This window comes from Arenibacter aquaticus, from assembly GCF_003957295.1.
GTDB lineage: Bacteria > Bacteroidota > Bacteroidia > Flavobacteriales > Flavobacteriaceae > Arenibacter > Arenibacter aquaticus.
Genome location: NZ_RQPJ01000003.1, coordinates 1 through 230,686 on the forward strand (window position 1 = coordinate 1; position 230,686 = coordinate 230,686).

Below are 230,686 nucleotides of genomic sequence, written 5' to 3' on the forward strand. Positions count from 1 at the left end.
AAATTAATTTAATCGGAATAAAAGAAAACCACCTACAACAGTATGTATAAAAAATGGCCGTGGGCCACTGTTCATACATCTGTCGTTGGCAAACATTATGAAATCAGGACTGAATTCCGATTTTTACTATCCAATAATCAAGTTTATCGCCAATTATGGATTGATACTTGGCGGACTTTTTATTCTGTTATTTGGACTGTTAGCAATGAACAAAGCTAAAACTCAAATGGACATAACCAATGAGGGAAGAAAAGTTATGGTTGAAATTATAGAATCTCCTCCGGACTGCGAGCGAATTGGACGTAGAGGTGGATTTGCAAAACTTAAATTCAATGGTAAGGTTTTTAATAAAAAAACAGGACAAAAATTTTGCAGTTTGGTAGAAGGAAAAAAGAAAATAACAATGCTAACAAATGCAGAAAAAAGCAAAATAATATTTTTAAACGAATACGAAAAAGAACACAACTGGATAGCTGGAATAGGTCTATGTTTATTCGGAATAGTCATTGCCTATAAAGGATGTAAACAAAAATAACGTTTGCCAACAATACCTATAGCAAATAGGGCATAAAGTGCTATATTTAATGGCTTGGGCGTGTTTACTAAGTCCGCCAAGTCTTTTAGATTTGGCAATTAAAAAAGAAAAAATAATTACAAAACAAAAAGCTCTGGCTAGCAGACAAGACGGAAACGAAAAGTTTCCTTGCCTGCCCTACTTGCCATAGCCGAGACGTTGGCAAACATTATGAAAAATAGTTAATGAAAAAATATTTGAGAAGCAGAAAAAATATTCCGTATATCATAATGTTAATAATTGGGATTGGAATTGCGACGTACAAATATGATTTTATTTCAGCCATTATTGGTTTTGGAATTGTTATAATTTTCAGCTTAATTATGGGGTATTTAATAAACAAACTCGTTAAATAATAATTATAAATAGAATTTACAATTCAGCGTAATTGTGTAATTAAGCTAAAACTCAATCTTGAACTGCTCATATAATACAAATGGATTTTAGCTCGATACAGAGGGCTACGAAGGGGTACGCAAGACTTTCCTACTCGGACGCACTCAGTACGCAAGTAGAACGCCAGCTTTTACTCGGACGCAAAATAAAAAACGATTTGCCAACAATGCCTAAACGTAATGCGGACTTTAGGTCAAAACGGAAAGGTCTGTGTATATTTATGAAGTCGCTAAATCTTATGGATTTAGCTTTGGACAAGAAAAAATAAAACTAAACAATAAGCTTTAGCTTAGTGCGCAGACGGAAACGAAAAGTTTCCTTGCAACCGCACTACGCTTAGCCGGAACGTTGTGCTTAATACTTAAAATAAATGAACGATTCAAATATTCTAGACATACCAAAAATTCATCCTATTATCGAAAGGAAAAGTGAGGAAATTGGATTTACAATGCCATCCGATTTATATATCGGTACCTTACTGAAAACCCTTATTGCCTCAAAACCAAGAGGAAGATTCCTCGAATTAGGTACAGGGATAGGACTTTCACTTTCATGGATGACGGACGGAATGGATATACATTCGAGCATCATTACGCTAGATAATGACAAAAAACTAATAGATATCGCCAAAGAAAACTTTAAAGACGACGAGCGTGTAAAGTTTGTATGTGCAGATGGAGCGGAATGGATAAAAAATTATGACGGTGATAAATTTGATCTGATTTTTGCAGATGCATGGCCAGGTAAATATGGAGAGCTAGACGAAACAATTGACCTACTAAAAATAGGTGGATTTTATATTATCGATGACATGACTGCACAACCAAATTGGCCCGCAGGACATCAAAACAATGTCGACGATTTGATAGAAGATTTGGAAAGTCGAGTAAATCTGACTCTTACCAAAATAAACTGGTCAACTGGACTAATAATAGCTGTGAAAAAGTAGTAAGCACAACAGGGGCTATAATTCAGTCTTGCATTCTTCAAAAGAGAAAATTCATTACTTTTAATCTGGCACGATTTCATTACCGGAAAATCCCAAGGGATTTCCCAGACCGAAATCATAGCCTTAACGTTGGCATTATGAAAAAACTATTCGCCATACTAATTTTCTTTTCCACAAGTGTAGCAAAGGCGGATTTTGTGCCTATTGACTTTATTTCTCTGATTCATAGAGCGGACAAAATTGCTTATGGAGAAATAATTTGTGTGGACGAAAATGTGTTTGAATTAATGGTCGGTAGAAGTCTTACTTCAAAGGACAAGGTCATTATCATTAATAGATTTGAGGACTGGACTTGCGCTGTGAGATGGTCGGACTATTTTGTTGGACAAAAAATCATGGTTTTCTTAAGTAATGATAAAGATGGGCTTCATCCTATTGGTTCGGGAAACGAAGGGGAACTACCAATTTTGGAAAATAAGGTATATCCGAGCTTAATGTCATGGCATTTTGACTACGGAGCTATAAAAAAAATTAAGCCGCTACCAGAATATAAAAAATTTGACTCAGAATTATATACAGGGATTGAATTGGAATTGGATTTTCTGTGGGAATATGTCAAAACGATTAGAGAATGTTTCAAATCCGAGTTGACGGATTTTTCAAGAGTAAAATCAGCAGAATGGACTTGTTCTCCAGAAAAAGCGGAGAAATTGAAAAACTCGAACAAACTTTATGCCCAGACCTTTAAAAGATTAATAAAAGATGCCAATCGAGTAGACGGGTCCGCCCCTAAGTAGGAACGGAGTGCACCCCTCACACCACCGTACGTACGGGTCTCGTATACGGCGGTTCGCAATCCATCTTTTCAATCGCTCTTTACACCAATCGAAACTATTCTGTACTTTATGAATAGGCTACATATTTTCTTGGGAGTCGGTCACCCAAATAACGAAAATCAATGCTCCCGTTCTAATTTCCAAAAGGCTTACGTTCAGTCCTTCCTCATTTGTGAGACCTATGCAGTTTTCTGCAACTTGTTTCCAATGAGTACTACGACGTCAGCTGACTTCTCCATTTAGCTACACGTAACTTTGGAGACCTCCCCAGGTAATGACATCTTTCCTGCCACGCCAAAAAGCGTGGTTTCCCTCGATTCCTGCCAGATCTACTGCTTCGGCATTCACTTAAAAGTGTTTCGGACTTTACAATGATGTGCTTGCTCATCCATCCTAACAGCCTCATATCTGGTTCCTGTTCGTCGGTACCGAGTTTTGTAGTCCTGCTTCCTTCAGTCCTAGTTTCGCAACTAGCAACCTTGCAGCTTACTAATGGTTCAAAGAGCCTGTCCTGAGCGAAGACGAAGGGTTACCCCTGCCCACAAGGGACCTGCCTGTCCGTCAGGCCGGCTTGCACCCTCTAGATTAATTATCTACTTTGCAGTAGATAAAAGATGCCCATGCTGGGCACATACTGTACCTATAAGCAAGGCGGGATTATGGGTTAACATTAAAGTTTTGTCTATATTTATGAAGAGCAATACCTTTTCAGTTTTGCCCAGAGATTAAAAAATAACCAAACCCTCAAAGCTTTTGCTTGGTGTGTGGCGAAAATTCAAGTGTAGGTCCGCTCCCGCACTACTCATAGCCTGGGCATTGTAAACATTTGACGCATCCAAATGGAAAAATTCGCATCTACTTTATAAATAAATGTCATGAAAAAAATATTAATATTCACTTTAATTGGATTTGCTTTTTTGGGTTGTAATTCTGAAAATGGTGATGTTATAAATGATACCGATTATGCCGAATATATAATTGAGAACTCTATCGATACAGTAATAAATTTTATGGCAGAAGAAATATATACAACTAACGAAGCTCAAGAGCCTGTTTTAAAATTAAAACTAATTACCTCCGAAATATTCCCTTGTATCAACTACGGGTTGGCAACAACTGAATTTACAAATGACAATGAACTTATTGTAAGATTTGAACAGATAATTGAACCCGAATTGTGTTTAACTGCAATCGGACCTGCAACATCCTATATTGAATTACCTGAAAACATAAATAAAATAACCTTTTTAAATGGAAGTGTAATTGACAAGTATTATATAGACATTAATCAACAAAAAATATCTTTAACACTTATCGAAAACAACTTCACAACCTCGTTGTTCAACAAAACTTTTAGAATTCCTAAAAATTCATTTGCATATGTTTGTGGAACTAATACAACTAATACAAACATCTACACAGATTTTTCAGAGATAATAGAGCAAAATCCTGACTTCATAGAATTTGATTTTGAAGGAGAAGGGAGAATACCTTATCCAGAAACAACTGATGGAAATTGGGTCAATCATCCCTCAAAATATTATAAGTACACAAATTCATTAGAATTTAACAATTTAGCTAACGTAATGAATGAATATTCTTCTGAAAACATCGAAGAAGATTCTGGAGTCACTATTTCAATAATTAGTTGGAATAACGTCAAATTCTATAGTTGGCTTGAAAATTGAAAAACTATGCCTAGTCGAGTAGGTAAAAGGGAGTCTCACGTCTAAACCACCTCACACCTCCACCTCAGGTCGAGGTAGTGAGCAGTACGTTGACTATTCAATATAATGTAATTCATAATAGTTTTACCGTATTCCGGAAAATAATCAAGGCGGATCCGATCTTACGATACGATAACTACACCCATCCAAGTGGGGAGCGATAATTTATGTTAAGAGTATAGGATCAAGTGTATTGGCCATATCTTATCGCGATTTTGCAATCGAATATTACTTTATCTTTCGAAGTGGTACAAATCCAATCATTATATGTTCAACGATCAGCCAGAAATAGCTTAATTTGTGGCTATTTCGGAGTGATGGTGCCACATGTTTCGGTCAAACAGTGCCACTTTGATAGATATTGCCATGATATAAAAATTATTGTTAATCTATTTTTGAACTCCCTTTTCTCATCGACTCGCCTTTTAAATCGATCCTGTGAGTGGATACATTGGAGCATGCTGACCCCCTAAGAAAAAGAAGATAGCCGAATTTTTTAAATTATTCCGGAGCATGTTGACTCCTCAGGATGATTTATTTGGGAGCATGCTGGACTAAATCTGCGCTTTTTCTACCTCCAAATCCCCAATCCGCTCGCATTCAATTGTTAATAACTCTGTTTTTTCCCTTCAAATCATCAAGGAAAGTACAATGCAGATTGGTGTATTTCAATTTTCTATAATATCAAATAATACCAAATGATATTGCTTATTATATCATCCAACACAATGCACTGTACATCAATTCATTGTGAATAAATATTTAGATTTACCAGCACTTTCAACCCACCTATTTTCTACTTTTATTTCAACAAACCTATAGAAGGTAAACAAAAGCGCTTTTGTTCATTTATTAATCTTAAAAGAGAACCAAATGGACACTATTTTAATTTTTGATCGTTTAGATCGCCTTGAAAAACTGTTAACGGCTCACAAAGAAGTCTTAACTTTTGAAGAAGCCTGTGACTACACAGGAATATCGAAGAGCTACCTTTACAAATTGACCTCTTCTGGAAACATCCCGCACTCCAAACCCAATGGAAAAATGATTTTCTTTGAAAAGAAGAAGCTGAACGGTTGGCTCCTACAGAACAATAGGAAATCAAAGTCCGATCTCGAAAATGAAGCGTTGAGACACACCCTTAAAAATCGACGACCATGATAGGCGATACACCTAGGGGGCAGCTTTACAAGGTAAAGGAGGCCAAAAAAAAGACCATCTATGACTATACGATAGAATACCTGGAGGGGAAGTACACTATCATGTACAACGAGATATCCCATGATTTCCAGATATCGTTCAAACATTCCAGGGAATGGTCCTACCTGAACCTTAATTCCCTGATCATAGAACTGGCAAAGGCGGGTATCGATATCAGTACGGGGAAGCTGGAGATACTGATCCGATCGGAACTCATTCCAAAATACAATCCGATCAGGGCGTATTTTGAATCCCTCCCAAAATGGGACGGGGAAGACCACATTTTGAAGCTCGCATCCTATGTGCCAACCTATGATGACGGTGCCTTTGTCTACCACCTCAAAAAATGGTTGGTCCGGGCCATAAAATGCGCCCTGGAACCGGCCTATTTCAACAAACAGGCTCTCATTATCAGCCACAGGGGGCAGAGCTCGGGAAAATCTACTTGGTGCCGGTTTATCTGTCCACCGGAACTCTCCGATTATATGGCAGAGGACATCAGCAACGATAAGGATGCCCGCATCCAGTTGTGCCGTAACTTTCTGTACAATCTGGATGAACTGGCCGTACTGACAAAAAAGGATGTAAATGCCCTAAAAGCATTTTTCTCCAAGACCTTTATCAATGAACGCTTGCCCTATGACCGGAAGAACACTACCCTCCCCAGGATCTGCTCCTTTTTGGGCTCTACCAACATGTCCTCCTTTTTGAACGACGAGACGGGATCGGTACGGTGGCTTTGCTTCGAACTCAAGGACAAGATAGATTTCTCCTATTCCAAGGAAATGGAGATCAAGGATGTATGGATCCAGGCCTACTATCTCGCCTATCATGACCCTTCATTCAATCCAGAGCTCACCCTGACCGATATTTTGGAGAACGAGGAGCGCAATAAGAAATATACCAAATTGACCACCGAAGAGGAACTGGTCTCCAAATACTTTGAAAAATCCAACGACATGGCTGATTTTGTCACGGCTTCGGACGTACTGGTAAAGCTAAGGCATCTCAACATGAGACTAAACCAGATCAATCTTGGGCGGGCACTGTCCGGATTTAACTTCCAAAGGGTAAAACATCCCAAGCGGCAGGTATACGGATATCTGGCAAAAGCTGTGTTTACCAACAGTCCTTTGGAGATGGAAGTATAGAAAAAGTGCAAAAGCACCTACCTAGTTACCTAATGGGCTATAACCTCCCCACTTATGGGAGCTACACTAAGGTAGGATACATTAACCACTGGTTACCTAGATATTACCTAACCTACCTTTTAGGGTAAGATGGGTAACATCAAAATTGGAGCTACCTAGGCTCTTAACCTATATAAACAGGGACTTAGGTAAGAAGGTAAGAGAAAATCAAAAAAAAGAACCGGCTGATGAAAAGAAAAAAAACATTTAGGACACGGTGTGAAACAGCCCGGGATTTTTCCATCGAAAAGGCGCTGGCAAAACTCGGGCACTTTCCCACCAGGACATCGGAAAAAGAAGCTTGGTTCCTGAGTCCTTTCAGGTCAGAGACCCAAGCCTCTTTCAAGGTCTCCAAAACATTGAACAGATGGTATGACCATGGAGAAGGGAAAGGGGGCAACGTGATCGACCTGGTCTGCCTACTCAACAGATCAACCGTAAGGGAAGCATTGGATTGGTTGGAGAATGGCCAGATCTCTTTTTCTTTTCGCCAGCACCTTTTTAATGAATTTGAGGAGGAGGGGATCAAAATTAGGGATGTAAAGGTACTTGGCCATAATGCCCTGCTAGAGTATGTAGAAAAAAGGGGGATTTCCATAATGACCGCCAGAATCTTGTGTAAGGAAGTCCATTATAGATTCAAGGATAAGATGTATTTCGCCATTGGCTTACAGAACGATTCCCATGGATGGGAGCTTCGGAATAAGTATTGTAAGAACTCAAGTTCCCCTAAAGATTATACCCACATAAAGAACGGGAAAAACAGCCTGATCCTTGCCGAGGGCATGTTCGACATGTTGAGTCTGTTGGAACGGGATAAAAGACTAAGGAATGAAAATGACCTATTGATATTGAATTCCCTGGCCTTTGTTGAAAAAGTAATAGAACTAATTGATGGCTATGAATCCATCGCGCTCTATCTGGACAATGACAAAGCCGGAAAAAGAGCAGTTGAACTATTGATGGAACAAAGCCCCAAATGCAGGGACATGTCAAACTTGTACAAGGATTTTAAGGATGTGAACGCATGGTGCACGGCCAAAAAACTATGACCCGTCGGGGAAGGAATTCAAGATGTGTCTTTGTTGCCACAAAGACGATCTTGCTTTGCTCCCGGAGGTCGCAAAGAAGTAAAAAATGAAAAGGACCTATATCAGATTCAGATGCTCCCTCTACGAGAAGAAGCTGCTTAGGATCAAGGCCAAAAAGAGCGGGCTGAGCGTGAGCGAATATTGTCGGCGTGCCGCTTTTGGGGACAAGATCGTTCAACGTCTCACCGAAGAACAGATAGACATCTATAAGATGTTGATCCGCTATGCAACAAACTTTAAGCTGATCGGGAACATGTTCAGAAAACGGAATCCCAAATTGGCGGAAGAGGTTACAAAGCTGGCCGAGGAAATACGGGGTCACCTTAAAAATTTTAAAAAATGATAGGCAAAGGGAAATCGATATCACATACTTGGGCTTCCATGCAATATGGCTGGAACCAGGAGAAGGATGCGGAGGTGGTATACTCCAAAAATCTGGCAGGGGAAACCCCAAAGGAGATTACGGAAGAATTCAAGTTCGTCCAAGAACAGAATGCCAGGTGCACCAACAATACCCTGAGCTTTGTCCTCAGTCCGACCATAGAGGAGGGCAAGGAACTGAATGCCAAAGCGCTCAACGAGATCACGGAAAAATTCCTCAAGGAAATGAAATTAGAAGGGCATCAGGCCATCGGCTTTGTGCATAGGGACCGACAACACACCCATGTCCATGTGTATGTGAACCGCATCGATTTTAACGGCAGGGCCTATAACGACAGTTTTATCGGAAAGAGGAGCCAGCAGGCCGCGGAAAACGTCGCCAGAGATATTGGGCTGACCACGGTACGGGAAGTGCAACAGGAAAAATTGGACAAGATAAAACTCATACGATATGAGATCAAGATGATCCATGAGAAGGTCATGGTGGAACACCGGCCCAAGAACTTTGACCAGTACATGAAATTTATGGAACGGAACAATGTTAAGGTAATTCCCAGCATCAACAAGTCGAACCAATTGCAGGGATTCCGATTTGAGTTTAAAGGACATAGCTTAAAGGGGAGCGAGGTGCACCGTTCCATGTCAGGCAGCAGATTGGCCATAGGGATAGCGGAACATGCAGGAAGGGGCTTCGTCAAAAACAAAGACAATACCGTCAGCCTCTTAGGAAAAGCCACGGAGCTCAGTGGGAACATTGCCATGAAAGTAGCGAAAAAGGTTATTGTGAAGACCATTAAAAAAGGTATGGGAATCGAGATAGGATAGTAATAATTAAAGATTAAGATATGGCAAGGTTGGACGAGATTACGGAACTATTGACCGACGAACTGGAAGGATTGAAACAGATGTTGGTGAAATTGGAACAGCTAAGCAAGGAACTCACGGGTTCGGAAACGGTACAGGACATTTCCCTAATAAGAAATGAACTGGAGGAACTTAAGAGAACGCAGGAACATCATTTCCAAGGGCAGGATACTAGAACCATCCAAATTGAGGAACAATTTAAAAAGTCGCAAATCATCCCTGAATGGCTATTGTTATTGGTTTGTTTGATATTAATTATTTCTTTGTCCATTTCTGGCTATTTGGGCTATCAGGTGGCACAGTTGGGAGAAGAAAAGGAGAAAGCCTTCGAAGAAGGAAAAGTGGTTATTTCAACGGAACTGAATAGCTATTTTAAAGAGCATCCTGATATCTATAAGGGGTTTCTGGAATGGTCTAAAAAAGAAGTAAAACCAGATCAAAAGTAGGTGGCGCCCTAATTCGATTTTATGTAACGCTTATCCGCCCGAACGCTATAAAATCGAATCAGGATCCAAGCGCAAAGTTTTTGTAAGATTTGGGATTGAAAAGGTACTATTGATTAGGAAAAAGTTTTTTTTTTAGCACTATCTGTCAGATGAATAAGTAGCTATTACAAATACCTGAAAAATCATCGCTAACTTGGGAAGTATCATTTATATAAAGCCCTTCCCTCCTACCTACCTATGAAATAAATGCTTATAGGTGAATAGAAATTCTTTGCAAATTTGAATCGTTATCATAATCAAAATCAGAAGATTACAATAAATAATTATAATTACAACAATTTGAAATGTCCAGTTTTTTATTAAATAAACTGGACAACTATTGATTAATTGAAAGGGCTAAAATGTCAAATCAAACCTTCGTTAAGAAAGGCTGATAGATGTGTTTAACACGAAGCAAAATTTTATTTAATTAGTGCACTATAATACACTATTTAAGTAAATAGAGCTAATTACATTAAAAAAGACCAAATAGTGCAATAAAACACACTTTCACTATGTTTATTCATGATAAATATATAATTTAGCCTACAAAAGAGCCATATAATGCACTTTAGTAGTTTAATCCAAAGTATAAAGGAGCGAAGAGAAATGTTACAGGTTACCCAAGAAACATTGGCAGACCTTTCAGGTGTGGGTCTTCGTACCCTTAAACAATTTGAAAGCGGTAAAGGCAACCCTACTGCAGAAACATTAACCAAACTGGGCAATGCACTAGGTTTGGAACTCACTTTCCAAGTAAAAACGACAACACCTGAAGAATGAGGCGAGCAATCATATTATACAAAAAGGAAGATGCGGGTATATTGACCCAATCCGATGATGGAAGTTTCACCTTTCGTTATCATGACAAATGGTTTGAATCAAAGGACTCCCCTGCTATCAGCCTTACATTACCCAAAAACCAACAAGAGTATCATTCCGAATTTCTATTCCCTTTTTTTTATAATATGCTTCCTGAGGGATCGAACAAACAAAATATTTGTTTTGAGTTACGCATAGACCCAAAAGACTATTTTGGTCTATTATTGACCACTGCGAAATATGATACGATTGGAGCCATTCAGGTTAAGGAAATAAAAACATGAGTAATCCAATGAAAATAAACAATTGTCCTGGTACTTTAAAGAAAGGATTAGATACCTATAGTACGACAGCATTAAACCGTTTATTCAATGGTAGGAAGGTAAGCCCTATCCTACCCTACGAATCGCCCGTTACCAATGTAGTTACAGAAGAACTCTTTAAAGAAAACAAAATACGTTTATCCATTTCTGGTGTACAAGAAAAATTCTCGGTACTATTGGAAAAGAACAAACTACGTTTGATAAATGAAGGAGAACAAGGGCAGTACATTTTAAAACCTATTCCCAATGTGGGAACCCGTACAGATCAAATGCCAGCCAACGAACATTTGAGCATGCAGATAGCACGCCAAATATTCGGAATAGAAACTGCGGAGAACGGCCTTGTATTCTTTAAAAATGGAGACCCCGCATATATTACCAAACGCTTTGATGTGCAAGAAGATGGTACTAAATTAGCAGTTGAAGACTTTGCCACTCTAGCAGGCAGAACACCACAAACCCATGGTACGGATTTTAAATATTCTGGAAATTATTTGCAACTTTTTGAACTTTTAATAAAGTATGTTCCTGCCTATCCAATCGAGGCTATAAAACTATTTAAGTTACTACTTTTCAATTATTTAATATCTAACGGTGACGCCCATTTCAAAAATTTCTCTTTAATAGAAACTGCTTTGGGAGATTTTAAATTGAGTCCGGCCTATGACCTATTAAATAGTAGAATTCATATTGATGATAGAGATTTCGCATTAGAAGATGGACTTTTACCACTAGACAAATCAAGAGGTAAGGTTACCGAGCAGTTTTTTCAGCTAGCGGCACTTGCTGGCATTTCTAAAAGGCAATATGAAAAGGTATTTAAAAGTTTAACGACAAATCAGGATAAAGTACAATCCCTAGTCGAACTTTCATACCTGGATGAAAAGACGAAAAGAAACTATCTTCAAGGGTATCAGACCAGGCTTAAAAAACTTTTGAGGGATTAGAGCTTATAGTTATTTAATGAGCCGATTAGGATGTTTAATCGGCTCATATGGCATTATTCCATATATTTATCACTAAATCTCTCTATTTTTATAAGGCACTGAAAATAAGGTAAGTGTGATTATTAATTGATATCCAGAAATATAGTTTTGTACCTCATGTGTACCTCAAAGCTTCTGAACCCCTGTAAAATAAGGGTTAGTCACTTTCTGTATCGGGAAGTAACATTTCAAAAAGTGTTATTTAACGCGTCCTATAAATTAAATTCTACATCCAATCCAATATTGCACAGATACAAACGCTAAATTTCATATTTCCTCATTATTTGCTTCCTAATCTTGTTATAGGTACCTGAAACATGTTACCTTTATATGAGGCTATATCATTGGAAGCTATTGATATATTACGGTGGGCGAAGTTTTAGAAGTAGCAGCTATCTTATCTTTTACAGTTATAGTTGTATAATAATGTGCCCCGATTGTCACGGGAATATTTGAACTGGTATTAACTGTCAAATCTGTTTGATTAAAAATTTGGATATCATTTTCATAAAGCACAATATCAAAATTCAAAAAGTCCCCATCTTCATCAGATGCCTCCCATTGAATAGATAAAAGATCGTTTAATGAATCAAATTCGAATTGAATATTGTAAGCCGGATAGGGAACAAAATTGCCAACGGCTTCCCCTATCGAATAAAAACTCCATTGGCTGGAGGTAAATTCGCCGTCATCATTGGCTGACTTTACGCTCCATTGGTATAATTTTCCCTTGTCAATTTCCACTTCTTGATTGGTAGATGTAGTTCGAAGGTTGGCAACTTCATTATATGATTCTGACTCTACAACTGAAAGCTCATAATAATCAGCATTACTTGAGACAGCCCACTTAAAATTAATAAGAATCCTTTGGGGGGCATTTGCCACCGCAGTACCTGTCTGGCATATTTCGCTATTCTTTGGAAAGATCAATGTAAAGCTGTCTGGAGGGGTGGTAGTAGGATTCCCTGAATTATTACCCGGACCTTGCGTTGGGTTTGGGATAGTTGATGTATTGGTGTCACCGTCATCACCTGAACTACAGGAAATAAATACCACAATTAAAGAAATGGTTGTCATTATGTTCAATAAGGTTTTCATTCTTTAAGGATTTTTAGGTATTCCATTTTGCTACCTTCCAATTTCATAAAATAAACACCAGAAGGAAATTCCTGAATATTTATATAATTCCCATACGTTTCCAAATCTGATATTGACCTAACCCGATATCCTGATGTATTATAAATATGTATGTTCCCAAGAACACTTCCGTTAAGATAAAACCCCTTTTTGACTGGGTTTGGATATATCATTAGGTCATTAAGAAATAATTGCTCTTTGAAAACAGTTTGACATTCCGCCCCTTTAATGGAAATTGTATTTTCGCCTTTTTCTATAGGAATAGCTATACTTGAGGCCTCTCGGGTATCAACATCATAATAAAAGGTATTATCATTCACTGTAGCACTATATGTTCTATTGCCAGAAATGGTATAATAAGCTATTTTGTTTTTTTCGTCAACTCTGGTTTTATCGGCCGAAAGATCCTCTGCATCCAAAATCGTTACTTGTTCAAATATGTTTTGATACCCATCATCCAAAGAAACCGTTATGGCATAGGTGCCAGATGCAAGGTCAGATATTGACCATGGAGATTTAAAACTTAGGGCATTTTCGAAACTAGAGTCAATACCATTACCGGTGAGCTGTACATCAAATATATACCCGTTGGTTTCCTCTGTTACCGATAGTTCCAATAATCCGTTTGCAGTTCCTGGACATGCTGTACCTTCGGTGTACACCCGAAAGGCATTGAATGAAAACGCTTCACAGCCTCTTTCGTCTACGGCCTGTCCATTATTGGTATTAGGACATTGATCAAGATCATTAATTACACCATCTGAATCATCATCCCGCTGATCTATAATCTGGGACACAAAATTATTTTCATCGTACAAAAATGATAGACTCCCGGTAACTCCAATATGAATCTTACTAATAAAACCGTTGACATTCCGCTCTAAGGCATGATAGCTCAAATTTAAATTGGAATTTTGGTCTACTACATAAAATTGGGTTTGATCAGATCCAGATGAAAAGACATCTGCCATAAGCAAGAACTGATTTATAGGTTGTTTAAATCCATTGACAAACCGTTCTACTGCCAATTCCAAAGTCAGTCCAGAGTTACTGAAATAGATATTGGCTAAAGAAGCAAAAAATTCCTGTGGAGAAACTTGAAAGAAATCGTTGCCGGCTATATCTAGAACTTTTGATCTTAAATATTCTTTATTGGTTGTACCAGAAGTATTTAACATGTCATATTTCCAGTTCTGAAGCCTAGGGTCCAACCTCAAATAATCAAAGTCAATAGTATGGCATATTTCATGACTAAGAGCTATAGAAAATTCATCAGAAAGAAAAGAATCGAAATCCGAGGGAAATCCATTAACCGATCTTATCCCGATAGGTGAACCAAATGAATTAATAGCGCTCACACTTTGAGTGGTATAGATTGCGCTATTATAGTTATTAGTATAAAACTCCCTAAACATAATTACACCTAAATCTGTAATACCATCGGGTAAAGAAGCCAGAAGATTATCAATTACCGTCAATTGCAATTGGCTTAAACTAAAATTATCTATAATCAGAATTTCATAATCATTCCAAATTTTTAAATAAGCTGACGCATTTGGATTTATCAATTCCAAAGCTGATAAAAACTGGAGTTCTTTATCCGGGTAGTCTCGCAAATAGTCCCTAAGATAAATATGAACTTGCTCTCGAAAAGACCCAAGATATTTAAATTGTACATCGTCAAAATTAGAATTGATTGTGAAAAAATGGGGATACGTGGTACATAGTCCAGATAGAAAATCATAAAACTCATCCACTATGAGGTGCCTATTTGAATAATAATATTGGATTTTCTGAATTGCATTGGTAACTTGGGCCTCATCATTTAAAAAAACGCTTGCATTATCATTTTCTAAATTGAACATTACCAAATCTACAAACAGTTGAAAAGCGCCTTTAAACGTGATACAATTGTTAAACACCACACCACATGCAACATCGGTTAAATTTGCTGGTTGATCATCCATGAACTGAGGTAAACTATTAATGTCATCTAAATTGACCCTCTGACCGTGATTCTCGTTTATACTACAATCCGTAATATCACAATCGGCTTCAAAATCATCCAATTTATAATATACCCTTAGATTCTCCTCCAGACCTGATAGCTCTGTACTCATATTGTTTTGAAGATCGGTTTGTGATCTTGCCATATCCCAAATCCTAACTTCGTCAATAAAACCATTAAAAAAATAATTAGTGATCCCAAAAATAGACCGACCAATCCATAATTCATGACTATTTACTGTCCCTACAGCTGCATTTCTTACCAGTGTGTCGGTCAGCACACCATTAATATAAAGACCTACATTATTTCCATTTGAAACTGCAGCAATATGTTGCCAAACACCAACCTGTAGGACTGCGTTAGGACCTCTGCTTACCGCCCAATTACAGTCGCCATCCGATAGGAATGCTAAATTTCCGTCCTTAATGAATAGACCGTAATTACCGCACTGCCCATTATTTCCTTTGATCAGTATCGTTTTTTCACCACTTATATCATTGGGCTTGATCCAGGCCTCTACAGTAAAGTCACCCTCTAGACTCAATGATTCGCTATGCCCCACTGCTATGTAATCGGACAGGCCATTTAGATTAATTGATTTTTGTGAGAAAGTTGATTTTAAACCCAAGAACAAAACGGCACATAATAACAAAATTTTATTCCTGTAATTTTTTAGAAATGACAAGTGACTAAATGAAAACGTGAATGATCCTACTTTAAACATAACCGTGGGTTAATAATTACATTATCCACCATTCCTAACTTGCGGAGTAAATAGGCAACTAAGAAATATTGAATATAAAATAGGGGTAAGGGAATGAGTTTAAGGTACAAAAAATCTGTTAACACACCAAACCCAACTAACTATTAATCAACCACATATACACATAACAATCCTTCAAAAACACATAGGGAGAAGTGATTTACACCAGAATTCCACAACTAGAATTTTCTATATGAGACATATAACTTAAAAGGCTTAAATATGGTCATGGCGTGGTAGGCCTATAGAGAACTATTAGAGCTTATCAACGGTTGTTCCATTAATGTCTTAGGTTAGGCCGTTGTGTTCAAACGGTTATAAGCATCACTAAATATAGGGTTAACTCGTGGTTTTTATTTTGCTCGAAGTTCTCACAAGCAATTTTTTAGAATAAAAAAAGGAACAATAGTTTCCCATTATAAATTCAATTCGTAAGGCACTCCTCGACCGGCACTTATGGGGAGTAAACTTTGTTTTTCTACCATATTCTGTAGATCCCTATTGGCTGTAGCTTTTGAAGTTTTGGCGATGGACATATATTTTTTTGCCTTCACCCCTTTACATCATCTAATTTTAAATGATTGTTCGCTCAAACATTATATTAGTATGAGCCGATTAGACAGTTTAATCGGCTCATAGTTGTCTATCGCTCTAAAAGAAAAGTTATAAATTAACGGTGAATTATTAGGAGAGGTTTTAGTAGGCCCAGTTACAAAAACACTTTTTTGACCCAATGCTAATTTCCGTGTACTTTCCGTGACCTATTGTACCTCAGTTTGCATTAGACCCAATAAACATAAGGGTTTCATATTTCTGTATCAAAAGTAAAAAAAGGAACAATAGTTACCCATTGTTCCTTTTACAACTAAATTAACAAACTCATAATTATTGTATTTACCTAAAAACTTAGGGCATTCTAAAAGCAATAATCTTAAAGTTAACCGATAAATTATTGGTTATTCTTTCATTTCTTTCCGAACCGCTTTTATCCAAGAATAGGCAATTTTAGAAGTTCCTTCATTTTTTTGGATTCGATTTTGCCAAATTATTTTTCTCACTGATGTCCTTATCCAAATTGACCAAGAATAATTTTTCTAGATCCATTTTCTTCCCTTTGCCAGTAGGTTCCCTAACATTGCCAATAAGTTTCCAAGGACCTTTGCGCACTGCCCATTGTGCATTGGTATCATCATAATTGCCCAGCTGCCAATATGCCACCTCATGGGAGGAATCCCTTTTGCTGTCCTAAATAACGGACATAAGGCTTTTCCCTTCCAGATTATCTGCTACTTCTGAATTGGTCAATTCACCTATAGTACTATACCAATCCATCTCCAGCTAAGTTGATCACGTGAACACGAACCTGATTGGCAGGAAATATACCAGGATAACGAATAATGGCCGGAACTCGGATACCCCCTTCGAACAAGCTAAATTTACTTCCCCTATACGGCCCGGAATTATCATCTCCCCAGAATGCTCTTTCCTCCAACGAATGCCTGTGATTGGATTGAAAAATAACAATAGTGTTATCCGCAATACCCACCTCATCCAGATAATCCAGTATATTGCCAATGTTCTCATCCGTCTTGGACACAAAGGCAGCATATTCCTTTCCCGGCGTTGGAAGACCCTTGTAATAGTCCAACAACTTTGTAGTTCCTTGGTAAGGGTAATGCGGCGCGTTGAAAGCCCAATAAATAAAAAACGGCTTATCCTATCGGTGGGTCCATTTAATTCGTTCTCTGCCTCGGCTATGGTTAGTAATATTTCAGCATACCTAATAACAATTGTATTTATTTCAGATTGATTGGGCTGTGGTGGAGTTCTATTAGTATCATCCACAAAATAAGTATACTTCTTAAAGGCAAACCCTATAAGATCAGCTAATTATTCATCTCCTGTAACCAATTCACCATTGAACTTTGACCCTATCGTTATCAAAGTGTGCGCCAGACGACAATCTCATATTAGCATTGGGATTGTCCAAGCCCCAAACCCGACATTTCCCAAACACTTATAAAATTCAAGACCTCAGATTGTGGGGTCTCCTGCATTTAGGGACCAAAATTCCACCTAATTTATTATCTTTCTAGAGTGGTATGGAATCATTACCAATTTCGTCCACTAGAAGTATAGGCATTCTCCCCCATAATGCTATAATGTTGAACACAAACCAATCCAAAATAATACAAATGAAAATTTTCACTTCCCTTGCTTGCTTTCTCCTTTTTTCCACTTATTTAATTGCCCAACCCCGTCAAGAACTAGTAGAGGTTATTGTTAGTCCAAACCATCCAGATTGGACCTACTCTATTGGGGAAAAGGCCGAATTTACAGTTTCCGTTTTTAAAAACAATGTGGCCCTGGACGATATCGAAATTGAGTATAAGGTTCAACCAGACCCTGGGTACCGAACCTTAAAAATATGGGATGAGGGCACGCGTACCCTTAGAAACAATTCCACGAAAATCAAGGCCAAAAAATTCACCGAACCTGGATTTCTTCGTTGCACCGCATCCGTTGAGATAGACGGGAAAAAATATTCGTCCTATACCACGGTAGGTTTTGCACCGGAAAAAATACAGCCCACCACCACTTTGCCGAAGGATTTTGAGGCCTTTTGGGAAAAAGGCAAGGAAGAATTGAACCAAGTACCTATGAACGCGGTACTGACCTTAATGCCCGAACGCTGCACGGACAAGGTAGATGTATACCATGTGAAGTTGGATAATATAAAAGGCAAAATATATGGCATACTTACCAAACCAAAAAAACCTGGGAAATACCCAGCCATCCTACACGTGCCCGGTGCTGGAATAAGGCCATATTATGGGGAAATTGACGAAGCAGCCGAAGGCTTTATCTCGTTTACCATTGGTATTCACGGCATTCCCGTAAACCTGGATAAAAGCGTTTATGATGATCTTGCCAGAGGGGCCCTGAATGGTTACCAGACCTTTAATTTAGATGATAGGGATAACGCCTATTACCACCGAGTGTATCTTGGTTGTGTTAGAGCTGTTGATTTTATAGAGAGTGTGGATGGTTTTAATGGTGAGGATATTGCGGTTACCGGTGGTAGCCAAGGCGGTGCACTATCCATTGTCACCGCAAGTTTGGATGACAGAATTGATTATTTGGCCGCCTTTTATCCTGCCCTATCCGATATGACCGGATTTTTACATGGGCGTGCCGGAGGTTGGCCGCAGATTTTCGTGGACGAATTCTCCAACAAACCAGAAAAAATAGAGGTTTCCAAGTATTATGATGTCGTAAATTTTGCACGGTTCCTAAAAGTACCCGGCTGGTACAGTTGGGGGTATAATGACAATGTTTGCCCACCTGCCTCTACCTATTCCGCCTATAATGTAGTGACAGCGCCCAAGGAGTTACATCTGTTTCAAAAAACACAGCATTGGACCTACCCTGAGCAACAGGAATTGAGAAAGAAATGGCTATTCGCCAAACTCAAGGAATAAGATGAATTGAGCGCCATAAATTTTGTCATGGTGTTTTCTATTTTTAATTAAACCAAGCATACATGAAGGCAAAAGACCAACATAGAAGAGAATTCATTAAGCAAAGTGGTTTGGGCCTATTGGGCCTAACCTTGTTACCCTCAGCATACGGCAGCATTGCTCCTAGCGATCGCCTAAGGGTTGCCCATATTGGGGTGGGTGGCATGGGCAATAGCCATATGAAATGGTTCAGTGCCCTACCTGAAGTGGATGTAGTGGCCCTTTGCGACGTAGACGAACTGCACCTGGCCAACAGTTTAAAAACAATGGAAACCCTTCAGCCGGGAAAAAAGGTGAAAGGCTATAGCGATTTCCGAAATATCCTGGACCGAAAGGATATTGATGCCATAACCTGTGCTACCCCGGACCATTGGCATGCACAAATTGCAACTTTGGCATTTCAGGCAGGAAAAGATGTGTACGGTGAAAAACCGCTTTCCTATGATGTTAAGGAAGGTCAAATGATGCTCAAAAATTTGGAAAAGCACAACCGTATTTTTCAAATGGGAACACAGATACATGCTACCGATAATTACCATCGTGTGGTGGAAATTATAAAGTCGGGCGCCATTGGTAATGTACACACGGTTCGTTTATGGAAAACAGGGGCACCTCCAAATTTGGGCAATCCTAAAAGTGTGGCCGTCCCCAAAGGTCTAAATTGGGATATGTGGTTGGGACCTGCACCTTATGTAGATTATATACCGGAGAAATGCCACTTTACATATCGCTATTTCTTGGATTATTCCGGAGGCTTCTTTGCCGATTTCTGGTGCCATATTGCTGATGTTGCCTTTTGGGCCTTGGAACCCAAGGGGCTAAAAAGTATTGTTGCCCGAGGTGAAAAAGCCGAAGGCATCGCCGACACCCCAAAATGGATCGAAATTGATTATGAGTTTGACGGTTTAAATCTGTATTGGACCAGTGAACCTCCAAATGTTCCCGGTGCTGCGGAACGAGGCATAGGCGCCTATTTTGAAGGAGACAAAGGCAGTCTGATATGCGATTACAATACACGTGAGATTACCATCAACGGTGAAACCATGACCGATATCCCAGAAATTTCGCAAAGCATAATTCGCTCTCCTGGACACCAACAAAACTTTGTGGATGCCGTAAAATCCAGATCCCAACCCGAATCAAATTTGGCCTATGCCCGCTCCATGACCTTACCAATGCATTTGGGCTTGATTTCATACAGATTGGGAAGGAAGCTCAATTGGGATTCGGGTAAGGAAAAATTTATTGGAGATTCGGAGGCCAATGGCCTTTTGTCCAGAAAACCACGGAAACCCTGGCAATTGGTAAAATAACCAATCGCGTATTTAATAGGGTTAACTATAAACAGTGGCATAAACGATAAACTTATAACTTGGGAATAGGACTATTTTCAATTTCATTTTTAAATAGCCTAGTTATTTGGAATACTATCAGGCATTTCTGTAATGCATTTAGCATTGCAGATACCAACTAATGAGAATAAATTTTGTAAATTTAAAGAAGCCCTCCCCTATAACTTAAATATTAAGTATGTCAGCGCTTGGGGAATTAAATAGGGATGAAGTATTTCTAAAAGAACTAAAGCAGATTGTACTTGATAATATCACCAATGAACAATTTGGAGTAGTCCCCTTATCCCAAGAAATAGGAATGAGCAGATCTCACCTATACAGAAAACTTCAATCGCTTACAGGTCAATCCATAAGTAATTTTATACGTGAAATCAGAATGGTTGAAGCTATGAAATTATTGAGCAAGGATATGGGATCAGTTTCTGAAATTGCCTATCAAGTAGGGTTTAACACTCCATCTTATTTTCATAAATGTTTTCATGACTATTATGGTTATCCACCGGGTGAGGTTAAAAAAATGAACGATAAAGTCAAGAAAAAAGTACCCTCCATTCTGGTTCGCCCGAAGAACCGTATAATTAGCTTTATAACCAACAGAACTATGGTCGTATCAATTGTGGCCATCATGTTTATAGGATTATTCATCTTAGAACATACAAGCAATTCGTTAAAAGCTAGTAATGAAATAAAGAGTATTGCCATATTACCGTTAAAACCGTTTTCAAAGGACAAAGATCAATCCTATCTGGCTGCAGGAATGCATGATGCCATTATAGGCGAATTAGGTAAAATAAGTGGTCTACGAGTTATTTCAAAAACATCAACTCTGCCTTTCTCGGATAATACAGAGAAAACATTGCCTGATATAGCCAAGGAGTTGGGAGTTCAAGCAATTATAGAAGGTTCTGTATTTATTTCGGGAGATAGCCTTCGCTTACAGGTTCAATTAATAGAAGTGTTTCCCAATGAACGCCACCTAGGGTCTCAAGAATATTATGAACAAATTAGTGAGGTATTAAGTCTGCAGAGTGAACTTGTACAGAATATTGCTGCCGAGATAAATGTTAATCTTACACCTGGAGAAGGTGAATTGTTTAACAAAAAACGCCGTACCGATAAGGAAACATATAAGCACTATCTAAGGGGCATGTATTACCTAAATAAAGATACGAAAGCGGGCTTTAATGAAGGGATGGGCCATCTTAAAAAAGCTATTGAATCAGACCCTGCCGATCCCTTCGCATATGCCAGCTTGGCATTGGGATATGCCATCTCAGGACATGGTCAAAATTCGAAAAAACATGTAATGGTCAGAGCAAAGGCAGCGGCACAGCAGGCCCTACTATTGGATGAAAATATGGCAAAAGCCCACACCGCTCTAGGAATGGTATATCTCTACAATGAATGGGATTGGGAAAATGCCAAAAAAGAATTTGACATTGCATTAAAAATCAATCCCAATGAAGAGTTCGCCCATGCTCATTTGGCTTGGTTGTACCTGTTATCAGACGAGAAGGAATCTGCAATAGAACAGGCACGGCTGGCCACAGAAATAAATCCGTTATACCCCACCTATCAGTTATGGCTGGGCTGGATGCATCAAATTATAGGTAACCATGAAATAGCAATTAAGGAAATGGAAAAACTCTTGGAGTTTGAACCTAATTTCTCTTTTGCCCATTATATAATTGGCAATGTGTATTACGACCAAGAAAGATATTTGGAAGCACTTAATGAATACGAAAAAATAGGCTGGAAGAATGATATGATCCTATCCTCAATAGGAGCGGCCAATGTTCATCTCGGGAATAAGAAAAAGGCTTTGGCAATATTAAATGAAATGGACTCTATGAGCCATGTAGAATTTGTAAACCCAACTTACCTAGCTCTTTTACAGCTTGCTTTAAAAGGTAAAGACTCCGCTATGGTATATTTAAACCAGGCATACCAAGATAGGCTGTATCCACTCCCATGGGTTAAATGTATTGGTCCCTTTAATTCTATGAAGACAGACGCTTCTTTTGTTAATCTTTTAAAAAAAATGAACCTGGATTTATAATCTTTGGATTGTGGTATACCACTTTACTTAAGCTACTTCTAATGTAATTAGTGGTAGCCAAAGATACCAACAGGGGCCATATTGATATTCCCTATAGGGCAACATTTCTTAACCAAAATTTGCATCTTATGGCAACATAATTGTTTAAAACTGGAAAGCATAATCACTAATTTTAAGAGTGCTTTACAGAAACGCAATTAGTTATTGACCGGTCTTCCTGAGAAATTCATTCTGATAAAGTTTTATTAACTATTAAAACCTTATATCATGAAAACAATTAATATTTATTTTATTGTAGCGTCCCTGTCTTTATTCTTTTGGTTTTGCGAAAAGTATGTAAAAGTGAAAGGTCCAATTCCTTTCCGATTTGAGTTTTCTACTTTTGGAGGCCCTGTAGATGGGGATATGAGTTGTGGTGAACCACCAATATTTATGGTTAGGCAAGAAGGAATTGGGGAAAAGAACTTAATTTTAGGTGAATTCACCTTTGTAGGACAGTTTTGCAATAATGTGGAAACAGGTGAGTATGGATCGCATGAATACTTTGCCGAAGAGGGGCTCTCTGCCGCTTTTGGTTACTTCATGGCCGAAAACGGAGACCGATTGAACATCAGCCCTATAAAAGGACAAATACTGCCCTCCACTAGGGAAGGTTATGATTTAATGTTTCAAGACCCTATTAAATTTGATGGAGGGACAGGTCGTTTTGAAGGTGCTACAGGCTCTGGAATGACGGACAGTTATGTTAGGCTGCAAGAAGGAAGAACAGATCATGTATGGACGGGCTCAATTATCTTAAAATAATTTTACAGTTTCCCAACCAATTGCTAATAAAAACATATACGAAAGGTCTTCGTATTTATAATGGGCTAAATTGAAAATTACACGATAGCAAAAATATTCAGATTTAGCTTTGAACCAAAAAATGTAAAACCGGTCCGTATCATAAAGGCTCTTGTCCAAATCTGTAATAGAGGGGCTTTTGGACCCGTAATAAACTTTAGCTTTATGCCCAGACCATTATCAAAAGTTAAGCGGCTGGGATGGGAAACACTTTAATAAATAACTCAAGACCACATGAATCAATTTTTTAAACAATGGAGGGAAGCCGCATATACCAGTCTAGGATTTATCTGGATGGTGTTGTGGGCTTTCTTTCGATGTTATATAACTAGTTCATCTATCCAAATATTCATTACTGAAAAACGAATGCAAGAACCAATAAGCAACAAAGGTGGAAAAAGTGTTCTACTGGGGACTTTCTTATGATTTATAAGTAGCTCCTGTAGTTTTTCAGCGTTAGATCTCTATTTCAAAAAGGAGTCAGTTTTGTATCATCTATTGCCTTTATTTTTAGATTCGACCAACCTTGTAATTGTACTAGGAATCATTATATCCATCTTTCTAGGCTGGCAGTTTATGATTGGAGAATATGTAGGAGGAATATTGCCATCCTGTTCAGTTGGTTACTTATCCGTATCCTTAATCCATAAAGTCTTATAAAAAATATACGAGACAGAGTGAATGAATCCATACATGAGGATCAATATCCTGACCAATAACCTATTAATAAAAAATTAAAATCTTCTTAAAACAGGGCCAAGGGTGGAAAACATTATGCCATGGAGTGGAAAATGGTAAGGAAAGACGTCACAATAGGATTCACCATAGAAAGAATTGTTGTGGCTTTTGTACCAGACACATTCCTAGGTATCGCCTTTTTTGGAGATGCCGATATTGCTATAAGCCATGCGCTATTAATAATAGGATCATTGCAATTACTGGCTATCTTGATCCCAAAACAATTTTTAAACCAACAAACTAAATTAAAATTAATAAACCCGCTATTTGGCACTATCCCGTATATTTTGCGGCTTTAAAATAACAGGGGTTGGACTTTTATCTAAATTCTGACCCTCTTTCATACCCGCCTGACCGTTTGGGACAGGATCGTTGAGAACTGATTTAGGATTATTGACCAGTTCCTTAATCGGATAAACCACTTTATGGCCGCTTCCCTAACCGCCAAATATACGGATCTCATTACTACATCCACCGTGGTGAAGGATAGGTTGTACTTGGTATACTTTCCAATCTTCCCGTTCGGGTTCTCGTTAAGGTTATCCTCCTACCATTGATAATGGCCGTGAAAGAATTTTTGACTAACTTATGCAATCGTCACACCGGTTGGGAATGATCAGTCCAGGGCACTATGTATTTTTAGGAGATATTATTACAAAGGTACAATCATTATGATCCTTGTGGACATATTGGGAAAATAGGGTCATGATGAAAATTAAGACGGACATTATAGCTTAAATCAATGTGAAGCAAAACAAATGAATTTCCAGAAACACTTTACGAAAATCCTGATAAAGGCCATTTATTGGATGCCTATATACCTTATAACTGTTCTAGGATTTGGTCAGGACATGGATAATGAAAATGATGTAAAGGAAATAATTGGTTATTCACTTAATGGTATTGAACTACGTATGGACGGAATTGTGGATGAAGAGTTTTGGACTACTATTCCGGGCAATGGCGATTTCTTAATGCAAGAACCAAAAGAAGGCGCTAAACCAACAGAGCAAACTGAAGTACGAATTGCCTTCGATAGCCATAATATTTATATCGCAGTTGTTTGTTATGATAGTAGTCCGTCAGATATAAAGACTTTTCAAAAGAAGAGGGACGCATCCTTAGAGACAGATGATCGTTTTAGATGGATTTTTGATACGTTTATGGACAAGCGAAGTGCCTATTTTTTTGAAATAAATCCCTTGGGATTACGGGGAGATGGTCTCATTTCTTCAGGTCAGGGTCAAACGTTGAACAAAGACTGGGATGGTATTTGGAACGCATGGACCTATACAGGTGATTTTGGTTGGTCTGCCGAAATCAAAATCCCCTTTCGCAGCATAAACTTTGATCCTAAAAGCGATGTTTGGGGAATTAATTTTCAAAGGACCGTACGTCGTAAAAACGAGGAACAATTATGGACAGGACACCGCCGTAATCAGGGATTGTTACGACCGCAGAATGCCGGTATTCTTAAAAGGCTTGTTGGTCTATCGCAGGGATTAGGGTTAGAAATTATCCCTTATGGTATTACCCAATACAGCAAGGAATATGATGAGGAGAGGGCTGAATCCATCAGTACTTCTTCTGCGGATCTTGGGTTTGATATTAATTACAACATTACATCACAATTGAAAGCTTCTATTACCTACAATACGGATTTTGCCCAGACCGAGGTAGACAGTCGACAAATAAATCTTACTCGTTTTCCTTTACGTTTCCCTGAGAAAAGAGATTTTTTTCTAGAGGGATCCTCCATTTGGCAATTTGCACCATCGAGTAATGTAGACCCTTATTTTAGTCGCAGAATTGGACTGGTGAACGGGATACCAATTCCAATTAAGTATGGAGGTAGGCTTATAGGAAATATAGGCAAGAGCAACATTGCACTATTACACGTCCGTACAGAAAGGGAAGGAGAGCTGAATCCAGAAAATTTTTCTGTTGCCAGATATAGAAGAAATTTCTGGAAGGAGAGTTCCATCGGCCTAATATATTCCCATAGAAGCACCCAAGACGATATATTATTTGGTAACCCTATTCAAGATAGAAAAACTTGGGGTACCGATCTAAATATAAGTACTTCAGAATTTCTTGGAGATAATACACTGCAATTCTCAGCCTTTTTTGTTGCGCACAACCCCGCTTCACCCTTAGATAATGCTACCTCTTTGTCCGATAGATCAGTCCGGGGATTGCGCTTTAATTTTCCCAATCAACCCTGGTCAGCTTGGGTTTCGTACAGGGAATTTGGAGATGAGTATGATCCAGCGATCGGGTTTAACCAACGTAATGGTTTTAAAAGGCTACAACCGGCAATTTACTATGCTCCTCTATTTGAAAAGAGCCACTTTATACGAGAAATAGAATGGGGTATTTACTATGAGTATCTCACTTCATTGGACAATAAACTTCTTACCGAAAATCTTCGGTTTAATTTGGGAACGATCCGATTTGAATCTGGTGATAATTTAGGTATTCAAATCGCTCGGGGCTTTGAATTTCTTAATGAAGACTTTGATATACTTGGTGACAATGCTGTTATCGTTGCTCCTGGGAAATATGTAAATTGGCGATACGAATTGCAGGCATCTTCTGCATCCTTTCGTAAGGTTTCTGGATCAATTGATTATGAAGCCGGAGGATTTTGGACAGGAAATATAAAAAGGCTTCTTTTGGGGCTAACTATTCGCCCAACACCTGGTATTAATCTTAGCAGTGGGTACACATATGCCCATGTAACTGCTGAAAACAGTGGATTTAGGACTAATTTATTCCAAATAGATCTTGGCCTTGATTTTACACCAAATATTTCACTTTCGTCTAACATTCAATTTGATGATATAAGTGATATTCTGGGGACCAACACCCGTTTTAGATGGATAATTACCCCTGGTACCGACATTTTTTTTGTGTATAACCACAATTGGCTAAACGACCCTACATTGAATAGAAGACTTTTTACAAGACAACAGAGTGCGGCGATGAAAGCGGTTTATACCTATCGTTTTTAGGTGGTAATAGTTTTAAAGACTATTGAGAATCAAATAAGCATGGCTTGCACTACTCATAGGGAAAAGCTGGGAGAATAATACGAAATGTTATAGTCTGTTATTTTTGGTTCAGAAACTAAAAGAAGCGTTAAGCGACATTCGCTTGCAATTGCTTTGTTGTACCCTCTTAATTTCCGTGTACTTTCCGCGACCTATTGCATCTCATTTCGTATTAAACCAATAGTCAAAGGGTTTTCAAATTTGTGTATCGGAAATGGAGCCAAGGGCTTGGGTTGTACCGTTACATTTTATTGACCAACTCATAAGACTGAGGATGATTTAATGTAATGAAACAAAATTAATACCGATAAGCGGCCAAATGGTTTGGGAGACTTATAAAAAATGAGTTCCAACCAAGGGAGTGCAGGAGTGGATGCGGTAAATTTAAGATGTACGAACCCACAAAAGTCTTTCGATTGCTAAGTGCGCGGTTGGTTTGGTGGGCAAAGAAAAAGTATAAGCGCTACAAAACCAGCATGGAAAAACCTATAGATGGTTGGCAACAGTAAGGAGGCAATTTCCGACTTTGTTTTACCATTGGCGATTTTCTAAAATAAATGTAATAGCTTAGATCATAGCTTGTCGCGCTGAAACTTGTAGGTACTGTTACCTACCTGTTTTGCCGACTTTTTACATATCTTCAAGGTCCAAAATTATAGTTCAACAAAAACTCGCCCAATTTACTTAAACTTCAATAGTAGTTGCTATTTTTATTAAAACGGGGTTGCTGCACACACTACTGTTGTACCCAATAAATATATCCCGCCTAATATTTTCGTATCTTGTAGTATGAAACCTTCAATAAATTATTTACTATCTCTATCCTCACTTCTATTAATTTTTATATTCTCTTGTAAAAATCACAAACCTACTCCAGACTTAAGCTCTCTTGATCTATTGAGAGGTGAACTACTTTTATGTGGAGATGGACAATTTGGTGATGTGAGTTTTTCTGAATCCTGTAGTTATGAAACAAGAGAAACCTTTAACCTTGCAATTTCCCTTCTTCATTCTTTCGAATATATTGAGGCAGAAAAAGCATTTGTCCAGGTTATTGATAAAGATCCGGAATGTGCTATGGGATATTGGGGTGTAGCAATGAGTATTTATCACGGATTATGGGCCCCACCAGAGCAATCGGTTTTGGAGAAAGGAGTAAAACTCTTGGCCGTTGCAGAAAAACTGCCAAAATCGGAAAAAGCAGAACAATATTTAGAGGCCATCGGGGCTTTTTACAGGGATTGGGAAACGGTAGACAACCAAACCAGGAAGGAACGCTACGCTCAGAAAATGGAAGAATTATACAAGGAGAACGAAGGTGATACCGAAATTGCCGTTTTTTATGCTTTAGCTCTTAGGGCTTCAGCACTACCAACAGATAAAACCTATAGCGTTCAAAAGGAAGCAGGCAAGATATTGGAGAGACTGTTTGTTAAAGAACCCAACCATCCAGGAATAGCTCATTATATCATTCATTCATACGATTATCCCGAATTAGCAGAATTAGGACTGAGCACTGCCCGACGCTACGCAGAAATTGCTCCAAACTCGGCACATGCACAACATATGCCATCGCACATTTTTACTCGCTTAGGCCTGTGGGAGGAGTCAATCAAAACCAATATTAATTCCGCTTCCTCTGCCGTTTGTTATGCCGAAAGCATTGAACCAGGAGCTCATTGGGATGAAGAAGTACATGCTATGGGATATTTAGTCTATGCTTATTTGCAAACTGGCAACAACACAATGGCAAAAGAACAATACAATTATCTTAAATCATTTAAAAAAGTATTTCCGCTAAATTTTAAAATTGCCTATACCGCAGCTGCCATTCCAGCCCGCATAGCCGTAGAAAACAAAAAGTGGGATGAAGCAGCAGTGATTGAGTTGCCACAACTTATGGATTTAGATTGGAAAAAATACCCTTGGCAGCGTTCCTTACTCAATTTTGCAAAAGCTTTGGGAAGCGTTCATATTAATAATTTAAACGCTGCCGAAGAAAATCTAAAACTACTTCGTAATTCTGAAAAAGAACTTCTTACTATTAATGACGTTTATAAAGCGAACCAGGTAGCAATTCAGATTAAGTCAATTGAAGCCTGGATGCTTCTAAAAAAAGGGAAAAGCGAAGAAGCTATAGCACTAATGACAATTGCTTGTGAAATGGAAAGTATGACCTCCAAACATCCCGTAACGCCAGGTGAAATAGTACCGGCAGACGAACTTTTGGCTGATATGCTATTAGAAATGGACCGTCCCGGTGAAGCACTCAATTATTATGAATTAAATTTAGAGAGACGTCCCAACCGTTTTAATGGAATTTATGGCGCCGCAGTAGCCGCAAAACGATCTGGCGAAAAAGAAAAGGCTAAATTTTACTTTGAAACTCTTTTAAATCAAACAAAATTTTCTAATAGCGACAGGCCAGAGCTAGCCGAAGCAAAATCCTTTCTGCTTCAAAATATCTGACTATGAATAAAGCTACTTTTAAAAATGGTCCAATCGTCCTGTTTTTTATATTGATCAACTCTTGTATAACCAAAGGAAAGCAAGAGTTGCCAGTTTACAATCCATCCGATTTCAATCCTGAATTGGTTGATTTGAATTTACAACAACAAAGCAAAAATCATAAAGTAGCCGACTTTACCCTTATAAACCAAAATGGAGATACAATTACACAGGAGAATTATAATCATAAAAATTACGTTGTAGATTTCATCTTTACACGTTGCCCAAGCATTTGTCCGATCATGACCAATAATATGGCTGTACTTCAAAAAGAATTTCTAAAAAATGATCAAATAATGTTTTTGTCATTGTCTGTCACCCCGCAAATTGATAGTATTCCAGTATTACGCCAATATGCCACAGATAATGGGGTAATAGACTCTAAATGGAATATTACAACTGGTAATAAAAAGCATATTTATGAGTTAGCCCGAAAAAGTTATTTTGCGGTTGTAGAACAAGGTGATGGGGGTTTGCAAGATTTTATTCATACACCAAATTTTGTTTTAGTTGATCAAAAAAAACAGATTCGTGGTGTTTACAACGGAACTGATTCCCTTGAAATAACGCGACTGATAAAAGACTTAAAGATATTGACAAAGCAGAATTAGTTTAATTTGTTAATACTGGGTACAACTACCAAGTCTTCATGTAGTTGGTACAACCAAACATGAAGACCGTGTTGATTGAACCAGAACCGATTTCCCCTTACTAAGGGCTTGCCCTGAGGTTTATTACCTTTTTATTAATTTAATTGAATTTTCATTTGCTGCATACCATAACCTAGACTATAACCAATTGCATTTCCATGGGGTGTTGCCTATCATTCGCCAAGTGCCATTTACCAATAACAGCGATCGTGTAGTTTTCTTCTGAATTTAGATCAATGAATGTCTGCAGTGAAGTTTCAGTTGTTGACAACTCATCGCCCACTCTGGTCATATTGGTTCTAAAACCAAATTTACCCGTAATCATTGCAGCCCTAGAAGGCGTACATGTTGGGTTAGACCAAACATTATTAAAGGTAAGACCCTAATTCATTAATTTATAAAGGTTGGGCATCGTAGGTTTTATACCGCCGATACTAAAATTTGGCGTGGCGTCCAAACCCATGTCATCCGCAATAATCAAGAGTATATTGGGACTGTCATTTGTGGAAACTGTGGTAGGGTTTTCTGGTAATTCCTCTATAGTCTCCTCCTCTTTATCTGCAATTATAATCTGTGCTTCATCTGTTGCATTACAGGCAAAGAAAAACACTATTAAAAGGAATAGTAGAACCTTATTAAGTTGCATTGGACTTAGGACTTTATGGCATTTTGACTGTCGTAGGCAGAAAGGGTTAATAAAAACCCATTCCCAATGCTGTATTTTATATTGCATTAGCCAATTAATTTCTAATAACCCCTTAAAAATCAAAATAAAAGACTAGCCAAAAAAGTTCCTTAGTTTCCCCCTTAATGTCCTACGTGCCCATTAGTTTTAGTTCCGGTATTTTTATTCATCATTGATTTTTTTCCTTGTAATTGTGCTGCGGCATCAACGGTAAAAGTACCGTTTGTCACTATCTCGTCCCCATCCGTTAAGCCAGCGTGAACAATGTAACCGCCATGGGCTATATTCCCCAATGCAATTTCCCGCATTTCAAATATAGGTTCATTGGGGTCTGTTTTCACATAGACCAAAGAACGTTCCCCAGTCCACATTACGGCACTTTCAGGCACAACTATCCTTCCCTCTTTGGAAGAAGACGGCAAGTCTACCAAGCCTGAGACGAACATACCTGGTTTGAGTTGGTCTTTTGGATTTTGCAAATCGGCCCTCACCTCTACTGTTCTACTTTTTGTATTTAGGATAGGATCTATAAAGGAAATTTTAGCGTTGAATTTTTTATTAGGGTAGGCCTTACTATATATTATAATCTCCTGCCCTTTCTTTAACAAGGACAATTGATTCTCGTATGCGTCAAAAACAGCCCAAACCGTTCCTAGATCGGCTATTTTAAAAATAGGTGCCCCCTTCTTTACATAGTCCCCCGTTTTCACCATAATTTCTGAGACTGTTCCAGAAATATTGGAATAAATAGGGAAATTTTCCCTCACCCTACCGGACTCCTCAATCTGATTTATTTGCCTTTCGGATAGTTTCCACAATTTTAGTTTATTACGAACCGCTTCATATAAAGCAGGTTGGGATTCTTTAAGGCTGCCAGCTGTAATTAGTTCTTGCTGGGCCGCGACAAGATCTGGCGAATATATGGTAGCCAACTGCTGTCCATATTCCACCTTTTCCCCCTTAAAATTCACATACAATTGTTCTATACGTCCATCAAAATAGGAGGCCTGAGTGGCAAGTGTTTTTTCATTCTGCTGAATAACCCCGGAAAGTTTTATATTGGAATCTTCCGTATTGGCCGAACCTATTTTAGTTGTCCTTACATCGGCTAGTGCCAATGCATTTCTAGTCATTTTAAATTGATCCACGCTCAATCCGTCCTGATCTGTTTCTGTTGGAATCAAATCCATACCGCAAATAGGACAGTCTCCAGGTTCCTTTTGCATTATTTGGGGGTGCATGGAACATGTCCACATTCCGTCAGATACCATTTCCTCACTGTGGGTATGCCCTTGGTCCATGGTAGTGTCCCCGGGCATACCAAAAATTAGGTATCCCGCTATAACCCCCCCTAGGGCAGCAATAACGATATATAGAATATTTTTTTTCATGGGTTTCAATTAAATTAATTTTCATTCTGCTGAAGTCGATATAACATCTTCTTCATTTGTGCAATTTCCCTCTTTTGTGCCTCAATAATGTCTTCCGCCAATTTGATGGCCTCCGGGTCTTTTAAATGAGCCTTTTGGCTAACCATTATTGCTGAAGAATGATGTGGTATCATAGCTTTCATCCATTGCACGTCACCAATAAAGCTTTGTTGCCGCAATCCTACTAGGGTGGCTATGAAAACCACAACTGATACTACGAGAATTACAAAATTCGTTTTCTTGTTCCCGTACATATCCCACATAAACAACAACATGGTGAAGGCCATTGGAGCTATCATCAATATCGTCATATAGGTTCTGGTATTGCTCAACATCACATGATCCAATACATCGGCATTCAAGAACATAACCAAATACATTATGACAAAGGAGGTAGCCATCATAATAGCAAACTTTATATAATTACTTTTCCATCCGTGATTGGTACTCTTTTTTTTGGAATAATCCATATACTATAATATTAAAAGTGAATATTTGACAGTCCATACAATGAGCCCTTTACTTTTACCTATCCAAGGTGGGCCAAGCAGCTTTTATGTATTATATCTAGCGCAACAGGCTATTGTTTACAAGGCATCCTGCTTATTTTTCAATGGTCTCCGTTACCTTGCCACATTTCAACATTTTACTTCCGTAATAGGGGTTTTCAATTTTTTCCACATTGGAAATCCAGTAAGCTCCCTTACCATCCAAAGCCATAGGACAGAATTGTTTATAAACCTTTCCTCCAGATAGGGACTCCTTTATTAGTGGCTCTATCTCTTGGGTTAGATTGGAAAATAGTTGTCGTTGACTTTCCAGATTGGCATCCTCAGCCATAGCTAGGGCTTTAGACTTTATATTTTCCCTTTCTTCCGAAAAGCTTTCCGCAAGATTAGTGGCAGCCGTTTGTACTCCCTCGGCATCAGAATTTACCAATGCCATACGGATCTGTTGATAGTTGTGGAAGACCTTTCCTGTCATACCGTCGGAAAATGAAGCGTCTGCAATATCTGCAGTATGTTTCTCTTTTTGCTCAATTTCATTCTGCGTATTTATTCTAGCCTCTTGTTTGTTTTTAGTCTCTCCACAAGATGTCATAACCATAGCTATTAGAGCTGAGAAAATAAATGCTTTGTTGTATTTCATTGTTCTTGTTTTGTTACTTTTCATATTTATTAAATTTATATTAGACATTGATTTATAGTTAATTGATTTGATTTTTTTATTGATTTGATAAGTAATTGATTACTGCCCTTTGGCTATAATAGTCTTTGGTGGCCTCTATTTTCTTTTTTTGAAACTGAAGTTGCAGCTCCTGTACATCCAATACATCGTTAAAGTTGATTGTACCGGTTTCATAATTTTTGATCAAGATATCCTCGGCATTACCGGCCTCCTCCAAATTTTTAATTTGGGTATTGTAGCTAATTTTTGCAGCTTCCGTGTTATTGATGGCTGATATTAAAATAGACTCCAATAGATTTTTACGATCGGCTTTTTGGGCCATGATTTGATCTTTTCGCAATTTATTCTGCGCTGAAATGGATTTATATCTGTTATTGAAGATGGAAATGGAAAGGGAAACCATCGGCATTAATATGTCTTTTCCACTATCTGCTATAGCCATGTCTGTCCTTTCCGCAACAGGGATATAGTCCAGTCCAAATCCCAAATTGGGGTTGGACTCTTTTTGGTTTAGTTCCTCAAATTGGGTAACCGATTGAAATAGCCTATCGTATTTCTCAAGTTCTGGATGTAAGCCAAGGTCTTTGGAAACCTCCTCTTGCCCAATTGGAATAGTTAGATTACCCACTATGCTAACCTCCGAATCTTGAGCTCTGTTAAGCAGGGTGTTGAAAACACCGCTTTCGGATACAAACTTTAGCTCCAATACTTTTAATTGCTCCAACATTTCATTCTGTCTAATCTGCAACCTAAGTACATCCACTGCCGAGGCCTTACCAACCTCCACGGAAGCCAGTGCCAGTCTTTTATAGGATTTTAGGAGTTGGATATTCTCCTCCAAAACCACTTGATTAGCTTTAATTGCATAGAGCTTATAATAGGCTTGGGAAACCGATAATCTGAGTTTTCTTTTTGCTATGGCTATCTCCAAGTAATCGGTTTCAGAAAGAGATGAAGCATAATTTTCCCTTGCGGTAACGGTACCAAACCATGGCAACATCTGTTTTATGGAAAATCGCATCTTTTGCGCACCTGTTCGCGTTTCGGGTTCACTAATAAATAGGCCTGCGCTTAGCTCCGTGTTGGGCAATGTTTTTGCCTCCCTGATTTTTTTCTGGGAAATATGATAACGTATTTCAAAGGCCAGCACCTCTGGATTATTTGCCTCCGCCTCTTCAATATATGATTCCAGCGTCTGCCCTATTGCCAGGCTCGTCGCATAAAGTCCCAGAATTGTTGCTACAATCTTTTTCATTTAATTTGTCTTTTATGTTGAATTTCTTTTTGCCAGCTATAAAGTACCGGTACCAAAAAGTAGGAGGTTACGTCTATAATCATACCACCAAAAATGGGTATGGCCATGGGGGTCATAATATCGCTGCCTTTTCCTGTAGAGGTAAGAACCGGCAATAATGCAAGAATGGTAGTTACCGTGGTCATTAAACAAGGTCGGATACGTTTTTCTGCGGCCTCTACAGTTGCCGATCGGATGCTAGCAAGATCATCAGGTTTTTCCTTCCTGAAGGTTTGGGTAAGATAGGTGGCCATAACTACCCCGTCATCAGTAGCAATACCAAAAAGAGCTATGAAACCTACCCAGACCGCTACGCTAAGGTTTATAGTCTTCATGTTGAACAAATCCCGTAAATTTTCACCGAAAAGGTTAAAATTCAAAAACCAATCTTGGCCATATAGCCAAATCATGATAAAACCTCCCGCAAAAGCTACGGCAATACCTGTAAATACCATCAAGGATGTGGAGATGGAACGAAACTGGAAATAAAGTATCAAAAAGATGATGAACAAAGCCAACGGAACCACAACGGACAAGGTTTTTTCTGCCCGTAATTGATTCTCATAGGTCCCAGTAAAACTATAACTGATACCTGGAGGCACCTTTAGATCCCCGCTCCTGATTTTCATTTGAATTGCTTCCTGTGCCTTTTCAACCACATTAACTTCGGCATAACCGTCCTTCTTGTCTAACAGTACGTATCCAATTAAAAAAGTATCCTCGCTCTTAATAAGCTGCGGCCCTTTCTCGTAACGTATCCTTACCAATTCGTTTAGGGGTATGGGACTACCTTGGGCTACCGGAACATAAATATTCTTGATATCCATGGGATTATCCCTAAGTTCCCTTGGATAACGTACACGAACACCATATCGTTCACGGCCTTCTACGGTCTGGGTCAATGTCATACCACCAACAGCAACTTCCAACACCTGCTGCACATCCTCCACAAGTACTCCGTACCTGGCCAACTTTTCACGATCAATATCTATCAATAAATAGGGCTTCCCAACAATTCTATCGGCAAAAACAGCCTCCTCTTTCACCCCTTCAACATCTTTTAAGATGTTTTCCAATTGGATGCCAAAGGCTTCTATCTGGGCTAAATCCTGCCCTTTAACCTTTATACCCATCGGAGCCCTCATTCCGGTTTGAAGCATTACCAGACGGGTTTCTATAGGCTGTAGTTTAGGTGCCGAGGTTACCCCTGGTAATCGGGTGACCCTAACAATTTCATTCCATATGTCGTCAGGGGTTTTTATACCGGGACGCCAATTACGAAAATATTCACCATCCTCATCCGGGATTAAGTCATCCCTTTCTACACTTGAGAAAGCAATCATTTCCGAATCCTCGTATTGGGAGCTGTTTTTTTGATATACGTTGTTGGGATTTAGGCTGTAGGTATCATTTTTAAGTATGAACAATCCATCTTTATTCACCTTAAAACGTTGGCGTTTACCTGACTGGTTCAGCATATACTCCGGCTTATACTGGATGATGTTTTCATACATGGACATGGGAGCTGGATCCAATGCAGATTCTGTTCTTCCCGCCTTACCTACTACAGTTTCAATTTCCGGGATACTTGCCACGGCCATATCCAATTGTTGCAGCACCCTTTTGTTTTCCGCTACACCTGCATGCGGGAGAGAAGTCGGCATTAAAAGAAATGAGCCTTCATTCAAAGCAGGCATAAACTCTTTACCCGTATTCCTCATAATAATTATCCCCAATGTTAACACCGTGGCCGGAATAAGCAAAAACAGCACTTTGTTTTGTAAGGCCCAACTTAATATTTGGGAGTAATAAGATCTAAATAATGTGAATATCCCCAACAGACCAAAACAAATGATTCCCACAAAAATTAGGTTCATCACCATACTTCTGTCAAATCCCAAGGGGCGCCAGTATTCTGCCAAGAGAAAAACGATGGCTATCACCGAAATAATGATATTCAGCAAATTTGCCTGCCTTTCCGTGAGCGCAAAACCCTTGAAGAGCCGTCCGGCCAGTTCTGTATCCTTTAGGGGTTTTATGGATCCAAAGGCTATTAAGGTTAGACCTAACCAGTAACCATAGACCAAGGCAACAAGCCCAGAAACTATAAGTGCTAGGCTGAAAATTAATCCCATAACGCTCTTGCTCGGCTTTTTCCTGAACAGGAAGGCGGCGAATGGGGGAATTAGAAATAGGGCTATAATCAGGGATGCACTAAGCGCCATGGTTTTGGTAAAGGCCAAGGGACGAAATAGCTTACCCTCGGCACCTATCATTGTAAAAACCGGGATAAAACTTATTATAGTGGTCATTACTGCCGTTAAGATTGCACCGGAGACCTCAGAAGTGGCATTGTAAATAATCTGGTTTGTAGTGAGTTCCTCTCCATTTTCATCGGCTCTCAACTTCTCATCCTCCAAATGCCGAATCATATTCTCGGCCAATATCACCCCAACATCAACCATGGTACCAATAGCAATGGCTATTCCCGAAAGCGCCACAATATTGGCATCTACATCAAATAGCTTCATGGTTATAAAAACCATAAGAACTGCTACGGGCAGAAGCCCCGAAATAAGTACAGAAGCCCTAAGGTTGAACACCATCACCACAATGACCAGAATAGTGATCAGAATTTCCAAGGTCAGTGCCTCATTGAGTGTTCCCAAGGTTTCCTGAATAAGTTCTGTACGGTCGTAAAAGGGTACTATGTTAAGTTGGGAAGTACGTCCATCACTCAATTCCTTGGAAGGGAGGCCAGGACTTAGTTCCTTGATCTTATCCTTGACATTATTTATAACCTCTAACGGATTTGCACCATATCTGGCCACCACTACCCCTCCAACAACCTCGGCCCCTTCCTTATCCAAGATACCTCTTCGCACAGCTGGACCTAGGGATACATTGGCGATATCCTGTACCCGGAGAGCGGTATAATTCTCAGAAGATACAACTGCGTTTTTAATATCATCTATCGACTCAATATATCCCAATCCCCGGACTAAATATTCTGCTTTATTGATTTCCAAGGTCTGTGCACCAATATCCCGGTTACTTTGTTTAACAGCCTTGACCACTTGTTGTAAACCAATATTATATTGACGCATCAATTCCGGGTCTACATCTATTTGGTATTCCTGTACGTACCCCCCAATAGAGGCTACCTCAGAAACACCAGTTGCTGCGGACAGGGCATATTTTACATAGTAGTCCTGTATGCTTCTTAATTCGTGAAGGTCCCAGCCCCCTGTTACATTGCCTTCTTGGTCCCTACCTTCCAAGGTATACCAGAATATTTGTCCCAATCCCGTGGCATCAGGTCCTAAGGAAGGGTTAACCCCATCGGGTAAAAGATTTGTAGGGAGGGAGTTTAACTTTTCCAGAATCCGGCTTCTACTCCAATAAAATTCTACATCTTCTTCAAAAATGATATAGATACTGGAGAATCCGAACATGGAAGAACTTCTAATAGTCCTAACCCCCGGAATTCCCAATAACGAAGTAGTTAAGGGATATGAAATTTGGTCTTCTATATCCTGGGGTGAACGCCCCGGCCATTTGGTAAAAACTATTTGTTGGTTCTCACCTATATCGGGAATGGCATCTACAGCAACAGGATCACGCGGCAAAAATCCGGTGTCCCAATTAAATGGTGCATTCACGGTACCCCATCCAACAAATAGCAGAAGCATTAGTACCGCAACCAGTTTATTTTCAATAAGAAATTTAATTCCTTTGTTGAGCATTTAAATAAGTATTAAACAGTTAGAAAGTAGGTTAGGCCCAAACTTTAGGCATAACAATTCTAGCCCTGAACAGCAATGGCCATTGGGCTTAATTTCTAAAGTTTAATAATCAAATAAGGAATGTCTGATCCAGAATTTGGATATCCCGTATCAGAGGCGGAGGGGTATAATCTTTAAAAGGGACAATATTCTCATCTAGCCCCTCAAATAAATTAATGTAGCTATAAAAATAGGAGGTGAGAAAAAGTTGTTGGTCAAAAGAAATATGGTGGAAAGTACTTTTTAGATCCTCCTGTCCTTCTTGGGAAAATTGAACGTCTTCACAACAATCCATATCCATTCTTACAATAGAACACTCGGTCTCAGAGGTAGATTTTTCTGCCATCATCATGCAGGTATCTACCTTCTCCATAAGACTAAAATCTACCAAATGCTCTCCACAATAATGAAAATCCACCGAAAAGGACAAGGTGGAGAATAGCACTAAAAATGCCATTGCAAGGGACGCTATTTTGGTTACCGTTTTTTTCATTGGTAATGCAAAATTACAAATTTTATAGTTTTGTTGTGCTTTTTAACAGTAATTTGGAAATTTAGATCATAATTTCTGAAGTTCCATAAAGAACTACAATGGGAAACTAAAAAATGTTATTCTGTTCCTCGTTGCTCTCCAATCCATTCTCTCCCTTAGTGGATCAACAGATTTTCACCATGGCATCTGAAAGTAAAAAAGGAACAAGGGTTGCCCCTTATTCCTTTATTATGTACTACAAAAGCTGCTAGGAGTCTTTAAAACTCCCAACCTATTCTAGATAACCAGCTGCATTAACAAAGGCTATCACGGTTAGCAATGTTCCTTTTTACCATTGAACAAAACTTTACGAATGTTTCCTCCATTTTACAGCTAATAATTTAGATCCTATTTCTAGGCCCTTACAATTTGGGTTCCCAACCATTTTCGTAGTCACGACTCCACAAATTCATGGCATCCCTATCAAACATACGTCCTGTTTTTTCATCAATATCAAAACCTCTACCAATTCTATATGCAATATTGGAGTAATGTACCATGGCCATTGTTATGCTACCATCTGAGATAGGTCCGTTAGCTTTTGCCTTGCCACGAATAGTATCAAAGAAATTCACTACATGGGCCGTAGACATATCTCCTCCTCCACCTAAAGCGGTTCCTGCCTCATTGGAAGCAGACTTGCTATCTTTTACCAATTTTCCTTTACGGTCAAAAAGTTTGTACATGTTACGGTTTACAAAAACCGTCCCCTCACTACCATATATAACTGTACCCCTTCCGGAACCATATGTATTATAGGAATTTCTACTTTTTCCATCCCATTGAATAACCTTATCCCCTGAAAACTTAAAAGTAGCCTCCATGGTATCGTACATTTCCCAGCCGTCATCCACAAAATGTCTTTTTGACGCTTCCACTTCGGCATGTAGTGGAAAATCGACCTGAAGTGCCCAACGGGCTACATCCAATTCATGGGTACCGTTATTACCTGATTCGGCCGTACCGTAGTCCCAACCATACCAATGCCAGTTATAGTCCCATGTTTCCTCCGTATAGTCACGTCTGGGTGCCGGACCTTGGAAAAGATCCCAATCCAAACCTTGTGGGACAGCTGTTTTTTTCTGATGTGGCACTTCTCCCCTTCCACTGGAATAAAAGGCAACCGCCTTATATGGGGTACCAATAACCCCGTTATGGATTTCATTGATTATTTCCATTGTATGGGCAGAGGAACGTTGTTGGGCCCCCATTTGTACAACTTTATCATACTTTTCAGCGGCCGCGACCAACATTTCATTTTCGTGCATATTATGACTTGCCGGTTTTTCTACGTATACGTGCTTACCTTCTTTTACTGCCATTATGGTACCTGGTGCGTGCCAGTGATCTGGTGTGGCATTGATAAGCACATCCACTTTTTTGTCGGCCAGTACATTCCGAATATCATTCTCCAATTTCGGTTTGTAACTGATATGTTTAGAGAATTTTTCCAAACCACTCACACGTTGCTTTTCCATTACATCACAGAGGTACATGAGATGTACGTTCGACTCTTTTCTAGCAATAGGATCATAGTAGGCACCCAACCTTCGCCCCAGACCGGCGATGGCCACATTGAGTCGGTCATTGGACCCAATGATACGGCTATAGCTACTTGCTGGCATGGCCATGGCCGAATTGCCAACAGCCACAGCTGCACTTCCTAAGACGGTTTTCGCAATAAAATTTCTTCTTGTCGTCATTATATGCTTTTTAAATTTATTTGACTTTTAGGTTATAAAAAATCAAGAGCCTCTTTTGGTTCACAGGTAAAAGATATAACCTTTTTTCATTTTTATTAAAATAGTGCCGATTTATGTTCTATATTTTACTTTAGATAACTATTATACACACCATTCCTCAAAACTAAAATTAAAAAAAATCTGGTATTTGATTAGCATTTAAACAAGTTTATAACTAATAACCTAGATTTTGTTCAAATGGAGCATCGATATTTAAATCGATCTGGTTTTGGGGTATTGGAAAGAGCACATTATGATCCTGAATGTTACAAGCAGGATAAATAGGATTGTTTTTATACAAGCGTACCCACTATAAGCACTATATACAAACAAGACATAAAAAGTAATACTTAACCAGATGTACCACTTTTTACTAATGAGGAATTAATAATTCAGAGTTAGGATGTAGTTGACTAACCACATCATTTCACGTATTTACCGTACGTGTTTTATAACGGTTAACCGTATTTTACTTTTTACTTTTAATAAAGGCCACCATACGATTAGAAGCTTTTATCATTGTCTTCTTCATATGAGAAATTTTCCAATCTGATTCAGTTTTGCAATTACTATAATCTAAATACCCCGCACCCAAAAAACAATAACTGCCGTCATTACGGTCCAACTATTGATAGATAAACTATGGGTAACCAATAGGCCCCTATAAACAGCTTACAAGATGGCCCATTTTTATAGTTTCCCTTTTGTAAAACAAAAAAATGATGGAATATTTTAGTCTACCAACCTCATGATAGGTTTTTCCCTTTTAAAAATAATAAGTAAAATAAGGAGGCCTATAACAATAAGAAATGCAACTTCCAACTTTAATATCAGCATATTCATGGCCAATGCCTTATCTGATATTTGGGTAAGTTTATGACCTTCTGCAATTTGTACAGCCGAAAGTTGATCCAAGGTTTCTCCAATTTTTTTGAGAAGGATACTCATTTCCTCTATTGATACCGATCCCTGATTTGTAATAAATATATTTTCCAAAGACTGAAGCTTACCATAATCATCTTTCAAATGTTTAAAATAAGCCGATTCTTCAGGCGTGTTTTGCAATGCCGAAAAACTCTCAAGCAACACATCAATATCATAACCGCCCACTACGTAATCTGTACTAATTGTTAAGGAGGCCAAGTCCAATTCTTTTTTGTGAAATAGTTGTCCAAGTTTATGGGTATAGTCCATAGCAGCCACTTGATCCTTGAAAACCGAGTTCACCGATTGGCCAGCCGTTAAATAGTTTCTTCGTTTTAATTCATTGGACATCAGCATCAAGAACAAAACTATGACCAAGATAAAGCAGGCATTAAGCCGCTGTTTTATAGTTAAGGATTTAGACATTTTTTTGCTTTATTTAGGTTTTTAGCGATTTATTAAACACATCACTATTTTGTATTCTTTGACTGAACGAATTAGCCCACAAGACCTACTTAATGTTGCTTCCCATACGTCTAGGCAATTATTAAAAACATATCTGACTGTATACTAAATATTTAATAAGCTACCGGTCTCAAGAGTTTCATTTTAATCCAGTAATACCATGGAATGACTACTCCCAAAAGTATTGGCTGTCATCAATCCGTTCGGTATAGCCAAGTATAATAAGGGGTTAGAGCTACCTAATGATTATATAAACACAATGTTTCCATCATATCATCTTTGTATGCCATTAAATAGTTGCTAATAGTTGACTCAGAGTTTAATTAATATAAGCTTGTACACTTGAGGAATATCGCGATCTATCCTCAAAAAATGTAATTGCATGTAGTAAACAAAGGATATGCCAAGGATAATACAAAATACAACATAAAAAACATAAGCAACTAATTACCAGACTTTAAAAACAAAACCAAAGAATCATGGAAGAAGGAGATACTGGGTAATTTTGTACCAGATGGGGCGTTTTTACCCAATAAAAATTCCACCTTTATTATATCCATACAAGAGCTTTTAAAGGCACTGTTCCTATAACGGTCCAGCACCCTTCCTATTTTTAAATAGTAGATATCCCTTGTAAAACCTTAATTATTACTAAACATACTTACCTTCACACTGTTGAAGTTCATAAAGCCTTATCCAGTGTATTCCAATTCTTAGCACAATTTATAAATAAAAGATTCAACCAGCAGGGTAGTTATATTGGTTTAGTGATAACGGGCAACACTAGTTTATAGACCTATTACCTAATTCTATTGCTGCCACTAATATAGGGCTATTTTTATTTCAATGGATCTTAAGCCATTCGGTTTGTATCATTTTTGGTATAAAGGATTTATCTTTGGCCCCTTGGTCTTTAAGTAGTTGTTTAGAGCCCTAAGTTCTGTTTTCAACTCGTCCAGTTTAGCTGGATTTTGTTGCACCAGATTATTGGTTTCCGATATATCAGATTTAATATTATAAAGTTCATACTCATCCTTTTCATAGAAGTAAATGAGTTTCCAATCCCCTTTTCTTAGGGCCTGTCCAGGGGTCCAGCCACTGCCATGATAATGGGGATAATCCCATAGCAAAACCTTGTGATGTTCGTGTTTCCTATTGTCCATCAACGCTTTAAGACTTAACCCATCTATGTGTAATGTTGGCTTTAGTGGTAGATCCAAAACTTCCAAAATGGTTGGAAAAAAATCCATGCTAATAACCGGAGTATCAATACTCTTGTGTTCACTTGATCCTGGCTTTTTAATAATTAATGGAACCCGTATACCTCCTTCATAGGCCCAACCTTTTCCTGCCCTCAATGGTCTAACACTTGTTGGTGCTATTCTATTGTTTTTTAAAGTAGACAAACCTCCATTGTCCGAAGTAAAAATTATTAAGGTATCCTCCATTAAATTAAGCGCTTCCAGTTTATCCAAGAGTCTTCCTACATTTTCATCCATAGCATAAATCATTGAGGCATATTCGGGATTATATTGATTCAGCACTGTCTTACCAGAGCCCTCAATTTCCAATTGAGGAATACTATCCTGCAGCTTCTTTTGTTTAGTCTTAAATTTTCCCAAATATCTCTTACAAGCTTGTATGGGTGTATGCACCGTATAATAGGAAAGATATAGTAAAAAGGGATCATCTTTATTGTTTTCCAAAAAATCAATGGATTCATTGGTAAGTCTGTCGGTAAGATATTCGCCTACAGCTCCATCCTTTAATCTGGGGTTCTTGTAGGGTGAATAATAACCTCCCGGAGGACTACCTTTGTGGTGCCCTCCTTTATTAATATCAAAACCTTGGTCTTCAGGGAAAAAATGAAGGTCACCCAAATGCCATTTTCCAGCAAAAAAAGTTTTATATCCTTCATCTTTTAAGCTTTCTGCAAAGGTTACCTCTTCCAAAGGCAGTTCATATAAATCATTAGGCCCCAACAGAGGTTTGTTCTTGGGGTCGTAACCTGGTATCCAATCGGTTATACCAATTCTTGACGGATACCTGCCTGTCAAGATTGCTGCCCTAGTTGGAGAACAAACCGGATTAGGGGTATAAGCACTTGTAAAAACAGACCCCATTGCTGCTAGGCGGTCTATATTGGGCGACTCATAAAAGTCACTGCCATAGCAGGATAAATCTTTCCATCCCAAATCATCGACCAATATAAACACTACGTTTTTTTTCTTGGTTAGTTCTTGATTTGAACTTATAGAATTGTCTTTACCTCTTTTACAGCTCAGGCAACTGCTTAAAATGAACAATAATAAAATTAATATTCTCATTTAGGAATGGTTTAAGAAATAGGTATTACAGCTCAAAAAGATACGTCAATATTTAATAATCTTGCACACCACCAATCTTCATTTGGTTCAAAACCTCTATAACCTAACTTCTTGCCTTGGGCTTTCATAGTCGGCATCATCCTACATAATGCCCAATTACCCCGTTTATGGGTCATTTATGTACCGCATTTCAGATCCTGCTTAGGCAAATTGAATACCCCCCTATCAACCGTTCAACCAATTTTATACCGTAGCTATTGGCAATGTAAAATTTTAGGGCGATAAGATTGATCTAAAACAAATCTATTCTGATACCAACTCTACCCCTTTAAAAACCTCCCTCTGCCAATTTTTAAGTTTCCTACCCAACCGCCTTACTATTTTGGGATGATTTTGGGCTACATTGTTTTTTTCAGAAATATCCGTTGATAGGTTAAACAACTCTATAGTTTCCTCAGATGCTGTTTTTAGGGTCACAAGTTTCCAATTAGAACTTCGAATGGCATTCTTATTACCAAAACTCCAAAATAAATCTCGCTTCGGAAGGGGTCCGTCAGACAGTAGATGGTTCTTTATACTTATTCCATCTATGATCTTACTTTGTGGGACTTCATCAATAAAATCGAGAAAGGTTGGAAGAAAGTCCATAGTGAGTACAGGCTGTTCACTCACCCTTCCTGCCTCAAATTTTGAAGGATACCAAGCAATGGCCGGAACACGATGTCCACCTTCGTACAAGCCGGCTTTATATCCTCTTAAGATACCATTACTGCCATTTTGTGAGGCTCCGTTATCAGAACAGAAAATTACAATGGTATTCCTATCAAGTCCCGTTTCCTTCAGTTTTTTCATGATCTGCCCTACACCCTCATCCAAAACCTCCACCATTTCCTTGTAGATACCCCTTATGCTATCTACAGGAACTGGATCTGTACCTTTTTCACCTACTCTACGAAGCACCTTATCTATTCTTCGTTGGTAGGGGTAATGCGGGGACTCATGAGGTAGGTATAGAAAAAATGGTTTTCCTGTTTCCTTAGGGTTATTTCTATCTATAAAATTCAAACCATATTCGGTTATCAAATCTGTGGTATACCCTTTATCATCCTTAATTTTAGTGTTGTCCCACCAATCAAAATATCCCTCTTGGTCTATATGGGCATGGTAATCTACATTACCACTAACAAATCCCTTAAACTGATCAAAACCCTGTAAAGAGGGGTTGAATCTAGCATCATAGCCCAAGTGCCATTTCCCAAAAATTCCAGTATTATAACCGTATTTTTTCAGTTCATCGGCAATTGTCACTTCGGCGATAGCCAAACCTACCTCTCTGTGGCTGGCAGCCGTAATTACGCCACCAACCCCTGTGCGCTGCTGATACTTTCCCGTTAATAGTGCTGCCCGGGTGGGACTGCACACGGCTCCGTTGGAATGGAAGTCGGTAAACTTAATGCCCTCCTTCGCCAACCTATCTATATTTGGGGTATTAATGTATGTGTTACCATAACTGGAGATATCTCCATACCCAAGATCATCTGCCATGATAATAATAAAATTAGGCCTGCTTCCAGTATTATTATTATCTAATTTATTTTCCTGCGCCACCGCGAAATGCAACGCACATAGTATACCCATTAAAAGGTATAAGGCTTTGTTTCTTCTTTTATTCATTTTTGCTCCTCTAATATTTTTGATTACTAGTCCTCTATTATCATATTATTTGGTTCCAAAAAAGTTATCTTTTGGCATCATCCAAAAGCGCTAAAAGTTCTTCTACCACTTCTGGATACTCACTATAGACATTATTAGTCTCTCTTGGATCCTCTGATAAATTGTATAAGGTTGCGTTTGGCTGATTATTTTCTGGCTTAATTATATCCGGCTTGGTGAAACCTCCAGAACCAAGAGAGGTTGTAAGTTTCCATTGGCCCTTCCGAATTGCAAAAAAACCATTTAAGGAATGGTGAACGGTGTAATCCCGAATCTGATTTTGGGCTTCTCCGGTTAGGGCAGGTAACATATCATAACTATCCTCACCCGCTCCCTTTGGCAGATCCTCACCTAATATCCCGGATAATGTAGCCAACAAATCGGTAGTACACAGTACTTGATCTGAAACACTACCAGGCTTTATTTTTCCAGGCCATCTTGCTATAAAGGGAATGCGATGTCCGCCTTCATAAATATCAGCTTTCTGACCACGATATATATAATTGGCACGGTGTTCAAAAATTTCTTTATCCTCCTTGGTCCAATTTGAACCGTTGTCCGAAGTGACAATAATTAAGGTGTTGTTAGCCTTACCTGATTCTTCCAAAGCTTTTAATACGGTACCCACTGTATTATCTACAAGTGTTACAAAATCACCATAACGACCCGCATTCGATTTTCCATTCACCTCCTCGGTTGGAAGCCAGGGAGTATGAGGGGCTGTTAAAGGGAAATAAAGGAAAAAAGGTTCTTCTACATTCTTTTGTTCCGCTATATAATTTGCCGCTTTATAGGTAAGATGGTCCATTACCTTATTAAAATTAAAGTTAGGAGCAACTTCTCCCGGTCGCCAAAATACCCCTCTCCCGTCCTTATCCTGACTTTTTCCCTTGGTATAGGCCGTAGGCAATTCCGTAGCTTTTTCATTCTCCAAATACAGGTATGGAGTCATATCCAAAGAGGATGGGATAATATAAGAGTAGTCAAAACCTAAAGTATTTGGGCCACTTACCTTCTTGCTAAAATCTACATTGCTATCTGCTCCTTCTTCAAAAACCTTGTCCCATTCATACTTGGCAATGGGTTTGTCTGGATTTTTTGCTTGCCATCCCAATCCCAAATGCCACTTACCAATACAAGCTGTATTATAGCCGTTATCTTGCAGGAAGGAGGCCACCGTAGTACGATCGTTTTCAATAAGTGGTGGATCATAACCCCACAATACCCCTTCTTTTAATCTACTCCTCCAAGCATATCGTCCTGTGAGTATACCATAACGTGTGGGGGTACATACCGCGGAATTGGAATGTGCATCCGTAAAATATATTCCCTGCTCTACAATTTTATCCATAAAAGGTGTTCGTATACCTGAATTCTGATTGAGAGAAGACAAATCACCATACCCCATATCATCGGCCAAGATATAGACTATATTTGGTCTATTATTCTCTGTCTTATCCTCCCCCGATGATTTCTTTGAGGTTTTTAAAGCACAAGAAACCAACATCATAAATAAACAAGCAACCAAGAGCCACTGTTTATATACAAAATTGCCAATACTATCATTTGTTTGCATAATTCAATTTTTGATATTTAATTTAATTGGAGATATATAGTACATACTCATAAATAGGCCTATTCCAAAGTAGCCCTATACATAAGAGCCTATTATAAACCAACCAAGGGTATCTATAACAATAGAGACCCTTGGTGGCATTATAACTAAATAAGGTTCTGGTCTTAAAATTTAATGTTAATATCCAGGGTTCTGCTCTTGGAGGTTGGCATTGTTAGAGAACTCCACCAAGGGTATGGGATATAGAAAATAAGACTTTCCGGTTATTGGATGAGTAATTAACCTATTACTTGGAAATGTTAGTTCTCCTTTAATATCCATTTGAAATTGGATTCTTTCCTGTAATATGCCCCATCTATTTAGATCAAAATAGCGTTTGCTCTCAAAGGCTAGCTCTATCCTTCGCTCCTTCCTTAGTGCTTCCCTAAATTCCTGTTGTGTGGTTAGCGACAAGGCATCATGCGCACCAAGGTCTGCATTGACCCTTACTTCGTTCAAAAGATCAAAAGCCTCTCCATTGGGGGTGTATCCAATCTCATTCAATGCTTCCGCCCGCATTAACAACACATCGGCATATCGTATAATTGGAAAGTTCCATGTACTTTGCGTAATAGGTTGATCAACTTCATTAAAAAACTTATTTACATATAATAAGCTACCCTTGGGTTGGTCGGGGAACAAGAAATTATCTAGATCGTAGTGGGCAAGGGTTACATCTTTACGGCTATCCCCTGGCTCATATTCTTGAACAATACCATTGCCAGAGGACAAACTACCGCCTTCCCCGTTCCAAGTATCATCGGTGGGCAAATTTGCTGCACCACCTTGTAGATCTGGTGGGGAAAATGTGCTACGTGTATTAATGGTAGTAGCTCCGGTCTCACCTCCATATTGTACTTCAAAAATAGTACCAGGACCATTTTCTTGGGAGCCGTTGAAATTATCTGCATAATTTTCCAAAAGACGACCATTTCCAATAATTTCGGTGGTATTTGAAACCACCCCTTCCCATTCTTCCAATTCAAGGTTTACTGTGGCCAATAAAGCCAAAGCTGCGTACTTGGTTGGTCTACCTACTTCTTTTCCGCTTCCCCCAGTATATTCTGTTGGCAGAAGGGATATTGCATCGCCCAGATCCAGTTTTATCTGGGTATAAATCTCGGCAATGGAAGATCTAGGTAATTCGGCTTCTGCAGGTGTTTTTATTTCTGCTAGCAGTAATGGCACACCACCATAAAACCTTACCAAGTTAAAATAGTAATAAGCGCGCATAAACTTGCTTTGCCCCTCTATTAAATTCCTCATTTCATCACTAGAGAACGTTTCAACCAATTGCATTCGTTCCAAAACGGTATTGGCTCTGGTTATACCGCGGTAATGATTTTCCCAGGTGGTTTCAATAAGGCCAAATGCTTCATCAATATTAAAAATATCCGATTCGGTTTCCTTACGCCAGGTCCACGTATCATCACTTGACCTGCCCGCTAGCTGCACCATGGTACCTCCTGAATAAATGCTTTGTAAGGGTTGAAAAATACCATTAACCCCTGTAATAAGCCCTTCTTCAGTTGACAGTAAGTCGTCCAAGGCAACTTGCCCTTCGGGCTCCGGTTCCAAAATTTTACTACAATTGTAGAATAATATTCCTATTAATATTAGACCTATATATTTTATATAATTATTCATCTTATCTTTTTTTACGTTAAAAACCGACTTTCACTCCTAAGTTAAATTGCCTAGTATTAGGATATGGGGTATAATCTATACCCGCAGATAAAAGGCTTTCCCTACTAGAGGCCTCTGGATCCAAACCACTGTATTTAGTAAACGTCAATAGATTGGTAGCCGATACTGTAAATTGAGCGTTATTAATAAAAGAAGTCTCAAATATCTTGCTTGGAAGGTCATAGGTCAAGGCAACGTTCTTTAGCCTTAAGAAACTGGCATCCTCCAAAAAGCGAGTAGATGCCAAGGTAGCCAAGGTAGTGGTAGTACCTCCCTGTGAAGGCCTGGGTGCCGTTGCCGTTGGATTGTCAGGAGTCCAAAAATCTGCCGCCTCAGCAAAATTCTGAACAAAAGGAACCCCTCTTGAAAATAAGTTTCTAGCTGTGTTATAGAGTTTATTTCCCGTTGCAAAATTCATAAAAACAGACAATGAAAGATTCTTATAAGAAAAAGTATTGTCCAATCCTCCAATAAACTTTGGGTGCGGGTTTCCTACAAAAGCTCTATCTCCCGCATCCAATAGCCCATTATTATTAAGATCCTTGTATTTTGGATCACCAGGAACGGCATTAAACCAAGTAGCTGCCTCTGCTTCTTCGCCCAATTGCCAAATACCGTCATAAACGTACATATTAAATGCTCCTACTGGTCGTCCGGCCACGGTTAAATTTGTTGGTACATTGGATAATGGAATATTCTGGCCTGGTATTTCCAAGGGCTCACCCGCAGAATTGCTGCCTATATCCAAAACTTCATTCTTATTATAAGCAATATTGAAATCTGTTGACCATTAAAATTTTCCTGTAAGGTTTCTAGTGAATATAGCGAACTCGATTCCTGAATTTCGTACCGAACCAATATTTACTATGGGAGGATTGGGTACCCCTGCTGTCAAGGCAATTGGATTTTGGATCAAAAGATCTTCCGACTTTTTATCGTAATAATCTATGGTACCGCTTATTCTGCTCTTGAAGAAGGCAAAGTCTACGCCAATGTCCAATTGTTTGTTGGCTTCCCATTGCAGGGAAGGATTTCCAATATTAGATGCAGAATTACCAACCACAACCGTATTACCAAAAACATAAGGCGTAGAGGCTGCTCTGGTTATAAACTCAAAATTACCAATGTTCTGATTCCCTGTAAGTCCGTAACTCACCCTAAATTTCAGATCATTTAAAACCGTACTATTCTTTAAAAAGTCTTCCTGCGAAACCCTCCAAGCAACTGAGGCCGAAGGAAATACACCATATCGCTTATCAGGTCCAAAACGGGAAGATCCGTCACGTCTAACCGTAGCGGTCAATAAATACTTGTCATCAAATCCATAATTTAACCTTGCAAATGTAGAGGCCAATCCCCCTTTTACATTACTACCTGTACTATTAAAACTGGTCTGGTTTGATAGCTGATTTAAAGCGTTATCAATTGTTCCTGTTCCAAATGCCGACGTCCTGCGCAATAGAAATTGCTGTGCCGATACCCCAAGCAATAATTTAAAGTTGTGTTTATTTAATTGCTTGGTATAATCCAAAGTGGCATCTGCTACCCAGTTGGTATCGCTGTTATTGGATACTGTTACTGAACCCTGGTTATTGATCATTCGCCCAATTTCATAAATGGGAGAATAGGTATACCCCTCAACACGGACTAAATCACCACCAAAATTAGTGTTGAAGAAAAGCCCTTCCATTAGTTTTATATTGGTTTGAAAATTCCCAAGCAACCTTGTAGTGTTCAATTCCCTGGTAGGCAACAAAAGAGGTACCAAAGGATTGGAATTAGCTCCAAAATACGGAGCAGATGAAGTTTCTATATTGGCCAGTTCCCCATTTTCATCATATGCTGGTGTGTAACTGTGATGGTACACAAACCCTCTATAACCTGTTGCTCCCCAGCTATCGCCTTGTGAATAGTTTTGAGGCTGATAACTTCCTGTTATATTAGTGCTTATTTTAAGCCAGTCATTAACTTGTGAACTTAAATTTGTCCTTAAAGAATAGGTTTGAAGGTCGGTATTCAATAATATACCTTTGCGATTCTGATACGAGGCCGAAGCCGAATATTGGGTGTTTTCTGTTCCTCCTGAATAGTTAAAATTATGTATTTGACGTATGCCGGTTCTCGTTCCAAGCTCTTGCCAATCGTTATCCACTTGCCATATAGGGTTGCTAGGATCATCATAAACCGCAGTACTTCTGTTTGAATTTTTAAAAGCTTCAACAAAAAGTAATCTTTGTTGCTCGGTTGACATTACGTCATAGCGTTCTGAAATATGCTCTACACTGAAATCTGTACTATAGGTTAACTGAGGTTTGCCCACAGTACCCTTTTTTGTGGTAATAATTACTACACCATTGGCCGCCCTAGATCCATAGATAGCAGTTGCAGAGGCATCCTTCAAAATATCTATAGACGATATATCCTTGGGGTTTATTGTAGAAAAACTTGCGCTGATCAATGGAACACCATCTACAACTATTAATGGATCATTACTACCTGTCACGGATCCAACACCACGGATCGCTATTTGAAACTTACCTTCCAAATCTCCACCAGATTGCCTAATTTGAACTCCACTACTACGTCCTTGCAGGGCATCTGAAAAATTTGCAGTAGGTCTGCTTTGTAATTTCTCCTCAGAAATATTGGAAACGGCTCCTGTTATATCAGACTTTTTCTGAACACCGTAGCCAACCACCACTACCTCATCCAACCCTGCAGCACTTTCTTCCAAGGTGATATTCACAGTTGTTTGTCCGTTTACGGCAACTTCCTTTTTGGCGTATCCTATGTAAGATACTTCCAAAACAGCATCTTCCTTTTCTACTTCAATTGAAAAATTGCCATCAAAATCGGCCGTAACCCCATTGGTGGTACCTTTTTCGACTACATTGGCCCCAGGTAAGGGAGTGCCCGTATTATCTGTCACTGTACCAACGACCATCATTTGTGGCGTGGTTTCCTCTATAGGGACTGTTGAATCATCTGTTGACCCAACTGCTCGGCGACCCTTCAAGAATATTTGTTTGTCTACCACATTATGGGTGGTCCTTGTATTGCCAAATATCCTTTCGAGTATACTGGTAACCAATTCCTTATTGGCCTTAACACTTACACGACGATCTAAGTCCACCTCCTTTATTTGATATACAAAATGGAAATCGGTCTTACTTTCAATTTCATCAATGAGCCTTTCCACCGTTACATTATCAAGGTCCAATGTTATCTTGGTACGCTGTGCATAAGACGATTTGGCCTGCATGGTAAACAGTACCAGAAACATAAATAACATACTGATTTTCATCTTTAAACTGAGTTTAAGCAATGGGTACGACCATCTCTTTTGGTCAAGAATTTTTTTCATACTTTTATAATGTTTGATTGTGGTTATACATAGGTTTAATCACTATTGGCTATCGGGAAATGGTGACGCATTTTCCGATTTTTTTTGCTGTTTATAGTGACATGGCGGTTGTTTTTAATGTTTCATAGGCAGTGTTTGTTTTTGTTTAGTTTACAATTATTTGGTTGTCATTAATTATCATATAATCAATACCGTACTCTCCTTTAAAATAGTCCAGTATTTTATAGATGGGCATTTCTCCAAAACTGGCATTGAAGGTTGCAGAAGTCAGTTTTGAATTCTTATTTATAATCTCCACGTCGTAGTGACGCTCCAACTTTTTTAGAATGTTTTCAAAGGTCGTATTTCTAAAGACCAACACTCCCTTTACCCAAGAGGTATAAATACTGGTAACCACGGGCTGGGTGGTAATATTGCCTTGGGTATTATCGTAGCTTCCCTTTGTTCCAGGGCTCAGTACCGTTCCGTCCTTGTCCTCCAACAATTCTGTACCTGTGTACATACCTACAGACCCTTCTACAAGTACCACTTCTTTTACTTTATCTTCAGGATAGGCAGAAACATTGAACTTGGTTCCAAAAACTCTTATGCTCAAATCGGTGGCATCTACAATAAACGGGTTCTCCGTATCCTTTGCTACCTCCAAAAAGGCTTCACCGGTTAAGTAAACCCTTCGCTCTTTCCCCTTTATAAATTTTACAGGGTATTTTAATGAAGAGCCAGAATTTAAATAGGCTACGGAGCCATCGGATAATTTAAGTTCAAAATGTTTACCGTAGGGCACATGAAGGGTATTGTACTGCTCTTTTCCAGAAGCTGCATTGTTGTTATGGGCATATTGTAACTGACCACCTACTTGCGAACCGATTACGTTACCCTCCGAATCCATCACTTGGGATGAACCATCTTCGGATATAACTTTAATATTACCATCTTCCAATTCCAAGGTTACAAAATTTTCTTTGGGCTTCAACTCCGATGCAGTTGGTTGGTTTGATAATTCCTCGTTTACCAGATATCCCAATGTCATGGATAAAATCACGACTGCAGCATACCTCACTATTTTTTTAAAGTTTAACCTTACCAAAACTCCCTTATCCTTCTTGATCTTATCAAGTAAAAGTCGCTTTGACTTTTCGGTATCGTAATTTTTCATGTTACTGTCCAGTCTATAATTTAAATCCACGTAATCATTAAACAATTGGTCATTGGCCGGCTTTTTTAACTTTACCTCCAATTCATCCAACTCCTTTGCAGAGATAGATGCAGTAATGTATTTTACTATTAGTTTGTGGATTTTTTTTGCTTTCATTCGTTATGCAATTCACATTTATACGAAGCCATATTAAGAAACCCTTATTATTTTCACATTTTTTTTCATATTTGCCATTGTACACATGTAAATTACCACCAGACCAACGTATGAAGAGGAATTTTAAAAACCAAACTGTCCTTATAGAGGGGTTAAAAAAAGGTAAGGAAGATGCTTATGTATATTTAGTTGAACACTATCATAACCAACTATGTATTTATGCCAATAGCCTTATTCGCGATGATCTATTGGCTGAAGATATTGTTCAAAACGTATTTGTACAGGTCTGGGAAAAGCGTAACCAACTAAAACATGACTTCTCCTTGGAAAACTATTTGTACAAGTCTGTTCATAATAAATTTATAGACCAGTATAGAAAAGGCAAGGCCGTAATGGCTTTAGAGAAAAAGTATATCGCCGCCTTGGAGTTGGCAGTTGAGGAAAAGGATGAAGTTCAAGAGCAAAAAATAATAAACATACTTTTCGAAGCCATTCAGGAATTACCCCCTAAATGCCAGCAGATTTTTTTAATGAGCAAAAAAGAAGGCCTAACCAATATAGAAATATCGGAATATCTAAACATATCCAAAAAGACCGTGGAGGGGCAAATCACCAAAGCCTTCTGCATACTTAGGGAGAAATTGGGCAAGAAATATGAGCTAATTATGTTGCTCGTTTTTGGAAGGGAAACCAAGAGCTTGCTTTAAGTGCCAATATGCCCTTGCATTCATTTAAACCGAGGTATTTATTTACCTCCAAGACCATTTTCATACCTCCTTTTCTTTTAGTTAGAAAGTTGACAAAGTTCAAACTCATGTTCAACTATCCAGGTAATTCAAGATAATTATCTACTTAGACTACGGTCTACGCAAATAGAAAAGGTTTCTTGGTACTGCCATTTGTTTACTATATTTTGCCTTATTGTACAACTAAATTTTACTGTACACACAAGGCAAAAAAAATGACTGCTGCTAATACTAGATACTCCTAATTATGCAAATTTACAGATCTTTAAGCCCTATATATTCCAATCTTCTTTGTACTTCCGGCTCTTCCAATACTTTTTGGTTTACTTGCGATTTAACAATATTAAAATCGTAGGCATATTGGCAATCCTTCATCAATACTATAGAATTTAATATTAACAGTGCCTCTGCCCCATCATTGGAATTATACAAGGCCTTGGTCATAACCTCAACCGGATCCTGAAATCGTATCAACCCCAAAAACTCTGCTGCCCTAACCTTGTTGATCAGTTCACTATCATGGATTGCTATTTCCGCAGCTTGCCCTGCAAATTCTTTGGCCTCCATACCAAAAGCACTGCAGTTTATCAATGCCCAATACCGTTCCCATGGGTCGGAGGAATGTAGGCCTTTGGCTATTTTTGATTTTGCCTTTTCAAAATCCAACAACATCAGATTGGCAGTTTTTATATACTTCTTTATGTCCTTCTTATGCCTTTGCCCAAAAGCCACTGGGTTATCAAAGGCGTTTTTAATCAAGAAGAATTCCGGATAGAAGGAAAGATCTGGCATTTTGGATACTCGGCTGTTCAAATTGGCCCTCAATTCTTTTAGGATATTTTGATATTCCGCTTTATTTGCCAAATTGTTTGTCTCATATGGGTCGGCTTCAAGGTCATACAATTCCTCTGGTTGTTTGGGTTCAAAGAACCTAGCTTGCACCGTGTTTAATTTGTTGGCTTCATATAAATCATGCCATTGCTGATACCCCAATTGTTTATACCTATAATTGTTCATCAAACCATCAAAATTAAATGGTTGATAATTTCTGGTGTACTTAAATTTTCCTTTTCTAACAGCACGTACCATGTCATATTTCTCATCAAAACGATCGGCATAGCTAAAGGTTTCCTTACGTTTCTCCAAGTCCGTGACCGATACGCCCTTTCCTAAAAATGGCTTCCCATCCATCCCCTTAGGGACCTTTAATCCGGCAAGATTCAATACGGTAACGCCAAAATCCACGAAACTCACAAAGGCATCATTTGTAGATCCCACCTCTGCCGGAGCCAAATGTCTGTATTCATCTGGAATATGTACCACTAAAGGCACATGTACGCCCATTTCATTGATATAACCTTTGCTTCCCGGAAGTACCCCTCCGTGATCTCCGTAATAAAATATAAATGTATTTTTTAAAAGACCGTCTTTTTTTAGCTCGGCCACTACCGCACCCAATTCGGCATCCATCTGTTTTATCTTATCGTGGTACCGAGCATTGGAATATTTGAATAATTCGGTCTGAGGGTGATTGGGCTGCACAAACATGGATGCCATATCGGTTTCAGTGCCCTTCCTCATTTCTTCCTCGGTAAAATGAAGTCGGCTCTCATGGGTGGTGCCTATATTTTGAACATGAAAAAAGGGTTGATTTCCTTCCCTATTTCTCCAAGAAGCCTTTGAAGAAGATTCGTCCCAAACATTATTGGCCTTGACCACATTATAATCCTCCTTGGCATTATTGGTAGTATAATACCCCGCCCTTCTTAAATAGGCCGGGAACATCTCCACTCCATCCGGTGTGGGAACCTTTTTTATTTTTCTATGGTAATGTGTAGCCAACCGTGGCCCATAGGACGAAGTTATCAAGGTTGATCTTGCCGCACTGCAAACTGGTGTATTGGAAAAAGCACGACTAAATAGTATTCCATGATTCGCCAATTTCTCAATATTGGGCGTTTCAGCTCCGTGCTCATCAAACAATTTAAGGTAATGCTTGGAGTTATCCTCAGAAACTATCCACACAATATTTGGCCTATTTTGTTGCTGCCCAAAAGCCACTGAAACTACTCCTAATTTAAATATTAAGAGAACCACTAAATATTTATATCTCATGTAAAAAAAAAAAATTACTTTATTCCAGGCAATTTAATCATCTTGAACAAAAAACCTTTTTAATCTATGGTTTTATTTGCTGATCAAAGTCCATATTCAACTTTGCCCTTTTAGATCCTGATCAAAATTAGTCTTATAAAAGGTATTAAACCTCAGGGCAAGCCCTGAACCCAATAAGCCGAAAAAGACGGGATTAATTCAATTTTCAGTGCGTCTTACTGACTTCTCAAAATTGAGTTTCGCTAATAAAATATGGCCTATAGGGATACAGTAATTATAGACAGCTTTTTATCTTCAAGATTGGTTAACCATTGTATTACCAAGGTTTCGGATCAACCCATACCGCCTATTACCCCTTAATTGCTGCCTCAAGAATTCTTATAGGTCTTTTAATCGGATATTACGATACTCCACCTTCATTGGAGGTCCAACATGCACCTGAACGCCCAAGTGACCTTTCATGGTCCTATTTACGGTATCTTCATCTATAACTTCGCTCATTAGTATACCATTTACATAATGCTGTAATGTATTTCCCTTGATAATAAGATGTACCTCGTTCCAATCCTCACTTTTGATTTTCGATTTTAGTTCATCAGAATCCCCCAATGAGGCCACTACCTCTCTACTCTGCCAAGCATTCTTGGCTACATTGGCTCGCAAGGAGCCTGGCGTATCTGGATTATCCTGTGAACTTATAATTGCTTTTTCCCCTCTATAAGCCAAGGTTGTCCGTTTTTTTTCTTCGTAGTTCTGACCCGTATACCGTACTTTTCCATCTATATCTGCCTGATAACCACGTAAGGCAAAAGGAATATTCTCTAACTTTTCACTGCGATAGTTTATACCACTATTGCCAGCTTCTGCGATTCGGAACTCGAGCTTTAACTCAAAATCATCTGGTTGGTCACCTTTCCAGATTATAAAAGTATTGTTCTTTAATTTGGTGCTAGGTGTTACTTCACCAACCAAATTACCATTCTCTACACGCCAGTACTTGGGGTCTCCTTCCCAACCATCCAAGGATTTACCATCAAATATTGGAATAAAACCGTCTTGATCGGTTTCTGTTTGTACAACTTCTTGTGCTATTTTATTTTCTTTTTTTTCCTTACAAGCATTTAATCCCATGATAAAAATTAATGCCAAAACCGACTGTGTCCTTAAATTCATCTTTTGTTTTTTTATTGTTTGTTGTAGTAAATATAGAGTCCGTCCTTACCGGCCACTATGATATCTTTGCTTCCAGTTCCCTTTAAATCCGTTACGCTGAAATACACTCCAGTGCCTTTACCTTTTCCATAAGGTCCATAATCTATAAATTGTTTGCTGAAACGCTCCCCATTCCATTGAAAATAATAAAGTCCCAAATCATCATTTCCTCCCGGGTCCTTACCGTTATGGGCCCTGTAACGTTTGCCGGTAATCAATTCTTTTTGTCCGTCTCCATTCAAGTCTTCCCATTCCATACTGTGGTACTGGGAATTATAGGGGTCAATGGCGTGCTTAATCCATTTTGATGTTCCTTTTTTGGTGGTATTCATTTGCTCATACCAATGAAGTCCGTAACCATGTCCTTGTCCTACAATAAGATCGGGGCGTCCATCTTTATTTACATCGCTAACGATTAGGGGCACGCTGGCGGTTCCCAAATCAAATTCTTGATGAAACACCCAGTCCCCATTAAAGGGATCTTTAGGTCCTTGAAGCCAGCCATTGGAAACAACCATATCTCCCCTACCATCTCCATTTATATCTCCAAACCCCAAGCCGTGTCCGTGTTTCCCATAAATGGCATGCTTGCTAAATGTACCGCTACCTTTCCTATCCCCATCCAATATCAATCGATAGATTACCAATGAATCATTGGGAGTATTGGGAATAATTTCAACGATACCATCACCATCAATATCCCAAGAACGGGTACTTTCTATATTCCCTGCCATGGCTATGGTATGTTCTTGCCACTGACTTCCGTCGCCCGGGTTTTGTTTCCATACCAGTTGCTTTCCAAACCAACCCCCGGTAATGAAATCTGTATAACCATCACCATTTACATCCAAGGGAATGGTTGAAAAATCGTCATAGTATTCCCCATAGCGTTTGGCCGATCCTATATAAAATCGATTTCTATAATCCGGACCTTCATACCAGTAGGCACCGGACACTATGTCTTTTACTCCATCGTTATTTACGTCAAAAACCCCTACAGTTTCATAACTCTCCGATGCAATCTGACTTTTTTCAAATTTCATAGGGGCTGTTTGGGCCAATCCTATTCCCGAGAACAGACATATCCCCAGGACAAAAAAATGTAATGGAATACCTTGGACCAAAAAAGTAAAAGCTGGAGTTACGCATTTTAATCGTACGTATCTACCAGCTTTGTATAATACTTTGACCATGTTAGTTATTGGCCTCTTTATAAATGGGACTATCAGGATCTCCTCCCGCCGCCAAATAAGCCAGTAAATCCTTAAGTTCTTCGGCATTAAGTCTGTTCACAGTACCAGGAGGCATCCAGGATATACTAGAATGTTTGGTACCGGTTACCTGATCTTTAGGGATTTCACGGGTTAGATCCGGAGCGTATGGGTTTTGTGATACCACGTAACTATCTTCTGTTTCGTTCATCAACCTACCTACGACCGATTTACCATCTTTTAAAGTGTAAACGATGGAATTATATTGATCTGAAATCACATCATTAGGCTCTATAATTGCCTTGAGCATATCTTCAGGTGAAAACCTTGTACCCAATTGTGTAAGGTCAGGCCCAATGTTCGCTCCCTCACCCCGCATGCTATGGCAAGTTATACAAGTTGTAGCTGCAAACATATTTTTACCATTTTCATAATCTCTTCCCTCTAAACCGTCGGCAAGTAGCGGTTCTATGTCTTCTACCTTCCAGCTTTTACCTGGTCCCTTGGGCTGTACCGCGTTACTCACCAGTGCATTGCCCGAACTGGTCAATAAATCTGCTCCGGATAGCTTATCATAGTAATCAAACTTATCCTTGGGTACGTGGGTCAAGGCTTTTTTCCTGGCTTTATCTATAAAGCCTATATAACTTCTTCCTGCCTTAAAGGTAAAGGCCTTTTTAAACCAATTAAAGTACTTTTCCCTTAGTGCTGGAGTCCAACCTTTTTCAACATCGGCTATAACCATACCGTAATAGGTATGTTGGGCAGGAGGCATATTCTTAAGGGTAAGGGCTATGTCCATACCATATTGTGGATTTCTCAAGATTAAATCCGATGCTTCTGTGGCAGAATTGGCCATAACATCGGTATTTTCCCCTTCTTTGGATTCCAATAATGCCAAGGTTTTACTAACCACCGTTGGATCGTTCAAAAAGGCCAAGGTCTTGCTTAGCAACTGGTTCATTACATCGGTCTTAGCCGGATATAACGGTGATAGATAATTAATAACCTTGTTCTTTAAGCTAGCTGCTGGCACCCCGAAACGGGCAAGCGTCAATTCAAAGGCACGAAGCAAATCAACTTGATGCTGTGGAGAAAGGGCCTTAAGGTCTACTCCCAACAAGGCATTGATTAATTTGGGCTGATGGGACTTAGACCCATGGCGCGCTAGGGCTATAACTCCTTGTGCCAAAGTTACGGGATCTTTTTCCGTATAAACCTTATTCTGCCATTCACTCAATGGTTGGTGTTCTATAGCCACTCTAGCAGCGTATTGAATAAATCTATCTTCATTGTTCAAATAAGGCCAGGCAAAATCCACTGCCCCCTCTTTGGGACCGGAATGATAGGTTTCCAACTCCCTTCTAATTTTATTCCCTTCCGTGAGTTCGGTTTTATCAGTGGCCGCCGTAACAGACTCATCGCCTACATAATGAACCCTATAAAGGTCAGAATCCAACCTTCGCCCTCCTGTCATAAAATACATGGCACCATCAGGACCAATTACACCGTCGGTCAAAGGTAAAGGTATCCCGGACAAAAATTCCTCCCTTTCGCCCTCATAGGAGGACCCATTGGGTTGTAGATGAATAGCGTAAATAATTCCAAAACTCCAATCGAAGGCATAGATACTCTTCTGGTAACGCACTGGAAATTTAGCCCCTCTTCCGTATACCACGTTGGTAGGAGACCCCTGACCAATGTTCAAAACCGGGGAGAGATTATCAGGATAGGCAGGAGACCATTTACCGTTACCTGTACGCCATCCAAATTCACTACCACTGGTTACATGACATATACGGGTAGGACGATACCAAGGCATACCCAGATCCCATTCCATATCGGAATCGTAAACAAACATATCTCCTTGGTCATTAAAATCCAAGTCAAAAGGATTCCTAAAACCGGCACTTACCAGTTCCCAACGTTTTCCTTCAGGATCTATATTGGCAATCCAACCTGCAGGTGCGCCCCTTCTATTGGCATGACCACGAGGATCTTTGACTTCTGGAAAAAGATTGTCATTTTGCCAAACTTTGGGCAAACGATAGGCATCCATTTCTGGAAGATCTGTGTGATTACCGGCGATCACATATAGGGATTCGCCATCAGGGCTTAAAACAATGCTATGTGGACCATGTTCCCCTGCCCCGTTCAGAGACTTCAGAAGACTAATTTTATCGTATTGGTCATCATTGTCCGTGTCCTGTAGTCGATAAAGACCACTAGTCTTTTCAAATTCATCATTTCCACGGTGGTTAACCATTACATAAAGACTATTAAAGGCATAGAGCAAACCTTGGGCGTACCCCATTTGAATAATCGAATCGGCCACTGTTTCCCCTGTCTGTATTTTTAACTTTTCTATTTTGGGTTGTAGCTCTTCGGAACCAATAGCAGGTATTTCCATTCTATACAATGCTCCGTATTGGTCAGCGGTAATCAATCGATCTTTATTGTCGAAAGTCATGGCTACCCATGAGCCTTGGTCGTTATCGGCCGGGCTATAGAGATGTTCGGCCTTAAAGCCAGGCTGTAATTTAAGCTTCGCCAATTTTGGATCTTGCTCTTGGTTACCGGCCGTGTCCATTTTCTTGGAATCCTCACATGAAATGGACAGCAGCACGGTAACAATAAGTACGACAAATAGTCTCGTCATAATGTTTGGTTTTTGATTAGGTGAGCTAATTTAATTAAAAATTCGGGTTTAGAAAGTCACAAACAATAGAAGTAGTTTTATAATATAACAAATCAGCGACAACGTGTAATACCTAATAATATCTGCGAAAAGCATTTCAATAAATTAAAAAAGGAACAATAGTTACCCATTGCTCCTTTTGCAAACAACTAACAAACTCAAACTTTTAACCCTCTTGCAACACCTTTACATTTCTTGAACTCTTTGAAATGGCTATCCAAAAAATAATGGTAATACCAAGTGTAATTAAAGCTCCGCCCATATAGGATATGTCAATGGCCAAATTAAAGCCTTCAGGGGCAATTAATATATAGGTACTGCATACCATGGTCATAAAAATAGCGGGCAAAAATGTTATCCAAAAGAATTTATTGGCATGCAATAAATAAGCAGTTATGGTCCAAAGAACTACCGTGGCCAAGGTTTGATTGCTCCAAGCAAAATAACGCCAAATAATACCAAAATCTATCTGGGTAAGTGCAAAAGCAACGATAAACAAGGGCAAACTTAGGTAAAGCCTGTTTTTAATCTTCTTTTGATCTGTTTTAAGGATATCGGCAAGAATCAATCGAGCCGACCTAAAAGCAGTGTCCCCGGATGTAATGGGGGCCGCAACAATACCCAATATAGCTAGTATCCCCCCTATCCTGCCCAACATATTTAATGATATTTCATTGGCTGCCCAAGCTGCATTATTGCCATTGGCAAACATAGCCTCATTGAGCGATTCCACATTACCGAAAAAAGTCATGGCTGCGGCAGCCCATATCAATGCAACGATTCCCTCGGTAATCATGGTGCCATAAAAAATTCTTCTGCCCTGGCTCTCATTCTTCATACAACGCGCCATTAAAGGGGATTGTGTGGCATGAAAACCTGAAATAGCACCACAGGCTATGGTGACGAACAATATTGGAAACAATGGTGTTTCTTCCGGATTGTTTGTCATATTATGAAGATTCCCTGGAACAATTTCCGGTATGTGATAGTCTCCCAAAAAAAGCGCCGCAAGTAAGCCCACGGCCATCAGTAGCATGGCAAGGCCGAAAACAGGATACAACTTACCTATCATTTTATCTATTGGCAATAAAGTGGAGAGTATATAATAGACCAATATTATCCCTACCCAAACCCAAAGGTTCCACATATTTCCGGTCATCCCATCTATGATCTTGGCAGGCCCCATTAGAAAAACAGTACCTACAAACAGTAATAGGATTATAGTAAAGAACCGCATAAAGTGCTTCATTTGGGGACCAAGATATATACCTACCACCTCACTTATACTTAGGCCATTGTGCCGTACAGACAGCATCCCTGAAAAGTAATCGTGTACCGCCCCCGCAAAAATGCTTCCCAACACAATCCAAAGAAAAGCCGCAGGTCCGAACATGGCTCCGGCAATAGCGCCAAAAATAGGTCCCAATCCCGCTATATTTAGAAATTGAATCAGAAAAATCCTCCAAGTAGGCAAAGGCATATAATCTATATCATCACGTAAACTTTCGGCCGGGGTGGGACGATCTTTTTCTACACCAAATATCCGCTCCATTACTTTTCCATAGGTGAAATAGCCCAATATTAAAACAAGGATAGCGGTTACAAATGAAATCATCTTTTAAATATTAAATTACTCTACAATTTGTCCTTTGGACACCAAAACCTCCTTTAGTTTGGTATAGTCCACTTCTTGAACGGCTGAATTCTGATCAATGGCCAAGACGGCGGCAGCAGCAGCTGATTGCCCCAGTATCATAAATACAGGCTCCATTCTGATAGACCCAAAAGCAATATGGCTAGAAGATACACAAACGGGAACCAATAGGTTCTTACAATCTTCTTTTTTAGGTACCAATGAACCGTAGGAGATAGTATAAGGTCCGTTGGTACTTACTCCTATATCTCCCTCGTTCTGCACAAAACCATCGGGCTTTACATAGCGCTGCACATTATGGGAATCCATGGTATAAGATCCCATTCCAATAGGCTTGGGCGTAGGGCTCTTCTTCAACAATTCGTTCTCTGTCATCACAAACTCCCCTATCATTCGCCTTGCTTCCCTAACATAAATCTGATGTGGCCAGTTGCCATTATCCTTAAACTCATCCTTGGAGAGTCCCCATTGCTGCATTTTGGTCTGTATATCTTCAGGAACCCTAGGATCATTGGCTACGAACCATAGTAAACCTTTTTGATAATTTTCATGCTCCTCAATAATCTCTTTTCTTCTCTCATAACTAGCCTCTGGATAATCGTAATTCATCCCTATATTATCACTACTAAAGGGACCGTGATTATTGGTGTCTGTCTTATGGTTGGGAATAGGATCAAATTTGTTGAACCATTCTTTCCAACCGTGTTCAAACACCCTTGCCAATAGCTCATACTGCATAGGATCATACCCTTCAGGTTTTGGAAATGGCACTCTATTTTCCGGATGATTGGTCATACACATCCTAAAACAATAGGCTTGGATCTTGTCATCCCCACTATACTTCTCCCCCGGATCCTCCCCGGATACCCTAGGTAACAATCCGCTAGATGGGTCTCCAGGAACTACATATGGTGAAATATCAGATTCAAACCAGTGATTATGGTGCAAGACACCGGTTTGAACTCCATTCCATTCCTCCCCGTATACATCCTTTCCTTCTCGCCCCACATGATAGCTTACACCTGCGGAGGCCATAAGATCACCTTCATAAGTAGCATCCAAAAATACAGCTCCTTTATAGGTCTTTCCTGACAGGGTGGTAATAGACGTTATTCTACCGTCCTCCATTACTACGCCGTTTTCCCTATCCAACCACTCATCCCTATCAACACGGATCTTCTCTTCTGCCACCATATCCTCAAAAACCTGTTCGGCTACATGAGGTTCAAAAATCCACATGGTCCTATTTTCCCCGTCCATTGCAGGGGTACCTTGGCCTTTATTGCCGTATTCCTCCTTTTTCTGCCAGTTCCAGGCCTCTTCAGTATTATAATGTTTCCATACTCTATGGTAGAATTCACGGGACAATCCCCCAATTACACTTTTATCACCTGTATCGGTAAACCCCAAACCTCCAGAAGACAATCCTCCCAAATGCTTATCAGGAGATACTACAATAACCGACTTCCCCGAGCGTTTTGCTTCTACGGCAGCAGAAATGGCCGCAGAGGTACCACCATAAATAACAATATCCGCCATGTTTTCATCTTTGGGCGGCTTACTATCCTTACAGCTGCTAAAAAGGCCAGATACGATAACCATCAATATCACATAACCCATGTACTTTACTTTATAACCCATTGTTTTAAATTTATAAAATTATTAATGTCTATACTTTATATTTCCTATTATTTTGATGAGTTGCCTTGCACAATAGCAGCTAACGCTCCACTAAGTTCATGCGCCCTCCTCGGCAAACTGTCTATAAGATTATGTGCTTCCGAGAGGTCATTTTCCAGATTGTACAATTCTCCTTTACCCATGTTGGCACCATTGGGCTCTATATATTTCCATTTACCCATTCGCAATCCTTTATCCCCTCTTCCTGATTGGACAACTACAGAGGTTCTAATAGCTACTTCATCATCCCCTTTTAAAACGGGCAACAAATTATAGCTATCTATCCCCTCATTTTCTTTTAAATCAAAATCCAATACTGCGGCAAGGGTAGCCATAATATCATTTAAGGCAAAAAGCTCTTTAGAAATAGTATTGGCCGGAATATTTCCTGGCCATCGGGCAATAAAAGGTGTCCTAACACCACCCTCCCATACGGTTTGTTTGGTCCCTCTTAATTTTCCATTTGGGTTGTGAACTTGCTGATCGGCAACTTTTACCTCCATCTCCTTTAAATTGTTACTCACCTTAGAAAAGTCTGTTTCCCTACTTGTGGCAGTAAAAGTAGACCCGTTATCACTGGCAAATAGTACCAAAGTATTATCGCTTAGCTGTAAGCTATCCAGCGTTTTTAAAAGCTTTCCAATGTAAAAATCCAATTCGTGAACATAGTCTCCATAGAGTCCGGCATCGGTTGACCCTATAAAATTATCACTTACGGCCAATGGAATATGAGGTACGTAAGGAGCATAATAAAGAAAAAATGGGTTGTCTTTATCTTTATCCACGTGGTCCGTCAAAAATTGTGTGCTCCTATCCGTAATAAAAGAGAGGTACTGCTCTCTGGGGAATAGCTTTAAATGCTCCTTGTTCTGTGCAGCATCCACGTTATAGTAGTCGTGCTCCAGAATCCCCATAATCTTATTGCCCTCCAATACCCAGCATTCACTTGCACAACTGAATCCCAGCCAATGCTCAAATCCATGGTCCACAGGACCGCCACTGACCGGTCTGCTCAGATCTATATTGGCCCCATTGTTATCTGCTTTAAACTTGCCATAACCTACTGGTTTCTTCCCGTCCATTGTAGGGAAGCTTGCCCCTAAATGCCATTTGCCATAACCTGCGGTTGTATATCCCTTCTTTTCTAGCATTTGCATAAGGGTAAGTTGATCGGGTTCAATCAAAGACGGCTCATAATTGGACATGACCCCAGATTTCTTCCTACTTCTAAAAGGATAAGTCCCGGTCATCAATGCAAATCGGGATGGGGAACATACCGAAACCGGACAATAAGCATCGGTCAGCCTTATGCCCCCCATAGCCAATTTATCAAGGTTGGGGGTTGGAATCAACGAATTTGGATTGTATATCCCAAGGTCACCATAGCCCAAGTCATCGGCCAAGATTAAAACAATATTGGGATGGGCTTGTTTGGTGTTTTTATCTTGGCCACATGAAAGCAACAACAACCCTAACACCATAAGCAGACACCTAAAAGGAAACGTCTTCCCCATGGAGTGGTAATGGCCATCCTTTCGCCAGCATTGTAGCAGTAACCTCCTTTGAAAATATGGTAACATCATAATACTCTGTGGTATAAACTGATAATATTTATTTAATTCTTTGGCCATCCTTCAAAAGTCTGTCCCTTAAAATTGGGTACTGCACTTCTTGGACATCGCTTTTGCCATCTATGGCCAAGGCCGCTGCAGTTGCTGCCGTTTGGCCCAAGACCATAAATACCGGTTCCATACGGATAGACCCAAAGGCAATATGGGTTGAACTTACACATACTGGGACAATAAGATTTTTGCATTCCTCTTTCTTAGGAACCAATGACCTATAACTTATGGGATAAGGTTTAAAACCATGGGCTTCCACATTACCCTCGTTTTGCACATAGTCATTGGCATCTACATACCGTTGCACATTGTGGGAATCCATCCCATAGGCTGCCATACCTATGGCATCTTCTGCCACTTTTAACCCCTCACAATTATGTTGTGTCATAACATAATCGCTGATCATTCTCCGTGCCTCTCTTATATATAGCTGTTGTTGCCAGCCATCTGCCCTTTCAAATTCATCCTTTGTCGTTCCCCATCTAGATGCCTCTTTACGCACTTCTTCGGGGATACGGGGATGATTGGCCAGGGTCCACATAAGCCCCATTTGGTAGTTCCTATGATCCTCGATGATCTTTTCCCTCTCCGCATAAGAAGCCTCGGGGTAGTCATAATTCCTGCCGATATAATCGGTAGAAAAGCCGAACTTGTTGTTCGTATCGGTTTTTCTATTGGGCATACTGGAATTGATCCAGGGCAAAAGGGAATTGCCATAACTGTACATCTCTCTAATTGGCCCTTTTCTCGCCTCATAGTTACGGAAAAGAAGCTCGTAATTTATTTCATCGTAATTGGATGGTTTTTGAAAGGGTATTCGATTGTCCGGGTGATCGGTCAAACACATCCTAAAACAGTAGGCCTGTATCTTTTTATCTCCTTCACTCTCCAATCCGGGTTTCTCATTAACATTTGGCAATAGTCCAGATGATGGGTCGCCTTTTACCACATAGGGGTCTACTCCCGGAATAAAATTATGGTTAAATGCATTTTTGGAAACAAATCCGGTCAAGGCCCTATTAATGCTATTGGCCTGTACCCCGTTCAAGGTTTCCCCATACTCCTCGTTACTCTCCCTGCCCACGGTATAGGAAACTCCTGCCGCCGCCATTAGATCACCTTCATAAGTGGTGTCCAAAAATACTTTGCCCTTAAAAGTCTTACCACTTTCCATGGTAATCGATTCAATTTCGCCATTTACTTTTTTAACACCTGAGGCTCTGTTCAAACGTTCGTTATAGACCATTTTAATCTTTTCCTTGTCCATCATAGTCTTGTAAACAGAGAGGGCCGCGGAAGGTTCAAAGGTCCACATGGAGGCTTCGCCATCCTCGGTACGGGTTTGCCCCCCATCCATATAGTCCGATTTTTTCTCCCATTTCCAATTGTTGGGGTCATCGTAATATTTCTTGATGTTCTCATAGAACTCCCTGGAAATTCCTCCAATGGCCTGCTTATTGCCTATATCTGTTTGCCCCAACCCACCTGTAGTGAGCCCACCTATCCGATTGGTAGGTTCTATCAAAACAACAGATTTGCCCATCCTACTACTTTGAATGGCAGCTGCTACCCCGGCAGAGGTGCCCCCGTATATTACGATATCGTATTTTTTAGTTTGACCGTTTGATAATTGAACGACCACAAACAACAAAAACAAGCTTAATAACTTTTTCATCTTCTATTTAATTATTGATTGGTTTAGTATTTCCTTTGGAAAATAATCCTTTGGGTAGTTGGGGCTGAACATAATGTTTTCCCCTCTTCTTACCAGCTTGCCATCTTTTACCCATTTATGGCCGCGATCCCTCAAATGATCTATCATTTTTTGTCTCCATCGTTTCAAGCTTTTATTATATTCTGAAAGATTGGCCAAATTCTTTTTTTCTTTAGGGTCCTTAAGTAGATCAAAAAGCTGCTCTTCTCCAGTAACAGCATAATAGATGTATTTATATCTTTCATCTGTTAAGCCTGTCCAGCTATTTTCCTTCCAATAGCATTGACCATGCTCCAGGTCCAGGACCTTACGCCACCCCTTATTATTTCCTTCAATAAGGGGTATCATACTCATACCATCCATTTCAGAGGGTACGGCAACCCCAGCTACGTCCAAAAAAGTAGGCAGTACATCCCTTAGTTCTACCAGTTCCTTTATAACTTGTCCACGGTCTGCGGTTAGCTCAATACTTTCAGGCCATCTTATAATCATGGGTACAGCTGCGGATCCTTCATAAGGGTAAGACTTTCGCCATAAGTGGTGGTCTCCCATCATATCCCCATGATCCGAGGAAACAACGATCAAGGTATTTTCCAACTCACCTTTCTTTTCCAACGCCGTTAGAATGTATCCTATCTGTTCATCCAAAAAACTAATGGCAGCATAATAGCCCTTACGTGCATTTTCAACTATGCTGTCACTATAATTTCCTCGTGGGGCATTCAATTGTTGCTCCGGAGAAGGGATACTATTGAACTTTCCAAATTTATCTTCGGACCACTTACCTACATCGGCCAAGGGTATTTCCCTATTTTTATAGAAGTCCAGCCATCTTTTGGGCGGGTCAAATGGTGGGTGCGGTCTATGAAAGGCTACTTTCAGAAAAAAGGGATCCTTGGAAGCGTGATCATTGATGAAATCTATAGCTTGATTTGCCGTCCAAGCGGTGGGATGCAATTCATCATTATAAGGATATATTCCTGTACGATGATCTGTTGGTCCCAAGCCCGTACCATCAATTTTTAAATCAGGTGCCTTTTCCTTAAACCAAATATTATAATCGTTTTGGGGATGTCCCCAACCCTCACAAAGTTTTATTTCATGAAATCCGTGCATGAATTTGCTGTTGTCCAATTCACCCGGTTCCACTTTTAAGGCAACACTTCCTATAGGCTTGTAATGCAATTTCCCTGTAGCAAAGGTATAGTAACCAGCATCCCTCAGCATTTGTGGCATTTGGTATTTATACTTGGTTGCCATTGGAGCATAGGACAATAAGCCGTTCTTCCAAGGGGCCATTCCGGTCATCAGGGCCGCTCTAGCTGGTAAACAGGTTGGAGTGGCGCTATAAGCCCTACTAAACAACGCTCCTTCTCTAGCTATTTGATCCAAATTGGGGGTATGTACAATATTGCTGTCTTCCCCTCCAATATAATCTGACCGTAATTGGTCTGGAAATATAAATAGGATATTGGGCCGTTTCTTTTCTACATTTTGGGAATACACCTTAAGGGGAAAGACCAATATCCCTAAAATAAAGAGCACTGTAAACCTTAATGGGTTTACTTGTAATATGCTTGAATATGTGGTCATTTTTTTAATAGTACTAGGCTTTTGGTATGTGGACACTATGAATATTACAGGCTTTTTAATAAAAGCCTGTAATACATATTGTGTAAAATATTCAATTAATAACCTGGGTTCTGATCTGCTTGGTTAACAGCAGGGTTATTATTTATTTCATCTTCAGGTATGGGAAACAAAAGACGCTCATCAATAATAGTCTTGCCAGCAGCGGCAAATGCTTCTGTTACTTTACCCGTACGCTTTAAGTCGAACCAACGTCTTCTTTCCGTAATAAATTCATATGCCCGCTCTTGAATTACGGCATCCCTAAAGGCATCACTCCCCATCCCTGATGGATAGTCAACTGCCGATACCGTTGTGGGATCAAAACCATAGGCCCGTCGCTTAATCATATTTAAGCGCTCCAAAGCCAAATCAGAAGGACCTCCCTCGGCCATACTGGCAGCTTCGGCATAAAACAAAAAGGCCTCGGTAAAACGATAGATTGGCACGCTATAGAGACTTATACCAGAGGTGTTGGTAATAAATTTCTTGAATAGCACAGGAGTGGTAGATGGCAGTGGAACCCATTCCCCTTCTGCATTTTGATATTCAGTGTAAAGATTAAAATTCTTTCTTAAATCATTTTCGTCCCAGCTATCCCCTATAAAGGAGTTCATATCCGGCAACCATGCAAACACACCACCAGAGGAGTAATTATAAGGAACATTGCCGGCCCTATGCAAATAATTGGGAATTGTAGAGCCTTTTGTTTCTGAGTGATGCATGGACATAATATCCTCTGTACTGGTATCTACGGCAAATATGTCATAAAAATCATCGGACTCTGTTACCGTGACCAAGGAGAATGGCCCATTGGTAATTAAATCATTGGCCTTTTCCGCTGCCCCTGTCCAATTCTCCGTAGTAAGGTAAACATGGGCTAGCAACATCTTAGCTGCCCATTTGGAGGCACGGCCGGTCTCATCGCCCACTTCTCCCAAACCACTTTCAGCAGTTATAAGGTCTTGGATAATTAGATCATAGACCTCGCTCTCCGGTGCCCTAGGAGCCTCAACAGCACTTAAATCTACACTCTCATTCGTTTTCAAGGGTACAGCTCCCCACCCCCTTACCAATTCAAAATAACACAGAGCCCTTAAATAATGGGCTTCGGCCAAAATACGCTGTTGGGTCTCCGCATTTATATCTTCAATGTTGGGAACGTTTGCCAAAACGGCATTTGCCCTATTTATAGTTGTATAAAAAGACGACCAATTGGTTGCACACCTACCTATATTACGCTGGTCCAATATTTGGTCCCAGATAGTGATGGGTGCTTGGGATCCCCTACCAAATAAATAATCACCGTGAAGTTCTGACATAAGGTAATTGGTTATCCCAAAAAAATCGTTTTGCATACCTGCATATACCCCGGCTATTGCCGCTTCGGCATCCTCTTCATTTTTATAGAAATTGGCTTTGGAAACAAAATCCTTCGGCACTTCCTCCAGTGCTTTTTCACAAGCCGTAAACAACAAGGTTGTTAATATAATTAATATTGTATTTTTCATGATTTCTTACTTTAATAGTTAAAATCTAAATTTTAAACCTACGGCATAAATTTTTGCATTTGGATAGCTACTTTGATCATGCCCAAATCGCAATCTATCGGACACATTACTTGAATCTGTACCACGAGTATTGGCCTCTGGATCCAAGCCCGTATAATTGGTGAAAGTGAATAAATTGGTTCCCGAAACATATATCTGAGCCATATCAATGCCCTTTAGTCCAAACTCTTGCACAGGCAAGTTATAGGCTAGGCGCATTGAGCGTATTCTTAAATAGCTTGCATCCTCTATAAAGCGCTCGGACACCGTTATTTGAGTGGCACTGCTTATTTTTGGGTATTTGGCATCCGGATTTGGATTTTCCTCGGTCCAATAATTCCCTATGATATCCGTGAATTGGTTATTTCCACGCTGAAACGAATTTAAATGCGTACCATTGGTAGCATTGAACAATTCGTTTCCTTGCACTCCTTCCAAGGAAACGTTCAATTCCAATCCTTTATAGGAAAAATTACTGGTAAGACCATAGATGAAGTCTGGATGGTAACTTCCAAGAATTACCCTATCCAAGGCATTAATAATACCATCGGGCACCCCATCTGGGCCACTAAGATCTTGGTATTTTATAAAGCCATTTTCGTCCAAACCATCTTCCCGCAATCCGTAAAATGCACCTAGGGGTTCACCTACCCTGGCGATGTTGGCACTTGGCCAAACGGCACCTTGCCCAGCACCAAAAATATCACTGTCTCCGGCCAATTTAATTACTTCGTTCTTATTGGCTGAGAACTGGGCCGACACATCCCATTGGAAGTCCCCCTTTAAAATATCTGCGTCTACACTAAGTTCTATACCGGAATTTTGAATTTCTCCCAGGTTCCTTAAAATGGATCCAAAACCTACTGTAGGAGGCAAGGGAACCGATGCCAGTAAATCCTTAGTGTTCTTTTTATAGTAGTCAAATACAAATCGCAATCTATCCTGCAGTATATTTAAATCAAACCCTACATCCAACTGCCCAGTGGTTTCCCACTTTAGACTACTGTTGGAGATTCCGCTGGGAACAAACCCAATCACATCCGTTTGGTTACCATAAATGTATTTGACCGAACTAAGTCTATCCAAAGACTGATAAGGATTAAGGGCCGTATTACCTGTAATACCATAACTGGCCCGTAACTTTAAGTTGTTGATTATTTTGTTTTCTTCTAAAAAGGGTTCATCCGATACACGCCAGGCTATGGCCCCAGATGGGAAATACCCCCATTTATGTTCATCCCCAAATCTTGATGAACCATCTGCCCTTACACTAGCAGTAAACATGTATTTCCCGTCAAAAGAATAATTGACCCTGGATAAAAAGGAAGCCAAGGTCCAATCTGAGTAACCGGAATAAGGGTTTCCTATTGATTCTGCCGCGGCCAACTCATAATTTTCTGTAATATTATTGGCAAATCCACTAACACTTATCCCGGAATTCCTATTCATATTAGTTTGATAGGTTGCTCCTCCTATTACGTTCACACTGTGTTTTTCATTAAAGAGCTTGGAATAAGTAAGTACATTTTCCGTTAAAAAGGAATTGGAATAGCTGTTGCTTTCAGATGCAGAACCCCTATCGTTGTTATAGATAATGGGTATAAAGGTCTCATTGGTATTATTTGCGTATTGTAAACCTACTAGCGTTTTAAAGGATAGTTCAGGGGTAAAGGTTACATCAAAATTGGCATTTGCCAAAACACTATTGGCAAAGGTGCGATTCTTTCTTAGAGTCCAAATTATTGGATTCCTCATATCGGCAGATCCAAAATTATAGGCTTGTTCTATGCGTGTTGGCAATCCACTTTCATCATAGATTGGCAAGGTTGGAGGTGCCGAGGCCGCTGCCGACAACAAGGAATTTCCACGATTTCCATTATCTACAGGAACAGAATTTCGCTCCCTTCTGGATAATTGTAGGTTAACACCCATTTTTAGCCAACTCTTTAATTCCTGATCAAGGTTTAATCTAACGGACCCTCTCTGTACTCCTGAATTCTCAATAATTCCTTCTTGGTCAAAATAGTTTCCAGAAATGGAATACCTACCTTTTTCCGAACTTCCAGAGAAGGTGACGGTATTGTTATTAACAGGGGCAACCCTAAAGATGGCATCCCACCAATCAGTTCCAGGGTTTTCAACCGTACTGGGATCAAAAAAAGGATCCAAGCCCTCGTTCTTCAACCATTCATTTGCTATAGTGGCGTACTCTTTGGCATCCAATAAATCATAGCGGTTAATGGCCTCCTGCATTCCAAAATAGCTATTTACCTCAATTTTGCTATCCTGTCCTTTAACGCCTTTTTTAGACGTTATAATTACAACACCATTAGCTCCCCTTGACCCATAAATAGCCGTGGCGGAAGCATCCTTTAAAATATCTACGGATTCTATATCGGATGGATTCAAGAAATTGATACCCCCAGTAACAGGGAAACCATCCACTACATACAAGGGTTGATTATCCCCTATCATAGAATTACCGCCCCTTATACGTACCTCTATCCTGGAACCAGGGGCGCCTGAGTTTTGGGATACCCTTACACCTGCTGCTCCCACCTTTAAGGCTTGCTCCATATTGTAGACAGGTACTGCCTCTAGGGTTTCGGTCTTGACCTGGGATACAGACCCCGTTAAATCTGCCTTTTTCATTGTACCATATCCCACAACAACCACTTCTTCCAAGCCAGCTGCACTCTCCTCCAGTTCCACATTTAGCACAGACTGTCCGTTCACGGAAACTTCTTTTGTAGCATAACCAATATAGGAGACTATAAGAACAGCGTTCCCATTGGCCACAGCCATAACATAGTTCCCATCAAAATCGGACTGGGTACCGTTAGTTGTGCCTTTTTCAACAATACTGGCTCCGGGTAATGGTTGCCCATCCTTATCCCTAATAGATCCACTAACTTGAAATTGTATTGTTTTCCCTTCAATCTTAGGAGTAGGTTCCGGACTGGAAACAGCTTGGTTTACCTCTTTCTTTTTTAATAGAATTTTCCGGTCTTCTATGTCGTATAAAATATCCCTGCTAGTAAAAAGTATTTGCAAGACTCGTTTAATTGTAGCTTTCCTGACATTTATTGAAACTTTTCTCTTTAAATCTACCGTCTTGGTGCTAAAAATAAACTTGAATTCTGTATTCGCCTCTATCTCGTCAATAACCTCCTCAACAGTTGTATTCCCTAGATCCAAGGTAATCTTGGTTTTCTGTGAATACGAAGAATTGGCCTGCATTACAAAGGTTACGGTAATTAAAAGAAGAAGCGATAACTTCATTTTTAAATCCAATTTTAAGGGCCAAGGGGATTTACCCCCCGACTTTGGTGGTTTTTTCATAATTTTGAATGTTTACTGGTGGTTATACTTAAATTTTAGGTTTGATCACTTTACGCAATCGGGAAATGTTACAGCATTTTCCGATTTTTTTTTCGATGAATCGGTCTATTATCCGCGTTAAGCAATCCATTTTTATTGGTTTTACTCCATGGGCATTACTGGTTTAGTTAATAATGATTTTATTGTCCAATATCTGATATTCTATTTGGTATACTTTATTAAAATAGTTAAACACCTGTTCTATGGTCTCATGCTTGGTTTCAATGGTAGCATTAAAAGTCTCGGTAGCCAATTTTGCATTATTGTTTATTATCACCACATTGTAATGTCGTTCCAACTTTTGTATAATATTTTCAAAAGCCACATCCCTAAAAACTAGATTGCCTTTCATCCAAGATGTATAAATTGAGGTATTTACTTCTTGCTTGGAAATATTGCTTCCAGACTTATTGTACACCCCTTTAAATCCGGGTTTTAGAAAAACCTCTTCCTGCTGCTCCCCTGTTGGTCCTTTGGACTCTGTTAGACTAACCGATCCATCCAACAGAACAACCTCCGTATTGCGATCCTCCGGATAATTGGAAACATTGAATTTTGTGCCATGTACCAGTATATCAAGATTTTGGGCACTTACAATAAATGGATTTTGGTCACTGTGGGCCACATCAAAATAGGCTTCGCCCATTAAAAATACTTCCCGCTGTTTCCCTTCTAGGAAACTCACAGGATATCTTAAAGAGCTACCGGCATTCAAATGAACATTGGTGCCATCCGAAAGGGTTATAGTAAACTGCTTACCATTTGGAACACTTAGGGTGTTAAAGGACAATTCCTTTATTTCATTGACATCTTGGTAGACCAACTTGTTTCCATTACTGGATCCTATAACCTTTCCTTTAGAATCCTTGACCAAGGAGGCTCCATTCCCGGAAATAATTTCAATTTGCCCATTATCCAGTACCAACTGAATAGCTTCTGATCTGGGCTGTATGGCTTCCTTGGGTGTATTTATTAAAATATCACTCTTAATCAACACCCCAATACCTAGAAATATAATTGCAATGGCCGCATACTTCAATGCAGGGGCATACCTACGACCATAAAATACATTTTTGTCTTTTCTTATCTCCTTCTGTAGCTGTTTCCTTAGTTTGTTTAAATCCGGATCGTTCATAGCCAATGTAATAGCATAGTGGGTTTTAACATAGTCCTTGAAAATTGCATAATTCCCTTCTTCCCCTATCCAATTGTTAAGCACGTCCAACTCCTCTGAATTAGAGGAACGATTTAGGAATTTAATAATTAGCTTTTCTATTTCTTCAGAGATCATTTTATTACCACTCTTTTTAAACACTACAAAGCAAAATCACAATACCCTAACTTTTTATTTAATTATTTTCTATATTAACACAATATTTGTGTCAATTTTACTAAAAGAATAATTTTTTATGAGTTTCGACGACAACGCAACTTTGATAGAAAATCTCCAAATAGGTAATGAAAAGGCCTATATGTTCCTGCTAGACACCTATCACAAAAGACTATATGCCTATGCCCTTTCTTTGCTACATGATTCTGCTATGGCAGAAGATATTGTACAAAATGTATTCTTAAAAACTTGGAAATCCAGAAAAAAACTAAATAAGCAGTTTGCAATAAAAAGTTTTCTATACAAAGCGGTATACAATGAATTTATAAACAGCTACCAAAAGAAGAAGGCTATGATGCTTTTGCAACAAAAATATATAGAATCCTTAGGGGAAGTGGTAGAGGAAACCGACGACAACCTTATAGAAAAGATGATCGCTATTGTAAATGAGGAAATTAAAAAATTACCTCCTAAGTGTCAGAAGGTATTTGTATTAAGTAAAAAGGAAGGACTTACCAATGTAGAAATATCCGATCACCTCAATGTTTCCATTAAAACTGTGGAAGCTCAGATTACCAAGGCTTTCACAATACTGAGAAAAAGTTTGGGAAAGAAATATGAAATGATCTTTTTTGTCTTTTTTGGAACCACTGCCCTAAAAAAGAATATAGTCACAAACCCATAATAAATAGAGTCCCAACCCTGTACGTTATAACCTTACTGCCTTGTAGTTTCTATAGCATTCCTTTTTCTTGAAAAAGTTTATAGATCATTTTTTTCTCGGACAAATCAAAGGAACGTTCCTCAAACCAATCGTGAATGGTTATTTTTTCCTTTTCCTCTTCAGCTTTATGTAATATTTCATCTGTCACCAAGTGCCAATACATCCATTTATTAGTGGCAAGGGCATAGCCAATTTCATCATTGACCAAGGACCTCACGGGTTTATTTTTTAAACGAACACCATTTTCCAACACCGCCAAGGTTTTTGTCAACCTTACTACCTCGGAAAATGAAAACCTCAAGAAATCCCCAAAACCGTCTTGACCCACATTATACAATTTATCGCCCACTTTTAACATTTCCATATTCTAAAAAAAGGAAACAAAAATACCGCTCCCAGTCTTTTTAAAAAACCATAAAAAAAAGAACTTATAAACATTAGTCCCTTGGCAGCCTATATCCAAATGCCAAGCTGACCAAAGCTATTTTTTTGCATATTTCCATGACTATATACCAAGCTTTTAAACAATTCTTTTACATTTGCCCCATAAATAAGATTATAATGAGTATAAAACGGGATTTGGAAAAAAGAAGCAATGGCCAATGTGAACTCTGTACAGCTACAGATAATTTGACCGTTTTAGAAGTACAGCCTGTAAAAAATGGTGGTTTGGACGGCAACCTTTTAGTGTGTGAAACCTGCAGGGAGCAAATTGAAAATCCCGATAAAACCGATCCCAATCATTGGCGCTGTTTAAACGATAGTATGTGGAGCGAGCATACCCCGGTCAAGGTTTTGGCATGGCGCATGTTGAGCCGACTAAAATCTGAAGGATGGCCACAAGACTTACTGGATATGCTGTATTTGGAAGATGAAGTATTGGAATGGGCGAAAGCCACTGGCGAAGGAGGCCCTTCTGAAAACCAAATCATCCACAGGGATAGCAATGGTGCCGTTTTGGAGGCAGGAGACAGTGTTGTTCTCATTAAAGACTTGCCGGTAAAGGGATCTAGTATGGTTGCCAAAAGAGGTACTGCTGTAAGACGCATATCCTTGGACCACGAAAACGAAGAATACATTGAGGGTAAAGTAGATGGCCAGCAGATCGTAATTCTTACCAAATACGTCAAAAAAACGTCTTAACGCCTTGTTACCGCAGCTTATCTGCCTTCTTTTGGCTGCCATTAGGAGAACGGTACATAATTGCTGGTTCAGCCTCGTTTCCCGTAATACCCCAACATACGGCATATAATGGAATTAATGCGTAAACATCAATTTTTCCATGGCAAAAGAAGACCCATATGCTGCATTGAAATATAAGGAATTCAATGTATTTTTATTAGTGCGTTTTGCCATGGTATTTGCATGGTCCATGCAGTTCGTGGTTATTGAATGGGAAGTATATTCCTTGACCAAAAACCCCTTATCCTTGGGAATCATAGGATTAATGGAAGTAATCCCAGCTGTTTCCCTAGCCTTATTTGCCGGTCATGTGGTTGATCAAAAAGAAAAAAAGGGGTTGTTGGTAAAATGTATTTTGGGATTCTCTATAATAAGCCTTGGACTGTTTTTGCTCACCTGGCCAACAATAATAAAGGATTGGTCTAAGAATAGTATTCTGTATGCCATCTATTTTCTAGTCTTTTTGGGCGGTATTGTCCGTGCCTTTCTAGGCCCTACTATTTTCTCCCTGTTTGCTTTAATTGTCCCAAAAAAAGTATACCCCAATGCAGCTACCTGGAGCAGTTCGGTATGGCAGATGGGGGCAGTACTTGGCCCCGCCTTGGCGGGATTGACCATTAATTGGATCGGGGTACACTGGTCTATGTGCCTTATCTTTTTCTTTTCTTTGATGGCCCTAATTACCTTATCAAAAATAGAGAAAAAACCTATTTTAAATCCTAAGATTGGGGAACCGGTGTTGGAGAGTCTAAAAGAGGGGGTGAAATTTGTATTTGGCACAAAAATAATATTGGGGGCCATTACCTTGGATATGGTAGCAGTGCTTTTTGGCGGAGCCATAGCCTTATTGCCCATATACGCCCAAGATATCCTTAAGGTAGGCCCGGAAGGCTTTGGTATACTACGCGCGGCACCAGCGGTTGGCGCCTTGGTTATAATGTTTACCTCTGCCCACTTTCCGTTAAATAAAAAGGCGGGCCTAAAACTCTTGGGATCTATTTTTGGTTTTGGTATTTGCATTATCGTTTTTGGGATTTCCACATCATTCTGGATTTCTGTGATAGCCCTATTCTTTAGTGGGGTAACAGACGGTATTTCTATGATAATAAGACAAACCATATTGCAATTAAGGACTCCGGATGAAATGCGCGGCAGGGTGGCCTCGGTAAACTCCATGTTCGTTGGCTCTTCAAATGAACTGGGAGCTTTTGAGAGCGGACTTACCGCTAAATTGATGGGAACGGTTACTGCAGTGGTTTTTGGCGGAAGTATGACCTTAATTACCGTACTCTTTACTGCTGCCATCTCCCCTACTTTTAGAAAGCTGGATCTTAGAAAAGATTTATTGGAGCATGAGAACAGTAGTCAGTAGTCAGTGGTCAGTGGTCAGTGGTCAGTGGTCAGTGGTCAGTGGTCAGTGGTCAGTGGTCAGTGGTCAGTGGTCAGTGGTCAGTGGTCAGTGGTTTAAAAGTTAAATAAACCTTTACGTTTATGGACTAAACTATTTTAAATCCCTTTTGATCCGAAGTATAAACAAACATCCATTCCGGTGTGGAGGGATCCTGACTTTCCGCAACACATTTAAATCCATTTTTCTCGTAAAAATAACGCAAACCTTCTTCCTCTATGGTGAGCCAAAAAGAGCGATCTGGATATTTATTTTTTATTGCCTCTAGCCATTTAGATCCCATAGATTGATTTCTGTAGTTGGGACCTACAAACAAAAAACCAATATAATAGTATCCTAAAGCTAGGTATGGTGCCCCATTTTCAATTTCAAACTGGGTTCTATTTGGGGGCTCCTCAATAAAAACAATACCTCCCGCCATAATTTCCGCTGCATTCCGTAGCACGTAGATACAGCCATTTTCCTTACAATCTTCCCAAACCGGGCCTATTGTCTTCTGCCATTCCTCAGGCAGAATCCTAAAAAAAATATCGGGTTCATTTTTCAACACCTTTAATTCCACCCAATCAATTTTATTTACTACCATATGCAACCGTCCTTATAATAAGCCCCATGACCATAAACGATCAAAATCATCTGCCCATCTATCCCCAATATCAGTTCTATAGTAAACGTTGTTGATGATAATATTGCTCATTCTGTTCTGCATCATTTTTTGCGCATCCTTCATCGTTAGCCCCGTTCCCGTAACCAACAAGGCAATACCCGTATTGCCGGTAATCAACCATTCGTCATTAACCTTTTTAAGATGCATGGGATGCACTCCTTCTTTCATTTCCTTTTTAAATACGACCACAGAATCCTTGGAAAATAACTGAAAGGTCTTCTTATCCTCAAAAGGAAAAGGTGGCACTAGCATATAGGCTCCCACTTGAAAACCTTTTCTTGTATTGATCTTAAAGCATTGTCCTGAAGCCAATTTATAGAACATATTGCCGATGGGCTCCAATATACCGGCCCGCTGAATAAATAACTGGGGATAACCAAATCTAGAAGTAAATTCCAAAGGATAAATTCCGTTGCCATTCACAATGCAGTTGATATCCAATTGACCTATAAATCCTTCTAAGGCCAATGAACTTTCAAACTTTTTTAGGGTGGCATCAAAAATTGGAGAATCCTTGGTCCAAAACATACTGGAACCCATTTCACCGGTTGATACACCCAATTCTTTTGGAAACAGTTTCTTATGCTCAAATGTTATATTAATGGGGTATATAAACTCTTTACCATTAAAGTATGCTGATACAGATACCTCTACTCCCTTTACCTTACGTTGCAATTGAAAGTTCCCAAAATGGTTTCCCCAAGATTGCTCATAGGCCTTTAGCACCCGTATCACATCCAAACCTTCATCATCACTCCCAACAAAAAGCAATTGCTTGTATTCCTGGGTTTCCCCTGAAGGCTTTATGACATAGGCGTTGGGGTTAGCCTTCACAAATTCTATAGCATCCTGAAAGTTCATAAACTCTTTGGATGGCAAAATTTTAACCCCATGTTTTTTTAATTGGGACTGACCAAAATCGCGATCCAGTTCCAACTGATCGGTGTATTGGGTACCACCTAGCACCAGTTTGCCTAGAGCTCTAAGTTCGGTACATATTTTACCATAACCGGTATAGTCAAAAATTATTAGATCCGCCCAATCAATATGGGTCTTCCAGTCCTTGACCTTTTGCACAAAACCATAGCCGATTTCCCTGGAAGGCTTATCCTCTATATACATTTTAACGGCATGCCCCTCATTTAAAATAGCCATGGCTAGATCCAAGGTTTCTCCCCACCTTGAAACAATAAGGAAATTGCCTTTGTTGGGAATATTATAATTTAAATTTTCTTTTTTCAAGTTATTACTATAGGAATTAAGAATTAGTCTTTTTTTTATAAAGGGGCCAAAGTAAATGGGATAAGTGTCACTATGCTGGATTATAGAGGCCATTAGGCTTTTTTAAACCTACAGGAAATAAAACAATTCCCGAAAAAATTCGTTTATATACTTTGAGCTCCCTTGGATTGGGATTCATAAACATAGAGACTGTTTACTCCCATAGGAATAAGATTGGTATCAATGTAGTAAGCAAGAGCCCATTATAGAATAATTTGAAACAAATATATAGCAAATATAAATGTGAAATCAATAATTATTTAAGGGCCCTTTAAATATTTTATTTACCTAAATACCCCTAATATTTTAGCAACTCTTTTAAGTGTTTATAGCAAATAAGTTTTATTAGAAACCTTATTTTTGAACAAAATTTTATAATTCATGTTTAGCTTCTTTAGCAAGAAAAAATTTTTAGTCGATTATTTGGGTAATTTTGTGGATATCCATAACCACATTTTGCCCGGCATAGACGATGGGGCCAAAACCGTAACCGATTCGGTACAACTCATTAAAGAGTTTTCTAATCTGGGTATCAATAAATTTGTTGCCACCCCGCATATTATGCACAACTATTATCCCAATGATAAGGATAGTATACAGGCTGCGCACACTAAAGTTTTGGATAGCTTGCTTAAGGAGAAAATGAAAAACATCAGCCTTGATGTGGCAGCAGAGCATATGATAGATGCCAATTTTGATATCATACTCGATAAAAAAGAGGTGATGCCTTTACGAAATAGGTACCTATTAATAGAAATGTCTTATCTACAGCCTTCCATTAACTTTGATGAAGCCATTCAAAACATTGCTTTTCATAGGTATTTCCCAATATTGGCCCACCCGGAAAGATATGCCTTTTTACATCTTAACTCCTCCAAGTTTATGAAATACAAGCAAAGTGGGATTCTCTTACAGATGAACCTTTTATCGCTGGGACAATATTATGGAAAGGATGTACAAAAAAAAGCGTATAAATTACTTCAGAATGGCTTAATAGACTACGTTGCCTCCGATGTTCATAACCTAAATCAATTACATAGTTTAAAGGAGTTGGAGATAAAAAGCAGTCATATAAAATTACTCTTGCCTGTTATTGAACGAACCATCAATGACTTCTATTAAACCAACCACCTTAAAAGGTCCACCATTTTTTATGGGATTTCCCATAGCCGTAACCATAGGAACCACCATAACCTAAATTAGATACTTTAACGTTGTTCACTACAAAGGACAATCCGTTCAACTTTCCTTCATTTTTTAGTTTTACCGGGAAATCCAATACCTTTTTCTCGGTTACCCCAGCTTTGGTCACATAGATAATATGGTCTGCATATTCCGTTATCAACAAGGTATCCGTTACCACCATTAAAGGAGCTGTATCTACAATTACGTAATCGTATTTTTCAGATACCTCTTCCAATAGTTCCTTCATACGGTTACTCATTAAAAGTTCTGCCGGATTGGGTGGTATTTTACCGGAGTAGATTACATCAATGGTATTGGTATGCACCAACATGCTATTAATAATATCTTTGGTATTCAGTTCTGAATCATATAAATATTCCGTTAGCCCAATGTCGCGATTGCGCGAAGAGGTAGTACCACCCAATTTATCTACATTTTTATTGGTAAAGAAACTATATAACTTTGGATTTCTAATATCTGCTCCTATCAACAATACTTTTTTGTTGGTACTGGCCAATATCATGGATAAGTTGGAAGAAAGAAAGGTCTTTCCTTCCCCTGGTACCGACGAGGTAATATAAATTAAGTTCCCTTTTCCTCCATTATTTTTGGACTTAATCATGTAATCTATATTGGTCCTGATAATCCGTAAAGATTCTGCCAAAATGGAACGATCGTCCTTGCCTACCAATTTTTCCTCCTTCTTACCAAGCTTGGGAAGTTCACCCAAGACAGGAATATCCGTGATCTGCTTTTCCAAGGAAGTTTTGCTATGCACCTTGTTATCCAAGAGGTCATTGGCATATATTACAGAAAAAGGTACAATAAGGCCAAAAATAAAGAAGGCCATATATACAATTTTCTTATTGGGAGATACAGGCATAGGGCTCACGCTATAAGAACGGTCTATTACCTTGGACTTGGGCGTGGCCGATGCAAAGGTTATCTGAGACTCCTCCCGTTTCTCCAATAGATAGAGGTATAAAGATTCTGTGGTCTGCTGTTTTCTTCCAATATCCCTCAACGCACGTTGATTTTTGGGAGCAGCGTACAATCTAGAGTTAACTTTGGATAGTTGGCTACTAAGGCTGTTTACCTGAAGCCCCAGGTTATTGGTCATACTTCCCAAACTGGATTGCATAGAGCGTTTAAGACCCTCCAATTGTTGGTCCAAGTTCACAATAATGGGGTTTTTTTCATTGGAGCTTTTAAGTAACCGTTTCCTTTCGGCCACCAATTCGTTGTATTTTGCGGTAGTACTGGCTATAGAAGGATCGGACAGCCCAACATTGGAAGGCAGCACCTCATAGCCTTCCTGGTTCTCCACCAAGTCTTTCATAGAAGAGGCTATATCCAATTGCAGCGCAGCATTTTGCAATTCTTGCTGACTGCTGGCACTCACCGTTAAATTAACACTGGATTGGGAAGCAATATCGGTAATTCCCCTATTGGACTTAAACTCCTCTTCATTTTGGTCCTCTTCAGAAAGGTCCGAATAGATATCCGCTATCCTATCGTTGATGAACTCGGAGGTCTTATCGGCTATAGCCTTACGATCTGCAATGGCATTATTGTTATAGGTATCTATAAGAGTATTGATAATATCATTGGCCTTTTGCTGAATGGGATCGTTCAACGAAATATTTAAGATATTGGAATATTCCGCGGCCGGTGAGACATTAATTTTAAATTGATATTGTTGGGCCACCATGGCTACCGGGGTAACATCTACCCTATACTTCTTATCCTTATAGGCCGATATGTCCTCTACTGCAGGGGTAATTACGATATCCCCAATAGAAGTGGAGATATTTTTTCCATAGGCATAGGGCTTTAAGGGAACATCTTCACTCTCTGCATACCCAAAAGTGGTATCATTAGAGAGGGTTATATAAAACCCCATATGGGCATTGTTCACCACGGAGTCTTGCGCAATAAAGTTAATCTTAAAGGGCGGGTTCTTATATACCTCAGAATCCAAAATTTTCCCCAAAGAGGTAATCTTAACGTTCAACCCCAATTTTTGCACTACCTCTATAAGGTTAGACCTAGAATTGATTATTTCAATCTCATCCTCAACCTTATTGCTGCCACCGGGCATCATCCCTAAATCTTGAAACGCACTGAATTCTGCATTGGAGTTTTTATCATCCAATATCTGTATTTTTGCCTGGGCCGCATATTCCGGTACCGAATAACGCAATTTTACATAAGCCAAAGCCAGGAATACCATTACGGAAAACACAAACCACTTCCAGTGTTTGGTATATGTAGATACTATTTCCTTTAAACCGTTGTCCTTGGATAGATTTTGAGAATTCAAACCCATTATTTTAAGCGTATAATTTTTAATTTCTTGTAATCAGTACTATGGCTGAGGTAATTACTATAGATGCAATAGAAAGGGCTATAGAAGACCTATTATCCAAAGATGCAGAGGACACCAGCGATTTATTGGGCTCTACATATACCACATCGTTTTGGGTTAGGTAATACACAGGGGAATTCAAGGACTCTTTGGCTGTCAAATCAATTCGGGTATATACCTTAGTTCCGTTAAAGTCCCTAATTACCATAACGTTATTACGCATACCTTTAATGTTGAGGTCACCCGCCAAGCCCAATGCTTCCAAGATGGTGATTTGCTCTCCGTTCACAAAATAGGTTCCTGGCCTGTTCACCGCCCCCAATACGGTCACTGAAAAATTTCTAAGACGAATGTTAATGATGGGGTCCTTTAAATAGTCTTTTAGCTTTTCGGTAAGCAAGGCTTTTGCCTCTGCTGGGGTAAGGCCCAACAATTTTACACTTCCCAAGACAGGAAAATCTATTTCTCCGTTCTTATCTATAATATAATCTAACTGCTCTGGTCTTAAACCGCCTTCCTGACTTGACCTTATTATATTAAAGGGAACACTGGCCTGTGGGTCCAGGGTAGAGACATTAATTCCCACCACATCATCTACCTTAAAACGATTTTCATAAGAATTGTCACTAACAATGGTTTCAAACTCACTGGCATTTTGGAAATACACTACCTCTTTTTTGGAGGCACAGGAAGAAAGAACAACAATGGATACGGCCAAGGCAAATGCTTTTGAGCCAAGCCTTTTAATTTTTTTAAGCATAGTTAAGTAGATTTCTGGTACAAGTATAGTGAAAAATTACGATTGCAAAATTTTCTTGGATAGGATTGTATCGGTAGCCTCTTGGGTAACCCTAACATTTTTACCGTTCTTTTTATCCAGTTTACACAACTCAGAATTATTGGAAACGTATTCCGGCACAATTTCTTTCATCAGTTTCACGGTATTCTCGTTAAAAAACATATTGGAAACACAGAGTTCATTTATCCTGGATTTGGTCTCTTCATATAAGAGCTCCCTAGACTTGCTGATCATAATTTTTTTATGGTAGGTAGGCATGGTATCCTCTCCATTGGCCAGCAATTCCTCATACAGTTTCTCTCCCGGCCTAAGACCCGTAATCTTGATATCAATATCTTCTGGATATTTAAGTCCGGACAATTTTATCATATTTTTGGCCAGATCAAATATTTTTACGGACTCTCCCATATCAAAAATAAATATCTCGCCCCCTTGACCCATTCCTCCAGCTTCCAACACCAATTGCGCGGCTTCAGGGATGGTCATAAAGTATCGTGTAATATCTTTGTGGGTCACGGTCAAAGGCCCGCCTTTTTCTATCTGCTTTTTAAAGAGCGGAATAACAGAACCATTGGATCCCAATACATTTCCGAAACGTGTGGTTATAAACTTCGTTTTCTTATATTGCTCGGCACAGCTAATATACATCTCGGCAATCCTCTTGGTGGCCCCCATTACATTGGTAGGGTTTACCGCCTTATCTGTAGAGACAAAAATGAACTTTTCAACATTGTTGTCCAAAGAAAGATCAACAATTACCTTGGTACCTGCCACATTTATTTTTATTGCTTCATAAGAATTGTATTCCATTAAAGGCACATGCTTATAGGCTGCGGCATGGAAAACCATATGGGGTTTGTACTCCTGGAAAATAGCAGACATTCTATTCTTGTCACGAATATCCCCTACAATTGGAATAAAATTGTGAAACCCATTTTGCTTAAGCTCCTGTTGAAGATCGTACAAGGCCGATTCTGCCTGATCTATTACAATTAGGGATTTGTATTCGTAATTGGCAATCTGCCTCACCAACTCGCTCCCAATGGAACCTGCACCACCGGTAACCAATACTACCTTATCCTTTAATTCATTGGAAATTCTTTTGTTCTTAATGGTTATAGGGACTCTATCTAACAAATCCTCTATCTGAACCTGCTTTATTTGGGAAATTTTAAGTTCTCCATTAATCCAATCCTCTATAGGCGGTACTATTTTCACCTGTACAGGAAAATCTACCAATCCTTCTACCAACTCCCGAAGACGATTCTGATCTATATTTTGAATAGAAAAAATGATTTCCGTTATATCATGGGCCTTTATAAAATGTTCTGTAAGTGCTTTGGGACCATATACCCGGACCCCATTGATATTTTTACCGACCTTTTCATTATCCTTGTCTATATAGCCCACCACCTTGGATATACTCCCGCTATGGCTTGTCAGTGCATTTTGGGTTAGTATTCCGGATTCACCGGCACCGTAGATAATTACGTTCTTGGTAATCTTAAATTGCTTTACAAAATTATAATAGGCTGTCTTAAAGACGTAACGAGAAGCCGTCAAAGCAATAAAATTCAACAAGCTATGAATAATTATGATTGATAAGGGAACCGTAAAGCCCTCCATAATATCCATTTCCCTATTTAGGATTACCATAAAAATGGTAATAATACTGGACAGGCAAATTGCATTAAAAATGTTGTACACATCCCTTACTCCGGTATGCCTCACCACCCCCTTGTAGGACCCTGTAATTATAAAGGATATGGCACCGATGGCCACAACAAACGGCAGTTGCAATAGCAATTTACTACTATCAAAATTTAGGGTTAGGTTAAAACGTATTAGGTAAGAAAACACAAAGGTAATGGACACCAACATTAGGTCAATTGCCAAAACAATCCATTTGGAGGTATATCTTTGCGCTCTATTGGTTAAGTAATGTTGTATCATTTGGTCATGGTTTTTAAAATTACTTCAACTACCCTATCCAAGTCCTCTCTTTGAAGGTTGGAACCACTGGGCAGACATAATCCCTTTTCAAAAAGCTCTTCAGAAGTACCATCAACATACCGATCACAAGCTTCAAAAACAGGCTGCATATGCATCGGCTTCCATAAAGGTCGTGATTCTATCTCAACTTCCTGTAGGGCTAGCCTAATTTTTTCACGAATTTGTATAGATGGTGTCAAAATACAGCTAAGCCACCTATTAGAGTACATTTCTGGCATTTCTTCAAGAAATTCAAATGCCGTAATATGCCCAAGTTTTTCCTTATAGTATTCAAAATTGGCCCTTCTTGCAGCTACCCTATCATCCAGGACTTCCATTTGACCCCTGCCTATCCCGGCAAGAATGTTGCTCATCCTGTAATTATAGCCCACGGAAGAATGCTGGTAGTGCGGGGCGTTGTCCCTAGCCTGTGTAGCCAAAAATATAGCTTTATCCTTATATTCTTTTTTCTTTGATACCAAGGCACCTCCCCCTGAGGTAGTTATTATTTTATTGCCATTAAAGGATAATACGCCAACATCACCAAAACTTCCACATTTTTCTCCCCCAAAGGTACTCCCCAAAGCTTCCGCACTGTCTTCGAGTACTGGAATTCCATAGAATTCCGCAATATCCCGGACCTCCTTAACTTTATAAGGCATACCATATAAGTGCACCGCTATGATGGCCTTTGGTTTTTTACCTTTTCTAATCCTATCTTCTATAGCGCACTTTAAAAGTACAGGTGAAATATTCCAGGTATCCTTTTCACTGTCCACAAAAATTGGTGTGGCACCTAGATGGCATATAGGGTTGGCCGAAGCTGAAAAAGTAAAACTTTGGCACAATACCTCATCCCCGCTGGAGACCCCTAACAAAATTAACCCTAGATGAATGGCAGCCGTTCCCGAACTTAGGGCAGCAACACTTACCCCATTGTCCAGATAATTTTCAATACTGCCTTCAAAAGCATTTACATTGGGTCCCAAAGGAGCCACCCAATTGGTGTCAAAAGCCTCTTGGACATAGTGTTGCTCCTTTTCCCCCATATGGGGTGAAGAAAGCCAGATCTTGGTACTTGTGATGGTCATTTATGTTTAGTGTTTGTTTAAAGTACTAACACAAAAATATACATACTTTTCTGTATTGGTCCATGAAATCCACTAATTTCGTTTAAGAATAAAAAATATCGTTCAAGTGCCTTAAAATTTATATTCACCCTAGGAATTGCCCTTTAAACGCAAAGGATACTTTAAGTTATATATTTATTAAAATGATTATCACAAGCCAGAAAAAAACTGGTAATCTAATGAGAAGCCCCTTTTCCCTTAAAAACAAATAACATCCCCATTCACTATTTATGACCGGAATTGACATATACCTTGGTAATTAATATGTATGTATAGGTGGTCAATCAATGTTAGGCATCTTTACAATAGATCCTCCATCTTAAAATTTTGAATATATATACAATGACCCAACCCAATGCCTGCTGTCCTATCTATTTTACACTTAACAGGCGCAATTAAATTTAACCTGTGTAAAATGTGCCTTCTTTTAATTGGACAGAGGTTCTCTATTTAATACAAATATCACCGCTACCATAAGATTAAGCTACTTACAATAGCTACATATACAGTAGGATAAACCCTAGGACTTCCCTTGCTTATCAATAATTTTAACAAAATATCTTAAAAAAAAGTGTATTTCATCGAAAAAAGAACTTTTAAAAATCCAAACCCCTAAAAAGAAACGTAAAACCACAGATGCAACGAAAAAGTGCATTTCATCGAAAATACTGTTTATTTTACCGATGATATTTAAAAAATAGATAATATTGTGAACCCCAATCAATTATCACTGAAAAAAAAGTCTTAAACTTATGAAATTTCACCCCACGAATGTATTTCAAGTGACCTTAGTGTGCTTTGTTCTTTTTTTAAGTTTTTCATGCAACAAGGATTCCGATCTTTTAGCGGAATATGTTGTGGAACAACCCAAAGCCTTTTTGGTAAATGACCAGGTAATTACCTTGGCCAACAGTCCTGTTACCATAGACCCTCTTAGTAATGATAGCTTTGACGATAAAGATAATGTGGTCATTACCGAGGTTACTCCACCTACCATTGGCAATGCCGTGGTAAATGAGGACAACACTATTACCTATACCCCTGACCCTGATGAAACGGGTACGGATCAATTTGATTACTCCACTACAGTAACCAACCCTGACAATACAGTGACCGAAGAGACCGGATCGGTAACGGTAACAGTAACCGACAAGACCCCTACGGAGGAACCTGTGGAAATGGGCCCTCTAAAGGCTTTTCCCTCAGCATATGGAGCTGGTTCGAATGTAACAGGTGGACGCGGAGGAAAAGTTCTACATGTAACTAACCTCAATGCAAGTGGCGATGGCTCATTAAAAGCTGCATTGGAAAGTAGTGGTCCTGCCTACATCGTGTTTGATATTTCTGGAGTAATAAATTTACCACGAAATGGAATTGTTATTTCCGGAGCCGAAGATAAAACAGTATTGGGACAAACCGCACCTGAAGGTGGAATAACCTTAACAGGTGGCAAATTTAGATTTAACCACTCCAAAAACCTAATAATTAGATATCTTAGAAGTCGACCTAGACTTGATAAAAATGGAAGTCTTACTTCTTCAGATGATGCGCACACCTCTGCATTTCTTTTCTACGGCACCGATGGGCTCATATTAGATCATGTTTCAGCCTCTTTTGCGCATGATAAAGGGATTAATTTTTACAACAACGACGGAATTGCCCCGAAGACAAGAAATATTACCGTATCAAATTCGTTAATTGCAGATAGTAATACTATGATGAATTTAGGCAATAACCCTCAAGCGGACATGACCAATTGCCAAAATTTTTCGGTAATCTACAACCTATTTGGAAATTCGAGACATAGAACACCAAATATGGAGGCGTTAGGATATGGTGAGATCATAAACAATGTAGTGCACGGATGGGGAGCAAGACTTTCAAATGTGTACAATGGCTTACTATTAAACCACATTGGTAATTATTACAAGAACCCCGGATTGGGGGTAGTGGATAACAAACATCAACAAGTTGGTGTTTCTGCTGTGCCCCTCATATACACAAGTAGTAATTTTTATACAAATAGATTAACTGGTTCGGATAACGAAGATAATAGAGTAATTTGGTCGTACTTCAAAAACAAAACTCAACTTAATTCTTCCTTCTTCGTGTCTACAATGCACCCTAGGACAATTCCCAACCCATCACCTATCTTATCTGCTCAGGAAGCTTATGACAAAATATTAGCAGATGTTGGTGCCAATAAATATTTGGATAATGAAGGAATTCCACAAAAATATATAGATGATTACGACCAAAGTGTTATATCCAATGTCAAAAACAACCGAAGGGTCGAGCCCTTAAACACTTCAAACTGGAAACTTCCCGAATTGCCAAGTAACGAAAGGTCTTCCTCTTACGATTCAGATAAGGACGGTATGGCAGATGCCTGGGAAATAAGACTATTTGGGGATCTTTCGAAAGAGGCTACAGGAACTGACGCTTCAAGTGAATATACCAATATTGAAGTATTTGCTTATCAAGTAGATTTCGAATAGCTCAAGGCTTACATAAACTTAAAAAGGCCAGCTACTAAAGTAAAGTAATTGGCCTTTTTTTGATTTAAATTTTATATTAATTATTACTTAAAATCATTAAAAGAAGGCGTCTAAATTAAAAATCAAGTATATTCCCTGAAAGTTTTATTTAAAAACCTTATGCACCCATCTAGCTTGTGTTAATCAGACTACTTATACCCTTTCAGTTATAACAAACCTATTTCCCAGACTTCTATCAACCAACATTGGATAATTACCTATTTGTAAATCTGATTATGGAAATAATAGACTGGGAGTCGCATACTACAGTGTTACGAACCTCACCCAACAGAGTCCTGAACCCTCCCGATGCAATCCTCTCTACCAATTAAGTACATAGGCAAAATTGATATTTTACTTAATGCCTCCTTACATATCAAATCCTATTACTTAGATACTGTCTTCCGCCCTATGAATTACACCGTTCAGTTCCATTGTTTTAAATAGTCTAGAATTAGAATGATTCGAGAAGAGGTTCAATATGGCTGCGGTATAAGAGGGCGATATTATTAAGTCTCAGAAAAGTATTGTACTCTTTGGTTACACCCGCCAGTTTAGCTCTTTCACATGAGGCATATATAAACTACATCAATCTAAATAACGATGAAACTGATTCTCTGATGTAAAAGCATCGATATTATCTAGTTTAGAAATCAAAGCATGGCAGCTAATATGCCAATACAGGAAACACTCCTAAATTAGTTGACCAAATTCTTTTATTTTAGCTGAAAAAGTAATGCAATCTGACTATGAACTCGTTTTTTTCTATATCTTCCATTTTTGCCAACCGTACTTGTATCTAAAAATAACCAGTTCTCCTGGTTAATACCGCTCGTAATCATGAACTGAAGCCTTTATAGAAATATACTCTACTCCTTCTTCCTAAATTTTCACCTCTAAACAATTATGTCGTAATACGGCTTTAAAACTTTTAATATCCGACAGTAATCTGTTCAGAAATACATACTTATCCATTACATAGATTCCTTCTAGATTTTGGTTTCCCACTTCCTTATAGAAATAGGCTTATATAAATGGTTCACCAAAATTTCAGACCTAGAAGTCGTGAAAATACTTCATACTACAAATGTTACATAAAAATGCAGACAAAAATTTTTTATGGACTTCGATACCTGCATAGGTTACTCCTCTGGTATGACCCATTTAGTTGATTTATGATGTTTCCATGCCTTGATATAATTTAGTTATAATTATAAAATTTAAAAACATGTAAAAAACATCACTAGTTTTTTCCCTTAATCATATAAACTTCAATTAAATTCAGATACTATAGTCCTAGTAACTTCTAGACAAGAAATGGAGAATCCAAATTGACACTAAAAAATACTCACTGCTCAATAAAACTTATTCTTTTTTCAGATCAAAAAAGATTTTAAGAGACCAATCTGAACCTACATTATCTTCCTTTGTACTTAACCCATTTCAACCGTCCTCCTAATTTAATTCCAATTTTATCTTTAACTATAAATCCAAACTCTAAATAAACGAAACTTAACTCACTACCCAACCCATACTACATTATAAATTCACCAAAATTCAATTAACATATTTTTGGGAAATTAAAAAGTAAATCTTAAAAAAAAGGGTAGTTCATCGAAAATGGAAAAACGAAACATCCATACCCCCAAAACCAAACGTAAAACCTCTATCACAACAAAATTGCGTCATTCATCTAAAAAATTTACCGTTTGTCGATGAAGTTATGAAAACAAAAAAATGTGAACCCCAAAATTATTATTAATCTAAAGTTTTACTTATGACATTCACCCCCAAAACCCTAATGCGTTTAAGCCTACTCACCTATGTCCTATTTTTAAGTTATTCCTGCAACAAGGATTCCGACCTATTGGCCGAATACGTTATTGAGGAAAATCCAATAAGCGATGACCCCACAGAAGTGGTCATTGATCTGGAAAATGCCTTGATTGCCACTAACGAGGATGTAGCGGTGTCTTTTAACCTGCTTAACAATACAAGTAGCACAAGAAAAGGCAGAAGAAGATACAAAAGCAATACCGAGCCCAAACATGGAAAATTTACCATAGAAAAAGACAGTATAGCCGTATATACCCCTACGGGCGATTTTAATGGTGAGGACGAGGTTGAGATTACCTTGGAAGTCATCAATGAAGACGAAACCATCACAGAGGAGGTGGTGGACTTAGAGCTGACCGTAGCCCCTGTGGAAGATGTGGTACAGGATACCATTATCATTACCCAAGAGGAACCCGTAATCATTGAACCGTTAGAAAACGATACCTTTAATGAAGAGAGTGAGGTAATAATTACCGAAGTAAGTCAACCAGCAAATGGTACGGCAGAGATCAATGAGGATAACACCATTACCTATACGCCCAATACAACTACTTCCGAGGAGACAAACACGGAAGAAGATCCTAGTGCAGCGGAAGACAGCTTCACCTACACTACATCGGTAACCAACCCTGACAATACGGTATCCGAAGAGACCGGTTCGATTTCGGTAACAGTGACCGATAAGGCCCCAACAGAGGAAACTATTGACATGGGAATCCTTAAAGCCTTTCCTACCGCCTATGGGGCTGGTTCTGATGTAACTGGTGGCCGCGGTGGAAAAGTTCTACATGTAACCAATCTCAACGCCAGTGGCGATGGCTCGCTGAAGGCTGCCTTGGAGACGTCTGGGCCAGCATATATTGTGTTTGATGTCTCAGGAGTAATAAATTTACCAACCAACGGGATTGTAATTTCTAAAGCAGAGGACAAAACAGTATTGGGGCAGACCGCCCCACAAGGTGGAATTACCTTGACGGGTGGTAAATTTCGATTTAACCATTCTAGGAATTTAATAATTAGATACATAAGAAGCCGCCCAAGACTTGACAAGACCGGTAGCTTAACCTCTTCTGATGATGCGCACACCTCAGCATTCCTTTTTTATGGTACCGATGGTGTGATTTTAGATCACGTTTCTGCATCATTTGCTCATGACAAAGGAATTAACTTTTATAACAATGATGGAAATGCTCCAAACACAAAAAGAATTACTGTTCAGAATTCATTGATTGCAGATAGCAATACCATGATGAATCTGGGAAACAATCCACAAGCAGATATGACGAATTGCCAAGATTTTTCAGTTATTTACAATTTATTTGGTAACTCTCGCCATAGAACTCCAAACATGGAAGCCTTAGGGTACGGCGAAATCATAAATAATGTCGTGCACGGATGGGGATCTAGACTGTCAAATGTATATAACGGTGTTATACTTAACCATATTGGTAATTACTATAAGAATCCCGGTCTTGGAGAAGTTGACAACAAACATCAGCAGGTAGGAGTTTCGGCTGTGCCATTAATATACACAAGTAATAATTTTTACAGCAACAGGTTGTCAGGTTCAGACAACGAAGATAATAGGGTGATATGGTCATACTTCCAGAACAAGACCCAGTTGAACTCTTCATTTTTTGTTTCCAGTATGCACCCAAGAACAATTCCAAACCCTTCACCAATCTTATCTGCTCAAGAAGCCTATGACAAAATCATAGCGGATGTTGGTGCGAACAAATATTTAGACGCCCAAGGTGAACCTCAATTTTACATAGATGATTATGACAAGAGTGTAATAAATAATGTCAAAAATAATATTAGAGTAACACCTTTGAATACATCTAACTGGAGACTTCCCGAACTTCCAAATAACAATAGATTATCTTCATTTGACACAGATAACGATGGAATGGCAGACGCATGGGAAAATAGAGTTTTTGGAGATTTATCCAAAGAAGCCACAGGAAATGACGCATCAGATAGTTATACCAATATAGAGGTTTATGCCTACCAGGTAGACTTCTAATTTCAATCCTAATTAAAATATTACAGCCTGCAATTCGATATGTTTTGCAGGCTTTTTTTGTTGCCACCTTATACAAATTCAAGTATTATACAAATTTCTTCCATTTAAAGGTGCCCGACCCCTTCTATGCCACATCACCGTAAATCTTTTCTATAAATTTATCCATAGCCAGTATTTTATTTCAATAAAATATGCAAATTTGTACAATCTTTTATTTTCACTACAACCTTTCAATTTAAAAAGTAAATGAACGTACTAATAACTGGAGCTGCCGGATTTATAGGTTTTTATGTTGCCAAAACCCTGATTTCAAATGGTCATAGGGTCGTAGGACTGGATAGCATTAACGACTATTATGATATTAACCTAAAATATGCCCGTTTAAAACAGCTAGGGATATTACGAAACAAGGCAGAACAGTTTGGAGCAATAAGTAGAAGTGAAACCCATCCAGACTCCTTTTCCTTTATACGTCTAAACCTTGAAGATAGAGAGGCATTGCCCAAATTGTTTAAAAATGAAAATTTTGATGCTGTATGCAATCTAGCTGCCCAGGCCGGGGTGCGTTATAGTCTGGAAAATTCTGAGGCCTATATAGACAGTAATATTGTAGGTTTTTTGAATATCTTGGAATGCTGTAGAAACAACAATATTAAACACCTTGTATATGCCAGTAGCTCCAGCGTTTACGGACTCAACAAAAAGATTCCTTTCGAAACTACGGATAACGTGGACCACCCTATTAGCCTTTATGCGGCTACCAAAAAAAGCAACGAACTCATGGCCCATACCTACAGTCATTTATACGGCTTTGCTACCACTGGCCTAAGGTTCTTTACCGTCTACGGTCCATGGGGCAGACCGGATATGGCCATGTTCCTCTTTACGGATGCCATGGTACAGGGCAGACCCATAAAGGTATTCAACCAAGGGCAAATGGAGCGCGATTTCACCTATATAGACGATATTACCGAAGGAGTAGTGAGAATTTTGGAAAAAGATATTAAACCGCGCATTACCAAAGGGGAAAAATACAAGGTCTACAATATAGGAAACAACAATTCGGTTAAACTCCTCCACTTCATAGAGGCCATAGAAGAAAAATTGGGGATAAAGGCCCAAAAAGAATTACTTCCCATGCAGCCCGGAGATGTAGAAAAGACCTGGGCAAATGTAGACGAACTCATAAAGGATTATGACTACCGCCCCAATACATCTATTAAGAAAGGGGTGGGCAATTTTGTTTCCTGGTATAAAGAGTATTACAATATTAATTAACTAGAATTAAAGGAAAAATAATTTATAGATCAACCAGCCCAAAGCTGCCTCAATAACAAAGAATTCTCGAAATTATGATCTACTGAGAAAACGAAGCACGAATTAAGTTTCATTTCATCGAGTTTATCACGACTTAAAATAATAATAACATCATTTTAAATTACTTTTGAACACCTTTGCACCTCAAAAGAAAAGCAACATGAACAGTACATTACCACAAATACATTCCAAATTTCATATATTGGTCACCGGAGGAGCTGGGTTTATAGGATCCAATCTATGTGAAACACTACTAACAAACGGGAATACAGTCACTTGTTTGGATAATTTTGCTACCGGAAAGCGGGAAAACATTGCCCCTCTACTTTCCAATCCTAAATTTAAGCTTGTAGAAGGTGATATACGAAACCTGGGCGATTGCCAAAAGGCCTGCAAAGGTGTTGACTATATTTTACATCAGGCCGCTTTGGGCTCGGTACCCCGGTCTATAAATGACCCTATCACCAGTAATGAGGTAAATGTTTCCGGTTTTTTAAATATGTTGGTGGCTGCACGGGATGCCGAGGTAAAACGCTTTGTATACGCAGCCAGTTCTTCCACCTACGGGGATTCCAAATCCTTGCCCAAGGTAGAGGATATCATAGGTAAACCGCTTTCCCCCTATGCCATCACTAAATATGTGAACGAACTTTATGCCGATATCTTTAGCAAGACCTATGGCTTGGAGACTGTAGGCCTTCGTTATTTTAATGTTTTTGGTCGTAAACAGGATCCAAACGGAGCCTATGCAGCGGTTATCCCAAAATTTGTAATGCAACTGATGAAACATGAGTCTCCAGTTATTAATGGAGATGGCAGCTACTCCCGTGATTTCACCTATATAGACAATGTGGTACAAATGAACCTAAGGGCTATTGGCACTGACAATAAAGAAGCCGTAAACACCGTTTACAATGTAGCCTATGGGGAACGTACAGATCTGAATGAACTGGTTGGACTGCTAAAGAAGTTTTTGAGTGAATACGACCCTAAAATTGCCGATGTGGAAATTAAATATGGTCCTAACAGGCAGGGAGATGTTCCCCACTCCCTGGCCTCAATTGATAAAGCTAGGAACTTATTGGGTTATGACCCTGAGTACAACATTGAAACAGGATTAAAAGAGGCCGTAAAATGGTATTGGGATAATTTATAAAAAAATTTAACTGTATGAATTTAACTGTTATTGGGACTGGCTATGTAGGCCTGGTTAGTGGTACGTGTTTTGCAGAAATGGGAAACAGAGTTACCTGTGTGGACATCGATTCAAAAAAAATTGAAAACCTGGAAAAGGGAATTATCCCCATTTACGAACCTGGTTTGGAAGCCATGGTGAGCCGTAATGTTCAGAATAAAACCCTGCATTTTAGTACCGACCTAAGTGCTAACTTGGACAAATGTGATATTGCCTTTATAGCCGTGGGTACGCCCATGGGACAGGACGGATCTGCAGATCTCCAATATGTATTACAGGTAGCCAAGGAAATAGGGACTTCCATGCAGCACCCGTTAATTGTGGTAGATAAATCTACCGTTCCAGTAGGCACGGCAGATAAGGTAAAGGCTACTATACAGGAAGCCTTGGATAAAAGAGGACTTGCTATAGATTTTGAGGTAGTCTCCAACCCTGAATTTTTAAAGGAAGGAGATGCTATTAGCGACTTTATGAAACCAGACAGGGTAGTTATTGGGGCCGATAATGATGAGGCCGCAAAAAAAATGAGAACCCTATACAGTCCCTTCTTTAGAAGTAGTGTAGATCGCTTGATACAAATGGACGTACGTTCTGCCGAAATGACCAAATATGTAGCCAATGCCATGTTGGCGACCAAAATTTCATTTATGAACGAAATTGCCAATATCTGTGAATTGGTGGGTGCCGATGTCAACAAGGTCCGTATTGGAATAGGGTCCGATAGCCGAATTGGCTATAGCTTTATCTACCCTGGTAGTGGCTATGGTGGCTCTTGTTTCCCAAAGGATGTAAAGGCCTTAAAAAAGACCGCTGAAGAACACGGGTATACGGCACAATTGATCAACTCGGTAGAGGAGGTAAACAACAAGCAAAAATTTGTTATAGCCCAAAAGGTAGTCAATAGATTTGGGGAAGATTTAACAGGCAAAACCTTTGCGGTCTGGGGACTGGCTTTTAAACCGGAAACAGATGATATGCGGGAAGCTCCGGCCATATACGTTATTAAGGAATTGGTGAAGCGGGGTGCCAGCATACAGGCCTATGATCCAAAAGCCATGGAGGAAGCTCAGCATTTTTATCTTAAAGATATTAAGGAGGTAAGCTATTGTAACTCCAAGTACGAGACCCTTAAAAATGCCGATGCCATGATCTTGTTAACAGAATGGAAGGAATTTAGGTCCCCTGATTTTGAAGAATTAAAGGTACAGCTCAATGCCCCCATTATATTTGATGGCCGAAACCAATACAATGATGCCCTTATGAAGGAACGAGGCTTTGAATACTACCAAATAGGAAAAAAATAAATCATATATCCAACAATTAGAAACATAAATTAAAAACATGAGCAATATCAAAATAGCTGTATTAGGATTGGGATATGTAGGATTACCTTTGGCCCGTTTGTTTGCCACTAAATATCCAACTATTGGATTTGACATCAATCAATCGCGGGTAAAAGAGTTACAGGCCGGAAAAGATCATACCTTGGAGGTAGCAGACGAGGTGCTACAAGCCGTATTGACCGATACCCTAAATATGGAGACTGGGCTATATTGTTCCCATGACCTAGCGGATATTGCCGATTGTAATTACTATATTGTTACAGTACCCACTCCTGTAGATAGTACCAACCGCCCCATCTTAACTCCCTTGTACAAGGCCAGTGAAACAGTTGGCAAGGTGCTAAAAAAAGGAGATATCGTAGTATATGAATCTACCGTATATCCTGGGGTTACAGAAGATGAATGTATCCCGGTTTTGGAAAAAATTAGTGGTTTAAAATACAATGAAGACTTTTTTGCCGGTTATTCCCCAGAACGGATCAATCCTGGAGATAAGGAGCATACCGTAGAAAAAATCCTCAAGGTAACCTCTGGATCTACTCCTGAAATTGGAGAAAAAGTAAATGAGCTCTATGCCTCTGTAATTACTGCCGGGACCCATTTGGCTCCTAATATAAAAGTAGCAGAGGCTGCCAAGGTAATTGAAAATTCGCAACGCGACATAAATATTGCCTTTGTAAACGAATTGGCCAAGATCTTTAATCTTATGGGCATAGACACCCATGATGTGTTGGAGGCCGCTGGGACCAAATGGAACTTCTTGCCTTTTAAACCCGGTTTGGTAGGCGGACATTGTATAGGGGTAGATCCCTACTACTTGGCCCAAAAGGCCCAAGAATACGGATACCACCCCGAAATAATTTTGGCGGGAAGACGTATGAACGATGGCATGGGGAAATATGTAGCTTCAGAAGTGGTGAAACTCATGGTACAAAACGATATCAAGGTAAAAGGATCCAATATTTTGGTATTGGGTATCACCTTTAAGGAAAATTGCCCGGATGTAAGGAACACCAAGGCGGTTGACGTTATTCGTAATCTAAAAAGCTACGGTGCCAATATTACCACTTATGACCCTTGGGCCTCACCGGAAGAAGTATCTCATGAATACGGGCTAACCACTACCAAAGAATTGCCAAAGGAAAAATTTGACGCCGTTGTGCTGGCAGTAGCACATAAAGAATTTTTAGAACTCGAATTACATGATTGCTGTACTGAAAATGGTGTAATCTACGATGTAAAAGGAATTCTAAAAGGTAAGGCACATAGTCGACTTTAATCGAAAAATATAGAGTAATTGAAAATTTCTAAATTAAATCTTGAAGGTAGTTTTCAATTTTTAAAAAAAAATCTGAACCAACAGTTTATTAAAAATGTAATAACTGTTGGTTTTGTCAGCTTATTGATAAAGGCACTGGGATTTTACAAGGAATTGGTAATCGCCCAGGAGTTTGGATTATCTGAATTATTGGACACCTTTCTAATCGCCATTTTAATACCTGGTTTTATAAGTACTGTTTTTTTAAGTTCTTATAAGAATGTATTTATTCCAAACTATATTTCCGAATTAAAACAAAAAGGAGATATTAGCTCTTTTCAAACGACGAGCTTTTTGGTTACCCTATCTATTGGGCTTTTTTTTATATTAATTACTTATTTGTTTTCTGATGTATATCTGGAAACCTTTTTTGCCGGCCACACCAACTCGTACTACGACTTAATTAAGTTACAACTGCACTATATACTTCCCTGCTTGATATTTTGGGCCGTTTCCTCTTTACTTACTGGTCTTTTAAATATAGATAACGAATATTTTTTCGCGTCCTTCGGGTCCTTATTTATGACCATAAGTATTATTGTGTGTTTATTATTTTTTAAAGAGGCCTTAAAAGAAAAGGTTTTGGCAGTAGGCATGCTCATCGGAAGTTTTCTGGATTTTCTCTTTCTTTTAGGGATTTCCATTAAACGGAAAATTATACATATTGGAACGCCCGATTTTAAAAGTAAAAATATACGTATCCTCATAAAACAGGTCCCGGCCAAGATATCCTCTTCCTTAATCAACGGTCTAAACCCAATTGTGGACCAGTATTTTTCCGCCCAATTGGTTGTAGGGTCTATCGCCGCCTTAAGTTATGGTCTAAAAATTCCGGCATTTATAATTGGGCTAATCGGTATAGCCTTAGGCAATGTACTACTACCCTATTTCTCTAGTCAAGCCGTAGAAAACTACCAAAAGACTTATAAGCTCTTGCAAAAAATGCTGCTATACAATTTTATTGGCTGCACATTATTGGCGTTGGGCTTAATTCTATTCTCCGAACCTATTGTTTCCTTAGTATACGAAAGAAATGCATTTAAACCAGATGATACTCAAATAGTCTATAGGGTACAACAAATGTATTTATTGCAAATTCCTTTTTATGTTATGGGCATGATTATGAACCGTTACCTCACAGCCATTAATAAAAATAATTTTTTAGTGGTTACCTCAACAATAAGTTTGCTTTTAAATATTATTTTAAATTATATTCTAATTAGGGCCATGGGCTTATACGGTCTGGCCTTGGGAACTTCTATTGTTTCCTTAACCAATACCGTCGTAATTTATTTTTATATTAATAGAATAAACAAATTGCAACATGTTTAGTGTTATTACCCCTACATACAACAGAGAAAACACCTTAGAGCGTGTGTATGATTCCCTTAAGGCCCAAACCTTTAAAAATTTTCATTGGGTAATAGTAGATGATGCCAGTACGGATAACACCGAGGAATTGGTGTACAAATGGATTAAGCAAAATCCCGAGCTAAATATTGAGTACTTTAAGTTACCTGAAAACAAAGGAAAGCCATATGCCCTTAATTTTGGTTTTGATTATTGTAAAGAACCTATCACCATTATAGCCGACAGTGATGACTCCTTTGAACCCCATACCTTGTCTGATTTAAAAGCAATTTGGGATACTGTAGATAACTCCATAAACGGAGATAGAATAGCTTCTGTATGGACTTTGGTAAAGGACGAGAACAATCAACTGGTAGGAGAAGAATTCCCAAAAGATTTTTGGCAAGTAAGTTTTAAGGAACGTATTTTAGATTTAAAAAGACCTACCAAAGGAGAAAAATGGCATAGTTGGCGAACAGCAATACTTCAGGACTATAAGATGTGTTACAACCCCAATTCCTTTATAGGCGAAAGTGCCACCTGGTATAGAATAAACAAAGACTATGATTTTTTATGTCTAAACCGTATTCACAGAAAATACTGGCATACGGAAGATGGGCTTATTCATCAAAAAAAGTCCAAATTAAAAACAGCTAAAATTAAATATTATACTTCATACCATCAATTAAAACCTTCTACACTTGGTGAATTAATACGATATCCCCATTTAAGAACCCTTGCTTTTGAATTCACCAACGCCAGCTTTTATTATTCTGATAAATATAAAAAGCTTAGTTTATGGAAAAGAGGTTTGTGTTTTTTACTATTCCTATCAAAAATACCTAAACGCCTAATATCCAAAATATGATAGAAATAATCAAGTGGTTCTGTTTAGGGTTAATTGTACTTAACGCCCCTACTTTTGGTTTACATGCATTTGGTTCAGCTGCTGGAAGTATACTTAGTGCCTTGACTTTTGGAATGCCCTTGGTTTATGCTATATTGGTAAAAAATGTTCACATTTTAAAAATATATCTAGCCATTGGCCTTGGTTATTTCTTAATATCCGGTATCCAGTTTTATAATGGTGTTGAGTCCGATTATTTTAGTAAATTCTACAAGTTTCTAATATTAGTAATACTAGGAGGAGCTATTGCCAAAAACACTAGTAAAAAAGAATTGTTCTGGTTATTAATAATAGGATCCAGTTCTGTTATAGCCAATGCCATCTTTTTTACTGATACATATGGAAGGTACAGTGGTTTTTATTTAGACCCCAACGCAGCAGGCTTTATTTGTATCACTGGATATGGCTTATCCTATGGCATGGAAAAGGGAAAACTAAAACTTTTGGGTCAGTTCATATTTACTTTTGCCGGCTTTCTCACCTTTTCTAGAACCTTTATTCTTTTGTGGATTCTTCTCAACCTAATAGCTTTAAAGATAAATCCAAAAAATATTAGAATTTTTGCAATAGGTGCCGTGGTAATAATTTTGCTCATTTCCTTTTCTGAGGCATTAAAACTAAATGTAGTACGGTTTAATCAATTAAAAGCCTTGGTTTCCAATGAAAAAGTGTCCACCCAAGAACTCAATGAGGATTCAAGGACTGCCACATGGGCTACGTTTTATGACTATGTTTTAGACAAACCTTTATTAGGAAATGGTTATGGATCTTTTCAAACAAATGGACTAAATAGGGTTGGCCCACACAATTCCTTTCTTTTGGTAATTGGTGAAGCTGGTGTTTTTATTTTATTAATTTTTCTTGGATATCACATATATCTATTGTACCAAGGCGCCTACTTATTTACCTCGTCACCACACATTGTAATGATGACAATTGGTTTATTTTTATTTTTGTTGACCAATCACAATTATTTTACGGCCTACTATTTAATACTACTGTCCATGTGGATCTTAACACAAATAAAACAGCCATTAGATGAAAATTGATTTTATAATAGGCTCCCTAACTGGAGGCGGAGCGGAGCGCGTTTTGGTTTTACTTGCTAATTATTTTGTTGAAAATGGACATACGGTAAGGATAATTACATTTTATGATGGGGATGCTTATGAGTTGGATTCCAGAATTTCCCGTGTTAGATTACACGGAGGCAAAATAAAGAATCATAAAATTAGGAGTTTAAAAAATTTAATTGGTTTCTATAGGATAAAAGACAACAGGCCCAACGTAATAATATCCTTTATCACCCAAACCAACCTAGTATCCATAATTGTTGCCAAAATTTATGACATCAACATAATTGTATCAGAACACAATAGTTACCTGAGAGCACAGCACCCCAAGTATCTTACCAATTTTACCCGTACTTTTTTATATCCGTTGGCCAATTACCTTACTGTTCTAACAAGTTTTGACATAGAGTATTATAAAAAGAAAAAGGTTAATGTAGTTGTAATGCCCAATCCTTGTTCCTTTGCCCCCATTGTTGAACATAATAAAACTAAAGATAAAACAATACTAGCAATAGGAAATTTAGATAGATATCACCACAAAGGTTTCGACAATCTCTTAACATTAATAGCTCCAGTACTTCATAATCACAAGGATTGGACTTTAAAAATTATTGGTGGCGGGGAAAAGGGCTTAAAATTTTTAACCAAATTAGTAAATCAACACAACATTCAAGATCAAGTAATCTTCACTGGATTTAGAAAGGATGTCAATCAAATAATGCAGCGGTCCGAAGTTTTCATTCTTTCTTCTCGTTATGAAGGACTTCCAATGGTATTGTTAGAAGCCATGTCCCAAGGGATGGCCTGTATCGCCTATGACTGCAAAACCGGACCAGCGGATATTATTGAAAATGGTAAAAATGGATTATTGATTGAAGATCAAAATAGTGAAGCCATGCAAAAAGAATTATCAAAACTACTTCACGACAATGCCCTACGCAATAAATTAAGAAACCATGCCGTTCAAAGCTTGAATAGATTTTCGATGGAAAATATTGGCCAGCAGTGGGAACAAATATTTAGCAAATTGCCGATACGCGAATAAAGAGATTAAATCATTAATAAACTATTATGAGCTTAGTTAGTATATTTAAATTGTTAAAAGACTATTATCTTAGATTCTCAAAAACTGGTGTGGACTACGCTAGATATAAAGGTGTAAAGGTAGGAAATGATTGCAGAATATTTACGACCTCACTTGGTACGGAGCCATGGCTAATCTCTATTGGTAATAAGGTCACGGTTACTTCCGGAGTCCGGTTTCTAACCCATGACGGATCTACATGGTTGTTTAATGATGAAAAAGGTAGACGTGAATTATTTAAAAGAGTCAAGGTAGGAAACAACGTCTTTATAGGTATCAATTCCATCATCATGCCGGGAGTAGTAATAGAAGACAAAGTAATTGTTGCTGCTGGCAGCGTAGTTACTAAATCCGTACCATCAGGTGTTATTGTGGGCGGAAATCCTGCGAGAATAATTGGTGACTATAAAAAGCATGAAGAAAACATTCTAAAAAACTGTGTTTCCAGACAAGAAATGGACTTCTCTAAAGATTACAGGCCTAGAGTAGAAGAAGTTGTAGATACTAGCACAAAAAATTATATGAAAAAACAACCCAGTTAAATGAATTATTCCTCAAAAATAAAAATTACTTTTATATTACCTTCATTACGTGCAGGGGGAGCCGAACGTGTAATGTCATTTGTTGCCCAAAATATTAATTCAAAAATATTTGATGTTACTCTTCTCATTGTAGGATATGAAAAAGATAGTCAGTACAATGTCAGTGGAATTAATCTCATCTTTCTGAATGAATCCAGAGTTTTAAAGGCTATACCTAAGTTACTTCGATATTTATGGATCTCAAAACAAGATATCATAATTAGTGCCATTGGACACCTTAATACTGTTATGGGCTTATTATCTATATTCACTCCTAAGACTAAATTTATTGCAAGAGAAGTAAATGTAAACAGTGTGTTAAAAGAACATTCAGAAAATAAACCACTAGTTGGCTTTCATTTCATAAGCTCATTAAGTAAAAGGTTTATGGACAAAATAATTTGTCAATCCAATGATATGGCTGCTGATGTTATAAATAATTCTAAGGTCAATAAAAATAAAATTATCATTATCAATAATCCCATATCTAAAAAATTTCAAGCAAAAAAGGACGACAACCAAAACTTCAGCGAATTATTAAAATTTATTACAGTGGGTAGGTTGGCTAAGCAAAAAGGGCATCTACGTATACTTGAAGCCTTACATAAGCTAAATATCCCTTTTCATTATACCATTGTGGGAGATGGCCCAGAAAAAGACGTCATTTTTGATACTATTTCGGAATATGAACTTGACACAAGCGTTACGCATATACCTTATACGACCAAGGTAGAAGAGTATTTGGCCAAGAATGATATATTTTTACAAGGGTCATATGTTGAAGGATTTCCAAACGCACTATTAGAAAGCTGTGCCGTTGGCACCCCTGTTCTGGCCTTTGAGGCTCCGGGTGGGATTGACGAAATAATTGAAGAGGGAGTTAATGGATACATAGCTCATTCCATTGAGGACTATGTTAATAAAATAGAATTATTAAGTAAATCGTTAAAGGTTCTTAAACCTCGTCAGGTTAGTAACTCGGTATTATCCAAGTACAGTTCAGAAAAAATACTATCACAGTACGAAAATCTATTCATTAGTCTTATTGAACCTAATAACCTAAATACATGAAAGTTCTACAATTAATTAATTCGTTGGCTGCTGGAGGTGCTGAAAAATTGTTAGTCGATTCTGTTATTGGGTATCATAACCGAGGAATTAAAGTAGACATTCTACTTTTGCGGGGAGGGTCATCACCCTTTACAGATAAACTAAAAAAATACCCGAATATCAAAATTTATGATTTAGGAATAAAAACAAATGTTTACAATCCAAAACTTATATTTTTTCTTCATAAGCACTTCAAAAATTACGATATTATTCATGTTCATCTATTTCCTGCATTGTACTGGGCTTCGTTTACTAGGTTTTTCAATAAATCCAAATACAAAATGCTCCTAACAGAGCATAGTACCAATAATAAAAGAAGGAACAATCCCCTATTTCAATTTGTTGATAAAATAATATATAAACAATATGATTACATTGTCCCTATATCGGATTCCGCTTCAAAAAACTTAAAAAATCATTTGGGTCTTTCATATAACAATATCAAAACAATCAACAATGGAATAGACCTTAAAATAATTCGAAATGCTAAAGCCTATTCAAAAAGTAGTCTTAATTTAAATGAAGAGGATTTTGTGCTAATTCAAGTGTCCAGTTTTCGGTACCCAAAAGACCAGAAAACGGTAATAAAGGCATTGAACTTTTTGCCAAAAAATGTTCATTTATTATTGGTTGGAGAGGGCCCCTTAAAACAGGAAGCTCAAGATTTTACCCACTTATTGAACTTATCCAACAGAGTACATTTTTTAAATTTAAGAACTGATGTGCCAGAACTTCTTAAAACAGCAGATATAGCAATACTTTCATCCCATTATGAAGGACTATCATTATCAAGTGTTGAAGGGCTCGCATCGGGAAAGCCATTCCTTTCCACAGAGGCGCCCGGATTAACAGACGTAGTGGAAGGCGCTGGACTTCTATTCCCAATTGGTGATGAGCAAAAGTTAGCAGAAATCATTACTAAACTAAAAAATGAGGAATCTTTCTATTCTGAAATATCTAAAAAAGGAGTAGAAAGATCCAAGAATTACGACATAGAATTGATGATAGATCAATATTTAGAACTTTACTATATCATGGTAAAAAATTAGCCATACAGTGAATAAACAAGAATTACCAGTTCATTTAAAATGCCAATTAGTTTAGAATGCAAAAAAAAATAATTAGAATCACTACGGTTCCCATGTCTTTGGGGGGATTGCTTACAGGACAACTTAAATACATGTCCAACCATTATGAGGTTGTTGGTATCTCCTCTTACGAGAACGGAAAACTAGACTTAATAGGGCAACAAGAAGGCATACGGGTACTGCCAGTGAACATGACTCGTACCATTACGCCCTTTAAAGACCTAAAAGCTATTTGGCAACTTTATAGGATCTTTAAAAAAGAAAAACCCTATATTGTCCATACCCATACTCCCAAAGCCGGAACAGTGGGGATGATAGCCGCTTTTTTGGCCGGAGTGCCCCATAGGCTGCACACCATTGCCGGATTACCCCTGTTGGAAGCCCGTGGCAGCAAAAGGAAAATACTGGATCTGGTAGAAAAACTAACCTACTCCTGTGCCACCATGATCTACCCCAATTCCTTTGGCATGAAGGATATTATCCTGGAAAACAAATACACAACCCAAAACAAACTAAAAGTAATAGGCCAAGGAAGCTCTAACGGCATAGATACCAAACAATTTGACCCAAAGGTGGTGAGCGATACTGCTAAGAAGGAATTACGCACCTCCCTAGGGATTAATGAGGAAGACTTTGTTTATGTCTTTGTAGGTAGAATGGTCACGGATAAAGGCGTAAATGAACTGGTAAGAACCTTCGCTAAATTAACTAAACAGATAAAGAACATAAAATTGGTTTTGGTGGGTCCCCATGAGAAATCCTTGGACCCCTTATTGGATGAAACCGAAAACCTAATTGCCACTAATCCAGATATCATTGAGGTAGGCCATCAAAAGGATGTACGTCCATTCTTTGCCATGGCAGACGTTCTTTCATTTCCAAGCTATAGGGAAGGGTTTCCAAATGTAGTAATGCAGGCCGGTGCCATGGGTATTCCTTCTATAGTATCAAATATTAATGGTTGTAATGAGATTATACAGGATGGTGTTAACGGGTATATAGTACCCTCAAAAGATGAAGAAAGCCTTTACAAGTCCATGCTTCGAATTTACAATAACAAACAAGAAGGCATTGTTTTTAACCCCACTGAAATTAGGGATCTAATCAAAGAAAGATATCAGAGGACCACTATTTGGAAGGCCATATTGGAAGAATACAATTCTTTATAGTTCTGCTTTCTTCTCCTGTACTATGGGCATATTTCAATTTGTATATTTGACATATAAAAGGAGATATGGATAAACAAAACCACATACAATGGGCTATATTGTGTACCGGCTGGGGGAGAAATGCCAAAGACATTATAAAGGCCCTGCACAAGGATAACAATAGTTTGGCCTCCAGGATTAATTTACTGATATACGGGCAAGAACCTTGTGGTGCAGCCGAAGAAGCCAAAAAACACGAAATTGAGACCCTACTGGTTAGAAGATCAGATTTCCCAACAATGGAAGCCTATCAAAATCATATATTATTACTGCTAAAGAAAAAAAGTATAGACCGTGTGTTCCTTTTAAATTACAAGTACCGCATACGTGAAGCTCTGTTACAAGGATTTCCCAATAGAATATACAACGTACACCCCTCCCTATTTCCCAGTTTTTTAGGTACCAAAACAGCCATACAGGATGCTTTGGACTATGGGGTTAAAATTACCGGTATTACAACACACATTATAGACCATGAACTGGACAAGGGAACCATTTTACAACAGCAGGCTATAAAGATTAAGGCTGGGGATACCTTTGAAACTCTTTACCCTAAATTTGCCAAAAAGGGCAAAAAAATAATTCTTAGAACTATGCGCGATGCAGAACAAGAGGTGAGGAAACCTAAAAAATAATTATTTCATCGATAAATAACGTTACACTCATTTGGGGATATTATCTTAGTGGCCAAATACGGGAGATAAGATTTACCGTTAATTAAGAACACCATTCCAGCCAATTATGTACAAGCTAATTTTTAAGCGAACCATAGATCTCTTTCTTTCCATTTTTGGATTTTTGGTCCTATTGCCAATTACCATCATTGTCTATATCATTCTCTTGTTTACCAATAAGGGGAAGCCACTTTTTCTACAACCTAGACCTGGCAAAAACGAAAAAGTTTTTAACATCTATAAGTTTAAGACCATGAGCGATGCTACGGATCCCCAAGGGAGGCTTCTACCGGATGAGGATCGTATTACTAAATTTGGAACCTTTTTAAGAAAAACCTCCTTAGATGAGATCCCGCAACTGATAAACATTATCAAGGGAGACATGAGCCTTATAGGCCCTAGACCACTAAGGGTACGATATTTGCCCTATTATACCAAGGAAGAAAGTATACGCCATACCGTTAGGCCAGGTATTACCGGATTGGCACAGGTGTCTGGGCGCAACTTCCTTGATTGGGACAAGAGGTTGCAAAAAGATATTGAATACGTAAATAACATGTCCTTTAAACAAGATTTTAACATCCTGGTCAAAACCTTTGTGAGCGTAATCACTTCCAAAGACGTAGCTTTGGACGGGGAATCTGGTATGCAGGACTTTGATGTGCTTAGGCAGAATTTGCACAAAAAAGAAAAGTGTTAGCTAAGGTTTTAAACACTTTTTAACCATGGAAACTTGCTTATGCTAAGCTTGCTGTTTTCAAAACTTCCTAGCACTCAGCCGTAAAATTGATTTAGCTATGGTGTAAGCATTATAGCATATACCTCTAAAACTACAATTTTCATAATTTTAAACATCTTATTTTATTATTATATAAATACCTTTTAGGTATTATTGCGTATATTAAAACCATTAACCACCAAAGCCTAAACCCTTGATGGAAACCCCTTTTAATTCGGACTGGTTTGTAAAAACCTGGTTAAAGCACTTTAAAAATTCCGCTGCACCAATAAAATTTGAGTTTATTGATGGGGTCCAATTCTTCAAAAAAAATAAATTACCCATCTATATCAATATTGGTAAAAATTTGACCAAAGGATTTAATTATACCATTAATCCTGATAAAATTAAACTTGGTAATAGGGTACTTTTAATTTATGATATACCCTCCTATTACAATTTACCTTCTACAAAGCAGTATAAAAAGCTTAAAATTAAGAACATTTCCCAATACAACGGGTATTTTACGTCTCTGAACAAATACCAACATCTTGATGACTTTATTGAACAGAACTATAGTTCATCACGCAGAAAAATGCTCAGGAGACGCTATAATGGATTAATAAAGAGTTTTGACATAAGAACCCAAATGTTTTTTGGAGATATTACTTTAGATACTTACAACGATTTATTTGATAAGCTCTATGAATTATTGGATAAACGATTTAAAGAAAAACAAACCGAGTATCACATATTGTCCAAATGGGATTATATCAAAGAACTGAGCTATCCCATGATTCTCAATAAAGAATTGGCTTTGTTTGTTATGTACGATGAAGAGGAGCCTATTGGTATACGCCTATGTTTCCAACATCAAAATAGGCTAATTGGAGCAATTCCCATTTATAATACCGACTTTGCAAAGTTTGGCTTGGGCAATATCTTGACTTTTAAGTTAATTGAATGGTGCCTTCAAAATAACATTGAAGTATTTGATTCCTCAAAGGGCGATTACGGTATAAAAAAACAAATTAGTGATACTGTTTACAGTTATGATTATCACGTATTATATAATCCTAAATCCCTTATTTCCTGTTCCCTAGCTTTAGGCCTTATATATACCTTTCAATTAAAACAATACTTACGTAACAAAAACCTACATACATTTTATCACCGTATAAAGTATAAACTAAAGGGAAAATCAACCAAAAAATCAAACAAGACATCTAACTATCAAATCATTGAAGACGTATTTGATATTAAGAAGGAAGAAAATATTACGGTCATTGATTATAAAGAAAGAAGGTATTCTTATTTAAATAAAATAATCTGCGATTTCCTTTATGCTTCCGGTGAAAGAAAAAAAGACCTTAGAACCTATAAAAAAAAAGATACCAATATCTACTACCTTGTTGGCAAATTTAAGCAACAAAAAGTAATGGCTATACCCTATTTAGACTAGGTTTCTTAGAATTTGTTGCATCCCTATTCCGGCTTTTCATAGCGTTATTGATAACCAGCTTTCGCTTGCCAGAACGCAACAAAGGTATATCATCTACATAGACTACCTTAATTTTGGCATCCTCACCAAAGTATTCCCTATATCTATTTATAAGTTTTTCCTCGTTGGCATAATCAAAACGGTCCGAAACCTTTAACTTTATAACATATTCATTATTCTCCTCCTCAATAAATTGAAACTGATCTATCTCACTAAACTGAAGAATATGATGAACAATATGGGAAGAAACGTACTCCCCTTTTGTATTGGTAAACATATCCATTTTTCTACCTTCAATTTGAGAAAACACAAGTCGGCCTTCAGCATCCCTTGCCATACATCCAATATCCCCTGTGTCATATCTAACCATAGGCATACAGTAATTAAATAAGTCTGTAACCACAATCCTTCCCGACTCTCCTTCTTTTACAGGTATATCCTTGTTCAAGTCCAGAATTTCAATATGATAACTGGCCCAATTAATTTCAAAATTTCTGCTTCCGTATGGTTGTTGGGCAATGATTCCATTTTCCGAATTGGAATAACGGGATACTATTTCCGCATTAAAATATTTTTGCACACCCTCTCTAACATAATCATCCAATCCTTCGGCAATGGCAATGACGGAATTTACCTTGGTGTTTAAAGGTTTAGCATTGTTGGCATCCATATGTTTAATAATAGATCGCAGGGCCGAGGTATAGGCCAATAAGCTTTTTGTACTTTTATCCCTGCCAAATCTCTGAAGCCAGCTTTCTATCTCCTTTTCTCCAAGGTCATCTACAGACTGCATGTCTATATTTTGCATCCAGGATAACCAATCGCTCTTTTTATATTGCTTGTCCCATAACCTTAGATAGTACAACCTTTCCCCTACATTAAAACCCGTTTTCTTCGCAAAATAAATGGTATCTGCTGTATTGCGAGCCCTTTTATTTTTATCGTGAAAAATGTTAAAAGGATTCCCCGTAGACCCACTGGTAGACACTTTGTGCTGTTTCTTATCCTGATAGATATTGCTTTTAAATGATTCAAAATTATCCCTCATCAAAGCCTTGTCCACAACCGGAAAATCTTCCAGGACATTCCCTTCCCTCTCAAGGATTTTATAAAATGGGACAGTTTTGGCTGCATGCTCCAACAATTCTTTCAAATAGGTATTGTGCCTATCAATAGCTCCCTCATTAGGGTAGTTCTCCTGTATAAAAGCAATATCATTTAAATGCCCTTTAATACTCCCTCCTTTTAAAAAATCTGCGGTACAAAACAGCGCACTTCTTGCAAATTCCAATATTTTCATATTAATCTCTCAATTTAACTTTATTCTATGTGGGGGAATCTATCTTGGCAAATTTATAGTTCTTAATTTGTCCCTTTCTGGGAACTTACATATACAATACCATCTTGTATACTATCTATAACATACGAATACTTCTCATCATATGCTTCCGGTATCTGCAAATATCTGGCGTAACGGGTACCCGCTGCTGAACAATATATTAGCGGATCATCTTTTAGAGGATCATAATCCAGCATCTTATACTCCGACGTATCCTTGGGCCTTAAATCATTAAACTTCATTGAAAACAATACTACATTGGTAAAGCTTACATCAGTACTATTTATAACCCTAATATGTGTAGATTGTGGCTCCCGTATTTCATTTTTATTTGCACAAAACACTATAAAAACAAAGGCTCCGAGTACAAAAAGTAATCTCATAACAATATAGTTTTAAAAGTGAAACAATTAAAGCAACAAAAAGATATACTGATTGCCAAATACTTATAGTCAAAATTACATCTTTTAAATGCTTTATTGATCCAAAATCTGTTAATAACCAAAAAAATCTTTGAACTACATCTAATCTCAAAAAATTACATAAAAGCCCCAATAAACCTAATTTTAAGCTTATTTTTATTTAAAGATTTAAGTATAATTGCTTTTTTCAACATCTTTATATTCCTACAATAAACCAAGGTAATACATTAAGATATAGCCATACCAAAATAACAAAGACAGCGTTAACCATATAGAATATTCCTTATTTTAGGTCCACACAATGAAAAGCAGCCTTATTGTTTTATTTCTATTTTTCAATTATCTATCATTCAGTCAGTTACAAATAAAAGGAACTGTATTGGAGTTTAACTTGGATAACAAAGAAAAGGTACTCTCAAATGTAAATGTTCTATGGCTGGATAGCAATATAGGCACTACAACCAATGAATTGGGCGAGTTTGCAATTCCCTATAAAAAAGAATACCAAAAATTAGTGGTAAGCTACGTCGGTTTTAAAACAGATACCATTACCGTAAACAGGCCAAATCTAGGAAAAATATGGCTACATCCTGATGTGGAATTAGAGGAGGTTGTGGTGAGAAAAAAACTGAATCCTATTCAGAAGTCACTTTTCAATGTGCAAAATGTGGTAACTGTAGATAGTAGGGAAATGCTTAAAGCGGCCTGCTGCAACCTATCGGAAAGCTTTGAAACCAACCCTTCTGTTGACGTGAACATTTCCGATGCCGTTACAGGTGCCAAACAAATTCAAATGCTTGGCCTTAACAGTCCCTATCTATTATTTACACAAGAAAACATGCCCTCTATAAGAGGAGCGTCACAGATCTATGGCCTGTCTTTCATTCCCGGTTCTTGGATAGAAAGTATTCAGATTACCAAAGGGGCCGGAAGTGTTCTAAATGGATTTGAGAGTATTTCTGGCCAAATAAACAGTGAGTTGGTAAAACCGTTGACAGACAGTGAACTATTCCTAAATATGTATGCGAACAATTATGAACGCTATGAACTAAACACCCGATACAATACTGTGCTTAACGATAAATTGGCTGCAGGTATTTATCTACATGCCAATTTAAGGGATGGCATCATAGACCGGAATGCCGACAATTTTCTGGATACCCCCTTGGCCAAGCAGATCAATTTTATGAATAGGTGGCAATTTTTGGATCCTGATAAAGGGTGGGTTAGTTTTTTAAATGCCCAGTTCCTTCTGGACGAAAAACAGACAGGGGAAAAAAACTTTGACCCAAAGACTGATCAATTCACAAACAATGCATGGGGAAGCGAGGTTAAAACCAATAGATTGGATATTTCTGCCAAACTAGGTTATGTTTTTCCTGAATTGCCCTACCAAAGTTTTGGGTATCAGACTGCCTTTAGCCATCACGACCAAAACTCCTATTACGGCCTTAACCTCTATGATATAAAACATACCTCCTATTATTCCAATGCTATTTTTAATAGTATTATTGGAAGTACCCAACACAAATTTAAAACCGGACTTAGTTTTAATCACGACCGTTTTGAAGAAAACGTGAATACCACCAATTATGATCGCATAGACAATTCCGTTGGAGCTTTCTTTGAATATACCTATGACAACTTGGAGAAATTAAGTTTTGTTGCGGGACTAAGGTTGGATAACCACAATAGATTGGGAACCTTTATTACCCCTCGCCTACATCTAAGGTATTCCTTATGGAATAAGGCCAGTTTAAGGTTGTCTACAGGACGTGGAAAACGGGCTTCCAATATATTTGCAGAAAACCAACAGCTCTTTGCTTCTTCCAGAGCCATTAACATTGTAAACAATAGTGGTAACCTATATTCCTTACATCCGGAAACTGCCTGGAATACGGGAATTGGTTTCGTACAAAAGCTCTATCTTTGGAATAGGGCCATGGATCTTTCGTTGGATTTTTACAGAATTGCATTTACTGATCAGGTTATTGTAGATTGGGAAAATCCACGGGCCATATCTTTTTACAACCTAAGCGGTAAAAGTGTTTCCAAAAGTTTGCAAGTAGACTTAAGCTATGAGCTTATACAAAACATGAACCTACGCCTTACCTACAAGAATTATGACGTAAAAGTAGATTATCAATCCGGCAGCCTGCAAAAACCATTACAACCCTTACATAGATTTTTTACGAACTTAAGTTATGAAACCCCAAGAAAATACAGACAGCGCCACTGGCGAATGGATTTCACCTTGCACTGGCAAGGTGAACAAAGGTTGCCTAACACCACCACAAATGCAACAGCTTACCAACTCCCAGCTAAGACAGCCGCATATAGTATTATTAATTCCCAATTAACTAGAGCGGTCAATGAAAAGTTTGAGGTTTATCTTGGTGGTGAGAATATTGGCAATACAACCCAAAAAAAACCAATTTTAAGTGCAGAGGATCCCTTTGGCCCTTATTTTGATAGTACCGTATTATTTGCCCCTGTATTGGGCGAAACCTATTATTTGGGCTTCCGATACAGACTATAAATTAATCTCTATAAAATTGCTCTTTAAAAATTGTTACGTACTAAAACTTAAAAATATGTTTACAACTAAAACCTTCGGTAAAATTATATGGATGGCTTCCATTCTATTGGTAAGCGTTCAATTAAATGCCCAAGATAAGAACAAAAAGGTCTCATTTGAGGTGAAAGGCAACTGCGGCATGTGTAAAGCCCGTATAGAAAAAGCCGCCTTAAAAGTAAAGGGTGTGAAATATGTAAATTGGGATATCCCTTCCAAAAAAATAACCCTTATATTGGATGAAAATAAATGCAGCCCTATGGATGTAAGAAAGGCCATTGCACTAAAAGGGCACGACACCGATTCTACCAAAGCAGATATCAAAACATATAACAATCTACCGGCATGCTGTAAATATAGGGACCCAAACAGTATTCATATGGATCACGGTACAAAACACTAAACTCCCAATAGCAAAAAAGGCGACCTCAAGGTCGCCGTTTTGGTTGTATTACAGTATTCCTATAACTTAACCACTCGTTTGGCCATTAAAATATCGCCATTGGCGTCTACCACTTTAATGACATAAAAACCAGAGGATAATCCATATAGGTTATTAATGATTATATTATCAGTATTTTGAAAAGCTTCCTGTCTTATAAGCATCCCCATCATATTGTACACCTCAACACTACAATTTGTTTTCTTATTTAAGTTAATGGTGATCTTTTCGGTGAAAGGGTTAGGATAGGGTTGTATAATAACTGGGGTGTCATCCTTGTTATCTTCTTCCCAAACTATAGGTTTGTTTATATTGGCATCAAAATCATAAGGCTTATTTAACCTTGGTTTTTCTCCATAAAAAGTCTTGCCCGTAAGGCCATTTTCCTGATCGATAGCGGCTATAAAATTAGAACCGGCAGCAGCTTCAAAGCCGGGCAGCAACCGCACTTCATTTACGGATTCCATTCTACAACTAGATCCATTGGGCACAATAAAATTATCCCCTGCCTCAATTACAAACTGGTAATAAAATACCTCTTCTGGCCTATAAGTATTGCTAACAATGTAATTATCTAGCTCAGCCAGCCCATTGACCCCAAAAAACACTCCCAAAGACCTTGAGTCGGTAATATCGTTAGGGTTAACGAGCGGTAGGGTTTGACCATCATAAACATAAGTTCCATCATATCGTAACATAGAGGTTGTTAAGAATGAAGAACTTTGATGTATTTCTTCCCAATTGTGCCATACCCAATCTACAAAAGAGTGGTGAAAATAAAAGATTGGATCTCTTGGTGACAAAGGTGTTGGCATGGCCCCTCCCGTCCATACGTGTGCACCCCTATGAACCGGTCTTCTTTCCAATTCATTGGAAAATTCGAAGAAATCTGTCATAGCATATAAGTTGGTTACGTCCTGCGGAGTAGGCAATGGTCCATTACCCCCTAAATTTCTATTTAAATTCCAGTTGGCGTTAAAACTCCCCAAAAAATCCTGATCCCACAACGGGGATGTAGTGGATTGATCTATGGAAGTGTCCCACCAAGCCAAACTAATATCTGGGTTAATATCCTGTACAGCCTGCTCCATTTCAAACATTTGTCGCCTGTGCCAAGCCAAAAATATCTCCCGTTCCGGTTCATCTGGCAGGTTAAAATGTAAATCCAGACGGGTTTCATCCGTTGTATTATCAAAGTTAAAGAAGTCACTATGAAAGTTGGCTAGGTCATTAAAAAGATCCGGACCGTTCCTTAACTCATAAAAAGCATCCACCAATTCGGTTTTTTCATAGTCTGTCATTTCTTGATAATTCTTTCGTATGCTCTGCGCAACAAGACTGTTGGCAAAACATAAAAAAATCAATATCCTGTAAATGTGTTTCATAAATATCTGTACTTAGACCTATTTTATCTTTTCTCTTCCATAGCTTTTTCCAATTCCGCTATCTTTTGGGAAATGGATTCCAGCTTTTTATTTTGCTCTTCAAGGGCCTTGATCTTTTTCTCCTGTGCCAAGGTATACAAGGTTAATTCCTCAATTTTTCGCAACAACTTGGCATTCATCTTCCCTATATCAATTCCACTTTGCTCTACTTGTGCGGCACTGGGCATGTTTAACAAATAGCCATTAGCCTGTATATGTGCTTCCACCTCTTCCAATGTTGGTAAATTATAACTATTTTCAAAAACATAGTCGGGCCAATTCACCTGTAGCTTTACATTCACTTCTTCTGCCACTACACTCCCGGCTACCGCTAATTGATATCCCTGGGTATTGGTGGTTCCTATTCCCACATTCCTATTGGCGAAAAGATCCCTTGCGTTCCAGTCTACCGTGGCCAAATTCGCATTTTCCGAAGTGTAGTCCACTACCCCGGTACCGGTAGTTGTAACGTTGGCCGTATTACTGACTGCAGATACATTGCCCGCGGCATCCCTGGCCGTAACCGTAAAGGCATAGGAGGTATTTTGGGTAAGCCCTGTTACATTAAAAGTGGTGGCTCCATTGGTGGTACCAATACTGGCTCCGTCTTGAAGTATAGTATACCCTGTAACCCCTACATTATCGGTTGAGGCATCCCAAGAAAGATCGGTAGTAGTATTGGTAGTATTGGCAGCCGTAAGATTAGTGGGCGCTGAGGGCGATTCACCATCGGCAGCTGTATCCGTTGTCACGTTGGCTGTATTACTGGCCGCTGAAACATTACCGGCTGCATCACTGGCCGTAACAGTAAAGGCGTAACTGGTATTTTGTGTAAGTCCTGTTACATTAAAGTTAGTGGCCCCATTGGTAGTCCCTATGCTGGCACCATCCTGCAATATAGTATATCCCGTAACCCCTACATTATCAGTGGAGGCATTCCAAGAAAGATTGGTGGTAGTGGTAGTGGTTCCACTGGCCGTTAAATTGGAAGGTGCGCTAGGCGGTTGATTGTCCGCTGCTGTTTCCGTTGTCACGTTGGCCGTATTACTGGCCGCTGAAACGTTGCCCGCCGCATCACTTGCGGTAACCGTAAAGGCGTAACTCGTATTTTGTGTAAGTCCCGTAACATTAAAAGTAGTGGCCCCACTGGTGGTCCCAATACTAACACCATCCTGTAAAATGGTATATCCCGTAACCCCTACATTATCGGTGGAGGCATTCCAAGAAAGATTGGTGGTAGTGGTAGTGGTTCCACTGGCCGTTAAATTGGAAGGTGCGCTAGGCGGTTGATTGTCCGCTGCAGTTTCCGTTGTCACGTTGGCCGTATTACTGGCCGCTGAAACGTTACCTGCTGCATCACTTGCGGTAACCGTAAAGGCGTAACTGGTATTTTGTGTAAGTCCCGTAACATTAAAAGTAGTGGCTCCATTGGTGGTCCCTATGCTGGCACCATCTTGCAATATGGTATATCCCGTAACCCCTACATTATCGGTGGAAGCATTCCAAGAAAGATTGGTGGTAGTGGTAGTGGTTCCACTGGCCGTTAAATTGGACGGTGCGCTAGGCGCTTCTGTATCCGCCCCACTTCCTTGTAAGGTTATGGACACATTGTCTATTAATACCTCGGTTCCTGCTTGTCCTCCACTCCAAGGGGCTGCATATACCCTAATTTCTGGAGATGTAGTAGTAGCTGTTAAGGACCAAGTATATTGGGTCCAATTACTTCCTGTTATTGCGGTGGTTGAAAAATTGGAAAATCCCGACCAATTGGCGAAAGCCGGACGAAAGCTTAAATTTCCTTCCCTGGCCCAAATACTAATATCATACACTTCCCCTACTACTGCCGTGAAGGTATATCCTGCATACCCCCCGGTAGACCCATTTAATGCAACACTAATTGAAAAAGATCCCGCAAAGGGGTTTACCGCACTACTGGTAGCAATGGCCCTATTGTTGGTAGTCCACCCCGTAACGGTGTTGGCCTCATTGTCTATTGAGGCAGCATTGGCCTGGGTATGTAAATTTTGCGCACTCACCCCCAAAACCATAAAAAATAATACAAAAAATAGTAATTTTTCTGATTTCATAAATATATTGATAACATGTTAAAACTTGAATGAACTTAGTGGGGGAATTAGCTATAAAATTAACATTTATTAAGATGACTGTGCACATTAATCTACGAACGGTAAACTATTCCCTATAAGATGCACTCATTGGTGTATAATCTTCCTAAAACGGACTTGGAAATACACTGAAATTTTAGGGATGATGTGGTATTATTTTTCGTTAATAAACTGAATTGACAAAATTAAAGGCACTATAATACAGATTCTTACGTCAAAACAAGAAAAAACAACCAAATTCCAAACTGGACTACACTTATAAAAAACAAGTAACTTAACAAAAATTCATTAAGTCTTCATATCCCAAATTATACTACATTTGTCGATAATTTCTCATCTTTTAACTAAAGTTCCCTTAATTGGAGTACCCAATTTGTACCTTTAACTTTTTAACCATTTTAAACTTATCCTTATTTATAAATTATGCGAATAACATGGCTTTTAAGAATTGCTTTTTCTTTGTTGTTTACCACGGCCTTCATTGGCTGTAGTCCTGAAGATGGGGCAGATGGTCTTAATGGAACAAACGGTATAGATGGTATTGATGGTTCCAATGGTTACAACGGACTTATAAAAACCTTGGTTGAACAACCAGGGGACAATTGCTCCAACGGTGGGTTTAGCTTACAGTCTGGTCTGGATAGTAATGCCAATGGCACTTTGGACGCTAACGAAGTGACCAGTACAGAATACCTTTGCAACGGTGACAATGCAGATATAACCTATAAGTCCTATGTTGCACTACTTAGCCAGTCCGGAACCGAAAACCCCAGCTCGGTGGTATTGGAAAACACCTTGGATCTGGGTATTAATTGGATAAGGGAATCACAGGGCAAATATGTGGGTACCTTGGACAAGGACATAACCATAGGTAAGACAGTAATATTTTATACTACGCCAACAACCCATACAGGGGTTAGAGGGGAAATAATAAGTGACAACCAGGTAAGGATTGAACTACAGAACGGCACAAATGCCTTTATGGACAACTTCACCAATTTATCTTTTGAACTAAGACAATACGAATAATGCATTTACTGCATAGCCTTTACAAAACTTCTAATATGAAAAAATATTACATAATACCCTTCTTATTTCTTGGTACCCTCTACGGTTACGGACAGGGAAATTACTTTCCCGCCTCAGGAAATGTTGGCATAGGTACCTTAACACCAAGCTACAACTTAGAGGTATCCGGAACCTTTAGTGCATCGGAAATATTTGTAAATGGTACCGCTGTACAAAGCTCGCCATGGACACTAAACGGATCCAATACATATTTTAACACAGGACGTGTAGGTATTGGGACCGTAAATCCTAGCTATGCCTTGGATGTTTCAGGGACTATCAATGCAACGGAGCTCCTGATAGACGGAGCCGCTTTACCTACCTCACCGTGGTCCCTATCCGGTCAACATACCTTTTACAATAGTGGCAATGTGGGGATAGGAACAAGTAGTCCCAATTATTCCCTAGACGTAGCCGGAACCATTAATGCCAATAACCTATTGCTAAATGGTGACCCACTTCCCAGCTCGCCATGGTCAGTGCTTGGAGCAAACACCTTTTACAACAGTGGCAATGTTGGGATTGGAACCAATAGCCCCAATTTTGCTTTGGACGTAGCCGGAACTGTAAATGCTACTAATTTATTGATCAATGGAGCTGAACTCCCTTCCTCTCCATGGAATCTATCTGGTAACAATGCTTTTTACAACTCCGGAAATGTTGGAATAGGAATAGAAAACCCCAATTATGCATTGGATGTTGATGGCACCATTAATGCCACCAATATATTGATAAACGGGGCTGCACTTCCAAGTTCGCCTTGGACATCCTCCGGATCCAACACCTACCTGAACAGTGGAAATGTAGGGATAGGAACCAACAACCCTGACTACGAACTGGATGTTGATGGTACCATTAATGCTAGCGAATTACTGATCAATGGAGCAGCACTTCCAAGTTCGCCTTGGATATCCTCTGGATCCAACACCTACCTGAACAGTGGAAATGTAGGGATAGGAACCAACAGCCCTGACTACGAACTGGATGTTGATGGTACTATTAATGCTAGCGAATTACTGGTCAATGGAGCAGCACTTCCCGGGTCGCCCTGGACAGTGTCCGGATCCAATTTACTTTATGATACCGGCGGAGTAGGTATTGGCATAGCCAGTATCCCCAACGGATACGAATTGGCCGTTGCTGGTGAAATAATTACTGAAGGCGTAACCGTAAAGTTACAGAGTAGTGGCTGGCCCGATTTTGTATTTACCAAAAGTTATGACTTGCCAACCCTTAGGTCTGTGGAACAATTCATAGAGGACAACGGACATCTGGAGCACATTCCCAGTGCTGCCGAGGTGGGTGCCAACGGCATTGATCTTGGGGAGATGAACCGCAAATTGCTTCAAAAAATTGAGGAATTAACACTTTACACTATTCAACAACAGAAAGAAATTGAGGAACTTAAGAAAGTAAACACTACTTTAAATAAAAATAATAACACCCTACAGAACATATTAGAGAGAATGGAGAAATTGGAGAAACAACTTAAGTAAACATTATCCTTTTGAAGTAACATTTAGAAATGACCTTTTTAACAACATGTAGCACATGCGACAACAGTATAAGGCCCCTATTTAATAGTTCTTTAAAACAATATGTAACATCTTATACAGTTTATACTATGTAATCCTTTGTAAAACTCTTTGTAAAATTAATGGCAATGCCGTTATTTGAGCAAAATTAGGTTTTATCTCAATTAATTTAATATCCGTTTATGGGAATATTGTTTTGGCTTAGAAATTCTTTTTTTTGGACTATGGATGCCTTAAAAGGCAGCTCAGTAAAAAAAGACTTTCTTCAAATAGAGACTTGTTTTAAATTGTCCTCCTTCGAGGAGCTTCAGCAGCACAATAAACCTATTCTAAAGCATCTACTGAATACGGCTGTAAGTGAATCCACTTTTTATAAAAAATATGCGGGATATAAGAGCTTGAGAGATTTTCCGGTTGTTGACAAACATATTATCAAGAAAAACTTTGACGAGATAAGCATATCCGACAAAACCAAGGAGAAATTATTTACAGTAAGCACCAGTGGTTCTACCGGTACCCCTTTCAAAATTTTTCAATCTAAAAGAAAAAAAACACGCAATACGGCAGACACCCTTTATTTTGCGAATTCCGCGGGATATTTTCTTGGGCATCAATTATTATATCTTCGCCTCTGGTCTGCCTACTACCGTAAAAGTAACTTTTTGGCCAAACTACAAAATATAAGGCAACTAGACGTTCAAGATCTAGATGAGCCATATATTGAAAAATTGATTGAAGAGTTAAAAAAAGACAAATCCATAAAAGGATGGTTGGGCTACCCCTCTGGTTTTGAAAAAATATGTAATTATTTGGACAAAACTGGTTCTGGACAATTGGACTGCAATATACAGTCTATTATCGCGATGTCTGAAGGTCTCAGTCACTATGTAAAAAGCAAAATGGAATATTATTTTCAGGCCCCTGTAGTGTCTAGATATAGCAACGTTGAAAACGGTATTATCGCCCAGCAAAAACCAGGAGAAAAATACTTTACCATAAACTGGGCCAGTTACCACGTGGAAATATTGGATATCAATAAGGATATTCCTGTAAAAACTGGTGAAATTGGTAGAATTGTGGTCACCGATCTTTACAATACTGCTACCCCCATGATCCGCTACGATACAGGAGATCTTGGTTCTTTTTCCTTCCTAAAAGACCAGCATAACAAATTTCCAATGCTGAGTAGCGTACAAGGGAGAAAAATGGACGTGCTATTGGATACCAACGGCAATTTAGTGAGTCCTTTTAAAATGTATAATTACCTTCATGACTATCCTGAATTGGACCAAGTTCAGTTTATCCAATCTGGCAAAAACAGGTATACCATAAAAATAAATAAAAAAGGAAGCTTTAAAAGAGAGAATGAATTTGTTTATCTTTTTAAAAAAGATATGGGAAAAGACGCTGTAATTTCTATTGAATATGTTGATGAAATTCCTTTACTAAAATCAGGAAAAAGAAAATTAACAGTAAACCTTTGCCAATAAGCTATTAGCATGTACATATTGGGGCCAACATATGTTATTACTTATTACCCCCAAAACCGATTAAATCCTAATAAAAGACAACAGTAATACAGAAACCAATAAACTATCCATATCAACTATTATTATGAAAACTACCAATATTCTCTTTACCTGTGCCGGAAGAAGGAATTATTTGATCAATTATTTTAAGGAAGCCCTTAATGGTCGCGGAAAGATAATCGCCGTGGACAATCAAACCAACGCCCCTGCCCTTATTGACGCTGACATAGCCTTACAAGTTTCCAGCATTTATTCGGACACCTATATAGACGAACTAAAAGATATATGCTCCCAATATAAAGTAAGCGCCATAATATCCTTGAATGACCTAGAACTCCCCATACTCTCGAAAAATAAAAGTGAAATTGAGAAATGTGGAGCCAAAGTTATAGTTTCCAATGAAAAGGCTATAAATATTTCCTTTGACAAATGGAAAACCTTTCAGTTTTTGAAAGAAAATAATTTACTTACCCCTGCCACTTATATAGATATAGATTTGGCCCTAAAAGACCTAAAGTCCAATACATTGCAATTTCCCTTAATCTTAAAGCCTAGATGGGGAAGTGCCTCTATAGGCATTGAAATTGTAGAGAATGAAGAAGAGCTGGAATACGCATATCGATTATTGAAAATTAAATTGACCCGATCCATTTTAAACAAGGCTAGTGAAGAAGACGTCAACAGCGCCATTCTAATACAGGAAATGATTAAAGGAACCGAATACGGCATGGATGTTGTTAACAATTTATCTGGAGAATATTTTGGCACCTTTGCCCGTGAAAAACTATCCATGAGATCAGGAGAAACCGACAAGGCCAAATCGGTCATTAGTCCAGCACTTAATGAGATAGGCGAAAAGATTGCCAAAAATTTGAACCACTATGGAAATTTAGACTGTGATGTATTTGTAAACGGAGATAAGAATTACGTACTGGAACTTAACCCAAGGTTTGGAGGAGGTTACCCCTTTTCTCATGAAGCAGGGATAAATACAGCGGCAATTTATATAGAATGGATACTTGGTAACACTGATGTTAACCATTTTAATAAATACAAGGCGGACATTTCCTTTGCAAAATGTGACAAATTAATAAAAATACCCAATTAGACTATTAATTAAATTGAAAGAGACCAAATAAATAACCAATTATGCTTAAACTTGTGGCAAACGATAAATTTTCGTAATTTAATTGTTAGAAGCCCCCCCGTGTAATGGAAATAATACTCTTCGAAACCTTAGTTAAGGACCTAACCCTTAAGGCTTACCCCCTATCTTCTGAAAGGGATATATTTCGTTACAACCAACTATTACAACTTTTTCCCAACAACCCTCTGTACAACATAGAACTATTGTCCTTTGGACAAGATGAAAATGAAGAACTCATGTATTTTGTCATGATGAAAAATGACACTCCCTTGGTTCTCATGCCTTTTTGGTTTAGAAAGGTTCATTTTGAAGGCAAGTATACAGGCTATAACGACATTAGCTCACCTTATGGCTACAGCGGTCCAGTTTTTGCAAAAGGGAGCAATGATAAAATTGCCATTAAGTTTTGGGAAGAGGTAGATCTATGGTACAAAAAGCACAAAGTGGTTTCCGAGTTTATCAGGTTTAATATGCAAGAAAACTGGAAACACTATACTGGTCAAATTAAACCCACCTTAACCAATGTTTGTGGAAGGGTACTTCCAGAAGACGAACAATGGAAAAATTTTAAACCCAAGGTTAGGAATAACTATAGAAAATCGGTAAAATGTGGACTAAGGAGCCAAATATTACATAACAACATCACAGATAAGGTTATAGTCCAATTTCACAAAATCTATACCTGCACCATGGAACGCAAAAATGCGACTTCAAATTATTTCTATGATTTGGATTATTTTAGAAACCTTATTTATAACAACCCTTCTACCTGTGCTATCGTAATGGTTTATAAGGATAATACTCCTGTTTCAGCAGAACTTCTACTGTTATCCGACACCACTATCAATTCCTTTCTAGGAGGAACAGACGATAACTATTTTGATACCCGACCCAATGATTTCCTAAAAGTAGAAGTGCTTAAGTGGGCTAGAGAAAAAGGATACACCTATTACTTTTTAGGTGGAGGCAGAGAAAATGGTGACAGTCTTTACCACTACAAAAAGGATTTCTTTCCATTGGATAATGACACTATTTTTTATACCGGAAGAAAGATAATTGACCATGAGGGCTACAACATTCTTGCGAACTCCAATCCGTATTGTATTGGCTGCACCTTTGGAAACTATTTCCCCCTATATAGGTGCAAACAAGCCTGCTAACTGGTAACAGAACAAAATATAGGCAATCCACATTATTCTAAGCAATGCTAGGGGAAAACCCATAAAAATGGCGAGAGCCTATTTTGTGACAGAAATAACTATCAGTGATATGTAAGCTATTTTTGTGCCCTTTTATTCCTTTTTTCCATTCACAAAGATCTACATTATAATTGCTATGGGTCGGTAGTATTTACCACAGCAAACAAACTTCGCCACTATATTACAATACAGTGTAAACAAAAAAACCAACTTTAAAGCTTGGTGCTTCAAAGTTGGTTTAAATATGTACTGTAAATAAAAGGTATTAAACCTCACAAGGGTCGAGGTATTGAACCTAGATCCCGCCGAAAAAGGCGGGATTAGTTCAGCTTTCAATTTTCAGTGCGTCTTATTGACTTCTCAAAATTGAGTTTCACTAATAAAACCTATTCTGGGTAGTGCTCCAAATTAAAACTCAACCACCTCAAAGGCCGATCTTCTGTTAAGCCTATGCTTGGATTCTGGGCAATAGGTAGTGTTATCACATTCATTTACCAATTGGGTTTCCCCGTATCCCTCACCAGTTAACCTGGAAGCGTCTATTCCTTTTTCCCCAATTAGATATTCCAAAGTTTGTTGTACCCTACGTTCGGATAAGCTTTGGTTATACTTTTCTGCTCCTCTGGAATCTGTATGCCCCCCCACCTGTATGGTCAAGCCAGGATTCTCTTTCATTAACACAGCCAAGTTATCCAATAGTTCTTTATAAGGCTTGCTCAAGTAGGAAGAATTGAGTCTAAAGTATACATTCCCCAAATCTTTGATCTTATTCTCCAATTCTGTTCTTCTCCTATTCTCTGCATCCCTTCTCGCCTGCTCCTCTGCGGCCAAACGCGCTTTTTCCTTTTCTTGTGCCAAACGCTCTGCCATAAGTTTCGCTTCCTCTTCTGCTTTTTTTGCAGCTGCTATAGAATCGGATATTCTTTGGTTCTCCTCTATTAATGCCAATTTCTCCTGTCCTTTTTTGGAAAGCTCCTTTTCTACTCCAAACCTGAACACCACTCCAGCAGAATGCTGAAGCTGTTTGGTAGACCCTTCTTTAATACCCCATTTACCCATGGTATTAAAATTTAGGCCCCATTTATCACTAAACCAGGTATTAAAACCAAATCCGGCATTGGCGGTGGCCCTACCTACAGAACCTATGTCACTGTAGCCAGCACCTACTTGAAGAAACGGATCAAACCAAGCCGTTTCACCAACAATCTTGTTTAGATCATAGCTAACCATACCATCAATGGCATAGTAATCCCTTTCTGCCGTATTGATCTCACCATCTACACGCTTTCCTACTTTGTATTTATTATAGGAACCTACGGCCCTTATACCCAATCCGTTTTTAAAATACCTCCCTATACTTATGGAAGAGGGATAAGGAAGGGCATTCCAAGTATCCTTAATATTCATGAAATCATCACCAAAGGGCGTAGCGGAATCATCTACAATATTGTAGCCTATACCCAATACCCATGAGCTGCTCACTATACTGTCCTTGGCAGTTAATTCCAATTCTTGGGCACCGCCCATATAAAAGGAAAAAGCTAGTAATAAAGAAAAAATAATCTTGTAGGTTTTCATACAATAATACATTTAGGAATCAATTATATTTATCCCCAAAGCTATGTCAACCCAATAGAGCCGCCATCATTATTCTATAAAATACCTCAAAACTCGACATAGGGCAGATAAAGAAAATTCCGACAAATTTCTAATGATTTTTAATTTTCCGTTGTCGTATAAAATGGTAGTTCGTCCCATTATATGCAATACCTCAATATCCTACTGAAAGACAAATACTTATCTAAAATACTACCTACAAATAGGTAAGTAATTACAGTCTCCCAATTACCTTAAAGCCAACAACCATTCTTTTATTGTACTAGTATCTCTTTTTGGGTATAAGGAAGTGTATACATACAAAATGGTGTAGTTTCAAGTATACCTTCTTTTTGGAATGGAGCCCCCTCCTTTGGACTCAAAGTTATTGCATCCTTTGACTCTTTAAGCAGTTCCAATTTTAAACTCCTGTGCCCAGCGCTAATGCCTCCACAGTAAATAACAACAATTTTTTTTGAAAAATCTACCTGAGGAACAGGCAATCCAGGCTTTCTTGTTTTATTGATTTGCAGAAAAAAATTTCTCAAGGCTTTAGAGTCCCTGATAACCATAAACGTCTCCTTTTCCACACCGCTGTGGCTGTCACTTAGCACATGTTCCAACATTTGGACTTCCTGAGGGCTATCTTTGGTATTTTCCGCCAATAGTCCTTTTTGTCCTACACAGGATATTGCAAAAAGAAAAAGAGAGAGTAGTATGGCCCGCATTAGTTCTGTTCCATGCCTTGGTGTCTTGCCTCAAGGGCCTTTTCATATATTGCCTCATATAATGGCAATACCTTGAGTATATCAAAATCCATTGCTGCCTTGGCAGCGTTGGATTTAAACTCCTCCAGGGTTTCATCGGTTCTCAGTATTTTTAGGGCATTTTCAGCCATTTCAGCTACATTGCCCACATCACTTAAATACCCTGTAATCCCGTGACGGTTTACCTCAGGTATTCCCCCGGTATTACTGGATATAATGGCTACCCTATTAATCATAGCCTCCAAAGCTGCCAAGCCAAAACTTTCAGTCTGGGAAGGTAGAAGAAACAAATCCGAAAAACACAAAATTCTGTCTATCTCATTACTGTTCCCCAAAAAGATAACTTTATTGCTTATTCCCAGCTCCTCACATAGACGTTCGGCCCCCTCCTTTTCAGGCCCCTCACCTACCATTATGAGCTTTGCCGGTATTTCCTTTTGAATTTTAAAAAAGATTTGTATAACATCAGGTATACGTTTTACCTTCCTAAAATTACTTATATGGGTAATTATCCTTTCGTCCTCCGAAGCCATTAAGGAACGTTGACAATCTGTAAAGTGTGTACTGTATTTATTTTTATCTATAAAATTGGGGACTACGGCAATTTCCTTTTTTATATCAAACCACTCCAGAGTACTCTGTTTTAAATTATGGCTAACAGAGGTAACCACATCGGATTTATTTATACTGAAATTAACCGCAGGTCTATAAAAAGGATGTTTCCCCACCAAGGTAATATCTGTTCCGTGCAAGGTGGTAACCATTGGTATATAGATGCCCTCCTCCTCCAGCATTTTTTGTGCCATATAACCTGCATATGCATGTGGTATGGCGTAATGTACATGTAACAGCTCTATTCCGAACAACTTTATGGTATCTACCAATTTACTGGAAAGTGCCAATTCATAGGGCTGGTAATGGAACAGAGGGTATTCCGGGACATGTACTTCATGAAAGTATATTTTATTGCTCAAAAGCTCCAGTCGCACTGGTTGCCGATAGGTAATAAAATGGATTTCATGGCCCCTGTTGGCCAAGGCAATTCCCAATTCAGTGGCCACTACCCCACTACCACCAAAAGTTGGATAACATACTATAGCTATTTTCATTTACTTCTTATTTTGTATTAGTGGTCACGGTTACCCTATAATGATCCACATAATAATATTGTACCGAGTTCGTCACTTTCACCATTGCCTAATCTTAATAGGACAATTGATCCTATTTATTAAACTCCTTTCTAACCCCTCTACCTTATTTCAGGACCAGTTAAAACCATTTAGTCGAACAAGGATATAATAAATTTCAGTTCGACGAAAAAATAGACGACCCCTGTTTTTACAAAGTAATGATTTAATTTATTATTGCTTCGTATATAGCCTTCTGAATCCTTGTTCTTAACCCAGATTTAACTAAAAGGGTATTGGAAGCTGTTGGATAAGTTCTGTTGGATAGAAAAACATAAACTAGGTCTTCTTCCGGATCTGCCCAGGTATAGGTACCCGTAAAACCGCTATGCCCAAAACTTTTACGGGAAACCAATTCGCATGCTGGACCACCTCCATTGATATCCGGTTTATCAAAGCCAATTCCTCGTCTAACATTTTTATCACAGAAATAACAGGTGTTAAACTTTTTTATGGTTCTTCCTTGCAGGAATTGTTGTCCGCCATAAAAACCATTCTGCAGATACATCTGCATAATTTTTGCTACATCATTGGCATTACTAAAAAGTCCGGCATGTCCACCAACTCCACCTTGCATGGCAGCTCCCATGTCATGTACATACCCCTGTACGGTCTGATACCTATAATAATTATCCTCCTCCGAAGGAACAATGTTAGTCTTGGAAAACTTATCCAGTGGATTAAATCCTGTATGTGTGGCCCCTAGGGGTTTATATAAAAATTCGTCAACCAAACTATCAAGACGCTTGTTGTGGGCATCTTCAATATATTTTTTCATAACATAATAAGCCACATCACTGTAACGATATCGGTTAGATTTTAAATGTTGCCTGCCAATCCTATTGTATATGGAATCATTATATACATCGGAAAGATATAGTTTTTCGGCCACCTTTACTGAATACCCTTGCGTAGCATGGTTCCTGTAAAACATATTGGAAGGTTTTCTTTTATCATCAAGCGTATCTATATAAAAGGCTATCCATGCCGGCAACCTCCCGTAATGGGACAATGCCTTTAGGACCGTAACATCTTTTAACTCGGATTTGGAATATTCCGGTATAAGCTCCTCAAAAGTATTGTTCAATCCTATGTCCCCTTCTTCTTCCATCTTCATTACCATGGGCAATGTTGCCAAAATCTTGGTCAAAGAAGCCAAATCATATATATGACCAGAGGTCACCTCTTCTTCTGACTGATAGGTGGGTTTTCCAAACCCCTTGTTGTACACTACTTTTCCCTTACGGGCAACCAATACCTGGGCGCCGGGAAACATTAAGGAGTCCAAACCATTCTGAACCAGTTCATCTATTTTGTTCAATTTACGGGAACTTAAGCCCACCCTTTCTGGAAGGCTATATCCCAACCTCATTAAAGACGCCATTGGAATACCGGTATTTACGGGAAAAGAAGCATGTGAACTTACCGGTAAAATACCTTTAGCCGGAATAGCCCCAAAAATAATTTGGGCCGTTTTTTCTTGGGCTACCGCACTGTTCTGATACCCAACAACCACAGCATCAACCCCCTCAAAATTGGGTACATCCAATAGCGCATATGGCTTGGCAAATAGTGCTAGAATTAAATTTGAGCTTCGTTGCCTTGCTATTTCCCCTAACCAAAACAACTCTGTCTTCGTAAATTTATAAGGCTTCCAAGGGCTTTCATTACTCTTGTGCAAACCTATAATTACCAAGTTGTAATCACTTAGTTTTTTCTTTAAGGTAGCAATGTCCTTACCATTGATTTGGGTAACATTGGCGTATTTGTTCAATTCCGTTAAGAAAGGCTCATTAGTATCCTCCCCAAATTTTACATAAGCAATTTTCTTATTCTCCAATTTCTTGATGGGCATTAAGGAGAAATCATTCTTAACCACTGTAATGGCATTCTCTATTGCCTCCTCATATAACAGCTCATCTTCCAAGGAATTCAAGTCCTCATATAGGCTTTCCAGTACTATTGGCCTGTATTGATGAAGGCCCACTTTATACTTTGCCATTAATATTTTTTTTACGGAATAAGCCAATCGTCTTTCTGTAATTCTACCATTATTATAGGCTTCCAATAGTTTTCCCTTTGCCTTGGCTACATCCAAGGGCATCAAGAGGATATCATTTCCGGCCAAGAATGCCGATAGTTCAACTTCTCCCTCTTTGGCAAAATTGGAAACTCCCTTCATATTCAGGGCATCGGTAAATACCAGGCCGTTAAAGTTTAATTCTTCCTTAAGTACCCCTGAAATGATCTGTTCGGAGAGAGATGAAGGATACCCCTCCCTTATTTCCAAACTGGGCACGCTCAAATGTGCCACCATTACACTACTCAGTCCTTCTTTGATAAGATTTTTGTAGGGATATAATTCAATACTATCCAATCGCTCTCTGCTAAAATCGATTATGGGCAAGGCCTTATGCGAATCTACCGCTATATCCCCATGGCCCGGGAAATGTTTTCCGCTAGACAACACACCGGCGCTTTCCATTCCTTTCATATAAGCGGCTCCCTTTTGGGCTACATTCTCACGATCTTCACCAAAGGAACGGTTACCTATAATGGGGTTCTTGGGATTGGTATTAATATCTATGTCCGGTGCAAAATTAATATGGACTCCCAACCTCTTGGCATGTTTTCCAATTTGGTATCCTACTTTCTCCACTATTGCATTATCTGAAATAGCCCCCAAAGTCATATTCCAAGGAAAAGCATAGGTAGAATCCAGTCTCATGGCCAGTCCCCATTCCGCATCCAGACCGATCATTAAAGGTATTTTGGAAATGCTTTGAAAGTCATTGGTCATCTGTGCCTGTCTGACTGGGCCACCCGTAGAAAATATTACCCCACCAATATGATGGTCCCTAATTAATTTCTTGGCTTTTTCGGTACTGGCCATTCCCTGATCGGAATTCACCATTACCATAAACAATTGCCCCAAGCGTTCATCCAATGACATTTTTCCATAGGTTGCCTCAACCCACTCCCGCTGCGCCAGACTATCCTTGGTAACCAATGGATTTACTTGACCATGAAGGGTAAATAGTGATATAAAAAAGAAAAAAGCTATGTGGTTTTTGCGCATAAAGAAATCCATCTTTGATGGTGACTAACAATTATTTAAAAAAATTATACTTATTTGGCGGGTATCTCTAAAATTGCGCCTTAAGAAAAGTGGTCCTTGGCAACAATTACATAAAACGGCTATGCCAACTGTCCTGAGCCGGTACTTCCCAATGGTTAAGGTACTCATGCTTATTGGTCACTAAATTATTGAAAACGATAGTATTCTTGGATACCGCCTTCTGTTTCGCCATTTTCTTAAAATCGGCCAAAGGTTTATAAGCAACAAATTCACCCTGCTTGTAAGAAACATTCATTTTATCCAAAAGTTCTAGGTTGTATTGTTTCTCCAACTCTTGTATAAAGTGTACCGAAGCATCAATGGAACAACCAGAAGCTGCATTTAAAGATTGATCCAGACCGAGGACGATAAATCTCTTATACTTAATTTCATAGCCAGCCTTTAGGTCACTGCCATGGGCCGTCCAGTCCTTTATAAAATTATCCAATTGGTGTTTTACCTGCTCCAATTCCTCCTCTGAAAAACTTCTACTTGCCTGATAGATCCAAACCCTGGATGCATCGGGCAACTCATTAAATTCTACTAGCATTTTTTATGTTTTATATTCTACCATCAAATACCCTTCCAAATCTATTTTTTAAAGGCATTTTTTGGCAATATCCACTTGATTTAATCCTTGGTCGATCTTAAGTGCGGTTGATTACATTCTTTGATTATTGTCAATTTAAAATTATTGGATACGTAGGGCAACCAACTGTTAAAAATTCAACAACTTCAGTTTTACAGATCCTCTGCCTTGGCTATCAGCTCGGCGATATCCAGTACCGCTACCTCAGACTCTTTTTCCTTATTTTTAATACCATCTGTCATCATGGTATTACAAAAAGGACAGCCTGCTGCAATAATATCCGGTTTAGTTTCCAGCGCCTGTTCCGTGCGTTCTATATTAATATCCTTATCTCCTTTTTCTGGTTCCTTAAACATTTGGGCTCCACCAGCACCGCAGCATAATCCCTTTTTTTTACAATTTTTCATCTCCACCAATTCCGCATCCAATTTCTGGATGAGTTCACGCGGAGCCTCATATACATTATTGGCCCTTCCCAAATAACAGGGATCATGAAAGGTAATTTTCTTACCCTTGAACCTACCGCCTTCCATGGTTATCCTTCCTTCCTCCAACAATTGTTTTAGGAACTGGGTATGGTGCACCACTTCATATTTACCTCCTAGTCCTGGATATTCATTTTTCAAAGTATTAAAACAGTGTGGACAGGCAGTAACTACCTTTTTTACTTCATAGGCGTTCAACACTTCTATATTGGTAACCGCCTGCATCTGAAACAAAAACTCGTTTCCCGATCTTTTTGCAGGGTCGCCAGTACAGCTCTCTTCTGTTCCCAATACAGCAAAACTGACTTTGGCCTTATTTAAAATTTTAACAAAAGCCTTAGTGATCTTTTTAGCCCTATCATCAAAACTCCCTGCACATCCTACCCAAAACAAAACTTCTGGTTGTTGGCCTGCAGCAGTAAGTTCTGCCATTGTTGGTACTTTCAATTCATTCTCCATCCTAACGGTATGTTATATTAAGCTTCCTTGCTCCAGTTTAACCTATCCATTTGGTTAAATGGCCAAGGCGCCCCATTATTTTCTATATTGCCCATCATATTATTTAGGTCTGAAGGTGCGGCTGATTGTTCCATCACCAAATATTGGCGCATATCCATAATAATGGACAAGGGATCAATACTAACAGGACAAGCCTCCACACAGGCATTACATGATGTACAGGCCCACAGTTCTTCATGACTAATATAATCGCCCAACAGCTGTTTCCCATCAGGAACAAACACTCCCTTGTTGGCATCTATATTCTTGCCCACTTCCTCCAACCTATCCCTAGTATCCATCATAATCTTACGTGGGGACAGTTGTTTACCTGTAATATTGGCCGGACATTCGCTTGTGCACCTACCACATTCGGTACAGGTATAAGCATTCATCAATTGTACCCATTTTAGATCCATTACGTCCGAAGCACCAAACTTTTCGGGTTCCGGGGCATTTTCATCAGCTGCGGCAAAAGGATCGGCACTTGGATCCATCATCAATTGAACTTCCTTGGTAACGGCCTCCAAATTATCTAACTGCCCCTTTGGTCTTAACTTGCCATAATAGGTGTTGGGAAAAGCCAATAAAATATGTAAATGCTTGGAATAGTATAAATAATTCAAAAACATTAAAATACCAAGAATATGTGCCCACCAAGCGGTTCTTTCTATCAATATAAGCGTAGAAATGGGTAATCCTTGAAAGAAAGTAGCTATATACTGACTTACGGGAAACGCCCCAGCCTTGGTATAATTTGCAGCATCCATTTGTTGCAATTGAAAATCTGCTGCGTTCATCGTCAAAAATAACAGCATCAATACCAATTCTATATACAATATTAAATTGCCGTCTTTTTTGGGCCAGCCTTTCATTTCAGGGTTCAGGAAACGCTTTAGTTTTATAAGGTTCCTGCGTATCCAAAAAAGTACTACGGCCACAATAACCATAACCGCCAAGACCTCAAATGAAGCAATTAGGAAACTATAAAAACCGCCCATGAATGAAAAAACCCGATGCGTTCCCAAAAGGCCATCGATTATAATTTCCAGTACCTCTATATTGATAATAATAAAGCCTAGGTACACTATAATGTGAAGGATTCCAGGAATTGGTCTTACCACCATTTTTGTTTGTCCCAGAGCAATCCGTACCATATTATTCCACCGTTGCGACTTGTTGTCACTAGTATCTACATCTTTGCCCAGTTTAATGTTACGGGACAGTTTTTTAACGTTTCTTGCAAAGTATCCTATCCCAAGAAAAAGAACAATGGCAAAAACAATATTGGGAATATAATCCATAATCTAATTTCTATTTTTCAGCTGGGTCTTCTTCGGGAAGGGTATATTCTATTTGCTTCTTGCCAAAGACAGAAACATTTACATAGCGTTTGGGATTTAGACGGAAATCCTGTAATAAAAGATCCAATTCCTTGGAAGCATCAGCAAGGTTATTATACAAAGCCTTGTCATTTACCAATTTCCCCAATGACCCCTCTCCGTCTTCAATTTTCGCCATCATATCATTAATATTCCCCATTGTAGCCTGAAGTCCCTTTATGGTTGTTCCCAATCCGGCATTCACCAAGGTATCGGACAACTTATTAAAGTTGGTAGTAATGGCATTCAAATTGTGTATGGAATTATCCAGTTCATCCTTGTTCTCTGTCAACAAAGAATTTAGGCTGTTGGCACTACCCTGAAAACTTGTCACCAAATCATTTAAACCCCTTATACTTTCCCTGAGGTCCTTTTTGGTATTCGGATCCAATATATCGTTTACGTTCATCAAAAGCGAATCTGCATTGGAAACTGCTCCTTCCACTTTTAATTGCAATGGTGTTAAACGCTGTTGCACCAATTCCGTAAGACCTGGCCGTGTACTGGATGTCAGGGTATCTCCTGATTTCGCCATTTCGGCACCGTCGAATACCGGCTTTATCTGTATACCTTTTCCCCCAATTATTCCGGTATCGTAAAGTTCAGCGCTACTGTTTTTTGAAAAGGAAAAACTATTGTCTACGGTAAAAGTTACCAACAGGTTCCCAGAGGCATCGCTAAATCTAATATCGTTTACCTTCCCTACAGAGAAACCATTGATGGTGACCGGTGTTCCGGATTGCAATCCCCCTACATGGCTGTATACAGCGTAAAAGGTTTTGCTGTCATCAAAAAGAGGTGTTGATTTTAAATAACTAAATCCCAGTATAAACAATAATATACCACCTAATACAATTATACCAGTTTTTATTTCCCTAGATATTTTCAAAAGCTTGATTTTTCAGTTACTAACAAAATTAGAAATAATTTTCAGAAGAGCAGCTATTATTCCGATGCGTATTTAAGCGCCTCAGTTTCCGAGATACGAACCCCGTCTTTATAGGCAACAATGTATGATGTGGTATATCCTTTGGCATCCGCATTACTCTTTAAAAGGGTAGCCTGAAAATGTGAATCCGTATTGCCGTACATATACCTGAATAAATTCTTATAGGGCTCCTTAGAGAGGGTATTTAACCCTTTAAAGTTTTCAGAATGCAATGGAATATTCTTTGAACTGGCAAAAATCTGGACCTTATAAATGATATTCGCCGACTTCTTGGAAGCTGCTTTGTCCGCCACCTTAACCGATTCTTTCTTACTTTCCGGTTTCTTGGGCTCTTTGGCTATTTCCTTGGTGGTATTGTCCGATTCATTTTTCACCACCAGTACTGTTTTAGGGATATTCTTAACAGGCCTCTGTTGTGCTACGACCTGGGTAGATTTTTTTTCCCGCTCCTTACGGGTACTTGAGGCTACCGTTGTCTCCTGCTCCACCAAATTACCAACATCGGATATCATTTCCTTTTTATAGGTTAGTATTGCGTTGGCTATGGCGTTGCCCATTTCATCATGACCTTTTTTGGAATTTAAATAAGCCCCTTCTGCCTTATTGGTCAGAAAGCCCGTTTCCACTAGTACACTGGGCATAAAGGTTTGATGCAGTACAATAAATCCCGCCTGTTTCACCTTTCTATCGGTCCGTTTTAATTTTTTGGCAAAATTTTCCTGCATTAATTTGGCCAGGTTTATGCTCTGATCCAAAAACTCCTCTTGCATAATGGTAAGTCCAATAATAGATTCCGGAGAATTAATGTCATAAGCAGCATACCTACTCTCATAATTGTCTTCGAGATAAATTACGGAGTTTTCTTTTTTGGCTATTTCAAAATTCTGCTTATTGGCGTGCAGCCCCAAAACAAAGGTACCGGCACCATGGGCATCCGAACTATGGGAATCACAATGCACCGATACAAACAAATCTGCATTGGCCTTATTGGCAATTTCCCCCCGTTTATATAGATCCACAAAAGTGTCGTCCTTACGGGTATAAATCACTTTTATATCTGGGTTTTTCTCCAGTATGGCCCCTACCTTCAAAACAATCCTCAAGGCGATGTTTTTCTCTAGGTAGCCGTTCCCTAAATTCCCAGGATCGTGCCCACCATGACCGGCATCCAAAACCACAACAAATTTTCCGTCATTGTCATCGGTTTTAATATTTTTGCCAAAAGAAACTTGAAAATATGTTAAAATTATTAAGGGAATAATACAAAACCGTTTCATATTCATATCACTAGAGCTAATTTGATCTTTTAAATAGGTTAAATTTATCGCAATACCCTACAGGCAACACAAAAAATATATGTAAGTTTGAACCCAAAATGTAGCGAAACCGTTACAAAAATAGGATATATAGCTTTGCAATCAAATAAACATCATGTACTTTTCCTATTGCTCCTATTATTTGGTGCTTTTATTGCCACTGCACAAGAAGACCAAATTAAGCCATTGCCCATTGTGGGGTATCGGGATACCATCAAAGCGCCCCTTATGCCCGATCCAAAGCTTAAGGACACAATTGTATCCGATACTGCTAAAATAGACACATTGGCCGGGAAACCGCCACTTCTTTTGGACAAAATAAAATACAAGGCCAAGGACTATGTAAAGTTGAGCCAAAAGGATCAAAAAATATACCTCTACAACGAGGCTGAGCTCTATTACCAAGATACCGAGTTAAAGGCGGGAATCATCATCATGGATTACGTTAAAAATGAGGTTTATGCCGGTAGGATCAAGGACTCTTTGGGAAATTACACCCAATTGCCATTTTTTAAACAAGGCGAAAATGAGGTAATACCCGATTCTATACGTTTTAATTTTGATAGCCAGAAGGCCATTATCTGGAATTCCCGGACAGAGCAACAGGCCGGTCTAGGGCAATTGGGCAGTGATGCCATGAAGGTGTATGCCGAAATCACAAAAAAGGAAAACGACTCTGTTTACTTCCTAAGTGAAGGCAAGCTTACAACGTCCAAGGATACCGTGAATCCAGATTATTACATTCGCGTTAAAAAGGCCAAATTTGTCCCGGCAAAGAAAGTTATCGCCGGTTTTAGCAACCTTTATATTGCGGATGTCCCCACCCCGGTTGCCCTGCCTTTTGCTTACTTTCCCTTAACAGTGGGAAGAACAGCCGGATTAATGATGCCTACCTTTGGCAGTGACCCGGACAGGGGCTATTTTTTACAAAACGGAGGATACTACATACCTCTTAACGATTACGTAGACATGACCCTTACCGGGGATTTGTACGGTAACGGAAGTTACGGTCTCAGGGCACAGTCTGTCTACACCAAAAGATATAAATACAGGGGAAACATAAATTTTAGATATGAAAATCTGGTCACTAGCCAGAAAGGGTTTAGTGATTACAGCAGAAGTACCATTTACAACATTCAAGTTTCCCACTCACAAGACACCAAGAGTAATCCAAATTCCAGATTTCAGGCCTCTGTAAACCTGGGGAGTAGCTCTTATTACAGAAACTCTCTATTACAGCAAAATCTGCCCAATACCCAAGTAAACAATTTATCGTCATCCATATCCTATTCCAAGACTTTTCCAGCCTACCCCTCAGTTAACCTAAGTCTTACGGCCACGCACAACCAAAATACCAATACCCAGGTGGTAAACGTAACCCTGCCCACCTTACAGGGAAGTATGGAACGGATATACCCATTTGCCCCCAAAGAAGGTATAAAAAAAGGCATACTCCAAAATGTTAACCTTCAATACAACCTTAATGCCAGGAATAGTATTACTACTACTGAAGAGGATTTTTTAACGAGTAGAATGTTCGAAAATTCACTCTTTGGGGCCAAACACACCATTCCTTTAAGTACCAATTTTAAGGTGGCCAAACATTTTAGTGTTAGTGTAGGCGGATCCTACGAGGACGTTTGGGCCATTGAAACCTATGAAAGGGGATACGATGAAGACAGTAACAGTGAAGTTGTCACAGATACCATTAGTGGTTTTGACCGCTATAATAAATATAACTTCAGTACCAGCATTGGGACTACCCTTTATGGAACCGTAAATTTTGGTGAAGACAAAAAGATTCAGGCCATAAGGCACGTAATGCGCCCATCACTTAGTTATGGATATACACCTTCTTTTGATCAATTTTACGATAGTTACATTGGGCAAGACAACGAACTGGAATATTACAGTAGATTTGAAGGCACCCTAAATGGGGCACCAGGACTAAATAAATCCAGTTCATTGAGTTTTTCCTTAGGAAACCAATTTGAAGCCAAGGTGCGCGACAAGGATTCCACAGCCACCAAACCCAAAAAGATATCGCTTCTAAGCAACTTAAACCTCTCTACCGGATACAACTTTGAAGCCGATTCCCTAAAATTAAGCGCTGTTAATATAAGTGGAGGTACCAACATTCTTAACAACAAGATGTCTATTAACTTTGGAGCTAGTTTAGACCCATATGCCATTGACAACAACGGCACTAGAATAAACACCTTTAATGTTGACAACGGAGGTAGTTTGTTTAGACTAACCTCGGCCAGGGGAAATGTAAGTTACTCTTTAAGCAGCGAAACTTTCGGAAAAAAGAAAGAGGAAAAGCCTGATGAAAAAGATGAATACGACTATGTAGCCTCCAGTGGAGGTAGGGATGACGACCTTTTTGGAAAGGCCGATGATTTTAATGCCAACAGACCAGGGGATCGCGAAGAGGAAGGTGAAGATGTGGAAAACCCCATTTACGGCACCGAATTACCTTGGGACCTACGATTGTCCTATGCCGTTAACTACACTAATTCCAACAGACAGAATACTATAGGTAGTCATGCCCTGATGTTTTCCGGGAATATTCAACTTTCCCCCAGATGGAAGGTAGGAGGCTCTTCCGGATACGACTTTAAAAACAAAGGATTCACCTTGACCCAATTACGCTTTGAACGGGATCTTAAGAGTTTTAGGATGAATTTTAACTGGACTCCATTTGGAACCTACAAACGCTGGTATTTCTTTATTGGTATAAAGAGTTCTATTCTCCAAGATCTTAAATGGGAAAATAGAAGTAAACGAAACTAGAAGGGAATATGTACTGCTAGCTGCCTGAGTGCCACACGACCTTAAAGCCAAACACTTTCTCTCCCTTTAAAGAACAAACTTAATGGCGTATTGTTAGGAGTTTGGGCGGCATAAATTCTTTATCTTTAACCATGGTTCAGCAAACCCTACCTCCCCTTTTTAACCCTATAAGGGATACTAATATCAAGGGGCACACCCTAGGTGCTTACAGACGTCTCCATAATAGAAGAATAGCCGTAAAATTTGCCCTTTCTATTTTGTGATCTATAAGCTTAGTGCAAAACAGGAAATTAAAATGTACCTAAACTGCCATACATATTACAGTCTACGCTTCGGAACGCTTTCTGAGGCAGAACTTCTGAATTTGGCTCGAGAAAACCAATTAGAGCAATTGGCCCTAACCGATATCAATAACACTTCAGCAGGGCTAAACTTTGTTAGAAAAGCTCAGGAATTTGGTATAAAACCCATATTGGGAATTGACTTTAGGAATGGGGTGGACCAATATTTTGTTGGCCTGGCCAAAAACAATGAAGGCTACCAAGAGTTGAACAATTTCCTATCCTTACAATTACACGACCAAAAAAAGATTACAATCCCTGCACCTGCGTTTAAAAATGCCTTTGTCATTTACCCTTTTAACAAGGTGACCCAAGACCAAATTGCCACTTTTAAGAAAAATGAGTTTATAGGCGTATCCCTTAAGGACCTAAGAAAACTGCCCTTTTCCAATCTAAAGGAATTAAAGGACAAATTAGTGGTTCAGCAACCGGTCAGCTTTAGGGATAAACGCGACTTTAATGCGCATCGTTTATTGCGGGCAATAGACAATAATATCCTCCTAAGTAAACTACCAAAATCCGAAGAGGCCGATCCTGAAGAAAAAATGCTACCACTGGCGGATTTGAACAGCGCCTTTTCCGAGTTTGATTTTATATTGAAAAACACCAAACGCCTGCTGGACTCCTGTAATATATATTTCGATTTTTCAGAAGATCGAAAACCTCAAAACCTTAACACTTATTTAGGTGACACCTCCTCTGATGAGGCGCTTTTAGAGAAATTATGCCATGAGGGACTAGCGGAACGATATCAGCATAGAGCGGTAGATGATGTTATTTTAGGGCGACTCCAAAAAGAGTTGGATTTAATCAAAAAGATGGGATTTGTATCTTACTTTCTCATCAATTGGGATATAATCTCCCATGCAAGGAGCCAAGGTTTTTTTTACGTAGGTCGGGGAAGTGGCGCCAATAGTATTGTAGCCTATATATTGCGAATCACCGACGTAGACCCAATTGAGCTTGACCTTTATTTTGAACGTTTTATCAACCTCTATCGTGTTAACCCGCCCGATTTTGACATAGATTTCTCCTGGAAGGACAGGGAAGCCATGACCCGGTATATCTTTGACCGTTTCCCCAATGTATCCCTTTTGGGCACCTATGTAACATTTCAAGAAAAAGGGGTTATTAGGGAACTGGGCAAGGTCTTTGGGCTACCCAAAGAAGAAATAGATCAATTATGCAGTGGAAAATACCAAACATCACAGTTGGATGAAATTGGCCGTTTAGTTCTAAAATACGGTGCGCTGATCAAGGGAATGCCCAATTACCTGAGCATACATGCCGGGGGAATATTGATTACCGAAAAGCCTGTACATTATTTTTCAGCTACCCATCTTCCACCCAAGGGGTATCCCACTACCCATTTTGACATGGTGATTGCCGAAGATGTAGGCCTTTACAAATTTGATATTCTTTCCCAACGTGGACTGGCCAAAATTGAAGAGACCCTGCGAATCATAGAATATAACCAGCCTGGTAAAAGAGATAGTATAGACATTCATGACATTGCAAAATTTAAGAGCGATCCTATCATCAATGAATTAGTTAAGACTGCCCAATGTATGGGGTGTTTTTATGTTGAATCGCCTGCCATGCGTATGCTGCTAAAAAAACTAAAGGTAGACAACTATCTTGGCCTTGTGGCGGCCAGTTCTATCATAAGGCCTGGGGTGGCCAAAAGCGGGATGATGCGCGAATACATCCTAAGACATAGGGATACCAAGCGCGCAGAGGAAAGAGCGCATCCGGTAATGCTTTCTATAATGCCAGAGACCTATGGGGTCATGGTCTATCAGGAAGATGTTATTAAAGTGGCCCATTATTTTGCCGGACTTAGCCTTGGCGAAGCCGATGTGTTGCGAAGGGGAATGAGCGGTAAATTTCGCTCTAGGGATGAATTTCAAAAGGTAAAGGATAAGTTTGTTGACAATTGCCTAAAAAAAGGTTACGATGATAAACTTATTTTTGAAATATGGGACCAAGTAGCCAGTTTTGCCGGATACGCATTTGCCAAGGGACATTCTGCCTCCTACGCAGTGGAAAGTTACCAGACCTTATTCTTAAAGGCGTATTTCCCCATAGAGTATATGGTGGCGGTTTTAAATAACGGCGGGGGTTTCTACAGTGCCGAATTTTATATTCACGAAGCCCGAATGCTAGGGGCTACAATACATTCGCCCTGTATTAACAAAAGTTTTATGGGTAACTACCTGTACGGAAAAAAACTCTATCTGGGTTATATGTACCTAAGGGAACTGGAAGAACGGGTAGTAGAACAACTCCTAAAGGAAAGAAAAACCAATGGAGAATATACATCATTGACCAATTTCCTGGATAGGGTTTCAATTTCCATTGAGCAATTGAGCATTCTAATAAGGATAGATGCCTTTAAATTTACGGGAATCAATAAACACGAGCTATTATGGCAGGCACACCTCTCCCTGTCCAAAAGCCCTACTTTGGATCACCCCAAACTATTTCCGGCCAAACATAAGAATTTTAAAATCCCTCATTTGTACGCTACTAATTTGGAAACGGCCTTTACACAGTTAGAGTTAATGGGATTTACATTATGTAGTCCGTTTGAACTATTGGCCAAACCACCAGAGAACAATAACGGCAAAAAGGATTTGGAGGCCAACCTTGACAAAAATATAGATATATATGGTTATTTGGTAACCGTAAAAAATACCCGGACACACAAAGGAACCCGTATGAATTTTGCCACATTGGTAGATCAATTTGGGGAAGTTTTTGATACCGTACTCTTCCCCCCTATAGCCGCCCAGTACTTTTTTAGGGGCAAGGGCATTTATCGCTTTTACGGAAAGGTAGTTAGTGAATTTGGTTTTTTAAGTATAGAAGTCATAAAAATGCAAAAGGAAGATTATATCCCAGACCCCCGTTATGCTGACCTAAAAACCAGTTCCTTAAAGCAACAGTTTCCAAAAAAATGAACCGCTACTGCTTCCTTGCCGTTCAATTACCTTAATAACAAATAGCCCCGCCAAAGGCGGGGCCATTTAATACTTTTTTTTAAAAAACGTAGCAACTTATCCTGCCAAGTCCATCATTTTTCCATTTTTCAGCTTACCCAATACGGTAACATCCTTGCTTTTTTTATATTCTTCCAAAGCCATTAGCATTTGCTCTTCCGTATCCCTTCTGATTTTAATGCCACCTGTTTTCTGATTTCTATTTCGAACTTCAATATAATATCCATCCTTAAGCTCCGTTGGTTTTGTCGCCGGCCTACCCATATGTACTAATTATTTTAGTGTTAATTTATATAAAATATGGTTTCATGTTAAAGACTCATTATACTATGAGCAAGAACACAATACCTTAATCGACCATATTATGATTTATTTATGTACTAACCTAAAAAAACCATTGTTTTTAACAAAAACTTAGGAACAGAAGCACTTTTTGATTAAAATGATATAATTTAATAAAAAAGGTATTTTAAATTATTTATTTACATTCTATGAATTGATAGGCCTAGTTAATACTCGCATAAAAGTGTAAATGCCAATAAAAGAAAATCTTTTATTGGCATTTACACCAAAGTTTTGCAATTAAAACGTTTATTCCAATTATTTACTGTGAGGGTGTTCTTTCAACAATTCCGCTGGTGAATAAAACCCTTCTTTATCCTTGATCTTTTCTTGTACCTCCTTCACTTTATCTGCAGAAATTACAGAGGCTTTATTACCAAATGTATTTCTCACATAGGTCAGGACGGCAGCCATTTCCTCGGCATTTAGCAATTTACCAAAGGGAGTCATTGGTACCTGTCCAGGATATTTCTTACCGTTAACTTCTATTGGCCCCATAAGGCCATTGGTCGTTAACTTTATTAGTCGTTCCTCACTACCGGTTACCCATTTGGATCCTGCCAGCGGTGGAAAACCTGATGCTTCCAAACCTTGACCATCAGATTGGTGACAGGTGGCACAATACCCGTCTCTCATATAGACTTCCCTTCCAGCTACTAACAGTTCCAAATCCCTTCCTTTGAGGTCGGTTTTGATCACCTCTTTGGGCTCTTCTCCCATCTTATGTCCATTTAAATGTGCGAGTGCCGCTTTATACGGTTTTTCCATCCACTTGTCCAGGCCTTTTTTACCGGCCTCGGTGATAATAGGAATCCCCACATCCTTACCTAACCAAGATGCTGCTACCAATGCCTGTAAACGCACTCTGGAATTGTCGTCCTTGGCTGCTTGCATAAGAAGTTCGGCCTGATTTGTAATTTGGTGTCCGGCATAGCGAAGCACACCTACAGCAGCCGCTCTGGCTCGGAAATCCTTAGCATTTAGCATTTTCTCCAAAAGGTCTTGGTCTACCTGGTTCAAGCCCCAGGTTACCCACAAGGCTTCCAAGAGATGATGCTCATACTTAGGATTACTCTTATCCAGGTCCGCAACCCAAGTTTTAAGTTTGGACAAGACCTCGGATGCATCCCTGGCACGAAGTTCCCTTTTTGTACGGTATCTGGTACGGTATTCCGGTAGCTTCAAATTGTCCAATAGCTCCTCTATAGAGGCATCAACAATTTTAGCTGGTTCTACCAACGGTCTTGATGGGTAGGTAATTCTGTAAACCCTACCGTGCGCATGATCACGTAACGGATCACGGGCATTGTGCTGCATATGCCCTATAAGAACATTGTGCCAATCTATAACATATAAAGATCCATCAGGTGCAAATTCCAAATCCACGGGACGAAAATTTTTGTCGGTTGCGGAAATTAGGTCTTCTTGATGCCTACTAACATAACCGGCAGTTTTTTGGTCATCTACCATTGAATGTTCCTTTATACCTAAGAAACCAATAGTATTGGCAATCAACATATTGCCTTGTGCCTCTTCTGGAAAATGCCTACTAGATACAAATTCCAATCCTGAGGTAGGTCGCACTAAGTGATCTTTTTCGATAAGGTTTTCCGGTAGCGGAGAACTTACACCGTAGCGTGGCAAAATAGTTCCGGGCATCATCCATGTAGCAGACGGGCCAGAGGTGTGTTCAAAAAAGGGCTGTCCCCAATCGTCAAATGCAATACCCCATGGATTTGGAATAGGCAACTGTGCCGTGCGCTCCAAATGATGTCTTTGTGGACTATACCTATAGAATCCTCCGTTGGTTCCTCTAACAGTCCCATATGCGGTTTCCACATTGGTGTGAAGGAAAACCCCTTCTCCCATGTAAATTGCTCCGGACGGATCTGTGGTAAAAGCACTGATGGCATGGTGGGTATCATGATCATCAAATCCGCTTAAAATAATATCCTTGGCGTCGGCCTTGTCATCCCCATCGGTATCTTTCAACAATATTAGATTGGTTCCTTGGGAAACATACACCCCTTCAGGTGCAAACTCAAAACCAATAGTTAGATGAAGTCCGTCTGCAAAAACAGTTTGCTTATCGGCCTTACCGTCATTGTCCGTGTCTTCCAGTATCAACAGTTTATCATTTGGCTTACTATCCCCTGGTCTGTAGTGTGGATAGCTTGGCATTACTCCAACCCACAATCTTCCCTTGTTGTCAAAGGAAATTTGTACTGGATTGGCAAGGTCTGGAAATTCCTCTTCTGAAGCAAAAAGTTCTATTTTATAACCAGGTGCTGTTGAGATTTTATCCAAGGCATCCTGCCCATACAAATACTCGGGCGTACCATTCTTTTTACTGGGTTGATAATTGGTCTCTACAGGAGGAAGTTTTCTGGTCTTGGCATCACTAGCGGCCAAATCCATCTTTTCGCCCTTCACAGCTTCCCAGATGGCAGTATCCCTGATAGCCGTCATCTGGCGTATTTTTTCAATCTCATAAGGGTAGTTGTCCGGACCATAGGGATCATAACGCCTTCCATAGGCATGCACCCCATTGGGAATTTTAATGTCGTTATGCCAAAACCAGTTCTTTTCGTTTACCGCATCCAACACCAATTCACGATTCTCTTCGGCCTTGGCCTTCTTCTCGCCAAAAATTTCATTTGCCAACAACTTGGCAAACTTCTGATATCCAAAGTCGTTTAGCTGAAAACCGTCCTGTGTCAAACTAGTAGTCTCGGTTTCATACCAATTTTTTGTTGGCTCAAAGGCATCTACAAAGAGTACGCCTTCTTCCAATGCCACCTGTTCCATTGCCTCTGAGTACATTGCCAGGTTCCCGTTTTCCTTTTTCCCATCGGGCAGGTCCATCTTATCGGAAAGGTCCTCAAAAGCAATAGGCGATACAATTGCCAATTGCGGAGCGGCAGCACCGTTATATTTTTGTTTTAGGGTATGCTTTATAAAAGCGCGAAGTTCCTCTTTGTAATTATCAAGACCCTCAGATCCCTGAAAAGATTCATTATACCCAAAAAAGGCAATTATAATATCGGCTTCCAATCTGGTCAACCATTCGTCTTCCGTTTCAAAATGACCTTTACTTCCTGATTTTTGAGCCAGTTCTGTCTGAAACAATTCCGCCCCGGGAAAAGCCCATGGTGAAACTCTGGAAGAATGGGGCCTAAAACCTGGGGTATTGCCACCATCGGCCATGTTACGTATGTACAAGGAGTCATTGGGGTAACGTAACTGCATTTCGGTCTCAAAATGGCCAAAATTCATCATTCGGGACGCAAGGTTGTTACCAATCAATACAATATGGGAATTGCTTTCAATTTTTAAGGTGTTTTCCTCCTGTTTACTACAGCTGTCGAGGCCTAGACCTAGAAAAAGGATAAGGAAAGCCCTTCCCAAAGTCACTTTTTTAAAGATGTTCTTCATTTTATAATACAATTAATTGATTTTAACGTGAATTCCCTGATCCACTGATTGTTCGCAAGCTTCTATGATACGTTGGCATGTTATGGCATCTTCCAAACTGGAAAGCGGTTTCCCATTGTTCCGCAAAACCTCGTCTATGAAGTGTGTTGCCGTATTTTTTATTGATTCCGGATAGCATTGAAAGGTCTGTGAATGTGGTCCATTTTGCTCATTTATGACCCAATCGCGATAACTGTATCGCGTGCTTCCCTTGGTGCCTATTACTTTAATAATACAGGTCCAGGGATCACCAGCATGATCATCGTTGGCAAAACTAGCAGATAAATGGCTAAGCGTGCCATTTTCCATTTGAATATTGGCCATGGCCACATTTTCCTGAGGAGCTATAGTAGTATCCACAGTATATTTTAAACAGGAAACTGTTTTGGGCTGTCCGGCCAGATATAACATGGTATAACTGTGATGGGTCAGTATTTGGCGAATTACACCTGGATAACGCGCCCTTACTTCATCGGCATGATGAATATTGTACATCATATAGAATTGGGAAATATCTCCCAATTTGCCACTTTCTATCATGGCTTTGGCCCTTTTAATGCCAGCTTCGTAAATATAGTTATGCACCGGCATACATTGTACACCTGCCTCTTCAACTGCCTTTTGCATTTTCTCCAATTCGGCAATACTGGAAGCTGCTGGTTTTTCCACCAAAATATGCTTTCCTGCCTTGGCTGCTCTTAAAGTATAATCACAGTGGGTCTCCATATTTGTCAATATAAAAACCGCATCTATTGCTGCATCTTCAAATAATTCGTCCTCTGTCTTATATGTCTTGCACCCATACTTGGCCGCTTTGGCCACACCTTTTTCGTAGGTTCTATTCCACAGTCCAACCAATTGGGCACCTGGTAAACTGTTTATGGCCTCTGCATGTAAATTAGCGATATCTCCTGCACCTATAAATCCTATTCCTATCGTTTTCATTAATTCTCTATTGAATAATCCAATATGTCTTTCTCCGCCATATTTCTAAATTCCTGCAGTGATTTGCGTACGCCCTCCCCTATATCCGTTAAGGGTAAATTTTTAAAAGTAGCGTCTATTTTATCATGTTCCAAATCGGACACAAATAAATTTGGTGGGGCATCAGGAACAACGGATAATTTTGCATACGCTCCCATCCCCAAAGCCTCTGATTGCTCTTCTGCAATTTTTAGAAAATCTTGGATAGGAATAGTTCTTCCTTTAATATTAAATGCTCCAAAACCTTTATATTCCTGCAAGGCACATTCGGCAAAGTGGGCTCCCACATCTTCTACAAAATGATAGTTCTCCCTACCTTGATAGGGCATTTTAAACGGAACTACCTTTCCCGAAACCGCCCCCATGGCAATAGCTTTTAGGGCATTGGTAGGTGCCGATGTTTTGCCTTTGTCCCTACCCTTGCCATAGGTAGTATTTATCCTCAGGCAAACAGTAGGCACCTTGGTATTATCATGGAATAAGCGGGCCAAATGTTCCCCTGCCAATTTCCAGATACCATAATGATTGGGTGGAGCCAACTGGGCATCCTCACTTATAGTAGCTTGCGGATACATGGCTCGCATACCGTAAACAGCTGCGGAACTTGCGAAAACAAACCGCTTTAGGTTAGTGAGTTTTTCGGCCGCATCAAATAAGGCCATGGTTCCCCCGGTATTAATTTCCATTCCCCGTATATGAAACTTGGAACAGTCCGGACTTTGATAGGCCCCCAAATGTATGATATGGGTTGGGTCTACCTTTAATAAGGTCTCCTCCATAGCATCATAATTGGCTACGTCCAAAGTAACAAACTCCAGGCGGGAATCCAGATCTTCTCCCAACCATAATTTTAAGGGGTCAGCATTATTTGATCGGGAAGCGATGACAATTTTCCCCACTTCCTTTGATTGAAGTAGTTTGTAAATAGTTACCGACCCTATACAACCCGTACCTCCGGTAATAAATATTGTGTGCATGTTATTATGCTTGTTTTTAGATATTAAAAAATAGGTCCACAGTAATAAGATGAACTCCTAGTTCATTTTAACAACTGCCTTCATGTTATTAGCCTTGATGGAATCCTCAAAAGCCTGATTTATATCCTTAAAATCATAGAAATCCGTATAGTGTTCGGATGGAAAAATTCCGGTTACCATCAATTTTTGAGCCGCCATATAGTCTGCCCTACATGACCCCATAGACCCTCTCATATTCAATGAAGTACGTGTTAGATGAGTTGCATTGATCGATACATCGGTTCCATATGTGGCAATCACACAAATATCACCTTCCGGTTTCACCACGCCAACGGCTTCGGTAAGAACGGGAGCCACTCCAGAACACTCTATTAGCAAATCTACTTTTCCATTGGTACCAAATGGTATACCCTGATCATCGGTAAGACCATTTTGCAATTGTGAAGTCAAGGAATTTTCGGGTGACACTTCTATTGTAATAAAACCTCTTTCCTTGGCCCTCTTTAAACGGATATCACGATCATGGGCAATACCGGTAACCGCTACCCGCGCTCCAGCAGCTTTGGCAACTTCTGCAGACATCATCCCTATAATCCCACAGCCTGTTACCACTACATCTTGACCTGGTTTTATATCACATTTATTGTACAAGGCATTGGTTATAATAGATAGCGGTTCTACCAAGGCACCTTGTTCTGGCGTTAACCCTTCCATTAAAGGCACAACTCGATCCGACTCCAATACAACTTGCTGACCAAACCCTCCGTTTCTATGGAAACCTATAATTTCCTTTTTCGGACATAGATTCCATTTGGAAACACTACAAGCGGGACAATCCTCTTCTCTACATCCTAACATAGCCAAGGGGGTAAATATATCCCCCACCTTAAGATCACCATGATCCCCAGGCCCCAATTCCAATACCTGAGCACTGAATTCATGCCCTATCACCCTAGGGCGTTGTACCCAATCAAAATTGGCCTTACCTATTGTTGCGCTATTGTCCGAACCACAAATTCCTGTAAATAAGGTCTTTGCTAATATTTCCCCTTCCTTTAGTGGTGGAATTTCCATGTCTACCACTTCAGAATTACTCAGTACCGATTGATCGGTATTAGGGTATATTTTTTCATTGGTTTTAAGACAAAAACCTTTTATAGAATTACTCATTGGGATATTTTATTATTAAAAATTTTATTTGAGGCTCAAAAATTAGTCATTTAATTTTAAAACCATATTAAAACACTACCATTTAACACCGGTATCTTTCCAGCTCTTGGTCTTGGCAGACTCCAAAACAGCTTCACATACTTTTTGTGTTTCCTGGGCTTCTTTGAAGGTAGGGGAACAAGGTTTGCCTTCACTCAACGCCTTGAGGAAGTCGGCAATTTGATGCACAAAACTATGTTCATACCCAATTGAAAGACCTGGCACCCACCATTTGTCCATATAAGGATGATCCCCATCCGTTACATGAATGGAACGCCATCCTCTTTCCTGAGATTCGTCCCTATGATCAAAATACTCCAAGCGACTAAGATCATGAAGGTTCCATTTTATAGAAGCGTGCTCTCCATTTATTTCAAAGGTATAAAGGGCCTTATGACCTCTTGCATAGCGTGTAGATTCAAAAATACCCAATGAACCGTTGTCAAAATGACAATGAAACATACAGGCATCATCTATGGTCACCTCTTGTTTTGCTCCGGTTCCAGTGTGTACACGTTCTTTTATAAAGGTTTCGGTCATAGCAGAAACATCCTTGATACCTCCATTTAGCCACATGGCGGTATCTATACAGTGCGCCAATAGGTCCCCGGTTACCCCAGAACCTGCGGCCGCATTATCTAAACGCCACAAACCTTCTCCTCCTTGGGGAAGCTCCGGACTAATGGTCCAGTCCTGTAAAAAATTGGCACGATAATGAAATATTCTACCCAATTTACCGGCATCTATAAGTTGTTTTGCCAAGGTTACCGACGGCAATCTTCTGTAGTTAAAATAAACCGTATTGGGCACTCCTGCCTTTTCTATTGCATCTACCATTGGCTGTGCTTCCTCAACGGTTCTGGCCAAGGGTTTTTCACACAACACCATTTTTCCCGCTTCGGCAGCAGCAATAGCTATTTCTGCGTGCATATTATTGGGCGTACAGATGTCAATAGCGTCAATATCATCACGGGCAATCAATTTTTTCCAATCGGTCTCAATGGATTCATATCCCCATTGATCTGCAAAGGCCTGGGTTCTCTCTTGGTTACGCCCACAGATGGCCTTTAATACAGGTTGATACTCCAGTTCTGGAAAAAAATTGCCAACCCTACGATAAGCATTGGAATGGGTCCTTCCCATAAATCCGTATCCTACCATTCCTATTCGTAATTCTTTCTTACTTGACATGTATATGCTATTTTATATTTTAAATTAATAATTAGTAAAAAAATAAGTACAAAACCATTTTATGCTGGTCTTTATGGTGCCTCGTACCAACCATGTTGTTGACGCACCTTGATCATTGCCCCCAAAATATCGTTCCAGGTTTTGGGCTGCATCATAACGTCATTTGGAAACATACATCCATCCCAACAGATATGTCTTAATTTTTTGGTTAGGTTACCATTTTCATCACGCAACCAATGACCGGCATCCACCGCTATATCCAATTTACCATTGGGATCCGAAGCCTGGCAGTGTCTACCTGTTTTATCATGTGAACCAGACCCAAAAACGGTACCATCGTTCTGTGCCACATGAAAATCAATAGTCCATGGTCTTAGGGCAGCGGTCAATGTTTTAAGCCCTTCGGTCAAGGTTGCCCTATCATTCCAATCAAAATCTTTGGGCAATATTCTTTCATCCTCTTTATTGTACCCCAAAAGGTAGAGTAAGGTATGGGCCATATCGGCCTGAAATCCAATATTAGGCCTGTCTACTGCCTCAAGGGTATTCACCATTGTTTTCCATCCGTGCATTCCGCCCCAGCAGATTTCACCTTCTGCAGCCAAAGCCTCACCATAATCGGCAGCAACATCACAGGCTTCCCTAAATGTCTGGGCTATTAATTTGGTATTGCCCGCCGGATCTGCCGCCCAGCTAGAGGGGTCTACCGAGGAGTCTATTCGTATTACCCCATTAGGGCGTACACCAATATCCCTTAATTTTTTTCCAATTTCGCAAGCCTTCTTCACCTGGGTTATAAATTGATTACGCTCTTCGCGTGATCCCATAGCCGATCCCCCACCTGTACCAGCCCACACTGGAGCAACCAAACTTCCGATCTCTAGATTTTTGGATCTGGCCTTATCTGCCATTTTCTTAATAGCGTCGTCATTGGAGTCTATATCCAAATGTGGATCGGCAACAAAAAGGTCGAATCCATCAAATTTAACCCCATCCACTTCGGCATTGGCCGTTAATTCGATCATGGTATCAATAGACAATGGTGGCTCTGAATCTGGTCCTTTCCCCACTACACCGGGCCACGAGGCGTTGTGGAGTTTAGGATAATTGTTTTCTGGCATAACTGTTGATTTAATCGTTATTATTATTTTCTTGGCATTATCACAGAATCCCAACCCGCCAAATCAGAGGGTTTAACATTCTTCTGAAAGCCCTTAAAATTAAATGTTGATGGCTGATATCCTCCAACAAAATCGATAGGATTATCTGCCTTGATCGTATTTTCCATTTTCACGCCCCATAAACAGGCATTGATCAGCATTCTTCTAAAACCATCACTTAAAATATCTTCTGACGCTCCGTGGGTAGTTGTAAATGCTCGTCCGGCTTTTCCGTTCTCCAATTGATAGGTACGCACCCAGGCTACCGGTAGCTCTTCCTTGGTCGTATCCGGTTCCGCGTTGGGAGTCATCCCGTTAAGCACCTGTCCACGTGCCAATATCTTTAAATTTTTCCCTTCCGGATAGGCGTTATACCCACCACACTGGGCCCAGGCATTTTCTACGCCTCGCAGTATGGGATGTTCCTTATTTACATCTTCCAATAATAAATTGGAGGCCTGTTGGTGGTTCTTACCGTAGTGACCTACCCAGGTCTCCCCCAACACCACTTCTCCAAAGCCGCCCTGCCAAGCCTTCTTGGAACCGTTATATTTATAATCATAATGACCCCAATTAGGGTTATCGGAATTCTTAAAGGCATGGGTAGCCGTCCTTAGTCCAATCACCGGTCCGCCCCTATGCAAATAATCATCTATATACCGCATCTGCTTATCTTCAAAATTTGCGAACCTTGTAAAAATAACCATGAGATCTGCTTCTTCAAGCACCTCTAGACCTTTTAGGTTAGAACTACCGGGAAAAATATTCCCCTCATCATCCAAGGCCCAAACTACCGTACACTTAAAACCGTATCTTTTGGCCAGAATCCTAGCCAAAGCAGGTAAGGTTTCCTCTCCCCTATATTCGTGATCGGTAGCTATAAAAACAATATGCTTTCCTTTGCCCTGTCCTTTTTCCCCTTCATAGGTTACGCAGTAATCAGCAGTATCGCCTCTCCCGGTGGTTGCGACATATTCCAAATTGCCAACCATTTTATGCCCCAAGTCCGCAGGGGCCATAGCAATGCCCACAACTGAATCATCATCAGTTCCCATAAAAATATCGCCACAGGAACCCATAAGAAAAACCAAGGTAGAAAACACAATTAGCAACCCTGATTTTTTCATACAAAAAGATTTCCCGAAAATTAATGATTCCAACATAAAAATTCAACACTGTATCAGCAGTTGACCTGTATTTATAAAGCAGCATGCCTGCTGTAAAGTTTTGGACGGCCAACCTTGTACAAACCTCATTAATGCTAACAACTTGTCATCACCTCAATTGTTTGCCAATATCCAAATTAATTATTCTTTTTTATGCACTATCCATAAAAAACTTACCTCAGAAATTGAAGTATTAAAATTAAGCTTTACAAATCTAAAATACTATAAGGATTGATATTCCCTATATTTTACTAAATGATGACACTTTTTTGTCATAAATTAGCAGAAATTATATTCGTTAGGGAAATTTATGAGCACACCAAACATTGAAAAAACGCTTACCACCAAGGAAACATTTATCTATAAAGATATGATTGGGCCCTACTTTAATCCCCATTGGCACTTTCACCCTGATTACCAAATTTCGTTGATAGCCAAAGGAAAGGGAACCCGGTTTGTTGGAGACCATGTACAGTCCTTTGAAGAGGGAGATCTGGTGGTAACTGGCCCCAACCTCCCCCATCTGTGGCGAAGCGATGATGCCTATTTTGAAAAGGACAGTACATTGAGCACTAGAGGTCTGGTCATATATTTTGACCATGAACTCTTTAGCGAAGCTTTGTTGGCCAAGGAAGAGTTTTACAATGTAAACAAGTTTGTAGAAAATTCTGTTAGGGGAATGGAATTTTATGGTGAGACACGTAATAAGATAAACAAACTACTTCTAAAAATCAATAACGAACAGGGCTTTCGTAGAATTATTAAATTATTTGAGATCATAGATATCCTTGCCAACAGTAAGGAATACAACTTATTGTCCAGCCCAGGGTACACCAATGTTTTTAAAGGGGACGACGCAGACAAGATGCGTATTGTATACGACTATGTTATGACTAATTTTAAGACCAAAATATCCTTGGAGGAGATTGCATCAATGCTAAACATGACCACTACATCATTCTGCCGGTATTTTAAACCAAGGGCCAACAAGACCTTCACCCGTTTTGTGAATGAAATAAGAATAGGGCATTCTAGAAAATTGTTATTGGAAGACAATTTCAATATATCACAAATTAGTTATGAATGTGGTTTTAACGCTCTCTCCAATTTTAACAGACAATTCAAGGCCATTGTACATATGAGCCCACATGAATACCGCAAGTTGTTCCTAAATATTAAAACTAGCATATCTTAATTACCATTTATCAAAAAGGCTCCGGACTACAGATATTTCAACTTTTCCTAAGGAGTGAATACCAACTACATAATAGGGTATAATTAATTCCGCTAAGGTCTATTGCCAAATAATTTATCTTTCAAATAGTTGACAATGAGCAAATTTTATCCTAAGCTCCAAACTTCCATTGCCTAATCACAAGAAAAAAAAAAGCCTGCAATCACCTATATTACATAAGACTATTAATTCCCCCTCTCACATAGGCTTCCCAAAAATTCAATACACTACACGACAAAATAGTATCATTATTTAGTAGGATATAGGAATTTTGAAAACCCTTTTAGAATTACATTTATCAGATTTTATTTTTGGGCTAAAAATACCCCTGATCATTTAATAGTTGTAACAGATATTAAAAGCATAAAATAAGGGCTGCCTTTTTTTTCATTTAACAAATCATTTAAAAATAAATTATGATTATTGTAAAAAACAAACTAAACTTATAGGCTGAAATAATTTTATAAATATTAAAAAACCTCTAATCAAAAATTTATCACAACCGATGGAAAATTCAAATGATCAACAAAAAAACAATGCAAATAGGCTGTTTTACGGTAGCTGTTTTGCTTTAATTACTACAGCATTTTCTTTTAGTATAAGAGCTGGAATTCTTCCGCAACTTGGGGAAGAGCTAAGTCTAAGTGCCGAACAACTTGGTTTTATAAATTCCATGTGGTTCTTTGGTTTCCCTTTGTCTATGGTAGTGGGTGGATTAATCTACCACAAAGTAGGTGGGAAAGCCATTATGCAGTTTGCCTTTTTGGCTCACGCCGTTGGTATAATCATGACCATTTATTCTGGCAGTTACATAGGTCTACTAATCTCTACCTTGTTAATAGGCCTTGGAAACGGATGTACAGAAGCAGCCTGTAACCCAATGATAGCAGATGCCTACTCTGGCACTAGGATGAGTAAAATGATGAATCGTTTTCATATGTGGTTCCCCGGTGGAATTATGATAGGAAGTCTACTGTCTGATTTTATGACCGGTACTGGTTTAACCTGGCAAACACAAATATGGCTAATAATGATTCCAACATTAATATATGCTTATTTATTTTTTGGACAATCATGGCCAAAAGCCAAGGTTGAGGCTGCAGCCACATTGAGCGGTAATTTAAAAGCCATGGTATCTCCATTATTCCTTTTCATGGTTGTTTGTATGTCCTTAACAGCGATATCCGAATTTGGACCTCAACAATGGGTGGGTCTAATTTTGGCCAAGAGTGGTGCTAAGCCCATGTGGATACTTGCCTTAACAACCGGACTTATGGCAATAGCAAGATATTTTGGTGGTGATGTGGTGAAAAAATTTGACCAAACAGGCGTACTACTTGGATCTGCGGTTTTAGCAACCCTTGGAATTTATCTATTTAGCACCCAAACGGGAGCTATGGCCTATGTAGCAGCGGTATTCTTTGCCTTGGGAATTGCTTATTTCTGGCCAAATATGATTGGTTTTGTTGCCGATAAAATTCCAAAAAGTGGTGCCTTGGGTATGTCTATCATCGGTGCCGTAGGAATGTTCTCTTCTTCTATATTTCAACCTATAATTGGTGGATGGATTGATAAGGACAAGGCAGAAGCAGCAGCACAAGGCCTTACCGGTGACGAATTGGAACTGGTAGCGGGACAAGACACCTTGGGCACCATGGTAGCATTTCCTGGCATTTTGATCATACTATTTACCATTTTATGGTTTTGGGTAAAGGCCTCTAAAAAAGAAAAAACACAGGAAGCCGTAGCCTAAAGCACCTATTTAGAAAATTCTAGAATATCCCCCAATTCCTTGGGCTTGGCAAAGGCAGCATTCTTTAAAAAGAATACCAAACAGTGCACAGGGAATTGGACGGGATATATACATTTAAATATCAATTAAAGCAAGAGATGAAGATTGGAATGAACATGTTGCTCTGGACAAACCATGTCACCGAGGAACACTACAGTATTATTGACACCTTAAAAAAAACTGGGTATGATGGAATTGAGTTATTCTTAGGAGAGGGCAATGAAAAGCACTATTCCCAACTAGGCAAGCATTTTTCCAGTATCAATATGGGAGTTACTGCCGTAGGCGCTTTGTCACCTGAACAGAATATAGCCAGTCCTGACAAGAAAATACGAGAAGCCGGACTGGAACAATTAAAATGGACCATAGATATGGCCGCGGCCGCCAATGTTGAAGTCATATGCGGTCCTTTTCATTCCACATTTGCCTATTTTACTCGGCAACCTCCTACCCTACAGGAGAAACAATGGAGTAATGAAATGCTTTATAAAGCGGCAGAATATGCCCAAAAATCAAATATCATCCTGACACCGGAAGCGGTTAACCGGTTTGAATGCTATTTATACAATACTATGGCCGACCTAGGGACTATGGTAGAGGCGGTAAACCACCCAAACCTAGGAGCAATGTTTGATACCCATCATGCAAATATTGAAGAAAAGAGTCAATCTGAAGCCCTAAAAACAATAGCGCCCCATTTAAAGCATGTGCATATTAGTGAAAACGACAGGGGAACTCCGGGTCGTGGACAGGTTAATTGGAAAGACGTGTTTAATGGACTAAAGGAAATTAAGTATGATGGTTGGTTAACTATTGAAGCCTTTAGCACTATAATCCCTGAATTTGCCAATGCTATTAATGTTTGGAGGGATTACTCCCCTTCTGAGCAGATTTATACAGAAGGCATAAAATTGATTAAGGAAGGAATGGGAATTAAATAATGTAAACAGTTTCAAAACACCCAATTAATATATCTAAATATCTTATGATGAAAAATTTATTACCTATTCTTGTTTGCCTAGTGATGCTTGCCTGTAAAGAGCAAAAAACCGACAAGTCTAATGAAACGATGGCCGTAGAAACTACGGATACACCACAACAATGGTTAACTTTTGAAGGCTCGGACAAGAATGCGAAACACGTTGTTCTTATCTCCGGTGACGAGGAATATAGGTCTGAGGAATCTATGCCACAATTGGCAAAAATACTTTCCAAACACCATGGTTTTAATTGTACCGTGCTTTTTGCCCAGGATCCGGCCAAACCGGGAATTGTTGATGCCAACTATGTTAAAAACATTCCAGGCTTGGAGGCATTGGGTAACGCAGACCTTATGATAATTGCCACAAGGTTCAGAGCTCTTCCTGACAACCAAATGAAGCATATAGATGATTATCTAAAGGCAGGAAAACCCGTCATTGGCCTTAGAACGGCAACACATGCCTTTAATTTTAAAAAAGACGATGTTTCCAATTACAAGCACTACGGAAACTCATATAGGGGAGATAAAACAGAATGGACCGGTGGTTTTGGAAGACTTATACTTGGTGAGCACTGGGTTAGTCATCACGGACACCACAAGCATCAGAGTACCAAAGGAATAGTAGTTGAAGAAGGCAAGGAAAGCGGAATCGTCAACGGTATATCGGACGGCGACGTTTGGGCCTCTGCCGATGTCTATGAGGTACGCTTGCCCTTACCCGGGGATGCACAACCTATAATCCTAGGGAAGGTAATGAATAGAAAAGGAGAGTTTGATGAAAACGATATATTCTACGGAATGCGACCTACGGATGATGAGGTAGCAAAAACAAACAACGGCAAGGACGTAGGTCCTCCTTTTATGCCCGTAGCATGGACCAAATCATATCAAATTCCTGGAGGTAAAAAAGGAAAAGCCTTTACCTCTACAGCTTTTTCGGCGGTCGACTTTACTATAGAAGGAACTAGGCGACTAGTGGTAAATGCCGTTTACTGGGCATTGAATATGACAGTGCCAGAGAAAACCAAAGTAGATTTAGTGGGCACATACAACCCCACTACCTATGAATTTAGAAAAGATGAATACTGGGATCAGAAACAATTAAAAGTATCCGATTTCAAATAAAAAAACCCAACCAGCCAACCAAACTGAAAAGCCAGTAGATCTCTTTCTACTGGCTTTTTTAATTCTAACAATTCTCCCTGAACCAATGCTTTTTTTAGACACACACAATAATTCAATTTTAAATTCTACCTGTAAATACTAATTGCAGGGTTACTCCTATTGGTCACCCAACCACTCATTAATTATTTAATTAATTTCACTTACCGCAAAAATTTATGGTGTACTCCAATTCTAAGTATCACAATTCTGAAAGCATTTAGGTAGTGCTATTGGATAGATTAAACCCTTTCTTTGTAATTAAAACTATAGGTTATTGGTATGGCGGACATTTTATACCTAAGGAAACCGTACAACAAACTTAAAATCAATATCACAAAAAATTTCCTTAAATCATATAAACACTACCCCTCTAATTATTAGGCTTCAATACCTATCCTAAAGTATACAGTGAAATTGAAAGCTGGCTTGAAATGGCAAAAGTTAAATGATGTAGCCAATTAGTTGCCACTGTAAGCTGCGACGATAGCCAATCCCCCGGTTTTATCACGGAAATAGAGCACAATAATTAAGTTGATCAGGAAAATAGTTTAAAAGATATGGACAAGGAAAAATAGTTGCTATCCCCTATGCGGTAGACTAAATATCCTTATTTCCCAGAGGACGATGTGACTACCATTTTCATAAAACAAAAAAGCCTTGGGCCTACTCCTTCACTTTTCCTTTATGACCATACTTTTTATCCGATTTCCAAAATAGATCGTTACACAATATTTAAAACAATTATTCATACAAATACCAACAATAAACCTGATTTCCTGAAAAAATTAATAGTAATACTATTCTATTTAAAATTATTACTATTGTTAAACGGATGTTAAACTATTATAATCTGAAAGTATTACTATTAATTTTGCAATTCTAAAACTTCAAGCATGGAACGTCTATTTAGGTCAGTCACAATTAAAATAAATGAAAAGATCTATGTTAAGGATCCAGTGTCTTCAGATTTGGGGAAGCGAATTATTAACCAAAGTATTATAATGATTAACGATCTTGGATTTGAACGCTTTACCTTCAAAAAATTGGGACAGGCAATTGGTTCTAACGAAAGTTCAATATATCGCTACTTTGAGAACAAGCACAAGTTGTTATTGTACCTTACGTCATGGTATTGGGCTTGGTTAGAGTATCAGTTGGTTTTTGCAACCAACAGTATTGCTAATTCTTCTGAAAAATTAAAAAAAGCGATAGAAATTGTTACCCGTCCCACTGTGGAGGATACAGCATTCTCCCACATAAATGAAGTCTTGTTAAGTAATATAGTAATTAACGAATATTCAAAATCATATCTGACCAAAGAAATAGATAAAGAAAACAAGGAAGGCTATTTTGAAATCTACAAAAGAATGATAGAGCGTTATAAAGAAATGATAAGTGTTGTAGATTCTGAATATAAATATCCCTCTAGTTTGGCTAGTACTATACTAGAAGGTTCATTGCAACAGTATTTTCTTAAGGATCATTTTCCCTCACTAACAGACTGTCATGAAAAAGGCGATACTACCAAATACCTTACCGATTTAGTTTTTAACACCTTAAAGGCAAAGCAAAATGGCTAAAAATGTACTTACGGCTTGGCAGCGGCTAATGGGCCTGTTAAAACTAGATAAAAGGGATGTGATGCAGGCCTTTTATTATGCCATTTTTGCCGGTCTTGTTAATCTTTCATTACCCTTGGGTATACAGGCCATTATTAATCTCATCCAAAGTGCCGAAATCAGTACCTCATGGATAATTTTGGTATTTCTGGTAACAGGAGGAGTAGCTTTTGGCGGCATATTGCAATTAATGCAGATCCGTATCATAGAGAATGTTCAACAGAAGATATTCACTAGAGCGTCGTTTGAATTTACGTATCGTTTTCCTAAAATAAAGTTGAGTGAACTACAGGATTACTATCCTCCTGAACTTGCCAATAGGTTTTTTGACACTCTAAATGTACAAAAGGGATTGGCAAAGATTTTATTGGATTTTCCCGCAGCAGTACTACAGATTGTATTTGGGCTGATACTACTATCTTTTTATCATCCATTTTTTATCGTGTACGGAATTTTATTGATACTACTTATTTATGTTGTTTTCAAATTTACTGCCCAAAAAGGGATGGATACCAGTCTTGAAGAATCAAAACGAAAATATAAGGTAGCTCACTGGATACAGGAAGTTGCGCGCTCTTTGGTAAGCTTTAAACTTTCTGGTAGGACCAGCTTGGCTCTGGACAAGAATGATGGATTGGTGCTGGACTATCTGAAGGCTCGTGAGAGCCATTTTCGCATTCTGGTAATACAGTTCTTACAGATGATCGGGTTTAAGGTACTGGTAACAGCTGGTTTATTGTTAATAGGTGGACTTTTGGTTCTTAATCAGGAAATGAACATTGGGCAGTTCGTAGCTGCCGAGATCATCATTCTCTTGGTCATTAGTTCTGTTGAGAAGTTGACCCGAAGTTTGGAAACTTTCTATGATCTTTTTACTTCCTTGGAAAAATTGGGGCAGGTGGTAGATAAGGATTTGGAAGAGCAGCAAGGAGAAAGACCACTTAACGAGGAAGAGGAATTTATAGTGGAGTTGGATAGAGTCTCCTTTGGAGCCTCAAAAATTGGGAAAAATATACTGGACGACATATCACTAAAAATAGGTCCAAAAACACGTTTATTGGTTCTAGGGGCCAACGGTTCGGGCAAGTCCACCTTGTTGCGACTAATTGCTGGCCTGATACAACCTGATGACGGTAATATTTATATCAACAATGTATCCCTCAAGGGTATAACCCCCAATCATTACCGTTCCTTTTTGGGGCAGTCCCTAACGGAAGAAACACCTTTTGAGGGGACCATTTTGGATAATATCACTTTTGGAGATAAGAGCATTAGCGAAAAAGATGTGCAATGGGCCATAGAAAAAACGGGATTGCTTCAATATGTAAGAGAACAGCCGAAGGGAATCAATACCATGGTATATCCCGAGGGTCAAAAAATGCCATTTACCGTATCTAAAAAAATTGTTTTGGCCCGAAGCATAGTACGGAAACCAAAACTACTATTGTTAAAAGATCCCCTAATTCAATTTGATGCAGTTGAAGCTATTAGAATAATAAACTTCTTGACCGACGAAGAAAATCCTTGGTCGTTAATAGTCGTAAGTCAGGATCCCAAATGGTTAAGCAGATTCAAAAACATAATAACCTTGGAAAACGGTAAGATCGTTTCTAAAATTTGAGAACTTATGTTGAATATTTCTAACAATCCACTAAATAAAACGGTACACCTAAGGGGGTATAAATCAACTGAAAGGGTTTTTCACAAAAGACATTATAAACACTTTAATCGGTTTTTACTAGGGGCCACTGTATTTGGAATTATCGTTCTTTTTCTGCCGTGGACTCAAAATGTTAGAGGAAATGGTTTTCTCACTACCTTGAAGCCAGGTCAAAGACCACAGACCATACAATCCCCAATTCCGGGAAGAATAGAAAAGTGGTATGTACAGGAGGGTGATTATGTTGAAAAAGGGGATACAATTCTGTTTATTTCCGAAATCAAGAACGAATATTTTGATCCGAAGCTAGTTGAGAGAACCGGTCAACAGATTAAGGCAAAAACTATGACCGTAGAATCATATGAAGGCAAGGTAAATGCCCTTAAAAACCAAATATCCGCCTTGGACAATGAACAGAAACTGAAATTGAAACAGGCAAGGAACAAATTGATGCAATCCCAGCTAAAAGTGCAGAGCGACAGCATAGACCTGGAAGCAGCAAAAACCAATATCAGCATTGCCGAAAGACAATATTTTCGTACAGAGCAATTACAGAAGGAAGGTTTAAAGGCATTATCTGATTTAGAGGAAAAGCGCTTAAAGCTACAAGAAACACAGGCGAAATTAATCTCCCAGAAAAACAAATTATTGGTTGCCAAGAATAATGTCTTAAATGCAGAAATGGAGATTAATCGTATCCAGGCCGAATATACGGATAAGATCTCCAAGGCGCAGAGCGATATGTTTACCGCTCAATCAAGTCTATACGATTCAGAGGCACAAGTAACCAAACTTGAAAATAGTTACAGCAATTACGAGATACGCAATGCCATGTATTACATACGTGCCCCACAAAGCGGATATATAAATAAGGCCATGCAGGGAGGTATCGGGGAAACCTTTAAGGAGGGAGACCGTCTTGTAGGGATTATGCCCGCGGAGTTTGACATGGCCGTAGAAACTTTTTTGGAACCATTGGATTTGCCTTTAATACATATTGGGGAGAAGGTAAGAATCCAATTTGATGGTTGGCCTGCGATCGTATTCAGCGGTTGGCCCAATATATCTTATGGTACCTACGGCGGTAAGGTAGTAGCTGTTGAAACCTTTATAAGTGAAAATGGAAAATATAGGGTGTTACTGGCACCAGACCCGGATGATGAACCATGGCCAAGCCAAATTAGGGTAGGCTCGGGTGCTAATACTATTGCCCTTTTGGATGATGTGCCCATATGGTTTGAACTATGGCGACAGGTCAATGGTTTCCCTCCAAATTATTACCAACCCTCTAACTCATCCGCAAAAAGCGAAAAATGATGGAAAAGTTTATGTACAGCCTATTCATATTACTTTTCTTGGGAGCAAATGCCCAGGAAAAGGGTAATGATATTCTGAGTTTTAAAGAATATCTGGGCTATGTAAAAAAATACCATCCTATTGCCAAACAGGCTGAATTACAAATCGATATGGGGCAGGCAAACCTAATGCGTTCAAGAGGTGGTTTCGACCCTAAAATAGAAGTAGATTATGATCGAAAAGAATTCAAAGGAACTGAGTATTATGATAAACTTAATGCTACCTTTAAGATACCAACATGGTACGGCTTGGAATTAAAGGGAAACTTTGAACAGAATGCTGGGAGTAATTTAAATCCATCAGAAATTGTCCCGGATGATGGTCTGTATAGTGCCGGGCTATCCATGTCTGTTGGCCAAGGATTTTGGATCAATGAACGCATGGCTACCTTAAAACGGGCCAAGTTGTTAAGGGAACAGACAAAGGCCGACAGGGACCTGCTGGTAAACCAAGTACTTTTCGAGGCTTCGCTGGCCTATTTCCAATGGCTGCAGGCTTATCAGGACAGTCAAATTTTAAATAATTTCTTTTCAAGCGCACAGTTGCGTTTTGAGGGTGTCCTAAAAACCGCACTGGCAGGAGACATTGCGCCAATAGATACTGTAGAGGCAAAAATTACGGTTCAGAATCGCGCCTTGCACCTGGAACAGGCCAAAATACGTTTCGTAAAAAGCTCTTTGGAATTGTCCAATTTTCTTTGGATGGGAGACAACCTACCGATAGAGTTAAGGCCGAATATAATACCGGATGTAAATTTAGGGGAAGAAATAGATGCCACTTTGGAAATTCACGGAAAACCATTGAGCAGTATTAATTTGGAAAATCATCCCAAATTAATATCCTTGGATTACAAAATTGACCAGCTAAATGTTGAAAAGCGACTTAAAGCGAACAAGTTATTACCCAAAATAGACCTGGAGTATAACTTATTGACTACAAAACCTGATAACCTGCATGCGTTTATTCCCCAAGATTATAAGGGAGGTCTGTCTATAAATTTACCGTTATTTTTAAGGAAGGAAAGAGGAGATTTGAAATTGGCAAAAATTAAGTTGGAGGATGCCAAGTTTGAAGTGGACAATGCCCAAATTCAGATTAAGAACAAGATTACTGCCATTTTTAGGGAATTGGAATCTTATGCAAAGCAAAACCTGCTTATAAATGATATTGTGGACAATTATAACATTCTACTTACCGCGGAGGAGCGAAAATTTAGTTTTGGGGAAAGCTCTTTATTCTTAGTGAATTCAAGAGAAAGCAAGCTCATAGATGCCAAGCTTAAAAAAAACGCATTACAGAAAAAGTATTATACCGCCAAGGCGAAATTATTCAATAGTCTGGCCGTTAATCCGAAAAAGCTGTAAGGAGATTTGATTTTGGATAAAAAGTATTTTCACAACTAATCAACTAACAGCGTTTTACATTTTAAATTTTTCGAATGGCGCAGTCCAAAAGATAGCCATGTAATTTTTTTTATTTTAGAAACGACAAATATTTACACCAGCTATTTCTATATAGGAGATTGTTCGCCTAGCATTTCAGCATAGGTCTCATCTTGAAATACGATCACAAAAGGTCATTAATTTTCAAACCCGTAAGTTTATCTACGTTTTCAGTTATCTTTTCAATAGGCCAGTCCCACCATTGCAATTGCAATAATTTAGTAATTTCCGCTTCCGAAAAACGTTTGCGGATCAATTTGGCAGGATTGCCCCCTACTACGCTATAGGGCTCTACATCTTTTACAACTGTGGCATTACTGGCTATTATAGCTCCATCACCAATCTGCACCTCGGGCATAATGGTGGCCTTGTACCCAATCCATACATCATTACCCACAACCGTATTACCTTTCATAGGATAGTTCCTGTTGTCCATGGCATGTTTCCAATCCTTTCCAAATATAGCAAAGGGATATGCCGAAATAGCATTGCTAAGGTGATTGGCCCCATTCATTATAAAACAAACATCGGATGCAATCATACAAAACTTACCTATTATAAGTTTGTCGCCCACAAAATCATAATGATATTTCACATTTTTCTCAAAATTGGCTACGTCCTCAAAATCATCGTAATAGGTATAATCGCCCACATGGATATTAGGGTTTTTTACGATATTCTTTAAAAAACAGAGTCGATTGTAATTTTCCAAGGGAAATGGATTGCTTTTATCAGGTGCTCCCATAAGTTATAATATATTAGTATTGTCCGTAGCTATCGCCATTCATTAAAATGGTGCCTCCTTTCCAAGGCTGGTCGGTTTTCAGCCAGGATACCCAAGCACCCTTTTCTTCCATTAACCCTATTAAGCCACTATAATGGACTAAAAAATAAATAGCCTGCCCCACCTTCAAATGTATTAAAAATACCTCCAAGGAAGAATTGATAGTTACCTTCCTATTACCGGTATCATTTAGATTAGCATAAAGACTAATTACGTTGTGAAGCTAAAAATAAACAAGGCATATTTTCCTACAGCTGTTTAGCTTTCTTTATACTATCCGCTTCTTTCTGGAAAAAAACAGACAATCTATGGCTACCATACCTTGGCGCAATGGCATCTTCCGCCATTAAGCTGAGAAAAAATTCTATTGGTCCGTAAGTTTTGGAGGAGGTAAAAGTTCTTAAAGTCCATAGGGTCATTTTTCGTATCCAATGAGGCAAGTGAATGATATTGATTGGTTTTCCCGAGGCCAATAAGGCCATCTCCGCAACTTCATTATGTGTTAAAATATCTGGTCCCCCAACAGAAATTACCTTCTTCCTGCTACTTATAGCATCAACACAGACCTGTGCCAAATCTGCACCGTGAATAGGATTGAATTTCTTTTTGCCGTTCCCAAATAAGAACACCCTTCCTCCCTTGGCCATCTGTAGAAAGTCGCGCATGTCTGAAAAGAAACCATTGGGGCGGATTATAACATAGTCCAAGCCGGACGATTTGAGCTTATCCACAAACGCCTCTTTGGCCTCTACCATTTTCAAATTTCTGTGTAATGGACCATTGATTACAGATACATAAATCATCTTCTTTACACCGGCCCTTTTGGCTTTTTCCAAGATATTCATATTAGCCCTATAATCTACATCCATATAGGTGAGTCCATCCTTCTGGCGGGTGATGCCTATGGTAGAAATCACTGTATGCACTCCCTTAAAAAGCCCTTTCAAGGTTTCTGGTTTGGTTACCTCTGCATTTAACACCGTACTGTTTACCGTGTTTAACAAGGCGGCTTTTCTACTATCTCTCATCAGTATCTTTACCCGTATACGCCTAGCTTCAAGCTCCTTGGCGATATACCCCCCTAAATATCCGGTAGCACCTGCCAACAAAACAGCTTCTTTTATTTCATTATTTTTCATCAATTCATTTTTATGTTTTTGGACTATCTGTATTTAATGGGTTCAACCTCCCTATTGATACAAAAGTATTCGCAAAGCGATGACCGGTCGTTCGGGATTATGAATTGGAACATATTGCAAGCATAATCCTTATTGCAACAGAAGCCCTTCTGCCAATCTGATAATCGTAGCCAAGTAATTGTTTCTATTAAATGCTTTTTCTTCAAATTTTGTTAGTTGGTCTATATCCAATAATTGTCCTTTTATAAAAACTGCTTCAGGTTTTTCCAGGCTTCTTAAATCTACCAAAGGATTTTCCCTTGTCAAAACCATATTTGCCAGTTTTCCCACCTCTATGGTCCCTGTTCTAGAAAGTTCCTTATAAACCTTGGAAGGATTTAAAGTTGCTGTTTTAAGAACCTCATAATTGCTTAGACCGGCTTCTTTGTAAAATCCAAGTTCTTCATGAATACCATAGCCAGGAACGGCATAGGATATACCAGAATCCGTACCGGCCATCAATAATACGCCAGCGTCAATCATCCTTTTAACAATTCTTAAATGCTGTTGATGCTGCTTTAAGATACGTTGTCCTATCAAGGAGTCATATAATTTTGTGCTCGTCCATCTGTTGTAATCTTCTTGCGAACCAATTTCCAGAAAAGCGGGGTTTATATAGCCCGTATTATACTCCGTCAACAAAGCGGATTCTTTTTCTATAATTTCCAAAATCTTGTGAAATACCGTCAATGTTGGAGTATGACCTATTTCAGTTTGTACATATTTTTCAATAGTCGTATCCAACAGTAGACTATCATCTTGGAACTTTAAAGCTTGTTGAACAATATCCTCGGTATGTTCTATAGCTCTTATGGGATCGGAAAAATGATACCCATAAGGAACTTCAAAACTAGGATGAGCCGCAAGTGATATATTTTGCGCCAATGCTTCATTTTTAATGGCATCAAAAATATGGGGAGGTAAGCCAGAGTAGGTTTTTATGTAATCATAGCCTTGCTTTTTATATTTGGCAACCAAGCGCCTTGCTTCCTTGGAATTCTTAAGCTGTTTTTTGTCGATACCCTCATCTTGTGGCCCAGTGAGCTTTGGACTGGCCGTAAGGAATAGAGGTGCGTAAATTTCATTTCTGTTCAGTCTTTCCTTCATTCTCAAATGAAATGGCATGCCCCACATATTTCTTAGGGTGGTTACCCCTTTGGAGAGGTAAAGTCCCAATTCATAGTCGTCCCACACGTGGACATGCATATCGGCCAGTCCCGGCGATAAAAATTTACCTCTACCATCTATTTGCTGGGCATTTTTTATAAAAATATCAGGAGCTATTTTGAAAATAGATCCATTCCTCACCAGTATATCGTAATTGATTAAAATGGTGTCGTTAGTCATCGGAACTATATTCACATTTTTTATGACATAGGAATCCACCGTTTTTTGAATTCTTAAATAGGAGGTTTTCTTGCTATCCAAACCAAGGACCACCACAAGGGCAATGGAGATCATTAGTACAAGACCAACCAATAATACACCCGCTATTTTTACCCATTTTTTTATGCTCATAACCCTTTGTTTAAATTTCTTTAGATTTCCTATTTTAAATGTATGGTAAACTGGAACCTAGTCTATGGCTTCCAAGAACTCGCTTATGGCATTGGCCACTTTTATCTTAACCGTAAGATACTTTTGTAGATTACCGTTGAAAGCAGCGTCCATATTGGTCATTAAAACATAACCAGAAGTACCGCTTTGATCTATTTCCATATGTGTGGAAACCCCAAAACTATTGCCTCCGTGTAACACCTTTCCATCTTGGGAATACCAGAATAATCCATGGTTTTCTGCAAAATCCTGAGGTACCGTCCCATCAGCCAACAGTGGGGCAAAGAGCAAATTATAAGAGTCACTGGAAAACAAGGCTGTGGATTCTCCCCTTATACCCTTTACCATATTCAATAGATATTTGCCCATGTCTCCATTGGTAGTGTACATACTCCCCTCTGGATAAGAATCATTGGCATAAATTGGTAACGGGGTGTCTTCATTTATATATCGCATAGCCATTTCATCTGTATTGATTTCCAAAATATCGTAGGTTGATGAATTCATTTGCAGAGGTTGTAAAATATTTTCCTTTACGTAATCATCAAATGATTGTCCCGTTACAGTTTCAATAATGTACCCAGTTAAACCTGTAGCCAAATTGGAATAGCTCCAGCTACTTCCTGGAGGGGTATCGGCGAAATTATTCAGACTGTAAAGATCACCATCTTCCAAAAAATAGGCCGACAGAAATTCTTCCAAGGAATAGCTTTCCCTCTGTTCTATGCCAATTTCGTTCATCAAGAGGTCGGCACCGGCAGTGGCTATATCCTCTTCAGGTAGAATATGGTAATTATAAGCCAAATACACCTCCGGGACATCTAAAAGACCAGAGGTATGGGTGACCAAATGCTTTATTTTAATGGTTCCGTTTGGTTGTTTAGGGTTTACAACATCAATGGGCAGGATATCGTTTATCTCGGTTTCCAAGGTAAAATATCCCTGTTCAATGGCCTTGGCCACAGCTGCTCCTACGAAAGTCTTGCTTACAGAAGCAATAGAATTGATGGTTTCATTGGTATAAGCTAGCTGATTTTGAATATTAGCATAGCCAAAGGACTTCTGGTAAACGATACTATTGCCTTTTACTATACTAATGGCCATGCCGGGCACGGCAGTAGTTTGTACTAATTCGCCCAGATAAGCATCCAAATCATTGGTGTTTTTAATAGAGGAAGGTTCAGAAATTCCAATTCCGTCATCATTAGTGGAGCAGGATGTTAATGCAAGGGCTATACTTAGGATTAATGGTACTAGGGTTCTGGATAAGGTTGACATTATATTGTGATTTTTAGATTTATATATTATTTTCTTCTTTACTTGGCAAAGGTGCGCCACCTGGTCTTGCCAATCGTTCTGGATTATTATTCGGTACTTCTTTGCGATATTGTTGAATGGTTTCCTTTTACACCCTGGACCAATAGGTATAAACAGAGGGAAAATTCTCCTATGTCGGCCGGGGCTGTAACAAATTGGGTTAGGGTACTGCTTTGGCCATGGAAAAGAAAATAGATGATAAAACCTACAAGATAGCCGGTACATCCTATCATTAAAAGAATACCTATAATTATAGGAAATTGCCCCGATCTTATCAGGAGATACCCCAGAGGTAGTAACCAGAGTCCAAAAAACAGTTGGGCAATATGATATCCTATGGTGTGCATTTGCATATAAAAAAGAACAGAACTATGTATCTGATCTACATTAAAGGCATTTTCAAATCCATTTTGATGGAGCAATAGTAATGGCGCATAATGGTTAAGCATATTACTGCACATAATGGCTACGGCTACAATAACACAAAACACCATAAGCCATGACAAGGCCCTGCTTGTTTTTTTAAACAATTGGTACAATACTAGGGGCAGTAGAAAATAAGTTACTAGCATCAACAAATCTGCTACAAAACCCATTTTGAACAGCATTACATTGTCTGTAATGTTTCGTGTAGTTAGGGCGGCATTGTCCACAACTATTAACGAGTTGCGAACATACTTCTCTGCAAATACACCAAAGAGGATAAGCAAAAGATATAGGAAGCCCCCAATACGGGCAATTTGTTTGTTGCTATACATACTGGTTATATTCAATGGATTTTCCATTTACACAATGCATAAAATATGGTTCGTACTAGTCAAGGGAGTTTTCGAATTTCTGGTCATATGCCTCCCAAAAAACCATATCCTTGCGTTTTTTCTTTCCCAATGGATTTGTTTTCCATTTTTTGGACAACAATATGTTCATATTAAAATACCTGTTGTACATATCGGCTCCGTTGCCAATATCCACCATGCCATAGTGATAGCGCAGGTCCAGTAGGAGTCTCGATTTTTTTAACTTAAACTCATAGCCCATACCAAATTGTAGTCCAGCATCCCACCTACTATAAGTACCCCATTGGGAACCAAATTTCATTTTGGTCTTTTCACCGGACAAAGTGCCATTACTCTCAGTTTTAATCCTACCTGCAAGATTATAACTCACAACTGGACCGGCATTTATATATATATTGCATAAATGTAGGCGTGCCATAACAGGGAGATCCAAGGTATTGAAGCGTATTTTGGTTTTTTGTCCGGTAATGGGGTTATTGTTATCCAATCGGCCTCCTTTCATCACAAAATAAAGTTCAGGAACCAATGAGAAGTATTCATTGATTCCGGCCTGAAAGGAAGCTCCGGCCTGAAGTCCCCAGTATCCCTTTTTAAAATCTTTTAGGGCCTTATTATTGTCCCCGTAATTAATACTTGTTGGGGTGTAGTTGATCACTACGTCCATAAAAGTCTCCTGAGCCAATGACTTTCCGGCCAAAACACTCATTGTAATAAAAATTACTAGTTGCTTTTTCATCTTTTAGATTGATTTTAAGATTAATTGTGGGGCAAAGATGAAAATGTAGCAGGTGTCAAGCGCCCGTACTTATGTTTCCGAACTCTTGGTATGAGATATAGAACGTAATAATGGGAAACAAATTAAAAAGGAGAATATTTTTTGGAATATTTGGCAAATAGACCACAATTTAAAATAAAAATGCTAATGTGTTATAGCGTTTTATTGGCCTTTACCCATTGCCTTGGGGTCATTCCTGTTTCCTTTTTAAAAAAAGTATTGAAAACCGTCTTGGAATTAAACCCACTGTCATAGGCCAATCCCAGTAGGGTTATATTCTTATTAGCAGGATCTAGGGCACTTTGTTGAAACTCGTTTACACGAAATTGATTTATAAAGTCATTAAAATTTTTGCCGAAGTGATTGTTCAATAGCCATGAAAGTTTGTTGGGGTGCAGCCCTACACTGGCTGCAAGTTGTTTTAGACTAAGTTCCGGGTCCAGGAAAGGCTTGTCCTTTTCCATAACCGATTCTATTGCTGTGGTAAATTCCTCAACTTGTACTGCATCAAAAAATGCCGTTGTAACTGGCTTTTCATGGGTGTCTTTTGGATTTACATTAGGCATAACCGAATCATGAAAAACAGCGGCTTCAATATCCAGGTAGGCTTTACTTTTGCGCAAGGGATCCAAAAATGGATCGTTCCTAAAATTAAACAACTGCCCTGACCTATTAGCGATCCGCTTCTTTAAGGTTTCCATTGCCTTGAGCCGCCTTCCTTGAAAAACTTCCAAGTATAGATCCCAAGCTCGTAAACTAAGTACCTCGGTCAGTTTCAGCTCTTCCTCTACTTCCATTTCGGATATATTATAAATGGATGTTCCGTGCATTAAATCGTAGATTGCCATACAGCATTTAGGCCTTTCCAATTCTGGAGAATGCTTTATGTGCTCACTTAAGGCATCACTTTGTCCGTCCAACAATAGGGCCGCAGCTTTCATTTCCAGTGCCAAGGGAAAGTGGGGGTCTAGGGACAAGGCCTTATTAAAATGGACAACCGCCTCCCTATACTGTTTTTTAAAATACACCATATTCCCCTTTGTGAAGTGTAGGTTTACCGATAAAGGGTTTATACGCAGGGCTATATTGTTTTGCTCCAAGGCCTCATCTACCCTTCCCATGGCGGAAAAGCTGTCTGCCATGGCATCCAAAACTTCAGAAGAATTGGGGTTTATTTCCAGTGATCTGTGCAAATGCTCAAATGCGTCCTTGTAGTTCCAATAGCCCCAAAAGCTTATGGTTCCCTTTGCATAATGTCCCATGGCGGAGCTGGGGTTTAATTGCAGGCCCCTATCAATATGCCGATTTGCTTCCAACAGTCCTTCATCTTTATTAATATACCCCCAACTGGCAAGCATACCTATACACCATCCCTTCTCAAAATGGGCATCGGCATAAGTTGGATCCAAAGCAATTCCTTGATCAAAAAGATGCACCGCCTCCTTTACATCCTGGGAATTCCATCGCATACGCAATTCCCGTCCCTTGAGATATAATTTGTAGGCCTCTATATTTTTTGTTGGCGCCTCAATAAGATGTTCCTGTAGGTAAAAATGTCCAAAATTCTCCCTTATTTTATCCGCAATAAGCAAACTGATCTCATCTTGGAGTTCAAAAATATCGGCAAGTTCCCGATCAAAATTCTCGGACCATAAATGAAAACCGGTATCGGTACGTATTAACTGAGCAGTTATACGCACCCGATCATTAACAATCCGAGCACTTCCTTCCAATAAGGTTTCAACCCCCAGTTCGTTCCCAATTAAGCGGGCATCCAAATGTTTTCCTTTGTAGTAAAAAGAAGAAGTTCTTGCAGTTACCTTCAGGTCACGAACCTTAGTGAGTGCGTTGATAATCTCCTCTGTAATTCCGTCCGAAAAATATTCGTTCTCTTCTTTCCCTATGTTTAAAAAAGGTAGTACTGCAATAGACTTAGGGTTAAATGAGGTATGCACTCGCTTGAAGGGGTGTTTATGGTCATCAATAAAATAAAAACTAAAGTACAAATTAAAATAAAACCGAAGGCTTTTTGTAAATCAGAACCTTATAATGACAATCAGAACTTCTATAAGTTATCCCCATTATAACTTGCTCCACAGAAATACTGGCCCTGAAATAGTTTTTAAATGAATATAACAAGGATTGGTAAACATAAGTAGACTAATAACATATGATTATGAGATATCCGTTTGTAAGACCTAAATTTTATTTGAGATTGATAAAGGATATAACTGGATTTATTGTTAAACCACAGTATGTGACCATTAGAGATATATCCGTTAGGAACAAAATATACGAAACCTTGGGCTTGTTCCTTGTTAAAATAGTTTTTTCGTTATTGGTAGCCAATATACTTGCTATATTTTATGAACCTAAAAACATTACGGACGCACATATGTCCGAACGTTTTACTCCTTTGGCCCTTCTATTGGTAGGTGGTGCAATACTTCCCTTATACGAAGAGGTGTGCTTTAGATTATCTTTAAAATTTAAGCCGATATATGTAGGTTTTACTTCTGCTGGCCTGACCTACTATATAGTTACCAAAGCCATTTATAGAACCAACCTCAGCTTGGTAGATGAAAGTTTTGCGGCTAGGATAATATGGTCACTATTATTGGGTTTACTTTTATATGCCTTGACATACAGGAAGAAATTTGCCAAAAGCTTATCTGTGTATTGGAAAAAAAATATACGATTCATATACTACCTGTCCTGCATTCTATTTGCCTGGTTGCATATTTTTAATTTTGAATTGACCCGAACCAATGTTCTTTTACTTCCCATTATAACCTTGCCCCAGTTGTTTAGTGCCAGCATTGCGGGATATACGCGACTGAGCTTTGGATTTAGATATCCCTTGTTTGTGCATATGGGTACCAATTTACTTTTTATTAGCTTAACATTTCTACCGTTGGATTAGTTGGTTTGTAAGCATGTTAGAAAAACACGAAGCACATAAATGATAAGCCTGCTTAAATAAAGAGTAATATTTAGCAGCTGTTGATGTTGTGTTAATCTTAACTCGTTATAGTGAACAATTCCATGTTTTGCTCTTTTCCTTTCAGTTCGTTTATGCCCAAGGATTGTATTTTGAATTCCGATTCAAGGGGAAGGCTTTGGCATAAATCCCCGGAAACTAGGATGTCTACATTTAATGGGTTGCAGAGCCCCTGAATTCTAGCGGTAGTATTGAGTACGTCGCCAGTGAATATAATTTCTTTTTTCAACTCACCTATTTCTCCTGTGGTTACCTCCCCGCAGTGAAATCCCGCTTTAAAGGTGGGGGTAATGCCGTAGTTGGAGGAATACCATTCCGCCCTTTTGTGAAGGTCCCTTTTCATGGCAAAAAAACATTTGATACAATTGTTGTTCACAATACCGACCTCATATTTCCATGAGATAATAATTTCATCCCCAACGTATTGGTATATTTCCCCAGAATGATTAATTATAGCTTCGGAAAAATCCGAGTAATACTCTTTTAACAATTCAAAATATTTAATGTGTCCCAATTGCTCCGCTATTGCGGTTGAAGATTTCATGTCCGAGAACATAAATATCCTTAATTCCTCGGTAGGGGTGTGATACTTTCCTGTAAAAAAATTCCTTAATACCCCATGCCCAATATTTTCACTTATTTCGGAGTAAAATAGGGATATTAAAAGAGAGGTAGCCAGTTGTATGTCGGTACTCAAATGGCTAATGCTGGTCCAGTATTCCCAAAAAATATCCCAAACACGTTTATCAAAAATAGAAGTTTTCAACTCCAAACTCTTGGCTATAGGATAGGTAATGGCTGTAATGATCAACAGCAACAAAATATAAAATATGGTTTTGTATACAATCTTTTTGGTGAAACTCTTTTTTGAAAAAACTTGGTTAAGATATAGTAGCTCTATAGTCCCTATGAGCAGTCCAACCGCCATGAGGGCAACGCTAGAAAAGAGGAAAACCTCAAAATTCATGACAATCCTGGAGGATTGGTCCTGATCAGAATTGCCTACTGCGGCTTGCTCCACGATATAAAATACCCAGCCAGATACTAACCAAATAATTCCGAAAGGGATTATTCGGGAAAGGTTTCTTCTAACTTTGGCAGATAATTGTAGGGACATAAAGAACAATAAACTCTTGGAAAACCATTGTAAAGTTAATGTCTTTTTTGAAATTGTTCCTTAAAATGGTTTATTGCAAATTATTGTACTTTTGGAATGAGTTGTCTTATTAAGCAATAATATCTAAGACCAAAAACTAATGCCAAGCAATAAAAACCGCCGTATTGCAGTCATAATGTTTACCGATATTGTGGGATACACTGCTCTAATGCAGAGGGATGAAAATGCCGCAGCGGAAATGCGGGCTCGTCATAGGCAGGAGTTCGAAAAAAATCATACACTTCATAATGGAGATATCCTACAGTATTATGGCGACGGAACCCTGAGTGTTTTTTCCAGTGGGTTGGAGGCCGTGGAATGCGCTATAACTATACAAAAGGCCTTGCAAAAGGAAAACACCGTGCCGCTTCGCGTAGGAATGCACTTGGGAGATATCGTTTTTGATGGAACGGAGGTTTATGGCGATGGGGTGAATTTGGCTTCCCGAATAGAGAGCCTGGGAATTGCAGGTTCAATACTCCTCTCGGGTAAACTAAATGATGAGCTTAAAAACCATCCCCATATTCCCACCTTGTCCTTGGGACATTTTAGCCTAAAGAATATTGCTAAACCGGTTGAAATATTTGCGGTAAGGAATGAAGGTATACAAGTGCCCAGTCGTTCCGATCTTTCTGAGGTTCCTAAAAATGAGTCCAAGACCATTGCTGTACTTCCTTTTGTAAATATGAGTTCCAATACGGACAACGAGTATTTTAGTGATGGAATGACAGAAGAGATCATAAATGCACTGGCCAAAATTAAGGGACTAAAAGTAACTTCCAGAACCTCGGCTTTTCATTTTAAGAATAAAAACCTTCCCATTGCAGAAATAGGAGAGAAACTAAATGTTACTACCATTTTGGAGGGAAGCGTACGATTATCCCATAATAAGATGCGAATCACTGCCCAGCTGATAGACGTACGGGACGATTATCATTTTTGGTCCGAAACCTTTGACCGCTCTTTAGAGGATGTTTTTGCCGTTCAGGATGAAATAAGCCTGCTTATTGCGGAAAGATTGCGGGAGCACATAGGCCATTTTGAAATTGAGGAACAACTGGTTAAAGCCCACGATGTACCGGTGACTATCTATCAACGTTATTTAAGAAGTAGGTATCACATCCTGAAGATGGGAAAGGCCGATATTGATAAGGGAATTACAATTTTGGAAGAAATCATTGAGGATTGGCCTCATTTTGCATTGCCCTATCTAGGGATGCATTTGGCATATACGCTTTTGGGAACTATAGGATTGCTCCCTTTACATATAGCCTTTGCCAAAGGACAGCCATTCTTGGACAAGGCCATAGAAATAGACGAAGATTTACCGGAATGTCAATTACATTTATCGTATGCCTGCCTCATTCAAAAATGGGACCTACCAGGAACCTATAAGCATTTGAACAAAGTCTATGAAGCAGGTCCGCTGGTTGACTATTACCCTAGCATGGCCTCCACCTTGGTAGCCGAAGGTAAATATGCTGCGGCACGCACTTATATTGAAACAGCCCTTCAACTAGATCCTTTTTCCTCCGTAAATTATCATTTAAAAGGGTTCATAGATTACTGTGAGGAAAAGTATGCCGCTGCCATTGTAAATTTCGAAAAAGCAGTAGAACTCAAATCGGATTTTAAAACGTCGACCTTATATTGGGGTCAGGCCCTATTATTGATGGGCAAGGCAAAGGAAGGCTTGGCATTTTTTGAAAAACTGCCCCAAGACGAGACGGAAGACGTGATGAGATTGGGAGGAACCACAATGGCCTATGCCGCTTTAGGAGATACCGAACAAGCCGATAAGGGAATAGCCAAATTGGAAGCTAGCTTGGAAACCGATCTAATGGGCAGGGCACTAAACCTACTTATAATGTGCAATGCATTACTGGGGAGGACATCAAAAACCATACAGCTAATAGAACAAGGCATAGCTAATAGGTTGCCAATGATGATCTATATATTTGTAGAACCCATACTTAAACCTTTTTACAAAATGCCACGTTTTCAAGAACTCAAGATAGAAGTCTTGGGAAAGAACAGTTCCTTGGAAACCACTAAAAGAAAATATCAAAAGTCGCTATTTGATAAAAAACAGCTTAAGGCGTATAAGCAACAATTGGATAAGTTGTTAGCAGAGGAAAAGCCATATCTGGATCCCAACCTAACGCTAAAAACATTGTCTGAAAAATTGGAGATTCCCTCAAATCATTTGTCCCAACTTCTAAACCAAGGATATGGAAAGAACTTTGCCGACTTTGTAAATTCCTACCGATTGGAAACTTTTAAGGCTAAAGTGGCCGACCCCTCACAAAGACAGCTCACTATTTTAGCTTTGGCCTACGATAGTGGCTTTAACTCCAAGACCGTGTTTAATACCTATTTTAAAAAAATAATGGGAACTACACCAAGGGCCTATTGGAAAGAGATAGTTGCCCAATAGGTTCTAATTTACAAAACCGAACGACAGCCTCTAACATATCATTTAGTTTTGTCCTAAATAAATCCCAATCAGATGTAAGTATCTAATTGGATTGTATTAGAACATTAATTGAAAACTATTTTATTATGGCCAGAAATTTTATTATTAAGGTTGTGATTACCTTATCCATTTTAATTACCATTCTACTGACCTCTTGCAGTAGTAAGGAATTGGACAAGGCGGAAGACCTATATTTGGATATTCCAGATTCTAGTTTTGAAGCAATATTGGTTGACCAAGGTATAGACACGGATGGTACTATCAATCAAAAAATGTTGGCGAAAGATGCTACCCAAGTAGATGTTTTGGAACTACCTTATTCCAGTGATAGGGTAATAGGCGATTTATCCGGTATTAAAGGTTTTGTCAATTTAAAGAAGCTTATTGCCACACAACATAATATTGAGAATATAGATCTAAGTTCCAATACCATTTTGGACACCATATATCTGGCGGGAAACTATATTTCCAGTATCGATATTAGCAACAATACAAATTTATTGCTTTTGGATGTACAGTCTAACCAACTTAATGCTATAGTAGGATTGGCCAAAGCCACCCGCTTAAAAAATCTAAATATTTCCTTTAACGACATGCAGGAACTAATAATCCAAAATGCATCCTTAAAGACATTGCTCGCCTCCCACAACCTTTTACATACCATAGATATGGGAGCGGCCAAGAGTTTAAAGAACATACTATTGACTTCCAATGAGCTAGTTACCTTAAATCTTAGCTCCAATACCTTGTTGGAAACCCTCTTGATATCGGACAACCAAATTCAGAGCATTGACCTTGAACATAATACACAGTTAACACACCTTTATATTTCAAGTAATTCGCTTACAGATCTGGATGTGGGCAACAATCAAAAACTAGTTGACTTAAAGGTAGACAGAAACCCTTATTTAAGTTGCATAAAAATCCAAAATGGACAAAACATAGCCAACGTCTCCATATCCGAAAATCAGGCACTAAATGTCCATTGTGAATAATTAAAAACCGAGTTTTGGACTAACCTAATGAGGCATAAAACTCTTAATCTATAGGCTGTCATAAACCTATTCTATTCATTGTTAAAAAAGTGATTTTTAAAGTTAGTAAACCAATACCTAGTTGCTTTTAATCTATGGCGTATTCGGAGGAATGGTCAACAAATTATTGAGTTTATATGGATTGCCAACGATAGTCTTAAGATGCTCTTTATATACAATACCTATACCAATAAGGCAAGAGGTTATTGGCCCATTCCCTACTGCATTTGTACTTGCCGAAAGATACCTTATTTACAATAGAATGAGCACCATCCTTTGTTGCATATGTTCCCCTAAAATGGTAATGGAAAATGTGTATATAAGAAAGGGAATACATTTTTAATTATGTTCCGATTACGAAATTAGAACGATTGATTATTGCTTGTAGGATACATTTGTCCATGTATTGCTATAGAAAAAGGCGATCCTAAATACCTGATAATAGTAAGGTGATTTAATCTATTAACCATTAAAAGTAAAAAAAATGAAAGCCATTAGCACCGCAAAATACGGTTCCCCAGATGTTCTTGAACTAGTTGAAATACCCAAACCAGAGCCCAAGGAAAATGAAATACTCGTAAGGATCAAAGCCGCAAGTGTAACCACTGCAGATACCATGATGCGTTTGGGAAAACCATTATATGGTAGACTATTTTTAGGCCTTAGCAAACCTAAGCATCCCATAACCGGAACCGGATTTTCTGGAGTTATTGAAGCCATAGGAAAAAATGTAAATCATTTTCAGATAGGAGACCATGCATTTGGAGAGTCTACCTTTGGACAGGGAACCAATGCCGAGTATTTATGTATCCCTGAAAGCGGGATCATTCTAAGAAAGCCCAAAAATATATCCTTTAATGAGGCTGCTACCATCTGCGATGGAACTCTGACATCATGGAATTTCCTAAAGGAATTAGGCAGGGTAAGAAAAGGTCACCATGTATTGATCAATGGGTCTTCTGGCAGCTTAGGTACTGCCGCGGTACAATTGGCCAAACAACTTGGAGCACAGGTTACCGGCGTTTGTAGTTCCTCCAATATTAATATGGTAAGATCGCTGGGAGCTGATCATGCCATAGATTATACAAAGGAAGATTTTACCGAAACAGGTAATTGTTACGATCTTATTTTTGATACTGTGGGCAAGAGCTCGTTCCTTGAAAGCAAAAAAGTACTCAATAAAAATGGTACCTACCTTTCACCTGTACTAAGTATACCACTGCTATATCAAATGCTGTGGACCTCTAAATTTAGTGGTAAAAAAGCTAAGTTTTCCGCTACAGGCCTTTTGCCCGTACCCAAACTTATAGCCATGCTTCAGGAAATCACTAGGCTACTGGAAAACAACAAGATAAAAGTGGTCTTGGACAAAACATATTCCTTGGCAGAAGTACCAATAGCTCATAGATATATAGAAACTGGACGTAAGAAAGGCAATGTGGTTATTTCCCTATAGTGCTGAGCAAAAGTGAAATATACATTGCCCTTTCCGCTGCCAAAACTTGACGCCTAAGCTCTATTGTCAAATATAGGATACTGAGAAGTTAAGTTTCTTGGCTTAATTGATTCCTTGCCAATAAATTACTAAGATGCCAAGCCACTACTAGCTGGCTTTGAAGACAATTTGGCTAGGGAAAAAGCTGCAATCGCCATCACCACATCGCGCACGGCAACATCCAAATAATGACCCCCAAGAATAAGGGACACTGCTATTAATAGCAACCAGGCAGAAACAACCATACCTCCCAGCCATGGTCTTATCAACACTAGAATTCCGGCCCCAATTTCAATGATCCCTACCATAGCCATAAAAGTTCCGGCATCAAAAGGTATCAAATTTATCATCCAAGTTGCAGGGTAGGTTGTCCAATCTACCAATATGTTAGTAAACTTATCCAAACCTGCTACAATTGGCACCAAGCCAAAAGTATATTTCAAAATGGTACTTACAAACTGTGTCTGTGCATTCATAACGCTATATTTTAATTTAGTATTTAATTATTGGATGTCTTAAGGCTATTGGGGTTACATTTTTTTGTGTATTCCTATTTTATTGCAGATAGGTAGGTGAGACTAAAGAAGGAATAATAGGTAGGCAGTTAAAAATATTGATTAAAATGATATAATGCATGGTGTGCTGCTTACGAGAAAACAGGGTAAGAAAGGGTCAAACTGTAGTTGTTGTATTCCCTATTGACTTCTATTATGTGATACCCCTAAGTAATGACAAAGCTAGCAAATAGCTTCTGGCAATCCTTTTTTGCAGCTCATTGTAACAGTTGCCTTTTTAGGCAGGGGGCCAAGGTTTTGGTTACATACCGCCAAGCGTCACCTTTAAGGAAGGTTATGTATTTTGGTCATTAACTGTTCCACTAAACGATCACATTTTTGATTGCCAAACTCGAAGGCATTTTTTGCATCAGTTAGTTCCATTATAGACACTTTCATCATATTCCGAGCCCTATGCAGCCTTACCTTTACATTGCTATTGCTTAAGCCTAAACAATCTGCTATTTCTGCTATTTCCAAATCTTGAACTTCCTTCAGCATATAGACAATTTTATACTTTTCAGGCAATTGGTCTATGGCCATTTCTACAATTTTTAGAGACTCTGAGTGCATCGTTTTTCTTTCTGGATTCATGATGGATATATCCGCAATTTGTATGACGCCCTTTTCATTGGAAATATCCACCGTTTTATGTCTTTTGGATTTTCTTTTACGTTGTAGAGCCTCATTAATTCCAATGCGTATCAACCAAGTAGAAAACAAGGATTCGTTTTTGAATTGATACAGTTTTTGGAACGCTTTTATATAAGTTTCCTGCATCACATCATCAATATCAGCAGGCCTGTCTATATAACTCCTGATAGTCCTATACAGCAGTTCATTATAACGTCTTAATAGGATTTCAAATAATTCAGTATCTCCTTGCAGTACCTTTTTAACTACTGCAGCATCTGAAATGCTTCCTTTAGAAGATATGTTTACTTTTCTAATGGGCTTACAATTGTTCATAATAAGTGTTTAAGTATTGGATGCCCATGCTTTAAAAAGGTTACAAAGTTTTGTAACCCCATACAATTATTTTCATCAAAACTCATGGCATATGCTTATAAAAGATAATATGAGATTTTACAAAAAGCACATTATCAACTCATTACAAGTTACGAAACAACTACTTATTATTTAATTAAATCATATCTATTTTGAAATACGAAGTGAAAATTATAGAAACAACGAGGATAACACACAATGTGGTGCGGTTAAAAATTGCAAAACCCTCGGGGTTTACCTACACCCTTGGCCAAGCTATAGAATTAACGCTTAAGACTCCCAACTTTAAAAAGCAATTTGCCCCCTTTACGCTAGTTAGCAATCCAAAGGACAGGCACTTGAGCCTTATCATAAAAATATATCCTGAACACCATGGACTAACAGAAGGAATATCCAAGGCCAATACCACAGATTCCTTAATCATTACGGAGGCATGGGATTCTTACCAATATATGGGTGAAGGTGTTTTTATTGCCGCCGGGTCTGGCATAACCCCATTTATCCCAATGTTTAGGGAATTGAACAAAAAGAATGGCCTTAAAAACCACCGGTTGATCTATGCCAACCGCCGTAGCACTGATATTATCCTTAAGGACGAGCTTACCCAATTATTCAAAAGCGAGTTTTTTAATATCCTGAGTAAACAACAAACTTCAACCTACGATTACGGTAGGATAGACTTTGCCTATTTGAAAAGTAGAATAAAGGAGCCAAATCAACAATTCTATCTCTGTGGTCCCGAAAGCTTCATGAATAGCGTAAAAAAAGACCTAATAAAATACGGAGTAAAACAAACTAATATTCAAACGGGTAATTAATTATGAAAGTGAACGGAACAACAGCTGGGTATACAACCAATAGCGGAAAAAAGCCAATGACATTAGAACTTGACAAGTCCACTAAAATAGAGAAGATTGCCCTCTATTTTAAAAAAATAATGGAGACCCTGGATCTTGATCTTGACGATCCCAGTTTAATGGACACCCCTGAACGGGTGGCCAAAATGTATGTTAATGAGATATTCAAAGGCTTGGATAATGCCAATTTTCCTAAAATATCCTTTTTCGAAAATAACTATGCTTATAAGGAAATCATCGTAATCCGTAACATTACCCTATATTCTTATTGCGAACATCATTTTGTTCCATTCTTCGGTAAGGTCAATGTTGGGTATCTACCCAACAATAAAGTGCTAGGGCTATCCAAAGTCAATAGAATTGTCCAATTTTTAGCCAGTAAGCCTCAAGTACAGGAGAAATTAACCGTAGAAATTGGGAATACCCTGATGAAACTTCTGGAAACCCATGATATGGCGGTATCCATAGAAGCCCATCATTTATGTGTAGCCTCCAGAGGCGTTGAGGACAGTAATAGTGCTACCAAAACAAAGTTTTTCTCAGGGAGGTTCAAGAAAAACAAATACCGAAGTCAATTCTTAGCGTCCATCTTAGCTTGATTATTTTTTGTAACCCTTTTGGCATTATTTCATCAAAAGCTTAAAACAAATACATAATATCTTATGAAAGCATCCAATTTAATCAAGTTAGTGGGCATACTCCTGATCTTTATCAGTTTCGGCAGCTGCACCAAAACAAAAACCATTACCGAAACCTTAACGGAAATAGTCAACGACACCATTATTGAAACTAGGACAGACACTCTAACCCTTCATCTTGATCCTGCTTTAGTTGCCGAGGGGAAACAAATTTTTAGATATGACACCTTTGGTGATGAGGCTTTTTGGAGTGATATTTTACACCTTGACAAAGCCATACTGGGAGAAACCAATGGGGGCTATGGAGAAGGTGTTAGTCCGGCTACTGCTTTGGCCGTTGGCCTAAAGGTAGATTCCGAGGCTTTACCTTCCCAGCTCGTAGACGCTATTCAGGCAGGAGAGGTAGACTTAAATGATCCTGCAACCACTATTGCTCTGCTACAATTTGATGCTGTGGTTGGAGTAAAGGGCACCTTTGATGAAACTGGAAATATGATAGCAGTGGGCATAAATTGTGCGTTATGCCATTCTACTGTAGACAATTCGTTCAGTGAAGGTATAGGAAAGCGCTTGGACGGGTATCCCAATAGGGACTTAAACGTTGGGGGGATTGTAAACCTAACGGATAACAAGAAATTTCTAGCCGACTTGCTTCACGTAGATGAGCCTACCGTAGAAGCCGTCCTCACTGGCTGGGGACCAGGTAAGTTCAACGCCGGACTATTTGTTGATGGCATAGCCCTAGATCCTAACGGCAAAATTGCTGCCAACCTAATTCCTGCCGCTTATGGGTTACAAGGTGTTAATTTAGCCACTTATACAGGTTGGGGCGATATGGTGTATTGGAATGCCTTTGTTGCCAATCTGGAAATGCACGGGCAAGGCAACTTTACAGACTCCCGTCTTAATAATGCAACCCAGTTCCCCATTGCCGCCGAAAACAACTTTGGAGCGATTAGCAATGATCCGGATTTAATCAGCCCCAAACTGCCCGCATTACAAGCGTACCAGCTATCATTAAACGCCCCTATCCCAGAGGAAGGAAGTTTTGACGCTAATGCGGCTGCACGTGGCAAGGCATTGTTTAATGGGAAAGCCGACTGTGCTAGTTGCCACATAGCCCCTATGTTTACCGATGCTGGCTACAACCTTCATAGTGCCGAAGAAATAGGTATAGATGACTTTGAAGCAAAAAGATCCCCAACAGGAATGTACAGAACCACGCCTTTACGGGGATTATTCGCCAGAATGAAAGGTGGATTTTACCACGACGGTAGGTTCGCAACCCTTCAGGAGGTAATAGACCACTATGATGCCCATTTTGCATTAGAACTATCCACAGAAGAAAAAACAGACTTGGTAGCCTATCTAAAATCTATTTAGATAAATACTTCTTTGCTTATGGTTGGTGTAAAAAATACCCAGAACATTAAGGTTAATACCCGAATGTTACTGGGTATTTTGATTTTTGTCTTTGTTAAAACCCTCTGATGTACCCTTGTTATACAGTCCAAGGTGGGGTCCCTTTTGATAATCAATATGCGACGGCGGGAGCAAAATAGGATATGGTTTTATATACCTATTAATTGATATTACACTTGGGAGTACAAAGTCCTCCGCTCACCATCTTTGATTAGAAAAAAGCTTTTAATTACTTACTTCCCATTCTGGATCCCTCTAAATTTACTTTCAACAAATCTTCGTTTCCCCAATTGAGTAATCATCATTTTCCAATCTTAGACAAACGGAGGTGATGTCATGAAAATAATTAAAACTTATGTCCCGTTTGGATCCATTGTTTTTTTACGCCCATTTCTAACAATAGCTGGGATATATCCTTTTCGAACCTAATAGGCCCGCAGATGTAAAAAAACTGGCTATAGTTATGCACAAACTGTTTTAGGACCTGTAGATTGATTTTTCCAAAGATGGAATCAGAATATTTGGTTCTGCTTAAAACATGGATACAATTCTTTCCCAAAACCTTCCTTAACTTGGAATAAAAAAGAATATCCTCCCTGCTCCTATTAGCGTATAACAAGAGGTGTCGTTGGTGTATATCATCTCCCTTTACTTCCAACTCCTTTAATATGGGTATAAAAGGGGTAATTCCAGTTCCTGCTGCAATGAAAATACCACTACCTTTGTATTGGTAAGAATCCCAAGCTTCTGTTATTTGAACATATTCCCCTATGTTGCTTGATGCCAATCCATAGGTAAGACTTTTAGGGTCTGTACTAACCTTAATTGTCAATTCCAAATGGGGGTCATTATTTAAATTGGTAATAGTAAAAGGTGCAAGGTCTAGCTCATAGCCCGGTTTATCTATACTCAATTCAATGGCCTGACCCGGCTTGTGGAAATACCCGTATGGTTTTTGAATTAAAAACTGGATTACATTATGAGTGAGATAATTTTTTTCCAATATTTTTACCCGGTAAGGAAACGTAAAGCCCTTCATCTTAATTATAATTATTACTATAATTTGATGAAAATAGATTAAATACGTTACATTTCTGTTGGCTTTATAACCGTTATAGTGCCGTTGTTCTGCCTTAGCATTTCCTGCCGATAATCCAAAGACAAGGATTCCCTATCGCTTCTCTTTAAATATCGTCTTAGGATTTTTTGAACATCATTATTATCGGGCATTGGAGTAATTAGTTTTTTATAATCATCAAAAAACTTAATTCTTCTTCTTTTATGCAAATATCCAAATCCCTTATAAATCCCATTTTCTATCAAGATGACCGACTCTTCATTCTTCTTTCTACCTTGGGCTTTAATAATGTATGTTTTTGTATCCCCCTCAATTGGTTTTAACGCCCTATCTACACGTTGGTTATAGGATTCCACGCTTTCCATTTCCCTACAAACACCTCGGCATTTTTTAATATGAAAATGAAAACAGGCACCGGAAATTTGCTGTAAATTGCAAAACCGTGGACAAAGTTCAAAGTTCTCGCACAATTCCTCCAAAAAGGCCGTGCACTCCCCTTGGTTATAAAAGCATGCCAATGGGGTTTTAATCTTACTCAAGCGATCATAAAACAAGTTGGTTATGCCGTTTTTGTCCAGGTAGGCCCCTACTCCATAGCGATACCCGATCCGTTTTTGAGCACGATTATATTTAGGCAGGTGTTTTTTTATCTCATCCGATTCCAAAAGAAGTGCAACCAACTCACTACCGGTATGGGTATAGTCAATGTGGGCCGTTTCAAAACAGAGTCGCATTTCTTTGTGGGCCTTACTATACAGGTGACTTAAAACCCGTTGTTTTATATCCTTGGCCTTCCCCACATAGATAATCTTTTTCTCGGAGTTTTTGAAATAATAAACTCCTGTGACATTTGGTAGGGAAGCCACCGCTGATTTAGGCCATTGTGGGGGCAAGCTAGTTTGGGCCGATTTACCGTTCAAATTAAAATCTATAACCCCATTGCTATCCAGCGCCCATAACCGCTCCAATAAACTCACCGTTGCTTTTGCCTTATCCCTGGCTCCATACCGTTCCGGAAGATGAATCCCCAGTTGAGTACACAAGGCTCCCAAACTATAGCTTTGCTGTCCCGGAATTACTTTGCGGGATAAGCTTAAGGTTGATTTTTTCCTGCGTTTAAAGCTGGCTCCCAAAGACTGTAATTCATTCCTAATACCGTTGAAATTATAATTTACATGATGTGAAATAAATATACAGTCCCGTGTAAGTTCTACCACCTCCCTGGCTATTTCATAAAATTTAGGTGCGGACAGTACCATTTCATCACTAATACCGGTTTTCCTTAAGGCCTTATAACCAATGGACACTTCCGGATTGACCAAGGAAGTAAATTCTTTTATTATCTCATCGCCATCGTGTACCAAAATACAGACTTCGGTAATTCTATTGTCCTCTCCCCTAAGTCCGGTGGTTTCTATTTCAACTATGGCGTACACTATACTTCCCCTGTTTGGGGCATAAAATTAAAAAAGAAAGGCTCAATCGACTGACATTTATTGAATTTAACTTTTACTGTTCTTTAATAAAAGTTAAATAACAACAATAGATTTATATAGTAGTCCTAAAACAAAATGTAGACTCTAGGGATACATCTTTTTATTTTCGTATCATCCCTATTATTATCCCGTGAATATCTCAATAGATATCTAAATTATGAATAAGTCCATAATACACAGCAAAATTTGAAAGGTATGACCTTTAAATCAATTGGACACAAACTTCAACCCAATTATGGAACCTATTAAAGTGAAAATAAAAAACATTCTCCAAAAAGTGGCCGGTTCCTTAAATATCAGTATACCCACCAATACGGTCCCCACGGCGCCAATACCAGTCCATACGGCATAGGCTGTCCCAATAGGTAATTCTTGGGTTGCCCTAACCAACAAAAACATGCTAATGCCCAAACATACTAAAAACCCAAGGTACCAATAAGATGCCTCCAAACCAGAGGCTTCCTTTGCCTTGCCCAAACATGCAGCAAAGGCCACTTCAAACAAGCCTGCAATAACAAGAAAAATCCAATTCATATTAATCTATAACCTAATTTCATCCCTCTCCTGTTTATATTATCTTACTCTTTGGTAATGGTTCTGTACCAGTTGACCCAAAAATACCTTTGACCCTTTCAGCTTAAAATCCACATTATTGTGAAGCTCCGAAAATAAGGGACTGCCACCACCCAATACAATGGGGAAAACTGTGATGATCATCTCCTCTATTAGGTCTTCCTTTAAAAAGCCCTGAATGGTCTTACCTCCATCTATATATAATCTTTTTAAGCCTTTATGATGTATCATTTCCAAGATTTCGCGTAATGACCCATTTACCACTTCGGCCCTATTTTGATACTTTTCAGGAATTGCCCCTAAGGTACTACTCAGCACAAAAACTGGTTGTTTGTATGGCCAATCACAGTCAAAACTACAGACCTTTTCAAAGGTATTGCGTCCCATTACCAAGGCATCTATCTGCTCCATAAATGCGCTATATCCCATATCCTCCCTATCGGGATTTGGAACAGAATACAACCAATCCAAACCACCATTTTGGTCCGCTATATAACCATCCAAACTGCAGGCAATAAATACCGAGTTTCTTTTTTCCATAGGTGTAAATTTAGAAATTTAAGATGTCATAAATACTAATGAATTATATTAAATAGACAATATTTGTTCGCCGCTGCAAGTCTTCCGTTTTCTAGACTAGAAGTTGATAAATAATAAGTATGGGAATTAATACTTAATATCCAAGAATGGCTTTCTCAAAAACACCTACTTCAACTTACTTTATCTAAGACCCATATGAGCCCAATTGACTAGATAAAACTTATACCTTACATTAAATTATAAGCATGATAGTTTGGCATAACCACATGGATTTAGAGAAGGATTGATGTATTGGCCTTATTGTTACAAACTAAAAACTACGCATTTCAACGATTATTTCTGGCGTTTTGTCGTGTTATATGTTAATTTACAATAGCAACAGCTTACACTTTTGTAATAAAATACTTAATATATTCAATGTTAACTGCTACAAAAGCTAGCATATATTCATTAAAATTCAATTTATATTAAATTGTTCCTGATTAATGGAAAAAATATTGAATTGCCAAAACAATTACACCTAAAACTAAATCAACCAAAGATGTTATAGCTTTGTAGGAGTTTTACGTTAAAAGCTTTCTGAAATTGATAACAAAATTGGGGTAGGCCTCTTTAAAAGAATACAATTAATGGTCAATAACAACCTTGCAGCTTTTCCTTCCTTTTTACCACTTACCCTGCCCATTAATCTAGTAAGTGACCTGGCGCAATTGGCGGCCGTTATTTGTGGTACAAATAAGGCTCATACGGCCCTTTTAAGTCCCCCTGATGAAATTACATCCCTTAATAAAAAGATTGCCCTAAAAAACAATTTAGAAAGTTTACTAATTAACCATCTGCTGACGGTACCCCAGCAATTATTTATTTTGGGTCCAACTGCTGGGAACCAAAAAATTCAGGATAGCAAGGGGAATATAATCTGCCCCAAAATAGCCTTCCTCGTTGTTGTGCCCATATTGGGCACCAATGATAAGGTGGAAGCCATTATGTGTATTTGGGACAGCCAGCCAAAACAGCTGAAGGCAGATCAGGAGCAAGCCCTTTTGGCTTTGGGTAAACAAGCGGCTACGTTAATAGGATTGCATCAAGAGCCTATTCCCAACCACAAGCAACCCGATCCCAAACTTGGTTATTGGAGTCTTAATTTAAGTGATTCATCCCTCACTTGGTCTGAAGAGGTATATAGAATATGGGATAGGGACAGAGAGAGTTTTCAACTCAACTATGCCAATTTTTTGGCAACGATCCATCCAGATGATAGGGATACCTTTCACAGGATTAACACTCAAGCCATTACCCATAACAAAATACATGATTTCACCCACAGAATCATATTGCCGGACGGTTCCATAAAATGGGTTCATGAACTGGGCATGTTGGTTCTGGACGAAAAAGGTCAATCCAAGGTATTTGAAGGAACTGTACAGGATATCAGTATTCAGAAAAGGGAAGAACATCAATTGCGTTTGGTAGAATCGGTGGTTACCAATACCAAGGATGCCGTTGTGATTACCGAGGCAGAACCTTTTGATGAGCCAGGACCTAGGATAATTTATGTAAATGAGGCTTTTACCAAAATGACGGGTTATTCTGCCAAGGAAGTAATTGGAAAATCGCCCCGAATCCTGCAGGGTCCAAAAACAGATGTGGAAGAATTAAAAAGGCTTAGTCGGGCCATTCGCAAATGGGAGCCCTATGAGAGTACACTTATAAACTACAAAAAAAATGGGGAGGAATTTTGGGCCAATATTTCTTTAAACCCCGTAGCCGATGAAACCGGTTGGTATACTCATTGGGTATCTATTGAGCGTGATGTTTCTGAACAAAAAAATCAAGAACTCCAAAAGAAATTATTGGTAGATATCAGTAGATATTTTAACGAAGAAGAAACCCTGCAGGCATGCTTAACGCGGGTTCTTAAACATCTACTGGATTTTGGCCAATATGCTTTTGGAGAAATCTGGCTTCCCAATCTGGAAGCCAATCAAATGCAACTCTGTGCCAACCATGCCAATAAAGAATCTGGCTATAATTTTTATCAGCAAGAGAGTACTGCCCAGCCGCTATCCTATGGGCAAGGATTGCCAGGAACCGTATGGCAAAACAGGCAAGTAGAGCTCTGGCAAGATTTAAAGTCCCAAGAAAGTTTTGTCAGAAATAAAGCTGCGGAAGCTGCGGGCATAGAGACAGCCGTGGGTATCCCATTGTCCCATAATCAAAAAATAATTGGTGTATTGGTATTGGGGATTGAAAAAGACAGCCGCAACCCAATTAAAAATCAAGAATTTTTCCTTCAATTGGAGGCACATTTAGGAGCAGAAATAAATAGGAAGCGACTGGAATTGGAATTGGACCAGATTTTCAAATTTGCTCCGGATATAGTTTGTATTGCGGGAACCGATGGTTACTTCAAAAAAATTAATCCAGCCGGTGCCCGACTCTTGGAATATTCGGAAAAAGAGTTGCTTAGCAGACCGTATTTGGAATTTGTTCATCCCGATGACCGTCCCCTGACCGTCAATGCCCATAACAAATTGAAGGATTTCGAAAAAATATACAATCAGGAGAATCGCTACATAACTAAAAGCGGTAAGACCATATGGCTTAGTTGGACGTCCAGTCCGTCTCCTGAAGACGGACTCATTTATGCCATTGCCAAGGACATCACCAAAAACAAAAAGCTTCGTGAACTTTTGAATATGGCCAATAAATTGGCGGGAATTGGTAGTTGGGAAATGGATTTGGGAACAAATTCTATTTATTGGTCCGATAATGCCAAAAAGATATATGGTGTTGACAAGGATTACATACCCAGTGTGGAAAAAACCAAAAACTTTTACCAAATAGAACCTTATCGCAGTAAAATTGCTACCTATTTCCAAAACGCTACTACCCATGGCGAGGCTTGGGATATTGAAATGCCTATTGTTACTGAAAGCGGTATGGAACGATGGGTAAGAATGATAGGGCATTCAGAATTTAAGGACAATAAGTGCATAAGACTTTTTGGGAGTATCCAAAACATTCATGAACTAAAAGTAGCTCAGCTCGCCTATAAAAAGGCTTTTAAGGAAAACCGAAAGATCCTTGAGAGTATAGGAGATGCCTTTATTTCCGTGGACAGCAATTGGACGGTTTCCTATTGGAACAAGCAGGCAGAGGAGCTAATGGGGATTGATAGAAAGAAAATTTTGGACAAACCATTATGGGAAATGTTTCCAGATAGCAGTGAGTATGATTTCTATAAAAACTTAAACAAATCGCGGCAAAACAATATTAAAGTCGTTTTTGAAGCCTTCCACCCTACATTTAATTTATGGCTGGAGGTTAGTGTTTATCCCTCCCAAAATGGATTATCTATATTTATTAAAAACGTTAGTGAACGTATTGCCGCCGAAGAAAAAATTAGACAATCCAACGAGCGTTTTGAAATAGCTACCGAGGCCACCAATGATGCCATTTACGACAGAAACTTCAACGATAATATTTTATCTTTCAGCAGAGGTTTTAAAACCCTATTTGGCTATGATATAGATAAAAATGTGAATAGCTATAAATTGTGGAAAGATTCCTTGCATCCCGATGATTTACCCCTCGTAATGCAGTCGTTCAATGCAGCATTAAACGAGCCTAAAACCAAAAAATGGGAAGGAGAGTACCGCTTTAAAAAGGCCAATGGGGACTATGCATATGTAAAAGATATGGTCATAATTGTCAGAAATCAAGAAGGCCAAGCCACCAGGATAGTTGGTTCCATGGCAGATATCACCCTTAGTAAAATACATGAACAATCCTTGGAAAGCCTAAATCAGGATTTAAAGGAATATAGTTTTAATATAGAAGAGCAGAACAAAAAATTGAGGGAAATTGCCTGGACGCAGTCGCACATTGTACGGGCTCCTGTTGCCCGGTTAATGGGTATTATTGAACTCTTCAAGGAGGACATGCTTGATACCTCGGAAAAAGAAGAAATGTTAGATCATATCCTAGAATCTGCCATGGAATTGGACAATATAATTAAGGATATTGTGGAGAAATCCAAATCCATTTTCAATACCGAAAACAAAATATAATGTAGCCTAACATTAAAGATGCACTTTTAATAAGGTTCTACACTATTATAAACGACCTCTTCAGCTAATCCAATTATTCATGGTAGCAACCTAAGAATCACCTATAGGGGGCATTATTTGTTTTATTTAATTGCGGCCTGCCGAGCTAAAACAATCGTTGGGAATCAATTAAGCGGCAAGGTAAATTTAAAATCGCTACCCTTTCCTTCCTCGCTTACTACCCAAATACTACCTCCTAATTTTTCCACAAATTCCTTACAAAGTACCAAGCCAAAACCGGAGCCTCTTTCGTTTCGTGTTCCAGGCTTGGGCGTACTGGTTGTTGAACCAAACAACTTTAAAAGTGTTTGATCATCTATTCCCACCCCAGTATCTGAAATAGTAATTTTCACCTGTTCTTCCTCTTCAATTGCGGAGATAGTAATATCCCCCCCTGGTTCACTATATTTTATGGCATTGGAAATAAGGTTCCTCATAATAGTCTTTATAATCTTTTTATCAGAAAACACCTCAATTTCATCCAATTTGGCAACCTTTATGGTCACTCCCTTTGTTTGTGCAATGGAACGTGAAAGTTTCAATATTTCATGTACCACATCAGATATACTAATTTTTTCTGATTCAAAAGTAATTTCACCCGATTGTGATTTAGCCCAATCCAATAAATTCTCTAGTAATACCAGGCTGTTTTTAGCGGTAGCATTTATTAGGCCTATATACTCTTCACTGTTTTCTACTTCCGTATTTTTAATGGATTTGTTTAAAATATCGCACAAGGTCAATATATTATTAAACGGACTTCTTAAGTCATGGGCAATAATTGAGAACAATCTGTCTTTGGTTGTATTAAGTTCCCTTAATTTAATTTCACTTGCCGTTAAAATTTGCTCTGCCCGTTTGCTAATGGTAATATCCCGAATTACACCAACCAAGAACTTATTGCCTTCAGCGTCCACATACCGTGATTTTCTAGTTGATATAATTTTCTTTTCCCCTCCCTCCAGCGTTAGAACCTCCTCCGAAATATTTTCGATACCATTGGAAAGAACCTGCCTATCAATTTTTAAAAAGCCCCCCATTTCACTGGGAGGAATATTTTCTGCAAGGGTCTTACCAATAATTTCTGTTCTAGGAAGGTTCATGAGGTCACAAAACCCATTATTTACCAAAAGGAATCTACTTTTATGATCCTTAACAAATACCGCGTCACCCATATTATTTAGTATGGTATTAGCGTATTTCTCACTTTCCTCATAACGATCATCTTCATTATGAAATGATAAAAGCGCTTGAAGTATTTCGTTATGTTTTTGAAGTTCAGTAATCTGATTTTCTAACTCTCTTCGAGATCTTCTCTTTCTTTTTTTAAACCGCCTAAATGGACTAAGTAAGGTGTTCCACATGATATTGGTAAAATTTAAACTCAAGGGGCAAAGCTACAATTTTCATTAGTTAGTAAGGTACCATTTAATATCTGAATGAAGTTTAACCAATAAAATTGACTTGTTCCTTAGTTTATATAAATCTAATGAAATGCCACTGTGTACATAAAATAGGCCACTATTTATTGAAGATGACTGTTAATAGCCAATTGGTATGTCCTGACACTAAAACGGGGACAGTTTCTTATATTGGAACTCTTTCTTCCCTCTTCTCCCAAAACTATTGGCTTATGCCTAGAGACTGTCTATTATGTTCTAAGTAGGCGTAAGAAGTAGATTACATCGCTTGCACCTGCCTAACGGCAGACTTACCCGTAATGCACTGTATTTATTGCAAATTATTAATTGTTCACTCTAAAGAAACCCGCTCCCAGCCAACTTCAGGAAGTTCATATCGGTCCAATTTCATTACTTTTCTGCTGCCTTCATAATACTTATAGACCAGATAAACACAATCGTCTGAACTTTCAATATAGAAAAGACTCAACCTTTTAGGAAAGGGAAGTTTCATCAGCTGGCATTCTTTATTCAACTGGTGGGCCCCTATTTCCATCAGCAGGTGCTTAATGGCATATCGATCATGATTTCTATATACAATATTTTTCATTATATGGATATAATCCTATTTTATGGATATTTTCCAAAATTACAAAATTTTGCTTTTGAAGCCAGAACAGAAAAGTTAAATTCTTAAATTGGGGTAAAACTAGTTATATGTGTTTTGGTACCCGAGTAACGTCTACTTCCAAAGAGGTGAAAAAGTTCTATAATGTTTCCAAATTAATGGGCAAGACTCCTATAGAGGGTGAGCTTACCTATAACCATGCCAACGGGTGGGCACACCCTTTACTGTGGATCATCCCTCAGGAAAGCAGTAGCCACATAACCCCTTCCATGTGGGGTATTATACCACAGGACCACAACGGTGCAGATTTTAAAAACTACTATAAAAATGCGGCTAGGTATGGAGCCGGACTAAACGCACGTTCCGAAAAGCTCTTTGATCATTTTATCTACAGGTTCAGTGCTATGAGCAAACGCTGTATTATACCTGTAAACGGATTTTACGAGCCCCATACAGCACCCAAGAAATTTAAGATCCCATTTTATTTTGAACGAAAAGATAAATCCATTATTAGCTTGGCCGGAATCTACACAACTACCAAGGATGGCTATAATACCTTCACCATATTGACCAAAGCGGCTACTCCCCTCTTTAAAAAAATACACAACACCAAAAACAGGAGGCCTGTAATTTTAAATGATGAAAATGTACAGATATGGCTGAATAACGACCTCAACCAAGACGATATCCAAAATATGATAACAGATGACTTGGATGATGTGGCAATCAAGGCCTACCCAATTAGCAAGGATCTATACAATCCCAAAATAGATTCTAACAGAGCGGATATTATTGAGGAAGTGCACTATAAGGAATTGGAGATCGAGTATTAGATTGCCCCTTATTTGCCCTGAATACATATGTCATGTGAAAATAAAATTATTATGACCATAAACTTTCCTACAGATATACGGGCAATAGAAAGCAGGTTAAGGGAAATAGAACCAGAAAAGTATGCGGCAACCAGAAATTACAAGGATGGAGCGCTAACCTACTTAAGCCCTTATATCTCCAGAGGGGTTATAACAACAAAACAGGTTTATCTCCACGTAGAATCCTTGGGGCTACCTAGGCATAAAACAGAAAAGCTAATTCAGGAATTAGCTTGGAGAGATTATTGGCAACAAGTTTGGATAGCAAAAAATGATGGCATCAGACAAGATCTAAAAAACGCACAAACCCCCATATCAAATTATCAAATTCCACAAGCCATTGTGCAGGCCAATACCGGTATAGAGGCAGTAGACCATGCAATAATACATCTCTATAAAACAGGCTATATGCATAACCATATGCGTATGTATGTAGCATCCATATGCTGCAACATTGCCAATTCACATTGGCTTGAACCAGCAAAATGGATGTATAGTCATTTATTGGACGGTGATTCCGCCAGTAACTTTTTAAGTTGGCAATGGGTAGCTGGTGCATTTTCCAACAAGAAGTATTATGCCAACCAAGACAACATCAACAATTTTTTTAAAAGTACACAGAAAGATACTTTTTTAGATGTTGAATACAGTGCATTTGAAAATTTGGATATCCCAAAAACTTTAAAAGACACCGTTCCTTTTGAGGTTCAAATGACGCTTCCCGAATTTAAAAACCTTTCATTGGACAAGGATAAAACAACCTTGATCTATAACTATTATAATATTGATCCCTATTGGTATAAGGACCAGGAAGTACAGCGGATTTTTTTAATGGAACCCTCTTTCTACAATGAAAATCCCGTAAACCAAAAATGCATTGATTTTGCTTTAGAACTGACAAAAAATATCCAAGGCATAAAAATATATGTTGGGGAATTTTCGGAATTAAAAGGGCATATCAATCCTGATCATATTGTTTATAAAGAGCACCCTACCAACTGTCATTACCAAGGCAAGAAAGAAGCTAGGGAATGGATGAGCTCTATTACAGGTTTCTTCCCTTCTTTTTTCGCATTCTGGAAAAAATGCAAAAAAGAATTATAACTTTAAGGAACCAATGGCCGGAGCATTAAACTAAAGGTCTACAATTTTCTACTGCCATAGTTTTTGGAATATCCAACTTAACAGCATATTGCATTATAATTTTCAAGCCTTATTTACCACCGTGGGTATTCTGTAATAAAATCCTTTATTGTTGAAAGCCACGGAGAAATTAACCATATTAAAATGAAAAAAAGTGCCTTGCCCACAAAAATATGTCCCGTATGCAAAAAGCCTTTTAAATGGCGTAAAAAATGGGAGAAAGATTGGTGTAATGTAAAATACTGTAGTGAAAGGTGCAGGCGAAACAAAAACGTTCATGAAAGCAATTAACCTAATTTTTCCACATCAACTGTTTGTCAACAGCCCGCTACTTAAAAATGGTAAAGAGGTATATTTAATTGAAGAATATCTTTTCTTTAAACAATTCTTATTTCACAAACAGAAGATAGCGTTCCATAGGGCCTCCATGAAATATTACCAGCACTTCTTGGAAGAAAAAGGGATTAAGGTCCATTATATTCAATCCAATCACCGATTATCGGATATTAGAAGGTTCAAAGAAGAAGTAAAGAGCAAAAACATAACTGAAATCAACCTTATAGATCCTACTGATAATTGGCTTGAAAAGAGGATTGAAACTATTGCCAAAAACTATGTACTCAATACTTTTAACAGTCCGTTATTTATAAATACCAAGAAAGAACTATCTCCTTTTTTTAGAACAGATAAGAAATTCTTTTTTCAAACTACTTTTTACAAACAGCAGCGCAAGAGGTTAAAAATCCTTTTGGAAGATGGGGACCAACCCAAGGGTGGCAAATGGACTTACGACGCTGATAACCGCAAAAAATATCCCAACAAAAAAACTCCACCGACAATTAATTTTCCCGAGGCCTCTCCTTTTTGGACCGAAGCCGTGGTCTATACCAATAAACACTTTAAAAACAATCCGGGGCAGTTATCTAAAAAACCAATATATCCCACTGACCACGAAGAAGCCGAGAATTGGTTCAATCAATTTTTAACGCATCGATTCCGTGATTTTGGAAGCTATGAAGATGCTATCGTAAAACAACAGTCTTTTTTACATCACAGTATCCTCTCACCCCTACTTAATGTAGGGCTAATATCCCCACAACATATTGTAAACCAAAGCCTTTCCTATGCAGAAAAAAAAGATATCCCCCTTAACTCCACAGAAGGTTTTATTAGACAACTCATTGGATGGCGCGAATTTATACGGGGAATGTACCTATGTAAAGGAAGCAACTCTAGAACAAGAAATTTTTGGGGTTTTAACAGAAGGATCCCCAGTTGTTTTTATGATGCCACTACTGGGATTGAACCTGTTGACGAGACTATAAAACAGGTGTTAAAAACAGGCTACTGCCATCATATAGAAAGATTGATGATCCTCGGTAATTTTATGCTGTTGTGCGAATTTGATCCAGATAAGGTATATCAATGGTTTATGGAGCTATTTATTGATGCCTATGATTGGGTAATGGTGCCTAACGTATATGGTATGAGTCAGTTTTCTGATGGAGGTACCTTTGCCACCAAACCCTATATTGGGGCTTCTAACTATATAAATAAAATGGGCAATTATCCCAAGGGAGATTGGGAAGAAATTTGGGACGGATTATTTTGGCGATTTATAGCATCCCATCAAGATTTTTTTAAGTCCAATCCAAGGACCTCCATGCTTTATTACACCTATAACCGAATGTCCGATGAAAAAAAACAACTTCATGTAAAAAAAGCGGAAGAATTTATAGAAAAAATAATGCGTTCAGTCTAAGAAAACATATATCATGATCTTTCTGTAAAGTCTCTTTTTTGGCTAATAAAGTAAAGGTAATATGCCCCATACACAATAAATAGAAACGGGTAGTATATTGGTTTACCTATTCCCTTTCTATAGCAAAAGCTTTTGTTGGATTGACGGACAGCAACATGCTAATTTCCTTTTCAGAAAATCCTCTGGTCCGTAGAGCTGGAAGCAGCTTGGTAAAAATATCGGTGTAGGGGGTAATGGATTGGCGATCCTTTTGTGGATCGTACCAACCCGCATCGTGGGATATCAATATCCTATGCAGAATTCCATGTTGCTTTGCAAATACCAATTTTGAAAGGTGCTTGTCCATATCCCACCCTAGTCCGTCCAGACTGATCCAACACCCCTTGGCTGCGGCCTTTAGATAGGAGTTATTGTCTTCTTCTGCTTGGGCATGTACCCAAATAAATTTGGTTACATCTCCTCCCATTTCCTCAAGTATCTCCAATTGTGGCCATAAGCCCACTGCTTTTCCGGTATGGGAAGCTATGGTTAGTCCCGTCTCCAAACTGGTAAGGGCGGCAGCTTTAACCAACTTTTGATGCAGGATATCAAGAGGGTCTGTAGTATCTACCCCTATTTTAATAAAGCCCGGTTTAATAGTAGTACCGTCTATTCCTTTTTCAAATTCATTGATCCATTTATTTGCCAGCCCATCAGCTGTAATTTCCTCGACATATTTTGGAAGGAATATATTATCCCTTGCCCCATAAAGTCCGGTATTGGTAATGATCTTAAGCCCTGTTTTGGTTGCCAATTTTTCCAACAGCAACACATCACGCCCCAGATAGGCAGGGGTGGCATCCACAAAATAATTCACCTTATAATTTGCCAGATCTTTCAGGTAAGGTAGCACCTCTGTCATTATGGAATGGTGGCTCCAACTTTTAGGCCGAATGCTATCTGCCCCAATAAAATCGACCAAAACGTGCTCATGGGACAGCCATATTTTAGAAGTATCCACGGAGCTGCTTCCATGTACATGCTGTATATAGTCCTGCTGAGCGTAAACTGCTTCTCCAAAAACCATTACAGTAATTATGAATAGAATCGATAATTTTGGAGGGCTGCACATCTTGGGATACCGTTAACTTATTTAATAGCATCCAAGGCACCATTCACATAACCTACGCATTCGGCCAGGCCGGCAAATAGATTTTCGGTATCCTTTTCAAATTCCATGGCCATGGCCCCTCTATAGTTTGCCTCTTTTAAGGCTCTAAGTACGGCTGGGATATCCAAAACACCCCTTCCAAACTCGATGGACTTCCCCTTAGCTTCAGACATGTCCACATCTTTTAGATGTACATCGTATAAACGATCGGCATATTTCTTTATGTTCTCTGCAGGATCCAGGCCTAAACGTTGAACATGCCCTACATCAATACAAAGACCGATACGTGAATCCAGTCCTTTGATCTTATTGTAAACCACATCCGGCGTTGGATACACCTCATCACCTGGTCCGTGATTATGAATGGCCAATTTAATATTGGTCTCCTTTACTTTCTTTTCCACTAACGGCAACAAATCGTGATTGGGCACTCCTATTATCACCTTAGCCTTTGCTGTACTGGCATAACGAAAGGCATTTTCTACTTCCTCTTTGGTTTTCATATAGATTACCCCTACCCCATAGAGATCTATACCCGAGTTATGACATTTACGGGCAATTTCTTTAATCTCATTTTCCGTACTATCCAAAGGCATATGCATGCTCTTAAGTGCCAATTGCTTTATATTTAGTTTTTTTGCCAGATCCAATGTCTCCTCCAAACTATATTTTCGGGTAGAATAAGATGCCAGGCCCAGACTTAGACCTTTGTCCTCTCTAACTATTTCACTTTCCTTGAAGATATTTATAAAGGGGGCGGCAGTGACTGCTGAACTTGTTGCCATAAGGCCCCCAAGGCCCAATGTCTTTAAAAATTTGTTTCTTGAATACTGCATGGATTATGGTTTTAGGCTATTTTAATTAATATTGTAAGGTATGAAATATTTGGTCTTTTAATACCAGTCACTTTTTTCTTTGATATATCTTCCTAAAATTTCAACGAAAGCTAAGCCTTTTATGTCCAAATAAAACACCCTCCCAGAATTAACCCTAAGCGATGTAGTTTCTCACATCCCCCTTTCTTATAACCGGCTTTCATTAAATTTAATCTGAATAACTCCTTACAAAAACTACATACTTTTTTAGATTGGGCCTAGCATCACCAGGAGGCCAACTTCCGTCACTGGCCCATGCACGACCTGAATGCGACATGGTAGCTGACCACAAGTGATAGCCAGTATTTTTCATTAAATTGGGAAATAGGCGTTCCCTTAAATCCCTAGGTTTTTGAGCACCAGAATACTCATAATCCCTATCAATTTTATTTATAAAACCCAAGGTATTCAACTCATAGGCCGTTGGCAACCTCCAATCCGTATGGCCCGCAAACAATACGGTAGCTTTTCCTTTTTTAAACTGCTCCAAAGATTGTGATCCTAAGAGGTCTTTGGGGCTAATTGTTCCTGTGAGATCTGAACATGCAGTGGCTCCGTGTCCAAAATAATAAGTGGCATCGAACCAATTTAACGCTAAAGGTTCACCTATAAAATCCCTACCGTTCCAATCGGTTCCCCAAGCTCCCCTAATCCACATCAGCTTATTTTTACTGTCAATCCATGTTCCATCCTGCCTCAAGACCAAATGGCCAAAAATAGGGTGCTCTATTAGCTCTTCCTCTTTAGCTGGCATAAAATCCCTAGTATTTCCAAAACCCGTCTCTTTGGTTTTCTTAAGTTGGGTCCACTTGGAAACCCTTAATCTTGGAACCGCAAAATGGGAGGCTATCATCCAACCTATCAGTCCGCCCAATGTGACAGAGGATACAAAGTAAATAAAATTAGAATTCCATATCAGTTCTTTGATCTGCTCCAATACTTATATTTTAAAAGGATATACCAACTAAATTCTGGGGGAACTATAAATACATCAAATAAACGGGACAAATAAAGGAGTAACCAGCAAATACTAAAAGGGTCACGCACCATAGTTGCCAAGGTATTCCAAATATACTAATATCCGAAAAACCATGGCAAGTGTTAAAAACGTTTCATGTTATCCATACATCTCCAGGCTAATATCAAATTTCCAAGTATTGCGGTATAAATGGAATGAAGAAAATAAACAGTTTAGATTCAAACTATGAATCATAAGTTTTATTGATTGATATTTTAATATCATCAGAAAATGTTATCGTAAATTTACGTGAAAATTTATTTGTAACTTAATTGAAAACTTTTTAAAACTAACAACAATGGAAAATAAAAAACAACCCGGCCCATCATCCAATGGAAAAGTATGGGATGTTAACGATTCAAGTGCAAAATGCCCATTTCTTAATGGCGAATTAAATCAGGCTGCCGGTGGTGGTACGTCCAACCGCGAATGGTGGCCCAATCAATTAAAGCTCAATATACTTCGGCAAAATTCATCAATGGTAAATCCTATGGATCCGGATTTTAATTATGCGGAAGAGTTTAAAAAGTTGGATTTGGCCGCAGTGAAAAAAGATTTATACGAATTAATGACAACTAGCCAGGATTGGTGGCCGGCAGATTATGGCCATTATGGTCCATTTTTTATCCGTATGGCCTGGCACAGTGCGGGCACCTATCGTATCCATGATGGTCGAGGTGGAGCCGGTTCCGGATCGCAACGATTTGCTCCCTTAAACAGTTGGCCGGACAATGCCAATCTGGATAAGGCGCGCCTTTTATTATGGCCCATTAAAAAGAAGTACGGCAAAAAATTATCCTGGGCAGATTTAATGATCTTGGCCGGAAACTGTGCCCACGAATCTATGGGATTGGAAATGTTCGGTTTTGCAGGGGGTCGCGAGGATGTATGGGAGTCTGAACAGGATGTTTATTGGGGTTCCGAAACAGAATGGATGGGCAACAAGGAACGCTATTCCGAAGATGGTGAATTAGAGGCGCCCTTAGGTGCTGCCCATATGGGACTGATCTATGTTAACCCCGAGGGCCACAATGCCAATCCAGACCCTGTGGAGTCGGCACATTATATCCGTGAAACTTTTGGTCGGATGGCCATGAACGACTATGAGACGGTAGCCCTAATTGCAGGCGGCCATACTTTTGGAAAAACCCATGGTGCCGCTGATCCTACCAAATATGTAGAGGCAGAACCTGCTGCTGCAGGCATAGAAGCCCAAGGATTGGGATGGAAAAACAATTATGGAAGTGGTAAGGGAGCAGACACTATTACAAGTGGTATAGAGGGGGCATGGACCAATACCCCTACCCAATGGAGTCACACCTATTTTGAAAACCTATTTGGTTATGAATGGGAATTGACCAAAAGCCCGGCCGGTGCGCACCAATGGAAACCAAAAAATAATGCTGGAGCAGGAACTGTCCCAGATGCCCATGACCCAAACGTAAAACACGCCCCATTTATGTTAACTACGGATCTTTCCCTACGTATGGATCCTGAATATGAAAAAATATCTAGGCACTTTTTAAAGAACCCAAAAGAATTTGCGGAAGCCTATTCACGCGCATGGTTTAAATTGGTGCACCGAGATATGGGACCGGTTTCCCGCTATTTAGGCCCTGAGGTGCCCAAGGAGCAGCTCATATGGCAAGACCCCGTACCTGTAGTTGACCATGAACTGATCAATGACAAGGATATTGCCGATTTAAAAACTAAAATTTTGGCATCCGGACTTTCCATTTCCCAGTTGGTCTCAACTGCCTGGGCATCGGCATCCACTTTTAGAGGATCCGATAAACGCGGGGGTGCCAACGGAGCACGTATCCGCCTAGCTCCCCAGAAAAACTGGAAAGTGAACAATCCAGAGCAATTGGCCACAGTATTGGATAAATTGAGTTCCATTCAAGAGGAATTCAATGCATCACAATCCGGTAATAAAAAAGTATCCTTGGCAGATCTTATTGTTTTGGCCGGAAATGCTGCTATAGAACAATCCGCTCTAAATGCAGGAAAAAAGGTGAAGATTCCTTTTTACCCAGGTCGCACCGATGCCACCCAGGAACAAACCGATATAGAATCTTTTGAGGTATTGGAACCAAAGGCTGATGGATTTAGAAATTATATTAAAGAAAATTATAAGGTTACTGCAGAGGAATTACTAGTGGACAAGGCTCAATTATTGACCTTAACAGCACCGGAAATGACGGTTCTTATTGGGGGGATGCGTGTCCTGAATACAAATTATGACGGGTCGCAGCATGGGGTTTTCACCGAACGTCCCGAAACCTTGACAAACGATTTCTTTTTAAACTTAATTGATATGGAAACAACTTGGAAGGCTATTTCCAATGCCCAAGATCTCTTTGAGGGTCGTAACCGTAAGACTGGTGAAATTCAATGGACCGGTACCCGTGTCGATCTTATCTTCGGTTCCAATTCCGAATTAAGGGCCATTGCCGAAGTGTACGCCTGTGAAGATTCCTCGGACAAATTTGTAAACGATTTTGTTGCGGCTTGGGGCAAGGTTATGAATCTTGATAGGTTCGACCTGGCGGACTAAGACACGGCATTAAACCAAATATTTCCAATTCATATCTGAGTGGATATATTCACATAATAATGCTTAAAATTGGAAAATCCCGTCTCTAAACATCAAGGCGGGATTTTTCTTTAGTCGCTATCTGTATACTTATAGGAGCCCTATGAAACAACCCTTCCCATAAAAGGATCGCTCTTGGAAGCTTTCCCGGTTTCCACTCTCCCGGCATATCGTCTTTCAAAGCCCGAATTTCCAGGGAGACGCAATGAGAAATCGTACCATCCATAACTCTTTGCACAGCTGACCACTGCGGTCTGCACCTTCCCCTTTTTAATCCGTATTTTTTGATCAGGGTTGCCGTAGGCATGATCTACAATCATCATATCCACATTTTTTTTCTTGGAGTTATTGGTTATTTGGATCTCTACATTGCCAGATAAGTTTTTTATAAAACCTCTCTTTTTTTGGTACCCACAGCCTATTTGCAGCTCTGGATCCGAAACACTCCCCATAAACTCCCTATAAAAACCGTTGGGCCCATATACCCTTAAATGGTACCCTTTGTCCTCAAAATGAGCTAAGGGCCATTCATATTCCAGCTTATTGCCCTTCGCTACGGCAAAGGGCCAGGTTTGTACAGGCATAAATTTAGAGCCGCCGTTAGGCTCTTCTTGCAGATATTTACCCGGCGCATAAACATTAAAAGGAGCGCCCTTGGCCTTATCTCCAAAAAAAGCATCGGCAGCTGTGAACTGAATACGGAAGGAGTTCTTGTCCGTAGTTAATTCTCCGTCCACATATAACTCATATGGCAAAGCACAGGAGTCCCTAATTCCAGGCTCTTGTTGGGGCATAAATGAAGTCTTATATAGGTCCTTTTTAGCATTGGAAATATCCTCTTTGCTTAGTGGCCTAAAATCCTTGGGCAATTCCTTAAAGCTGGCATTGTAGACCTGCTGCATAAAATGGTTACGTTCAATAGGCTTTGGTATTGTGTAGGGCTCTCCATTATAGGGCCTAAAGGCAGAGGTTAGGTTACCACTAATTGCCCTGCGCCAACTACTAATGTTGGTTTCCTCAACAGATTTTCCGGTTCTTTTCTTTATTAATTCTTCCAAGAACATTAAGGTGGAGGTAATATCGCACACCTCTGAGTTTACCCAACCGCCTTTACTCCAGGGTGAAGCTACCACCATTGGCACTCTATAGCCCAGACCCATTGGGCTTTCTCTAGCGCCCTTGGGATCCATATCCTTTTTGGCCATCTCCTGCTTATAAGAGGCATATTCCTCTGCAGTGTTTAGGCCAGGCGAAAGATTTTTGGTATGTCTTGGATTAGGAGCTACAAAAGGAGGGATATGGTCATAATACCCATCGTTCTCGTCATAGGTAAGAACAAAAATAGTTTTCTTCCATACCTCTGGATTTTTGGTTAGTATATCCAGAACCTCAGAAACATACCAGGCCCCGTACCAAGGTGCGCTTGGGTGATCGGAAAATTTCTGTGGTGCGGCCAACCAAGAAACGGTAGGTAACTTTCCCTGATCTACGTCTTGCCTAAATTGATGCAATATATCTCCCTTGGGAACCCTAAGCGTACGCTGATTACCCTGATCATCATAGGTCAAAGATTCCGTTTCATGATAATGTGGATCCCCAATATTAGTGGTAAACGCCTTATTATGTAGGTTTTTATCGTATTCAGAAAGCTTTTCAAAATTTTCGTAATTCCAGGTCTTTAGAACATCCTTAACCTGATTTAATTGCTTCTTTTTCTTCTTTAGTTTTTTTTGATATTCCTGTTTTTTATCTTTGGAAAGTTGGTTCATGCCCTTTTCTAAATCTGCAATCTCTGATGGCAAGCTCTTCTGTAAGTCTTTGATATACCTTTGAAAACCGGTGCTATAACGCACATTGTATTGAGAAAACCACTCTAGGTTATTATCGGTAAAATTAGCCAAAAGGGATGCGTCGTCTACCCCTGTTGGCAAACTGATCTCGTTTTGGTAAACCTTCCAAGAAATACCGTTTTCCTCCAGTCTTTCCGGAAATGTTTTCCAACTGGCCTCCCTACTGTAGGTTACCTCGGAATTTCTGACACAGGGTCTATTTCCATGAGTGTCCCAAGATTTACCTGTCCAAAAATAATTTCTATTGGTAGTGGTTCCTGTAAGGGCTGCGCAAAAATGTTGATCAAATACGGTAAAGGCATCGGCGAAGGCATAATAGAACGGTAGGTCTTCACGGGTATAATAACCTAGTGTTAGAGGCATATTACCATATTCCTCATCCGCTTTTTTGGCATCAAGCCATTGGTCGTATTTACCATTGTTACGGGCATCTACTTGGCTTTCCCAATGATGGGGCAAATCTCCCATCCAGGTTGCCTGCGTATCTTTTATGTTCAACCGGAAAGGAACATAGGTCTCACCGTCCTTATTACTTTGAAGCCATACGGGTATTTTGTTGGGCAATGAAATGGCCCTTGGGTCATTATAGCCCCTAACACCTTGCAATGTCCCAAAACAGTGATCAAAGGAACGGTTTTCCTGCATTAGAAAAACCACGTGTTCCGCATCGTAAAAAGTAGTTCCACTATCTGGATCAATTTCCAAGGCCCGTCTAATAGAGGGCGGCAAACTTGCGGTTACACCCATTCCCCCGGCCAACATACCGGCCTTTTTTAAAAAATCCCTTCTAGTATCCATTTACAAATCAATATTAATTTCTATACCATTCCAAATAAGCATTTAAATATAGCCTATTTCCATTTTTACTTAGAAATTTTCCAGAGGTTATTTCTATCTTTTAAAAATAGTCAGAGATAAACCCTTTGCGTTTTAAATGTTGTATTATGGCAAGAATAGACCACAAATCATACTTGGGTTAGATTTTATATCCCAATTTAAAGCTAAAATGCAGTGCAGAAATATTGTAAAAAGGCATGCCTTGGGCGAAACAAGCTATAAGTTTGGGAAAGCTATTGTTTCACAATGGAAACTTTAATAGCGGTACAAGACGAGGGTACGATCAGGGTAAAATTTTATGGCTGTAGAAGACTGGGTAAAATTCACCAATCTTTCGTCATGCCTAGTCTACAGTCAAAATTGGCTCTTGTAATTTTATTTTGGGCCATGCATACAGTAGGTTAAAAAAATACTGAACCAATGCTTCCAAAACTTCTAAATTAAATAGCACGGTCTACCTTTTAGACACCCACTTCCTGATAGACTTTTTTCTTTTTGTAACGGCGTCCGTACCATAGCAGTAGTCCTGTTACTGGTAAACTCGCAGTGAGTAGACTTACCAAAAAGGCAATTATTTTACCAGTAATACCACCAATGGCGCCAATGTGAATGTCATAATTCATTCGCAATATTTTATCGGCAAATTTGGCATTCTTATACTTACCATAGATCCCGGGGGTCTCAATTTCTTCCAAAGTATTTTGATCAAAAAAACGGTAGTCCGAATCATAATAAATCCCTTTGGTATTGGACACCTCTACATAAACACTGGTGGAATCGGACTCTGGGTAATGTAACTCATAACTCTCCGCTTCCGGGGATTCTATTTTCAACTTGTTTATTAAATTATCAATGGGCTTTACACCTTTGACTTCTGAGGATGTTTCACTGCTATTTTCAGGAATTATAAATGCAGGCACCTTCTCTCCACCTGATGAAGCATAAACCACATATTTTAACCAATCATAAGAAATAACCGAACCGGTAAATGCTAGTATTAAAGCCAATGAACATATATAAAATCCAATTACAGTATGTAAATCAAAATTTTTGCGCTTCCATCCAGTGCTGCTTTTCCAATCAAATTTCAGTCGTTGCCTCAAGTTTTTTCGCTTTTTGGGTATCCATAAGACTATTCCTGAAATAATAATCAGAATAAAAATGAGTATCGAGGCCGATACAAGCTGCTCGCCAACCTCCTTGGGCAGCCATAAGCGCATATGACCTTTTAAAATAAAGGCAAAAAAACCACTTAGATGATCTTCAACCTGTAAAAGCTTGCCCGAATATGGGTTCAGAAAAACACTTTGGTAAAATTCTGGTTCGGCATCGTAAAAAATTACTTCCACAGCATCTACCTTGGAGTTTTTAAATAAAACGCCATGTATGGAATTATTTGGAAAAACAGACTGCCCCAAGCTTTTGGCCTCTGTTGGTGTAATCATAGCTTTCTCTTGAGGTACCACCTTTTTGTAATCGTCATACAAACTTTCAATTTCATCTTTGAAAGCCCAACAGCAACCGGTTATGGCCACTATAAATACAACAATTCCCGTTGCGATCCCAAGAATCTTATGTAACGCTAGTATTTGTTTTCTTACTGTCATTTCACAATAAATTAATCATGCCCTTAAAGTAAATTCTTATTCAATAATTGAACTTCAAAGGCATGAAATTATTAGGTTTTTACTCTAAAACTTAAAGCTAAAAGTACCTAAGAACATTCTAGTTTGTTGTGGTGTAACAGTACTCCAACCAGAATAGTACATTTTATCCGTTAAGTTATTTCCCTTAATGCCAATTCTAAATTTATTGGTTTCGTAATAGACGGAAGCATTAAAAATAGTATACCCAGGCAAGTAAAAACTACCTGTCATAGCTTTGTAATCAACCATAGTGTCATACTCTGTTTGACCGTTAAAACCGGCCCCGACACCAAATTTCCCCAGAAACTTGTAGTCTGCCCAAAAGTTATATGTTATTTCTGGTCCCGACTCTCCATAACGGTTACCCTCTAAATGGGTGGCTGAAGGGGAATCTGTAATTTCTGAATCGTTATAACTAAAACCACTATGTATATTTAAGCCATTGATAGGGTTTGCATTTACTTCAAGTTCTATACCCTGATTATTTATTGCCAAATCTTGTGTTTGGGTAGACCAATAATACTTATTGTCAACGTTAATGTTATAATAACTTAGGGTTGCCTCCAATTTATTGTGGAATAAATTAGATTTCACACCAAACTCCAATTGATTTGCCTCTTCAACATCATAGGACTGCAAGGTGGTTTCACCAGTTGTAAAATCAGTAACATAACCTGGATTTACATATGAAAATCCATTTTGATAATTAGCAAAAACCGATAATTCGTTTAGAATAGGTTGATAGACAATGCCAAATTTAGGCGATAATGTAGATTCTGTATATTCTGTATCATCATCAGAATCCGTATTGACATCTCCCTGATAATCAAACCTATCATATCGTACACTTCCCATTACAGATAAGGAAGGCAGTATGTTTATTACATCGGAGACATATGCCCCCAGTATATTCTGGCGCACATCACTATCAACATTCCCTATTCCGGATAATGCTGCACTTAAATTATCCTCATTAATTTCCGGTTCTCCATACACCAAGTTACCCTGAAGGTCTAGTGTATGCAAGTACCCCCAATTGGAACTTTTATCAATAGTTTTTGAATCCAAATAATCAAACCCCACCAAAATTTTGTTCTGCACATTTCCTATATTGAAATTACCGGTAAAGTTTTGTTGTAGATTTAAAGTTTTAGTTCTGGCATCGGTATCTTGAGCGTATAATGCGAAGTTTTCCGTTCCTACAGGAGCCGCCGCATCGGTCCAATCGGCAGCGTTCCATAAATAGGTATAATAACCCAATGATTTGGCCAAACCTCCTGCAATCAAAGTTTGGGAAGACCAGTTATCCGAAAGTTTCCAAGCAATTTCACCACGATAATTTTGTGTGATATTCTCAATGGTAACATCATTGTTGGTAAAGGACAAATTGGTATCATAATCCAATTCCTCAATAGAACCAAAAGCTAAAGGGCCATATCTATTCAAAAACAAAAAAGTTTCGTTTGTTTGCTCATTTCCCGATGCTTCATAAGAAAAGTTTAATGACAGGTTGTTATTAACCTTATAGGTCAATGAGGGAGCAACAAAGACTGATTTTTTAAACCCTGCATCTTGAAAACTATCATCTTGCTGAAAACCACCATTAAAACGCAGGGACCATTTTTCATTATTGGCAAGATTGACATCGACATTTAATTTTGTAAAATCATTGGATCCGCCTGCTAGGGTAATGTTGCCTCCAGTGCTATTGTATGGTTTTTTGGTGATAATATTTATAAGACCGCCATAAGAGGTTACAGCGCTACCAAACAAAGTTCCTGAAGGGCCTTTGATGACTTCTACCCGCTCAACATTTGAAGGATTAATAAAGCCGTTGGTTATACCGGCAACACCGTTTACCAATTGGGGCTGTACTGCAAAACCGCGACTGGAGTAATACCCGGCGCCGTCTCCGCTTCTACCTGTTGAAGCCCAAAGCTTAGTAATACCCGCCGCATTTTTTAATGCATCCTCAAAAGTGTTGACAGATTGGGATATGAGCAATTGGTTGGTAATGGTATTGTATACCTGGGAATTTTCTATATTTTTTAGCGGCATTTTAGAAACATAGGCTGTTTGCTTTCTGGAGAATTTATTTCTTCGTTCGGCTTCAACAATAACTTCCGATAAAATTTCATTGCCCTCATAGAGGACTATATTTTCCAAATCCAAAGATTGGCCGCTGGATACAGAGAACGGAATTTCCCTTGTTTTAAAACCAAGATAGGAAAGGGTCAGAACATACTCTCCACTATCCAAGTTGGTTATCTGGAATTGACCACTCTCGTCGGTTTGCGTCCCTATATTTGTATTTTTTACGGCAACATTAACTCCGAACAAGGAGGTTTGTGTATTATCTGTTATGGTACCCTTAACGGTTGCATTTTGGGCAAACACTACCTTACCCAATAAGATAAAACATAAAATTGCTAGTTGGCTCTTCATTTATTTTTATTTAGATTTGTTTTAAATAATAAACTGACGCCAAAAGTATTGGTTAGGTTTGAACTGTGCAAATTATTTATATTAAATCTAAATAAGAATTACGCAGTCAAGGACCTCCAAGAATGCACAGGGAATAAGGTATAAATAAGCCCCTTAAAGAGAACTGCTGCATAGCCCTTAACTCCACAGCTTAACCCTACGATAAATAAAAGATTAACAAACCATTAGTTGAAAAGATATTAGACCTATAAATTGATGCTTTTATCTTTATTTAATAGATAAAATTGGCTCGACTTATTGAGGTAGATGAACTTGGATAGGGGTTTAAAACCATATATAGTACCGCCAAAATACCAATGATCTACTGCTTAAAGAAACATATAGGTTTCTGAAGGATAGATGAGGCCAAAGGTTATATTATGTTGATATTATATGAAGAAAACACGGTGCAGTACGTATGTGTGCCAAAAGGCATTGGACCAAGTAATTATTGCTCTATAATTACGGTCTCGGCCGAAGCTCCTAGATCCAGCAACAGCTTTGAGATATTTTTTACAAACTTCTTGGGACCACATAGATAAAAGTTCTGTCCAAAATCGGATATATTCTCAATAAGATATTTACGATCTATTCTATTGCCCCTAAAGCCTACCACATTTTCTCGGGTGAATATTTTTACAAAGTTACCGGCCAGCATTTTCTCCAATTCTTCCTCTAGAATAACATCTTCAGAAGTCTTGTTGGAATAGATCAATTTATTACCGTGCAAATTCTTATGGATATACAAATGCCTAAAAATTGATATAAAAGGAGTAATACCGGCTCCACCGGCCAAGAAAACACCAGGACCTTTGTATTGTATGGCACCAAAAACATCGTGCAGTATAAGTTCTGCCCCAGCGTGGGTACGTCCCAATTTGTTGGTAACCCCATCATGGTCATTATAGATTTTGATCATAAATTCTAAAAAACCATGTTCCTGTATTGAAGTGAAGGTAAAGGGTCTTAATTTATCTTTCCACTCAGGAAGGTTAATGGAAATCTCGGTGGCCTGACCTGGAATAAAATCATAGCCCACAGGCCTTTCTACCACAAATCGCTTTACGTCGTGAGTGATAAAATGTGTTTCCAATATTTTAACAATATGCTGCTTCATTGCTTTATGTATAATGGTCCTGACCTCCTCAATTGTACAGTATTAAGTTAATTTTTTGAATTGGATTATCCAAACTGCCCATAACCTATTGTCTTATCTATATTCGGGATTATTAAACTTCCATCGTTCACCATTCTCCCATTCCTTTTTAGAATTACCATAGGGTGGGTAACCACTGTTCTTTTTAAGCATAGAGGCCAAATGCAATATATTATAGGTCATAAAGGTGGTGTTTTTATTGGTAAAATCGCTTTCCACTCCTGCAGCCTGATCCAAGGTTTCACCTTGCCATTCACTATCTCCATAACTAGGTCCCGGGCCTACTTCCCCTATCCAACCACAATCTGCCTGTGGCGGAATGGAATACCCAATATGCTGTAGGGAATAAAGAATGCCCATGGCACAATGCTTTACCCCATCTTCATTGCCTGTTATTATACAACCTCCCACCTTACCGTAATAAATATATTGTCCTTTATCATTGGTTTTACCGCTCATGGCGTATAACCTTTCTATCAGTTTTTGGGCAATGGAAGATTTTTCCCCCAGCCATATGGGAGTGCCTACAATAAGTATATCGGCATCCAAAATTTTATTAAAGAGTTGGGGCCATTCATCCTTTTCCCAACCATGCTCCGTCATATCTGGGTATACTCCATTGGCAATTGCATGATCTACCAAGCGAATATGCTCAACGGATACCCCCTCTTTTTCCATAATTTCTTTGGATACTCCGATCAACTTTGCAGTATGGCTTGTACGGGGCGATTTTTTTAAGGTACAATTGATGTAAATAGCCTTTAAATTACTAAAATCCATATTCCGTATATTTTAAGGTTTAATACTTATAAACTTTCATGTAGACCCCATACGGCCAGAAGATATTGGGCCGCCCAATGCGTCAACAGCCTTAACCTAAAATCTCCTTTATTTCCTTTAATTCGGAATCGGTAAAACTCAAATTGCTCAATCCAGCAATATTGTCCAATAATTGTTCTCTACGGCTAACCCCTATTAATACAGTAGAAATACGCTCGTCTTTCAACAACCATGCAATGGCCATTTGGGCCAGACTCTGTCCACGTGTCTGTGCCAAATTGTTTAGCCTCTTAACCTTTTCCAATATTTCTGGAGTTATTTGTTCTTCTTGCAAATAGCGCCCGTCTTTTTTGGCCCTACTATCCTCAGGAATACCGTTTAAGTATTTATTGGTCAATACCCCTTGTTCCAGGGGCGAAAAGGCAATGGAACCCATTCCCTGTTTTTCCAATTCTACCAATAATCCATCTTCCACCCAGCGGTCAAACATATTATACCTTGGCTGGTGAATTAAAAGTGGGGTTCCCAGATCTTTCATTATCTTGGCGGCCCTGGCTGTTAGATCTGCCGGATACTGCGAAATTCCCGCATACAATGCTTTTCCCCTTTGCACCAAATGATGAAGAGCTCCCATGGTTTCCTCCAAAGGGGTATCTGGATCGGGTCTATGGTGATAAAAAATATCTACATATTCCAGCCCCATCCTTTTTAGACTCTGATCTGCCGAGGCTATCAAATATTTCCGAGATCCAAAATTACCGTAGGGCCCAGGCCACATATCCCAGCCGGCCTTTGAGGAAATAATAAGCTCATCCCGATAGGGCTTAAAATCCTGTTGGAAAATACGGCCAAAATTTTCTTCTGCGGCCCCGTAAGGAGGACCATAATTATTGGCAAGGTCAAAATGGGTAATTCCATTGTCAAAGGCACATCGCAATAATTCACGTCCTTTTTCCAAGTCGTTGGTGTGACCAAAATTATGCCAAAGACCTAAGGACAATAAGGGCAAACGAATGCCGCTATTGCCACAGCGGCGATATTGCATAGTATCATATCGATTATTATCGGCCTGATAAAGATCGTGTGAAAAAGAGTCATTTATATTCATATCTATTTTTTATAGTATTTTCAAATTTAACAACAATTGCCCCCAGTTCCAATAATAGTCATATCCTCGTTTTATTGCCATAATGGCTATAACTACCTAGTTGGGGAATTTATAGTCAATATACGGTTTTTCCATACCAAGGATAAATCATATCAGAAAAATCTTGACGCCATCGGATATGGCCCATTTAACAATTATACAAATCAACACAGAAAAAAATGATCAGAATTTTTTCTGGACCAACCTATGGGGCTCTAACGAAGGATCCATAACAATTTCAAAATTAATGACCCCTAGAACAAGTTCCTCCTCTGTAATCACTTCAACTTTCCAAATGCCTTCTTTTACGTTACTTTTATAGGTGTATCCCCTATAACCGCCATCCCTGCCCCCAGTAATTTCATAGCCAATATCCTCAACTATTTCCCATTCCCCCGTTCTCTGATTAAACCATTTCCACCTGTGAAAGACCGATTTCTTTAAATCTGTAGGTGCAAATATGGAAGAGAAAGCATATACCTTGCCATCCGGGTCATGAATAAATTTAAGCCTATGGTCCCTCCAAAACACATACCACTCATCCCTTTCGTAGGTCACTACATATGTGTTATCCTTCAAGGAAATATGATGTGCCACTACCCCCCTATCCATTGCCAATGGCACTGGCGGAATAAGTCTAAACAAATAAAATATATTGATCAGGGCATAGATTATCAAAATAAGCCCAAGCAACTTTCCCAACCCAACTTCTGCCCGTGTACTAGGACTTAACCAATAAATTATAAGTATCAATAATACGGTACATACCAAACTAATTACTCCTGAATAAAGAAATATTTCTGTGTTCATTTCGCGCAGGAAAACCGGAACCATAAAAGCAAAAAAGGTAAAGCTTATAAAAAAATACACCCCAAATTGCAAATACTTGTTAGAGATACGCTTTTTAAGTAATTCATTGGCCAATAATAACACTACCAATATTATAAAGAAGGCCATAGTCTTGGAAAGGGAGACGCTTCTAGAGAAATAAATAACATAGGCACTGGAAAGCCCTCCAAAGAAAAATTGGATGGCCAGGGGCAGGTATTCTTGGTAACGCTCCAATACCGTGTTTTTCCATTTACCGTCATCGGCCAGATTGTAGAGATACAGGGTAATGGTTAAACTAGTCATATGCAAGCAAAGCACCACTAGATCGTACAATCTATCAATACGCCCAAGGGTTAGGGAATCAAAAACAAACCCAAGAACGAAAAAAATTATAGGAGCATATTTTTCATGTTTCCGTATAGTTTTCCGGAACGCACTATTTCTAAACTTAACCAATGTCCTTTTCATAAGTTGCTTTGGAGGAGCATAAATATAATTCAATTAGCCCAAGGATATACCCAAAATAATCCTAGCAACCCTTTATAGGACCAAAACAATAATTTAGGAGCGATGGTACAACCCACCAATAAAACTGTACCACACTGTATGCCAACACTTTTAGATCAGAGATTATTACCCAACGAAAACGGCAAATTAAAATTGTGAATATCTATTGTTTGGATTCCCTACAATCCTTTTTTATAAAATATATATTTGGCCTCCTAAAAAAATAACTATGAGCGTAACTTGGTACGAGTGCAAAGTAAAATACAGAAAAACCCATGAAACGGGGGAACAAAAGGTAACTACGGAGGCCTATTTATTGGATGCCATATCCTACACTGAAGCGGAATCCAGGATCAATGAAGAGATGGCCGCCTACACCAGCGAAGAGTTTCTGATCACTAATATTAAAGTCGCCAATTTTTCAGAGGTCCATCCTTTTGAAAATTCGGACCGATGGTTTAAATCCAAGGTATCCTTAATTGCCTATGATGAGGAAAGTGGGAAGGAAAGAAAAACCAATTTTTATATGTTGATCCAGGCCAATGACGTAAAAGAGGCTTATGACAATACCATTGCGGCCATGAAAGGCACCACTGGAGACTACAGCATCCCTGCTATTAGCGAATCACCTATTATGGATGTATTCCCCTACTTTACCGGAGAGGAAGAGCAGTTGGAAAAATTTAAGGTATTAAACAAATCCGAGACTACTGAAGCAGAAGACGTAAATACGTCGGATAGTTCTGAAGAAGAAGTTGTGGAAGAAAGTGAAGTGGTATAAACTTTAATAATTGGGCACATACTGCACCATTTTTTAATAAAGACAGTATCCAGAACAGGTATTACCTATTCTGGATACTGTTATTTCTACACTGATGAACACCTCACCCTGCGACGGCGATCCGTGAATAGGTAGGCATTGTAACAAGGTAAGTACTTTACACCTTCTATAAAGGTTTTAAAGCAAGCCATTCTTCTTTGGTTGCCGGTAATTTTTGATGCTCCAACATGATCTGCCACTTCCCTTCCTTTTTTACCAGTAAGGCGTCAAATTGAATAAACCTAACAGAGTTTTGGCCATTTTCATCCAGGAGTTCATATCTAAATATACCTTTTTCAAATGCAGAATCGTCATCTCCCAGGCGTTCTGAAAACCTAAAATTCAGTTTCACCTTGGTTAATCCTTTGGCTGTTTTCTCCAGCCCTTCCTTCCATCTAATTAAGGCCTTTTTAAGGGCATAGCAACTCCCGGACGATTCTGAAACCAACACCCCATCTTCATGGAATGTTGATCCATATCCTGCTACATCCCCAGCTTCTACTTTTTCTTTAACCACATTCCAATAGGCATTGAGTTCGGATATTCTATTCTGTGCAATTGCACTGCTAGTAAATAGCATAGCTAACACTACTACTTTCAACATATTCTTGCTTTTCATATAATTATTTTTATTAGGTGTTCAGTTATACTGTTACCATCACCCAGGGCCTAATATTATATTCCACTTAGGGACCTACCTTTTCTGGATCTGTTTACTAAACACCAAGAAGAGTACGCCACATAGCAACCATGCCGGTAAGGTAACAAACGATAAAAATACATCGAACTGAACGGATATAAAATAGAAAAGTCCAAAACTAATGGCCCAAGCGAAAAACACGGCCTTGTTGAACTTTAGGTTGGCCACTTCCGCATAATTTTTTACGATTCCTGCCTGTTTATGAAATAAATGCTCAAATACAATAATAGCTCCAAAGGGTGCAAGGATAAATCCGTACAAGGCCACAAAACCTAATAATTTCATGGCAAAAGCAGGGAATAGTCCGGCAATAGTTGCCAATGTACCCGCAATTATGGTAACCCAAAAAGTAGATAATTTAGGAACTATGGCCTGAAACGCAAGTCCCGCCCTGTATATGGTTGGATTGGCAGTTGTCCAACCTGCCAACACCACGGCAAGGATGCCAAAAACACCAATGGCATTATTGGCCAAGGGCCCAGGTGCTACAGTAGGAGCTTCCCCATTGGAGAGAAAAGCCTGGGCTTCTGGTGATTTTAGGTAAACAGCATATAACAGCGCTGCAGCTATCCATGCCATATAATGGCCCACGTACATTCCCGCTGCCGTTGTCCATCCGCTACTTGCTTTTTTAGCAAAACGGAATACCGATAGATCGGACATACCCACGTGCATGGCAGCATTCGCAAACCAAGACCATATCACCACGTGCCAAAAGGTGTACTTGATCTGCCCTGGAAAGGGCTCAGAACCTTCTCCCCATATATCCCAAAATTCAGAAAGGCTATTGACCCCCAATTGATTTAGTGCAACTACGCCACAGGCCAAAAAGGCCATTACTATAACGGGAGACATCCAGTTTGCCGCCTTGGACACCGTTTCATACCCTTTAGAGGCTATTAAGGAAATGACCGCACCAAGAAAGATAACTATGATTACCCAGGTCATACCATTGGGCATGGTATCAGTGAGCTTGGGCATTTCCATATTAAAGGGAATCCCCACTGCCGTGGCCGATACCGTAATCATGGATCCGGCCAAAAAACAGAAAAGTATCCCATTGGCCAAATTGTAACCGGTAACCAGGTTTTTTCCACAGATTTTCTCCAATTGGTAATACAATGTCAACCTGTATTTCACGGCAATTTCAGCGGTCAGGAACCGCCAACTGAGCACGGCCAACAAGTTCCCGAGCAAAAGCCCTACAATAAGATCAAAGGCGCTGACCCCGGTTGTTAAAAACAAAGGGCCTATTACAAATTCGGTCCCTGCAGCGTGCTCCCCCGCATACATACCCAAAAAACTCTTCCAGCTTTTTAGTTTAGACTGGGGTACCGCTACACGTTCAAATTCGCCCCCGGCTATTTCCTCAATTTCTTCCTCTATATTGTGTTGGCTCATATTGGTTGGTTATTATTTTTAGTTATAATGATCGGTTAAATGTTCAATTGTCACTTATGTTCTTATAGCCTTTTACTAAGCATATCGACAATTATTTAAATTGCTTAATACTTCTTAACTATTGTATAATAAATGGTACGTGCTTCTTCAGGGCATAATTTTTTTTAAGGAATTTGGAGTTCAATTTGGTATCTGATATGCAAAGAGCGGCGCCAAGTGCCGACCCTAAGGAGGAATCCGTTGTGTTTAAGCTCATATCCCTGAGGTAATGGGACAGTAGTTGTATATACACCTCATTATCAGAAAAGCCCCCATCAATATATAACTTCTCTATTGCATCGTTCCCACTTATCATTTTTATGCAATCTACCTGCAATAGCACCAACTCCACCATTAATTGATGATAGGCATGCTCAAATTTATCATATGGGATTCTGGTGGTAGCGGGCATATTCTTATCTTGGATCCCAACCCAGCTGAACATATACTCAAAATCCTTGACGATCTCACAATATATGTCGTGGTCAAAACCAATTGTCTTATGATAATCGCTTGGCACTTTGAAATGTTGGGACAACACCTTCACCTGTTCCTTATATTCATTGCCCAAGAAAAGGCGCGAAGCCTTTACTGCCTTACCGTTGATACGCATATAATTGATACAGTTCTTTGTAATATCGGCTTTGGTCAGATCTTGCTCCGAAAAAGGATTAAGGGCAATACTCCAAGTCCCGGTAGAAACAAGTATAAACTTTTTTCGTATGCTCCTTATATAGGGCAGCAAAGCCGCCGAGCTGTCATGTATCCCCGCTCCTATATTGATACGCTTCCCGTTATAGTTCATATTAAAACTGGTCTCGGTAGAAACGATCACTGGCAATTTTTTATAAATCTCCTCCTGGTATACCCATTGATGGTAGTCTTTCTTATCATAATCCCAGAGTGCGGTATGGCACCCTATACTGGTATGTTCGCTAACTGGAATACCGGTAAAGATATAGCTGATATATTGCGGCAGATGCAAGGAGTATTTAATTTTCTGGAATACCTCGGGCTTGGCGTACTTGAGCCAATACAACTGCATCCCGGAATTGAGCATTCCTGCACTTGGGGAGCCGGTTGCCGCCGCAAAATCCACTTCAGGTCCATACTTATCATAAAAGGAATTTACTATCTCCTGTGGCAGCGGTTTGGTATAGTTATAAAGTGGGGTAAGCACTTCGCCATTTTCATCCAAATGCACAAGGCTTGCGCCATAGGTAGAAAAATTAATGGATACTATATCGTATTGCTTGGCATCCAAAATCCTATCAAACACTCCTTTAAGCCAGTTTTTTAAACGCCCCAAGTCTTCGGTAGGGTGACCATCTTCATCCTCAATAGTATCAAACCTCGTATATTCCCTATATACTTCCTGAAAATCCCTATCAAATAAAAAGAACTTTTTATTGGTCTTCCCTATGTCGAATACAGCTGTTACTTTTTCTTTCATTTACTGTTTTTACAATCCCGTTGCTATACTGTGCTTTCCCCTGGCTTGTATCAAATTTCCCCTAACACCAAGCGACCTATAGGCCTTTATAGGGTGCAATGCCCCGCCTACGTTTAGCCTAGCCCTTTCCAAAAGTGGTCTTACATCGGTACGGTAGGCCTGCTGTAAAATTTCTTGGCACAGCACTACGTCATGTTTTTCCTGGGCCAATTTCAACTGCTCTTGATCTACCAAAAGTGCTTTTGCATAGGCTTCCTGAATAGCCTCCAAGGATTGGATCAAATCCTCCAAAGGATCTTTAATGTTATGGCTGGCATCTATCATCCAAGCTGGATATGGGTTCTGTGGATTGTTGTTCATCCCATAGACCAGTTCGTTAAATATTAAGAACAGGGCATATGGTTTTACACTGCCCACGGTGCTGTCGTCATCACCATATTTGCTATCGTTAAAATGAAAACCTCCCAGTTTGCCCTGCATCATCAAGGTTGAAACAATTTGCTCTATATTGGTATTTGGCAAGTGATGGCCAAGGTCTACCAGGGTATATGCTTTTTCACCACAGGCATTGGCCAACATAAACGAGGTGCCCCAATCCTGGATTACCGTACTATAAAAATTGGGCTCGTAAGGCTTGTATTCTATAAACAGTTTCCAATCCTCCGGTAAGGTGGCATAGATTTCCTGTAGGCTATCCTGGGTATGCTGCAAGGCTCTTTGAAAATTGTGCTGACCAGGAAAATTGGAACCGTCGGCCAACCAGACCGTTAAACTTTTGGATCCTAGTTTCTCCCCTATTTTTATCACTTCATTGTTATGCGCTATAGCCTGATCCCTAACTGCCTTACTAGTGTTGCTCAGGGAACCAAACTTATAACTCTCCTTGGCATTTTTTTGATCCTGAAAGGTGTTGGAATTTACGGCATCAAAAACAAGTCCGTTGGCAGTGGCCAATTCCTTGATGGCCTTGTAATCCTCTGGAATATCCCATGGAATATGCAGGGATATGGCCCCAGCAGTCTGTGTCAGGGCATGCAATATGCCCACATCGTTTATCTTTTGCTCCAAGTTGGCAGGCTCCCCGTAATAAGAAAACCTTCCAAATCTGGTTCCTCCCGCTCCGAGCGCCCAGCTGGGAATGGCTACCTGAAAATCTGAAAGATCTTTAATTACCTTATGTACATCTACCCCTTTTCTATCGAGAGAATTGGCCAGAAAATCAAAACTTTCCTCGTGTACACCAATATCCTTTTTATTATCCGACAGGATCTGTTCTTTTTCTATTTTCATCGCTTATAGTATTTTGTATTAACCTGGAATTGAACTTAGTGATTTTTTTTCGCATAGATTACCTATAAGGTCCCCAATACCAAATTCAAGTAGGTTGTCCTTTTATATTCCAGAATAGTAAAATCTTCAATTTTGTTAGGCCAGTATTATGATGCCGCTGCCCATAAACTTAGTTCTTTTACGATGGAAATATAGCACAGGCCTCACTACAACCTGTGCCTATTTCCAAAAAACTAACTCAACTAACTATCTTACAAATGCATTGGCCATTCCGCCATCCACATTGATTATATTTCCGGTGGTCTTGTTCAGGATTCCCACACAGGCAAACACTCCGTTTGCTATATCTTGAGGGTAAATGATCTCATTGAGCAGGTTACGCTTGGCATAATGAGCCGGAAGCTCTTCTACGGTAATCCCGTAGGCCTTCGCCCGGCCTTCGGCCCAGTCGCCCTCCCATATCTTGCTACCTACGATAACGCCATCGGGATTCACTGTGTTGACACGGATCTTATCTCCGCCCAATTCGGCGGCCAATAGACGCGCCATATGTTGCTGTGCAGCCTTCGCGGTACCATAGCCTACATTATTGGGACCGGATACCAAACCGTTCTTGCTGGCTATACTGATGAAGTCTCCTCCATGTCCTTGAGAACGCATAATGGCAACTGCTTGTTTGGCCAGCTCAAATTGACCTTTGACCAATACCTCCTGCAAAATGTCCCAATCCTTTTCTGTGGTCTCTGACAAGGGTTTGGAAATTGCCAAACCTGCACTGTGCACCACTATATCCACACCTCCAAATTCCAAGCATGCTTTTTTATAGGCACTGGCTATGGACTGGGATTTGGTAACGTCACATACTGCATAGCTGGCAGTATCCCTAGGATAGGTATCCAAAGCCTCTTGGAGTCGGGCCTCAGCAATATCGGTCAATACCACATTGGCACCTTCACTAGCCAATTTATCGGCAATGGCTTTCCCTATACCCCCTCCTGCGCCGGTTACTAGTGCCACCTTTCTGGAAAGCGGCTTCTCTTTGGGCATACGTTGTAATTTGGCCTCTTCCAACAACCAATATTCTATATCAAAGGCTTCCTGTCTAGGCAGGGAGGTATATTCAGTTATAGCCTCCGCTCCCCTCATTACGTTGATAGCGTTGATATAAAATTCACTGGCTACCCTTGTGGTCTGTTTGTTTTTCGCAAAACTGAACATCCCCACGCCCGGTAAGATGATAATCACGGGGTTGGGATCCCGCATTGCCGGACTATTGTCACGTTTACAGGTCTCGTAATAATCCTTATATTCTTGTCTGTAGGCTTCAAAGGCCGGTTCTAATTTTTTCAATACCGACTCGGTATCGCTCAAATCCCCGTTAGGATCAATTTCCAACACCAAGGGTTGGATTTTTGTTCTAAGAAAGTGGTCTGGACATGAAGTTCCCATGGGGGCCAAACGGGCCAAATCATTACTGTTGATGTACTCCATAACTACATCAGTGTCCGTAAAATGCCCTATCATCCTATTTTCGGAAGAACAAAGTCCCCTTAACAAGGGCATCAATTGGGAGGCTTTCTCCAAACGATCCTCCTTTGGTAGGGACTGTACTTTTTGACCTCCAAATACACTGCCTTTTTCCTCTATTTTTTTAGTGATATAGGCAGATGCCATTTCAATGACTTCCAAGCTGTTCATATAGCACTCGTAAGAGGTATCTCCCCATGTAAAAAGACCATGGCTGCCCAAAACAATACCACGTATACCAGGATTGTCGTTCAGACATTTTTCCAGCTGAAGCCCCAGGTCAAACCCAGGACGCTGCCAAGGCACCCACCCCATGGTATCTCCCCAAATTTCTTTGGTTACCTTTTCACTATCCTTGGCGGCAGCAACAGCTATTAGGGCATCCGGATGCAAATGATCTATATGCTTAAAAGGCAGTAAGCCGTGCAATGGCGTATCTATGGAAGGGGCCTTACTGTCCAAGTCGTAGATACAGTGATTAAAAAGTCCAACCATTCGATCTTCATCAGATAGGCCACCATAAACATTCTTTAGGTTTCTTAGCCTGTCCGTATACAATCCGGCAATCCCGGCTTTGGTCAACGTCCCTATATCCCCACCGGAACCCTTGATCCACATCACTTCTACCTCCTCATTGGTCAACGGATCCTTCTCAATGGTCTTACAACTGGTATTTCCTCCACCGTAATTGGTGATTCTGAGATCGGCACCTAGAATATTTGATCTATAAAGAAAAAGCTTTACCTGATCATCTTCAAGAGCCTTTGCCTTGTCATCATCCCATAGGTAGTCTACATATTTAAATTGTGTTGTTGTATTTTTCATCTCTATGATTATCTATTTTAAACAAAAGTAAATTATACATTTATTATGTCTATCCTGTACTGTACCGTAAAAGGGTCAATTTAAAAAAATGCTTACTTTTGATGCTATAGCACAAATGACAGAATAAGGGCTACAGCCCCTTATTGGCAATGCCATTGAGAAAGGCTAAACACTCAGATGAATGGATATATTTAAATTTATCAAAATTGATGAGGACTCTAGGATTCCCAAATATCAGCAAATCGTAGACCAAATAATTTATAATATTTCGGTGGGGAATTTAAAAATGGACGACAAGATCCCGTCTATCAATACCCTGAGCGAAGAATATTTTCTATCTAGGGATACGGTGGAGAAGGCTTATAACCTATTAAAGGAAAGAAAGGTAATTTTGTCCATTAGGGGAAAGGGATATTACATAGCCCGTACACAGTTAATCTCAAAGGTAAATATACTCTTCCTGATCAATAAATTGAGTTCCTATAAGATGCGGATATACAATTCCTTTATCAACAGCATAGGAGGCACTGCCCATACCGATCTTCATATTTACCATTGCGAGGAAGACCTTTTTCTTAATATTCTGGAAAAAAACAAGGGAGCGTATGACTACTATATCATCATGCCACATTTTAAGACAGACAAACTGAATCACATTAGTTTTACGGATAAGGTGGTGGATGCAGTAAACAAAATTCCCAAGGAAAAACTGATTCTGTTAGATAACCCCATAGCTGAGGTTAAAGGAGCCTCCATTGAAATTTACCAAGACTTTGAAGATGATATTTACAGCGCCCTTAAGGAGGGACTTGCTAAAATTGCGAGCTATCAAAAACTTATTATGGTCTATCCAGAAAATTCTATCTACCCCTACCCCAAGAGAATCTTACACGGTTTTCGTAAATTTTGTGTTGAGCACAATCTGGATTTTGAATTTCTGAATGAAATTTATGATGACATTATATTGAAAAAAGGGGATCTTTTTATAACCATAAGTGAATCGGATTTGGTTAACTTGGTGAAACAAATTCGAGATCAGGAATTCATTAAAGGCACGGATATCGGTATCATATCCTATAACGACACGCCTTTAAAAGAACTGCTGGGCATAACCTGTATATCTACTGATTTTAAGGTGATGGGCGAGACCTTGGCCCGTATGATCAAAGAAAAGAAAAAAGGGAAGATTAAAAACCCCTTTAGCTTTATTGACAGAAATTCTCTTTTAGACCTCAATGCTTAAGTTTTATTTTCATATCCAAACCAACTTGGAATCCTTAAAGCTATAATACCATGTATGTCCCTAAACGGCACTTTTCTACTATTGACACAATAGATTTAAGAAGGGACAAAAGAGTCAATGAATTAGCCACAACACAAAGACGACTAGAACATTTAAAAATGATTTTTGTCAATAGTATAACATTAACTTAAAAATGGCACATACCGGTTAAGTGTTCTTTTTCCAATTAACAAAGGATAAATAAAAATTATAACGTATTATCTTTATGCTTTTTACAGGGAGCATTCTATTAATTAAACAATACTATAGTAAATATAAAATCTATAAAATAATGGGGTTAGGCCGCGATTGGAATCCTATACCGTATCTTAGTCCAAGCCTAAAACAGAATAAACAAAAACCAAACACTGATCTACCATGAAAAAAACCAATGTTCTTTTATTTTTAAGCATACCTATTTTACTGCTCTCCTGTGAAGAAGGTGACAAAGCAGTAAAACAGATTATAGTAAAGAATACTATGGCCGTGGATAGGGCAAATGAAACAGTTTCTATAGATCTGTCCTCTCTAGACCTCAATGACAAGACCCAACTTGTTATAAGGGATGCCGAAACAAAAGAAAACCTGGTTTCACAGCAAATAGACTCCAATGACGACGGTAAACTGGATGCCATACTCTTCCAACCTAAAATAGCTGCCAACAGTGAAAGAACATTTCAAATAAGCAGCACCCAAAGTCCACAGCTAACGGACAGTATACCAAACTGCTATTCACGATTTGTCCCTGAACGCACAGACGATTATGCTTGGGAAAACAACAGGGTTGCTTTTAGGACCTATGGGCCTACGGCCCAAAAAATGGTTGAAGAGGATATAAAGGGAGGTACGCTTTCCAGTGGAATAGATGCCTGGTTAAAACGTGTAGATTACCCCATCATCAATAAATGGTATAAAAAAGAATTGGAGACCGATGGTAGCTACCACAAAGATACGGGAGAAGGCTTGGACAATTTTCATGTAGGGAGTAGCCGTGGTGTAGGTGGAATCGCCAAAAAGGTAGACACCACCTATTATTTTTCCAAAAACTTTACCTCTTGGAAAACCTTGTGTACCGGCCCCATACGAACCAGCTTTGTGTTAACCTACGCCAATTGGGATGCAGCGGGGAATACCATATCTGAAGAAAAGAGGATTTCCCTGGATTACGGCAGTAATCTTTCCAAGTTCGTTATTACGGCAAGAGGTACAGATACCTTGTCTGCAGGTTTAACACTTCATGAAAAGGACGGAGATATTGCAGTTAATGAACAAATGGGGTGGATAAGCTATTGGGAACCCCATGAAGACTCTGAACTGGGTACGGCAATAGTAGTACCCGAAAATGCAATGGTTGGCCATGAACACTATTTAACCGACCAAAAAGATGAAAGCAACTTGTTTGCCCACATCAAAAAAAAGGACAATAAAATTACCTATTATGCCGGTTTTGGATGGAAGAAAAGCGGACAATTTGCAACCAAAGCGGCTTGGGAGAAGTATGTAAACGATTTCGCCCAGCGTATAAAAAATCCTTTGTTGGTAGAGATCAAACAATAAGTAAACAATGCTATGTGTCATTTAGTAGGCTGCTAGTTAGGCAGCAAACGGCATTTATAATATGACCGTATTATTGTTTTAATTATCAAGACATTCCACAGCATAAACTATTATGAGCACTTTAAAAGATTTTCAAAAGTTGGTCGTAGCCAATGCCTCCCAAGTAAAAGGACTGTCTCCAGGGGACACGGCACCTAATTTTAAGCTACCCAATGCAAATGGTAAAATTATAACACTGACGGACCTTTTAAAAACTGGGGTTGTAATCATAAAGTTCTACCGTGGTGAATGGTGCCCCATATGCAATTTAGATCTCCGGGAAATACAGAAGCATTTACCTGAAATTGAATCTTTTGGAGCTTCTTTGGTAGCCATTAGTCCTCAAAGGCCGGATGATGCCCTAACGGCCGTACAAAAAAATGAACTGGGCTTTGAAGTACTCAGTGATGCCGACCAACAAGTGATACGGGCCTATAACCTTCAATTTGATCCAGGCCCCGATTATCACAAACGCCGTGATTTAACCCTACTTAACGGAGAAGGGCTAAAAACCCTCCCCGTTCCCGCCACATTTATCATTACCGGAGACCAAATAATTGAAGCGGGCCATGTGGAACCGGACTACACACAACGGATGGCCCCAGTAGAAATCATCAAAGTGCTAAGAAGCATAAAAAAATAGGCCTTATCTATTTATACAGAATACCATGTTATACTGGTACAATCCCAAGTCCGCAACCTAAAACCAGTTTAGAAAGATAAAACAAATAAACCTACTCCTTTCTATTGTTCCTTTTGAAAAATAACGCAAGGGCTTCTTTTTCTTTTTCAGGACAGCACAGGATAGCTAATAGTAATATAAACCCTAAGTTTGAAGAGGTCTTTTTTGAGCATCAAGGAAACTATGTCTAATGTGTAAGTAGTTCAAAATCCGTACATTTTACAAAAATCCAGCTGCTTCGTTATAAAAAAGACCACTTAATTACTAACTTATGTTCCAACTATTAATAGACTACATATAGCAGTCCATTAAAACAAAACACCTTTAGATGAAAGTAAGAGCTGTAGCTGTATTCCTATTTTGTGCTTGCACCCTTGTGTTAAAAGCACAAAAATCCGGTCAAGAACAGAATCAAAAAAAACCTAACATTATCTTTATTCTAACCGATGATCAGCGCTTTGATGCCCTTGGTTATTCAGGGAACAAACTCATTTCCACTCCAGAGATGGACAAATTGGCCAAGGAAGGGACTTATTTTGAAAATGCCATGGTCACCACACCTATATGTGCGGCCAGTAGAGCTAGCATATTGACCGGTCTCTATGAACGTACCCATAACTATAATTTTAAAACCGGCAATATTAGGGATTCCTATATGGCCAACTCCTATCCTACCCTCCTAAAGAAAAATGGCTATGTTACAGGTTTTTATGGAAAATATGGAGTGAGATATGACGGCCTGGATAAGCAATTTGATAAGTTTGAATCCTACGATCGCAACAATAGGTTTAAGGATAAACGTGGGTACTATTACAAAACCCTGGGAAAGGATACAGTACACCTAACCCGTTATACCGGTCAGAAGGCCATTGATTTCATTGCCGATGCCAAAACCGACACTCCATTTTGCCTCTCATTGAGTTTTAGTGCTCCCCATGCCCATGATTCTGCCAAGGATCAATACTTTTGGCAAAAGGAGTCCAATGCTTTACTGGCCAACACGGAAATTCCTGCCCCTGCATTAGGGGAAGACAAATATTTTGAAGCCCAACCACAGTTTGTCCGTGACGGCTTTAATCGTTTACGATGGACATGGCGTTATGATACACCTGAAAAATACCAGCACAGTGTAAAAGGGTATTATAGAATGATTTCAGGGATAGACCGTGAAATTGCCAAAATCAGGGAAGAACTAAAGAAAAAGGGACTTGATAAGAACACCGTAATTATTTTGATGGGGGATAATGGCTATTTTTTGGGTGAGCGCCAGCTAGCCGGAAAATGGTTGTTATACG

General features: G+C 39.0%; 166 protein-coding genes and 5 pseudogenes (1 of these 171 cut by a window edge). 78 read left to right on the forward strand and 93 right to left on the reverse strand.

Going from position 1 to position 230,686, the window contains the following annotated elements:
* The first annotated feature begins 97 nt into the window (after nucleotides 1–97).
* The 13 genes from EHW67_RS07265 (at nucleotide 98) to EHW67_RS07325 (ending at nucleotide 11,785) form a co-directional block, all read left to right on the forward strand.
* Entirely contained in the window at nucleotides 98–535 is a 438-nt protein-coding gene (locus EHW67_RS07265; protein ID WP_126161719.1) for a hypothetical protein, read from the forward strand.
* An 805-nt stretch (nucleotides 536–1,340) separates the two neighbouring features.
* On the forward strand, nucleotides 1,341–1,919 hold the full coding sequence (locus tag EHW67_RS07270; protein WP_126161720.1) for an O-methyltransferase: 579 nt from the start codon (nucleotides 1,341–1,343) through the stop codon (nucleotides 1,917–1,919).
* Between the two features lie 137 nt (nucleotides 1,920–2,056).
* On the forward strand, nucleotides 2,057–2,716 hold the full coding sequence (locus tag EHW67_RS07275; RefSeq protein ID WP_126161721.1) for a hypothetical protein: 660 nt from the start codon (nucleotides 2,057–2,059) through the stop codon (nucleotides 2,714–2,716).
* 914 nt (nucleotides 2,717–3,630) lie between these two features.
* Nucleotides 3,631–4,443: a hypothetical protein gene (locus EHW67_RS07280; protein ID WP_126161722.1), complete on the forward strand. Its 813-nt coding sequence runs from the start codon at nucleotides 3,631–3,633 to the stop codon at nucleotides 4,441–4,443.
* A 912-nt stretch (nucleotides 4,444–5,355) separates the two neighbouring features.
* Nucleotides 5,356–5,643: a helix-turn-helix domain-containing protein gene (locus EHW67_RS07285; RefSeq protein WP_126161723.1), complete on the forward strand. Its 288-nt coding sequence runs from the start codon at nucleotides 5,356–5,358 to the stop codon at nucleotides 5,641–5,643.
* Nucleotides 5,640–6,833, forward strand: coding sequence for a VapE domain-containing protein (locus tag EHW67_RS07290; protein ID WP_126161724.1), 1,194 nt, complete (start codon nucleotides 5,640–5,642; stop codon nucleotides 6,831–6,833). Before EHW67_RS07285 ends, EHW67_RS07290 begins: the two co-directional genes overlap by 4 nt.
* A gap of 227 nt (nucleotides 6,834–7,060) precedes the next feature.
* Nucleotides 7,061–7,924: a toprim domain-containing protein gene (locus tag EHW67_RS07295; protein ID WP_126161725.1), complete on the forward strand. Its 864-nt coding sequence runs from the start codon at nucleotides 7,061–7,063 to the stop codon at nucleotides 7,922–7,924.
* Nucleotides 7,925–8,009: 85 nt separating this feature from the next.
* Nucleotides 8,010–8,306: a mobilization protein MbpA gene (gene mbpA / locus EHW67_RS07300; RefSeq protein ID WP_126161726.1), complete on the forward strand. Its 297-nt coding sequence runs from the start codon at nucleotides 8,010–8,012 to the stop codon at nucleotides 8,304–8,306.
* Nucleotides 8,303–9,169: a relaxase/mobilization nuclease domain-containing protein gene (locus EHW67_RS07305; protein WP_126161727.1), complete on the forward strand. Its 867-nt coding sequence runs from the start codon at nucleotides 8,303–8,305 to the stop codon at nucleotides 9,167–9,169. The genes mbpA and EHW67_RS07305 overlap by 4 nt, the downstream gene beginning before the upstream one ends.
* A 20-nt stretch (nucleotides 9,170–9,189) precedes the next feature.
* A complete protein-coding gene (locus EHW67_RS07310) occupies nucleotides 9,190–9,654 on the forward strand; it encodes a DUF6730 family protein (RefSeq protein ID WP_126161728.1) in 465 nt (154 codons plus the stop codon).
* A gap of 603 nt (nucleotides 9,655–10,257) precedes the next feature.
* A complete protein-coding gene (locus EHW67_RS07315) occupies nucleotides 10,258–10,476 on the forward strand; it encodes a helix-turn-helix domain-containing protein (RefSeq protein WP_126161729.1) in 219 nt (72 codons plus the stop codon).
* Complete coding sequence (locus tag EHW67_RS07320) at nucleotides 10,473–10,799, forward strand: HipA N-terminal domain-containing protein (RefSeq protein ID WP_126161730.1); 327 nt, start codon at nucleotides 10,473–10,475, stop codon at nucleotides 10,797–10,799. Before EHW67_RS07315 ends, EHW67_RS07320 begins: the two co-directional genes overlap by 4 nt.
* Nucleotides 10,800–10,807: 8 nt before the next feature.
* The gene (locus EHW67_RS07325) at nucleotides 10,808–11,785 is read left to right on the forward strand and encodes a type II toxin-antitoxin system HipA family toxin (RefSeq protein ID WP_238389863.1); all 978 of its coding nucleotides are present in this window, start codon (nucleotides 10,808–10,810) and stop codon (nucleotides 11,783–11,785) included.
* A 390-nt stretch (nucleotides 11,786–12,175) separates the two neighbouring features.
* On the opposite strand, the gene EHW67_RS07330 is transcribed toward EHW67_RS07325, so the two are convergent.
* The 5 genes and pseudogenes from EHW67_RS07330 to EHW67_RS20990 form a co-directional block, all read right to left on the reverse strand.
* Nucleotides 12,176–12,922, reverse strand: a complete 747-nt coding sequence (locus EHW67_RS07330) for a hypothetical protein (RefSeq protein ID WP_126161732.1) — start codon at nucleotides 12,920–12,922, stop codon at nucleotides 12,176–12,178.
* Nucleotides 12,919–15,693 carry a LamG-like jellyroll fold domain-containing protein gene (locus EHW67_RS07335; protein ID WP_126161733.1) on the reverse strand — a complete coding sequence of 925 codons (2,775 nt, stop codon included), beginning with the start codon at nucleotides 15,691–15,693 and terminating at the stop codon, nucleotides 12,919–12,921. Before EHW67_RS07335 ends, EHW67_RS07330 begins: the two co-directional genes overlap by 4 nt.
* Nucleotides 15,694–16,749: 1,056 nt before the next feature.
* Entirely contained in the window at nucleotides 16,750–16,950 is a 201-nt protein-coding gene (locus EHW67_RS07345) for a hypothetical protein (protein WP_126161734.1), read from the reverse strand.
* Between the two features lie 100 nt (nucleotides 16,951–17,050).
* Nucleotides 17,051–17,437 (reverse strand): annotated as a pseudogene (locus tag EHW67_RS07350) (sulfatase family protein); the annotation flags it as partial.
* Between the two features lie 26 nt (nucleotides 17,438–17,463).
* Nucleotides 17,464–17,577, reverse strand: a pseudogene (locus EHW67_RS20990) (RagB/SusD family nutrient uptake outer membrane protein); the annotation flags it as partial.
* Between the two features lie 350 nt (nucleotides 17,578–17,927).
* Here EHW67_RS20990 and EHW67_RS07360 point away from each other — a divergent pair.
* From EHW67_RS07360 to EHW67_RS07395, 8 genes and pseudogenes are all read left to right on the forward strand, one after another.
* Nucleotides 17,928–19,214, forward strand: a complete 1,287-nt coding sequence (locus EHW67_RS07360; protein WP_126161736.1) for an acetylxylan esterase — start codon at nucleotides 17,928–17,930, stop codon at nucleotides 19,212–19,214.
* A gap of 62 nt (nucleotides 19,215–19,276) precedes the next feature.
* Entirely contained in the window at nucleotides 19,277–20,566 is a 1,290-nt protein-coding gene (locus tag EHW67_RS07365; protein ID WP_126161737.1) for a Gfo/Idh/MocA family protein, read from the forward strand.
* Nucleotides 20,567–20,783: 217 nt separating this feature from the next.
* Nucleotides 20,784–22,664 carry a helix-turn-helix domain-containing protein gene (locus EHW67_RS07370; RefSeq protein ID WP_126161738.1) on the forward strand — a complete coding sequence of 627 codons (1,881 nt, stop codon included), beginning with the start codon at nucleotides 20,784–20,786 and terminating at the stop codon, nucleotides 22,662–22,664.
* A gap of 267 nt (nucleotides 22,665–22,931) precedes the next feature.
* On the forward strand, nucleotides 22,932–23,468 hold the full coding sequence (locus EHW67_RS07375) for a hypothetical protein (RefSeq protein ID WP_126161739.1): 537 nt from the start codon (nucleotides 22,932–22,934) through the stop codon (nucleotides 23,466–23,468).
* Between the two features lie 273 nt (nucleotides 23,469–23,741).
* Nucleotides 23,742–24,371: pseudogene (locus EHW67_RS20995) on the forward strand (permease); the annotation flags it as partial.
* A 632-nt stretch (nucleotides 24,372–25,003) separates the two neighbouring features.
* Nucleotides 25,004–27,259 (forward strand): carbohydrate binding family 9 domain-containing protein, encoded by a 2,256-nt coding sequence (locus EHW67_RS07380; RefSeq protein WP_238389865.1) that lies wholly within the window; start codon nucleotides 25,004–25,006, stop codon nucleotides 27,257–27,259.
* 828 nt (nucleotides 27,260–28,087) lie between these two features.
* Nucleotides 28,088–29,767, forward strand: a complete 1,680-nt coding sequence (locus tag EHW67_RS07390; RefSeq protein ID WP_126161740.1) for a tetratricopeptide repeat protein — start codon at nucleotides 28,088–28,090, stop codon at nucleotides 29,765–29,767.
* Nucleotides 29,768–29,769: 2 nt separating this feature from the next.
* A complete protein-coding gene (locus EHW67_RS07395; RefSeq protein WP_126161741.1) occupies nucleotides 29,770–30,417 on the forward strand; it encodes an SCO family protein in 648 nt (215 codons plus the stop codon).
* Nucleotides 30,418–30,589: 172 nt separating this feature from the next.
* On the opposite strand, the pseudogene EHW67_RS07400 reads toward EHW67_RS07395, so the two are convergent.
* The 17 genes and pseudogenes from EHW67_RS07400 to EHW67_RS07480 form a co-directional block, all read right to left on the reverse strand.
* A pseudogene (locus EHW67_RS07400) lies at nucleotides 30,590–30,826 on the reverse strand (sulfatase-like hydrolase/transferase); the annotation flags it as partial.
* A gap of 12 nt (nucleotides 30,827–30,838) precedes the next feature.
* Complete coding sequence (locus tag EHW67_RS07405; RefSeq protein WP_126161743.1) at nucleotides 30,839–31,102, reverse strand: hypothetical protein; 264 nt, start codon at nucleotides 31,100–31,102, stop codon at nucleotides 30,839–30,841.
* A gap of 164 nt (nucleotides 31,103–31,266) precedes the next feature.
* Nucleotides 31,267–32,532: pseudogene (locus EHW67_RS07410) on the reverse strand (efflux RND transporter periplasmic adaptor subunit); the annotation flags it as partial.
* A 14-nt stretch (nucleotides 32,533–32,546) separates the two neighbouring features.
* Nucleotides 32,547–33,041: a DUF305 domain-containing protein gene (locus tag EHW67_RS07415; RefSeq protein ID WP_126161745.1), complete on the reverse strand. Its 495-nt coding sequence runs from the start codon at nucleotides 33,039–33,041 to the stop codon at nucleotides 32,547–32,549.
* A gap of 133 nt (nucleotides 33,042–33,174) precedes the next feature.
* Nucleotides 33,175–33,744: a DUF3347 domain-containing protein gene (locus EHW67_RS07420; RefSeq protein WP_158285095.1), complete on the reverse strand. Its 570-nt coding sequence runs from the start codon at nucleotides 33,742–33,744 to the stop codon at nucleotides 33,175–33,177.
* Between the two features lie 52 nt (nucleotides 33,745–33,796).
* The gene (locus EHW67_RS07425) at nucleotides 33,797–35,014 is read right to left on the reverse strand and encodes a TolC family protein (protein WP_126161747.1); all 1,218 of its coding nucleotides are present in this window, start codon (nucleotides 35,012–35,014) and stop codon (nucleotides 33,797–33,799) included.
* Nucleotides 35,011–38,799, reverse strand: a complete 3,789-nt coding sequence (locus EHW67_RS07430; RefSeq protein WP_126161748.1) for an efflux RND transporter permease subunit — start codon at nucleotides 38,797–38,799, stop codon at nucleotides 35,011–35,013. The genes EHW67_RS07425 and EHW67_RS07430 overlap by 4 nt, the downstream gene beginning before the upstream one ends.
* 109 nt (nucleotides 38,800–38,908) lie before the next feature.
* Nucleotides 38,909–39,331 carry an HYC_CC_PP family protein gene (locus EHW67_RS07435; RefSeq protein WP_126161749.1) on the reverse strand — a complete coding sequence of 141 codons (423 nt, stop codon included), beginning with the start codon at nucleotides 39,329–39,331 and terminating at the stop codon, nucleotides 38,909–38,911.
* Nucleotides 39,332–39,732: 401 nt separating this feature from the next.
* The gene (locus EHW67_RS07440) at nucleotides 39,733–41,073 is read right to left on the reverse strand and encodes a Gfo/Idh/MocA family protein (protein ID WP_126161750.1); all 1,341 of its coding nucleotides are present in this window, start codon (nucleotides 41,071–41,073) and stop codon (nucleotides 39,733–39,735) included.
* Between the two features lie 771 nt (nucleotides 41,074–41,844).
* Entirely contained in the window at nucleotides 41,845–42,462 is a 618-nt protein-coding gene (locus EHW67_RS07445; RefSeq protein ID WP_126161751.1) for a hypothetical protein, read from the reverse strand.
* A gap of 911 nt (nucleotides 42,463–43,373) precedes the next feature.
* Nucleotides 43,374–44,828: a sulfatase gene (locus tag EHW67_RS07450; RefSeq protein ID WP_126161752.1), complete on the reverse strand. Its 1,455-nt coding sequence runs from the start codon at nucleotides 44,826–44,828 to the stop codon at nucleotides 43,374–43,376.
* Between the two features lie 303 nt (nucleotides 44,829–45,131).
* Nucleotides 45,132–46,502 carry a sulfatase-like hydrolase/transferase gene (locus EHW67_RS07455; protein ID WP_202911928.1) on the reverse strand — a complete coding sequence of 457 codons (1,371 nt, stop codon included), beginning with the start codon at nucleotides 46,500–46,502 and terminating at the stop codon, nucleotides 45,132–45,134.
* 64 nt (nucleotides 46,503–46,566) lie between these two features.
* Nucleotides 46,567–48,117 carry a sulfatase family protein gene (locus tag EHW67_RS07460; RefSeq protein WP_126161753.1) on the reverse strand — a complete coding sequence of 517 codons (1,551 nt, stop codon included), beginning with the start codon at nucleotides 48,115–48,117 and terminating at the stop codon, nucleotides 46,567–46,569.
* Nucleotides 48,118–48,294: 177 nt separating this feature from the next.
* Nucleotides 48,295–49,803 (reverse strand): RagB/SusD family nutrient uptake outer membrane protein, encoded by a 1,509-nt coding sequence (locus EHW67_RS07465; protein WP_126161754.1) that lies wholly within the window; start codon nucleotides 49,801–49,803, stop codon nucleotides 48,295–48,297.
* A 16-nt stretch (nucleotides 49,804–49,819) separates the two neighbouring features.
* Entirely contained in the window at nucleotides 49,820–50,590 is a 771-nt protein-coding gene (locus EHW67_RS07470) for a SusC/RagA family TonB-linked outer membrane protein (RefSeq protein WP_126161755.1), read from the reverse strand.
* Nucleotides 50,591–50,632: 42 nt separating this feature from the next.
* The gene (locus EHW67_RS07475; RefSeq protein WP_126161756.1) at nucleotides 50,633–53,206 is read right to left on the reverse strand and encodes a SusC/RagA family TonB-linked outer membrane protein; all 2,574 of its coding nucleotides are present in this window, start codon (nucleotides 53,204–53,206) and stop codon (nucleotides 50,633–50,635) included.
* Between the two features lie 145 nt (nucleotides 53,207–53,351).
* Nucleotides 53,352–54,518 (reverse strand): FecR family protein, encoded by a 1,167-nt coding sequence (locus EHW67_RS07480; RefSeq protein ID WP_126161757.1) that lies wholly within the window; start codon nucleotides 54,516–54,518, stop codon nucleotides 53,352–53,354.
* Between the two features lie 110 nt (nucleotides 54,519–54,628).
* Between EHW67_RS07480 and EHW67_RS07485 the strand changes: the two genes are divergently transcribed.
* Entirely contained in the window at nucleotides 54,629–55,225 is a 597-nt protein-coding gene (locus EHW67_RS07485; protein ID WP_126161758.1) for an RNA polymerase sigma factor, read from the forward strand.
* A gap of 294 nt (nucleotides 55,226–55,519) precedes the next feature.
* Here the strand turns inward: EHW67_RS07485 and EHW67_RS07490 are convergent, their stop codons facing one another.
* The 12 genes from EHW67_RS07490 to EHW67_RS07545 all read right to left on the reverse strand — a co-directional run bounded on the left by EHW67_RS07490 (nucleotide 55,520) and on the right by EHW67_RS07545 (nucleotide 77,021).
* Entirely contained in the window at nucleotides 55,520–57,379 is a 1,860-nt protein-coding gene (locus EHW67_RS07490; protein ID WP_126161759.1) for a sulfatase family protein, read from the reverse strand.
* Between the two features lie 378 nt (nucleotides 57,380–57,757).
* Nucleotides 57,758–58,552, reverse strand: a complete 795-nt coding sequence (locus tag EHW67_RS07495; RefSeq protein ID WP_126161760.1) for a 3-keto-disaccharide hydrolase — start codon at nucleotides 58,550–58,552, stop codon at nucleotides 57,758–57,760.
* A gap of 11 nt (nucleotides 58,553–58,563) precedes the next feature.
* On the reverse strand, nucleotides 58,564–59,634 hold the full coding sequence (locus EHW67_RS07500; protein WP_126161761.1) for an FG-GAP repeat domain-containing protein: 1,071 nt from the start codon (nucleotides 59,632–59,634) through the stop codon (nucleotides 58,564–58,566).
* Nucleotides 59,635–59,785: 151 nt separating this feature from the next.
* Nucleotides 59,786–62,461, reverse strand: a complete 2,676-nt coding sequence (locus EHW67_RS07505; protein WP_126161762.1) for a c-type cytochrome — start codon at nucleotides 62,459–62,461, stop codon at nucleotides 59,786–59,788.
* 205 nt (nucleotides 62,462–62,666) lie between these two features.
* Nucleotides 62,667–64,115 carry a carbon starvation CstA family protein gene (locus tag EHW67_RS07510; protein WP_126161763.1) on the reverse strand — a complete coding sequence of 483 codons (1,449 nt, stop codon included), beginning with the start codon at nucleotides 64,113–64,115 and terminating at the stop codon, nucleotides 62,667–62,669.
* Nucleotides 64,116–64,130: 15 nt separating this feature from the next.
* Entirely contained in the window at nucleotides 64,131–65,795 is a 1,665-nt protein-coding gene (locus EHW67_RS07515) for an FAD-dependent oxidoreductase (RefSeq protein WP_238389866.1), read from the reverse strand.
* A gap of 47 nt (nucleotides 65,796–65,842) precedes the next feature.
* Entirely contained in the window at nucleotides 65,843–67,417 is a 1,575-nt protein-coding gene (locus EHW67_RS07520; protein WP_158285096.1) for a sulfatase family protein, read from the reverse strand.
* A gap of 28 nt (nucleotides 67,418–67,445) precedes the next feature.
* The gene (locus tag EHW67_RS07525; RefSeq protein ID WP_126161765.1) at nucleotides 67,446–69,131 is read right to left on the reverse strand and encodes an FAD-dependent oxidoreductase; all 1,686 of its coding nucleotides are present in this window, start codon (nucleotides 69,129–69,131) and stop codon (nucleotides 67,446–67,448) included.
* Nucleotides 69,132–69,134: 3 nt separating this feature from the next.
* Nucleotides 69,135–70,763, reverse strand: a complete 1,629-nt coding sequence (locus EHW67_RS07530; protein WP_126161766.1) for an arylsulfatase — start codon at nucleotides 70,761–70,763, stop codon at nucleotides 69,135–69,137.
* Nucleotides 70,764–70,858: 95 nt separating this feature from the next.
* A complete protein-coding gene (locus EHW67_RS07535) occupies nucleotides 70,859–72,310 on the reverse strand; it encodes a RagB/SusD family nutrient uptake outer membrane protein (RefSeq protein WP_126161767.1) in 1,452 nt (483 codons plus the stop codon).
* 18 nt (nucleotides 72,311–72,328) lie between these two features.
* Nucleotides 72,329–75,691: a TonB-dependent receptor gene (locus EHW67_RS07540; protein ID WP_126161768.1), complete on the reverse strand. Its 3,363-nt coding sequence runs from the start codon at nucleotides 75,689–75,691 to the stop codon at nucleotides 72,329–72,331.
* A 163-nt stretch (nucleotides 75,692–75,854) separates the two neighbouring features.
* Nucleotides 75,855–77,021, reverse strand: a complete 1,167-nt coding sequence (locus EHW67_RS07545) for a FecR family protein (RefSeq protein WP_126161769.1) — start codon at nucleotides 77,019–77,021, stop codon at nucleotides 75,855–75,857.
* 118 nt (nucleotides 77,022–77,139) lie between these two features.
* Here EHW67_RS07545 and EHW67_RS07550 point away from each other — a divergent pair, with 118 nt between their 5' ends.
* Nucleotides 77,140–77,745: an RNA polymerase sigma factor gene (locus EHW67_RS07550; RefSeq protein ID WP_126161770.1), complete on the forward strand. Its 606-nt coding sequence runs from the start codon at nucleotides 77,140–77,142 to the stop codon at nucleotides 77,743–77,745.
* A gap of 49 nt (nucleotides 77,746–77,794) precedes the next feature.
* Here EHW67_RS07550 and EHW67_RS07555 read toward each other — a convergent pair whose 3' ends face one another.
* Nucleotides 77,795–78,148 (reverse strand): pyruvate kinase, encoded by a 354-nt coding sequence (locus EHW67_RS07555; protein WP_126161771.1) that lies wholly within the window; start codon nucleotides 78,146–78,148, stop codon nucleotides 77,795–77,797.
* Between the two features lie 197 nt (nucleotides 78,149–78,345).
* Here EHW67_RS07555 and EHW67_RS07560 point away from each other — a divergent pair, with 197 nt between their 5' ends.
* Both EHW67_RS07560 and EHW67_RS07565 read left to right on the forward strand, forming a co-directional pair.
* Entirely contained in the window at nucleotides 78,346–78,927 is a 582-nt protein-coding gene (locus EHW67_RS07560) for a PhnA domain-containing protein (RefSeq protein WP_126161772.1), read from the forward strand.
* A 139-nt stretch (nucleotides 78,928–79,066) separates the two neighbouring features.
* Nucleotides 79,067–80,338 (forward strand): MFS transporter, encoded by a 1,272-nt coding sequence (locus tag EHW67_RS07565; RefSeq protein ID WP_126161773.1) that lies wholly within the window; start codon nucleotides 79,067–79,069, stop codon nucleotides 80,336–80,338.
* Nucleotides 80,339–80,462: 124 nt separating this feature from the next.
* On the opposite strand, the gene EHW67_RS07570 is transcribed toward EHW67_RS07565, so the two are convergent.
* Together EHW67_RS07570 and EHW67_RS07575 are read right to left on the reverse strand one after the other, a co-directional pair.
* On the reverse strand, nucleotides 80,463–80,960 hold the full coding sequence (locus EHW67_RS07570) for a GNAT family N-acetyltransferase (RefSeq protein WP_126161774.1): 498 nt from the start codon (nucleotides 80,958–80,960) through the stop codon (nucleotides 80,463–80,465).
* 12 nt (nucleotides 80,961–80,972) lie between these two features.
* The gene (locus EHW67_RS07575; protein WP_126161775.1) at nucleotides 80,973–82,376 is read right to left on the reverse strand and encodes a phosphoribosylamine--glycine ligase; all 1,404 of its coding nucleotides are present in this window, start codon (nucleotides 82,374–82,376) and stop codon (nucleotides 80,973–80,975) included.
* A gap of 327 nt (nucleotides 82,377–82,703) precedes the next feature.
* Between EHW67_RS07575 and EHW67_RS07580 the strand changes: the two genes are divergently transcribed.
* Entirely contained in the window at nucleotides 82,704–83,444 is a 741-nt protein-coding gene (locus EHW67_RS07580; RefSeq protein WP_126161776.1) for a tyrosine-protein phosphatase, read from the forward strand.
* Nucleotides 83,445–83,454: 10 nt separating this feature from the next.
* On the opposite strand, the gene EHW67_RS07585 is transcribed toward EHW67_RS07580, so the two are convergent.
* From EHW67_RS07585 to EHW67_RS07600, 4 genes are read right to left on the reverse strand one after another with little or no spacing between them, the layout of a single operon-like run.
* Nucleotides 83,455–85,836, reverse strand: a complete 2,382-nt coding sequence (locus tag EHW67_RS07585; RefSeq protein WP_126161777.1) for a GumC family protein — start codon at nucleotides 85,834–85,836, stop codon at nucleotides 83,455–83,457.
* Nucleotides 85,837–85,855: 19 nt separating this feature from the next.
* Nucleotides 85,856–86,635, reverse strand: a complete 780-nt coding sequence (locus EHW67_RS07590; protein ID WP_126161778.1) for a polysaccharide biosynthesis/export family protein — start codon at nucleotides 86,633–86,635, stop codon at nucleotides 85,856–85,858.
* Nucleotides 86,636–86,671: 36 nt separating this feature from the next.
* Entirely contained in the window at nucleotides 86,672–88,627 is a 1,956-nt protein-coding gene (locus tag EHW67_RS07595; protein ID WP_126161779.1) for a polysaccharide biosynthesis protein, read from the reverse strand.
* Nucleotides 88,624–89,757, reverse strand: a complete 1,134-nt coding sequence (locus EHW67_RS07600) for a DegT/DnrJ/EryC1/StrS family aminotransferase (RefSeq protein WP_126161780.1) — start codon at nucleotides 89,755–89,757, stop codon at nucleotides 88,624–88,626. Before EHW67_RS07600 ends, EHW67_RS07595 begins: the two co-directional genes overlap by 4 nt.
* A gap of 791 nt (nucleotides 89,758–90,548) precedes the next feature.
* Between EHW67_RS07600 and EHW67_RS07605 the strand changes: the two genes are divergently transcribed.
* The 17 genes from EHW67_RS07605 (at nucleotide 90,549) to EHW67_RS07685 (ending at nucleotide 112,623) form a co-directional block, all read left to right on the forward strand.
* Nucleotides 90,549–92,294: an Ig-like domain-containing protein gene (locus tag EHW67_RS07605; protein WP_126161781.1), complete on the forward strand. Its 1,746-nt coding sequence runs from the start codon at nucleotides 90,549–90,551 to the stop codon at nucleotides 92,292–92,294.
* A 1,816-nt stretch (nucleotides 92,295–94,110) separates the two neighbouring features.
* Complete coding sequence (locus tag EHW67_RS07610; RefSeq protein WP_126161782.1) at nucleotides 94,111–96,195, forward strand: Ig-like domain-containing protein; 2,085 nt, start codon at nucleotides 94,111–94,113, stop codon at nucleotides 96,193–96,195.
* 246 nt (nucleotides 96,196–96,441) lie between these two features.
* A complete protein-coding gene (locus tag EHW67_RS07615; RefSeq protein WP_126161783.1) occupies nucleotides 96,442–97,473 on the forward strand; it encodes an NAD-dependent epimerase in 1,032 nt (343 codons plus the stop codon).
* A gap of 199 nt (nucleotides 97,474–97,672) precedes the next feature.
* Nucleotides 97,673–98,668 carry an SDR family oxidoreductase gene (locus tag EHW67_RS07620; RefSeq protein ID WP_126161784.1) on the forward strand — a complete coding sequence of 332 codons (996 nt, stop codon included), beginning with the start codon at nucleotides 97,673–97,675 and terminating at the stop codon, nucleotides 98,666–98,668.
* Nucleotides 98,669–98,682: 14 nt separating this feature from the next.
* Nucleotides 98,683–100,011, forward strand: a complete 1,329-nt coding sequence (locus EHW67_RS07625; protein ID WP_126161785.1) for a UDP-glucose dehydrogenase family protein — start codon at nucleotides 98,683–98,685, stop codon at nucleotides 100,009–100,011.
* A gap of 37 nt (nucleotides 100,012–100,048) precedes the next feature.
* Nucleotides 100,049–101,329: a nucleotide sugar dehydrogenase gene (locus EHW67_RS07630; RefSeq protein WP_126161786.1), complete on the forward strand. Its 1,281-nt coding sequence runs from the start codon at nucleotides 100,049–100,051 to the stop codon at nucleotides 101,327–101,329.
* An 18-nt stretch (nucleotides 101,330–101,347) separates the two neighbouring features.
* Nucleotides 101,348–102,700: a murein biosynthesis integral membrane protein MurJ gene (gene murJ / locus EHW67_RS07635; protein WP_238389867.1), complete on the forward strand. Its 1,353-nt coding sequence runs from the start codon at nucleotides 101,348–101,350 to the stop codon at nucleotides 102,698–102,700.
* Entirely contained in the window at nucleotides 102,693–103,586 is an 894-nt protein-coding gene (locus tag EHW67_RS07640; RefSeq protein ID WP_126161787.1) for a glycosyltransferase family 2 protein, read from the forward strand. Before murJ ends, EHW67_RS07640 begins: the two co-directional genes overlap by 8 nt.
* A complete protein-coding gene (locus tag EHW67_RS07645) occupies nucleotides 103,583–104,674 on the forward strand; it encodes an O-antigen ligase family protein (protein WP_126161788.1) in 1,092 nt (363 codons plus the stop codon). Before EHW67_RS07640 ends, EHW67_RS07645 begins: the two co-directional genes overlap by 4 nt.
* Entirely contained in the window at nucleotides 104,664–105,743 is a 1,080-nt protein-coding gene (locus EHW67_RS07650; protein WP_126161789.1) for a glycosyltransferase family 4 protein, read from the forward strand. Before EHW67_RS07645 ends, EHW67_RS07650 begins: the two co-directional genes overlap by 11 nt.
* 26 nt (nucleotides 105,744–105,769) lie before the next feature.
* Nucleotides 105,770–106,324, forward strand: coding sequence for an acyltransferase (locus EHW67_RS20890; protein WP_126161790.1), 555 nt, complete (start codon nucleotides 105,770–105,772; stop codon nucleotides 106,322–106,324).
* The gene (locus EHW67_RS07660) at nucleotides 106,325–107,434 is read left to right on the forward strand and encodes a glycosyltransferase (RefSeq protein WP_126161791.1); all 1,110 of its coding nucleotides are present in this window, start codon (nucleotides 106,325–106,327) and stop codon (nucleotides 107,432–107,434) included.
* Complete coding sequence (locus tag EHW67_RS07665) at nucleotides 107,431–108,522, forward strand: glycosyltransferase (protein WP_126161792.1); 1,092 nt, start codon at nucleotides 107,431–107,433, stop codon at nucleotides 108,520–108,522. The genes EHW67_RS07660 and EHW67_RS07665 overlap by 4 nt, the downstream gene beginning before the upstream one ends.
* Nucleotides 108,523–108,578: 56 nt before the next feature.
* Entirely contained in the window at nucleotides 108,579–109,730 is a 1,152-nt protein-coding gene (locus EHW67_RS07670; protein ID WP_126161793.1) for a glycosyltransferase family 4 protein, read from the forward strand.
* 65 nt (nucleotides 109,731–109,795) lie between these two features.
* The gene (locus tag EHW67_RS07675; RefSeq protein ID WP_126161794.1) at nucleotides 109,796–110,404 is read left to right on the forward strand and encodes a formyltransferase family protein; all 609 of its coding nucleotides are present in this window, start codon (nucleotides 109,796–109,798) and stop codon (nucleotides 110,402–110,404) included.
* A 106-nt stretch (nucleotides 110,405–110,510) separates the two neighbouring features.
* Nucleotides 110,511–111,143 carry a sugar transferase gene (locus EHW67_RS07680; RefSeq protein ID WP_126161795.1) on the forward strand — a complete coding sequence of 211 codons (633 nt, stop codon included), beginning with the start codon at nucleotides 110,511–110,513 and terminating at the stop codon, nucleotides 111,141–111,143.
* Between the two features lie 235 nt (nucleotides 111,144–111,378).
* Nucleotides 111,379–112,623 carry a GNAT family N-acetyltransferase gene (locus EHW67_RS07685; RefSeq protein ID WP_126161796.1) on the forward strand — a complete coding sequence of 415 codons (1,245 nt, stop codon included), beginning with the start codon at nucleotides 111,379–111,381 and terminating at the stop codon, nucleotides 112,621–112,623.
* On the opposite strand, the gene EHW67_RS07690 is transcribed toward EHW67_RS07685, so the two are convergent.
* Nucleotides 112,604–113,962, reverse strand: coding sequence for a phenylacetate--CoA ligase family protein (locus EHW67_RS07690; RefSeq protein ID WP_126161797.1), 1,359 nt, complete (start codon nucleotides 113,960–113,962; stop codon nucleotides 112,604–112,606). The two genes, EHW67_RS07685 and EHW67_RS07690, sit on opposite strands and share 20 nt — an antisense overlap.
* A 62-nt stretch (nucleotides 113,963–114,024) precedes the next feature.
* On the reverse strand, nucleotides 114,025–114,384 hold the full coding sequence (locus EHW67_RS07695) for a hypothetical protein (RefSeq protein WP_126161798.1): 360 nt from the start codon (nucleotides 114,382–114,384) through the stop codon (nucleotides 114,025–114,027).
* Between the two features lie 340 nt (nucleotides 114,385–114,724).
* Here EHW67_RS07695 and EHW67_RS07700 point away from each other — a divergent pair, with 340 nt between their 5' ends.
* Both EHW67_RS07700 and EHW67_RS07705 read left to right on the forward strand, forming a co-directional pair.
* On the forward strand, nucleotides 114,725–116,962 hold the full coding sequence (locus EHW67_RS07700; protein ID WP_126161799.1) for a TonB-dependent receptor: 2,238 nt from the start codon (nucleotides 114,725–114,727) through the stop codon (nucleotides 116,960–116,962).
* A 55-nt stretch (nucleotides 116,963–117,017) separates the two neighbouring features.
* Nucleotides 117,018–117,401 (forward strand): heavy-metal-associated domain-containing protein, encoded by a 384-nt coding sequence (locus EHW67_RS07705; RefSeq protein ID WP_394343583.1) that lies wholly within the window; start codon nucleotides 117,018–117,020, stop codon nucleotides 117,399–117,401.
* Nucleotides 117,402–117,460: 59 nt separating this feature from the next.
* On the opposite strand, the gene EHW67_RS07710 is transcribed toward EHW67_RS07705, so the two are convergent.
* Together EHW67_RS07710 and EHW67_RS20670 are read right to left on the reverse strand one after the other, a co-directional pair.
* Nucleotides 117,461–118,825, reverse strand: a complete 1,365-nt coding sequence (locus tag EHW67_RS07710; RefSeq protein ID WP_126161800.1) for a tyrosinase family protein — start codon at nucleotides 118,823–118,825, stop codon at nucleotides 117,461–117,463.
* A gap of 23 nt (nucleotides 118,826–118,848) precedes the next feature.
* The gene (locus tag EHW67_RS20670) at nucleotides 118,849–120,951 is read right to left on the reverse strand and encodes a fibronectin type III domain-containing protein (RefSeq protein ID WP_126161801.1); all 2,103 of its coding nucleotides are present in this window, start codon (nucleotides 120,949–120,951) and stop codon (nucleotides 118,849–118,851) included.
* Nucleotides 120,952–121,413: 462 nt separating this feature from the next.
* On the opposite strand from EHW67_RS20670, the gene EHW67_RS07720 reads away from it, so the two are divergent.
* The 5 genes from EHW67_RS07720 to EHW67_RS07740 all read left to right on the forward strand — a co-directional run bounded on the left by EHW67_RS07720 (nucleotide 121,414) and on the right by EHW67_RS07740 (nucleotide 127,429).
* Complete coding sequence (locus tag EHW67_RS07720; RefSeq protein WP_126161802.1) at nucleotides 121,414–122,019, forward strand: DUF7151 family protein; 606 nt, start codon at nucleotides 121,414–121,416, stop codon at nucleotides 122,017–122,019.
* Between the two features lie 35 nt (nucleotides 122,020–122,054).
* Entirely contained in the window at nucleotides 122,055–123,554 is a 1,500-nt protein-coding gene (locus tag EHW67_RS07725) for a hypothetical protein (protein ID WP_126161803.1), read from the forward strand.
* Between the two features lie 221 nt (nucleotides 123,555–123,775).
* Nucleotides 123,776–125,083, forward strand: coding sequence for a CoF synthetase (locus EHW67_RS07730; protein ID WP_126161804.1), 1,308 nt, complete (start codon nucleotides 123,776–123,778; stop codon nucleotides 125,081–125,083).
* 124 nt (nucleotides 125,084–125,207) lie between these two features.
* A complete protein-coding gene (locus EHW67_RS07735) occupies nucleotides 125,208–126,230 on the forward strand; it encodes an ATP-grasp domain-containing protein (protein ID WP_126161805.1) in 1,023 nt (340 codons plus the stop codon).
* 104 nt (nucleotides 126,231–126,334) lie between these two features.
* On the forward strand, nucleotides 126,335–127,429 hold the full coding sequence (locus EHW67_RS07740) for a GNAT family N-acetyltransferase (protein WP_126161806.1): 1,095 nt from the start codon (nucleotides 126,335–126,337) through the stop codon (nucleotides 127,427–127,429).
* Between the two features lie 447 nt (nucleotides 127,430–127,876).
* Here the strand turns inward: EHW67_RS07740 and EHW67_RS07745 are convergent, their stop codons facing one another.
* The 9 genes from EHW67_RS07745 to EHW67_RS07785 all read right to left on the reverse strand — a co-directional run bounded on the left by EHW67_RS07745 (nucleotide 127,877) and on the right by EHW67_RS07785 (nucleotide 139,316).
* Nucleotides 127,877–129,046 carry an OmpA family protein gene (locus tag EHW67_RS07745; protein WP_126161807.1) on the reverse strand — a complete coding sequence of 390 codons (1,170 nt, stop codon included), beginning with the start codon at nucleotides 129,044–129,046 and terminating at the stop codon, nucleotides 127,877–127,879.
* Between the two features lie 293 nt (nucleotides 129,047–129,339).
* The gene (locus EHW67_RS07750; RefSeq protein WP_158285097.1) at nucleotides 129,340–129,636 is read right to left on the reverse strand and encodes a hypothetical protein; all 297 of its coding nucleotides are present in this window, start codon (nucleotides 129,634–129,636) and stop codon (nucleotides 129,340–129,342) included.
* 155 nt (nucleotides 129,637–129,791) lie between these two features.
* The gene (gene bshA, locus EHW67_RS07755) at nucleotides 129,792–130,940 is read right to left on the reverse strand and encodes an N-acetyl-alpha-D-glucosaminyl L-malate synthase BshA (RefSeq protein ID WP_126161809.1); all 1,149 of its coding nucleotides are present in this window, start codon (nucleotides 130,938–130,940) and stop codon (nucleotides 129,792–129,794) included.
* Nucleotides 130,941–131,184: 244 nt separating this feature from the next.
* Nucleotides 131,185–134,097, reverse strand: a complete 2,913-nt coding sequence (locus EHW67_RS07760; protein WP_126161810.1) for a glycoside hydrolase family 3 N-terminal domain-containing protein — start codon at nucleotides 134,095–134,097, stop codon at nucleotides 131,185–131,187.
* A 106-nt stretch (nucleotides 134,098–134,203) separates the two neighbouring features.
* Entirely contained in the window at nucleotides 134,204–134,686 is a 483-nt protein-coding gene (locus tag EHW67_RS07765; protein WP_126161811.1) for an ABC transporter ATPase, read from the reverse strand.
* 191 nt (nucleotides 134,687–134,877) lie between these two features.
* Nucleotides 134,878–135,669, reverse strand: a complete 792-nt coding sequence (locus EHW67_RS07770; RefSeq protein ID WP_126161812.1) for a (Fe-S)-binding protein — start codon at nucleotides 135,667–135,669, stop codon at nucleotides 134,878–134,880.
* 17 nt (nucleotides 135,670–135,686) lie between these two features.
* A complete protein-coding gene (locus EHW67_RS07775) occupies nucleotides 135,687–137,012 on the reverse strand; it encodes a (Fe-S)-binding protein (RefSeq protein ID WP_126161813.1) in 1,326 nt (441 codons plus the stop codon).
* Between the two features lie 10 nt (nucleotides 137,013–137,022).
* Nucleotides 137,023–137,979: an MlaD family protein gene (locus tag EHW67_RS07780; protein WP_126161814.1), complete on the reverse strand. Its 957-nt coding sequence runs from the start codon at nucleotides 137,977–137,979 to the stop codon at nucleotides 137,023–137,025.
* A gap of 56 nt (nucleotides 137,980–138,035) precedes the next feature.
* Nucleotides 138,036–139,316, reverse strand: coding sequence for an N-acetylmuramoyl-L-alanine amidase family protein (locus EHW67_RS07785; RefSeq protein WP_126161815.1), 1,281 nt, complete (start codon nucleotides 139,314–139,316; stop codon nucleotides 138,036–138,038).
* Between the two features lie 135 nt (nucleotides 139,317–139,451).
* On the opposite strand from EHW67_RS07785, the gene EHW67_RS07790 reads away from it, so the two are divergent.
* Both EHW67_RS07790 and EHW67_RS07795 read left to right on the forward strand, forming a co-directional pair.
* A complete protein-coding gene (locus tag EHW67_RS07790) occupies nucleotides 139,452–142,151 on the forward strand; it encodes a putative LPS assembly protein LptD (protein WP_126161816.1) in 2,700 nt (899 codons plus the stop codon).
* 295 nt (nucleotides 142,152–142,446) lie between these two features.
* Nucleotides 142,447–145,455: a DNA polymerase III subunit alpha gene (locus tag EHW67_RS07795; RefSeq protein WP_126161817.1), complete on the forward strand. Its 3,009-nt coding sequence runs from the start codon at nucleotides 142,447–142,449 to the stop codon at nucleotides 145,453–145,455.
* Between the two features lie 96 nt (nucleotides 145,456–145,551).
* Here the strand turns inward: EHW67_RS07795 and EHW67_RS07800 are convergent, their stop codons facing one another.
* The 8 genes from EHW67_RS07800 to EHW67_RS07835 form a co-directional block, all read right to left on the reverse strand.
* Complete coding sequence (locus EHW67_RS07800) at nucleotides 145,552–145,758, reverse strand: hypothetical protein (protein ID WP_126161818.1); 207 nt, start codon at nucleotides 145,756–145,758, stop codon at nucleotides 145,552–145,554.
* A gap of 336 nt (nucleotides 145,759–146,094) precedes the next feature.
* Nucleotides 146,095–149,271, reverse strand: coding sequence for a PVC-type heme-binding CxxCH protein (locus tag EHW67_RS07805; protein WP_126161819.1), 3,177 nt, complete (start codon nucleotides 149,269–149,271; stop codon nucleotides 146,095–146,097).
* A 12-nt stretch (nucleotides 149,272–149,283) separates the two neighbouring features.
* Nucleotides 149,284–150,255: a Gfo/Idh/MocA family protein gene (locus tag EHW67_RS07810; protein WP_126161820.1), complete on the reverse strand. Its 972-nt coding sequence runs from the start codon at nucleotides 150,253–150,255 to the stop codon at nucleotides 149,284–149,286.
* Nucleotides 150,255–151,271 carry an NAD-dependent epimerase/dehydratase family protein gene (locus tag EHW67_RS07815; protein ID WP_126161821.1) on the reverse strand — a complete coding sequence of 339 codons (1,017 nt, stop codon included), beginning with the start codon at nucleotides 151,269–151,271 and terminating at the stop codon, nucleotides 150,255–150,257. The genes EHW67_RS07810 and EHW67_RS07815 overlap by 1 nt, the downstream gene beginning before the upstream one ends.
* Nucleotides 151,272–151,328: 57 nt before the next feature.
* Nucleotides 151,329–152,441, reverse strand: a complete 1,113-nt coding sequence (locus EHW67_RS07820) for a zinc-dependent alcohol dehydrogenase (RefSeq protein WP_126161822.1) — start codon at nucleotides 152,439–152,441, stop codon at nucleotides 151,329–151,331.
* A 75-nt stretch (nucleotides 152,442–152,516) separates the two neighbouring features.
* Nucleotides 152,517–153,671 (reverse strand): Gfo/Idh/MocA family protein, encoded by a 1,155-nt coding sequence (locus tag EHW67_RS07825; RefSeq protein WP_126161823.1) that lies wholly within the window; start codon nucleotides 153,669–153,671, stop codon nucleotides 152,517–152,519.
* Between the two features lie 71 nt (nucleotides 153,672–153,742).
* Nucleotides 153,743–154,792, reverse strand: coding sequence for a sugar phosphate isomerase/epimerase family protein (locus tag EHW67_RS07830; protein ID WP_126161824.1), 1,050 nt, complete (start codon nucleotides 154,790–154,792; stop codon nucleotides 153,743–153,745).
* 23 nt (nucleotides 154,793–154,815) lie between these two features.
* Entirely contained in the window at nucleotides 154,816–155,958 is a 1,143-nt protein-coding gene (locus EHW67_RS07835; RefSeq protein ID WP_202911929.1) for a ThuA domain-containing protein, read from the reverse strand.
* Nucleotides 155,959–156,307: 349 nt separating this feature from the next.
* Here EHW67_RS07835 and EHW67_RS07840 point away from each other — a divergent pair, with 349 nt between their 5' ends.
* The 8 genes from EHW67_RS07840 to EHW67_RS07875 all read left to right on the forward strand — a co-directional run bounded on the left by EHW67_RS07840 (nucleotide 156,308) and on the right by EHW67_RS07875 (nucleotide 167,168).
* Nucleotides 156,308–157,192: an AraC family transcriptional regulator gene (locus EHW67_RS07840; RefSeq protein WP_126161825.1), complete on the forward strand. Its 885-nt coding sequence runs from the start codon at nucleotides 156,308–156,310 to the stop codon at nucleotides 157,190–157,192.
* Between the two features lie 544 nt (nucleotides 157,193–157,736).
* Nucleotides 157,737–158,984: an MFS transporter gene (locus EHW67_RS07845; RefSeq protein WP_126161826.1), complete on the forward strand. Its 1,248-nt coding sequence runs from the start codon at nucleotides 157,737–157,739 to the stop codon at nucleotides 158,982–158,984.
* Nucleotides 158,985–159,067: 83 nt separating this feature from the next.
* A complete protein-coding gene (locus EHW67_RS07850) occupies nucleotides 159,068–159,964 on the forward strand; it encodes a sugar phosphate isomerase/epimerase family protein (RefSeq protein ID WP_238389868.1) in 897 nt (298 codons plus the stop codon).
* 47 nt (nucleotides 159,965–160,011) lie between these two features.
* Nucleotides 160,012–161,130 carry a ThuA domain-containing protein gene (locus tag EHW67_RS07855; RefSeq protein WP_238389869.1) on the forward strand — a complete coding sequence of 373 codons (1,119 nt, stop codon included), beginning with the start codon at nucleotides 160,012–160,014 and terminating at the stop codon, nucleotides 161,128–161,130.
* 932 nt (nucleotides 161,131–162,062) lie between these two features.
* Nucleotides 162,063–162,749, forward strand: coding sequence for a TetR/AcrR family transcriptional regulator (locus tag EHW67_RS07860; RefSeq protein WP_126161829.1), 687 nt, complete (start codon nucleotides 162,063–162,065; stop codon nucleotides 162,747–162,749).
* Entirely contained in the window at nucleotides 162,742–164,409 is a 1,668-nt protein-coding gene (locus tag EHW67_RS07865) for a peptidase domain-containing ABC transporter (protein ID WP_126161830.1), read from the forward strand. Before EHW67_RS07860 ends, EHW67_RS07865 begins: the two co-directional genes overlap by 8 nt.
* Before the next feature lie 6 nt (nucleotides 164,410–164,415).
* Entirely contained in the window at nucleotides 164,416–165,765 is a 1,350-nt protein-coding gene (locus EHW67_RS07870) for an HlyD family secretion protein (protein WP_126161831.1), read from the forward strand.
* A complete protein-coding gene (locus EHW67_RS07875; protein WP_317126857.1) occupies nucleotides 165,762–167,168 on the forward strand; it encodes a TolC family protein in 1,407 nt (468 codons plus the stop codon). The genes EHW67_RS07870 and EHW67_RS07875 overlap by 4 nt, the downstream gene beginning before the upstream one ends.
* Nucleotides 167,169–167,370: 202 nt before the next feature.
* Here the strand turns inward: EHW67_RS07875 and EHW67_RS07880 are convergent, their stop codons facing one another.
* The 7 genes from EHW67_RS07880 to EHW67_RS07910 all read right to left on the reverse strand — a co-directional run bounded on the left by EHW67_RS07880 (nucleotide 167,371) and on the right by EHW67_RS07910 (nucleotide 175,609).
* Entirely contained in the window at nucleotides 167,371–167,991 is a 621-nt protein-coding gene (locus EHW67_RS07880; RefSeq protein ID WP_126161832.1) for a CatB-related O-acetyltransferase, read from the reverse strand.
* A 287-nt stretch (nucleotides 167,992–168,278) separates the two neighbouring features.
* Nucleotides 168,279–169,169: an SDR family oxidoreductase gene (locus EHW67_RS07885; RefSeq protein ID WP_126161833.1), complete on the reverse strand. Its 891-nt coding sequence runs from the start codon at nucleotides 169,167–169,169 to the stop codon at nucleotides 168,279–168,281.
* A gap of 129 nt (nucleotides 169,170–169,298) precedes the next feature.
* Nucleotides 169,299–170,726: an amidohydrolase family protein gene (locus EHW67_RS07890; RefSeq protein WP_126161834.1), complete on the reverse strand. Its 1,428-nt coding sequence runs from the start codon at nucleotides 170,724–170,726 to the stop codon at nucleotides 169,299–169,301.
* A gap of 57 nt (nucleotides 170,727–170,783) precedes the next feature.
* Entirely contained in the window at nucleotides 170,784–172,043 is a 1,260-nt protein-coding gene (locus tag EHW67_RS07895; RefSeq protein WP_126161835.1) for a serine hydrolase domain-containing protein, read from the reverse strand.
* An 86-nt stretch (nucleotides 172,044–172,129) separates the two neighbouring features.
* The gene (locus EHW67_RS07900; RefSeq protein WP_126161836.1) at nucleotides 172,130–172,867 is read right to left on the reverse strand and encodes a DUF4386 domain-containing protein; all 738 of its coding nucleotides are present in this window, start codon (nucleotides 172,865–172,867) and stop codon (nucleotides 172,130–172,132) included.
* 28 nt (nucleotides 172,868–172,895) lie between these two features.
* On the reverse strand, nucleotides 172,896–173,615 hold the full coding sequence (locus EHW67_RS07905) for a porin family protein (RefSeq protein ID WP_126161837.1): 720 nt from the start codon (nucleotides 173,613–173,615) through the stop codon (nucleotides 172,896–172,898).
* Between the two features lie 191 nt (nucleotides 173,616–173,806).
* Nucleotides 173,807–175,609 carry a helix-turn-helix domain-containing protein gene (locus EHW67_RS07910; RefSeq protein WP_126161838.1) on the reverse strand — a complete coding sequence of 601 codons (1,803 nt, stop codon included), beginning with the start codon at nucleotides 175,607–175,609 and terminating at the stop codon, nucleotides 173,807–173,809.
* A gap of 221 nt (nucleotides 175,610–175,830) precedes the next feature.
* Here EHW67_RS07910 and EHW67_RS07915 point away from each other — a divergent pair, with 221 nt between their 5' ends.
* The gene (locus EHW67_RS07915) at nucleotides 175,831–176,577 is read left to right on the forward strand and encodes a hypothetical protein (protein WP_126161839.1); all 747 of its coding nucleotides are present in this window, start codon (nucleotides 175,831–175,833) and stop codon (nucleotides 176,575–176,577) included.
* 97 nt (nucleotides 176,578–176,674) lie between these two features.
* Here EHW67_RS07915 and EHW67_RS07920 read toward each other — a convergent pair whose 3' ends face one another.
* Complete coding sequence (locus EHW67_RS07920) at nucleotides 176,675–177,772, reverse strand: adenylate/guanylate cyclase domain-containing protein (RefSeq protein ID WP_126161840.1); 1,098 nt, start codon at nucleotides 177,770–177,772, stop codon at nucleotides 176,675–176,677.
* Between the two features lie 139 nt (nucleotides 177,773–177,911).
* Here EHW67_RS07920 and EHW67_RS07925 point away from each other — a divergent pair, with 139 nt between their 5' ends.
* The 3 genes from EHW67_RS07925 (at nucleotide 177,912) to EHW67_RS07935 (ending at nucleotide 182,777) form a co-directional block, all read left to right on the forward strand.
* Nucleotides 177,912–180,248, forward strand: coding sequence for a helix-turn-helix domain-containing protein (locus tag EHW67_RS07925; RefSeq protein ID WP_126161841.1), 2,337 nt, complete (start codon nucleotides 177,912–177,914; stop codon nucleotides 180,246–180,248).
* 125 nt (nucleotides 180,249–180,373) lie between these two features.
* Nucleotides 180,374–181,282 carry a leucine-rich repeat domain-containing protein gene (locus EHW67_RS07930; protein WP_126161842.1) on the forward strand — a complete coding sequence of 303 codons (909 nt, stop codon included), beginning with the start codon at nucleotides 180,374–180,376 and terminating at the stop codon, nucleotides 181,280–181,282.
* Between the two features lie 523 nt (nucleotides 181,283–181,805).
* On the forward strand, nucleotides 181,806–182,777 hold the full coding sequence (locus tag EHW67_RS07935) for an NAD(P)-dependent alcohol dehydrogenase (RefSeq protein ID WP_126161843.1): 972 nt from the start codon (nucleotides 181,806–181,808) through the stop codon (nucleotides 182,775–182,777).
* Between the two features lie 128 nt (nucleotides 182,778–182,905).
* On the opposite strand, the gene EHW67_RS07940 is transcribed toward EHW67_RS07935, so the two are convergent.
* Both EHW67_RS07940 and EHW67_RS07945 read right to left on the reverse strand, forming a co-directional pair.
* Nucleotides 182,906–183,292, reverse strand: a complete 387-nt coding sequence (locus tag EHW67_RS07940; protein WP_126161844.1) for a hypothetical protein — start codon at nucleotides 183,290–183,292, stop codon at nucleotides 182,906–182,908.
* A 363-nt stretch (nucleotides 183,293–183,655) separates the two neighbouring features.
* A complete protein-coding gene (locus EHW67_RS07945; RefSeq protein ID WP_126161845.1) occupies nucleotides 183,656–184,339 on the reverse strand; it encodes an RNA polymerase sigma factor in 684 nt (227 codons plus the stop codon).
* Between the two features lie 191 nt (nucleotides 184,340–184,530).
* Here EHW67_RS07945 and EHW67_RS07950 point away from each other — a divergent pair, with 191 nt between their 5' ends.
* The 3 genes from EHW67_RS07950 (at nucleotide 184,531) to EHW67_RS07960 (ending at nucleotide 187,256) form a co-directional block, all read left to right on the forward strand.
* The gene (locus tag EHW67_RS07950) at nucleotides 184,531–185,196 is read left to right on the forward strand and encodes a ferredoxin reductase domain-containing protein (protein WP_126161846.1); all 666 of its coding nucleotides are present in this window, start codon (nucleotides 184,531–184,533) and stop codon (nucleotides 185,194–185,196) included.
* Nucleotides 185,197–185,198: 2 nt separating this feature from the next.
* Nucleotides 185,199–185,834 carry a GTP cyclohydrolase I FolE gene (gene folE / locus EHW67_RS07955; RefSeq protein WP_126161847.1) on the forward strand — a complete coding sequence of 212 codons (636 nt, stop codon included), beginning with the start codon at nucleotides 185,199–185,201 and terminating at the stop codon, nucleotides 185,832–185,834.
* 63 nt (nucleotides 185,835–185,897) lie between these two features.
* A complete protein-coding gene (locus tag EHW67_RS07960; protein WP_126161848.1) occupies nucleotides 185,898–187,256 on the forward strand; it encodes a hypothetical protein in 1,359 nt (452 codons plus the stop codon).
* A 385-nt stretch (nucleotides 187,257–187,641) separates the two neighbouring features.
* Here EHW67_RS07960 and EHW67_RS07965 read toward each other — a convergent pair whose 3' ends face one another.
* From EHW67_RS07965 to EHW67_RS07980, 4 genes are all read right to left on the reverse strand, one after another.
* Nucleotides 187,642–188,334 carry a ferredoxin reductase domain-containing protein gene (locus EHW67_RS07965; protein ID WP_126161849.1) on the reverse strand — a complete coding sequence of 231 codons (693 nt, stop codon included), beginning with the start codon at nucleotides 188,332–188,334 and terminating at the stop codon, nucleotides 187,642–187,644.
* Between the two features lie 47 nt (nucleotides 188,335–188,381).
* A complete protein-coding gene (locus EHW67_RS07970) occupies nucleotides 188,382–189,809 on the reverse strand; it encodes an exonuclease domain-containing protein (protein WP_126161850.1) in 1,428 nt (475 codons plus the stop codon).
* 267 nt (nucleotides 189,810–190,076) lie between these two features.
* The gene (locus tag EHW67_RS07975; protein WP_126161851.1) at nucleotides 190,077–190,403 is read right to left on the reverse strand and encodes a DMT family transporter; all 327 of its coding nucleotides are present in this window, start codon (nucleotides 190,401–190,403) and stop codon (nucleotides 190,077–190,079) included.
* Between the two features lie 39 nt (nucleotides 190,404–190,442).
* Nucleotides 190,443–190,982 (reverse strand): dihydrofolate reductase family protein, encoded by a 540-nt coding sequence (locus EHW67_RS07980; protein WP_126161852.1) that lies wholly within the window; start codon nucleotides 190,980–190,982, stop codon nucleotides 190,443–190,445.
* 629 nt (nucleotides 190,983–191,611) lie between these two features.
* Here EHW67_RS07980 and EHW67_RS07985 point away from each other — a divergent pair.
* Entirely contained in the window at nucleotides 191,612–195,055 is a 3,444-nt protein-coding gene (locus tag EHW67_RS07985) for a PAS domain S-box protein (RefSeq protein WP_126161853.1), read from the forward strand.
* A 164-nt stretch (nucleotides 195,056–195,219) separates the two neighbouring features.
* Here EHW67_RS07985 and EHW67_RS07990 read toward each other — a convergent pair whose 3' ends face one another.
* Together EHW67_RS07990 and EHW67_RS07995 are read right to left on the reverse strand one after the other, a co-directional pair.
* Nucleotides 195,220–196,458, reverse strand: coding sequence for a PAS domain-containing sensor histidine kinase (locus EHW67_RS07990; RefSeq protein WP_126161854.1), 1,239 nt, complete (start codon nucleotides 196,456–196,458; stop codon nucleotides 195,220–195,222).
* 388 nt (nucleotides 196,459–196,846) lie between these two features.
* Nucleotides 196,847–197,104 (reverse strand): hypothetical protein, encoded by a 258-nt coding sequence (locus tag EHW67_RS07995; RefSeq protein ID WP_126161855.1) that lies wholly within the window; start codon nucleotides 197,102–197,104, stop codon nucleotides 196,847–196,849.
* Nucleotides 197,105–197,211: 107 nt separating this feature from the next.
* On the opposite strand from EHW67_RS07995, the gene EHW67_RS08000 reads away from it, so the two are divergent.
* From EHW67_RS08000 to EHW67_RS08015, 4 genes are all read left to right on the forward strand, one after another.
* Complete coding sequence (locus tag EHW67_RS08000) at nucleotides 197,212–197,955, forward strand: SOS response-associated peptidase (protein ID WP_126161856.1); 744 nt, start codon at nucleotides 197,212–197,214, stop codon at nucleotides 197,953–197,955.
* A 51-nt stretch (nucleotides 197,956–198,006) separates the two neighbouring features.
* Nucleotides 198,007–199,098, forward strand: coding sequence for an FAD-binding domain-containing protein (locus EHW67_RS08005; protein ID WP_126161857.1), 1,092 nt, complete (start codon nucleotides 198,007–198,009; stop codon nucleotides 199,096–199,098).
* A 183-nt stretch (nucleotides 199,099–199,281) separates the two neighbouring features.
* Nucleotides 199,282–199,428, forward strand: a complete 147-nt coding sequence (locus EHW67_RS08010; RefSeq protein WP_126161858.1) for a DUF2256 domain-containing protein — start codon at nucleotides 199,282–199,284, stop codon at nucleotides 199,426–199,428.
* On the forward strand, nucleotides 199,415–200,899 hold the full coding sequence (locus tag EHW67_RS08015) for a cryptochrome/photolyase family protein (protein ID WP_126161859.1): 1,485 nt from the start codon (nucleotides 199,415–199,417) through the stop codon (nucleotides 200,897–200,899). The genes EHW67_RS08010 and EHW67_RS08015 overlap by 14 nt, the downstream gene beginning before the upstream one ends.
* 106 nt (nucleotides 200,900–201,005) lie before the next feature.
* On the opposite strand, the gene EHW67_RS08020 is transcribed toward EHW67_RS08015, so the two are convergent.
* The 3 genes from EHW67_RS08020 to EHW67_RS08030 all read right to left on the reverse strand — a co-directional run bounded on the left by EHW67_RS08020 (nucleotide 201,006) and on the right by EHW67_RS08030 (nucleotide 203,861).
* The gene (locus EHW67_RS08020; protein WP_126161860.1) at nucleotides 201,006–201,965 is read right to left on the reverse strand and encodes a phosphotriesterase family protein; all 960 of its coding nucleotides are present in this window, start codon (nucleotides 201,963–201,965) and stop codon (nucleotides 201,006–201,008) included.
* 62 nt (nucleotides 201,966–202,027) lie between these two features.
* Nucleotides 202,028–202,885: a sugar phosphate isomerase/epimerase family protein gene (locus EHW67_RS08025; protein WP_126161861.1), complete on the reverse strand. Its 858-nt coding sequence runs from the start codon at nucleotides 202,883–202,885 to the stop codon at nucleotides 202,028–202,030.
* Between the two features lie 208 nt (nucleotides 202,886–203,093).
* Entirely contained in the window at nucleotides 203,094–203,861 is a 768-nt protein-coding gene (locus tag EHW67_RS08030; RefSeq protein ID WP_126161862.1) for an Lcl domain-containing protein, read from the reverse strand.
* A 379-nt stretch (nucleotides 203,862–204,240) separates the two neighbouring features.
* On the opposite strand from EHW67_RS08030, the gene katG reads away from it, so the two are divergent.
* Nucleotides 204,241–206,499: a catalase/peroxidase HPI gene (katG, locus tag EHW67_RS08035; protein ID WP_126161863.1), complete on the forward strand. Its 2,259-nt coding sequence runs from the start codon at nucleotides 204,241–204,243 to the stop codon at nucleotides 206,497–206,499.
* Nucleotides 206,500–206,639: 140 nt separating this feature from the next.
* Here katG and EHW67_RS08040 read toward each other — a convergent pair whose 3' ends face one another.
* The 7 genes from EHW67_RS08040 to EHW67_RS08070 all read right to left on the reverse strand — a co-directional run bounded on the left by EHW67_RS08040 (nucleotide 206,640) and on the right by EHW67_RS08070 (nucleotide 217,737).
* A complete protein-coding gene (locus tag EHW67_RS08040) occupies nucleotides 206,640–209,186 on the reverse strand; it encodes a phosphocholine-specific phospholipase C (RefSeq protein WP_126161864.1) in 2,547 nt (848 codons plus the stop codon).
* A 500-nt stretch (nucleotides 209,187–209,686) separates the two neighbouring features.
* Nucleotides 209,687–210,832 (reverse strand): PepSY-associated TM helix domain-containing protein, encoded by a 1,146-nt coding sequence (locus EHW67_RS08045; protein ID WP_126161865.1) that lies wholly within the window; start codon nucleotides 210,830–210,832, stop codon nucleotides 209,687–209,689.
* A gap of 84 nt (nucleotides 210,833–210,916) precedes the next feature.
* Entirely contained in the window at nucleotides 210,917–213,316 is a 2,400-nt protein-coding gene (locus EHW67_RS08050) for a TonB-dependent receptor (protein WP_126161866.1), read from the reverse strand.
* A 487-nt stretch (nucleotides 213,317–213,803) separates the two neighbouring features.
* Nucleotides 213,804–214,472: an FAD-binding oxidoreductase gene (locus tag EHW67_RS08055; protein WP_126161867.1), complete on the reverse strand. Its 669-nt coding sequence runs from the start codon at nucleotides 214,470–214,472 to the stop codon at nucleotides 213,804–213,806.
* 93 nt (nucleotides 214,473–214,565) lie between these two features.
* Nucleotides 214,566–215,291, reverse strand: coding sequence for a flavodoxin family protein (locus tag EHW67_RS08060; RefSeq protein WP_394343584.1), 726 nt, complete (start codon nucleotides 215,289–215,291; stop codon nucleotides 214,566–214,568).
* A gap of 91 nt (nucleotides 215,292–215,382) precedes the next feature.
* On the reverse strand, nucleotides 215,383–216,399 hold the full coding sequence (gene mgrA, locus EHW67_RS08065; RefSeq protein ID WP_126161869.1) for an L-glyceraldehyde 3-phosphate reductase: 1,017 nt from the start codon (nucleotides 216,397–216,399) through the stop codon (nucleotides 215,383–215,385).
* A gap of 222 nt (nucleotides 216,400–216,621) precedes the next feature.
* Nucleotides 216,622–217,737, reverse strand: coding sequence for a DUF2914 domain-containing protein (locus EHW67_RS08070; protein WP_126161870.1), 1,116 nt, complete (start codon nucleotides 217,735–217,737; stop codon nucleotides 216,622–216,624).
* Between the two features lie 268 nt (nucleotides 217,738–218,005).
* Here EHW67_RS08070 and EHW67_RS08075 point away from each other — a divergent pair, with 268 nt between their 5' ends.
* Complete coding sequence (locus EHW67_RS08075) at nucleotides 218,006–218,557, forward strand: DUF4494 domain-containing protein (RefSeq protein WP_126161871.1); 552 nt, start codon at nucleotides 218,006–218,008, stop codon at nucleotides 218,555–218,557.
* Nucleotides 218,558–218,723: 166 nt separating this feature from the next.
* Here the strand turns inward: EHW67_RS08075 and EHW67_RS08080 are convergent, their stop codons facing one another.
* From EHW67_RS08080 to EHW67_RS08100, 5 genes are all read right to left on the reverse strand, one after another.
* The gene (locus EHW67_RS08080; RefSeq protein WP_126161872.1) at nucleotides 218,724–219,215 is read right to left on the reverse strand and encodes a nuclear transport factor 2 family protein; all 492 of its coding nucleotides are present in this window, start codon (nucleotides 219,213–219,215) and stop codon (nucleotides 218,724–218,726) included.
* A 75-nt stretch (nucleotides 219,216–219,290) separates the two neighbouring features.
* Complete coding sequence (locus EHW67_RS08085) at nucleotides 219,291–220,697, reverse strand: purine-cytosine permease family protein (protein ID WP_126161873.1); 1,407 nt, start codon at nucleotides 220,695–220,697, stop codon at nucleotides 219,291–219,293.
* Between the two features lie 118 nt (nucleotides 220,698–220,815).
* A complete protein-coding gene (locus EHW67_RS08090; protein ID WP_126161874.1) occupies nucleotides 220,816–222,189 on the reverse strand; it encodes an FGGY-family carbohydrate kinase in 1,374 nt (457 codons plus the stop codon).
* Between the two features lie 9 nt (nucleotides 222,190–222,198).
* Nucleotides 222,199–223,479: an L-rhamnose isomerase gene (locus tag EHW67_RS08095; protein ID WP_126161875.1), complete on the reverse strand. Its 1,281-nt coding sequence runs from the start codon at nucleotides 223,477–223,479 to the stop codon at nucleotides 222,199–222,201.
* Between the two features lie 246 nt (nucleotides 223,480–223,725).
* Nucleotides 223,726–225,831 carry a bifunctional aldolase/short-chain dehydrogenase gene (locus EHW67_RS08100; RefSeq protein ID WP_126161876.1) on the reverse strand — a complete coding sequence of 702 codons (2,106 nt, stop codon included), beginning with the start codon at nucleotides 225,829–225,831 and terminating at the stop codon, nucleotides 223,726–223,728.
* Nucleotides 225,832–226,012: 181 nt separating this feature from the next.
* Here EHW67_RS08100 and EHW67_RS08105 point away from each other — a divergent pair, with 181 nt between their 5' ends.
* The 4 genes from EHW67_RS08105 to EHW67_RS08120 form a co-directional block, all read left to right on the forward strand.
* Nucleotides 226,013–227,074, forward strand: a complete 1,062-nt coding sequence (locus EHW67_RS08105) for a GntR family transcriptional regulator (RefSeq protein WP_126161877.1) — start codon at nucleotides 226,013–226,015, stop codon at nucleotides 227,072–227,074.
* 417 nt (nucleotides 227,075–227,491) lie between these two features.
* Entirely contained in the window at nucleotides 227,492–228,670 is a 1,179-nt protein-coding gene (locus tag EHW67_RS08110) for a DUF4861 family protein (protein ID WP_126161878.1), read from the forward strand.
* Nucleotides 228,671–228,782: 112 nt separating this feature from the next.
* The gene (locus EHW67_RS08115; protein ID WP_126161879.1) at nucleotides 228,783–229,352 is read left to right on the forward strand and encodes a peroxiredoxin-like family protein; all 570 of its coding nucleotides are present in this window, start codon (nucleotides 228,783–228,785) and stop codon (nucleotides 229,350–229,352) included.
* 367 nt (nucleotides 229,353–229,719) lie between these two features.
* Nucleotides 229,720–230,686 carry the 5' portion of a sulfatase-like hydrolase/transferase gene (locus EHW67_RS08120; RefSeq protein WP_126161880.1) on the forward strand. The gene runs 2,555 nt beyond the window's last position, so the window shows 967 of its 3,522 coding nt (coding positions 1–967); it begins with the start codon at nucleotides 229,720–229,722; its stop codon lies beyond the right edge, outside the window.

Excerpts from the sequence above, each read along its gene's own strand:
- EHW67_RS07265 (WP_126161719.1), top strand. The coding sequence starts at position 98 with ATGAAATCAGGACTGAATTCCGATTTTTACTATCCAATAATCAAGTTT.
- EHW67_RS07270 (WP_126161720.1), top strand. The coding sequence starts at position 1,341 with ATGAACGATTCAAATATTCTAGACATACCAAAAATTCATCCTATTATC.
- EHW67_RS07275 (WP_126161721.1), top strand. The coding sequence starts at position 2,057 with ATGAAAAAACTATTCGCCATACTAATTTTCTTTTCCACAAGTGTAGCA.
- EHW67_RS07280 (WP_126161722.1), top strand. The coding sequence starts at position 3,631 with ATGAAAAAAATATTAATATTCACTTTAATTGGATTTGCTTTTTTGGGT.
- EHW67_RS07285 (WP_126161723.1), top strand. The coding sequence starts at position 5,356 with ATGGACACTATTTTAATTTTTGATCGTTTAGATCGCCTTGAAAAACTG.
- EHW67_RS07290 (WP_126161724.1), top strand. The coding sequence starts at position 5,640 with ATGATAGGCGATACACCTAGGGGGCAGCTTTACAAGGTAAAGGAGGCC.
- EHW67_RS07295 (WP_126161725.1), top strand. The coding sequence starts at position 7,061 with ATGAAAAGAAAAAAAACATTTAGGACACGGTGTGAAACAGCCCGGGAT.
- mbpA (WP_126161726.1), top strand. The coding sequence starts at position 8,010 with ATGAAAAGGACCTATATCAGATTCAGATGCTCCCTCTACGAGAAGAAG.
- EHW67_RS07305 (WP_126161727.1), top strand. The coding sequence starts at position 8,303 with ATGATAGGCAAAGGGAAATCGATATCACATACTTGGGCTTCCATGCAA.
- EHW67_RS07310 (WP_126161728.1), top strand. The coding sequence starts at position 9,190 with ATGGCAAGGTTGGACGAGATTACGGAACTATTGACCGACGAACTGGAA.
- EHW67_RS07315 (WP_126161729.1), top strand. The coding sequence starts at position 10,258 with ATGCACTTTAGTAGTTTAATCCAAAGTATAAAGGAGCGAAGAGAAATG.
- EHW67_RS07320 (WP_126161730.1), top strand. The coding sequence starts at position 10,473 with ATGAGGCGAGCAATCATATTATACAAAAAGGAAGATGCGGGTATATTG.
- EHW67_RS07325 (WP_238389863.1), top strand. The coding sequence starts at position 10,808 with ATGAAAATAAACAATTGTCCTGGTACTTTAAAGAAAGGATTAGATACC.
- EHW67_RS07330 (WP_126161732.1), bottom strand. The coding sequence starts at position 12,922 with ATGAAAACCTTATTGAACATAATGACAACCATTTCTTTAATTGTGGTA.
- EHW67_RS07335 (WP_126161733.1), bottom strand. The coding sequence starts at position 15,693 with ATGTTTAAAGTAGGATCATTCACGTTTTCATTTAGTCACTTGTCATTT.
- EHW67_RS07360 (WP_126161736.1), top strand. The coding sequence starts at position 17,928 with ATGAAAATTTTCACTTCCCTTGCTTGCTTTCTCCTTTTTTCCACTTAT.
- EHW67_RS07365 (WP_126161737.1), top strand. The coding sequence starts at position 19,277 with ATGAAGGCAAAAGACCAACATAGAAGAGAATTCATTAAGCAAAGTGGT.
- EHW67_RS07370 (WP_126161738.1), top strand. The coding sequence starts at position 20,784 with ATGTCAGCGCTTGGGGAATTAAATAGGGATGAAGTATTTCTAAAAGAA.
- EHW67_RS07375 (WP_126161739.1), top strand. The coding sequence starts at position 22,932 with ATGAAAACAATTAATATTTATTTTATTGTAGCGTCCCTGTCTTTATTC.
- EHW67_RS07380 (WP_238389865.1), top strand. The coding sequence starts at position 25,004 with ATGAATTTCCAGAAACACTTTACGAAAATCCTGATAAAGGCCATTTAT.
- EHW67_RS07390 (WP_126161740.1), top strand. The coding sequence starts at position 28,088 with ATGAAACCTTCAATAAATTATTTACTATCTCTATCCTCACTTCTATTA.
- EHW67_RS07395 (WP_126161741.1), top strand. The coding sequence starts at position 29,770 with ATGAATAAAGCTACTTTTAAAAATGGTCCAATCGTCCTGTTTTTTATA.
- EHW67_RS07405 (WP_126161743.1), bottom strand. The coding sequence starts at position 31,102 with ATGCAACTTAATAAGGTTCTACTATTCCTTTTAATAGTGTTTTTCTTT.
- EHW67_RS07415 (WP_126161745.1), bottom strand. The coding sequence starts at position 33,041 with ATGGATTATTCCAAAAAAAAGAGTACCAATCACGGATGGAAAAGTAAT.
- EHW67_RS07420 (WP_158285095.1), bottom strand. The coding sequence starts at position 33,744 with ATGAAAAGTAACAAAACAAGAACAATGAAATACAACAAAGCATTTATT.
- EHW67_RS07425 (WP_126161747.1), bottom strand. The coding sequence starts at position 35,014 with ATGAAAAAGATTGTAGCAACAATTCTGGGACTTTATGCGACGAGCCTG.
- EHW67_RS07430 (WP_126161748.1), bottom strand. The coding sequence starts at position 38,799 with ATGCTCAACAAAGGAATTAAATTTCTTATTGAAAATAAACTGGTTGCG.
- EHW67_RS07435 (WP_126161749.1), bottom strand. The coding sequence starts at position 39,331 with ATGAAAAAAACGGTAACCAAAATAGCGTCCCTTGCAATGGCATTTTTA.
- EHW67_RS07440 (WP_126161750.1), bottom strand. The coding sequence starts at position 41,073 with ATGACGACAAGAAGAAATTTTATTGCGAAAACCGTCTTAGGAAGTGCA.
- EHW67_RS07445 (WP_126161751.1), bottom strand. The coding sequence starts at position 42,462 with ATGTCTAAATCCTTAACTATAAAACAGCGGCTTAATGCCTGCTTTATC.
- EHW67_RS07450 (WP_126161752.1), bottom strand. The coding sequence starts at position 44,828 with ATGAGAATATTAATTTTATTATTGTTCATTTTAAGCAGTTGCCTGAGC.
- EHW67_RS07455 (WP_202911928.1), bottom strand. The coding sequence starts at position 46,502 with ATGAATAAAAGAAGAAACAAAGCCTTATACCTTTTAATGGGTATACTA.
- EHW67_RS07460 (WP_126161753.1), bottom strand. The coding sequence starts at position 48,117 with ATGCAAACAAATGATAGTATTGGCAATTTTGTATATAAACAGTGGCTC.
- EHW67_RS07465 (WP_126161754.1), bottom strand. The coding sequence starts at position 49,803 with ATGAATAATTATATAAAATATATAGGTCTAATATTAATAGGAATATTA.
- EHW67_RS07475 (WP_126161756.1), bottom strand. The coding sequence starts at position 53,206 with ATGAAAAAAATTCTTGACCAAAAGAGATGGTCGTACCCATTGCTTAAA.
- EHW67_RS07480 (WP_126161757.1), bottom strand. The coding sequence starts at position 54,518 with ATGAAAGCAAAAAAAATCCACAAACTAATAGTAAAATACATTACTGCA.
- EHW67_RS07485 (WP_126161758.1), top strand. The coding sequence starts at position 54,629 with ATGAAGAGGAATTTTAAAAACCAAACTGTCCTTATAGAGGGGTTAAAA.
- EHW67_RS07490 (WP_126161759.1), bottom strand. The coding sequence starts at position 57,379 with ATGAGATATAAATATTTAGTGGTTCTCTTAATATTTAAATTAGGAGTA.
- EHW67_RS07495 (WP_126161760.1), bottom strand. The coding sequence starts at position 58,552 with ATGAATTTAAGGACACAGTCGGTTTTGGCATTAATTTTTATCATGGGA.
- EHW67_RS07500 (WP_126161761.1), bottom strand. The coding sequence starts at position 59,634 with ATGAAATTTGAAAAAAGTCAGATTGCATCGGAGAGTTATGAAACTGTA.
- EHW67_RS07505 (WP_126161762.1), bottom strand. The coding sequence starts at position 62,461 with ATGACGAGACTATTTGTCGTACTTATTGTTACCGTGCTGCTGTCCATT.
- EHW67_RS07510 (WP_126161763.1), bottom strand. The coding sequence starts at position 64,115 with ATGATTTCATTTGTAACCGCTATCCTTGTTTTAATATTGGGCTATTTC.
- EHW67_RS07515 (WP_238389866.1), bottom strand. The coding sequence starts at position 65,795 with ATGGGTTATAAAGTAAAGTACATGGGTTATGTGATATTGATGGTTATC.
- EHW67_RS07520 (WP_158285096.1), bottom strand. The coding sequence starts at position 67,417 with ATGATGTTACCATATTTTCAAAGGAGGTTACTGCTACAATGCTGGCGA.
- EHW67_RS07525 (WP_126161765.1), bottom strand. The coding sequence starts at position 69,131 with ATGAAAAAGTTATTAAGCTTGTTTTTGTTGTTTGTGGTCGTTCAATTA.
- EHW67_RS07530 (WP_126161766.1), bottom strand. The coding sequence starts at position 70,763 with ATGACCACATATTCAAGCATATTACAAGTAAACCCATTAAGGTTTACA.
- EHW67_RS07535 (WP_126161767.1), bottom strand. The coding sequence starts at position 72,310 with ATGAAAAATACAATATTAATTATATTAACAACCTTGTTGTTTACGGCT.
- EHW67_RS07540 (WP_126161768.1), bottom strand. The coding sequence starts at position 75,691 with ATGAAAAAACCACCAAAGTCGGGGGGTAAATCCCCTTGGCCCTTAAAA.
- EHW67_RS07545 (WP_126161769.1), bottom strand. The coding sequence starts at position 77,021 with ATGATCTCTGAAGAAATAGAAAAGCTAATTATTAAATTCCTAAATCGT.
- EHW67_RS07550 (WP_126161770.1), top strand. The coding sequence starts at position 77,140 with ATGAGTTTCGACGACAACGCAACTTTGATAGAAAATCTCCAAATAGGT.
- EHW67_RS07555 (WP_126161771.1), bottom strand. The coding sequence starts at position 78,148 with ATGGAAATGTTAAAAGTGGGCGATAAATTGTATAATGTGGGTCAAGAC.
- EHW67_RS07560 (WP_126161772.1), top strand. The coding sequence starts at position 78,346 with ATGAGTATAAAACGGGATTTGGAAAAAAGAAGCAATGGCCAATGTGAA.
- EHW67_RS07565 (WP_126161773.1), top strand. The coding sequence starts at position 79,067 with ATGGCAAAAGAAGACCCATATGCTGCATTGAAATATAAGGAATTCAAT.
- EHW67_RS07570 (WP_126161774.1), bottom strand. The coding sequence starts at position 80,960 with ATGGTAGTAAATAAAATTGATTGGGTGGAATTAAAGGTGTTGAAAAAT.
- EHW67_RS07575 (WP_126161775.1), bottom strand. The coding sequence starts at position 82,376 with ATGGCCTCTATAATCCAGCATAGTGACACTTATCCCATTTACTTTGGC.
- EHW67_RS07580 (WP_126161776.1), top strand. The coding sequence starts at position 82,704 with ATGTTTAGCTTCTTTAGCAAGAAAAAATTTTTAGTCGATTATTTGGGT.
- EHW67_RS07585 (WP_126161777.1), bottom strand. The coding sequence starts at position 85,836 with ATGGGTTTGAATTCTCAAAATCTATCCAAGGACAACGGTTTAAAGGAA.
- EHW67_RS07590 (WP_126161778.1), bottom strand. The coding sequence starts at position 86,635 with ATGCTTAAAAAAATTAAAAGGCTTGGCTCAAAAGCATTTGCCTTGGCC.
- EHW67_RS07595 (WP_126161779.1), bottom strand. The coding sequence starts at position 88,627 with ATGATACAACATTACTTAACCAATAGAGCGCAAAGATATACCTCCAAA.
- EHW67_RS07600 (WP_126161780.1), bottom strand. The coding sequence starts at position 89,757 with ATGACCATCACAAGTACCAAGATCTGGCTTTCTTCACCCCATATGGGG.
- EHW67_RS07605 (WP_126161781.1), top strand. The coding sequence starts at position 90,549 with ATGAAATTTCACCCCACGAATGTATTTCAAGTGACCTTAGTGTGCTTT.
- EHW67_RS07610 (WP_126161782.1), top strand. The coding sequence starts at position 94,111 with ATGACATTCACCCCCAAAACCCTAATGCGTTTAAGCCTACTCACCTAT.
- EHW67_RS07615 (WP_126161783.1), top strand. The coding sequence starts at position 96,442 with ATGAACGTACTAATAACTGGAGCTGCCGGATTTATAGGTTTTTATGTT.
- EHW67_RS07620 (WP_126161784.1), top strand. The coding sequence starts at position 97,673 with ATGAACAGTACATTACCACAAATACATTCCAAATTTCATATATTGGTC.
- EHW67_RS07625 (WP_126161785.1), top strand. The coding sequence starts at position 98,683 with ATGAATTTAACTGTTATTGGGACTGGCTATGTAGGCCTGGTTAGTGGT.
- EHW67_RS07630 (WP_126161786.1), top strand. The coding sequence starts at position 100,049 with ATGAGCAATATCAAAATAGCTGTATTAGGATTGGGATATGTAGGATTA.
- EHW67_RS07640 (WP_126161787.1), top strand. The coding sequence starts at position 102,693 with ATGTTTAGTGTTATTACCCCTACATACAACAGAGAAAACACCTTAGAG.
- EHW67_RS07645 (WP_126161788.1), top strand. The coding sequence starts at position 103,583 with ATGATAGAAATAATCAAGTGGTTCTGTTTAGGGTTAATTGTACTTAAC.
- EHW67_RS07650 (WP_126161789.1), top strand. The coding sequence starts at position 104,664 with ATGAAAATTGATTTTATAATAGGCTCCCTAACTGGAGGCGGAGCGGAG.
- EHW67_RS20890 (WP_126161790.1), top strand. The coding sequence starts at position 105,770 with ATGAGCTTAGTTAGTATATTTAAATTGTTAAAAGACTATTATCTTAGA.
- EHW67_RS07660 (WP_126161791.1), top strand. The coding sequence starts at position 106,325 with ATGAATTATTCCTCAAAAATAAAAATTACTTTTATATTACCTTCATTA.
- EHW67_RS07665 (WP_126161792.1), top strand. The coding sequence starts at position 107,431 with ATGAAAGTTCTACAATTAATTAATTCGTTGGCTGCTGGAGGTGCTGAA.
- EHW67_RS07670 (WP_126161793.1), top strand. The coding sequence starts at position 108,579 with ATGCAAAAAAAAATAATTAGAATCACTACGGTTCCCATGTCTTTGGGG.
- EHW67_RS07675 (WP_126161794.1), top strand. The coding sequence starts at position 109,796 with ATGGATAAACAAAACCACATACAATGGGCTATATTGTGTACCGGCTGG.
- EHW67_RS07680 (WP_126161795.1), top strand. The coding sequence starts at position 110,511 with ATGTACAAGCTAATTTTTAAGCGAACCATAGATCTCTTTCTTTCCATT.
- EHW67_RS07685 (WP_126161796.1), top strand. The coding sequence starts at position 111,379 with ATGGAAACCCCTTTTAATTCGGACTGGTTTGTAAAAACCTGGTTAAAG.
- EHW67_RS07690 (WP_126161797.1), bottom strand. The coding sequence starts at position 113,962 with ATGAAAATATTGGAATTTGCAAGAAGTGCGCTGTTTTGTACCGCAGAT.
- EHW67_RS07695 (WP_126161798.1), bottom strand. The coding sequence starts at position 114,384 with ATGAGATTACTTTTTGTACTCGGAGCCTTTGTTTTTATAGTGTTTTGT.
- EHW67_RS07700 (WP_126161799.1), top strand. The coding sequence starts at position 114,725 with ATGAAAAGCAGCCTTATTGTTTTATTTCTATTTTTCAATTATCTATCA.
- EHW67_RS07705 (WP_394343583.1), top strand. The coding sequence starts at position 117,018 with ATGTTTACAACTAAAACCTTCGGTAAAATTATATGGATGGCTTCCATT.
- EHW67_RS07710 (WP_126161800.1), bottom strand. The coding sequence starts at position 118,825 with ATGAAACACATTTACAGGATATTGATTTTTTTATGTTTTGCCAACAGT.
- EHW67_RS20670 (WP_126161801.1), bottom strand. The coding sequence starts at position 120,951 with ATGAAATCAGAAAAATTACTATTTTTTGTATTATTTTTTATGGTTTTG.
- EHW67_RS07720 (WP_126161802.1), top strand. The coding sequence starts at position 121,414 with ATGCGAATAACATGGCTTTTAAGAATTGCTTTTTCTTTGTTGTTTACC.
- EHW67_RS07725 (WP_126161803.1), top strand. The coding sequence starts at position 122,055 with ATGAAAAAATATTACATAATACCCTTCTTATTTCTTGGTACCCTCTAC.
- EHW67_RS07730 (WP_126161804.1), top strand. The coding sequence starts at position 123,776 with ATGGGAATATTGTTTTGGCTTAGAAATTCTTTTTTTTGGACTATGGAT.
- EHW67_RS07735 (WP_126161805.1), top strand. The coding sequence starts at position 125,208 with ATGAAAACTACCAATATTCTCTTTACCTGTGCCGGAAGAAGGAATTAT.
- EHW67_RS07740 (WP_126161806.1), top strand. The coding sequence starts at position 126,335 with ATGGAAATAATACTCTTCGAAACCTTAGTTAAGGACCTAACCCTTAAG.
- EHW67_RS07745 (WP_126161807.1), bottom strand. The coding sequence starts at position 129,046 with ATGAAAACCTACAAGATTATTTTTTCTTTATTACTAGCTTTTTCCTTT.
- EHW67_RS07750 (WP_158285097.1), bottom strand. The coding sequence starts at position 129,636 with ATGGTTATCAGGGACTCTAAAGCCTTGAGAAATTTTTTTCTGCAAATC.
- bshA (WP_126161809.1), bottom strand. The coding sequence starts at position 130,940 with ATGAAAATAGCTATAGTATGTTATCCAACTTTTGGTGGTAGTGGGGTA.
- EHW67_RS07760 (WP_126161810.1), bottom strand. The coding sequence starts at position 134,097 with ATGCGCAAAAACCACATAGCTTTTTTCTTTTTTATATCACTATTTACC.
- EHW67_RS07765 (WP_126161811.1), bottom strand. The coding sequence starts at position 134,686 with ATGCTAGTAGAATTTAATGAGTTGCCCGATGCATCCAGGGTTTGGATC.
- EHW67_RS07770 (WP_126161812.1), bottom strand. The coding sequence starts at position 135,669 with ATGGAGAATGAATTGAAAGTACCAACAATGGCAGAACTTACTGCTGCA.
- EHW67_RS07775 (WP_126161813.1), bottom strand. The coding sequence starts at position 137,012 with ATGGATTATATTCCCAATATTGTTTTTGCCATTGTTCTTTTTCTTGGG.
- EHW67_RS07785 (WP_126161815.1), bottom strand. The coding sequence starts at position 139,316 with ATGAAACGGTTTTGTATTATTCCCTTAATAATTTTAACATATTTTCAA.
- EHW67_RS07795 (WP_126161817.1), top strand. The coding sequence starts at position 142,447 with ATGTACCTAAACTGCCATACATATTACAGTCTACGCTTCGGAACGCTT.
- EHW67_RS07800 (WP_126161818.1), bottom strand. The coding sequence starts at position 145,758 with ATGGGTAGGCCGGCGACAAAACCAACGGAGCTTAAGGATGGATATTAT.
- EHW67_RS07805 (WP_126161819.1), bottom strand. The coding sequence starts at position 149,271 with ATGAAGAACATCTTTAAAAAAGTGACTTTGGGAAGGGCTTTCCTTATC.
- EHW67_RS07810 (WP_126161820.1), bottom strand. The coding sequence starts at position 150,255 with ATGAAAACGATAGGAATAGGATTTATAGGTGCAGGAGATATCGCTAAT.
- EHW67_RS07815 (WP_126161821.1), bottom strand. The coding sequence starts at position 151,271 with ATGCACACAATATTTATTACCGGAGGTACGGGTTGTATAGGGTCGGTA.
- EHW67_RS07820 (WP_126161822.1), bottom strand. The coding sequence starts at position 152,441 with ATGAGTAATTCTATAAAAGGTTTTTGTCTTAAAACCAATGAAAAAATA.
- EHW67_RS07825 (WP_126161823.1), bottom strand. The coding sequence starts at position 153,671 with ATGTCAAGTAAGAAAGAATTACGAATAGGAATGGTAGGATACGGATTT.
- EHW67_RS07830 (WP_126161824.1), bottom strand. The coding sequence starts at position 154,792 with ATGCCAGAAAACAATTATCCTAAACTCCACAACGCCTCGTGGCCCGGT.
- EHW67_RS07835 (WP_202911929.1), bottom strand. The coding sequence starts at position 155,958 with ATGAAAAAATCAGGGTTGCTAATTGTGTTTTCTACCTTGGTTTTTCTT.
- EHW67_RS07840 (WP_126161825.1), top strand. The coding sequence starts at position 156,308 with ATGAGCACACCAAACATTGAAAAAACGCTTACCACCAAGGAAACATTT.
- EHW67_RS07845 (WP_126161826.1), top strand. The coding sequence starts at position 157,737 with ATGGAAAATTCAAATGATCAACAAAAAAACAATGCAAATAGGCTGTTT.
- EHW67_RS07855 (WP_238389869.1), top strand. The coding sequence starts at position 160,012 with ATGAAAAATTTATTACCTATTCTTGTTTGCCTAGTGATGCTTGCCTGT.
- EHW67_RS07860 (WP_126161829.1), top strand. The coding sequence starts at position 162,063 with ATGGAACGTCTATTTAGGTCAGTCACAATTAAAATAAATGAAAAGATC.
- EHW67_RS07865 (WP_126161830.1), top strand. The coding sequence starts at position 162,742 with ATGGCTAAAAATGTACTTACGGCTTGGCAGCGGCTAATGGGCCTGTTA.
- EHW67_RS07870 (WP_126161831.1), top strand. The coding sequence starts at position 164,416 with ATGTTGAATATTTCTAACAATCCACTAAATAAAACGGTACACCTAAGG.
- EHW67_RS07875 (WP_317126857.1), top strand. The coding sequence starts at position 165,762 with ATGATGGAAAAGTTTATGTACAGCCTATTCATATTACTTTTCTTGGGA.
- EHW67_RS07880 (WP_126161832.1), bottom strand. The coding sequence starts at position 167,991 with ATGGGAGCACCTGATAAAAGCAATCCATTTCCCTTGGAAAATTACAAT.
- EHW67_RS07885 (WP_126161833.1), bottom strand. The coding sequence starts at position 169,169 with ATGAAAAATAATGAAATAAAAGAAGCTGTTTTGTTGGCAGGTGCTACC.
- EHW67_RS07890 (WP_126161834.1), bottom strand. The coding sequence starts at position 170,726 with ATGAGCATAAAAAAATGGGTAAAAATAGCGGGTGTATTATTGGTTGGT.
- EHW67_RS07895 (WP_126161835.1), bottom strand. The coding sequence starts at position 172,043 with ATGTCAACCTTATCCAGAACCCTAGTACCATTAATCCTAAGTATAGCC.
- EHW67_RS07900 (WP_126161836.1), bottom strand. The coding sequence starts at position 172,867 with ATGGAAAATCCATTGAATATAACCAGTATGTATAGCAACAAACAAATT.
- EHW67_RS07905 (WP_126161837.1), bottom strand. The coding sequence starts at position 173,615 with ATGAAAAAGCAACTAGTAATTTTTATTACAATGAGTGTTTTGGCCGGA.
- EHW67_RS07915 (WP_126161839.1), top strand. The coding sequence starts at position 175,831 with ATGAGATATCCGTTTGTAAGACCTAAATTTTATTTGAGATTGATAAAG.
- EHW67_RS07920 (WP_126161840.1), bottom strand. The coding sequence starts at position 177,772 with ATGTCCCTACAATTATCTGCCAAAGTTAGAAGAAACCTTTCCCGAATA.
- EHW67_RS07925 (WP_126161841.1), top strand. The coding sequence starts at position 177,912 with ATGCCAAGCAATAAAAACCGCCGTATTGCAGTCATAATGTTTACCGAT.
- EHW67_RS07930 (WP_126161842.1), top strand. The coding sequence starts at position 180,374 with ATGGCCAGAAATTTTATTATTAAGGTTGTGATTACCTTATCCATTTTA.
- EHW67_RS07935 (WP_126161843.1), top strand. The coding sequence starts at position 181,806 with ATGAAAGCCATTAGCACCGCAAAATACGGTTCCCCAGATGTTCTTGAA.
- EHW67_RS07940 (WP_126161844.1), bottom strand. The coding sequence starts at position 183,292 with ATGAATGCACAGACACAGTTTGTAAGTACCATTTTGAAATATACTTTT.
- EHW67_RS07945 (WP_126161845.1), bottom strand. The coding sequence starts at position 184,339 with ATGAACAATTGTAAGCCCATTAGAAAAGTAAACATATCTTCTAAAGGA.
- folE (WP_126161847.1), top strand. The coding sequence starts at position 185,199 with ATGAAAGTGAACGGAACAACAGCTGGGTATACAACCAATAGCGGAAAA.
- EHW67_RS07960 (WP_126161848.1), top strand. The coding sequence starts at position 185,898 with ATGAAAGCATCCAATTTAATCAAGTTAGTGGGCATACTCCTGATCTTT.
- EHW67_RS07965 (WP_126161849.1), bottom strand. The coding sequence starts at position 188,334 with ATGAAGGGCTTTACGTTTCCTTACCGGGTAAAAATATTGGAAAAAAAT.
- EHW67_RS07975 (WP_126161851.1), bottom strand. The coding sequence starts at position 190,403 with ATGAATTGGATTTTTCTTGTTATTGCAGGCTTGTTTGAAGTGGCCTTT.
- EHW67_RS07980 (WP_126161852.1), bottom strand. The coding sequence starts at position 190,982 with ATGGAAAAAAGAAACTCGGTATTTATTGCCTGCAGTTTGGATGGTTAT.
- EHW67_RS07985 (WP_126161853.1), top strand. The coding sequence starts at position 191,612 with ATGGTCAATAACAACCTTGCAGCTTTTCCTTCCTTTTTACCACTTACC.
- EHW67_RS07990 (WP_126161854.1), bottom strand. The coding sequence starts at position 196,458 with ATGTGGAACACCTTACTTAGTCCATTTAGGCGGTTTAAAAAAAGAAAG.
- EHW67_RS07995 (WP_126161855.1), bottom strand. The coding sequence starts at position 197,104 with ATGAAAAATATTGTATATAGAAATCATGATCGATATGCCATTAAGCAC.
- EHW67_RS08000 (WP_126161856.1), top strand. The coding sequence starts at position 197,212 with ATGTGTTTTGGTACCCGAGTAACGTCTACTTCCAAAGAGGTGAAAAAG.
- EHW67_RS08005 (WP_126161857.1), top strand. The coding sequence starts at position 198,007 with ATGACCATAAACTTTCCTACAGATATACGGGCAATAGAAAGCAGGTTA.
- EHW67_RS08010 (WP_126161858.1), top strand. The coding sequence starts at position 199,282 with ATGAAAAAAAGTGCCTTGCCCACAAAAATATGTCCCGTATGCAAAAAG.
- EHW67_RS08015 (WP_126161859.1), top strand. The coding sequence starts at position 199,415 with ATGAAAGCAATTAACCTAATTTTTCCACATCAACTGTTTGTCAACAGC.
- EHW67_RS08020 (WP_126161860.1), bottom strand. The coding sequence starts at position 201,965 with ATGGTTTTTGGAGAAGCAGTTTACGCTCAGCAGGACTATATACAGCAT.
- EHW67_RS08025 (WP_126161861.1), bottom strand. The coding sequence starts at position 202,885 with ATGCAGTATTCAAGAAACAAATTTTTAAAGACATTGGGCCTTGGGGGC.
- katG (WP_126161863.1), top strand. The coding sequence starts at position 204,241 with ATGGAAAATAAAAAACAACCCGGCCCATCATCCAATGGAAAAGTATGG.
- EHW67_RS08040 (WP_126161864.1), bottom strand. The coding sequence starts at position 209,186 with ATGGATACTAGAAGGGATTTTTTAAAAAAGGCCGGTATGTTGGCCGGG.
- EHW67_RS08045 (WP_126161865.1), bottom strand. The coding sequence starts at position 210,832 with ATGACAGTAAGAAAACAAATACTAGCGTTACATAAGATTCTTGGGATC.
- EHW67_RS08050 (WP_126161866.1), bottom strand. The coding sequence starts at position 213,316 with ATGAAGAGCCAACTAGCAATTTTATGTTTTATCTTATTGGGTAAGGTA.
- EHW67_RS08055 (WP_126161867.1), bottom strand. The coding sequence starts at position 214,472 with ATGAAGCAGCATATTGTTAAAATATTGGAAACACATTTTATCACTCAC.
- EHW67_RS08060 (WP_394343584.1), bottom strand. The coding sequence starts at position 215,291 with ATGGATTTTAGTAATTTAAAGGCTATTTACATCAATTGTACCTTAAAA.
- mgrA (WP_126161869.1), bottom strand. The coding sequence starts at position 216,399 with ATGAATATAAATGACTCTTTTTCACACGATCTTTATCAGGCCGATAAT.
- EHW67_RS08070 (WP_126161870.1), bottom strand. The coding sequence starts at position 217,737 with ATGAAAAGGACATTGGTTAAGTTTAGAAATAGTGCGTTCCGGAAAACT.
- EHW67_RS08075 (WP_126161871.1), top strand. The coding sequence starts at position 218,006 with ATGAGCGTAACTTGGTACGAGTGCAAAGTAAAATACAGAAAAACCCAT.
- EHW67_RS08080 (WP_126161872.1), bottom strand. The coding sequence starts at position 219,215 with ATGAAAAGCAAGAATATGTTGAAAGTAGTAGTGTTAGCTATGCTATTT.
- EHW67_RS08085 (WP_126161873.1), bottom strand. The coding sequence starts at position 220,697 with ATGAGCCAACACAATATAGAGGAAGAAATTGAGGAAATAGCCGGGGGC.
- EHW67_RS08090 (WP_126161874.1), bottom strand. The coding sequence starts at position 222,189 with ATGAAAGAAAAAGTAACAGCTGTATTCGACATAGGGAAGACCAATAAA.
- EHW67_RS08095 (WP_126161875.1), bottom strand. The coding sequence starts at position 223,479 with ATGAAAATAGAAAAAGAACAGATCCTGTCGGATAATAAAAAGGATATT.
- EHW67_RS08100 (WP_126161876.1), bottom strand. The coding sequence starts at position 225,831 with ATGAAAAATACAACAACACAATTTAAATATGTAGACTACCTATGGGAT.
- EHW67_RS08105 (WP_126161877.1), top strand. The coding sequence starts at position 226,013 with ATGGATATATTTAAATTTATCAAAATTGATGAGGACTCTAGGATTCCC.
- EHW67_RS08110 (WP_126161878.1), top strand. The coding sequence starts at position 227,492 with ATGAAAAAAACCAATGTTCTTTTATTTTTAAGCATACCTATTTTACTG.
- EHW67_RS08115 (WP_126161879.1), top strand. The coding sequence starts at position 228,783 with ATGAGCACTTTAAAAGATTTTCAAAAGTTGGTCGTAGCCAATGCCTCC.